Here is a 180,847-nt window from a genome sequence, read left to right as displayed (position 1 = left end):
TCAGGTGTGTAAGTGTAGTGATACATTGAGCTAACTGATACTAATGAACCGAGAGTCTTAACCTTACAACTCGGAGTTGTTTTGGATACGCGAAGTTAGAGATAGATTAATAGATAATCGAACAGTTTGTTCCGGATTGAGTGATTGTTGTGGATATGAGATAATGCACAGCAATAGAGATAAGAGAAGACAGAATATGTCTGGCGGTAATAGCGCGGTGGTCCCACCTGACCCCATGCCGAACTCAGAAGTGAAACGCCGTAGTGCCGATGGTAGTGTGGGTATTACCCATGTGAGAGTAGGGTGCCGCCAGACTTTTAAATTTTATATATACATACCAAATACGGTGGAGCGGTAGTTCAGTTGGTTAGAATACCTGCCTGTCACGCAGGGGGTCGCGGGTTCGAGCCCCGTCCGTTCCGCCACCTTTTCTAGGGGCGTAGTTCAATTGGTAGAGCACCGGTCTCCAAAACCGGGTGTTGGGAGTTCGAGACTCTCCGCCCCTGCCATAAAAAAGGTGTTTTGCTCTAAATTTAATCGCTTATTCAAATTTCTTTACATAAATAAAAAAATTTTGTTTACAGATTTACTTTGTCAATTATAATTCCCGCCCAACAATATTTATAATCTAGAGGATATAACATGGCTGAGAGTTTTGTAAGTCAACAACGTTTTTTTGATAATAAGAATTATCCAAGAGGTTTTTCTCGTCATGGTGATTTTACTATTAAAGAAGCTCAGATCTTAGAAAAATATGGTTGTGCTTTTAGAGATCTTGATACAGAAGTGAAAAAGCCAGCCACTTCAGAAGAAAAATCTTTTGTTGCGGTTTGTAAAGGGAAAAAAGAGCCATCTACTGATTATGAAAAAGCGTGGATAAAGTACCTTTCTAAAATTAATAAACCAAAACGTTTTCACACATTATCAGGAGGAAAACCTCAAGTTGATGTAAGTGATGATTTTGTCGATAGTGATGATTAATGTTTTAGCCAATATTTTTGTGCAGTTGAATTAATAATCTATCCATAGAACGATAACTTAGAGCTTCTGAAATATGTTTTCGTTCTATGTTTTTTGAACAGTCTAAGTCAGCAATAGTACGTGATACTTTTAATATCCGATGCCACGCTCTAGCAGAGAGACCTAACTTGATTAACGCCTGCTCTAAATAATTATTGTCTTCATCACTTAGTAGGCAATGTATTTGAATTTCTTTTGGTGATAATTGACTATTTAATTTGTTATTTCTTAGCATTTGAATCTTTCTGGTATCAATCACTCTTTTCTTTACTTTTTCTGTTGTCTCTGTTGCAGTAGCCTTTTGGCTTAATGTTCCCCTTGGTAATAATGGTACTTCAATAGAAATATCAAACCGATCTAAAAATGGCCCAGATAGCCTATTTAAATAACGTATTATTTGCTGTGGAGTTGTTCTGTTATGAGTGCCTTGATAATGACCTGTGGGACTTGGATTCATTGCAGCTATGAGTTGAAATCTAGCTGGGAATTTTATTTTTGCATTGGCTCTTGATATAACGATTTCACCTGACTCAATAGGTTCTCTTAAGGCATCTAAAACTTTACGGTTAAACTCTGGTAATTCATCTAAAAATAAAACTCCATTATGTGCTAATGAAATTTCGCCAGGTCTGGGAATTGAGCCTCCTCCTACTAGCGCCGCAGTTGATGCACTGTGATGTGGTGATCTAAATGGTCTTGTTCGCCAATTCAGTATTGAACCATTCGAGTTAACAAGACTTGTAATTGCTGCACTTTCAAGAGCCTCATCATCTGATAAAGGTGGTAGTAATGATGTTAATCGTGTTGCTAACATGGTTTTACCTGTTCCTGGTGGTCCTATTAATAATAGATTATGTCCACCGGCTGCAGCAATTTCTAACGCTCTTTTAGCATGTTCCTGACCAATTACATCTTGTAGGCTAGCGAGTTGATCTTTCTCTTCTTGATACTTTCTATATTCAACTGAGTGTAAGCTAATTTCATTATATAAATATTGACACAATTCCAGTAAATTATGTGTAATTAATGTATGATTTTGATGTATTAATGATATTTCAGATTGATTTTCAGCTGAAATAATTAAAATACGATTATTTTTTTTCGATGATATAGCTGCAGGAATCGCCCCTTTCACAGCCTTAATTTCACCCGAAAGGGCTAATTCACCTAAAAATTCATATTTAGCAAGTTGATCCATTGGTATCTGTTCTGTTGCTGCAAGAATAGCAATAGCTATAGGTAAATCAAAACGACTCCCTTCTTTGGGTAGATCGGCAGGGGATAAATTAACGGTTATTTTCTTTGAAGGAAATGTAAAACCACTATTGATTATAGCACTTCTAACACGGTCTTTAGATTCTTTTACTGTTGCTTCTGGTAAACCAACAAGCACGAAGCCCGGTAAACCATTACTAATATGTACCTCAACGTTAATTTGAGGTGCTTGTATACCAATAGAGGCTCTAGTAAAAATAATAGCGAGAGACATAATTTTATCATCAATAACATGGAAATTCTTGTTAGCTTATTATTAATTAAAAATTGTTATAAATAATAGATAGAAAAATACGTAGCTTCTCGCAATAAATTTTATATTTTTGCAAACATTTTAATTTTTCTTACTCAAAAATAATTTAGAAATAAATAGTGATATAAAAAATAAGCAAGTATTGCTTAATACAACAGAAGGACCTGTAGGCGTATCATAAACTAATGAAAATAGTATTCCACCAATGATTGAGCACATGCCAATTAATATCGCAATAATTGCCATTGATTCAGGATTTTTAGCATAGTATTTTGCAGTAGCTGCTGGGATGATTAACAGTGCTGTAATTATTAAAGCGCCAACAAATTTCATAGCAATACCTATCGTTAATGCTAGTAGTATGGTTAGAATAAATTTTGTTATTGGTACATTAATTCCATGACTAAATGCTAATTCTTCACTAACCGTAATAAATAAAAAATGATTCCACCGCCACACAAGCAATAGTCCAATTATTATTACACAGATGATTATTTGGTAAACATCAAACATCGTTATAGATAAAAGATCACCAAATAGATAGCCCATTAAATCAATGCGTATATTATTCATTAAACTTATTACAACTAAACCTAATGAAAGAGCGCTATGAGCTAAAATACCCAGTAAAGTATCAACAGGAAGTTGCTTTTGAGATTCTAACCATAATAATCCAATAGCTAATATCAATGTTACTAAAATAATGGCATAAAATAGATTGATATTTAAAAGAAAACCAAAAGCTACCCCTAATAATGCGGCGTGAGATAATGTATCACCAAAATAGGACATTCTTCGCCAAACAACAAATGTACCTAAAGGTCCTGTCAAACAGGTTAAACTTAATCCTGCCAGTAAAGAGGGTAACAGTAACTCGATCATTATTTTTTTCCTCGTTGGTCAGGTAATATAATTTTTTGATTATGTTGATGCTGGCAAAAATCATGGTCATGATTGTGATGATGTTTATATAAAGCAATTTGTGATGCGCCATGTTGTCCGAAAAGCGAAATAAACTCAGGATCATTTGAAACACTTGCTGGTGTTCCTGAACAACAAATATGGTGGTTTAAACAAATTACCTCATCAGTTTTTGCCATGACTAGATGTAGATCATGTGAAACCATTAATACACCACAGTTAAACTCGTGTTTTGCATCAATAATTAAATCATATAACAGTACCTGTCCATTAACATCAACGCCTTGTGTTGGTTCATCAAGAATGAGTAACTTTGGGCGTTTGGCTAATGCTTGTGCTAAAAGAACTCGCTGCAGTTCACCACCTGATAGTTGATGCATGGATCGATCTATCAAATATTCAGCCTTAACTAATGATAATGTTTTATGAATATCTATTTGACTTAATTGTTTATTTAACCGCATAAAACGTTTTACAGTAATCGGTAAAGTTGGATTTAAATTTATGGATTGAGGAACATAGCCGATAGTTAAATCACTTGTACGTTTAATGCTACCTGTAGTTGGTTTAATTAAACCTAAGATAACTTTGACAAGCGTTGATTTACCAGCACCGTTTGGCCCTAAAACTGTAATAATTTGATTTAAATTAACCGTTAATGAAATATCATATAATATTTTCTGGTTATTTATTTCAACAGAAATATTATCAAGTGACATTAATTGCGTCATGATATTATTAGTCCTTGCTGGCCAATATGTTATGTTATATTATAACAATTATTCTGGTTTATTCCATCATATTTTATAAATATTGGATGATAATGTGACAAATTTAACTAACACTACTATAAAGTCTATCCGTTTTTTTTTATTAGTTTTTTTATCTATTTGGGCGCTAATAGTTAATGCTAATGCAACAATAATTTCTTCAGTAAGGCCTATTGGATTTATTACCGAAGCAATATCATCAGGTGTAATAGATACCGATATATTATTACCTGATGGCGCTTCACCACACACTTATTCATTAAAACCTTCTGATTTAATTAAAATCAAGAATGCAGACTTAATAATTTGGGTTGGCGAGAATATGGAAACTTTTATGCCAACTGTCTTAAAAAATATCGATCAACAGAAACAAATAGAATTAATGAATATCGCTGAAATTGAAACTTTACTTCGTACAAGCCATCAAGAAGATAAACATCATGGTAATGATATGCACATTGATAGTGATCACCATCATGGTGAATATGATGAACATATTTGGCTTTCCCCTAAAATTGCTAAAATTATTGCTAAATCAATTCATGCTAAACTGATCGACTTATACCCCAATAAAGCAGTAATACTTGATGCAAATCTAGACGAGTTCATTACAAATTTATCAGAAACGGAACAAAATATTGCAAAAAAACTAATTAACGTCCAAAATAGAGGCTATTTTGTGTTTCATGATGCTTATGGTTATTTTGAATCGCATTTCGGATTAAAGAATCTAGGAAGTTTTACCATAAATCCAGCAGTACAGCCTGGCGTTCAAACAGTTTATGCAATTCAAAAAGAATTAGCTGAACATCAAGCGGTCTGTGTTTTTAGAGAGCCACAGTTTAGCCCTGCAATAATTAAAAAGATAGTGAATGGTACGGATGTTCGAATTGGTGAGTTAAATCCATTAGGGACAGGTATCCCTATAACAAAAGATTCATATTCACACTTTTTATTTGCATTGACACAAGAACTGTTGGATTGTTTAGATAAAAAATAATTTAGATAATAGATAGTTAAGGTTAATTTTGGTACAGCAGATTAAATCCCCTGATAATGAAAAAAATAAGTTGAAGATTCCTTATTTTTCAATATTAGGCGTCCTTGTTGTTGTGATTTTAGTAACTATATTGTGGCGTCCTTTAAATCTAGATCGTACAGTATATGTTCCGTTAAATTCACAAGCGCAAACCACAGTGACAGATACGTCAACATCATCAGTTGTTATTGGTGATGGTCGAATAGATATGGTTGGTGATAAATCAAAATCGGAAAATGTTACCGAATCATCCGATGTTCCAGAAGATGCTATAGCTAAAGATGAATTAGATGATATCTCTGAAGAAAAAGATAATACTGTACAATATACCATTGCACGTGGAGATACATTACACGATATTTTATTTCGTTATAATGTTAATAAAAATGACATTTTACAGTTAACAAGTAAATTTAAACAGCTGGCCAATTTAAGAATTGGCCAGCAAGTAAGCTGGACAACTGATGACAACCATAATTTATTAACTTTCAATTGGACAATATCGAGCAATAACGTTCGTATTTTTGAAAAGTCAGGTAATAAATTTATAGAAAGTTCTGAAACTATAGAAGGTACATCCGAAAATGTTGTCATTACTGGTGATCTTAAAACGAGTTTTGTAGCTGATGCACGTAAAGCCGGTTTGACAAGCAATGAAATCGGTATTATTACTCGCGCCTTGCAATGGCGATTGGATTTTCGCCGTTTAAAAGTCGGAGATAAATTTGCTGTATATTTGTCACGTGAAATGCATGGTAAAAGATTATCTAATAGCAAACTTCTTGGTGTTCGAATTAAAAATGGAACTAAAGATTATTACGCTATTTTGGCTGATGATGGTAAATACTATGATATTAATGCAAGTAGTTTATCTCAAAGTTTTTTCCGTTATCCTTTAGCTAAACAAGCTCGCGTATCATCAGGATTTAATCCACGTCGGGTAAATCCAGTCACAGGTATTGTTACAGCACATAATGGTGTTGATTTTGCTGTATCTCGAGGAACACCTGTTTTATCTGTTGGTAATGGTGAGGTTGTTATCGCAAAATATAGTGGTTCTGCTGGTAACTATGTTGCTATTCGACATGGTAGGCAATATATGACAGCTTATATGCATCTGGATAAAATTTTAGTAAAATCAGGACAACAAGTTAAACAAGGCGATAAAATTGGTTTGTCAGGAAATACAGGGCGCTCGACAGGACCTCATTTACATTTTGAATTACATATCAATAACAAACCAGTTAATCCATTAACTGCTAGTTTGCCAATTAATGAAGGTTTAACAGGTAAATCTAAGAAAGCATTTATAGAAAAAGTTAAAAATATTAAACCTAAGCTTAGTTTTTAACTGATTTTTGTCTTCAAATCCATTATTTAAACTAAAAATTCTTATGTGAAAGAAGGCCAATGCGTCAGTAAAAAGTTGTGCTATCATAAGACAGTTTTATTTAACATAAATATCAGGTGCAGTTTGAAAAAAACAACGAAAAAGACATCTACTAAAAAAACTTCGAAGAAAAATAACAAATCATGGTGGCGCCGTGTCTGGTGGTTGCTATTTAAGTTATTTCTTATATTTGTTGCAGTAACTGTTGTTTATGGAATTTATTTAGATCAACAAATTAAAGAGCGCATCGATGGTAATGTCTGGGAATTACCGGCTGCTGTGTACGGGCAAATTGTTGATCTTGAACCTGATAGTGATTATAGCCTGATTGATGTTGTTACGCTGTTAAAAGGTGCACAATATCGTCAGCAAGATAGTAAAGCAACTCGTCCTGGTGAATTTGTTGTTCAAAACGATGCTGTTGAAATTTATCGACGACCATTTACTTTCCCTGATGGTGAAGAGCAAGCCTTTCGAGTCAGAATTACTTTTTATGATAACAGAATTGATCGTATATCTAATTTAGATACTGGCCGTGACTTTGGCTTACTTAAAATAGATCCTAAATTAATAACTATGATGCATTCACCTAACGGTGAACAGCGACTTTTTGTCCCGTTAAAAGAATTTTCTGATTCGTTAATACAAACCTTAATTGCAACTGAAGATAAACGTTTTTATGACCATCATGGTGTAAGTTTATATTCAATTGGACGAGCTATTTTTGTCAATTTGACCACTGGCCGAACCGAAGGTGGTAGCACATTAACACAACAAACAGTTAAAAACCTATTTTTGACTAATGAAAGAAGCTTAAGCCGTAAAATACGTGAAGCATATATGGCTATAATTTTAGATGCTCGTTATAGTAAAGAACGTATTTTAGAACTTTACCTAAATGAGGTCTATTTAGGGCAAGCTGGTAGTGAAGAGATCCATGGCTTTCCATTAGCGAGTCTTTATTACTTTGGACGCCCAGTTAATGAATTGACATTAGATCAACAAGCTGTATTAGTGGGGATGGTAAAAGGTGCTTCATACTATAATCCTTGGACTCAACCAGAACAAGTGATTGAACGCCGTAATGTTGTTTTAAAGCTTGCTGAACAACAAGGGATTATTGATGAGGAGTTATTCAACTTACTCAGTCAACGTCCTCTTTCCGTTTTACCAAAAGGGGGGGTAATATCTCCACAACCTGCATTTATGCAAGTTGTGCGTAGCGAGCTGAGAAAACAGTTAGGTGATAAAGCGGATCACCTTTCCGGTATGAAAATTTTCACCACCTTTGATCCGGTTGCTCAAGCTGCAGCTGAACAATCTGTAACCAATGAAATTGAAAATTTACGCAAATCGACGAATAAAGATTTACAAACGGCAATGGTCATTGTCAGCCGTGAAACTGGTGAAATTCGTGCTATTATTGGCAGTGCTGAACCTCGTTATCCTGGTTATAACCGTGCGTGGTTAACAAGACGAGCAATTGGTTCACTTGCAAAACCATCAACTTATTTAACCGCATTAGGACAACCGGGGCGTTATCAGCTTAATAGTTGGCTTGATGACAGTCCATTATCAATAAAGTTGGATAATGGTAGTTATTGGCAACCAAAGAATTTTGATCGAAAGTTTCGCGATAAAGTGATGTTAATTGATGCGTTAGCCCTTTCTCTTAATGTTCCTACCGTTAATTTAGGGATGGGATTAGGTTTAGATGCAACCAAGAATACTTTACAAGCATTGGGTGTACCTCAAGATCGTATTCCGAATTTACCATCAAGATTATTGGGTGCTCTAGAGTTAACGCCTTTAGAAACCGCACAGATGTTCCAAACTATTACTAATAATGGTCAACGGGCACCATTAACAATTTTAAGATATGTTTTATCCGACAAGGGTGAACTTGTTTATCAAAATTATCCACAACAAATTCAAGCGGTTTCTCAACAATCAGCTTATTTGACGACTTATGCGATGCAACAAGTAGTTGAATCGGGAACATCGCGTTCACTAAAAGCTAAATATGGATCATTTAATTTAGCTGCTAAAACAGGGACCAGTAATGATTCCCGCGATAGCTGGTTTACTGGAATTGATGGTAAAAATGTTGCGGTAGTTTGGATAGGTCTTGATGATCATTCTCCAATGAAATTAACCGGTGCAACGGGTGCCTTAAAAATATATAGTGAATACTTACAAAATAATCCACCAAAAAGGTTACAACTTCCCGTACCGCAAAATATATTTATGGTACCTATTGATAGTAATGGTCAATGGCAGTGTAATGGCGGTGGTGTACGTAGTTTGCCTGTATGGACAATCAATCCTCAAAGTTTATGTTCGGGTAGTCCTCAAGCTGCATCTAATCAACAAGCACCAAGTTGGGTGACAGATTTGTTAAATAATTAAATGAGGTTATTATATGCCTGAATTACCTGAAGTTGAGACGAGTCGACGAGGTATTTTACCTTATTTAAAAGGCCAAACTATTGAGCAGATTATTGTCCGAAATCCAAAGCTTCGTTGGCCCATAGATGAAACAATTAACAATACTCAAGGGCAAGTGATAGTAGATGTTAAAAGGCGTGCCAAATATCTGTTATTACAATTGACTGATGATTGGATTGTCATTCATTTGGGAATGTCTGGTAGTTTACGGATATTAGAGACAAATCAACCACCGGCTAAACATGATCATGTCGATTTAGTATTAGTGAATGGAGTGAGATTAAGATATACAGATCCAAGACGTTTTGGATCATGGCTATGGACTCACTCTATTGAAGAATTACCTCAATTGAAGCAATTGGGACCAGAACCACTAACAGATGATTTTTCAGCTAATTATTTATTTGAAAAAGCTAATAATCGAAAAATACCAATTAAAAGTTGGATTATGGATAATCATATTGTTGTCGGTGTTGGTAATATTTATGCTTCAGAATCATTGTTTTTGGCAAAAATTAATCCAAATCGAAAAGTTAGTAGCTTAACATTAGTCGAATGTGAACGATTAGTCACAGCAATCAAGCTGGTACTTACGAAATCTATAGAACAAGGCGGGACGACCCTTAAAGATTTTGTTCAATCTGATGGTAAGCCGGGGTATTTTGTTCAGAACCTCCAAGTATATGGCCGAGAAGGTGAGCAATGCTTAATTTGCCAATCTAATATTAAGTCTAATAGAATAGGACAACGTAACACTTTTTATTGTGAAAACTGCCAAAAATAATAGATAAAAATTACTTATATTTTTCTTTCCTAATAATTTTTTACTTATTGGATAGTAATGTAAATTCAACTCTTTTTAATTACAAATTATATAAAATACTTATCAACCACTTTTAACTTAGTTTATTTCTAAATAGTATAGATAATAAACAATTTATTTATGGATTTAAAAAGAATATAATAGTATAAATTAAAAAAATCTTTTTTACTCAAAAGGCTATGGACTTGTTACACAATATCGGCTATCTTTCTCGCTGTAAAATTAACTATTTTTTAAAGCATAGTATCTGTTATAAATTAACTGTAACAGTTTAATTTTAAAATACTTTTACTTTTCTTTATATGGGGTTAAGTCTATTTTAACCTAGTGTATTTCGCTTTGATTAAGGAATTTAAGATGATCAAATTTGCTTCTCGCTTTTTGATAGCTTGTTTTGTTTTATTATCAACAATGATGGCTACAGCTGAAGTTAGAATTGTAATTACTGATGGTGTCAGTTCAGCAAAGCCAATTGCTATCGTACCATTTAAATGGACTGGTAGCGGAGAACCTCCCCAATTTGTAGATAATATTGTTGCATCCGATTTACGTAATAGTGGTAAATTTAATCCTATTGATGTGGCAGCAATGCCACAAAAGCCAACTAATGCATCGGAAGTTAATCCTAGTGTTTGGAGTAATATGGGTATTTCTGCTGTTGTAGTGGGATCAATTCAACCAGATGTATCAGGAAAATATCTTATAACTTATCAACTAGTTGATACTGTTGATCGCCCTGGTTCAGTATTAGCAGAAAATCAATTTTCTATAGAAAAACGCTGGTTACGTTATGCTTCTCATACAGCAAGTGATGAAATCTTTGAAGCATTAACTGGTATTAAAGGTGCATTTAGAACACGTATTGCTTATGTGGTAAAAAACAATAAAGGACCTTATACCCATGAATTGCGTGTATCAGATTACGATGGTTATGATCAAATTACTGTGCATCGTTCTAAAGAGCCACTAATGTCACCAACCTGGTCTCCTGATGGTAAAAAGTTAGCTTACGTAACTTTTGAAAGTGGTCGTTCTGCTTTAGTCTTAAAGACGTTAGACAGTGGCGCAGTTGAAACTATTGCTTCATTCCCACAACATAACGGTGCACCAGCATTTTCGCCTGATGGTAGTAAATTAGCTTTTGCTTTATCAAAAGGTGGGAGTTTAAATTTATATATGATGAATTTGAGTTCTAAAAAGATTACCCAAATTACATCTGGACGTAGTAACGATACAGAACCTTCTTGGATGCCAGATAATCAAACCATAGTTTATACCTCTGACCAGGCAGGACGTCCGCAACTTTATTCAATTAATATTAGTAGTGGAGCATCGCAACGGGTAACTTGGGATAATACCCAAAATCAAAATGCTCGCGTATCTCCAGATGGCAAGTTTATTGCTGTTATTTCTACTAATAATGGTGAGCAACATATTACTCGATATGATGTAGAAACTAATACATATCAACGATTGACCGATACTTTTCTAGATGAAACACCGAGTATTGCTCCAAATGGCACTATGATTATCTACAGTTCTTCACAAGGTTTAGGTACAATTTTGAATCTTGTTTCTACTGATGGTAATTTTAAAGCAAGGTTACCAGCGACAGATGGGCAAGTGAAATTCCCTTCGTGGTCACCTTATTTATAAGAACGACTAATTTTTGGGCAATAATAACATTATTAAAATTGTGTAAATGTGAAGGTCGTTATAATATATACATCTAATCTTTCTAGTTAGTAACAAGTGTTACTGTTAAGTCGGTTAGATGTATAAAAATAAGTAAATTTATTTAAAAAAAGGAGTTAATACAATGCAATTTTCTAAATTTCTTAAAGTAGCTGCGGTTGCTTTACCATTAATCGCTGTGACAGCATGTTCATCAAACAGCAGCAGCACTGCAGGTGGTAACGGCACTTTATCAAAAGAAGCTTTAGAGCAACTTCAAAAACTACAACAAATTAACACTGTTTATTTTGATTATGATAAATACAATGTTAAAGCAGAATATGAAACATTATTAAATGCACATGCTGTATTTATTCGTTCAACTAACTTAAATGTTATTATTGAAGGTCATGCCGATGAGCGTGGTACACCAGAATATAATATCGCTTTAGGTGAACGTCGTGCGTCAGCAGTTAAATCTTACCTACAAGGTAATGGTGTTTCTGGTGAACAACTATCAATCGTTTCTTATGGTAAAGAAAAACCAGCAGTATTAGGTCACAACGAAGCAGCTTATGCTAAAAACCGTCGTGCAGTAGTTACTTACGCTGGATACTAATCCCATCTAATGACGGCTGAATCATCAGCCGTTTTTTATTTCCAATGTTCACGTTGAGTTTATATAATATGTATAAAAAAATAATCACATTGTCCTTATTTCTTTTGTTTGCTGGTTATGGTTGTGCTGCTGGTAGTTCTGATGTTGATAGAACAATACAAGCTCAAGGGCAGTTAATCATTCAGAATCAACAAAAAATTAGTGATCTACAATCTGATTTAGATACACTTCGTGGCCAATTAGAAGAAACAAGATACCAACTTAATCAAACTATTGAACGTCAAAAAATGATTTTGCAAGAAATAGCTAATGGTACAGGTTTCTCAGCAAATAATTCCAATACAGGCTCACAAGAAAGTAGTTCTGATTCGGCTGTAAGTTCTGAGCAATCGTCTTCAAACCTATCTGGATGGACGACATCAGGAGATGATAAAGCTGATTATAATTTTGTTATGCAATTTATAAATGATGACAAGCAAACCGATAATGCTATTGTTGCCTTTCAAAGTTTCTTAAAAGCTTATCCAAAGACCAACTATCGTGCGAATGTTAACTATTGGCTTGGTCAACTTTGTTATAAGAAAGGCCAAAAAGATGATGCTTCATTCTATTATGCAACAGTAGTGAAAGATTTCCCTGCGTCACCAAAAGCTGCAGATAGTCTTTATAAAGTAGGTGTTATCTTACTTGATAAAGGTGATAAAAAGAATGCTAAAGCTGTTTTTCAACAAGTAATAAATAAATACGCTAAAGACAAAAATGCGGTTGAGCAAGCAAATAAAAAGCTAGCATCGTTGTAACAAAGTGTATAAATAACCAGCTATCGAATAAAAATAGCAATAAAAGGGTTGCGTGCTTTTACAATTATAAGTATTATAGCAACCCGAAATTGCTTGAAACATAAAGTAATTTCACAGAAGTTATCTTATCAAAATGGGTTGTTAGCTCAGTCGGTAGAGCAGCGGACTTTTAATCCGTTTGTCGAGCGTTCGAATCGCTCACGACCCACCACTTCTTCTCCATCACTAGAAAAGCAACTCAAGTAAAATCAATAGATGAAGCGATGAGAACGCTGGCGTTCGGCAAATTTGTGTGAATTATTTCCATTATCGTTTATTCAATTTTTATCATTTCTAAAACTTGCTTTAACTAGTAAATTGAACCCTAACTAAAATTAATTAAATTTTCTAATAATATAAAACAATTTCAATAATATATGAGTTGATAACCATTTTTAATTGGTTAAAAAATATAAAATAATTTGTAAAGGTAAATAATAATCATTATCATTATTTGTTGTTATTTTGAAATTAATTAGATAACACAGCAAATAATAGGAAAAATAATGAAATTAGTTAATCAATTAGTCTTACCTTGTATATTGGGCTCATCAGCTTTTATAGTTAACGCCCAAGAAAAAGTTAATGATGATAATGAAATTGAAACTATGAAAGTTGTCGCAACTATTAAGGATAATAATGATCAGCGCATAAAAAAATCATCAACAGCAACTAAAACATCCTTTGATATTAAGGATATACCACAAACGATCAATTCGGTTAATCTTGAACAAGAGAAAATTTATGGACAAAACGACCTAAGTGTTATTGTCAATAAATTGCCTGGTGTAGATGCAACCTATGATATGCGGGATGAAGGCATAAAAATTAGAGGCTTTTCCGCAAGTTCTGGTGATATTTACCGAGATGGTGTTCGTGCAAGCGGACAGGTTAGGCAAAGTACCGCTAATATTGAGCGAATTGAAGTATTAAAAGGTCCTGCATCGGTACTCTACGGTCGAGGTTCTGGTGGCGGAATAATAAATATGATCAGTAAACAAGCCAACTTTGATTCACCAACGACATTAAGTATTCGTGGTGGATCTTGGGATAAATATGGTGGAATGGTAGATATTAACCATGTTTTACATGATAAGCTTGCGGTACGAATGACCATTGATCATCAATCGGATAAAAGTTTTCGTAAAGGTATTAAACAACGAGATACAATGATTTCTCCAAGTTTATTGTATGATAATTTGGAAGGCTTTAATTGGTTAGTACAATATACTAATGATAAATTATGGCGTAAACCAGATCGGGCTCCAGCTTATTATGATTTACCTAAAGGTGTTTCGATTAAAACCGCTTATGCGCATCCAGATGACTATGTCAAAGATAATTTTAATTCATTACGTTCGGTAATGGGATATCAATTCAATCATAATTGGTCTATCAAATTAACGAATATGTATCGTAAAGCTGATCAAAATTTTGACCATCTTTATGCGGGTACTTATTGTGATCTGAATGGAAAAACTAGTAGAAATACCTCTTGTAACTACCAAGGTAAATTGAAATTCCGTCGAGCATGGCAAGAAACCTCAAACAAAACCTATAGTAATACGCTTGATTTAGCGGGTAAATTTGATACAGCAAGTATTGGTCATGATATGCTAATCGGAATTGAATATAATATTGAAAAACGACAACCTAGATTAGCTTTAACTAGTGAATATCCAGAAGTGATTGATCCGTTTCATCCTCACTGGAACTCTAAAAAGCCTCGTTACAATAAATTAAGTACTAAGACAAATCATAAAGCTACATCTAAAGGATTATATTGGCAAGATCTCATTAGTTTTACTGAACAATGGAAATTACTGGCAGGATTACGTTATGATAAGTATGAATTTGCTTCGGATAATAAATTAAATCAACAAAGTCGTTCTTATGATGGTCACTCTTTAAGTCCACGGGTAGGATTAATTTGGCAACCAATAGCGTCACAAAGTATTTATGCTTCTTATAGTAAAAATTTTGCACCTTATGGGGGACGAGGCCTGATTACCATTGCTACTGACTCTAAGACGGTTTATGATGACAAACCTCAATATTCGCGCCAGTATGAAGTCGGAATTAAGAGCGATTGGTTTAATGATAAGCTATCTTCTCAAATCGCCCTCTATGACCTTGAACTGTATAATGTTCGTTATCAACCAGATGCCGTCAATGACCCTTATAATTGGCAGGTTAGAGGTAGTGATCGAAGCCAAGGTATAGAATTAAGTGCAATAGGACAATTGAGTAAAAATTGGTATCTCAATAGTGGCATTGGTTATCAACAGGCTAAAGTTCATAAAGATAAAAAAACACCTGATAATAAAGGTAAATATTTATCTAACACTGCTAAACATAGTGGTCATATTGGTGTTCGTTATTTACCTTACGAAAATTGGTTTACCGAAGTAGAATTTAATTATAAAGGCTCGATGTATAACGATGATAAAAATCTGGTTAAACGTCCTGGTTATGGAACATGGAATGCGGCAGTTGGTTATCAAACACGAGCTGTTGATGTAACCTTAGCAGTAACTAATTTATTGGGTAAAGAGTATTGGCGATCAAGTAGTATGCCAGGCACGCCTAGAGCTTTCTTATTAACTGCTAGTTATAAATTATAATTGTTGATAAATATTTGTCAGAGCTAAATTAGGTTAATAAATTAAAAAGGGAATAGTATTCCCTTTTTTAATTATTCTTATCTTTTAACGACTGATTAAATAATTCTGAGCAACTAATTTGAATAATGAGATTAATGTTAAAAAACTTAAAATAAAATTTAGATGTAACAAAAAATTATTTATTAATATCAAAAAAACATCCTCCGTTTGCCATTTTATAGCTTAAAAAACCCCTCTCCTCAAAATTTTCACATTATTTTTACTTATACAATTTGCTAATTTTGAATTTTCTTTAATGTGCATAATATTTAATATTCCGCTAGTATAGAATTTGTACTAGTTAACAAGTCTAAACTAATTACTGCTAATAATATTTATAGTAGCAATTACGTTAGGATTGCATAAAATAAAAACAATGCTATATTATATGAATAATTAATCAAAAAAATAGAATAAATATTCAATTATTGTGCTTGTGAATAGAGCTTTAAAGGATATTATAATATCAGCAATGGGAGCTTAATTATGGTTTTCGATATTGATTTAATAAAAGGTATTTATCAAAGTTATCCACAAAAAATTGATGTTATCCGCCAGAAAATTGGAAAACCATTAACATTGACGGAAAAAATTCTCTATACTCATCTTGCCGAAGATGAAGAGCTGAAAGCTTATAAAAGGGGAGAGGATTACGTAAATTTTTCACCTGATCGAGTTGCAATGCAAGATGCAACTGCACAAATGGCGCTATTACAACTGATGAATTCTGGACGTAAACGAGTTGCAGTTCCATCAACAGTCCACTGTGATCATCTGATACAAGCCTATAAAAATGCACATGATGATCTGATTATTGCTGAAAGTAATAACCATGAAGTTTATCAATTTTTACGTGATGTATCGAACAAATATGGTATTGGATTCTGGAAACCTGATGCCGGAATTATTCATCAAGTGGTACTTGAAAATTATGCCTTTCCGGGCGGAATGATGATTGGTACTGATTCACACACACCAAATGCTGGTGGTTTATCGATGATTGCTATTGGTGTTGGTGGGGCCGATGCGGTTGATGTTATGGCCGGCATGCCATGGGAATTGAAAATGCCGAAAATTATCGGTGTAAAATTAATTGGAAAATTATCCGGTTGGGCCTCACCCAAAGATGTCATATTAAAACTGGCAGGAATATTAACCGTCAAAGGTGGCACCAATTCAATCATTGAATATTTTGGAGAGGGTACTGAGTCGTTATCTGCTACTGGTAAAGCTACGATTTGTAATATGGGGGCTGAAGTAGGCGCGACCACCTCAATATTTCCTTATAGCCAAAAATCAGCTGATTATCTAACCATGACCGGTCGTCAAGAGGTGGTTGATTTAGCTAATACATTAATCTCTTGTTTTAATCCTGATGCAGCCGTTTTAGATGACCCAGAAAGCTATTATGATCAAGTTATCGAAATTGATTTGTCGACGTTAGAGCCTTATATAAATGGTCCATTTACACCTGACTTAGCTTATCCAATTTCACAGCTAGCAAACGCAGTTCAACAACATGATTATCCTGATAATATGGAGGTAGGTCTTATTGGTTCATGTACTAACTCTTCATATGAAGACATGATGCGAGCCGCTTCTGTAATCGATAGTGCCAATAAATTAGGCTTAAAAGTAAATGCAAAACTAATTATTAATCCTGGTTCAGAACAAGTTAAATATACTTCTAAACGTGATGGTATTTTGCAGTGTTTTGAACAAGCTGGTGCAGCTATTATGGCTAATGCGTGTGGTCCTTGTATAGGCCAATGGCGTCGTGATGATGTTGCCGATGAGCACAAAAATTCGATAGTTACTTCGTTTAATCGTAATTTTGCTAAACGAAATGATGGTAGTCCAAACACTTATGCATTTGTGTGTTCGCCCGAAATTGTTGTTGCATTATCGATTGCGGGTAAATTAAGTTTTAATCCAATAACAGATGAATTAGTTAATGATAAAGGTGAAAAAGTTAAGCTGCCAGAACCTATCGGTGATGAGTTACCAAAACGAGGATTTGCTGTCGATGATGCCGGATATATTAAGCCAATTGCTGATGGTAGTTTGGTTGAAGTAAATATTGATCCGCATTCTGAACGTTTACAACAGCTTGTACCTTTTTCCCCATGGGATGGTAAAGATATTCTTTCCCAACCACTGCTGATTAAAGCAACAGGTAAATGTACCACGGACCATATTTCAATGGCTGGTAAGTGGTTAAAATTCCGCGGCCATCTAGATAATATTTCGAATAATATGTTAATTGGTGCCGTTAATGCCTTTAATCAAAAAACTAATAGCGTATTAGACACTCAATCTGGTAATTATATTGAAGTACCTGCTTTAGCTCGTAAATTAAAAGCGCAAGGAATGGGATCGATAGTTGTAGCCGAAGAGAATTATGGTGAAGGGTCATCTCGTGAGCATGCTGCAATGGAGCCTCGTTTTTTGAACGTCAAAGCAATTGTCGTTAAATCTTTCGCTCGTATCCATGAAACGAATCTGAAAAAACAAGGTATGTTAGCGCTAACTTTTGTTAATAAGGATGATTACGACAAAATTCAAGAAGATGACCAAATCAGCATTACTGGACTTAGTGATTTTGCTCCAGGTAAAAATCTAACATTAACCCTTCATCATCATGATGGTAGCATAGAATCGTTTGCTGTTGCACATACTTACAATCACGCACAAATTGAATGGTTTAAAGCGGGTAGTGCATTAAATAAGTTAAAAGAAGAATTTAAGTAACAGATAAGAGGAAGAGACAATATGAATCAGCACGTTTCAATTGAAAATGGACAATTAGTCGTCCCAAATCATCCCACTATTCCTTTTATTGAAGGTGATGGTGTTGGCAAAGAGATTTGGCAGGCTGCTCAAACAATTTTTGATAAAGCTATTGAAACAGCTTATCAAGGTAAGCGTAGTATTCAATGGAAAGAAGTACTTGCTGGCGAAAAGTCATACAACCTAAATGGTACATGGCTCCCAGAAGATACCATGAATGCTTTTAAACATTATCTTGTTGGTATTAAAGGGCCATTAATGACACCTGTTGGTGGTGGGATCCGTTCACTTAATGTTGCGTTACGCCAAGAATTAGATCTTTATGTCTGTTTACGGCCAGTGCGTTGGTTTAAAGGGGTAGAATCACCATTAAAGCATCCTGAAAAGGTCAGTATGACGATTTTCCGTGAAAATACCGAGGATATTTATGCCGGGATTGAATGGCAACAAGGTACAGCTGAAGCTGAAAAGTTTTATCATTTTTTATCTGAACAAATGCACGTGAGCAAAGTACGCTTTCCTAATACCTCGGCTTTTGGTGTTAAACCTGTTTCAATTGAAGGATCGGAACGTTTAATTCGATCTGCTATTAACTATGCACTGCAACATAAATTACCGTCGGTTACTCTAGTTCATAAAGGTAATATTATGAAATTTACTGAAGGTGGATTTAAGCAATGGGGCTATGAACTTGCGGAAAGAGAATTTTCTGACGCTGTGTTCACGATGAATCAATATGGCAAAATTCAAAAAACCGAGGGTAATGCTGCAGCAGATCAAGCATTACAAACCGCTAAATCAGCCGGTAGATTAATTATAAAAGATGTTATTTGTGATGCATTTTTACAAAATACCTTATTAAAACCAGAAGATTATTCGGTTGTTGCAACATTAAACCTTAATGGTGATTATGTTTCCGATCAGCTGGCTGCAATGGTTGGAGGAATAGGTATTGCGCCGGGCGCTAATATTAACTATTTAACTGGACATGCTATCTTTGAGGCAACTCACGGAACTGCCCCTGATATAGCTGGTCAAAATCAAGCTAATCCGTCATCACTCTTATTATCTGGCGTGATGATGTTTGAATATTTAGGGTGGCATGAAGTTGGGCAACGAATTACTAATGCCATGGAAAGCTTATTTCAATCAGGCAAAGCAACTGCAGATTTAGCACGTTTTATGCACAATGGGCAATCACTATCAACAACCCAATTTACTCAAGCAGTAATTGATAAATTATAGTTCAAAAGGGAGGTGATTAATGAAAGAAAAGTTTTTGGTTTATAAATTATCGGAAACGATTAAAAACACGAGCAAAATTGAATCACAACTATTTGAACAATTTAATGTAAAACGCGGATTACGTAATGCCGATCATACTGGGGTTTTAGTAGGATTAACTAAAATTGGCGATGTACTAGGTTATGAACGCTTAGATGATGGTTCATTAAAACCCATTACGGGTAAATTATTGTATCGTGGTATCGATATTGAAGAATTAGTACATAATGCACAGAAAGAACAACGTACAGGTTTCGAAGAGACTATTTATTTACTCTTATCTGGTTCTTTGCCCGATAAAGAAGAATTACGTGATTTCTCACGTTTACTTTGTGAATCAATGGCATTAGAAAAGCAAACCAAGATTGCAATTATGGAGCTTGAAGGGCACGATGTAATGAACATTTTGGCTAGAACTGTTCTAGAAATGTATACTTATGATTCACTGCCAGATGATACTTCTCGTGATAATTTAATGCGTCAATCCATAGATCTGATTGCTAAATTTCCAGCTATTATTGCGTATGCTTATAATATGTTAAGCCATAGCGCTAAAGGTAAATCCTTACATATTCGCCATCCTCATGAGGATTTTTCAATTGCGGAAAATTTTCTTTATATGATGAAAGGGTCAGGCGGATATACCGAGTTAGATGTAAGAGTACTTGATTTAGCGATGATTATTCATGCTGAGCATGGTGGTGGTAATAACTCGACGTTTACCGTTCGGGTAACAAGTTCAACAGGTACTGATACTTACTCATCAATTGCCGCTGGGATTGGTTCATTGAAAGGGCCATTACATGGTGGAGCAAATTTACAAGTCGGAAAAATGCTTAAACATCTTGCTGATGAGATTAAAAATTGGACTGATGTAAATGAAATTGATGCTTATTTACAACGTATTTTAAATAAAGAGGTCTTTGATCAAAAAGGGCTAATTTATGGTATTGGTCATGCTGTTTATACGGTGTCAGATCCACGGGCAATGTTACTAAAAGAGATGGCATATAAATTAGCTCAAGAAAAAGGCCGTGAAAAAGAGTATAACTTCTTAAATTTATTAGAAGAACGAGCTATTCATGCGGTGGTGAATCGTAAAAATGCCAGAACCAAAAAACAAGTTTGTGCCAATGTCGATTTTTACTCAGGGTTTGTTTACGACATGATTGGTTTACCTAAAGAAGTTTATACCCCTCTATTTGCTATGTCGCGAATTGTTGGTTGGTGTGCTCATCGCATTGAAGAACTCAATTTTGATGATCGTCGAATTATACGTCCAGCCTATAAAAACATTGGACAACTTATGTCATTTACTCCTCTAAAAGATCGTTAGTTTATTTACCGTCAGTATTCTCTGACGGTAGCACCCCAAAATATTGCTTATTAAAAAATCGTGGTGATTTAGAGCAATAGTTTGTAGACTATGCCTAATTAATCGTTTTTGGCTATGTACTTTGTACATAAATTATATATGAATCTTTTAAAATCTTTAGCTACAGTCAGCTCAATGACAATGGTTTCACGAGTTTTAGGCTTTGTTCGTGATGCGATTATTGCCCGCTTTTTTGGTGCGGGGATGGCAACTGATGCCTTTTTTGTTGCTTTCAAATTACCAAATTTGCTTCGCCGTATATTTGCCGAAGGTGCATTTTCACAGGCGTTTGTACCGATTTTAGCTGAATATAAAAATCAACAAGGTATTGAGGCATCACGTACTTTTGTGGCCTATGTTGCAGGGATACTAACGCTAGTATTAGCTATTGTTACCTTAATTGGTGTTATAACAGCACCTTTTATAATAATGTTAACTGCACCTGGATTTATGCAAGATTCAACTGAAAAGTTTGAGCTTGCTACTGTGATGTTGAGAATAACATTTCCCTATATCTTTTTTATTTCACTCGCATCATTAGTTGGTGCCATACTTAATACCTGGAATCGTTTTTCTGTTCCTGCTTTTGTGCCAACTTTACTTAATTTAAGTATGATAGTTTGTACATTATTTTTAACACCTTATTTTAATCCGCCAGTACTTGCACTCGCTGTTTCGGTCATTATTGGTGGTGTTTTACAACTGCTTTATCAGCTACCATATTTAAAAAAGATTGGTATGTTAGTTTTACCTCGGATTAGCTTTAGAGATAGTGGTGTTTGGCGAGTGTTAAAACAGATGGGTCCTGCTATTTTAGGTGTTTCGGTTGGTCAAATATCGTTGATCATTAATACGATATTTGCATCATTCTTAATTTCGGGTTCTGTTTCTTGGATGTATTATGCTGACCGACTTATGGAGTTTCCTGCCGGTGTGCTCGGTGTGGCACTAGGTACTATTTTATTGCCATCTTTAGCTAAAAGTTTTGCTAAAGGTGACCAACAGCAATATTCTGAATTATTAGATTGGGGCCTTCGTCTCTGTTTTTTACTAGCATTACCAAGTACTGTCGCATTAGGTGTAATTTCTAAACCATTAGTTTCAACACTCTTCGAGTATGGGCAATTTACTTTGAATGATACATTAATGACTCAACGTGCTTTAATTGCGTATTCAATTGGTTTACTCGGGCTGATTTTAATTAAAGTATTAGCTCCTGCGTTTTATTCCAGACAAGATATTAAAACACCAGTTAAAATAGCCATTGTCACTTTGATATTAACTCAGTTAATGAATTTGGCATTTATTGGGCCATTACAACATGCAGGGCTTTCATTATCAATTGGCCTTGCTGCTTGTTTTAATGCCGGTTTATTATTTTGGCAATTACGTAAAAAGAATCTTTATCAACCTCAACCTGGCTGGTATCGATTTTTAATCAAGGTAATTATTGCTGTTGTATTGATGTCTTTGACTTTATGGTTTGGTGCTCAGTTATTACCTGATTGGTCTACTGGCTCAATGTTAACCAGAATTGGTCGTCTATTGTTGTTGGTTATAGTTGGTATTGGCATCTATTTCGGATCACTGGCTTTAATGGGGTTTAAAATAAAGCATTTTATTAAACGAATTGAATAAATTATTTTTACCTGCTAATTAAAACCAGTTATTCAAAAAGAGTTGAATGACGAGTTATTATCAATAAATAAAAACATTGATAATTAGGAAATTAAATAGAAATGGAAAACGGGTCCTTCTTCCAATTGTCGCTAATAGGCAGTTTAGTCTATTTTTTAATAAGCATATTATTGACTATATTGGTTTTATTTTTACAAACAGATATTTTATTGCCACAAGGTCTATTCTGGCATCTTTTTTTGAATTCATCATTCTTTTTGCGAATTCTTTTAGATGTTTGTTTGGTTGAAATTCTATGGACGTTTGGTATTTTAACGTTATTTCTGTATTCAGCTCATATTAATATAGTTAATAGAATTAATGTCATTTCATTAATCATTTTAATGTCGATTTATTCAGTTATAGCTTATTTTATTTCGATAAATACTAACATTCACTTGCAAACTCTATCGCCGTTCGGGCAAATATTTCTTAGCATAACTTTTGCTATTATCCGATATTTACTTGAAGCTTTGCTGTTATATTATTTAATTGAATTCTCAAAAGGTTATTTTGTTAAAAGTCAAAACAAGTTTCGTTTAACTGAAAAGAATCTCTCACAAATTCATTATATTGTTTTTTCTACTTTTAGCTGTTTTATATTATTGAAAGGTTATATTTTGGAAAGTAACGCTTTTACAGCTTTATTTTCTGGTACATTACATAATTATTTAGCTACTATTTATTTGTTTGCTGTATTGCTAGGTCTTATCGTAAGTAAGCGGAATTTTAAGATTTTCTCTGATAAAATTCGATATGGAAAACTTGTTAAAAGCATATCAATATCAAGTATTTTTATTTTATCGGTGATTTTTATTGTCTTTAGCCTTATTGATAATAATCCATCAAAATATTATGTTGATTCATTTAGTGCTATTTTTAATAGTATTCATAAATTGTTTTTGTTGTTATTACTTAGTTCATTAATTTGTATAATTCTTAATATCACTACTCAATATCATTTTAATAAGACACGAATTAGAGACAATAAAATCGATTAGATTACCTCTAATTAGCTAAGTGGTTGTTCAGGAATTCGCAGATATCATTTTGTGATTTTAGTTGCCTGATTTCAGGTAATAATATTGATGCTTGTGGGTAATATTGCCTTAAATAAGCTAACCACTGCTTTATCCTAGCCGAATGATAAAGTGGTTTAACATCTTCGATTGATGTCATTGCATAACGAAGTAGTAATTGCATTACTTGATGCCAATTTAATGGTGAATGATTAAAACGAATTGTATTGGCTAAATTAGGAATATTAAGTATTCCTCGACCTAGCATAATGTCATTTGTATGACTTTGTGTTATGCAATTTTTAGCATCTTCAGCAGAAAATATTTCACCATTAGCAATAACAGGAATGGTTAATTTTTGCTTAATTTTACCAATGGTTGGCCAATCAATTTTCTCGGCTTTATATCCATCAATTTTTGTTCGTCCATGAATAACAATTTCATTAGCTCCAGCTTGTTCAATTGCTTCAGCTATTTCGTAACAGTGAGATTTATCATCCCAACCTAATCGAATTTTAACCGATAAAGTTGGGATAGAGCCAATTGCTGTCCTAACCTGCGTTACAATCTTCAATATTTGTTCGGGATATTGTAATAAATAAGCACCACCGTGGCTGCCAACAACGGTTTTAGCGGGACAACCAAAATTGATATCTATGCCATAAGAACCTAGTTCAAGCGCTCTAATGGCATTTTCTGCCATCCATTCAGGAGATTGTCCTAATAGTTGAACTCGGACTGGAGTTCCTGATAAGGTTTTTCCTTCATTATAAAGTTCTGGACATAGTCGATAAAAAGTTCGGTTTGATAATTTATGCTGGGTTACTCTTACAAATTCAGTTACACAATAATCAAATTGATTGATTTCGGTTAATATTTGCCGCACATGATAATCAAGAACCCCTTCCATTGGTGCTAAAATGATGCGATTTATTTGCATTTTAAATCCTGTTTAGCATGTTGGTTTCCACACACAATACAATTAGTTTGTTTAGTAAATATGACTTGGTTAAATTCCATTGTCATACTATCAATCATTAGAACTCGACCAATTAAAGGTTTTCCATAATTTGTAAGTACTTTGATTGCCTCTAGAGCTTGCATTGAACCGAACATACCAACTAATGGAGCCATTACGCCCGCTTCAATACACGTCAGCTGGTTTTGCCCAAATAATTGACTTAAGCATTGATAGCATGGTTGATTCTCTTGATAATTGAATACAGTGAGTAAACCTTCCATGCGGATTGCTGCACCAGAAATTAATGGTTTCTTTTCGATAAAACAACAGCGATTAATTTGTTCACGGCTAGTTAAATTATCGGTGCAATCAATAACGATATCATGTTGTTTGATTAGGGAAGTTAGCTCATTATCACTCAGTTTCTGATTAATTGTTTCAATAGTCATATCGGCATTAATATTACATAATGCTTGTTTTGCGACTTCAACCTTATACTGATTTATTGATTGTTGAGTATATAAAATTTGCCTATTTAAATTCGACGCTGATATTGTGTCAAAATCAATCAATGTTAGTTTACCGATGCCTGATGCTGCTAAATAGACGGCAGCAGCACAACCTAACCCGCCTAATCCTATAATTAATGCTGTACTATTTTTTAAAATTTGCTGCTTGTCGATATCGAATCCATGCAAAGTGATTTGTCGGTCGTAGCGTAGCAATTCTTGATCAGAAAGCGTTAACATATGAAATGATAGTTATTGTTGATAATGATTTGTATAGTATAACAAAAACTTGGCACATGATTGTGCCAAGTTTTTAACTTTATTTATCAAAACCAGATAGGAATGTTAAATATTCTTCTTTTGTCATAAGTGGCTTGTAGTTTGCCATTAGTGTTTGAGCTGATTCAGCATCATCATAAAGTAAATCAATAATGGTACAGGCCATCATTTGTGCAGGGCGGATATAAGCCATATCTTCATCAAATACGGTGTAATCTTTACCATGTAACACGCCTCTAACCGAACCAATCCAAGGGTGACTTACTGGCATAATATGCGATAGATCACCTGTGTCGGTACTTCCTGTCATATGAGGTGCAATTGAAACATTTTCTTCACCAATTAAATTTTCAGCATTTTGTTTTAGAAAATCATTGAGTGTTGGATTATTATTTAACGGCAGATAACCTGGAAGATCTTTAATTTCACAAGTAGCACCAACAGCCATTGCGCCTGCCTTTAGTGCTTGATTAATTCTTTCATTAGCATCAATCATGGCTGGTACATTACCTGCTCGCACATAACTTTCCATTCTTACATCGCTTGGTACAACATTTACTAAATCACCACCTTGGGTAATAATTGGATGAAAACGAATATAATCTTTTTCTTGAAATGTTTCACGGATAGCATGTACACCCATCATTCCCATCATAGCTGCATTTAATGCATTTACACCAGCATGAGGAGCTGCGGCAGCATGGGATGCTTCACCTTTATATTTTATTAGTTTACCAATAAAGCCATTGCTTGTAGTTGAGATCTCAATAAAACCATCTTGGCGTTCAGCAGGTACACTGGTTAAATGTATTTGTAATGCCATATCAACATCATCAAAATCACCACGTGAAATTAATTCTGGTTTACCACCAATATATTTAATCTTACCTTCTTCTATTAATCGATTTCGATAAGTAATTTCAACATATTCTTCTGCAGGAACGGCAAATGGTACTACATCACCAGCTAAAAATTCCATTGCACCTGAGTCAATTAATCCCATGGTAACCGCCATCATGTTGGCTATTTGGGCATTATGTCCACAGCAGTGAGCTGCACCTGATGTTTCATCAGCAGCTGGGTGGTCGGCACAGATGATAGCATCTAGCTCACCAATAACCGCTATACTATATTTGCTACCTTTACCGCCTTTAAGACGACCTTTTACCCCGGTTAAGGCTAATTTATTTTTAAAAGGAACACCTAATTTTTCAAAAGCATCTTCTACTTTTTTAGCGGTTTTATGTTCTTTGTAACCAAGCTCTGGTTCTGACCAAATTGCTTCGGCAATTGACTTGATATCTGCTTTTCGATTTGCAATTGCATCGCAAACTTTTTTCTTTAGTTCTTCTTTTGTCATAAATAAAATCCTTATCTAAATTTAGATAACGCCTTCCCAGTGTAGTGTGACTTGAGCAATTATAGCAGCAAAAATAAATGTACCAGAAAAAACAGCTAAAGATACGGGAATAATGCGCCAAGATATATTTTTAAATAGTGCAAGATCTTTACCGATAGCCAATCCTGCATAAGCAAGTATAGGAGTACAAACAGCAAGTAATGACACTTGATCAGTAATTGCAACAATTTCTTGATGGTATGGGAATATTGGTGCTGACATGATAGCTGCAACCACAGATACCCATAAAATTACCGGTAATTTATTAAATCCAGGTAACTTACTGATTAACAGTCCTACAATAGAGATAATAACTAGCATCGCTACTGCTTCAAGCGATGAAATCAAATCAATTTTATATCCCACGGTGTTACCAGCTGCCATAATAATGGCGACTAAAATAAATACAAAAATCGTCTCAAAAATCTTCATTATGACATCCTTATTTCTTGCGTCGGAAACGGTCTAAAGTGTTATACATAAAAGAAGCGAAAGGCAAAGAAAATAGTGTGTAAATATACATGCCCACCATTCCCGACATTAAATTCGCTGTGGTAGCATAAGCATTAATGTTTTCTGATAAGTCAGGGTATAAATCACTTATTGGTGCAAGTGAGGCTGCCATCATACTTCCACTACCTACGCCAGCTCCCATTGCTAACGCATATGGGTGTAAAATGTTCAATTGTGCTATTAAGCTGGCAAGAATACTCATCCAAATCGCACCATAAAGCGTACCGCAGACATACATAGCCATGACACCTCGACCTTCGGGTGAATCTAAACCATATTTATCTGCAACTATGGCGATATTAGGTTCGCGAGCTACCGAATAAGTAGCCCCAACGGCTTCTCGTTTCATACCTAATATCATTGCTAATGGTAGGCCCAGTAAAATGGTTCCGGCAAAATGACCTAATTCTTGAAAAATTAGGGCTAGCTTGGCATCTTCTAAAATCATATCAATTTTCGGGCCTACAGCTACGCCAAGTTTTGCCACAAGTAGAATTAATGTAACCATCATCACAAGACTTGCATTTTGCATATTTTTGTTGGTTAATATTTTTAGTTTTGGGAAGCTAATGATGCCACCAAAAATCATTGCATATAGCATTGGATAAACTGCAATAATCCATATAGTTTGTCTGCCGATAAGCTCACAAATAATTACTACTAAAAAGGCAATTAAATGCAATTTATAGTCTCGTAAAACTTCCATTCTTGCTCCTTCTTCATTTTTTTATCTATTTTTACACTGCACTTCTTATACTACGGTTGCTCCTAAGGTATTTTGAAAATGCTTTAAAGCCCATTGATGGCCAATGGGATCAAAGCTTGCAACAGCATTTTGATGAATAACTAATTTATAACCTAAGTTATAGGCATCTACAGCCGTATGTAAAATACAAATATCAGTACAAACGCCAATCAGATGGATTTCAGTGATATGTCTTTCGCGTAAACGGAGGTCAAGATCCGTACCACAAAATGCTGAGTAGTGACGTTTATTGATCCAGTAGATATTGTCTGAATATTGATGTTGTTGGTAAAGTTGCTGTAATTTACCAAATAATTGTTGGCCAACAGTCCCAACAAGATTGTGAGGGGGAAATAGCGAATTTTCCGGATGGTATTTATCTAAGGGATTATGAGCATCAATAGCAAAAACGATAAACTCATTATTTTTAATAAATGATTGAGTTATATTTATCATTTCTGATTCAATTTGTTGACCCACAGCGCCAGTTGTTAATGCTCCATCATCAGCAATGAAATCATTGGTATAATCAATTGAAATTAAAGCTTTCATATCCAATAAATAATATTTAAATAATCCTAAAGCTTATTAATAAATATCAGATATGACAAGTTATTAAATTAATCATTTTTCAAATTTATTTATAAAAGATGTATTTTGATTAATTATCTTATTGAATTTAAATAAATTTACAAATGATTATATAAATTAAAATTATTATCATAAACTGAGTATAAATAAATTAAATAAGGATTATTTTTATAGATGGTCTTTATCCCCCGATAAATTGCTCTATAATAATTATCATTTTTGACAATTGTACACAGGATATATTTAATGAGAACAATTTATTGCGGACAATTAAACGCAAGTTATATTAATCAAGAAGTCACACTATGTGGATGGGTCAATAAACGCCGAGATTTAGGTGGAATGATTTTTATTGATATGCGTGATCGTGAAGGAATTGTGCAAGTTTTTTTTGATCCTGATTACCCACAAGCACACGAATTAGCTGGCGAATTACGTAATGAATTTTGTATTCAAATTAAAGGGAAAGTAAGAGCAAGACCTGACGGTCAAGTTAATAAAGATATGGCAACGGGTGAAGTTGAAATTTTGGCCACAGAGCTGATTATTTTTAATCGTAGTGATATCTTACCTCTTGATTTTAATCAAAATAACAGTGAAGAGCAGCGTTTAAAATATCGTTATATTGATTTGCGTCGCCCGGAAATGTCTACCATTTTCAAAACTCGAGCCCAAATTACCGCATTTGTTCGTTCTTTCATGAATGAACATGGCTTTTTAGATATCGAAACACCAATGTTAACCAAAGCAACACCTGAAGGGGCTCGAGATTATCTTGTACCAAGTCGTGTTCATAATGGTGAGTTTTATGCATTGCCACAATCGCCACAGTTATTTAAACAGCTGCTAATGATGTCAGGCTTTGATCGCTATTATCAAATAGTTAAATGTTTTCGTGATGAAGATCTTCGCGCTGATCGTCAACCAGAATTTACCCAAATTGATGTCGAAACCTCTTTTATGAGTGCTGAACAAGTACGTGAAATAATGGAGAAAATGATTCGTGAACTTTGGTTACATGTGAAAAATGTCGATTTAGGTAATTTTCCAATATTAACTTTTGCTGAAGCAATGCGACGATTTGGTAGTGATAAACCAGATTTACGTAACCCACTGGAAATTATTGATGTGGCTGATTTAGTAAAAGATATCGATTTTAAAGTATTTTCAACGCCAGCGAATGATCCAAAAGGCCGCGTTGCACTGCTTTGCGTACCAAATGGTGCACAATTAACGCGCAAACAGTTAGATGATTATACGCAATTTATTTCGGTATATGGCGCTAAAGGTATGGCGTGGATAAAAATTAATGAACGTAACAAAGGTTTAGCTGGTGTCCAAAGCCCAGTAGCTAAATTCTTTAATGAATCTCAAATGGAAGCTTTATTGAATCGTGCTGATGCTAAAGATGGTGATATTTTACTATTTGGTGCAGATAGCTATAAAATTGTTAGTGATGCATTAGGGGCTTTACGTTTGAAAGTCGGTAAAGATTTAAGTATAACTGATGAAAATAAATGGGCAGTACTTTGGGTTGTTGATTTCCCTATGTTTGAAGAAACAGACGAAGGCTTAAGTGCTATGCATCATCCATTCACATCACCGAAGGATTTCACTCCAGAGCAATTAATCAGTAACCCTGAAAATGCGGTAGCTAATGCATACGATATGGTTATTAATGGTTATGAAGTCGGTGGTGGTTCTGTGCGTATTCATCGAAGTGAAATGCAACAAGCCGTATTCTCAATTTTAGGTATTAATGAAGATGATCAACGTGAAAAATTTGGCTTCTTACTTGATGCGCTAAAATATGGTACGCCACCGCATGCAGGTTTAGCCTTTGGCTTAGATAGATTAACTATGCTATTAACTGGAACAGATAATATCCGTGATGTTATTGCTTTTCCAAAAACAACTGCAGCAACATGTTTGTTAACTGATGCACCTAGTCCAGCTAATCCAGCAGCGTTAAAGGAACTTGGTATCGAAGTGAGCCAAAAGTAACGGTATTTATATGCAAAAGTATAAGAACCCTGAGTCAGTTTTAGTTGTTATTTATTGTAAAAGCACTCAGCGTGTTCTTATGTTGCAACGTAAAGATGATCCTAATTTTTGGCAATCAGTTACAGGTAGTTTGGAAGAAAATGAATTGCCAAGGGAGGCGGCAATTCGTGAAGTTTTTGAAGAGACCGGTATAGATATTAATGGAAAAAATCTTAAATTAATTGATGCAAAACATGTGGTTGAATTTGAAATTTTCCCTCAGTTCAGATATCGGTATGCACCAGAAATAAAGATAAATAAAGAGCATTGGTTTTATTTACCTCTTTGTGATGAGATAACGCCAGTGCTTACAGAACATTTATCTTATCAATGGTTAACTATAAATAGTGCAGCCAATCTTACTGTATCACCAAATAATTGTGAGGCTATTGGTAAAATTGGTTCAATTGAGAAAATTAATTTAAGAGACCAAAAATGAAATTTAACCAATATATCTTTTTGTTGTTTAGTTTATTCTTTCTAATGTCAAACAGTTATGCTGAGATAAATATAAAAAAATGTAAAGCAAATCAAGGTGACTACATTATTTTTGATGAGTATGATTCTCAAATTGCCGAAAAAATTATCGATTATAAATTACATAATCAACCTGAGAAACGAGAAAATAGCATTATTAAAATTTTTGCCAATGAAAATAGAGATGATCGTAATTACTGGTTAGCTTCGATTCAAACAGATAATAAAGCTGAGGATTATCTATTTTATCAAGTAGATCAAAATAAATTTACTGAAGTTGATCAGCAACAGTTTCAAATTTTATTACCTAAAATTGTTGAGTGTAATCAGATCAAAGAAGTTCCTATATATAGTGAAAACTTCGATGCAGATTAGTTAATATTTATCAGCTTGTATTTGATTAATGTAATTTAGAGTTGAAAGGAGTAATAATGGCATTATCTAATTTTCGAAATTTTTTAGATTACCTTGAACAGCAAGGCGAACTGAAACGAATTAGTTATCCCGTTAATCCTTATCTTGAAATGACAGAAATCGCTGATCGTGTATTACGTTCACAAGGCCCGGCATTATTATTCGAAAATCCAATTGGTTATAAAATTCCAGTATTGTGTAATCTTTTCGGTACGGCTAAACGAGTCGCTATGGCGATGGGACGTGAAGATACCACGCAATTGCGAGAAATTGGCGAATTACTCGCTTTTTTACGAGAGCCTGAACCACCGAAAGGTATTCGACAGTTTTTTAATGTTTTGCCTAAATATAAACAAGTTCTCAATATGCCTGTAAAGCATCGGTCTTCAGCACCTTGTCAGGAATTAATTTTTAAAGATGATGAGGTCGATTTAACTCAATTACCTATTATGCATTGCTGGCCAGGAGATGTTGCTCCACTTGTAACTTGGGGGTTAACAGTAACCAAAGGGCCTTATAGAGAGCGTCAAAATATTGGCGTTTATCGCTTACAATTATTAGGAAAAAATAAATTAATCATGCGTTGGTTATCACATCGAGGTGGCGCGCTTGATTTTGCTGAATGGCAAAAATCTCATCCAAATGAAAATTTTCCAGTTAGTATCGCAATAGGCGCAGATCCGGCAACTATATTAAGTGCCGTTACGCCGGTACCAGATACATTATCAGAATACGCTTTTGCAGGATTGTTACGAAATAGTCGAACTGAAGTTGTTAAGTCATTATCAAATGAATTAGAAGTGCCAGCGACAGCTGAAATTATTCTCGAAGGTTATATCAATCCCAACGAACTAGCTGCTGAAGGCCCTTACGGTGATCATACTGGTTATTATAATGAAGTTGAAAAATTTGCCGTGTTTACGGTGACTCATTTAACTAGACGCAAAGATGCAATTTATCATTCCACTTATACCGGTAGGCCTCCAGATGAACCAGCTGTAATGGGATTAGCATTAAATGAAGTGTTTATTCCGATATTGCAAAAGCAATTTCCTGAAATTGTTGATTTTTATCTTCCACCAGAGGGATGTTCTTACCGTATTGCTATTGTCACAATTAAAAAACAATACCCAGGACATGCCAAAAGAGTCATGATGGGCGTTTGGTCTTATTTAAGACAATTTATGTATACAAAATTTATTATTATTTGTGATGATGATATTAACGCAAGGGATTGGAAAGATGTTATGTGGGCGATCTCAACAAGAATGGATCCACACCGAGATACTACTTTTGTTGATAATACTCCAATTGATTATCTAGACTTCGCTTCACCAGTGTCTGGTTTGGGATCTAAAATGGGATTGGATGCTACAAATAAGTGGCAGGGCGAAACAAATCGAGAATGGGGTAGCATTATTACGAAAGATGAAAAGGTGGTAGCCCATGTTGATGAAATTTGGCACGAACTTGGTTTGTAATATATTTAACTAATTAATGGGGAAAGTAATGGATAACGTTTATTGCAAAACAAAACTATTCCCTTTTAGGGCAATTATGTATAATTATTGCCAATATTATGGCATTTAGACAATTATGAAAAAACTTCAAATTATATTGGCTTTGATGTTATTTATCTCTTGTGGAGTAATGGCAATTGAAGCTAAAACACAGCCTGATACGGAATTAAAAGTGAGCGATCCTAGTTCACTAATACCTTCTTTATTACTTGCTGCTGAAAAGGGTGATATGCAATCACAATATACTCTCGGTACCATTTATAAACAAGGATTAGGTGTTGAAGTTAATGATTTAAGAGCCTTTTTTTGGTTTAATAAAGCTGCTGAACAGGGATCAGCTAGGGCACAAAACAATTTAGCCTATATGTATCAAAATGGATTAGGTACCAAAGTAAATTTATCTGAAGCATTTAAATTTTTTAAATTGGCTGCAGATCAGAATTACGCTTTAGCTAAATATAATTTAGCGTTAATGTATAAAAATGGAGAGGGAGTTGCTAAAGATATTTCTGCTGCGATTAATTATTTTACTCAAGCCGGTGATCAAGGTATTTATGATGCCTATTTAAATTTGGGTATTATGTACTTTTTTGGTGATGATGTAGAAAAAGATCGAATGATTGCTGCTGATTGGTTTAGTCAAGCTGCAAAAGATAATAATGCTGAAGCACAATATTATTTAGGATTAATGTCTCAAAATGGTGATGGTTTAACTCAGGATTATGTTGCAGCACTTTATTTTTATACGCAAGCCGCAGAACGAGGCCATGTATTGGCAATGTATAATTTAGGTATTATGTATGCAACAGGCTCGGGGACAAGACCAGATAATACTCAAGCAGCTTATTGGTTTACTAAAGCAGCCGAGGGTGGTAATGCTGATGCCCAATATAATATTGCTGTTATGTATGATGTTGGTGGTGGGGTCCCTAAAGACGAGAAAAAAGCTATAGATTGGTATAATAAAGCCGCCAATCAAGGAAGTGTTGATGCTCAATATAATTTAGCTATTAAATACCTTGAAGGTCAGGATGTTAAACAAAATATCAAGTTAGCTATCTATTGGTTCACCAAAGCTAGCGAGCAAGGTGATGAAGATGCTAAAGCATATTTGGAACAACTTTCTCAAAATAAAAAGGGCGAATAAGCCCTTTTTTATTATCCTGAATTTCGCATTCCAGCTGCAATACCTGAAATAGTTATCATTAATCCTTGTTCAACGATACTATTTTCATCATTATTTTTACGAGAACGACTCAATAATTCGGCTTGCAATAAGTTAAGAGGTTCAATATAAGTATTACGCAATGCAACTGATTCGGCAATCCATGGCAAGTCTGCCATTAAGCTAATATCATCTGTGATCGTTAGTACAGTATTGATATCTTCAGTTAATAAATTTCTTAATTCATCACCTAATGGCCATAATGTAGAAGAAACTAGACGTTGTTCATAATATTCATGAATATTTGGTGCTGCTTTGGCATAAACCATTTCTAGCATTCCTAAACGAGCATTAAAAAATGGCCAATTATGATACATATCTTGCAATTGTTCTTTTTTGCCTTCACTGATAACAACTCTAAGTGCACTACCTGCACCAAGCCATGATGGCACCATTAAACGGTTTTGTGTCCAAGCAAAAATCCATGGTATTGCTCGTAGGCTCTCAATTCCCCCACCTGTTCGACGTTTTTGTGGACGAGAACCTAATGGTAATCTACCTAGTTCTGCTTCTGGTGTAACTGCTCTAAAATAATCGACAAATTCAGCTTTTTCTCTAACATAGCTTCGATAGCATTGGCAAGAGTAATCTGACATTTCATCCATAATATCTCGCCAGACTTGCTTAGGCTCAGGAGGTGGAAGTAAATTTGCTTGTAAAATCGCTGAGGCATAAAGCATTAAACTACTAAGTGCAACCTCAGGTAAACCAAGCTTAAATCTAATCATCTCACCTTGTTCTGTAACACGTAAACCACCTTTAAGTGATCCTGGTGGTTGTGAAAGTAAAGCCGCATGAGCTGGTGCACCACCACGTCCAATTGAACCACCACGACCATGGAATAATACTAAGTTGATATTATATTTTTCAAATAAATTGACTAGTTCTTCTTGTGAACGATATTGTGCCCATGATGCAGCAAGTGTTCCTGCATCTTTCGCTGAATCTGAATAGCCAATCATTACCATCTGTTTGCCATTGATCTTTTCACGATACCATGGAATATCTAAAAGTTTTTGCATAACAGATTTAGCATTATTTAAATCTTCTAAGGTTTCAAATAATGGCGCAACAGGTATATTTTTTTGGCAATCAACACTTTTTAGAAGTAAATAAACGGCCAAAATATCAGAAGGTGCTTTGGCCATTGAAATTACATAAGAAGCAATTGATTCCTCACCAGCTTTTTTGATAACTCGGCAGGTATCTAACACTTCTTGAACCATTTCATCAGGTTGCCAATTATAAGGAAGTAATGGTCGATTAGATTGTAATTCAGCTAATAAAAATTCCTGTTTTTCTTCTTCTGTCCATGAGGCGTAACTACCCAAATTAAGTTCTTTAGTTAAGGCGTCTAATGCTTCTGTGTGTACAGAACTATCCTGGCGAATATCTAATCGAACTAATTGCAATCCAAAGCTTTTAATACGTCTTAATGTATCTAATAATGGCCCATGAGCAATAGTTGACATGCCATTCTCTATTAAAGATTCATAACAGATATAAAGTGGTGTCCATAATTGTTCATTTTTAGTCAACAGATCGACTGGCGCTAAAACTTGCTCATTGTTTAATAGTGAAACGATATAACTATGGGTTTTAACTAAACGAGACCGTAGTTGTTTCATTACTGCTCGGTAAGGCTCTGATGCTGTTTTATTTTGTTCGTTTAATAAATCAATAACCGATTGACTACATTCTGTCATGGATAATTCACGAACTAAAATCTGAATATCAGCTAAAAATAATTCGATTGCTTTTAATCTGGCTTGTAACATGACCTTTTCAGTCACCTTTGCTGTCACATTTGGGTTGCCATCTCGATCTCCGCCCATCCATGAGGTAAATTTAACGGGTACATGTTCAACGGATAGTTCTTCATTAAAGGAATCAACTAGCTGGTCATTGAACTCACGTAAAAATAAAGGAACACCTTCCCATAAACTATCTTCAATAACCGAAAATCCCCACTTAGCTTCATCAAGAGGAGTAGGACGTTTTTTACGAATTTCATCGGTATACCATGCTTGGCAAACGAGCTGTTTTAAACGACGCATAATCCGTTCTTTTTCATAATCGGCTAAATCATTATGGTCAAGTTGTGATAAGCAACTATTAATTGCGGTATAAGTATTAATCATTGTGCGGCGGTTGATTTCCGTTGGATGAGCAGTAAGTACTAACTCAATAGATAAATTATCAATCGCTTGTGAAATAGTCTGAGGGGCAAAATTTAAGTTTTTAAGTGATTTGAATAATTCAGTCATTTTTTTAGGACTGCTTGATGCTTCGCCATGAGGCGAAATACCATAATACTCTGCAGCAGTGTTAACTAAATTTAAAAATTGGTTAAATGCACGTGCAACATGAAGTAGATCTTGATCATTAAGATTCTCTATTAACTTAAGTAATTCGTTATGCGCTTGTTTATTTCCTTGTTGCGCCGATTTGGATAACTGACGGATTTTTTCGACTAAATCGAAAGTTTCATTACCTGTTGCGCGTTTAATTGCATCGCCCAATAAGGTGCCTAACATGTTGACGTTGCTTCGCATTGATGAGTATTGATTATTCATTCTATTCTCTACTTGTTTATATTTTGCCTAAGTACCTTTAAGCTGCACGATTAAAATGACAATTTAAAGAAAACGGTATAAATATAGGTTAATCGCTCAGGATATATACTTTATAACAATGTTGTATTGAATTTAAATAATAAAATTTTATGGATTTTATTATTTCTATTGTTTTTATTATATTTGCTAAATGAATATTCTTACTATCATGAAAAGTTAAAATTCTATTTAGAAAGACTTTTTTGTATTAACACTAGGTTAGTAAACTGTATATTGTTGTCAATTAAGTATATACTAATGACATTATGAATAGGTATTGGATGAATTAATGATCGTTGTTTTTTATATCGCATCGATAATTGCTGTTGTTGCAAGTATAAAAGTGATTTTTTGTCGGCGAGTAGAAAAAGCAATTTTATATCTGGCTATATCACTTTTTGCATCAGCATTAATATTTATTCTACTTGAAACATATATTTCGGCTGTTTTATATATTCTCTTGTTTATTAGCGGAGCTGTCATCCTGTTTAGGGCTGTTTCTTTAATGCTGGAAATTCGTCGTGACAATGTTGAAAATGGTAAACATGGTATTAGCCCCAAAATTTGGCTAGGGCCATTAGTTTTAGCATTTATTTTATTAGTTGTTCTTATTTATGGCGTAGTAAGTACTGACTATACGCAGTTCACTGAATCGCATGAATTGATGCACCAAATGTCAATCTATGCTTATGTATTAATGGCTGAGTTAGCTGCGTTTTTACTGTTAGGCGCTGCAGTTATATCTTATCATTTTATGCATCGAATGCTGTCGGAGAAATAATGTGATACCACTTATGTATGGTTTGATTTTTGCCTCAATCTTATTTGTAATAGGACTTTTAGGGGTAATGATTAGACGTAATCTCTATTTCTTATTGTTAAGTCTTGTCATCATGAATAATGGGGCCATCGCTGCACTTTTTGTCGCAAGTAGTTATTGGCAGCAATCCGATGGAGAGGTGCTTGCTATATTAGCGGTAACCGCTGTATTAGCTCAAATATCGGTCGGGCTTGCTTTATTGGTAAAATTAATTTATCGACGTAAAAACTTTAATATTGACTCATTGAGTGAAATGAAAGGATGAATTTACTTTATTTAACTATCATTGTTCCATTGCTATCTTTCTTGATATTAGTCTGTTTTGGGCGACAAATACAATCCATTAATGTTATGTTAATCGGGATTTGTACGATGTTTCTTGTTGGATTAATAACAATATTTTCTTGTATTGATTTTACTACCAATACAGTTCCAGATATGACATTGGTTTATACAAGAAATTTATGGACTTGGTTTTCAGTTGGTGATTTTGATGTTCCTATATCTTTAACGCTAGATGGCTTATCACTGACATTCTTGGTATTAATATCATTCTTTGGTTTGTTGATCTATTTTTTTGCTGCCTGTTATTTAAAATCGAGGAAAGATATTTACACTTTTTATGCATATAGCAATTTACTGATAGCAAGTGTGTTAACGGTTGTTCTTGTTGATAATTTGTTTGTGATGTTACTTGGTTGGGAAGGGGTGAGTATAAGTACTTACTTACTTATTGGTATTTACTACAAACAAGCTCGCAATAGTTATGCAGCAGTTAAAGCATTTGTTATGATGCATTTAACTGATATTTTTCTAATCATAGGTATATTTTTACTTTATCAGACTTTAGAAACATTAAAAATCAGTGATATTTTAATAAAAGCACATAATGACTTAGCAGTTGATTCAGACATTATTTTTTGGATTACGTTGATGTTATTCTTTGGCGCTATGAGTAAATCAGCGCTTTTTCCAATGCATTCATGGTTCAAAGAAACAACACTAGCACCGATGCCTGCTGTCGCGTTATTGCAATCTTCTACTGTTATATTCGCTGGCGTTTATCTAGTCTTAAGGCTAAGTAATCTGTTTATGATGTCAAGTGATACGCTTTATATAATGCTTTTATTCGCTTCTTTAACTGTTATTTTTGCTAGTAGTATTGCTTTGGTTCAAAATGATATAAAACAGATTATAACTTATATTAATTTAGCGCAAATAAGTTATCTATTTTATGCATTTTCGACACAGAGCTGGAATTTATCCTTAAGTTGTTTGATTAATTATACTGTTACTAGCACTTTACTCATTCTTGCTTCTGCAATTTTAATCAAACAGTGCCAAGGTGAACGGGACATCAATAAACTTGGTGGCTTGTTAAAGTCTAATAGAGTCTTATATGCAATTTTCTTAGTCATCATGTTATCACTTAGTGCCTTACCGTGGGTCTCCGCATCTTTTTATATTAAAGGCGATATTATCTGGGGTTTAATGGCTCAAGATAGCTTAATGGCCGGTACTATTGGCTTATTAGGAATTTTATTGTCGAGTTTATGCATTTGGCGTTTGATATTTTTAGTTTTTCATCATTCAATTAAAATTGAAAAAATAATAAGAATCAGAAAAATAAATTATTATCCGATTTTTATTTTATTGATATTTACTACGGCACTGTTTATCTACTTACCATTACCGATACAAGGGATAATCCCACTAGCCAATTTAGATACACAAGGTCAAATCCCATTTAGAATATTATTGTGTGCAGTAACCCTATTAAGTTTTGTCATTGCATATATTCTTTATGCTCATCCGAATGCTGAAGTTCATGAAATTCTTAATACTCCGATGATCAAATCGTTAGGAAAATTATGTAAAAGTGATTGGCGATTCGACTATTTGTTAAATAATTTTTTTGTAAAACCGTATATTTATTTAGCAAACTTATTGAAAAAGGATCCACTAGCCTTATGGGATGATTGGATTATGTGGGGTATAAAGAAAATAAATGCCTATATTGTCAGTTTAGAAAATGGACAAATAAGATGGTATATGGTTTCAATGGTAATAGGTAGCATTATTATATTAATGTTATTGATTTTTATTTGATAAAGGTGTGAACTTAATGTTGTTATGGCTTGTTTTCTTACCTGTAATTGGTGGATTTATTGGTTGGTTTTGTCATGTATTTTTACAAAGAATCGTGACTTCAACCGATATACAGTTGCGTTGGCAACGTTTACCAATGATGATTGCTCTTACAACCATATTAATCACATTTATTTTGGTAATTGTTTTATGGGCAGATGCAAATAGTACTTTAGAACAAAGTCCAAACTGGATTGAAGAAGTTAATATTGATTGGATACCTTTACTTGGCATTCATTTTCATCTGGTATTAGATGGTTTATCTTTGATTGTTATTAGTTCGACACTCTTTATTGTATTGTTAGTTATTGTTTATTCAAGTAAAGAAAATCTTAATAATGTCGGATTATTTTATTTATGTGTATTATTTATGACATCAGCTATTATGATGTTATTCGTAATTACTGATCTGTTTTTAATGTTTTTCTTCTGGGAAGCGGTAGCTATTCCAATTTATTTTTTAATTTCATTGTGGGGCAGACGTGATTTAAATTCTCAATTACGTTTTAATGGAGCTAGCAAATTTTTAATTTACACTCAGATAAGTAGCCTACTAATGCTAATATCGATTGTGTCGTTGGCTTTGATCAACTGGAATCTAACGGCAAAATGGACTTTTGATTATCAGATTCTAACAAATACGCCGATTTCAAGTAATACCGAATTTTTATTAATGCTAGGCTTTTTAGCCGCTTTTATTATACGTATTCCTTTAATTCCTTTTCATAATTGGTTTATTGAGGCACATATCGAATCTTCAACAAGTGGTTCGATGATGATTAGTGGTTTATTAGTTAATACGGCGGCATTTGGTTTATTACGTTTTGTGATACCTCTTTTCCCTAATGCTTCGTTAGCGATTATGCCGTTTATTTTAGTATTAGCTATATGCACGCTATTTTACACCGCGTTACTTGCTTTTAATCAAACCGATATTAAGAAACTGATTGCTTATATCCATATTGCTTTAATGGGGTTTGTGACGGCGATTATCTTTAGCGGCTCAGTTATTGCTTTCCAAGGTGTTGTTATTCAAATGGTAGCGATTAATTTAGCTATTGTTGGCATGTTTATAATAAGTGGTTTATTAGCAGAATGCTATTTAACTCGAAACATTAACCAATTTATTGGCTTAAAAGAACAAGTAAAGTATTTGTCTTCTTTTACTCTGTTTTTTATGTTAGCTGTGTTAGGTATTCCCGGAACGGCTAACTTCATAGGTAATTATATGATGTTATTAGGTAGTTATAATTCATATCCTTATTACACTATTTTATTAGCAATTGGATTATTGTTATTGTCAATATCGTTAATTATTCGAATGCAACCTATTTTTTATGGTGAAGTTGATAAAATTACGGTTACAAAACACTTGCTGAGTAAAAAAGATATTTTTCTATTGTCTAGTGTTCTTATTGTATTAATTTTTATTGGATTATATCCAAAAATGGTTTTAGATATGTCTTATTCTATTGTTAACCAAACACTGCAATATATAATTACTGAACGAGTGGGAGAGTAATAACTTATGATAGCTTTATTGCCAATATTTATATTGAGCTTTGCCATAATAATTTTGCTCATCGCACTATTTATTTTTAAAATAGATACTAAAAAATGTGCTACTTTAACCATATCGGGATTAATTTTTGCACTAATTTGTTCTGCATTTTTGGGGTATAAAATTTCGTTTAATACCCAAGCAATATCAGATATTAGTAGTGATAATATGCAAATATCGGTTTCTTCTCCAGCAGAGAATACCGATATAACATCTGCAACAGAACAAACAGTCGCTATTGATAGCGTACCTACGGAGCAAGAAACCACCACCTCAACAAGTGAAGAAATTACCGAATCTGTGGCGGAAAATAATGATATGGTTGGACCATTCCCTCAGGTTGATGATACTCAGCAGAATGATACTAACAATGAATGGCAAGCACATCATGTTACTGCATTATTTACTTGTGATGGTTATGGATTACTTTATACCTGCTTAATTTTAATTATTTCAATCGTAGTTTCATCATTAGCTTATCGATGGTTTGTACAAGAAGAAATCAACCATGGGTTATTCTATTTAATTCTGCTGTTTATGACGTTAGGTGGAGTCACTTTAGTTTATGCTAGCCATTTAATGTCATTCTTTCTTGGCATTGAATTGCTCTCGATTCCATTTATTGGTTTAATCGGCTATCAATATATCCAAACCCATGCACTTGAAGCAGCGATTAAGTATATGATTTTGTCCGCCATTGCTAGTTCATTTTTGTTAATGGGAATTGCTTTCTATTATGCAACTACTGGCGAGCTCACATTTAGTGGTTTAAGTTATCAATTATCAACTATGACTTATCCAAGTACATTATTATTAATTGGTATTTGTTTAATGTTAGTTGGTATTGGTTTTAAACTTTCGCTGGTACCTTTTCAACTTTGGTTACCCGACGTTTATCAAGGGGCTCCGACAGTTGTTTCATTACTACTATCAACTGTAGGTAAAGTTGCTGTATTTTGTGCTATTGCCAGACTATTTTTATTAGCACCAATAGTAAATAATGAAACAATCCGAATTATTTTGGTTATTATGGCCTTTTGTTCAATTTTATGGGGAAATTTATTGGCTTTGATGCAAAGTAGCTTAAAAAGATTATTGGCTTATTCCTCAGTTGCCCATTTTGGCTATCTTTTACTGGCTTTAATTGCCGTGCAGTATCAAGTGCTCGCTTTAGAAACAATAGGTGTTTATTTAATTGGCTACATTTTTGCCAACATCTGTGTTTTAGGCGTGATCAGCTTAGAATCCCATTCCAATGAATTACAGGATCATGAAAAGGAAATTGATCTTTCAGGATTATTTTGGCGTCGGCCTATTTTAGCCTTAGCAATGGGAGTTGGTTTATTATCTCTAGCTGGAGCACCACTTACTGCGGGTTTTGTGGGGCGTTTTCTTTTAGTTTTATTAGGGGTTACTGCTGAATTATGGTGGTTAATTGCTGCAGTAGTGATTGGTAGTACCATAGGTTTATATTTCTACTCAAGACTTATTCTCAATCTTTATATCAGGCCTATCAATCGTGATGATTTTTCAGGTAATAATTCTATTATTAAATTGAAGTGGCGAGATATAAAAGTAAGTGAATTGTTTATTGTTATCGCAGCATTTTTAACCATGGTATGTGGTGTTTATCCTAAATGGTTATTTAACTTGGTTAGTATGGCACAATATTTGACGACTTAATTTTTTTGCTGGTTGATTGTTAGTGGGTACTGTATTTATTTAGTTAATTGAATAAAATAGTTAATAATAACGATATTTGTTGTTGACTTAAAAGATATTGGCAAGAAATAGTTAATAATCGATTTATTTATTGTGTTATAATTCTGCACTTTAATATTTTTATATACATTAAGAGGACCAATATGGACTTTTTTATTTCTAATGCATACGCAGCTGATGGTGCTAGTGCTGAAGCAAATCCTTATTTTTTACCTATCATGTTAGTCGTGTTTGGACTATTTTTCTATTTTATGATTATGCGTCCACAACAAAAACGTGCTAAAGCACATCGAGAGTTAATGGCTTCTATCTCAAAAGGTGATGAAGTATTAACTAATGGTGGACTTATTGGTCGAGTATCAAAAGTTAATGAAAATGGTTATATTGTGTTAGAGTTAAATGATACAACTGAAGTTGTTATCAAACGTGACTTCATCACATCAGTATTACCAAAAGGAACAATGAAATCATTATAATAGATTTTCCTATTATAATTCATTGTATTAATTATCTAATCCCACAAGAGAATATGTCGTGCTAAATCGCTATCCTTTGTGGAAGTACATTATGTTGGTCGTCGTGATATGCGTCGGCCTACTTTATGCTCTTCCAAATATTTATGGTGAAGATCCCGCTATACAAATTTCAGGTTCAAATAGTGCCGAAATTAATGTTGCTACGCAAGATAAAGTCAAACAACTTTTGGTGAAAAATCAAATTGAACCTAAATCACTGGTTTATGAAAATAAATCTATTTTAATTCGTTTAAGTGATAATGATACTCAGCTGAAAGCTAAGGAATTAATATCACAAGAATTAGGTGATGATTATACTGTTGCACTAAATCTAGCGCCTGCAACACCATCATGGTTAACGATGATTGGTGCCGAACCCATGAAATTAGGGCTCGATTTGCGTGGCGGTGTGCATTTCTTAATGGAAGTAGATATGACTACTGCGTTAAGTAAATTGACAGAACAATCGATTGAAAATTTAAAAGCAGAGTTCAATAAAAATAATTTAAATTACAAAGCATTAAATAAAAGTAGTAATCAACAAATCTTAATGCAATTCGATAATACAGAAGATCGAAACAAAGCTATTACTAAAATTAATGGATTGCTAGATTATGAATTAACTTCGCAAAGTGAAAATAGCATCGTTATTAGTGTTAGCCAACAGCGCCTGCAACAAGCTAAAAGTGATGCTGTACAACAAAATACTACCATTTTACGTAATCGTGTTAATCAATTAGGTGTTGCTGAACCAATTGTTCAACGTCAAGGCTCTGATCGTATTGTTGTTGAGTTACCTGGTATTCAAGATACTGCATTAGCGAAACGAATTTTAGGTGCAACTGCAACCCTTGAGTTTAGGCAAGTAAATGAAGATGGTTCAACTAACTTAGAAGCTATTTTAAAAGGTGAAATGCGTGTTCCATATGGTTCTGAAATAAAATATATGGAAAATGGTCGTCCGGTCTTACTTTATAAACGTGTGGTATTAACCGGTGATCATATTACCGATTCTTCATTTAGAGTAAATGAATATAGCCAACCAGAAGTTTCTATTAACTTAGATAGTGCTGGTGGCAAAACCATGCTTGATTTCACGCAGAAACATCTGAAAAAAGCAATGGCAACATTATTTGTTGAATATAAAGATACTGGAAAACGTGATGAAAATGATAAACCTATTCTTGAAAAACAAGAGAGAGTTATCAATGTAGCAACGATCCAAGGTATTTTTAGTGACCGATTCCAAGTAACTGGGATTAGTAGTGTTGATGAAGCTAGAAATTTATCACTATTATTAAGAGCAGGAGCCTTGATTGCGCCGATCCAAATAATCGAAGAACGCACCGTTGGGCCATCAATGGGGCAAGAAAATATCACTCAAGGTTTAGAATCTTGTGTATGGGGATTATTAATTTCGGTAATCTTTATGTTAGTGGTATATCGTCTATTTGGTGTATTTGCTAGTCTTGCATTAGTTGCAAACTTAATTTTAATTGTTGGTGCAATGTCTTTATTACCTGGAGCAACATTAAGTATGCCAGGGATTGCAGGTATCGTACTAACTGTAGGTATGGCGGTCGATGCGAATGTTTTAATTAATGAGCGTATAAAAGAAGAGCTCAGTAATGGTCGAGGTGTCCAACATGCAATTAACGAAGGTTATGCTGGTGCTTGGAGTAGTATTTTTGACGCCAATATTACTACATTGATAACTGCGATTATTCTTTATGCAGTAGGTACAGGTTCTATCAAAGGCTTTGCCATTACATTAGGTATCGGTATTGTAACATCGATGTTTACCTCGATCGTAGGGACTCGAGCTCTGGCCAATCTTATTTATGGTGGTCGTCGCGTCAATAAGTTATCAATTTAGAGGTTTATTGTGACTATTAATAAAAAAGAAAATCATGATGTTAGAGAACTAAATCATGGACGAAGAGTACTCGACTTTTTAAAATTTGGCTTTATTGCTTTTGTTATCTCAATGTTATTGGTTGTTGTTTCATTTGTGGTTATTCTTGTTAAAGGCTTTAATCTTGGACAGGATTTTACCGGTGGTACCACCGTTGAACTGACAGTAACTAAAGCTGTAAATCTTGATGATTTACGTAATAGTTTACGTGATGCAGGTTATCATGAGCCAGTCGTTCAGTATTATGGTAGCAGTAAAGATATTATTATCCGATTAGCCACCGCCAATCAAAATGAGAGTAGTGCATCATCTGCAATTGATAATGCATTAGGTACTAAAATCTCTAATTTAGTACATAAAGATATTGATAGTAATGCTGAAATTAAGCGAGTTGAATTCGTTGGTCCTACGGTTGGTTCTGAATTAGCTCAAGATGGTATTTTGGCGATCTGCGCCGCATTAATTTGTATCTTAATCTATATTGCATTTCGATTTGAATGGCGATTTGGTACTGGTGCTGTTGTAGCATTAGCGCATGACGTGGTTATTACCGCTGGTTATTTATCACTCTTTGATCGTGAGTTGGATTTAACCATTATTGCAGCAATGTTATCTATCATTGGTTATTCTCTTAATGATACTATCGTTGTATTCGACCGAATTCGTGAGAATTTTAGAAAAATACGACGTGCGTCGCCATATGATGTTATCAACATTTCGTTAACCCAAACATTACATCGAACCTTAATGACATCTGGCACAACGTTAGCCGTTGTTATTATCTTATATATCTTCGGTGGTTCAATGTTAAAAGGTTTCTCTGAAACATTAGGGGTTGGTATTGTGTTAGGTACAATTTCATCAATTTATGTAGCAGCATATATGTCGCTTAAATTAGGTGTGAAACGTGAACACTTTATGCCACCAAAAGTTGAAGCAGAAGGCGCGGATCAAAACGCAATTTTACGTTAATCATTTAAGCTCTGTCATAGACTGACAGAGCTTTGTTAGCTTGTTTTTTGAGCAAATAATATTAAATTATTTGACACCCTTTAACTAGTTGCATATTATTAGCCACAGTTTTTTATCCCTTTAGGGGCCATAGCTCAGCTGGGAGAGCGCAACGCTGGCAGCGTTGAGGTCAGGGGTTCGATCCCCCTTGGCTCCACCAATTCCAAATTCTGCAATTTAAATCCTTTTAGCAATATTTATACAGTGCTAAGATAGTAAAACTATCAATTATCGGCCACACTATATGTTTCAATACCATCCAAATGTCTTAGCAAATGAATGTCGTGATATGAATGATATTCGCGCGGAAATTGATAATATCGATCATCTGGTAATTCAATTACTAGCAATTCGTTTTGACTATGTTAAAGCAGCCAGTCAGTTCAAAAAAAATGCTATCGATGTTCAAGCTAAAGAACGTTTTAATAGTATGCTTGAGCAACGTAAGCTTTGGGCTGATGAGTTAGGTCTCGATGGTGATATCATTAAAGAATTGTATGCTAATTTAGTTAGATATTTTATTGATGAAGAATTAAAGCATCTTCAACATAAAGAAAAATAATTACGTTAACTTGTTATTAAAAATTTAATTTAAGCTTATTAATTGCTAGGTTAAATGTTTCTGCTTGGTTCTTAACTTCCCCAACATTATTTATCTGGATAATGTTGGGAATGCGATAAACTTATTTAAATAAACCATTGGTTTCAATAAATTCAATGACTTTATCTAATCCTTGTTTCGTCCGTAAATTAGTAAATGCCCATGGTTTATCAATGCGCATTTTATTGGTATCAGATTCCATCACAGCTAAAGAAGCACCGACATACGGTGCGAGATCAATTTTATTAATGACTAAAAAGTCTGATTTAGTTATACCAGGACCTCCTTTTCGTGGAATTTTTTCTCCTTCAGCAACATCAATGACATAGATAGTCAGATCGGCCAATTCAGGACTAAAAGTTGCACTAAGATTGTCTCCTCCACTTTCGATAAAAATAATATCTAGATGTGGAAACATTTCCATTAATCCCTCAACTGCAGCTAAATTCATTGATGCATCTTCGCGAATTGCTGTATGTGGGCAACCACCAGTTTCAACACCAACAATACGTTCGGGATCTAATGCTTTTGCATCGGTTAATATTCGCTGATCTTCTTTTGTATAAATGTCGTTAGTGACAACGGCTAATTGATATTTGTTGCGCATTGTTTTACATAGCATTTCAAGTAGGGCCGTTTTTCCTGATCCTACCGGTCCGCCAACGCCAATTCTTAGCGGTGTATGTGTAATGGTATTCATATTCTCTTCTCTTTTTTCTATAATTTTATGAGCTTAATTTATGATCGAAACAGTCTTGAGTACTGTGTTTCGTGACAACTACTGGCAATAGCTACTAAAGGCGATCCTGCGCCAATATCATCATCTTTAACATCATTTGCTTGCTTAATAATTGAAGGTAATAATGTTGATAATTGATAAATCAGCTGTTGTCCTGCTTGCTGTCCTAAAGGTACTAATTTGATTGCCGCCATAATGTTGCTTTCGAGCCAACTGTAACTCCAGCTTATTTGTATATCTTCTAACGACATTTTATTTGTCGCACCATACCAAGCAAATCCGGCAACTTGTGACTGTATTAATAAATTTTGCCATGGATGAATAAACCCTAATCCTTCCAGGAATCGAAAAAAGGCTTTTCCTCGTTGCTGTTCTTCAAGTCTTAATTCACTTGTTTCTCGTTGACGTAGTAAATTTCTAGTCCAATAACTAAAACCTTGTTCATCTTGGTTAATAGTACATTGATGTAGTCGAGCCAAAATAGGTAAGTCACAAAAGCGCAATGTGCTATACATTTGCTGTATTAGCCAATCTTTGGTTTCGATTTGATTAGTTACCCATTTGGCTTCAACTGCCCATTCTAATCCTTGAGAATAGGTGAATCCCCCAACAGGTAAATTTGCACTGGCTAATTGTAAGTTACGTAAATATTGCAGCATGTTTTTTATCTTAATGATGATGGTGGCCAATAGCACTACTTTGATAGGCTCCAGCTTCCGGTTCAAATGGAGCTTGTTCAACCAGTACTTTAATTCCTAATTGTGTTAGCATTTCATCCAACACATGATCATGTTGATAACGAACAAAGTCTGTAGCAATTTGTAATGGAACATGACGATTACCTAAATGATAACATGCTCTGGCTAACAACAATTTATCATTGCAGTAGGCTGTGGATACATTTTCGTTTGCAGCCAATACTTCAATAATTATTGATTCATCCTCTGTTGCAAGATAATCACCACCACGAATTAATAAACCTCTAGGTAATATAACACCGGCTTCCTGACCACTATTAAGCACTATTTTGCTGCGGCTTTTTATTCGGCTATCAATATCTAATTTAGTACGGTCTTTGACAGACTGTAATTGTGTTTTTGTTAATGGTTTAGTAAGTATCTTTGTTAAAATTATCATGATGTTATGTTCTCAATTTATTAAAATAAAAAGTATCTCTGTGCCATTGGTAAGATAAATGCAGCTTCACAACTCAATAGATTGTTATCGGCCTTTACTTCATAGGTTTGGGCATCCACTTCAATATTGGGTTGCCATGAGTTATGGATCATGTCTTGTTTTTTAATCTGACGGCAATTTTTTGCCACACCAATCAAACTTTTTAATCCCAAGTTTTTTGCTACATTTAAATCGGCAGCTGTTTGTGAAATAAATGTCATTCTAGATAAAAAACCTGCTTTTCCTAAGCTAGCAAACATAGGGCGATAGTGTACGGGTTGTGGTGTGGGAATTGATGCATTAACATCACCCATTTCGGCGTAAGCAATCATTCCCGCTTTAATAATTAAACTTGGTTTTATGCCAAAAAAAGCAGGTTGCCAAATGACTAAATCGGCTAATTTTCCTACTTCAATAGAACCTACTTCATGGCTTATACCATGGGTAATCGCTGGATTTATAGTGTATTTAGCTAGATAACGTTTAACTCTAAAATTATCATTCTGTTGATTATCTGGATATAATGGGCCACGTTGCGTTTTCATTTTATGAGCAGTTTGCCATGTTCTTATGATAACCTCTCCCACTCGTCCCATGGCCTGAGAGTCTGATGAAATCATAGAAAATGCACCTAAATCATGTAATATGTCTTCGGCAGCAATAGTTTCTCTGCGTATCCTTGATTCGGCAAAAGCAACATCTTCTGCAATTCCAGCATCTAAGTGATGACAAACCATCAACATATCTAAATGTTCATCAATAGTATTGATAGTATAAGGACGTGTAGGATTTGTGGAGGAAGGTAAAATATTAGCATAACCACAGGCTTTTATAATATCGGGTGCATGGCCACCTCCAGCCCCTTCCGTATGATAAGTGTGAATGGTTCGCTCACCAATGGCAGCAAGGGTGTCTTCTACAAAGCCAGATTCATTTAAAGTATCGGTATGAATAGCTACTTGTACATCCATCTTATCGGCTACATCAAGGCAATTACTTATTGCTTGTGGTGTTGAGCCCCAATCTTCATGTAATTTTAAGCCAATAGCGCCGGCATTGACTTGTTCGATTAATGGCTCAATAACACTGCAATTCCCTTTAGCTAATAACCCAACATTTACAGGTAAATTATCACAAGCTTGTAACATTTTTTCGATATGCCACTTACCTGGTGTACACGTGGTTGCGTTTGTTCCCGTTGCTGGGCCGGTACCACCACCTATAAATGTAGTTATTCCTGAACATATAGCCTCTTCAGCTTGTTGTGGGCAAATGAAATGGATATGAGAGTCAATTCCGCCTGCTGTAACAATGCTATTTTCGCCAGCAATAATTTCAGTGCTAGCACCAATAGCGATGGTTATATCTGGTTGTATATCGGGATTTCCCGCTTTACCAATAGCTAAAATACGTCCATTTTTAATACCAATATCAGCTTTAACAATTCCCCAATAATCAATGATTAAAGCATTGGTTATTACAACATCGGCAACCAAATCTGCACATAATTGGCTTTGTCCCATACCATCACGGATTACTTTCCCACCACCAAATTTAACTTCTTCGCCGTAAGTAGTGAAATCTTTTTCAACTTGTATCCATAAATCGGTATCGGCTAAGCGAACTTTATCTCCTGTGGTTGGGCCAAACATTTCTGCATACGCTTGTCTAGAAATATTACTCATTTTCAATTCCTTTATCATCTAATACACCCATTACAGCACCTTGGAATCCATACACTTGCCTTTTACCAGCTAGTTCAACTAACACTACAGTACGGCTTTGCCCAGGCTCAAACCGTACAGCAGTACCGGCTGCAATATCTAAGCGATATCCATAACTAATGGCACGCTCAAATTTTAAGGCTGGATTAACCTCGAAAAAATGATAATGAGAGCCTATTTGAATAGGTCTATCACTATGATTAGCAACTGTTATTTGAATGGTTTTGCGATTTTTGTTTAATTCAATATTACCCGCTTGTACAATCACTTGGCCTGGAATCATATAATTTACCTTTTAAATAATAGGATTATGAACAGTAACTAATTTAGTCCCATCAGGAAATGTTGCTTCAACCTGAACATCTTGGATCATATCGGCAATTCCCTCCATTACGTCGTTACGCGTTAAGACTTTTCGTCCTAGATTCATTAATTCAGTAACGGTTAAACCATCTCTAGCGCCTTCTAAAATTGCGGCACTAATCAGTGCTATTGATTCAGGATAATTTAATTTTACCCCTCGTGCTTTTCGCCTTTCGGCAACCAATGCCGCTGTAAATAGTAATAATTTGTCTTTTTCTCTCGGAGTTAGTTTCATCGTTATTTTCTCATTGCATTTATAATAATTAAGCTAGGTTGCCCAAATTCGAGGTGGACATGCGGGTAAATTGATAATTAACGGACGCAATAATGCCCATAATTGGTGTAAATATTGTTGGCAAATTTGGTTATCATTTGCTAGCAAGCGAACGGTTAATAATTGTCCCAAAGCAGTTGCTCCGATGGGAACCGTACTATTTTCAAATCTTTTTTGCACTTGTTGTAAAATGGCTAGATTAATCGGATAGGCAAATAAAGTTGCACTGTATGTGTAATTACCTATAGGAGCACAATTACCATCAATAATTTTTAAGTGCTCATCAAGACCTAATTCATCCGGTAAATTAATTGTTAAACAGCTTTTGATATTGCCTTGTCCAAACTTTTCATGCATAACCGGTCGACCAAAGCATAATGTTTCCCATCCAAGCAATCGACTATTTAACGTTAAATTAAATTCAGTCGTTAAATTAGCATTAGTACCATTAAAAAAAATATTTTCTTGGGGTAACCATTCAATAATACTATTCGGCGCTAAAGTAAATTTTTGTTTTAGCTGTGCAATATTGCCGTGACTGCGATAAAATTTACTTGCTCCGGGCATAGTCATTAATAGATGGCTATCGTGATCTAAAAAAATATCCAGCTCAAGTTTATCGCCACCTACAATCCCCCCTGGAGGATGGAGTAAATAAATATGGCAAGGTTTTCCTTCTGGATAGAATGGCCGTTGTATAGTTAAAGGCCCTTGTTGTTGACGATCAACTAACTCAGTTCGCTGTAGTTCACCATTTACAAAACGGTTAGCAAAAGATAGTGATAGTTTACCTAGCCAGCCATTAGCATTTTTTTGAGCTGTATTATTTTGAATCATACCGTTAAATAATTTTTTATTAAATCTGGTGTTAGTTGTTGTAAGGCGCCATTAGCGATATTTCGTCCTCGGTCAAGTAAATAAAAATCATCAGCAACCATCTGAATAAAAGGCAATTTTTGTTCAACTAACAATACAGTTAAACCTAATTCATGATTGAGTCGATTAATGATATCGCCTATATCATGTACAATATTGGGTTGAATACCTTCTGTTGGCTCATCTAAAATTAATAATGATGGTTCAATAACTAAAGCTCTTCCAATCGCTAATTGTTGTTGTTGTCCTCCAGATAGATCGCCGCCACGACGGTTTTTCATCTCTTTTAATACAGGGAATAACGAATAAACTAAATCAGGTATTTTGGCTGAGCGGGATCTTTTAGCAGCTAAACCAATACGTAGATTTTCTTCAACAGTTAGTTGAGAAAAGATTTGTCTACCCTGTGGAACGTAACCTATTCCCATATAGGCGCGGGTTTCGATAGATTTATGGGTAATATCGGTATCATTAAATTGTATATTGCCTTTTTTGATTTTTAAATTTCCCATAATAGACTGTACTAGAGTAGTTTTGCCAACGCCATTACGTCCCATTAGACATGTACATTTACCTTTGGCTAAACACAGATCGATATCCCATAAAATGTGCGTTTGTCCATAAAATTGATTGACATTAGATAATTTAAGCAACATTAACGTTCCTCCCAGTAGTAGATTGTCCTAAATAGACTTCAATTACTTTAGGATTATTTTGTACTTGTTCCATATTTCCTTCAGCTAGTATTGAACCTTGATGCAATACTGAAACAGTTTTGGCAATTTGTCTGACGAAATCCATATCATGTTCAACAACAATTAACGTATGTTTGCCCGCTAACGAGTTTAATAATTCTGCGGTTTTATCCATTTCTTGAGTTGTCATCCCGGCAACAGGTTCATCAACTAATAGTAGTTGAGGTTTTTGCATTAATAACATCCCTAATTCCAACCACTGTTTTTGTCCATGAGATAAAATAGCTGCATATTCATGACGCATGTCCATTAAACCGATTAGTAGAAGTATTTCATCTATTTGTTCTTGTTCTATCTTGTTAACTCGATGGCGAAGAGTATGCCAAACTGTTTTTTCCCCAGCATTTGCTATCATTAAATTATCATTAACAGTTAAGGCTTCGAATACAGTCGGTTTTTGAAATTTGCGACCGATGCCGGCTTGGGAAATTTGTGGTTCATCCATAGTTAATAAATTAAGTTTTTGACCAAACCATGCTGTGCCTGCTTGTGGTTTTGTTTTACCAGTGATTACATCCATCATTGTCGTTTTACCTGCGCCATTAGGACCAATAATGCAGCGTAATTCACCCTGTTTAATATAAAGATTCAAATCATTAATCGCTTTAAAGTTATCAAAACTAACATTAATGCCTTCCAAGTAAAGAATAATACCTTTAGTGGTATCCAAATCTGGTTGTGGTAGTGCTTCAAAGTCTTTAAGCAAAGGAGAGGCAGATTTTAATTTTTTATTTAAACTTTTTTTATTCATATATTTGCCTCCAATTGTTTTAGTTTGTATTTTTTAGATATAGTTAGATTGATTAAACCAACAATACCTTTTGGAAGAAATAAAGTAACTAATACAAACAGAAGGCCTAAAGCAAATAGCCATTGGTCAGGGAACCATACGGTGAAAAGTGATTTGCAATAATTAACTAAAAATGCACCAACAATAGCGCCATATAAAGTCGCTCGTCCGCCGACTGCAACCCAAACGACAATTTCGATTGAATTTAAAGGTAAAAATTCAATAGGTGTGATAATTCCTACTTGTGGCACATATAACGCTCCTGCAATACCAGCTAATACGGCTGAAAACGTAAAAACAGCTAATTTGATATTTTTAACTCGATATCCAACAAACCTAATGCGTGGTTCGGCATCTCGAATAGCAATAATTACTTTACCCAATTTACTTTTGATTAATTGATAACATATCAGATAACTAATAATGACAGCCATTAACGTGATAAGTAATAATGTTATCCGCATTCCGTTAGTGGTGATTGAAAAACCTAATAAATATTTAAAGTTAGTCAGACCATTATCACCCCCAAATCCCATCTCATTGCGTTGAAAAGCTAGCATTAATGCAAAGGTGAGTGCTTGTGTAATTATTGAAAGGTAAACCCCAGAAACACGGGAACGAAATGTCATATAACCGAATATAAAAGCTAATAATCCAGGTACTAGAATAATTAATAGCAAAGTAATTAAAAAATTATCTGATCCTTGCCAATACCAAGGTAAACTTTGCCAATTAATAAATGAGGCAAAATCAGGCAGAATGGTCGAACCATTTTCTCCCTGTACAGACAAATACATTCCCATCATATAGCCACCCAGTGCAAAAAAAGCACCGTGACCTAAACTTAAAATGCCTAAATATCCCCAAACTAAATCAACAGATAGTGCAAGCAAGGCATAACATAGATATTTACTGACTAAAATAATAGTCTGATTACCAACATAAAATAGGCTATTAGTTGGGAAAAAAAGATTAGCTATTACTAAATAACTGACTAATAAAGTTAGACAAAATAGAACATAACCGCCATTATCTTGTTTAAAATATTTTGTTAACATATTTACCCCTCTACAGCTCGACCGCGTAGTGGGAAAAGACCGCGAGGTCGTTTTTGAATAAACAGTACTAAACTAATCAGCACCACAATTTTAGCTAACATGGCTCCAGTAATTGGCTCTAAAAATTTATTGGCCAACCCTAAAATTAAGCCAGCAATTAATGTTCCCCATAAATTACCAACACCACCAAATACCACTACCATGAATGAATCAATGATATAATTTTGACCAAGATTTGGGCCGACATTGGTGATTTGTGAAAGAGCAACGCCTGCCAATCCAGCTATACCGGAACCAAGGCCAAAGGTTAGCGCATTTACCCAGCTGGCTTTAACGCCTAAACATCTTGCCATTAATGGATTCATCGAAATAGCTCTGACATTAAGTCCTAAAGCTGTTTTTTTCATAATCAATAACAAAATAATGAAAATGGTTAAGCTAAAACCAATAACATATAGCCGATTAATCGTGAGCGATAAAAAGTCATTGACCTGAATTGAACCTTGCATCCAACTCGGCGTGATTATTGCTTTATTTAACGGTGAAAATATTGTTCTGAATAACTGTTGTAATAATAGACTGATACCAAAAGTGGCTAATAAGGTTTCGAGAGGTCTACCATATAGATATCTAATAACGCTTATTTCTATTAACATTCCTACCGCACCGCATACCAAAAATGCAGCAGGGATAGAGAGAATTAACGCTATGCCGGGATAGTTAGGCAATAGTTGTTGCATCACGTATGTGGTATATGCGCCAATCATAATTAATTCACCATGCGCCATATTAATCACGCCCATAACCCCAAAGGTAATAGCGAGTCCAATGGCAGCAAGTACGAGTACTGCACCTAAACTAATACCAAAATAGACTTGTTCAGTTTTTTCATACATTGCTTTTTTTTGGGTTAATTTATCAAGTAGGTTTTGTGCCGTATCTTTGACTATTTGTGAATCATTGGTGGTAGTCAATTGTTGTAGTTTCTGAACAAAAATAGGGTTAGTCACCTGACTAAGTTGTGTCAGTAGAACCAAACATTCATTTTCATCGCAATTTGTCAGTTTTGCGAATGATAATGCTTCAAGTAATCGCTGTTTAACTTCACTATCTTGTTCTTGAGCTAACCTTTCAACAATGAAATTCATTTGTGATGGTGATTGAATATGTCCGAAAAGCTCTTTCGCTGCAATACGTCTTGTTGGAATAGTATTACTACTTAGCTTCATTTGAAGTTGATATTCGGCAATTAATTGACGAATATTATTGTTAATCGCAATACGTTTAAACTTATTTTTAGGTACATCCAGTACTTGCTTGTTATTCCAATTAACAAATTGATTATCCTTTTTTATAACTAGTGTACTATTGGTCTCCAGCCAGTATAAGTTCCCCTCAACTAATGCATTGAAAAGAGGCTGTATTGTTGCATTATTTTCCTTAATCATGTCACTGATTAATTGTTGTTTTTCAGTTAGTGAACCTTTTGCTAGTCTTTGCTCAAAATGTTCTGGTAGTACTGCTGTTGCTAGATTGGCGATCATCCATAACAGACAAATCAATATCATTCTTTTCATTATTTATTCCTATGCTTCTGCTCGTCATATTGATTAACCAGTAATCGTTTTGCATTTGCATCTTTATTGCAGAGAAATGATGAGATATAACTCACCATGCATAATTTTTGGGCTTTAGATGATTAATCTTTTAGACAAACTTTTTTACTTACATCATATTTACCGCATGCTAATGGTGCTCGCCAATCAGCAATCATTGATTTAGAACTAGGTAAATAATCTGACCATTCATCACCAACAATAGTACCTGCTGACTTATATACCACTTCAAATTGACCATCGTTTTGAATTTCTCCAATCATAATAGGTTTAGTAATATGATGGTTTGGCATCATTACTGCATAACTACCAGATAAATTAGGTACTGTTACACCTATTAATGCATTTTGAACTGCGGTTGGATCATCGGTACCTGCTTTTTCTACCGCTTTTACCCACATATTAAATCCAATATATGTGGCTTCCATCGGGTCATTTGTTACCCGTTTATCACTTTTAGCAAAGCTATGCCAGTTATCTATAAATTCACTGTTTAAGTCAGTATCAAGTGATTGGAAATAATTCCATGCTGCTAAATGACCGACTAATGGAGCCGTATCAATACCTGATAATTCTTCCTCACCTACAGAAAAAGCAATGACCGGAAGTTGGTTTGCTGTAATACCTTGGTTAGATAATTCTTTATAAAAAGGAACATTGGCATCACCATTGATGGTTGATATCACGGCTGTCTTTTTACCTGTTGTGCCAAATTTTTTGATATCAGCAATAATAGATTGCCAATCAGAATGACTAAATGGGGTGTAATTAATCATTATGTCACTATCTTTCACACCATAATGGTCTTTAAGATAGGTTTCTAAAATTTTGTTAGTCGTTCTAGGATAAACATAATCAGTACCCACTAAAACCCAACGTTCAATATTAAATTCTTTCTTCAAATAATCTACAGCAGGAATGGCTTGTTGATTTGGTGCTGCGCCGGTATAGAAGATATTTTTTGAGGATTCTTCTCCTTCATATTGTACTGGGTAAAATAGAATACCGTTAAGTTCTTCAAAGATAGGTAATACCGATTTTCTTGATACCGATGTCCAACAGCCGAATACCGCTGATACTTTATCTTTTGCTAGTAGTTCTCGTGCTTTTTCTGAAAAAAGACTCCAATTTGATGCTGGATCGACGACCACTGCTTCTATTTGTTTACCTAACACACCACCTTTTTTATTTTGTTCATCTACCAGCATTAAAAGTGTATCTTTCAAAGTGCTTTCTGAAATTGCCATCGAGCCAGAAAGTGAATGCAATACACCAATTTTAATGGTATTTTCAGCCGCATAAATTAGATTAGTCGTGAATAAGCCAACAGCTAGACAAGTTAACTTAATGGATGTATTTAATTTGCTCATTATTGACATAGTAATACCTCTTTAAACATACAATTGGTGGTGATTTATTGTTATTTAAGGTAATGCAAAAGTTATGCCAAATAGATGATGAACTGTGTTTTTTATTTAATAAACTTATAGATACAATATTTTATAGTAGCAATAGACGTTTATTGTGTAGGATGAATAGTGGTATTTTTAGCTTATAAACAATATGAATAAAAATAGATAACGCACTTTATTTGATCGAATGGTCTAAATTGGTGCAGATTAAATATGTCTTTTGACCGGAAGCTATAGTATTGATATGATTGATTAAAATGATATAAAGATGAAAGGTAATCAGATATGAATTACGCCAATAAACAACAACTATTAGATGAAATTAATAAAACAGCTAAGCTATTTATTGATGAATTCAGTGGATTAACCGAAGCGGAAAAAGATAAATTAATTGAAGGTGTTGATCGAACGCCAGCCCAGATGATTGCTTATCAATTAGGATGGTTAGATCTTGTTAAATCTTGGGATGATGCTGAACTTGCTGGGCAAACGCCTATATTGCCAGCGGAAGGATACAAATGGAATCAGTTAGGTGAATTATACCAACATTTTTATAAAATTTATCAAGATGATTCATTACAAGAACTGATCCAATTATTTAAACAGAAACTAGCTACTTGGAATAGCTGGATTGAGTCATTAGATGATAATACGCTTTTTACTAAAGATGCTCGCAATTGGACTAAGCCTTATCCTTCAGCGTGGCCTGTGGCACGATTTATCCACATTAATTCAGTTGCACCATTTAAATCCTTTAGAACTAAAATCAGGAAATGGAAAAAACTAAATTCGCATTAGTAACATCATAACAATTTTTTAAAATGGACAGAAAAAATGGCCTTTTCAGAAACCGAACGCCAACAATTATTAGAATTAAAATTTGTTGGCACTAAAATTATTGAAAGACTTGAAGAGATGCAACTTGATTCTTTTGATAAATTACGCAATGCCTCGTTAGATGAAATTCTTAACAAAGGTGCTTTACTAACAGGATCATCATGTTGGAAAAATAGCCATCAAGCTAAAACAGCCATCCAAAATATTTTGGCTTTGGTTAATAACGGATAACTCATTGCTAGTATTACATTAATATTAATAATAGAGCCAATTCAAAAGAAATTTTTTAGCAATTTTAAATTAACTTATTTTGGAACTCATTTTCAATTGAGACCAATAATTTTTTAACGGTTAACAAAGGTTAGTTTTATAAAAAAGCGTAACATTGATTTATATTACGATTAAAATTGCTAAAAATAGCGTTAAAAAACCCCGTTCCTCAAAATTTTTTTATTATGAATCATGACGATTTATTCTTATCTAGTTAAAAATTTGCTTTCTTTAAAATAATATATCTAAAACAAATATTGATAACAATTAATGTTATAATTGCCATTTATTATTAAGTTTATTAATAAGGTTTTGCTCATTCGATTGAAGTTTGGCAAAATAGTTAGCTTACTGTGTGTGATTTAGCGTATTCTAAATCGTTTAAAAATTTTTAATACTCAATAGGGTAAAATCTTATTTTGATAAATTGTTGATAAAACAGGAACTAAATTAGGATGATTAGTCAAAGAAAAAAAAATATCAAAAAGTTATTCATCTCAAGCTGTTTGAGTGGATTATTCTTTTGTTCAATGACTGTCTATGCCGAAGAAGAACCAAATATCACTTTGCTGTCAGATACACCGGTAGAAGCTAACCCATCAACTGAGACCATTGAATCCCAGCCGATTGACAGCATTGAACCGAATCAACCAACCGAGCATATTTACCATAAAACCATTTTTTCGTTATTGGGTGATCCGAAATATCCTGAAAATTTTGACCACCTAGAATATGTGAATCCCAATGCCCCTAAAGGTGGGATTATCAAACTACATGAAATAGGTACCTTTGATAATTTTAACCGTTTTGCTAGTCGTGGCGCACCTGAACATCATTCTGGTTCGTTATATGATTCTCTTTTTACCTCAACAGCCGATGATATTTCCAGCTTTTATCCACTAATAGCAACTTCAATAACTTATTCTGATAGTTATCGTTGGGCAGAAGTCTCGATTAATCCCAATGCACGTTTTCAGGATGGTAAGCCAATAACCGCATATGACGTGGAATTTACTTTTCATAAATTTATGACCGAAGGTGTTTCACAATATCGAGTTTATAACAAAGGTATAAATGTTAAAGCGATAGATGATTATCGGGTTAGGGTGGAATTACCTGAAACCGATCGTGAAAAATTACTTTCTTTTGTCGGTAGTATGCGTGTTATTCCTAAACATTTTTGGCAAGATCATAATTTTTCTGAGCCGTTAAGTACTCCTCCTATTGGCAGTGGTCCTTATTATATTAGTGATTATAAAATGGGGCAGTATGTAGTTTATAAGCGTAATCCTGACTATTGGGCAAAAGATTTACCTGTTAATAAAGGTTTAGATAATTTTGATGAAAAACGTATCGATTATTATATGGATACGAGTATAGCTTTAGAGGCGTTTAAAGCTGGAGAATACGATTTCCGCGGTGAAGGGCAACCGAAAAACTGGTTTACTCAATATCAAGGAAAATACTTTGATTCAAAAGATATCATAAAGAAAGAAAAAAACGTCGAAACCGCTGTAGATACTAAATGGTTAGCGTTTAATTTGCAGAAAGATCTTTTTAGAGATGTTAGAGTTCGTCAAGCAATAACCTTAGCTTTTGATTTTGAATGGCTTAATCACGCCTTTTATTATGATAGTTATAAGAGACCGTTTAGCTTTTTTGAAAATACTATTTATGCTGCAAAAGGTAAACCTAGTGAACAAGAACTTAAATGGTTAACACCATATAAAGATATTATTCCCGAGCAAGCCTTTGATGAAGCCTACACTATTGCGAAAAGTGATGGACAAGGTTTTAACCGCAATAACTTATTAACCGCCGCTAAATTGTTAGAAGACGCGGGTTGGATTATTAAAGATGGTAACTTAATTAATGCTAAAACTGAGCAACCTTTTGCGTTTGAATTGTTGACTTATCTAGGTGATGACATTAAATATGCGATCCCATTTCAGCAAAATTTAGCCCGTTTGGGGATTACAATGAAAATAACTTCATTAGATTATGCCCAATTGACGCGCAGAATGCGTGAGCGTGATTATGACATGATGCCACGTAATTATAATGCAATAGATTATCCATCCTCAGATTTAATAATTTTTTGGGGAAGTGAATATTTAAACTCTACATATAATGGTTCCGGCTTACATAATCAGGCAATTGATTCGATTATTGCTGAAATAATCAAAAATGTAGGTAATCAAAGTGAGTTAATTTCACTGGGACGAGCGCTCGATCGTATTTTAACTCAAGAATATCCTATGATTCCAATGTGGTATAACAGCAAAACTTATTATGCATATTGGAACAAATTTGGGCAACCAGCCATACAGCCAACTTATGCAATAGGTATTGATAGCTGGTGGTATGATGCAAACAAAGCAGCTAGTTTGACAAAGAATAGAGTACGTTAATATGTTGAATTATTTTATCCGTCGATTATTGCTAATTATACCAACCTTATTAATCATTTTGACTATCAACTTTTTTATTGTGCAAATTGCACCAGGTGGCCCCGTCGATCAAGCTTTAGCTATGATAGAGAATGGCCCTCAAGCAGGGCAAGTATTGCTGCCTGGCAGTGAAAATAGCCCTGCTAAGTTGACCGAACCAAAAAATGAATCAAATTATCGTGGTGCACGCGGTTTAGATCCAGAAATTGTGGCAATGATTGAAAAACAGTATGGATTTGATAAACCGCTTTGGGAACGCTACATCAATACGTTAAAGCAATATATCCAGTTTGATTTTGGTAACAGTTTTTTTAAAAGTGAATCAGTATTAAGTTTAATTGCAAAAAGTTTACCTGTTTCTATTTCATTGGGATTATGGAGTACATTAATCATTTATTTAATCTCAATCCCATTAGGGATTCGTAAAGCGGTTAAAGATGGTTCAAGATTTGATTTTTGGTCAAGTACGTTAATTATCATTGGTTATGCAATACCTGCTTTTTTACTAGCCGTATTATTAATTGTTTTGTTTGCAGGTGGCAGTTATTGGGATATTTTCCCGCTGCGCGGATTGATTTCTAATAATTTTGAACAATTAGATTTTTGGGGCAAAGTAAAAGATTATGCGTGGCATATTTGCTTACCGACTATCGCTATGGTAGTAAGTGGTTTTGCCACACTAACCATGTTAACCAAAAACTCATTCTTAGATGAGATTCGTAAACAATATGTTGTCACTGCCAGAGCGAAAGGGTTAAGTGAAAGGCAAATTCTGTATAAGCATGTTTTTCGTAATGCGACCTTGCTTATTGTATCGGGTTTTCCTGCTGCATTTGTTGGCATTTTATTTACCGGTTCCGTTTTGATTGAAGCTATTTTTTCGCTTAATGGATTGGGTCTTCTCGGTTATGAAGCAATTATTCAGCGTGATTACCCGGTTATTTTTGGTTCATTGTATATATTTACATTGATTGGGCTTATTACCAAACTCTTATCAGATTTATCTTATATGATAATCGATCCACGTATTGACTTTGAGGCTCGCAACTGATGACTACGCACTATTCAATTAATCAGCTACGTTGGCAACGATTTAAACGCAATCGACGTGGGTATTATTCATTATGGTTATTTTCAATATTATTTATAATCAGCCTATTTTCTGATTTTATATTTAATGATCGACCAATATTTATCAAGTATCAAAATAACTATTATTCGCCAATATTCCATTTTTATCCGGAAACTGAATTTGGTGGGCAATTTCAAACACAAACTAATTATTTAGATCCAGCGGTACAAAATAAGATTGAGTCTGATGGTTGGATACTTTGGCCTCCATTTCGTTATACTCATAATACTGTGATTCATGATACAACCAGCACGTTCCCTACACCACCATCAAAAAACCATCTGCTTGGCACCACCGATGCTGGATTTGATGTTTTAGCAAACATTGCCTATGGTTTTAGAGTTTCAATGTTTTTTGCCTTGTTTCTTACCTTTTTCACCTCCATTATCGGCGTGCTAATTGGCGCAATTCAAGGTTATTATGGCGGAAAAGTTGATCTATTAGGACAACGATTTATTGAGATTTGGAGTGGTTTACCTGAGCTATTTGTGATAATTTTACTTGCCAGTATCTTACCGCTTAATTTTTGGTGGTTATTAGGTATTACGGTGTTATTTGGTTGGATGGCATTGGTCGGTGTTGTTCGAGCAGAATTCTTCCGAACCCGTAACTTCGATTATATTCGAGCCGCTAAAGCTATGGGAGTAAGCGATAGTAAAATTATGTTACGGCATATGCTACCAAATGCGATGGTGGCAACATTAACATTTTTACCATTTATTCTTTGTGGTTCAATTTCAACACTAACGGCACTTGATTTTCTCGGTTTTGGTTTACCAATTGATTCACCATCTTTAGGACGATTATTACTACAAGGCAAAAATAATTTGCAAGCGCCTTGGTTAGGAATTAGTTCTTTTTTAGTTATTTCCATCTTATTGTCACTGTTAATATTTATTGGTGAAGCAATTAGAGATGCATTCGATCCAAACAAAGGAGTATATCAATGAGTTCTCCTTTATTATCTATCATTGATTTAAGTATTGCCTTTAAAACAGGCCAGCATTCACAAAATCAAGTTGTTGACGCTATTAGTTTTGATATTAATGAACAAGAAACAGTGGCATTAGTCGGTGAGTCAGGCTCTGGTAAAAGTGTAACAGCACTGTCAATATTAAGACTGTTATCAAAAGAGCGAGTGATTTATCCTTCAGGAGATATTATTTTCGAAGATAAATCATTATTACATGCCTCTGAAAAAGAATTGCGTAAAATTCGCGGTAATGAAATTAGTATGATATTTCAAGAGCCAATGGTATCACTTAATCCATTGCATACCGTTGAAAAACAACTTTATGAAGTCTTATCTTTACATCGGGGTATGCGACGTAATGTGGCTCGAGGTGAAATCTTACAATATCTCGATCGGGTTGGCATTAAAGATCCTAAAAGCAAACTGGCTTCTTATCCTCATCAGTTATCTGGCGGTGAGAGGCAACGTGTAATGATTGCCATGGCCATTTTAACTCATCCAAAATTATTAATTGCTGATGAACCAACTACTGCTTTAGATGTTTCTGTTCAGGGACAGATTATTGAATTACTCAAAGAGCTCAAAAAAGAGCTTAATATGAGCATGTTATTTATTTCACATAATTTGGGCATAGTAAAAAAATTGGCAGATAAAGTAGCGGTAATGCAGGATGGCCAAATTGTTGAATTCAATAATAAACAACGTATCTTTTTGCGTCCACAGCATGAATATACTCAAACATTATTAAATTCTCAGCCTAGTGGTGAACCGGTTCCTTTACCTGATACTCCTGGTATATTGCTGAATGTGAATCATCTTGATGTTGAGGTCGTTACTCAAAAACGATTATTTAGCAGCAAAAAGAAAAAAATTGTTGATAATATTGGTTTTGCGGTACATCAAGGTGAGACAGTTGGTATTGTTGGGGAGTCAGGCTCAGGTAAAAGTACCACTGCACTAGCTATTTTACGTTTAATAAAATCAAAAGGTGATATCCTATTCGATAGCCATCCTATCCAGAATTTATCTGGTAAGAAGTTATTACCATTCCGTAGCCGAATTCAGGTTGTATTTCAAGATCCATTTTCATCACTTAATCCTCGCTTTAATGTTGAGCAGATCATCAGTGAAGGTCTAATGACGCACAAAAAATTGACTAAAACAGAGCGAGAACAAGCGGTAATTGATATTATGCTAGAGGTTGGTTTGGATCCTGAAATGCGTTTTCGTTATCCAAATGAGTTTTCTGGTGGACAACGGCAAAGAATAGCGATTGCTAGAGCTTTAATATTGCAGCCGGAACTATTAATTTTAGATGAGCCAACGTCATCTTTAGATCATACAATTCAAAAACAGATAATTAATTTACTTAAATCATTGCAAGAGAAACATCACTTTAGCTATCTGTTTATTAGCCATGATCTTGCGTTAATCTATTCAATATGTCATCAGATTGTGGTTATGAAAGACGGTAAAATTGTTGAACAAGGTTCACGAGAAAAAGTGTTTTATACGCCGGAATCAGAGTACACTAAAGTTTTACTATCATTTTTAGATAAACCACCGAGAAAAGCGACTAAGACGTTAATTCATGCGGATATTATCGAAAAAACTCAAAAAACAGGATCATCTGAAAATGTAGAAAAAGATGGACAGTCTGATGAAAAACAACAAGCTCAGCAAGAGCATAAACAAGAACAAAAGGTTAATTGGGAAGACGCATTATTAATGCGAAAAAAATAAATGTACAACTTTGTGGCTTAGCTATAAGCCACTATTAAATATTTAGTTTAGTAAACGAGTTAACAGGTTCATTATGCAAAAAAATATATTCCGTTTTTTAACCGCTTCATGTTTATCATTTATCTCAATAAATGCAATGGCATTGACATGTTCAGATAATCCCGAACAAAATAAAGTTGAGGCAAATAACTATATTTTTAAAATATTAGACTTTATTGATTCAACAGCTAAAGGGATTAAGCAAGAAGTGAGAACTTCAACCATTACATCAGATACTGGTACGATACGTTCAATTGTCAAACATAGTTTAAATTATGATCCAAATGGTTTGATTACAGAAAGTCATTACGATCTTTATTCCGGTGATAATGAAAAACTCTATTCTGAACATCTACAAAAAAACGAATCTGGCTGGCAAAATGTGATTGAAGATATTGAGGATGAAACAAGGAGCACCACTCAGTTCAAAATCGATACACAAGGTAGAGTTATTGCTTCTGAACAGATAAAACAAGCGCCCGATTTTACCTTTATTGAGAATGATAGTTATCAATTTGATAATAACAATTGTTTAATTAATAAAAATGTGCAATGGCAGCTAAAAGAGTTGGATGCTAATGGTCAAGTAGTAGGAACAGAGCAAAAAGGTGCTTCGATTTATGCATTTGGTTATCAAAATCGCCATCTAGCAAAGGTCTCGGCGCAATATAGTAATAAAACTAAAAATGAAAGCGATTTTTCTTACCAATATGATGATAAAAATCGATTAAATGCAATCCAATCGACTTATTCAATAGTTGGAAAAAATACCACTCATTACATGACTGAATTTTTAACTTTTAATGAGAAAAATGATTGGCTGAGTGCAACACAATCAAAACAAAATAGAAAAACCAAACAAACTAATATAGTTCGGCAGATTACGTATTATTAATCAATTAAACATGGCGTTATCACTAGTGAACTCGATAACGCCAATGAATAAACATCACTCTAGTTTTATCTTACAAATAAAATATAAATCGCATGAGCTGTCCATGCTAACGCTAAACCATACGTAAGTAGCTTTTCTCGCTTTGGATAGATATTAAATTGATGTAACAAAGTTAGAATCTGTTGCAATCCACACCAAATTGGTAGCGAAATCATTAAGCACAAAAATAATTTACCTAATTCAGTATTGGCTAACTTTAAAATATATGAACGCGTTATTGCGTCACCAAAAGGAATGATAAACGCAACAATGATTAATACCACTGGTGCGAAAATAGCTGCCCAAAGCCCACCTAAAGAAAATAATCCTTTTGCCACTTTTGAGTCAGACTGTATTGGTTGAGTTTCTTGATTTTTCATTGATCAAATACCACTTATTTAATTATCAATAATAGTAAGCAATATGAAAGTAAAATTGTTACACCCCATAAGCCAATAATAAGTAAATATCCTTGTTTCTTTTTATGAATATTTTGCTTAAAAATAATCTTTGGCATTAACCTAAACCAGTTTATTGAATGAAATAAAGCGAGTAGTAATGCAATACAGTTTAGCACTACAACAACTGGGCTTTGTAAGAAAAAAATAAAACGATAAAACTCATCTTGTCCCATTTTATTTGTATACATACAGATAACACCATACATCAACACCAAACTAACCCAAATCATGGAAAAAGGCGTTAATTTATCAATGATTGACAGAAACAACGGCTGTTTTGTCTGTAACGATGTGATCTCGGACTGTGTACCAGTATTGTTATTATTTAAATCTTTATTTGCTGGATAATTATCATTATTCTTTTTAATCATAACTTTCTCAATGTGAGTAACATTATTATGTAATTAACGTTTCTAGGGCTGAATGTTTAATGTTGTATTATAAACATTAAGTGATTCAAATCGTCAAATTAAAGTCCTGCATAATATCGGTTTTTAAGGTAATAACACTAGGCAGAAAGTGCGTTGAAATGGTTTACATGATATTGCAAATGTGATTAATTAGTAAATTATTTGCTAGTAACAAATAACTTATAATCAATTAAGTATGAGCCTATTGGTGTTTCTTTAACTCTTACTTGAGCTTTAGTACCATATTTGATTTTGTCATTTAAATTTATACATAGAAAAAAGAAATAATTGTTATCTTTATCAAGAATCTTTAAACCATTTTTACAATGCCCATGTTTACCTCTACTTGGCCCTGGTGCGGTAATTTTATATTCAGTGGTATAAATTTTAGATTCAGTAGGATAGAAATAAATAATATCTATTGGTATACCTAAAAAAATTAGGAGATTAAAAGAAAAAATCATAAAAGCACGTGCAAGGTACTGTTTAATTCGTTCTAAAAATGGTTTTTTCAACATTTTTTTTCTAGAAAAAGCGAGAAGAAAACTAAGCATGATGGCTACAGAAAAAAATGAAAATTCAATTTTAGGGAAGATAATAGTTCTTTGGTGTACTCGCAAAGTAAAAAGAATATTAAGAATAAACAAGAGTGCCACTGAAAGCTGTACTATTGCTGTTATATTTTTCTTTAATACAACTTTTTTTAATAGATCTTGATTATAATTTTTAAAGTTTTGTGGCATATAAGATCTCTATCATCTCTTCTTAATAAAGTTTATTTTTACTATATCATTAATAGCTAATTTTTAGCTAAACTAAAATAATTATTAAAAATAGCGTACAATACTCAACATTAATCATCAATTCATTATTAATCATTTAGGAATTTTGTATGACAGGTAAATTTATTGTCATCGAAGGTTTAGAAGGTGCAGGCAAAACAACCGCCATCAATACTGTTGCACGTATTTTAAAACAACATCATATTGCTGATTTACAATTTACTCGCGAACCTGGCGGTACTCCAATTGCAGAAGCATTACGAAATATTATTAAAAATGGTTTAGATAATGAACCGCTAACCGATAAAGCGGAATTGCTAATGCTTTATGCTGCTCGTATACAATTGGTTGATAATGTAATTAAACCGGCATTAAAAATGGGGAAATGGGTTATTGGTGATCGACATGATTTATCAACTCAAGCTTATCAAGGTGGTGGGCGACAGATCGATAAGGTTTTTATTGAAACATTACAAGCTCAGGTTTTGGGTAAATTTAAACCTGATTTAACATTGTACTTAGATGTTGCGCCAGAACTCGGTTTAATGCGGGCCAGATCCCGCGGGCAGCTTGATCGCATTGAACAACAATCATTACCATTCTTTGAGCGTATTCGTCAGCGTTATTTACAACTAGCTGAGCGTGATAATACTATTGTGACCATCGATGCCAATCAATCTATAGAAGAAGTGACAGCTCAAATTGAAACTATTTTGAATTCATGGCTAATAAATTAGGTTTTGGTTTTATGATTTTTAATAAATATCCTTGGCTTGCATTACCTTTTCAGCAACTTGCTGATACGATTGTTAATAATCGGGCACATCATGCCATGTTAATTAATTATATTCAGGGAAGTGGTGAAGAAGAATTGATAAATCTACTGGTTAATCGATTAATTTGTCAATCTTCACAACAATTAGAGCCTTGTGGTAATTGTCATAATTGCCAGTTGTTTTTATCTCAGCATCATCCTGATTATTACGTAATTACACATGAGCAAGGTAAACAATCAATTGGTATTGATCAAATACGTAGTATTTCGACTAAAGTTTATGAAAAATCACAGCAAGGTGGCAATAAAATAATTTGGATCAAACATGCGGCTTCAATGACGGAAGCTGCAGCTAATGCATTGCTAAAAACATTAGAAGAGCCGCCAGAAAATACCTATTTTATTTTGAGTGATGAGCATAATAGCCAATTTTTACCCACAATTCACAGTCGTTGTTTTAGTTATTTTTTACCTATTCCAAAATTAGAACAATCCATTGATTGGTTAAAAAAACAACACAATCACCTATACAGCGATAATGAGCTTGCCACTGCATTATTATTGAGCGAAAATGCGCCACTAAATGCAGCAATATTACTTCAACCTGAAAAATGGCAGCAGAGAAAATCATTTTGTGAAAATTTATTAGAAATCTTACCGCAAAATAATTTTTGGCAATTAGCAAAAACTTTTAATCATGAAGGTTTTTTTGAGCACATTACTTGGTTTTGTGCATTGTTAAGCGATGCCTTAAAAGCCAAACAAAAAGTAGGTCGATACATAGTTAATCGCGATCAAGTGCCTTTAGTCAGGCTACTTGCGACAAAGAATAATGATGAAATAGCTTCGTTGTATCAAATTTGGTTACAAGCGAGGAATTTATTGTTATCGGTCACTGGATTAAATAAAGAATTGATTATCTATAATGCTTTAGCTCAATCACAACTAATTGGCTATCAGCAGCAGAATTAAGAGAGTAATAATATAGAAATAAAGTTTTGGTCAACGGTATATTTACAGATGAAAGGATTGCAGTGAGTTATTTATCGATTGAATTTGGTCTAATTTTTGTGGGTTTCTTTGCGATATATTGGGCTTTTAGATTATTACCAAAATTTCAGAATATATTACTTTTGATTTCAAGTTATCTTATTGTTAGTAGTTATAGTTTGCAGTTTGCTGTTATCCTTTTTATTTATACCTGTGCGATATATTTTGTTTCTGTGATGATTGCTGGTTCCAAACATCATGCTAAGCGATGGTTGATATTAGGATTGGTTGCGGCAATCATCAATTTAGCATTATTTAAATATTTTGATTTTTTTCGGTATGAGTTACAGTCATTATGTAATTATTTAAACTTATCAATTTTAATACCTGTTGTTACGGTTCTTATTCCAATAGGCATTTCATTTTATACTTTCCATTCTGTAAGTTATTTAGTATCAATTAAAAAAAGAGAATTACCGGTAGCGAGATTTTGGGATTTTGCTTTGTTTTTAGCTTTTTTCCCCAGTTTAATTGCCGGTCCAATCAATCGAGCAAAAACGTTTCTACCTCAAATAGCAGTAAGTCAACCTAGAGATATTTTAGAACCCTTTCGCGCTTTTACATTAATTATTTTAGCCGTCATAAAAGTTTATTGTCTGGGCGGATTAATTAGTGAAAATTGGGTAACGCCAATTTTTTCAAACCCTTTAGAATATAGCGTTATTGATTTATTAGTTGGCTTATATGCTTATGCTATGCAAATTTATCTTAACTTTTCTGGTTATACTGATTTAGTGACAGGGATTGCACTTTTATTAGGTTTCCGGCTGCCGATTAACTTCAATTTTCCTTATTTAGCCTCTAATTTACGTGAGTTTTGGGATCGCTGGCATATTAGCTTATCTCATTGGATTAGAGATTATATTTATATTCCTCTCGGTGGCAGCCGTTGTGGTTTTGTTCGCACTCAAGTTAATGTGATGTTAGCGATGTTGCTGTCTGGATTATGGCATGGAGCTGGGATTAATTTTATTATTTGGGGGGCCTGTCACGGTATAGGCATTGTCTTTCTTAATATTTTAGATCGTTTTATAGGTAGAGGATGGATAACGCAACGTTCGCCAACTGTTGCTCGATTATTAACTTGGCATTATATCTGTTTTACCTGGCTATTTTTCTGTTGTGAGAGCTTCACTGATGCATTAGATTACCTATATGCTTTATGCCACAATTTTACCGTAGATTCACATTATATCGGGGCATTTATAAGTACAGGTATCGTATTTTTTATATATCCAATATGTAAAAATATTCCTACTTGGAGTGCGTTACAATTTAGTAAAATAAATAGTATTTACCTGCCAGTCTTTTTTATCCTTATATTATGGCTAACAATCTATTTAGCACCTTCTGGTGTACCAAATTTTATTTATGCTAATTTTTGATTATGATGAAAAATTAAAATGACATACAAAAAAACATTTTCGAAAAATAGAAGAAATACGTCTAAAAAAATTAGGCCACAAAATCAAGTGTTGAAAAATAATACTTTTAATAATAAGAGAACTAAAAACAATTTTAAAAAATCAGATTGTTTACTAGATAAGCAAGATACGCTTTCTGCAAAAAAAATTTTTTTCCTATTATTTATTACCGGTATTGCATTAATTGCAATTTATCACCGATCAATTTTAATCTATTGGCAACAAACTTACCATTCCGATCTTTTTAATTCAGAAAGTGTTACTCAAGACTTCATAAAAGAAGATTCTGACGAACCTATAGATGAAATTTTATTAGGATCTCAAACAACAACCGTTGAACAGAATGATAACTTAAAAGATTTTAATATTCATTTGGTTAAAGATGTTCTAATTATTTCACAACCAGATGTTGTTAAAATAAACAATACGACTAAACAACAAATACATAATCAATCCATTCCTAATAATAAAGATGTTACTCAATCAAAAAATCAGCCGAATGAGCCAGAAAACAATCAAGCATCTTTATTAACTGATATTGAAACACCTAAAGTGCCAAAACATGATATCCCATTAATTCATGAACCATTACCAATAGTATTAACTGAAAATGATAAGGTCTTTTTTGCCGGTGATTCATTAATGCAAGGCGTTGCACCATATGTTAAAAAAATGTTATTCAAACAATATAAAATAGAAAGCATTGATCTTAGTAAACAAAGCACGGGACTTGCTTACCCAAAAGCCTTTAATTGGCCAAAAACAATTAGTGATAACTTAATTACCGATCCTTCTATTAAATTACTTGTGGTATTTCTGGGGCCTAATGACCCGTGGGATTTTCCCTTAAAAGGATACCCTAAATACGTTAAATTCAAATCACCTATATGGGAAGAAGAATACCGTTTGCGTATAGCTGCTATTTTAAATAGTGCTTATGAACATGATGTACAAGTTCTTTGGCTAGCAGCCCCTTGTATGCGTAAACCGAAACTCAATGAAGGCATGGTGTATTTAAATATGTTGTATCAATCTGAAATAGAAAAAGTACAACAACATTTTTTAACTACTAATCAGTTATTAGGTTGTACTTATGAGAATTTTACAAGTTTTGTTGAATCCGATAAAGGAAAAATAAAAGTAAGGGTTGATGATGGCGTCCATTTTACCACCACCGGCCAGAAAATTTTAGCCACGGCTATTATGGAAAAAATCATTTTTAAACAATTAGAGGACAATGATAGTGATTAAACTTTTAAAGTATATTCTTACTGTAATGATTGTCACTGTTTCTGTTGGTTGCAGTGTCGCTGAAAGTAGAACAAGTGCACTATCCGGTATTGTTGACTTTGGCGATCCCAATAGCAAACAATTTATCCAACGATTAAACTCATTGTCCAAAAATACAAATAGTAATCAAGTAGTGAATATCACTCAACTTGGCGATTCTCACTCTGCAGCAGATTTTTTTACTGGTGAATTTCGAACTTTGATGCAACAAAAATATGGTAATGCAGGGATTGGCTGGGTCACTCCGGTTGCGATAAAAGGTCAAAGCCATGCAGGGGTAAGTTGGAAAGCAAAAAACTGGAATGTATTAAGTAGCCGAACATTAAGTAATTTAGATTTCCCGATGGGAGGATTTATTGCTAAGCCAACCAAAGATGTAGCGACTATACAGCTGATGCCTAAAAATGCTGGCAATAAAAATTGGCGAGTACAATTAACCGTTAAAGTTTTAAAAAATAGTCCTAATTTGTTGAATATTTATGATGCTAATGATAAAAAAATAGATATTAGCTATTCATCCAAAAGTAATGTCTGGCAGACAATATCTTTTATCACTAAAGCACCTTTTTCTATCAAAGCAACTAACGATATTGAAATAGGTGGTATATGGTTAACTCGTTACCAACAATCTGGCGTTGTTGTCTCTTCGATTGCAACTAATGGTGCCAAACAGACAATATGGCAGAAGTGGGGCCCTAACTGGTTAAATGAATTATCGGCATCAAAAAGTGATTTGATTATTCTTGAATATGGTACAAATGAAAGTTTTGATGAAACTTTAGATGCGAATGCTTATCGTAAAAACTTGGTGAAAAATATTCGTCAAATTCGCAAATCCTCACCAAATTCGGTAATATTATTAATGACGCCACCAGATACAATGTTAAATGAAAAGAATTTTCCAAAGTCTTTTGCTAAAGTAATGAGTATCCAAAAACAAGTTGCTAAGTCAGAGAAAACGCTATTTTGGGATTGGCAACTGGCAATGGGCGGCCCTCATTCTATTAAAGATTGGCGTAGGCGAGGCCTTGCTCGTCCAGATTTAGTACATCAAACATTACAAGGTTATAAAGAAAGTGCTCGTATATTCTATGCTGATTTAAGTGAATTTATTAAAAAGAATAGTTAAAAATTTATAATTAAAAGGAATAACTAAGTTATGTCATCTCCAATTATTGTTGCTGTTGATTTTTCTGATACAAAGTCCGCATGGAATTTTATTGATAAAGTTGAACCTAAAGATTGTCGCCTTAAAATCGGTAAAGAATTATTTACTCATGCTGGTCCTGATTTTATTAAACAGATACAACAAAAAGGTTTCGATATTTTTTTAGATCTCAAATTTCATGATATTCCTAATACGGTAGCCAAAGCAGTAGCTGCGGCTGCTGAGCTAGGTGTCTGGATGACAAATGTTCATGCCAGTGGTGGAGTGCGCATGATGGAGGCGGCGAAAGATGCCCTTTACCAATATGGAAAAGATGCACCTTTATTAATTGCGGTTACTGTACTAACGAGTATGGAATCTTCAGATCTTAAAGAAATTGGTATTGAGGTATCGCCATTAGAACAAGCAACTCGTTTAGCATTATTGGCCAAAAACTGTGGGCTTGATGGTGTAGTTTGTTCAGCTAAAGAAGTACAGAGCTTTAGAACACGACTTGGTAGTGATTTTAAATTGGTTACACCTGGTATTCGTCCGGCCGGTTCTACACCTGATGATCAGCGACGAATTATGACTCCACAACGAGCGCAGGCAGCTGGTGCAGATTATTTAGTCATAGGTCGTCCTATAACGCAAGCGGATGATCCAAGCAAAGCATTACAAACTATTTTATCAACCCTTGATTCATCTAAGAGCAATTAGTATGTCAGATAATCCAATTGTTTATTCAACTGAGCATGGTCGAATAACACCTGAAAAAGCCACTAAGCCTCGTCCTAAAGGTGATGGTATTATTCGTATTTCACGTCAGACATCGGGCCGAAAAGGAAAGGGAGTTTGTGTGATTGATGGTTTTGACTTAGATGATGGCCAATTACAGCAATTAGCCGCCGATCTTAAAAAACGTTGTGGTTGTGGCGGTTCGGTTAAGGATGGAAAAATTGAGATTCAAGGTGATAAACGCGATCTATTAAAATCACTAATAGAAGATAAAGGATTTAAAGTTAAACTTGCTGGAGGTTAGTAACCAGAAAATAATACCCTTTTAAAAAAGGGTATTATTTGAAAAGAAATTAATTAGAACGGTAACCACGCATTTTTTTACTGATGTCACGACGTTCCTTAGAAATTTCAGCATTTTTGATGATGTAATCATCAACACGATCATCGTAATCGCTCTTCATGTTGGCAATAATAGCTTGAAGCTCTTCGTAAGTCATATCAGGTTTAATATAATCACTTAAATTTTCAAGTAATAATACGCGCTTTTGGTTGTCACGAATTTTCTTCTCGTTATCTGAGATTTCGCGTTTTAATTTGTTTAAACGACGTGACAAACGAATGTATTCAAGAACATCTTGAAATGATGGTGCGGCTGATTTTTCCTTGTCCATCTATAACCCCTTATTTCTGAAAAAATGAAAAACAATTATTCTTTAATTATATACCAATAATTTTTTGTGGTCATATTAAATATAGTTTTATTGTTAAATGTTATAGTTAAAAATTAATTTTGATGATTATTTTTGTTTTGTCTGAACTTTTTTAAAGTTTGGTTGTATATTATTTTTAAGTAATATCAAAAATTTTATTGAATTGCGGATAAATTGATATAAAAGCAAAAACAAGTATTAAGAATTATTGCAAAGTATTATACAATACGTCGTTAATTATAGAGTACCGAATGAGAGAATCATAATGAGCTGGATTGAAAAAATTCTGAGTAAAAATAATATATCGTCAGATCATAAAAAGGCGAATATTCCAGGTGGTGTTTGGACTAAATGTAGCAATTGTGAGCAGGTCATTTATCAAGCTGAACTTGACCGAAACTTAGAGGTCTGTCCGAAATGTGATCACCACATGCATATTCCTGCCCGAGTTCGCTTATATCGTTTCTTAGATGAAGGATCTGATGTCGAAATTGGTGCAGAACTTGCTCCGAAAGATATTTTAAGATTCAAAGATACTAAAAAATATAAAGATCGTTTAACTGCGGCACAAAAAGAAACTCACGAAAAAGAAGCTATGGTCGTTATGAAAGGAACACTACTAGGCATTCCGGTTGTCGTAGCTTGTTTTGAATTTGCTTTTATTGGTGGATCAATGTCATCGGTGGTTGGCGCTTTATTTACTCGTGCTGCTGAACAAGCAATTGCAGATAAATGCCCACTAATTTGTTTTTCAACCAGTGGTGGTGCTCGTATGCAAGAAGCACTATTCTCATTAATGCAAATGGCAAAAACGAGTGCTATTTTAGCTAAAATGCAAGATGAAGGATTACCATACATTTCAGTAATGACCGATCCAACAATGGGCGGTGTATCTGCAAGTTTAGCTATGCTAGGCGATATTAATATTGCAGAGCCTAAAGCATTAATTGGTTTTGCTGGCCCTAGAGTAATACAACAAACTGTACGTGAAACATTGCCAGAAGGATTCCAACGTAGTGAGTTTTTACTTGAAAAAGGCGCAATTGATATGATTATTCATCGTCGAGATATGCGACCAAAAATTGCTGGTTTATTGGCTAAGTTAATGAAACTTCCTAACCCTTTTGATAATGTCGTTAATGATGAAACAATTTAATTGATCATGCAAAATAAAATCCCTGATGCCATGTCAGATCTTGAGACATGGCTTTGTTACTTGGAACAGTTACACCCTTCAAGCATTGAATTAGGGCTGGAAAGGGTAAAATCAGTCGCTGAGCGATTAGATTTATTACAACCAGCACCTTATATTTTCACTGTAGCAGGCACTAATGGCAAAGGGACAACTTGTCGTACGCTAGAAATGATTTTACTTGCTGCTAATAAGCGTGTTGGTGTTTACAGTTCTCCACATTTATTACGTTTTACTGAGCGAGTTAGAATCAATAATCAAGAGTCAACCCCATCAGATACTGTTAATGCATTTGCTGCGATTGAAAAGGCCAGAGGCGATGTTTCATTAACCTATTTCGAATATGCAACACTCGCGGCTTTATATCAATTTAAGCAAGCTCAACTAGATATCGTTATTTTAGAAGTGGGGCTAGGTGGTAGGTTAGATGCCACCAATATTGTTGATGCTGATATTGCAATTATAACGACAATCGGTATCGATCATGTTGAATATCTTGGCAATACCCGAGAAAGCATTGGGCAAGAAAAAGCGGGTATTTTTAAACCTAAAAGCATCGCTGTAGTTGGCGAACCTGAAATACCATCTTCCATTTTAGACGTTGCCCATGCTATAAATTGTCCTATCTTTGCTGTAAACAAAGATTGGTCTTATCAACAAATTGATAAATTATTCTGGCAATTTCATTCTTCGATAAAGCAGTATAAAAATCTTCCGATTCCACATGTACCTCTCGCTAATGCTGCAACAGCAATTGCAGCCCTTAGTTATTCACCATTTTCTATTACTCAAAAACAAATAGACAGTGCTCTTGAAAAAACTAGCTTGATAGGACGTTTTCAAATCATCCAATCATCACCAACAGTAATCGTTGATGTTGCTCATAACCCTCATGCGGCCAGTTATTTAGTCAAGCAAATTGAGTTATTAAAACAACAACAATTAAAAGTTGGAAAAGTGAGATTTGTGATAGGAATGCTTAAGGATAAAGATATTAAAAGTACTTTATCTATATTTAATGCTGATCAGTGGTATTGTGCTTCACTTTATGGTGAACGGGGATGTAATGCTGATATATTAAAGCAGTTTTTACAAGAAGAAAATGTAGCGAACATTGCAACGTTTGATTCGGTATATGAAGCATATCAAAAGGCTATGCAAGAAGCTAAAGAAGATGATATTATTGTCATTTGTGGTTCATTTCATACCGTTTCTGCCGTTTTGGATACTGTAAGCAACTAGGCAAATGTGAACATGGATAATAATCAAGAGAAAATTAAATGTGGCTCAAATAAAGTTAGAAATCAACTTATTGGTTTTGCTACATTTTTATTAATAATTGCTATTATTGCTCCAAATATAATCACTGATAAATCTAATTCGCAAACATCAACAGTTCCTATATTACAATCAGGTGTAATAGATGAACAAAATCAAGATGTTGCTCTGAAAAATGAATCTTCTTATACACCTGATTCAGATCAATATCCTAGCCCTTTAGCTTCACCTGATATTATTGATGAGAGTTTTGATTCTCAAATAACGACATCTTATGAACAAACTGATAAACCCTATATGATTCAGCTTGGTGCATTAAAAAATAAGAAAAAAATTGAGGAACTAGTTGCCTTATTAAGGCTGAATAACTATAACGTTAGAGTGATACCAAATAATCCTGGGCCAAATCAACTGATAAAATTACAAGTGGGTCCTTATGCGAAAAGAGAACAAGCTGAACAGTTGATTAGTAATTTAAATAATTTAACTAAGTTAAAAGGTGTAATTATTACTAATTAACAACCATTTTATGATGTATAAAGATTAAAAAATATTAATATAAAATTGTGAGTTATTATGATGAATTGGGTTGATTTTACGATTATCGGTGTGATTCTTTTATCTGCACTGATTAGTATTATTAGAGGTTTTGTCAAAGAAGCGCTATCTTTAATTAGTTGGGTGCTAGCGTTCTTTATTGCCAGTCGTTTTTATATGTACATTACTAGTTATTTGACTTATTTTGATAGTGATGTCATTCGGATTGCAGTTGCTATTGCGATACTTTTTATTTCGACATTAATTGTTTGTGCAATCGTCTCTTATATTATAGGTCAATTAGTCCAAAAAACAGGACTATCAAGTACCGATCGAGTATTGGGAATTTGTTTTGGGGTATTAAGAGGTATTTTAGTTGTTGCAGCAGTGCTCTTTTTTGTTGATACCTTTACACCTTTATCTCAATCTCCATATTGGGTGCAATCACAACTTATTCCGCATTTCCATTTTATTATTCGCTGGTTTTTTGATTTTATACAGCAGTCGTCTTCATTTTTAGTTCAATAAGTTTGAGGTAATCATTGTATGTGTGGTGTTGTTGGTATTGTAGGATGTAGTACTGTTAATCAATCTATTTATGATGCTTTAACTGTTTTACAACATCGTGGACAAGATGCAGCTGGGATTGTAACCATTGATGAACAAAATCGCTTTCGTTTACGTAAAGCAAATGGTTTGGTAAAAGATGTATTTCAAGAACATCATATGCAACGTTTACAAGGTAATCTAGGTATAGGTCATATTCGTTATCCAACCGCGGGTAGTTCAAGCCCTTCAGAAGCTCAACCTTTCTATGTAAATTCGCCATATGGCATAGCATTGGCTCATAATGGTAATTTAACTAATACTGAACAGTTACGAGATAAGGTGTTTGAATTAGCAAGACGTCACATAAATACTAGCTCAGATTCAGAAGTATTACTTAATATTTTTGCTAGTGAGTTGGATAAATTTCCGACTTATCCGTTAACTGCAGATAATATCTTTAGTGCTGTCCATCAAGTTCATCAAATTATTAAAGGAGCTTATGCTTGTGTCGCAATGATTATTGGTCATGGGCTGGTTGCTTTTCGCGATCCATTTGGTATCCGACCATTGGTTATTGGTAAAAAAGTTATTGATGATCAAAAAACAGAATATATGGTTGCCTCTGAAAGTGTCGCTTTAGATATTCTCGATTTTGAATTTATGCGAGATGTAGAGCCAGGCGAAGCTATTTATATTACTCAAGATGGTCAGCTTTATTCTAAACAGTGTTCTGATAATCCGCAATATTACCCATGTATTTTTGAGTATGTTTATTTTGCTCGACCTGATTCATTCATGAATGGTGTATCTGTTTATCAATCACGGATATTAATGGGGCAAAAACTAGGACAAAAAATAGCTAGAGAGTGGAAAGATATTGATATTGATGTCGTCATCCCTATTCCAGAAACATCCTGTGATGCAGCTCTTGAAATTGCTCGTATTTTAGATAAACCTTATAGACAAGGATTTGTTAAAAATCGTTATGTAGGGCGCACCTTCATTATGCCTGGACAAAATGCTAGAAAACTTTCAGTAAGAAGAAAACTTAATGCTAACCGTATTGAGTTTGAAGGTAAAAATGTACTTCTTGTTGATGATTCTATTGTCCGAGGGACGACGTCTGAAAAAATTCTTGAAATGGTTCGTTCTGTTGGCGCTAAAAAAGTTTATTTAGCTTCGGCTGCACCAGAAATTAGATATCCTAATGTTTATGGTATCGATATGCCTGTTGCTAGTGAGCTAATTGCTTATAATCGATCAGTAGATGAGATTGCAAAAGAAATCGGAGCTGATAAATTAATATTTCAAGATCTCTCTGATTTAATTGATTCTATTAGAGAACAAAATCCCAAAATTCACCATTTAGAATGTTCTGTATTTACTGGCAACTATATTACAGAAGATGTTGATGATAATTATTTTAATCAATTAGAGAATAATAGAGCAGAAACTAAAATATCTTTGCCAATTAAAGAATCTGAAAATCTTGAAATTTATAATGAAGAACAATAGCAGTTATTTAATATTGCTAAAAATTATGACAAGATTATAATAAATAAATCTGAAGTAGTAATTTCAGATTTATTTATTGAAACCAATCAGTTTAATTAGTTTGAAATTTGAACGTATCGATTAATTGTTCATTAGTAAAAAACTATATTTTTCAACAAAGTAATAAAAAAGCTAATTTATCCTAAAAAACTCTCTAATATAACCTTATGAAAAATAAGGATAAAATCTATCTTTACAAAAAAAATCAAAAAAAAGAATAAAATATTTTGATAAATGACTTTTTTGTAATAAAATTCTTATAAATTTGATCTTTTTGTAAAGAAATATTAATTTTGTAAAAGTGATTTAATAATATATAAACTTAATTAAAAGCTAATAAATAATCACAACTATTAATGACAATGGTGTAATGCTAAAAAACATAAAAAAAACATTCTAATATTGTCAGAGGAATATAAGGAATAATTAAGATGACAAAGAGTCTTAATTTAAAAATTATCTCAGCTTTCGTAATTGCAACGTTGTCTCTACAACCTGTTTATGCTACAGACTCGGAGACAGCATCAAACGCAGTTGATAGTAATAAGATAATTGAATTAAAGAATGGAACTAAAGCTCGAGAAATGATAAATAATCAACAACGTAGTCTATATCAGATTGCGTTGTTAAGTAGTATTTCTATTTCAGAGTTAAGAACGATGAACGCCGGTCGATTTGACAAGAAAGATGTTGTTGATGTTGGTGACCGTTTAATTTTGCCTGAAAATTCCCCTTTATTACCAGCTATAAAAGTTAGTAATGATAAACAAGATAAATATTCGAATTTACCTAAATTGGGCTCTGACGATAATTATAATGTAAAACAAGATAAAGATGCTTTAGCTACACAAGTGGCGTCTACATTACAAACTCTCGCTACTCAAGACTGGAAGCAAATTACTTCATCAGATAATGGCGGTATATCTGGTCATTTAAAAGACAAAGGTAAAAATTACGCTGAAAGTTATGTTCGTAATGGCGTTAAGACACAGGTTGTCGATCCTGTTCGTAATGCAGCACAAGATTTCTTAGGGCGTTTTGGTACTGCTCAGTTACAGTTTGATTTGAGTGATAAGGGCCAATTTAATAACGTCAATTTAAAATTATTTAGTCCTTGGATTGATACCGAGGATATGTTGATTTTTAGCCAAATTACATTCCAAGAATATGAACATAATCGCCGTATAGGTAATATTGGTATTGGTCAACGTTGGGATGTAGCCGATAAAAAATGGTTACTTGGTTATAATGTGTTTTTGGATCACGACTTTCAACGTGCACATAACCGTTTAGGTATTGGTGCCGAGGCATGGAGTGATTATATGAAATTCGCGGCTAACTATTACCATCCACTCTCAGACTGGAAAAATTCTAAAGATTTTGATGATTATTTAGAAAGAGCTGCAAAAGGTTTTGATATCCGTTTTCAAGGTTATCTGCCACAATATCCTCATTTAGGTGGATCGCTAATGTATGAACAATACTTTGGTGATAAAGTCGCATTATTTGGCAAAGATAACTTACAAAAAGATCCTCGTGCTATAACTGTTGGCTTGGATTATACCCCTGTTCCGCTTTTCACGATCAAGGCACAACATAAACGCGGACAAGATAATAAAAAAGCTACCACAGCAGAATTAACCATGAATTATCGGATTGGTACGCCATTAAAAGACCAATTAGATCCAGATATGGTGCAATCTGCACGATCTTTAAAAGGCAGTCGATATGATTTAGTTGATCGTAACAACTATATCGTTCTTGAATATAAAGAGAAAAAAATGACTGTCGATTTAGGATTAGAATCTGTTCAAATAATTGAAGGTTCAACATCTAATATTTTTATAGGTTTGCATAATGCTAAAGGTGTATCCCAGTTAGTGTGGTCTGGTAATATGCAAGATATCGATAATGGCGGTGGTTTTTTATGTTCTGCAACGGGAACGTGTACTGGTTCTTCATGGCTTAATCCACCTGCAACTGTTGATAATTGGAAAATAGTAGCACCGAAGTATCTGAATAAAGACGGTCAACGTCAACCTGTAAGTACTAATGGAGTTTATTCTTTATCGGTAACGGTTACTGATAGTAGAGGAAAATCAGCAACCTCCAATGCTGTATCATTTGAAGTTCTACCTAATACCGAACTTCGTAGAGTTGGTGTTTGGGCTATTGATAAACTTGGTAGACCAAGTGCAGATCCTATTCAGAATCCAGCTAATGGTTCAGAAGCAGTTACGGTAATGGCAACTTTGGTTATGCCAAAAGATGAAGTAGCAAGTCGAAGCATGACTGATTATGATGGATTTAGTGATGATGTTTTGATGGATAGCATTGCTAATACGTTTGAAGCTTCGGTTACCAATTTGTGGATAGCAACTAGCAATGGTAAGCCAATTAATTTGATTGATGGAACTTCTGGAGATGTAAGTGCCTGTCCATCAGTAGAGCCTTGTGTCATTGTTAAATCATTTGAAAAAGTTAAGATGGGACAGAAGGTATCTAGTAATGCTGCAACAGCGAAGGATATCGAAGTAATTGGTGATACTTATGCTATTGATGTAGCTTCAAATATTACTGGTACGGTGGATTTTGTGGCTAAACTAAATCAATATGGTCAATCCATGAACCATGCTGTTGTTTACTTCAATGGTGGGCAAGCTGGTAAGCTTGAAGTTTATCGAAGTCCAGACAATGCATTAGTTGCAACTAGTGATAATAGTCCTTATTTGGTATTCAATCCGAATGGTCCCAAAGAGTGGAAAGTTCATAGTGAATATTATGTAGTCGCTTACGATATGGCTGGTGAAGTAATTCAAGACCCATTTGTTGTCTGGTCACTTGTTGGTTCAAATGAGAGTGCATGTCCAGGTACTAAGACGACTCATATAAAAAATGATTACGCTAATCCAGATTATCGAAATGGACCGTGGTTTAACGTAAGTATGGGTAAAAATGCACATTATAAAATTCGAGGAATCAAATCGAAAGGAAATGGCAGTAACAGCGATGGTGAAGATAGCTATGCGTTTATAGGTACAAGTATTGAAAAAGTTGATGGTGCACCTGAGTATGTGAATTGGCAACAAGTATCTATTCCTGAAGGGGCATGTGCTGGTGACCAAGGCTTTTTATTACAAATTACAGCTTATTAAAATTAGAAGAGTTTTTAATTGTCACGATTTATCGTTGATAATTTAAAAGGGAACACCAAAAAATGGTGTATTTATATAAATACAACATGTTAATTTATCAAAGAAAATAGGAAGTTAAACATGAAAAATCTAGCAATCAAAAAAGTCGCATTAGGCTTGTTCTTAGCTGGTTATGCAGCTAGTAGTGCCTATGCAGTAGATCTATCAAGAATAGCAACTAATCTAATAGAAGGTAATGCACCTGTTATTTATTCTGACCTAAATAAAAAAGAACGACAAGTGACTGTTCGTATTTCTGCAGACGAAGCAGGTTCAACAGCTACAGGTCATGATAAAAAAGCACAAGTTGGTGATTATATTCACGTCTTTTATGAATTAAGAGATTTGGATGGCGATCTAGATGAAACTGGTGCCGTAAAAGATACATTAAAAGTATGGATTAATGATGGTACGAATTGGAAAAAGATAACCAACCTTCTTGATATTAGATATGCCAATGATGGTGAAAAAGGTCACTTATATTTTGAAATCACTGAAGATATGGCTGGTGCTGTGAAAGTTGGTTTACAACTTCAAGAGAAAACTACATTTGGTAACCCAAATACAAACCAATGGTTAGACATTGCTGATATTTGGGGTGCTAATGAACCGGGAATAAAACCAGATCTTGGTGACGATGAAAAACCAGGTGACGATACTGGTCCAGGTGATTCAGATCCTGATAACCCAGTAGGACCAATCATTTCTGAAAAAACTACAAAAATTGGTATTTTCAAATATAATACAGATGGTTCACTTGATATGACTATAAATTTAGCTAGTTTGTCAAGACCAGCAAGCATTACAAATGATGATGAGTGGGCTCAAAAATCAACACCACGCTACGGAGATCGCTTAGCTGCTGTTGTTTGGCAAAAAGTGAGCGGTGACACTAGTGATACTGCTGCACCAGGTGCTAACGATAGAATAACAACAGATTTATATACATTCACATGGAATCTATCAGGCCCTTCTAACGACACTACTGGTAATGTAGCATCTTCAGCAGAAGTTACTGCAGGTGTTTATACTGTAGTTGGTAATAATACTAATGATTCAATTGCTTTAGGTGCGGTTAACGCAGCAGGAGGCAACGTTGCTTTAACAGGAGCAAAACATAACTCAGTATATAGTATCGCAGGTACTAAAGCTGGTATTCAAGGCTTCAGACTTAAAGTTACAGCAAACTAATTATTCATTAGTTATGAAATTGATAAAAACCACTCTTTTGGGTGGTTTTTTTTTGATTAAATAAACTTAATTTAAGCTCAATGGCTAAAAGTTTTAGTCAATATAATATTTTATTGTGCACTTCTTAGCATGAAATTGATACAATAAACTGAAATAGCCCAATAGATAACTACAATCATGATTATTCCTTGGCAAACACTTGACCCTCAAACATTAAATAATCTTATTGAATCTTTTGTATTAAGAGAAGGTACTGATTATGGTGCACAAGAAAAAACGCTTTCTGATAAAGTCAATGATGTGAAACTTCATTTACTTAATGGAACTGCCGCAATTTTTTGGTCTGAATTACATGAAACAATTGATATCAAAATTATAAAATAATGATTAAAATCGTTTTATTGAGTATATGATTTATTGTGTAACTTTGTTATAGTGTTATCGTAGTAATTGAATGGAGAGGACGGAATAATGATTGGTAAACAGCAATCAGATACAACATTAGAATGGTTTTTATCTCATTGCCATATTCATAAATATCCAGCTAAAAGTACCCTTATTCATCAAGGAGAAAAAGCCGAAACTCTCTATTATATTTTGAAAGGATCTGTTGCTGTATTAATTAAGGATGATGAAGGTAATGAAATGATTTTGTCTTATCTAAATCAAAATCAATTTCTAGGTGAATTAGGTCTTTTCGAAGAGGGCACGGAGCGTAGTGCTTGGGTTAAAGCGAAAACAAGTTGTGAAGTGGCTGAAATTTCCTATAAAAAATTTAAACAGCTTGTACAAGTTAATCCCGATATTTTAATGCGACTCGCTAGCCAAATGGCAAGTCGATTACAAGTGACATCAGAAAAAGTGAGCAACTTAGCTTTTTTAGATGTTGCTGGACGAATTGCACAAACCTTATTGAACTTAACTAAACAACCAGATGCAATGACTCATCCGGATGGTATGCAAATTAAAATTACCCGTCAGGAAATTGGACAAATAGTTGGTTGTTCACGTGAAACGGTAGGCAGAATTTTAAAAATGCTTGAAGACCAACATTTGATTTCGGCACATGGCAAAACAATTGTGGTTTATGGTACCCGTTGATTATCGAAATTGTGATTAAAATGATTGAGATATTACGAGATATTAAATGACACAACAAAGATATATTCCAAATCATGTCGCTATTATAATGGATGGTAATGGTCGTTGGGCTCAGCAACGTAATCAATTAAGGGCGATTGGTCATCGAGCGGGTTTAAAAGCGGTTCGTAAAATTGTCACTCATGCCGCAAAAATAAATATTAAAGTATTAACTTTATATGCTTTTAGTAGTGAAAATTGGAAACGACCCTCTAATGAGGTTTCAGCGTTAATATCACTTTTTATTTATGCTTTAAATCGTGAAATCAAAAATTTAAATAAACATAACGTTCGTTTAAATATTATTGGCGATATATCAAAGTTTCATGAACATCTCCAAAAACTGATTATTGATGCCCAATACTTAACACAAAATAATACTGGCCTTGTTCTCAATATTGCGGCTAATTATGGTGGTCGCTGGGATATTGTACAATCAGCGCAGAAAATGGCAACTGAGGTTTTGCAAGGGAAAATAAAAATTGAAGATATTAATGAGGATAGCTTTGCTTCAACTATTTGCATGAGTGATTTGCCTGAAGTTGAATTAGTTATTCGTACTGGTGGAGAGTATCGAATGAGTAACTTTTTATTATGGCAAAGTGCCTATGCAGAACTCTATTTTACTGACACACTTTGGCCTGACTTTAACTCAATATCCTTCGATGAAGCGATAAGCGTATTTAATACTAGAGAACGACGTTTCGGCGGTGTTCAAAATGAGGAACTTTAATGTTAATTCACCGTATTCTAACTGCACTAATACTTATTCCGCTGGTAATTATTGCTTTATTTTTTGCGCCATTATCAATATTTTTTTATCTAATCATTGCTGTTTGTGGAATGGCTGCATGGGAATGGACTAATTTTCTCGCTATCACTAAACCATTAAATAAAATTATTTTTGCATTTGCTGTTGTAATGTTATTAAGTTTAGTTTACCTAATTCCAAATACAGAATTAATAAAATACAGATTATTCAATTATATAATTTGTTTATCGATTATTTGGTGGTTAGCTGCATTATTGCTGGTTATTAGTTATCCAAAATCAGCAAAATACTGGTCTAATTCTATAGTTATTAAGTTGTTATTTGCTTTATTTACTCTGTTTCCTTTCTTTATTGGTATGATTGAGCTACGATCAATTAATTATACATTAAATACTTATACTGGTGCTGTTTGGTTGCTATATGTATTTGTGTTAGTATGGGCTACAGATACTGGTGCATATTTTGTTGGAAGAGCGTTAGGTAAACGAAAATTAGCAGCAAAAGTATCGCCCGGTAAAACGATAGAAGGCTTTTTAGGTGGGGTTGGTTCTGCTATTTTAATTAGTACATTTGTTTATTTAACTGGTTATTTTCAATTGAGTTTCACTACCTTTATATTGAGTTCTTTATTGGCTATTTTGGTTTCAGTATTGGGCGATTTAACTGAAAGTATGTTTAAAAGAGAAGCTGGTATTAAAGATAGTGGTAATTTAATACCTGGGCATGGTGGCATTTTAGATCGGATTGATAGTTTAACTGCGGCAATTCCAATGTTTGCGGCACTATCTTTACATTTACTTTAAAAGGTTATTGATTTTGCTCTGGTCACTGTTGTTATTTATTATTACTATCAGTATATTAGTCACTGTACATGAGTTCGGACATTTTTATGTGGCTAGATTATGCAGGGTTCATGTTGAATGTTTTTCGATAGGTTTTGGTAAAAAAATATGGTCACATAAGTTTTCAAGTGGAACTGAATTAGTTATTGCTATTATTCCTCTAGGTGGCTATGTTAGAATGCTCGATAGTCGAGCAGGGCAATTAGCTCCCGATTTTGAAAAACTTGCTTATGATAAAAAGAAACTATGGCAAAGAGCCGCAATTATTTTTGCGGGTCCATTTGCTAATTTTGTTTTAGCTGTGCTTATCTATTGGATTATTTTTTTGATGGGAGTCGTAGAGTACCCCGTTAAAGTAAAAAATGTCATACCATTAACTCCGGCTGCAACTTTGAGTATCCCAGCTGATTCTGAGTTAAAAATGATAGATAATGCAAAAATTGATAGTTGGAATGATGTAAATATTGCATTATTAACTGCTTTAGGTAATCAAAATATTAAAGTAACCTATATAGATAGTTTAAATGGCGATAAAAAAAACAAAGAAGTGACTAAAAATGTTAATATTAGTCATTGGTATTTTGATATAGAGAAAGATTCTGCTATAACAGCATTTGGTTTTATACCTAAACAGTTGGAAATTTATCCAATTGTGAGTAAAATTGTGAAAGATTCAGCTGCTGAACAAGCTGGTTTGCAAGTTGGTGATAAAATTATTAGTTATAATGATCAGTTATATACAAATTGGAATGATTTTACTAATACAATAAAAAAAGCCGAAATTATGGTGTTGAAAGTGGATCGTAATGGTAAAAATATCAATATGATTCTAACACCCAAAATAAATCAAAATGGTGAGGGTGTTGCAGGGTTTTATCCTACATCTGATTCAGTAATTAAGCAGTATAGTTTTTTAAATGGATTTGACAAGGCGATGGAACAAACTATATTAACAACAAAGTTAACTGTTCGATCTCTTTATCAATTAGTAACAGGTGTTATTGGTCTTAAGCATTTATCAGGACCAATAACTATAGCAAAAAGCGCAGGGCAAACAGCAAGTTATGGTTTTACTCCTTACTTATATTTTCTTGCCTTTATTAGTATAAGCTTAGGTGTAATCAATCTTGTTCCATTACCAATGTTAGATGGCGGGCAGTTGCTTTTTTTATTCTTTGAAAGAATAAAAGGAAATGCCTTATCAAATAAAGCACAAGAGCGTTTTTTTCGTGTCGGATTTGTTTTATTAATGGTAATAATGGGAATTGCACTATTTAATGATATTTTACGATTGTAATGGGATGAGGTTATAAATATATACGATGAAAATAAATAACTTACTTATAGCATCTTTGCTGTTTAGTACTACAGCAGTATATAGTTCCAATGCATTTTGTGTTGATGATTTTGTAGTTAAAGATATCAAGTTTGAAGGTCTGCAGCGAGTAACTGTTGGCGCTGCCATGCTTGAAATGCCAATCCAAATTGGTGATTATGTAAATGAATCTGACTTAGGGCGTATTATTAAATCTCTCTACTCAAGTGGTAATTTCGATGACATCACCGTATCAAGAGATGGGGATAGGCTGATTGTACATGTGCAAGAGCGTCCTACTATTGCCAGCATTACTTTTTCCGGTAATAAATCTGTTAAAGATGATATGTTGAAAAAGAATTTAGATAGTACAGGTATTCGAGAAGGTGATGCATTAGATCGCACAATGCTCTCAGGTGTTGAAAAAGGTTTAGAAGACTTCTATTACAGTGTAGGTAAATATAATGCTCAAATTAAAGCTGTAGTTACGCCATTGTCTCGTAATCGTGTTGATCTAAAATTAGTTATTGCTGAAGGCAAATCTGCGTTAATTGATCAAATCAATATTGTTGGTGCAAAAGCTTTTTCATCAGAAGAACTGATTTCTCGTTTTACATTACGTGACGAGGTTCCATGGTGGAATATGCTAGGTGACCGTAAATATCAAAAACAAAAATTAGCATCTGACTTAGATGAATTGCAAAGTTTTTATCTAAATCGAGGTTATGCGCGTTTTAACATTGAATCTACACAAGTTAGTTTAACTCCAGATAAAAAAGGTATCTATGTAACTATTAATATCCATGAAGGTGAACAATATAAATTATCTGGCTTGGATTTTAAAGGTAACTTTGCTGGTCATAAAGAGGCAATAACCAAAATAGCCAAAGAAAAACTAACTGTTGGTGACCTTTATAGTGGTAGCAAAATTACTGATATTGAGGATAATGTAAAACGCTTATTAGCTAATTTTGGTTATGCTTACCCACAAGTATCTATTCAACCAGAAATGGATGATGCATCACATACTGTTAAATTGATAGTATTAGTCGATGTTGGTCAACGTTTCTATGTCCGTAATATTAAGATTGTCGGAAATACAATTACTAGTGAAAGCGTTGTTCGTCGTGAACTTCGTCAAATGGAAGGTTCATGGTTAAGTAATGGCTTGGTCGAACTTGGAAAAGATCGTTTAAATCGACTTGGATTTTTTGATTCGGTAGAAGCGAATACTGAACGTGTTCCTGGCGTAGATGATCAGGTTGATATCATCTATAAAGTTTCCGAACGAAATACAGGTAGTATTAAATTTGGTATTGGGGTTGGCTCTGATAGTGGTGTTAGTTTTAATGCTGGTATTTCTCAAGATAACTGGTTAGGTACTGGTAATAGTGTTTCTTTTGATATTAATACTACTAGCAATGATAAAACAGCATCAATATCGATTGTTGACCCATATTTTACGGTTGATGGTGTCAGTTTAGGCGGTAGTGTTTATTACAATACTTATAAAACTGATAGTGATGATGATGAGTCAGAATATTCAAGTAAAACGTGGGGCGCTACAGCTAATTTAGGTTTTCCAATAAGTGAAAATAACTTTCTTCGTTTTGGTGCAGAATTTGCTAACCATAAATTAACTGATATGCAGGCACAGTATAATATGTGGCGCTATTTTGAATCAATGGGTGAAAATATGAAAAATAAAGATAAATCTTTTTCATATGATACCAACGATTTATTGTTAAACGCTTATTGGACATATAATTCATTAGACCGCGGATACTTTCCAACTGATGGTTTAAAAGTGACTGCAAATTTAAAAGCAACAGCGCCAGTATTTGACAACCGATACTATAAAATGGTTACTGATGCATCTTATTACTATCCAATTGATGGAGATCATAATTGGGTGTTCTTAGCTCGTGGTCGATTAGGCTATGGTGGTGGATTTGGTGGTAAAGAATTACCATTTTATGAAAACTTCTATGCAGGTGGTTCAACCGTTTTACGTGGTTTTAAGTCAAATACTGTTGGACCTAAAGCGGTATATTTTAATAAAGATGGTTGTCGAACTCTAAATGATACATCGGGATGTGAAAAATCTAAAGATGCTATTGGGGGGAATGCTCTAGCATTTGCCAGCACAGAATTGGTTGTCCCTACTCCATTTGCCAGTGAAAAATATGCCGATAGTATTAGAACATCAGTATTTTTTGATGCCGGTACTGTTTGGGATACCGAATGGGATCTAAAAGGAAAAAATATTCCTGATTATAGTTCCCCATCGGATATTAGAATGTCAACGGGTCTTGCTGTTCAATGGATGTCTCCATTAGGTCCATTGGTATTTTCTTACGCACAACCACTTAAGAAATATAATGGTGATTCAGCACAACAATTTCAATTTAATATAGGTTCAACATGGTAATACCAAGTTGTGAATAACTAAAATATATAGGTGAATAAAGTGAAAAAAATTATATCTGTTCTTGGTCTTAGTGTTGCATTACTTTTTACTGGTGTAGCAAATGCTGAAATTAAAATTGGTGTTATTGATGTTATGTCCGTGTTACAACAAATGCCACAACGAGAAACGGTTGGAAAAGCTTTAGATAAAGAATTCGAAGCGAGAGCGAAAACACTACAACAAGAAGAAAAGAAAGCTAATGATGCGGCAGCTCGTTTAAAGAAAGATGGTTTAACTTTATCGTCTTCTGAAAAAACAAAATTGAATAAAACTATTTCTGATTTTGAAAATAAAGCAAAAGCTTTTTCAAATGATTATCGTAAACGAGAAACAGAAGAAGCCAGTAAATTATTAACTAAAATTCAAGAAGCTGTTAAAAAAATAGTTGAAGAAGAAAAATATGATTTAATATTAAAAGCAGAAGCAACTTTATCGGCTTCAGATGCAGTTGATATTACAAATAAAGTTTTGGAAAAGGTTAAAAATTAATGTTTGCTTTTCGTTTAGAGCAATTAGCTGAACAGTTGGGTGCTACTTTATACGGTGATGGTGAATTAATCATCACTGGTGTGGCATCAATGACAAGTGCAAAGCAAGGTCAAATAACTTTTTTGTCCGATAAGAAATTCCAAAATAATTTATCTAGTTGTGATGCATCTGCTGTTGTCATGACTGAAGATAGTCTTAAATATTGGAGTGGGGCAGCTTTAATCGTAAAAGATCCTTATTTATGTTATGCAAAATTAGCCCAAATTTTGGATACCACTCCTTTGCCAGCTAAAGATATTGCTGATTCAGCAGTTATCGATCCCACTGTGAAACTAGGTAATAATATTGCTATCGGTGCAAATGCCGTTATCGAAAGTGGTGTTGTTCTTGGTGATAATTGTATTATTGGTGCCGGTTGCTTTATTGGCAAGGATACAATTATCGGAGCGGGTACTAAACTATGGTCTAATATATCTATATATCATAACTGTGTTATTGGTGAAAATTGCTTAATTCAATCAGGAACTGTAATCGGCGCTGATGGGTTTGGTTATGCTAATGATAAAGGTAAATGGATAAAAATTCCTCAACTAGGGCGAGTTGTAATAGGTAATAATGTTGAAATTGGCGCATCAACAACCATTGATCGTGGTGCTCTAGATGATACTGTTATAGGCAATGGTGTCATTATTGATAATCAATGTCAAATAGCTCATAACGATATTATCGGTGATTATACCGCTGTTGCTGGGGGTGTAATCATGGCTGGAAGTTTAACTATTGGTCGTCATTGTTTAATTGGTGGTGCAAGCGTCATTAATGGACATATGGAAATTTGCGATCAAGTTACAGTAACAGGAATGGGAATGGTAATGCGTCCAATTACCGAACCTGGTGTATATTCATCGGGAATCCCATTACAACAAAATAAAGTATGGCGTAAAACAGCTTCATTAGTATTACATATTGATGAAATGAATAAACGTTTGAAAGCACTTGAGAAGAAGCAGTTAAATATCTCGACGTAGTCGATTACGGTCGGTATAATGCTTTCCTATTTTGTAAAATTAATTAGCTCAATTATTGTTTATAATATGATTATGAGCGAGTATATTTAATAATTTCGAGGTATAAAGATGCAAGTTTCGGTAGAAACAACACAAGGTTTAGGTCGTCGTTTATCAATTACTATTAAATCAGAAGATATCACTAAAGCGGTTAATAAAGAACTTTTAAATACTGCTAAGAAAGTTCGTATCGATGGTTTTCGTAAAGGCAAGGTTCCTTTAAAAATTGTTGAGCAACGCTATGGTGCTTCTATTTTACAAGATGCTTTAAGCGATTTAATGCAACGTAATTTTATCGATGCTATCATTCAAGAAAAATTAAACCCAGCTGGTGCACCAGTATATACTCCAACAGAATATAAAGATGGTGAAGATTATACTTTTACCGTTGAGTTTGAAGTTTATCCAGAAATCAAAATTAAAGATTTAGATAAAATCGAAGTTGAAAAACCAGTTGCCGAAGTTGTGGATGCAGATGTGGAAACAATGATTGAAACTTTGCGTAAACAACAAGGTTCTTGGAAAGTTGTTGAACAAGAAGCTAAAGAACAAAACCGTGTTACTCTCGACTTTTTAGGTAAAGTTGACGGTAATGAATTTGAAGGTGGTAAAGCTGATGATTTTGCTCTTGTTTTAGGACAAGGTCGTATGATTCCTGGTTTTGAAGATGCAATTATTGGTCATAAAGCTGGTGATCAATTTGATATCAATGTAACTTTCCCAGAAGATTATCATGCTGAAAACTTAAAAGGTAAGCCTGCGGTATTTGCTGCTACACTTAAGAAAGTTGAAGAGCTTGAACTTCCAGAACTTACTGAAGATGTGGTTAAAAGATTTGGTATTGCTGATGGAACAGTTGAAAGTTTACGTGCAGAAGTACGCAAAAATATGTTACGTGAACTTAATGCTACAATTCGTAATAAAATTAAATCACAAGCTATTGATGGTTTAGTTAAAAATAACAATACTGAAGTTCCTGCCGCTTTAGTTGATCGTGAAGTTGATGTGTTACGTCAACAAGCGGTTACTCGTTTTGGTGGTAATGCTAAACAAGCAATGGATCTTCCTAAAGAGTTATTTGAAGCAGAAGCTAAACGTAGAGTATTAGTTGGATTGCTATTTAGTGAAATTATTGAAAGCAATAAATTACAAGCTGATGATACTAAAGTTCAATCGTTGATTGATGAAATTGCAACAGCTTATGAAGATCCAAAAGAAGTAGTAGATTATTACCGTAAAGATAAGAAAGCAATGGATAATATTCGTTCTGTTGCGTTAGAAGATCAAGTAGTTGATTTATTATTATCTAGTGCTAAAGTAACAGAGAAAACCTATTCGTTTTCTGAATTAATGAATCAGCAAGTTGCATAAGCAATTTGTTATTTTATTTAATTAAAAAATTTTTTATAAAGCCCAAATAAGGATTAACTGTTTGGGCTATTTTGTTTAATTAGGAGATGAAAATGCCTTTAGAACCATGCATGAGTGTGATTCCAATGGTTGTTGAGCAAAGCTCTCGAGGAGAAAGGGCTTATGACATTTACTCACGACTATTAAAAGAAAGAATTATATTTTTGACTGGACAAGTCGAAGATAATATGGCGAATCTAATAATAGCTCAAATGCTTTTTCTTGAAGCAGAAAATCCTGAAAAAGATATTCATTTATATATTAACTCTCCTGGTGGAGTTGTAACTGCTGGTATGGCTATATATGACACGATGCAGTTTATTAAACCAGATGTTAGTACTATCTGTTTAGGACAAGCATGCTCAATGGGCTCTCTACTTTTGACAGCTGGAACTAAAGGTAAACGTTACTGTCTACCGAATGCTCGTGTTATGATTCATCAACCTTTGGGTGGTTTTCAAGGTCAAGCATCCGATATTCAAATTCATGCTCAAGAAATTTTGCAAGTTAAAAGTCGATTAAATAATATCTTGTCAATGCATACAGGGCAGGATATAAGTGTGATTGAAAAAGATACAGATCGAGATAATTTCATGTCAGCTGAAAGAGCGGTTGAATATGGATTAGTTGATGCCATATACAATAAGCGTTCTTAAATATTAAATAGGTGGTAAAAGTGGATAAAGAAAACTCAGAAAAATTACTCTATTGTACTTTTTGTGGAAAAAGTGAGCATGAAGTCCGTAAACTAATTGCTGGGCCATCATCTATTTATATTTGTAATGAATGTATTGGTTTGTGTAATGATATTTTAAAAGAAGAGAGTAAAAATTTTCTATCTCATGAAGAATTCATAAGTAAACCATTGCCAACTCCTCATGAAATACGTGATCATCTTAATGAATATGTCATTGGTCAAGAACGAGCAAAGAAAGTATTATCTGTGGCTGTTTATAATCATTATAAACGCTTGCGTAGTTATTCTATTCGTAGTGATGTAGAGTTAGGTAAAAGTAATATTTTATTAATCGGTCCAACTGGTAGTGGTAAAACACTATTAGCTGAAACATTAGCGCGCTTTTTAGATGTTCCTTTTGCAATGGCGGACGCAACAACTTTAACCGAAGCAGGTTATGTTGGCGAAGATGTTGAAAATATTATTCAAAAATTATTGCAAAGTTGTGATTATGATGTAGAAAAGGCCCAACGAGGAATTATCTATGTTGATGAAATAGATAAAATCTCAAGAAAATCAGATAATCCATCTATCACACGAGATGTATCAGGTGAAGGGGTACAACAAGCATTATTAAAAATAATTGAAGGTACAGTGGCATCGGTTCCTCCTAAAGGTGGACGTAAGCATCCGCAACAAGAATTTTTACAAGTTGATACCTCGAAGATTCTTTTTATTTGTGGTGGTGCGTTTAGTGGCTTAGATAAAGTTATTGAAAATCGAGTTTCTACTAATACTGGTATTGGTTTTGGTGCAGATGTAAAAAGTAGCAAAAATAAAGCAACAGAGTCTGAATTACTAGCTCAGATTGAGGCAGAAGATTTGGTCAAATTCGGTTTAATTCCAGAATTTATTGGTAGACTACCTGTCATTGGCACTTTATCGGAACTAGATAAAGATGCTTTAATTAATATATTGACAGAGCCTAAAAATGCCTTAACTAAACAGTTTAATGCATTATTTGAATTAGATGGTGTAGAACTAGAATTCACGAAAGAGGCTTTAGAGGCAATTGCCATTAAAGCTATGAAACGTAAAACAGGTGCTAGAGGATTACGTTCAATTGTGGAAAATATATTGTTAGATACAATGTATGATTTACCATCAATGGATAATGTAAAAAAAGTACTTGTTGATAAAGAAACGGTTGATCAGTTGCAATCACCTAAATTAATTTATAGTGAAAATGCAGAATTGTCTGCTTAATAGGTAAACTAATAAATTTTTTAAGCAGATAAGTTACAGTTAATGTTCAGCAGCCTAAAATACGTAGGTGCTTTGATAGTGCTTACGTATTTAAAACGTCAAAGGAAAAGCTTGAATATCTTTAAATGGCCCCAATATAAGACAGATAAGTTTGTACTACCGAGAGAATAAAATGAAGACAAAACAAACTAAACAAATGATTATGCCTATTTTACCATTACGTGATGTTGTTGTATTTCCTCATATGGTGATTCCTCTCTTTGTTGGTCGAAATAAATCAATTCGTTGCTTAGAAAGTGCAATGGAAATGGATAAGCAAGTTTTCCTTGTTACGCAAAAGCATCCTTCCCAAGATGAACCAAATGTTGAAGATTTATATGAAGTAGGTACCGTAGCTAATGTATTACAGTTACTTCAATTACCAGATGGTACAGTGAAAGTACTGGTTGAAGGGGTTACTCGAGCTAAAATTGTTGATATTGTTGAACGAAAAGAAGATGATTTTTTAATAGCCAATATCAAACCCTTAAAAGAGTCGAAGAAAACAGATAAGATCAATCAAGCAATGACAAGGGTACTACTGTCAAACTTTGATGATTATGCCAAACTTAATAAAAAAGTAACACAAGAAGTTGTTGATTCTATTCATCTTATAAAAGAACCATCACAACTTGCTGATTCCATTGCCGCAACCTTGTTTATAAAAGTTGAACAAAAACAAGATATTTTGGTTACGGCGGATTTAGAAAAACGTTTTGAATTACTTATTTCATTAATGGAAGCTGAAATCGATTTGTTACAAGTAGAAAAAAATATTCGTCAACGAGTCAAGCAACAAATGGAAAAGGCTCAAAAAGAGTATTATCTGAATGAGCAAATTAAAGCAATCCATAAAGAGTTAGGTGATATAGATAATAAACCTGATGAATTTGAAGAGTTAAACTTAAAAATTTCTAAGGCAAAAATGCCTCAAGAGGCCAAGGAAAAAACGCTATCCGAACTAAATAAACTTAAAATGATGCCAGCTATGTCGGCTGAAGCAACTGTGGTTCGAGGTTATATCGATTGGATGTTACAGTTACCTTGGCATAAACGTAGTAAAGTAAAAAAAGATATCCAAGCAGCACAAAAGGTATTAGATAAAGATCATTATGGGCTTGAGCGTGTAAAAGATCGAATATTGGAATATTTAGCCGTACAAGGGCGTGTTAATAAAGTAAAAGGTCCAATTTTATGCTTAGTAGGTCCTCCGGGTGTCGGTAAAACGTCATTAGGCCAATCTATTGCGAAAGCAACTGGACGACAATATGTGCGTATGGCATTAGGCGGTGTTCGTGATGAAGCAGAAATTCGTGGTCATAGAAGAACTTATATCGGATCCATGCCGGGTAAATTAATCCAACGGATGGTTAAAGTTGGGGTTAAAAATCCCCTATTTTTGTTAGATGAAATTGACAAAATGGCTTCTGATATGCGAGGTGATCCAGCTTCTGCATTGCTTGAAGTACTTGATCCAGAACAAAATAATGCATTTAATGATCATTATTTAGAAGTAGACTATGATTTATCTGACGTAATGTTTGTGGCAACGGCTAATTCCATGAATATCCCAGCCCCATTACTTGATAGAATGGAAGTCATCCGACTGTCTGGTTATACGGAAGATGAAAAATTAAATATAGCTAAGCAACATTTAATCTCTAAACAGATTGCTAACAGCGGTTTAAAAGCCAAAGAAATTGATATTGATGACTCCGCTATTATCGGTATCATTCGCTATTATACTCGTGAAGCTGGAGTGAGAAGTTTAGAAAGAGAAATAGCTAAAATTTGCCGTAAAGTGGTTAAACAACTGGCTTTAAATAGTAAATTACATAAAGTGAATATTAATCAAGATAATCTAAAAGACTTTTTGGGTGTACAACGTTTTGATTATGGCAAATCAGAAAGTGAAAATCGAATCGGTCAAGTTACTGGTTTAGCATGGACGGAAGTCGGTGGCGATTTATTGACAATTGAATCGGTAAGTGTTGTCGGGAAGGGGAAATTAACTTATACCGGCTCTCTTGGTGATGTAATGCAAGAATCGATTCAAACTGCACTGACTGTTGTTCGTTCGCGAGCAGAAAAACTTGGTATCAATAACGATTTTTATGAAAAACGTGATATACATGTGCATGTTCCTGATGGAGCTACGCCTAAAGATGGTCCAAGTGCAGGTATTGCGATGTGTACCTCGTTGGTATCAACTTTAACCGGTAATCCAGTTCGTTCTGATGTCGCGATGACCGGTGAAATAACTTTACGAGGTGAAGTATTACCAATTGGTGGATTAAAAGAAAAGTTATTAGCCGCTCATAGAGGTGGTATTAAAACAGCATTGATTCCTATTGATAACGTTAAAGATCTTGAAGATATCCCAGATAATGTGAAATCTGAAATTGAGATTAAACCAGTAAAATGGATTGATGAAGTATTAACTATCGCCTTACAAAATAATCCATTTGGTATTGAACCTGTAACAGGAAAAGCGAAAAGCAAAAAAGCTAGCGCGAAATCTAGTAGAACTACTAAAAAAGTATAAATGTGTTTGCTAAATTTCTGAAGTGAGATGAATAAAAAGTCAACCGTGTGTTGACTTTTTTTATCGACTTTTAATTGAATAATAGCCTATTTTAGCAAATATGCTATACTTGCGAAATTCAAATTCAGGTGTATGGAGAATAGCCAGTTATGATGGAAACAATTAGAACAGCAGCAAACAGTGTTGTTGTTAAAATAATCTTTGCAATCATTATTTTATGTTTTATTTTTACCGGCGTTGGATTTTTTGGTTTTGGTGGTAGTGGTAATAGCGCCAATGATGAGCAGTTATACATTGCTAAAGTTGATGGTGAAGGTATCAGCCGAGCAGGATTTGAAGAGCAAGCTAAACAGGCGATTGAAAACACTTCCGGTGATGCTTCTCTTATCAAAATGTTGCGTCGAAATATTTTAGCTCAGCAAATAGATAATTATTTAGCTTATCAGTTCGCGGACAAAATTAATACCGCTATTAGTAACGAAAGTATAAAAAACTATATTAAACAACAAAGAGTTTTCTTTATAGACGGTAAATTTGATAATCAGAACTATTTAGATTTACTGGCTAAAAATGGTTTCACTCCTGATAGTTATGCTGAAATCTTAAAAACGTCATTACAACAACAACAAGTTATGGATGCTTTAGTTCAATCAAGTTTTGTTCTGCCATCTGATTCCGAAATTGGATTATTAAAAAATCAAACGAGAAATGTTTATGCGACGGTAATTGATTCATCAATTGATGATAATAAAGATATAAATATTTCTGAAGCGGATGAACAAAAATATTATAATGAACATCAAAATGATTTTCATAAGAAAGAACGTGTAAAAATTAAATATATTTACAATTCAAAAGACCTTATTGCGAATTCAGTTAAAGTCAATGAAGATGAAGTTAAAGCTGAATACAATAAAAACATTCATGAATATAGTTATCCTGCTCAAAAAGCGTTCAGTGTCATTTTTGTAACAGATAAAGCACAAGCTTATAAAATAACTAAAGAATTGGCTGCAGGTGCTAATTTTGAACAAATAGCACAATCTATCAATTTAAATAACGATATTTCACCGTATGGTAAGAATGGCGCATTAGGCTGGTTTGCTGAAGATAGTTCTTTACCTGAACTATTTAAAAAAGCAAAACTAAAGAAAGTTAACCAAATTTCAATGCCAATACCAACTGATGATGGATATGCAATAATTAAGTTAGATGGTGAGCAGCCAGCCAAAAGTATGGATTTTAATTTGGTAAGAGACAGAATTGAAGCAAGCATAGCTAATCAAAAAATACAAAATGAATTTAATGCAATTGAAGATAAAATTAAAATTGCATTAAGCGAATCACCTAAAACTATTGAGGAGTTAGCTGAAAAAACAGGACTGACTGTAAATACGACTGATTGGACAACTTATCAAGATCCTTTTTCAATCATGAATCATCCTGAAATAAGCGATTTAGTCTTTAGTGAAGAAATGATAACTGATGGTCAGTTAACTCATAAAATATCTGATTTAATTCCAATTGAAAGAAAACAAGGTAGTTATGATTTTGTTATTCAAGTTATTGATAATCGTGCTGAAGGAATAGCGCCATTTGATGAAGTTAAAGATGCCATTAAACAACAATTAACTAAAGATATATCTGATAATCGTTTTAAATCTAATGTTGAAAACCTATTAGCTGAATTAAATACTACTGGCAAATCAGATAAAATTAGATTAAGTCAAAGGTATGAGTTAAATAGAGACTCAACCGATTTAGATAAACAAGTTGTCGATATGGTATTTAATTTAGAGCAACCGATTAAAGGTGTTAAATCTATGGTTTATGGAGCAAAACTATTAGAAAACAATACCGCTTATATTGTTGCATTAACTAAAGTAAATACTCCAACTGAGTATCAAGATATTTCATCAGAATTATTACCATTATTTGCTGCTGATACTTATTATTATCTTCGCGATGATATTCGTTCTAAATCAAAAATTGAAATAATGCCTGATGCTAATATGTGATTGAGATCGAAATAAATTTCTATTAGCTGTAATTAAAGCAAAGCCACTTAGGTGGCTTTTCGCATTTCTATTATAAGTAAAATTCATTTTATTAACTTAGTGAGATAGTTAACTTGCAAGTTTAGTTGCATAATTATTTTGGAGTTAATCAAATGAAAATTTTTACAATATTATGTTTTTTATTCTCAAGCATCTTTTTTCCAACTATCTGTTTTGCAGAATCAAAATCAGAAACTACTACAGCGGTAGAAAAACAAGTTGCTCAAGTTAATATCAACACGGCAACAGCTGAAGAATTAACTAAAGAGTTAGTTGGTATTGGTATGAGTAAAGCTCAGAAGATTATTGAATATCGAGAAAAATTTGGTCCTTTTATTTCTATAGAGCAGTTAAAAGAGGTTTCAGGTATTGGTCAAGCAACACTTGATAAAAATATAGGAAAAATTACATTATAAATTTAGTCTCTTCCAACAAATTGCCTGTTGGAAGAGTTATTTAATTATCAATTGGATCAACATCAATATTCCATCTTACTTTTGATGCTTCGTTCCACTGAGTGATATTCATAAGAAGATTATCTAATATTTGCTGTAATAATTGTCGGTTGCTATGTTGCAAGAGTAATTGCCAACGATTATATCCCGCTTTTTTCGGTTGGCTTGCAGGCATAGGGCCAAGTTGCCATAAATTTTGATCATAATTCGCTTTTAGCCAATCATGAATACGCTGTAAAAATTTTGGTGCTTGCTGGTTATTACGATCAGCGGCACGAATTAACACTTGATAGCTAAATGGAGGTAATAATGTTTGCTTGCGTTCTTGTAAGGTTTGTTTGGCAAATGCTTGATAACCTTGAGTTAGTAATATATTCAATAATGGATGTTCTGGATGATAGGTTTGTAGAATAACCTCACCAGCTTTTGCTTCCCGACCAGCTCGTCCTGACACCTGGGTATATATTTGTGCAAATCTTTCTGTGGCTCTAAAATCACTTGAAAATAGAGCTCCATCAACATCCACTATTCCAACTAATGTAACATCGGGAAAATGATGTCCTTTAGCCAGAATTTGCGTACCAACTAAAATATGAGCACCGCCTTCTTGGATGTCATGTAAATAAGTGTTTAATGCCTCTTTTTTGGTTATTGTATCGCGATCAATACGAGTGATTTTTACATTCGGAAATAATATATTGAGTTGTTTTTCTAGTTGTTCTGTTCCAAATCCAATAGGTAATAATTGCGTTGAACCACATTTAGGACATTGTTGGGGAATGTCTCTAGGTGTATCACAATAATGACAAATTAGTCTATTTTGTTTTTTATGAAAGGTATAAGGTCGATCACAGCGTGGGCACTCGGCAATCCAACCGCAATCATGACAAATGATTAATGGCGCAAATCCCCTACGATTAAGAAACAACATAACTTGATTATTATTATCTAAATGTTCTTTTATCTGGGCAATTAATGGCTGGGAAAGTCCAGAAGCCAGAGCCATGCCACGAATATCTAAAATAGATTGTTTGGCTAATCTTGCATTGCCAGCCCGTTGTGTAAGCTTAATTTGCTGATACTTATGGCTTTGGGCATTATTAATGGTTTCAAGAGAAGGGGTCGCCGAACCTAAAACTATAGGTATATTTTCAATTTTAGCTCGGATAATTGCTAAATCTCTGGCATTGTAACGCCAGCCTTCTTGCTGTTTGTAGGAACTATCATGTTCTTCATCAATAATAATGATACCTAAATCTTGAAATGGAGTAAAAAGTGCTGATCGTGTACCGACGACGATAGCATTGTCACCAGCTTTACTTCTTAACCAAACTTCAAAACGTTCCTTATCAGTAAGGCCTGAATGTAAAATATCAATTGGGGCATTAAAACGTTGTTTAAAACGTTTGATAGTTTGTGGAGTTAAACCAATTTCAGGTACTAATACTAAAGCTTGTTTCCCTTGCGCTAAAACATCAGAAATGATATTTAGATAAACTTCCGTCTTACCAGAACCTGTTATACCATCAAGCAAAAATACACCAAATTGTTTGTTTTGTTTATTAATCGTTGTGATTGCATTTAATTGTTCATGATTTAATTGGATAGGTGCTTTGTTGGTTGAATAATTTGTCTGCCAACAAATTTTATCAGGTTGACGATAAACAAGCTCAATAAGCTGTTTTTTCTGTAATTCTTGATAGATATTAGAATTAAATTCACTTTCATTCAAACAGTTGTTTCTGAGTGAAGATACTAATAATTTCTGTTTTGGTGTTCGTGATAGTAGGTTTAAATCAATTTGTTGCCCTTTTGGTGTTAATTGCCAATGTTTTATGCCATCTTTGATGGCTGGTCGACCTTGCCTTAATAGGATTGGCATAGCATGAAATATTACTTCACCAATTGGGAAGTGATAATAACTGGTTGCCCAATTTAATAATTGCCAGACTGGTTGAGGAAAGAGGTTTTTTGTATCAATAATTTCTATAATAGGTTTTAAATTTTCGATATCAAAAGTTGTTTGCAGATCAATCTTAACGATGATTCCAATCATCTCTCGTTTACCAAATGGCACTTTAACCCGCATACCAATTCCAGCTTGCGTAGTAAGTGTGTAATCAAACAGTTGATAGAGAGGCACTGGTAAGGCTACATGGGCAATCAGCATTAACAATCACTATTACAGTTATAAAAATTGCTATTGTACGCAGATTTTATTTAACTCGCAAAAATTACGCAGATTAATTAATTATTTCAAAATTAAATATTCAAAACTTTATGTATACGCTAGTAGTATCGATAAACAAAATTTGTTATCTTGAGTGACAAATTAAAATATAATGTTTAAGGGTGTTTAAAAATGTCAGCGTCATTTTCACATATTAATCAACGTGGTGATGCTCATATGGTTGATGTTTCAGAAAAACAGATAACCCATCGAGAGGCTAGGGCAGAATCAATAGTATTAATGAATGCAGAAACATTTAATATGATTATTGAAGGAAAACATCATAAAGGTGATGTGTTTGCGACAGCTCGAATTGCAGGAATTCAAGCTGGGAAACGGACTTGGGAGTTAATACCACTTTGTCATCCATTACTACTTAGTAAAATAGAGGTTAATATTGAACCTCTATTTGAAAATCATAGTGTAAGAATTGAATCAATCTGTAAGGTAACAGGTCAAACTGGTGTGGAAATGGAAGCATTAGTTGCTGCTTCTGTCGCTGCATTAACGATATATGATATGTGCAAAGCTAGTCAGAAAGATATAATTATCAATCAAGTTAGATTATTAAATAAAGTTGGTGGTAAATCAGGCGAATATAACTTAAACAAAATAGAACAATGAAAGTATGAATAAAATTTATTTTTTTGCACAAATTAGAGAGTTGTTAGGCGTTGAATCTTTGGAATTAATGGTAGATCAAATGTCTATAGCTCAACTTTTAGAGCAGCTTAGTTTACGTGGTGACAAATGGTCATTAGCTTTAAAAGAAAAAACCGTATTATGTGCGGTAAATCAAGCATTAGTTGATTATCATCATATTATTCGATGTGGTGATGAAATTGCATTTTTTCCACCAGTAACAGGTGGGTAATAATATGAATATTATTGAAATTAACCAATCAGATATTGACATAAATTCATTAATAATATGGCTCTATGAATTACCTCAAGATGGAGCTGTAGTCACTTTTATGGGGAAAGTGCGTAGTTTAGAAAATCAAGTGATTAGTTTAACATTGGAACATTATCCTCAAATGACGGAAAAAGTATTGAGCAACATTATTCATCAAGCCAGAGATAGATGGTCAATTAATCGAGTTGCATTAGTTCATCGTGTGGGCAAAATTAATGCTAATGAGAGTATTGTTTTTGTTGGTGTTAGTTCGGCACATCGCAGAGATGCTTTTGCCGCAACTGAATTTATTATGGATGTATTAAAAAATGAAGCGCCATTTTGGAAGAAAGAACAAACTACTAGTGGTGAAAATTGGGTAGAAGCAAAGCAATCTGATGTAAATGCCTTGAAGAAATGGTATTAATCTTTATTTAATATATAATAAGGTATTATGTTACTTTTATAGTAATTAAGATATGTCAATTTATACTCCTAACGGTTCAGTTAAAGAATAAACTGTTAGCCGTATACAAACATATATGAGTCAAATGTATGGATGGCTGTTGCCTTACTTTTAACTGTTTTTGTTGCTTGGTTCGCATCAACTAATTATGAGTATCTTACACTGTTATCACGAGTAATGTGGAAGCTCTTGATTGCCGAATTTCGATTAGACTTTGTTATTTCAGAAATGATTAATCGTTTATCTGGTGCTGCAGCAACTATTTTATTTAGTGATAAATGGTTTAACTTTTCTATATATTTTAAATATTATACGTCGTTTTCAATTGACAGTGTCTTCTTTTTATCACTGTTTGAATATTGAGTGTGTTAGCATTTTATGGCTATACGACTAAACGAGATTTATCTGGTTTTGTAGCTTATTATTCATGGGATTAATTGGTATTGTTATCGCCTCTCTAGTTAATCTATTTTTGCAAAGCGAACCTTTAATGTGGGCGGTCACCTATATTGGCGTATTCGTTTTTGCCGGATTAACAGCTTATAATACGCAAAAACTTAAATAATTGAGTGTTAATTTATGTAAGAAGATCAAAATATGCTTAGGCGTTAGGTGATATTAGATGCATTAGCACTATATTGTGAGTTTATTAATTTATTTATCATGTTAGTTAACGCGAGTATTTACTGAACGAAGCTAACCATTCATAATATTATAAGAAGATTCTATAACGAGCCCTTTTGTCAATTTTATATTAATTTCTATACTTTTATTGTTTTTTTGTTAAAAATTTTTCGGAAAGCAATAAATCAAAATAAAAAAAGCATTATTATTAAAAAAATTTCAGTCTTTTACCTAATGGATTTCTATGAAAAAACTTTATTTGTTCTTGTTAGTAAATATTTCAATTTCGTCAATAATAGCAATCCGATATTTTTGGGTACCTGGTTCTTCGTTTACTTGGGATGGAAGCCTTTTTGCATTTATTGCAGTTTTAGGTCATTTTTTTTCAGCTTATTTATTAATTTTTGTTTTATCTATTCCTATCCTTTGGATAAATAAAAAAATAACTAATATCTGCTTGGCACTTATATTCAGTTTATTGCAAATTGTTTTATATATAGATACTATTGTCTTTCAACAATATCGATTTCATATCAGTGAATCGGTATTATCAATGGTGTTTTCTGGTCAGGTTGTAGATTTTTCAGCTATGACTTATTTATTAATATCTTTATTAATATTCGTTTGTTTTGCAACGGAATATTTAGTCCTTTATCTACTTGATAAGAAATTTAATCATAAAACTATTCGACCTAACATATTAATTATACCGACAGTTTTTCTTGTTAGTTGCTTGGTTATCAGTCATTTGATACATATGATTGCTTTTTATTACGCCTATTCTCCGATTATGGTTGTCAAAGAATATATTCCTTTATATCGTCCATTTACCTCAAAAAAGATAATGGGATATTTTGATAAATCAGGGCAACGTAAAGTGCTTATTGAAATGGATAATCAGCATGCAAGTATCTATTACCCTAAAAAAGATCTTATGATTAATCCAGATAATCAAGCAACACCTAACATTATGTTTATTGTGTTAGATTCTTGGCGTTATGATTCTTTTAGTCCAGATATTTCCCCCAACACTTATCGTTTTGTTAAACAGAATGATAGCATAATTTTTAATAATCATTACTCAACTGGTAATGCTACTCGAACCGGTATTTTTGGTCTTTTTTATGGTATTCCCGGCACGTATTGGGATGCTTTTTTAAGAAACCGAATCCCATCGTTATTTATAACCACTTTGCAAAAAGAAAATTATAATATTGGTATATTTACTTCAGCCAAAGTTACCGCCCCTGAATTTGATCGTACGGCGTTTTTGACTATCAAAAATTTAAGAATTAGTAGTAGAGATGGTAAGGCATCTAGTCGAGATAAACAGTTAACGGAGGATTGGCTAAATTGGTATAAAACTAGAGATCAATCTAAACCGAGTTTTTCATTCTTATTTTTTGATGCTCCACATGCTTATGATTTTCCTAATAACTTTGACATAAAATTCCAACCTGTCGGTGAACTTAATTACATGACATTAAGTAACGATACTGATCCTGTCCCAATTTTTAATCGATATAAACAGAGTGTCTATTATGATGATTATTTGTTGCAAAAAGTCTATGATGAACTCAAACAGTCTGGTTCATTAGATAATACCTTGATTATTATAACCGGTGACCATTCACAAGAAATGAATGACAATAAACTAGGTTTTTGGGGGCATAATGGTAACTATACTGATGCACAAACTAAAGTTCCTTTTATTATTGTTGGGGCAAAAGATCTTCAACACATGAGCGATAACATAAATAAATTTACTAGTCATGAAGATGTAGTACCAACAATAATGCGGAATTATTTACATGTAAAAAATGATATTAGTGATTATTCGACAGGTTATGATTTGTTTAGCCCAATAAAAGATCGAGACTGGTTACTAATGTCAAATTATAGTTCTTATGCTGTACGGACTAAAGACAACATTTATTTTGTTAATCGTCTTGGTATTAGTCATTATTTCGATGCTTATAATAATGAAGTAAATGAAACTCCTAATTATAATCTCATCCATGCTGCAATGAATAATATGCGTTATTTTTTCCAAACAGAACAATAAGAATAAATAATAATCCACCTTAATGGTGGATTATTTGAATTATTTTATATCAGCACAGTTTATGCAGTAAATATAACGATTTTGTCCATCTTGGAACTTGTCCCAGAACGAAACTTGTTGCTTGATCTGTTTTATTTCTGGTAGTTGTTCGAACAATATTTCTGCTGTTGATTTTGGCATCATTGCAATCATATCTGAATATAAAGCATTGATCCAATTACCTTCTTGTTTTTGCCAATCTATTTGGTAATCTGAAATATTAGCTAATGTGGCTGCCATTTCAATTGCATCATCAAAATCACCTAATTTATCAACTAAACCGTTTTTACTTCCTTCTGAACCCAGCCACACTTGACCTTGGGCTATATTATCTACTTGTTCGGTAGTCATATTTCGTGCTTTTGCTACTAAAGAGATAAAAGTGTGATAACCATGATCAATATTCATTTGAATAAATTGGCTCATTTCACTTGATAGATTCTGAGTTATGCCTCTATTTGCTAATGGTGATGTTGATACTCCATCATTATAGACCCCGATATGAGAAAGTGAGTTTTCAAAGGTTGGTACCATACCGAAGATACCAATGGAGCCGGTAATAGTATTTGGGCTAGCAACAATATAGTCAGATGCAGTTGATATCCAATAACCACCTGAAGCAGCCATACCGCCCATGGAGACAACCACCGGAATTTGGTAACTGCGTAAAGCTTCTAATTCATTGCGAATCGCTTCTGAAGCATCAACACTTCCTCCTGGGCTATTTACTCTAAGTATAACTGCTTGTATATTATTTTTATTTAAATTTTTACGAATGTTTCTTAATTGCTCAACAATATCTTGGCTTCCGGCGACATTGCTGCTATTTTCTCCGTTGGTAATTGTTCCATTGACAAAAACAACAGCTATTTTGGGTTCTTCAGTTGCTGGTTTAGTATTTTCTTTCAGCTGGTAATCATAAATATTTACTCTATTTTTTATATTGATTTCTAGTTCGAATTCTTGATTAGTTGCTATTGCATCAATCAAACCATTTGCTAACGCGTATTGTGCCATGTTGCCATTAGCTGCTTTTAATTCTGATAGCATGTTTTCGGGTAATGGTACTAATTGTGAGGGGGCCTTTTTCCGTTCTTCTGAGATGTCACTAAGGTAGTTATTCCACATTAGATTTAACCATCGAGATGTATTGCTTCTAGCTTCTTCCGACATATTGTCTCGAATGAACGGCTCAATAGCTGATTTATAAGTACCGACACGGAAAACATGAGTATTTACCTTTAAATTATTTAATAATGTTTTGTAATATAAATTATTGGCTGATAACCCAAATACATTTACAGCCCCTAATGGCGTTAAGTAGATTTTATTAGCATAACTGGCTAAATAATATTGGCTTTGGTTAAAGTTTGAGCCGATGGCATAAATAGGTTTATTGGCTGCTTTAAATTTCGTTAAATATTTTCCAATATATTGTAAAGAACTCATATCTGCGCCGACAAAATTGTCTAATTTTAATACCATACTTTTTATATTAGGATCTGATGTGGCTTGAGATATCTTTTGCACTAAATCAAATAAGCTATTTTCACGAGATAGGTTTACTCTTTTGCCATAAATCTTATCTTGTATTTCATAAATTTCATCACTATAAAGTGAGTTGTCAACGACGACACCCTCTAGATTCATAATTAATGTACCAGATTGAGGAATGACATCTTGTTTGTTTGCTTCTTTTATTAATGCGATACCACTAAAAATCAATAGAATAATAATTAAGAAAACGAGATTGAGAAAGATTTCTCTGATTATGTTGATAATTTTCCAGATTGATTTTATAACAGATAGTGCAGACATAATAAAATAGCCTTTTTCTAATTTAATTAGTTTCTATATTTCTCTTTTTGAAGTATTTTTTGTCTTCAAATCGTAAACAAGTTAATTTGCCACCCCAACAACATCCTGTATCAAGCGCGTAAATATTTTCAGGCGTGCCTTTTCCATTCAGTGCTGCCCAATGACCAAAAGCTATACTATAATCTGAGGGGATTTTTCTTGGCAGAGCAAACCAAGGTTTAAGCTTTGAGGGAACTTGATCGGGTTGATTTTTGTAATAAAAATCGAGTCGGCCATCTTCGTAGCAATAACGCATTCGCGTTAATGCATTGGCAATAAATCGTAGTCGATCTAATCCTTGTAGATCCATTGACCACTCATCGGGAAAATTACCATACATTTTGTCAAGAAAAAGTGGATAGGAATCACTGCTTAAAATAACATTTAGATCATGGGCACATTTTTTTAATGTTTCCATATCCCATTGTGGCGAGACGCCTGCATGAGTCATAATAAGTTTTAATTTTTCATCTATTTGGACTAGTGGTTGTTTACGTAACCAGTTCATTAATTCATCAAAATCATGTGCATGAATTAATTCATCAAGGTTATCCTTCTTCTTAGGAGGGGTAACATTGGCATAGATTGATAATAGATGTAAATCATGATTACCTAACACTAATCTAATTTTTTCACTATATTGTTTAACAAATCTAATAACTTCCAATGATTTAGGACCTCTAGCAACTAAATCACCAGTTAACCATAACGTATCCGATGATGAAAAACCTGCTTTTTCAAGTAAGCGCATAAATTCATCATAACAACCATGGATATCACCAATTATTAGATTTGCCATAAGTTTACTTCCAAGCGTTTGCCAATAGACAATATTGTTTTACCGTCAGATTTTCCGCACGTAAATTAGGATCAATATCTAATTCAAGCATTTGTTCTGCCGTAAATAAATTACCTAAGCTATTGCGGATAGTTTTACGTCTTTGATTAAATGCTTCTGTAGTAATACGTGAAAGTACTTTGACATCATTAACTAAATAAGGTTTTTGCTTATAAGGTGTTAGTTTCACTACAGCAGAATCAACTTTAGGCGCTGGTTTAAAAGAAGTTGGTGGCACTTCTAAAACAGGGATAATTTGGCAGTAATATTGTGCCATCACACTTAAGCGGCCATAATCTTTACTATTTGGAGCTGCAACTAAACGAGTAACTACCTCTTTTTGTAACATAAAATGCATATCAGCAATAATAGGCGCGTATTCAAATAAATGAAACATTAAGGGCGTCGAAATATTATAAGGTAAATTACCAAATACCCTTAGTTGCTGACCTAATTGCTCGAATAATAGATTAAAATCAAATGTTAATGCATCTTGTTCAATTACACTAATTTTACTTTGTAAAAAAGGATTTTCGACCAATCGACTAGCTAAATCCCTATCAATTTCAATCACAGTTAGATGATCAACATGTTTACTTACAGGTATAGTCAATGCAGCAAGTCCTGGGCCTATTTCAACTAAAGCTTGCCCTTGTTTAGGTTGTATCGCTGCAACAATACTTTCAATTATATAATCATCATGTAAAAAGTTTTGACCAAATCGTTTGCGAGCAAAATGCCCTTGGTGAACACGACTATTCATTCTTTCCTTCACCTGTAATTTTAATATAAGCATCACCTTTAAGTTCTTGAATCCAAACTTGTGCTTCCTCGGCAAATTTTCGGTTAAAAATAAGTCGGTAAGCTTGGTCTTTCTTGACCATATTGGTGCCGTCAGTCTGTCTGGTATCAATTAGTTGAATTAAATGCCAACCGTAAGATGATCTTATTGGTTGACTGATTTCACCTTTTTTTAATTGTAATAATGCACTTTTAAAACCATTATCATAAACTTCAGGTCTATTCCAGCCTAAATTACCGCCATTGTCTTTAGAACCGGTGTCTTCAGAATTCGCTTTTGCCGCCGCTGCGAATGTGGTTGCTCCACTAGTAATGGCTTTACGGATATCAGTTAATTTTTGTTTAGCAACTTGATCGGTAACTAATACGTTAGTTTTAATTAATATATGTCGAGCATTCACTTCTTGAAGAGTAATTTTTTTCGGCGCTTCAGAACGAGTATCATCAACTTTTATTATATGAATTCCAACGCCTGAACGGATAGGTCCAATTACACTACCTTTTGCTGCACGAATCAGACGTTCTTCAAAGATAGTCGGTAGTTCATTGAGTTTTCGCCAACCCATAGAACCACCTTTTAGTGCTAGGTCATCATTAGAATATGATGTGGCTAATTTAGCAAAATTTTCCCCTTTTTTTGCTCGATTAATAATATCCATGGCTTTATTTGTGGCACTGTCAACTTGTTGTTTAGATGCTTTTTCTGGAATAGAAATTAAAATATGACTAATTTTGACATCAATATTGTTGGTTGGTTGATTTGTCATTGTCTTGGTTAATTGTTCTACTTCTCGAGGTGAAACTTTGATTCTTGGTCTAACCTCATGCATACGAGCTTGCTCAATCAACATATCATTATGAATGCGTTCTCGATAAGTACTATAGCTAATTCCCATTGCTGATAATCTACTTCGTAGTTGATCGATTGTCATGCCATTTTCAGCAGCGATACCATCAATTGCACCAGTTATTTCATCATCACTAATAGTAATTTTGGCTTTAGCAGCCCTTTGTAAAATTAAATTTTCAACTATTAACCGATCGATGATTTGTTTTCGGAGCACTTTGTCACTAGGTAAAGTTCTTGGGTCGGCACTAGCTTTAATGGTTTTTAACATATCATTAACGTCACTTTCTAAAATGACATTATTATTAACCACTGCGGCAACTTGCTCTATAACTTTTGGAGCAGCATGAGCAGAAATTGGTGTAAACAGTGCTACGTTAATACTTAAGTTTAATGCAATAAAAAGTTTTAATAATTTCATATTTATTTAACTCATTATATTGTTGTGATATCAATTTATCACTATAAATGTATTGGTTAGTTTATTCAAATGTTGATGTATAAGGTAACTTACCAAAATCTAACATTTTGGCTTTGCTATCTCGATTATTTCCTAAACCTTGTAATTCAAAGTTAATCGAAAATTTATTTTTGTATTTGCTCACACGGGTTGTTTCATCCCAATCGGTTAGCTTTCGGCCATATTGCATCGTCACTCCCCAGCAACAATCACTATAATGTAAACCAATAAAGCTATCTGCAATTTGATTCTGTTTCATATCATAATAATATGAACCGACAGCACTCACTGTTTCAGATAATGGCCAACTAGCCATAATACCGGCTTGAGATAGATCTTGTTTATAGCGTTTTTCTGATGAATCTTTATATCTGTCATCTACAGTAGTAATATAATTATGGTTTGCATATCGATAAGATAATTGCATTAATTTATCACCGCTTGGTCGATACTCAAAGGTGGTGTTGGCTAAGGCAATGGTGTCAATTCGGGTATCATATTGGATGCCACTACGAAAAATAATATCATTACTTATACGCCAAAAATTATCTGTTGCCCATGTAATACTACCCGTATCTGAATTTTTATCTAATTCATTATTGTGCTCACTAGTTTTAGATTTAGTGAAATAAGTAATTTGACCAAGAGATAAATTGAACTTTTCAATTTTATTACTATCATAAAAACGTGTGGTTACCCCTGTAGCAAGTTTGTTAGTCGAGGCTATCCGATCTAAACCGCTGTATGCCAAATCTCTAAATAATCCAACGTAATCCGTCTGTAAATAACTTGAGTCATAGTTATCGATATTGGATTGATTGCGATAGGGAATATAAGTATATTTAATACGTGGTTCAAGTGTTTGGGTATAATCATTCATAAACTCAATGTCACGTTCGAAAATAACTTTACCATCCAGACTAAATTTAGGCATAAAACGATTTACACTACTATCTAACTTTTTATCTAAATTTTTGGTTAACCGATTATATCTTTTAAGATTTTGTTGTTTGTAATGAGTCGCCATAACGCCAGTTTCTGTTGCTAATGATGCCCAAGAATTAGTTACTGTATAATTAAGTGTTGGTTCAATATGGGTTCGCCATGCATTAGGTTTATCTTTTGTGGCATTTATAAAGTGAGATACTTGTGCAAATGTTTTGAATTTTAGTGGGCCCAGGTCGTAATTATAATAGTTAATATCGAATTGTGGCTGGGTTTGGTAAAGGTTATTATTGTGAAATGGTTGAAAATGTTTGTAACCTAAAGCTACATCCCAATTTTCATCATTATAGGCTAACTTATAAAATTGCGTTAAATATCCATCTGTCTGAGAGGCATAGTTAGAGCTAAGATCAGTTAAATATTGATTATCACTGACACGTGTAACATCAGTATATAAGCGCCAATTATAATTTATTAATTCGTCATTTTTCCAATGGAATAACCATCGATTACGATTATCATCATACTTATTGCCATTCAATGATTTTTTTCTATCTTCACTATATTTACTATCATGCTGTAACCAGTCAAAAACGATAGTTCCTAAGCCTAATTGATTTAAATAGCGAAATTCAGTCTGTAATTGTACACCACGATGTTGTAAAACTCTTGGTGTTAATGTGGCATCATAATTTGGTGCGATATTCCAATAAAAAGGTAAAGCAAAATCAATACCATCGATACTGTCATAACCAAAAGTTGGCATTAATAAACCTGAACGTCTTTTATTGCCGGTTGGTAATTGTAAATAAGGTGAATATAAAACGGGAACTTTGCCGATGCTAAATACCGCATTCCATGCTTCTAGTAATTGTTCTTCGTTATCATGAATTACTGTAGTACCTTTAATATTCCAAGTACTATCATCTACAGGGCAAGAAGTAAAACTACCATTTTTTAGAATAATATAGCGATTTTTCTCCAGTTTCATTTCATCGGCTTTACCACGTCCAAGCCGATCAACTAAATGATATTCACTGGGATTCATATTTGAATCATTATTATTAAGATTTATCGCTGCATGACGACCTTTCATTTTTATCAAGTTATCTTGATAAGTGATATTTCCATCTAATATTGCCACTCGGTTATTTGCATCTTTAGAATCAATAGTTACTTTATCAGCTTGAACGGTGCGATTACCTTGTTCAACATACACGTCGCCACTATAAATAGCTAAATTAGGATAAATCGCTTTAAACTCATCAGCTTCTGCATTAACCGGTAATGTATTTATATCACCATTTACTATTGGTCGCTCAAATTTTGGTACATTAATAAGACACTGAGGATTGCTCGTAACGTTTTTAGGTATGCCAATTGCATAGCTAGTACTATCATAATTATACAGAGAAAATGTAACAGCTATAGCAATAAGAGAGAGTGATAATTTTTTCATCAATGATTAGAGTGTAATTATGATTATTTTAATTAAAACATTATAGCGGTTATTTACAAAAGTGCGAATGAAAATTAACGTTTAATACGCCGTTTATTGCTTTTACCAATCTGTTTAACCATAGATATTTTTCTTTCGGTGGATACATGTTGAAATTCATCCCACCATTTGGCTAAATCTAACAATTCACCTTTTTCGATAGATGATCGCATTTCTAGTAAATCATAAGCGGCACGAAATTTTGGATGTTCCAAAATCGCAAAGGCACGTTTCCCTTCACGTTTTTTCATTCTTAATTGTAAGCGCCAAATGTCACTCATTACATTTGTTAATCGTTTTGGTATTGCGATAATTCGACACTGTTCGCTTAGCACATCATTAATAGCCATAGAAAAAGAATCATAATACTGTAAACCACTTTCAATACAGTTAATCTGAGTCTGTTCTATAATTGGATACCAAAAAAAGGCAGCGTATAAAAAAGCTGGATTGACACGTTGCTTATTTTCTATTCGATAATCAGTATTTTTTAATACGTGAGCAATAATTTTTTCCAAATTACTATTATTATTTTGTACAAATAAGCGTTCAACCACTGGAAAAAGTTGTTCAAATAGTTGGTACTGTTTTAATAAAATATAAGTGTTGTAACCATGACCAGATTGCAATAATTTTAGAGATTCATCAAAAAGTCGTGCTGATGGAATATTTTTTAATAATGGCGCAAGTTTTTTTATGGGATCTGCCGATGCTTGATCAATTTTCATGTTAAGTTTTGCCGCGAAACGAATTGTTCTTAACATTCTAACCGGATCTTCACGATACCTTGTTTGCGGATCGCCAATTAATCGAATAACACCATTTTTTAGATCTTTTAATCCGCCACAGTAATCACGAATAGTAAAGTCTTTAACATTGTAATAAAGGGCGTTCATTGTGAAGTCACGGCGAATAGCATCTTGTTCAATCGTACCATATACATTGTCACGTAATAGCATGCCAGATTGCGATCGTTTAGAGATATTGGCCTGTTCACTTTGATCATCATGGTCACCACGAAAAGTAGCAACTTCAATTATCTCTTTACCGAACATAATATGGGCGAGGCGAAAACGTCTTCCAATTAATCGACAATTACGAAACACCTTTTGAATTTGTTCAGGAGTAGCATTTGTGGCAATATCAAAGTCCTTAGGTTTTTTACCTAAGAGAAGATCTCTAATACATCCACCAACTAGATAAGCTTCATATCCTTGTTTATTTAAGCGATAAAGAACTTTTAAGGCATTTTCGCTTATATTTTTGCGAGAAATATTATGTTCATTACGAGAAATGCAGACATAGTGTGATTTTTGCTGTTCTTCATGCTGAAACATTTTACGATAAAAGCGAGAAACTTGTTTAAAAATAGCACACCTCAAATTAATAATAGTCTATATAGCAATCTAGCGCGCGATTATATCGTAATTACGGTTAACTTTCCATTTTTCTTAATATGGTTATGGTAAGTAGAATAAAGAGATATAGTTTATAATCATTAAAGATTCTATTTGATTTTTTAAACATAATTATCAACAATAGCAGTTTATATAGTACAATTAATGAAATTAGCCTATTAAGCATCAAGAAATTATGCATAACAACAGATTTTATCTGTATTTAAATAACTAATTAATTTTACTGAATTTGATACTCTTATTTTATAAATGATTTTTATCCGAAAAACAGTAGTTTTTTATATCTATTTATTAGATTTCTGAGTATATAACCATTAACTGATAATTTTTTGGGGACACTATGAATATTCGTGATTTGGAATATTTTGTATCGTTAGCTGAATTTCGGCACTTTCGTAAAGCAGCAGATGCTTGTAATGTTAGTCAACCAACATTAAGTGGTCAAATCAGAAAACTTGAAGACGAATTAGGTGTAATGTTACTTGAGCGAACTAGTCGCAAAGTGTTATTTACCCAAACCGGTATGATGCTTGTTGAGCAAGCTAAAGAAATTTTACGTAATATACAAATTTTAAAAGAGATGGCTAGTCGTCAAGGCGAAGAGATGTCTGGTCCGATGCATATAGGTTTGATTCCTACTATTGCCCCTTATTTATTACCACATGTAATTACGGTATTACATGAATCTTTTCCTCAATTAGAACTTTATTTGCATGAAGCTCAAACAGCAAATATTGTTGCTCAACTTGAGAGTGGAAAACTGGATTGTGCGATTATTGCTCAAGTGAAAGAAACGGCACAATTTATTGAATTACCGTTATTTAATGAACCAATGTTTTTAGCGGTTCCTGCAAATGACGAATTAGCCACTAAACAAACAGTTAAACTTTCTAATTTAAAAGGGCAAAAATTTTTAATGTTAGAAGATGGTCACTGTTTGCGTGAACACGCAATGGGATATTGTTTTCAAGTCGGAATCGATGAAGACAAACAATTTAAAGCAACAAGTTTAGAAACATTGCGTAGTATGATATCTGCTGGACGAGGTATTACCTTATTTCCAGAGTTGGCAGCACCGAATGAGCGTACTCGCGATAATATTTGTTATATTCCTTGTAGTGATCCTATACCGACGCGAAGTATTGCTTTGATTTATCGACCAGGTTCTCCACTAAGAGCTCGTTATGAAACTATAGCTAAAACTATTCGCGATCATATGCCAAAAGTATTTGCAGAAAAAGAGCGATTATTAGGGCAAACAAACTGATAACTTATATTTTTATCATGCTGAATTTTGAAAATGAAAAACATTAAAACCGGTGGTATCAGAGCGCAGCAAAAGGAAAGAACTCGTCGAAGTTTAATTGATGCTGCGTTTAATCAACTTAATGCTGAACAGGGTTTTGCAAGTTTAAGTTTACGTGAGGTTGCTCGTGAAGCTGGTATTGCCGCCACCTCATTTTATCGACATTTTCGTGATATGGATGAATTAGGTTTAGCGATGGTTGATGAAAGCGGTTTAACGCTTCGCCAATTGTTAAGACAAGCTCGAAAACGTATCGAAAAAGGTGGCAGTGTGCTTCGGACTTCTGTAACCACTTTTATTGAATTTATAGATAAAAACCCTAAAGTATTTCTATTATTGCTGCGTGAAAAAGCCGGAACATCTTCTGATTTTCGATCGGCGATTGCACGTGAAATTCAGCATTTTATCGTCGAGCTTGTTGACTATTTAGATCATGCTAATCAAATGCCACATCATTACAATGAAGCTCAAGCAGAAGCGATGGTTACCATTGCTTTTAATGCTGGTGCTGAAGCGCTTGACTTTGATAGTATTCAACGTCAAAAATTAATAGAAGATCTTATTTTTCAACTTCGAATGGTTTCTCGAGGAGCCTATTACCTTTATCATAAAGAACAAGTAAAACTTGAAAATTATTGATCATTTCTTTCATTGTATATTTATACCCAAATTATAATTTAGATTTCAATTATAATAAAAAGAACCTTGTTAAGGATAATGTATGGTTAGGTTACTTTTCTGTGTAATTAATTTATTTATTTTACTTTTTCCTCTTATTTCCAATGCATCAGAACATATTGGTTTCAAGCGAATTCATTATGATATACAAGATGGAAGACCATTAGATATTGCTGTTTGGTATGTAACTAATAATAAGCAAAATTTAATAACTATAGCTGATAATGCTATTTTTTTGGGTTCTGAAGTTATTGCTGATGCAAGACCGGAAGTAAAGAGCTCTCAATCTCCATTAATTTTACTTTCACATGGTTATGGTGGCAGTTGGCAAAATTTAAGCTGGCTTGCACATGAATTAGCTGCAAAAGGATATATTGTTGCAGCTCCTAATCATCCAGGAACAACTATATTTGATAAAAATACTGAGCAGTCAGCTAAACTATGGTTACGTCCGCAGGATTTAAGCAAAACTATTGATGCTCTGGCTGAAGATCAAATATTCACAAATATTATTAATTTTAATCAGATTGTCGCTATAGGCCATTCGTTAGGTGGTTGGTCAGTAATTGCACTGTCTGGCGCTAGATTTAATACTGACACTTTCAATGAGGATTGTAAAAAGTATTCATATTTAAAAGGTTGTCATTTGATGTCTGAACTTGGTTTGGCCAATCCAGAACTAAATAAAAGTATGTTAGACCCTAGGATAAAGGCATTCATATCTTTAGATGCTGGTTTGACAAGAGGATTCACCGTAGATAGCTTAGAAAAAATTAAAATTCCTGCTCTTATTATTGGAGCTGGAATAGATATAGATGATACGGATGCCAAACTTGAGTCAGGTTATGTACAAGAATTTCTACCAAAATCGTCCTCAACTTATATTATTATTCCAGATGCAATGCATTTCAGTTTTATTCAAATTTGTAAATCCAATGCATTAGATATCTTAAATCAAGAAAAACAAGATGAAAGTATTATTTGTAAAGATGGTGGTTATCGTGCGAGAGGTGAGATACATCGTGAAGTTACCGATCTCATTATTGGCTTTTTATCTAAAACATTCAAAAAATAAAAATTGTCATTAAACAAACTGCGACATGAAGTCGCAGTTTGTTGTTATTTATGATGGTTATATCATTATAAATTTTGTAATACTTTTTCAACACTATCTTTAGCATCACCAAATAACATGTAGCTATTTTCTTTAAAGAATAGTGGGTTTTGCACGCCAGCATAGCCGGTATTCATAGAACGTTTTGAAATAATGACAGTTTTTGCTTTCCAAACTTCTAGAACTGGCATTCCTGCAATAGGGCTATTAGGATCTTCTTCTGCCGCTGGGTTAACTGTATCGTTAGCTCCAATTACCCAAACAACATCAGTATCAGGGAAGTCATCATTGATTTCATCCATTTCCAATACAATATCATAAGGGACTTTTGCTTCAGCTAATAATACGTTCATATGGCCAGGTAAACGTCCTGCAACTGGGTGAATACCAAAGCGAACTTCTATACCCATACCACGAAGTTTTTCAGTAATGTTACTAACTGCGCCTTGAGCTTGAGCAACAGCCATACCATAACCAGGTACAATAATCACTGAACGAGCTTCTTTTAAGGTTTGCGCAACTTCTGCTGGTTGCATTTCGCGATATTCACCTTGTTCTTCTTCTGAAGAGCTTGATGAACTGCCATCACTACCAAAACCACCGGCAATTACGCTGATAAATGAACGATTCATTGCTTTACACATGATGTAAGAAAGAATTGCCCCAGAAGAACCCACTAACGCACCAGTTACAATTAGAAGATCGTTTTGTAACATAAAACCTGCCGCTGCTGCCGCCCAACCAGAATAGGAATTAAGCATTGAGATAACAACAGGCATATCCGCACCACCAATTGATGCTACAAGGTGGAAACCAAACACTAATGCAATAATTGTCATGATAAGTAAACAAACTAAGGCACCTGCGCCAGTTTGTACATTAATAAATATAAACATCAAGATAACTGATACAACTATTGCAGCTAGATTTAGGTAGTGTTTATATGGGAGAGATAATGGTTTTGAACTAATTTTACCATTTAACTTTCCAAATGCTACAATTGATCCAGAGAAGGTAACTGCACCGATAAATACACCTACAAAAATTTCAACTAAATGAATTGTTACTTCATTCGGTGCAACCATGTGCGGATCTAAGAAGCTATTTATACCAACAAGAACGGCCGCCATACCAACAAAACTATGGAGAAGCGCAACCAGTTCTGGCATTTGGGTCATTTCTACTTTTTTAGCTAGATAAAGACCGATAGCGGCACCAATAACCATAGCAATAATGATCCAGTGCAGTCCACCTTTGATACTAGCAACAGCAGCAATAAGTGCTATTGCCATACCAATCATGCCATAAATGTTTCCAGATTTAGCTGATTCTTGATTTGATAGGCCTCGTAAACTAAAGATAAATAGTAATGCAGCAATAACATAAGCTGCTTGAATGATTCCATGACTTAACATTATCAATAATCTCCTTTACTTGCCACGTTGGAACATTTTCAGCATTCTTTGAGTAACAAAGAATCCACCAAAAATATTGATACTAGCAATTAAAATAGCAACGAAGGCAATCGCCGTTGTTAAGCCATTATCATCACCGACTTGTAATATTGCACCGACTAATATAATACCCGATATAGCATTAGTAACTGACATTAGTGGTGTATGTAATGAATGGGTTACATTCCATACTACGTAATAACCAACAACACATGATAAAGCAAATACGGTAAAGTGACCTAAAAAGCTCTCAGGCACAGAGTTTGCTAACCAGAAATAGGCAATAATTAATAAAGCAAGAATGCTATATTTTTTGGCTGGTGACATTGGTTTTGGTTCAGGTTTAGCCACAGGCTCAACCGCTTTTTTCTGTGGTTGTGCTGAAACTTGAATTGGTGGAGCGGGCCAAGTTATTTCTTTGTCTTTAACTACAGTTACACCACGAATCACTACATCATCAAAGTTGATGTCAATATTGCCATCTTTTTCTTTAGCAAGTAGTTTTAATAAATTAACAATGTTAGTACCGTATAATTGTGATGCTTGTGCAGGCATACGGTTAGCTAAATCAGTATAACCAACAATTTTAACATTATTATCAGTTTCGAATACTTCACCAGGTTTAGTTAATTCGCAGTTACCGCCAGTTAAAGCTGCTAAATCAACAATAACACTGCCTGGTTTCATTGATTCAACCATCTCTTTTGAAATAAGTTTTGGTGCAGGTTTACCTGGAATTAATGCTGTAGTGATAATGATGTCAACATCTTTAGCTTGTTCAGCAAATAATGCCATTTCTGCTTCAATAAATGCAGCAGACATTTGTTTAGCATAGCCATCACCAGAACCGGCTTCTTCTTCGAAATCTAATTCTAAGAAGTCAGCTCCCATACTATTAATTTGTTCTGCAACTTCAGGTCGTGTATCAAATGCACGAACAATAGCACCTAAGCTAACTGCCGCACCAATTGCAGCAAGGCCCGCTACACCCGCACCAATTACCAACACTTTTGCTGGTGGTACTTTACCTGCTGCTGTTACTTGTCCAGTAAAGAAACGACCGAACTGGTTTGCTGCTTCAATAACTGAACGGTAACCAGCAATGTTCGACATTGAACTTAATGCATCAAGTGATTGAGCTCGTGAAATACGAGGTACACAATCCATCGCCATTACAGTGATATTTTTAGTTGCAAGTTTTTCTAAAAGATCTTTATGTTGAGCAGGATAAATATAGCTGATAAGCGTTAATCCCTCTTTCATTAGAGCGATTTCTTCATCAGTTGGCGCATGAAATTTTAAAATAAGATCATTTTGCCAAATATCCTTTGTACTTTGAATAGTGGCTCCAGCATCAATAAAAGCTTGGTCTTCGAAATGAGCAGCATGCCCTGCACCTTGTTCTACTGAAACTGTAAATCCTAATTTTAACAGTTGTCCAACGGTTTGAGGTGTTGCTGCAACTCTAGCTTCATTGGCCAACCGTTCTTTTGGTATACCGATATGCATTGCGTTACATCCTTATGTTAAGAAAGATTATTCATGTTTTGCGATTTTAGCATAAATTAGCGACAGTGCGAGTAAGGAATTAATTTTTTATTATCAAAATTAGATTATTATTTTTTATGATAACTTGATATAGCGTTATGAGTTATAGCAAAAGTATAGTTGTTTTGCTGATAGTTATTACTAATAGATGTGACAATAATAAAATGAATAATTTTCATTAAATTTTACTATTTTTAAAGCAGTCGAGTCCAACCTATCTTACTTCCGTTTGCTTCTGTTTTATCTCATAAGTTATGATTATTATCACTCTTTTAATGATTTAATCCAGCTATACTTTGATTTAATCATCAAGAGGTTTACTTTATGTTCTTAGAAGAAAGACAAAAAGCTATCTTAGCTTATTTAGATAAACATGAAAGAGGTAGTGTTCAATATTTTTCGGAAATATTTGAAGTATCTAAAGAGACTATTAGAAAAGATCTTTCTACGCTGGCGAAACAATTATTAGTTATTCGTTGTCACGGTGGTGCCATGATAAAAAGGCACAGACTAGTAAGCAATGTTACTGATAAAGAGTGTATTACCTCATTAATGACGAGATATAAAAAACAGAAATTTAAAAAAATAGGAGACAGAATGAACGGTAATGTTTGTATTTTAGGTTCATTTAATGTTGATATTGTTGCGCAAGTAGCAAGATTTCCAAAAGGTGGTGAGTCAATTCTGGCGCAAAAAAGTATGATTGGTCCAGGTGGAAAAGGTGCTAATCAAGCGCTTGCTGCAAGTCATGCCGATGCAAAAGTTCATTTTGTCGCAAAAGTGGGAACCGACCAATTTAGTCAATTTGCTCATGATCATCTTTCTTCATCGAAAATTAACTCATTTACTTTGTATCAATCAGATAAAGAACCTACTGGCAATGCTGTCATTTATGTTTCTGAGGAGAATGGCGAGAATATGATTGCCATCTATCCTGGTGCAAATTTAACAATTACTAATAAAGAAATTGTAATGTTAGAAAGTTATCTTAAACAATCTGATATTCTATTAGTTCAACTTGAAAATAATATTGATGCTGTTTTAAATGCAATGAAATTAGCTAAAGCAATGGGGGTTAAAGTGGTGCTAAACCCGGCGCCTTATTCTAAAGATATTCAGCAGTTATTGTCTTATATCGATATTGTTACTCCGAATGAAACTGAAGCAAGTTTAATGTCAGGAGTTGAAGTTAATGATTTCGATAGTGCTAAGCTTGCAGCAGAAAAAATCTATTCATTAGGGATTCAAACAGTCATTATTACTTTAGGTAGTAAAGGTTCTCTTATCTATGATGGAAAACATCATCAACATATTAAGCCTTTTTTAGCTGTTCCTGTTGATACAACTGGTGCTGGTGATGCTTTTAATGGCGCTTTTTGTGCTTCATTGGCTAAAGGAGAAAACCTTTATCAAGCAGCAGTTTATGCTTCAGCTTTTGCATCTTTAGCCGTTGAGCGTGAAGGTGCATCAAATATGCCATCGCATCAAAATGTGCTTAAACGAATGGCAAATATATAAATTTACTTGAGGAACCGATTTATGATGAATCAGCCAAAAAAAATTATCCTTGATTGCGATCCCGGTCATGATGATGCTATCGCACTTTTATTAGCTCATGGTAATCCAAATATTGAATTGCTAGCGGTAACTACGGTTGTTGGTAACCAAACATTAGAAAAAGTAACTCGAAATGCATTATCTGTTGCACGTATCGCTAATATTACAAATGTACCTTTTGCTGCAGGAGCGGTAAGACCTTTAATTAGAAATGTAGAAGTGGCACCTGATATTCATGGTGACTCTGGACTTGATGGCCCCGTTTTACCGGAACCGGCAATTCAATTAGATAAAAGGCATGCTATTGATTTAATCATTGATACCATTATGTCACATCCCCCTAAAACAGTTACATTGGTTCCAACAGGCGGTTTAACTAATATTGCAATGGCGGTACGTAAAGAGCCGAAAATTGTTGAACGAGTAAAAGAAGTTGTTTTGATGGGTGGTGGGTATCATGTTGGTAACTGGAGCGCAGTCGCAGAGTTTAATATCAAGATAGATCCAGAAGCAGCTCACATAGTATTTAATGAAAAATGGCCCGTTACTATGGTTGGGTTAGATCTTACCCATCAAGCATTAGCTACACCAGAAGTAATTGAAAAAATATCTGCAATAAAAACAAAACCAGCTAAATTTGTTTTGGAAATGCTGGAATTCTTCGGAAAAATGTATAAACAAGCTCAAGGTTTTACTTATCCGCCAGTGCATGACCCTTGCGCGGTTGCTTATGTTATTAATCCTGAGTTAATAAAAACTAAACGAGTACCTGTTGATATTGAATTGACAGGTACATTAACTTTAGGAATGACCGTGGCTGATTTTCGTTTTCCTCCTGATGATAGTTGCCATACTCAGGTTGCAACTGAACTTGATCATACTGGTTTTTGGGATTTAATTGTTGACGCCCTAGAACGAATAGGTGAGGTTAATCTATGATTGAAAAAAGTAAAGATAAATCGAGTGTATTTACACTGATGATGGCTTTGCTTGCTGCATGTGTTGCTTTCCAACTTAATGCCAGTATGTTAAGCCCTGTATTAGTAACCATAGCAAAAGAGTTAGGAACTAATGATGCAGCTGTTGGACTATCGCAAACCTCGTTTTTCACAGCAGCAGCTTTATTTTCATTATTTTTACCACGATTAAGTGATATAAAAGGGCGAAAAAAAGTCTTAACTGCTATGTTATTAATCATGACATTAGGTACAGTTTTAGCTGCTGTTGCACCAAATATTGAAGTGTTATATGCCGCGCGGATTATTCAAGGTGTCTCAGGACCAGTCGTACCTCTATGCTTGTTAATGTTAAGTTTTGAAGTAAAAGATGTTAAACAATATGGTATGTTAATGGGAATAATAACAGCAGTAAATGGAGGTATAGCTGGTGTTGATGCGATAGCAGGTGGTCTACTTGCAACTCATTTCGGTTTTCGTTCTGTATTTTGGGTTATAGCTATAGTGGCTGCAATTTCCACTTTCTTTGTTCATCGTTTTGCCTCCGAATCCAAACCATCGGCAGGCACCAAAATGGATTGGTTAGGTGTTTTGCTAATTGTCTTAACCATAGCTGCGCTATTACTCGCGCTTAATGAAGCGGGTAAACTGGGTAATGCAAATTGGTTGATTGTGGTAGGATTAACACTATTTGCTATCTTATGTTTTATTCTGTTTTGGCATGTAGAAAAAAGAAATAAACAACCCCTTGTTACCACCAATCATTTGAAAAAACGTGCTACATGGGCTTTGTTATTAACAACTACTTTAACCATGACGGGTATTTTCGCCATTGTTAATGGTTTAGTCATGTCAATTGCTCAAAATCATGAGATTGGCTTTGGATTAGAAGCGGATTGGGCTTCCCTCATTTTTCTAACTCCTTATGCTTTAATTGGTTGGTTTGTGGGGCCTTTTTCCGGAAGATTGGCACCAACAATGGGTTATAACAATGTGCTAAAATTAGGTCTTGTGGGCTGTGTTATTGGCATCTTAATTATTATGTTTTATGGCATTCATTCTCTACCTATTTTATCAGTAGGAGTTATTGTGCTAGGTATTTTCTATGCAGGCATGGCCAATATTATTTTAAATGGCTTAGGTGTTGTTTTATCACCTAGCGAAAATCCAGGTTTTCTACCTGGTATGAATGCTGGTGCATTTAATTTAGGTGCTGGCTTAAGTTTTGCATTATTACCAGCAATTCAGATGATGAATGGTAGCTCAATTAATGGTTATTTCAATGGTATGTTACTTGGATTAGCGATTACGGTATTAGCTCTAATTTGTAGTTTTCTTATACCTCGTCCAATTAATGCTGAAGTTTAATCGTCTTATTAATAGGAAACGGGATAATAATCCCGTTTTTTTAATATAAATTAATCTTGTGTCGCTAGTTGGTTATTTTTTACTAGCAAGTCAATTTCAACCCAATAACATTTGGCCTTTGATTGGGTTTAATAGTTGCTTGACCTTTATCATTGGTTATTTCTGTTTTATCTAAATTATTAACTACATCAACAATGACAGGAGTGTTGGTCAGCGGTTTACCATTTTTATTCTCAATAATTGATAAATTGCCACTGCACTTCAATTTTGTTGGATTTATAAAAGGCACAAGTTGTAGGTTAATAGTCCCTTATTTTTGTATCTATAGAAGTCAATTTGATTAAGGTAGAAAAAGTAATTTAAGAAAATGAAATATAGTATATTACATCTAATAATAAATCCTAAACTTAGCTATTTTTAACTACTACAATTTGTTATATAATCGATAAAATTTTGTCCATAACACAATATATTGTGTTTCTCATATTATTTTAAGATGTCAGGCTTGCTGAACATCCTTAATTAAGGAATCACTATGATGGATTTTTCCCAATCAGTGCCAGAACTGGTCTCTTGGGCAAAAAAAAATGATTTTTCGATTGCTTTGCCTGTTGAGCGATTAGCCTTTTTGTTGGCAATAGCTGTATTAAACAGTGAACGCTTTGATGGTGAAATGACTGAATCTGAATTAATTGATGGTTTTCGACATGTTTCACACATTTTTGAGCAAAGTGAAGATACTATTACTGTCCGTGCTAATAATGCGATTAATGATTTAGTACGCCAGCGTTTAATCACACGTTTTGCTAGCGAAATGACCGATGGTTATTCTATTTATCGATTGACACCTTTGGGAATTGGTATATCTGATTACTATATTCGTCAACGCGAATTCTCGACTTTACGTTTATCAATTCAGCTTTCAATTGTTGCACAAGAATTAAAACGTGCCGCAGATGCTGCTCTTGAAGGTGGTGATGATTTACATTGGCATCGTAATGTTTTCGCACCTTTAAAATATTCAGTAGCTGAGATCTTTGATAGCATCGATATCACTCAGCGAGTGATGGATGAACAACAAGCTGATGTAAAACAAAATATTTCTGCATTATTAAGTCAAGATTGGCAGGCGGCAATTAGTAGCTGTGAGGGCTTACTGACAGAAACATCGCAAACCTTACGTGAATTACAAGATACATTAGCAGCGGCTGGCGATAAGTTACAAGCTAGTTTGCTTTTAATACAAGATGCGACTTTGGATAATCCTGAGTTAGATAAAATTAATAATGTAGTTATTGATTTACAAGGTAAATTAGACCGAATCATCGGTTGGGGACAAAAAGCAATAGACCTATGGATAGGTTATGATAGGCACGTTCATAAATTTATTCGTACTGCAATTGATTTAGATAAGAATCGAGTTTTTTCTCAACGATTACGCAAATCGATCCAAAGCTATTTTGATTCACCATGGTCACTTACTTTTGCGAATGCTGAACGTTTACTGGATATGCGTGATGAAGAATTGGCATTACATGAAGCTGAAGTGACAGGCGAGTTACCTTCTGAACTCGAATTTGAAATGATTGAAGAAATTCAAGAGCACATAGTTGCACATATTGAACAAAATTTATTGATCTTTAAACAAGAAAATAAGCCACTTGATATGAGTATTGCTATTCATAGTTATTTAGCACAGTTCCCTCGAGAACAGCATTTTGATATTGCAAGATTGTTTATTGATCAGGCTATTCGATTAGGTATTGCCGAAAGTGATTTACTTGGTATTCCTGCCGAATGGAAACCTATTAACGATTATGGAGCTAAGGTACAAGCACATGTCATCAACAGATACTAAAGATATAGAAATGGAACAAACTGCTCATCATCTCGATGAAGTCATGGGACGTATTGCTGCAAGTTCTCAAGCGTCTATAGATAAATATATGCCAGTGAAATTGGCTCAAGCTATTGCCAATCCAATTTTTCCTGAACTAGATAGTTTATTACGCTCAGGTCGCCATATTGGTATTGATGAGCTGGACAATCATGCATTTTTGATGGATTTTCAATTTGAACTTGAACAGTTTTATCAACGCTATAATGTTGAGCTGATTCGTGCACCAGAAGGCTTTTTTTATCTTCGTCCTCGTTCAACCACTTTAATTCCCCGTTCAGTTCTTTCTGAATTAGACATGTTAGTGGGTAAAGTATTGTGTTATCTCTATTTAAGCCCAGAACGATTAGCGCATGAAGGTATCTTCACTTTGCAAGAACTTTTTGATGAACTGGTTTCCTTAGCGGATGAAAGTAAATTGTTGAAATTAGTTAATCAACGTTCAACGGGATCTGACTTAGATCGTCAAAAACTGTTTGATAAAGTAAAAACCGCATTAAATCGCTTACGTCGACTAGGCATGATCTTTTTTATTGTAGGTAATGACAGTAGTCGTTTTCGTATAAATGAATCTATTTTCCGCTTTGGCGCTGATGTTCGCAGTAGTGATGATGCACAAGAGGCGCAATTACGCTTAATTCGTGATGGTGAAGCGATTAAAATAGAATCATCACTTATTTTGGATGATGATAATAGTGAAGAACAAGATGAAGATGTTAATGAGGAGATTGAATAATGATGATGCGACACGGTAAATTTCACTCATTAACCTTAATTAACTGGAACGGTTTTTTTGCTCGAACTTTTGAGCTTGATCAGCTGGTTACCACGCTTTCAGGTGGTAATGGAGCGGGTAAATCAACGACTATGGCTGCATTTGTCACAGCGCTAATTCCTGATTTGACTTTATTACATTTTAGAAATACCACTGAAGCGGGTGCAACTTCAGGTTCTCGAGATAAAGGTTTACATGGTAAGTTAAAGCCTGGTGTTTGTTACTCAATGCTAGATGTTATCAACTCTCGTAATCAGCGAATTATCTGTGGTGTACGTTTACAGCAAGTAGCAGGGCGTGACAAAAAAGTAGATATTAAACCTTTTTTAATACAAGGTTTACCTGTCAATATTAGTCCAACTGAATTGGTAACGGAACGTTTAAATGATAAACAGGCTCGAATTTTATCACTACCAGAATTAAAAGATAAAATTGAGTCAATGGAAGGAGTTATTTTTAAACAATTTAACTCTATTACCGATTATCATTCAGTCATGTTTGATTTTGGTATATTACCGAAACGGTTACGTTCTTCATCTGACCGAAGTAAATATTATCGCTTGATTGAAGCTTCTCTATATGGGGGGATTTCAAGTGCTATTACACGATCATTACGTGATTATTTGTTGCCGGAAAATAGTGGTGTCAGAAAAGCCTTCCAAGATATGGAAGCAGCATTACGTGAAAATAGAATGACACTTGAAGCTATTCGAGTAACACAATCAGATCGTGATTTATTCAAACATCTTATTACTGAGTCTACAAACTACGTTGCAGCTGACTATATGCGTCATGCTAATGAACGTAGAGTCCATATCGAATCGGTTTTAGGATTGCGTCGTGACATGTTTAAGACGCAAGATCTGCTGATTAGTAATCAATTCCGCCAAGTTGAAATGGCAAAAGAATTAAAAGAATATCAAGATGCTCAAAGTGACTTAGAAACGGATCTTCAGGCAGCCAATGATCATCTTAACCTTGCGCAAACGGCTTTACGTCAACAAGAAAAAATAGACCGTTATCAAGCGGACTTAGATGATCTGAATTTGAAACTTGAAGAGCAAAATGAAGTTGTCCTCGAAGCCAATGAACAGTATCAAACTTACCGTGATCAGGTTGAACAGACTGAGCAAGAAGTTGATGAAATAAAAACCCAATTAGCTGATTATCAACAAGCTTTAGATGTGCAGCAGACTCGAGCAATCCAATACCAACAAGCTATTCAAGCTTTAAAAAATGCTCAACAACTATGCCAATTACCAAAATTAGGTATAAGTAATGTTGAAAATCATTTTGAAATCTTTGAAGAAAAACAAAAAGAAGTTACTGAACAACTGTTAGAATTAGAGCAAAGACTAAGTGTTTCTGATGCCGCAATTAATCAATTTGATAGAGCTTATCAACTAGTTGTTAAATTAGTGGGGGACGTAGTGCGCAGTGATGCTTGGCGTGCCGCTAGAGAAGCATTAAAGCAGTGGCCTTCACAATGTTACCAAGCCGATCAAGCAGAACATTTACAACTACAATTAGATGAATTAGAGCAACGCTTTTTTGAGCAAAAAGAAGCTGAATCATTATTAACTCAATTTTGTAAGCGTTTTGCCCGTCAACTTAATTATGATGAGCTTGATGAATTCAAACAAGAGCTAGAAGTTCAACTAGATCAAAATGCTGAGCTTGCCAATGAATCAAGTGAAAAACGTATTGAATTTAGACAAGAGCTTGAGCAAATTCAAACGCAAATTGGTGCTTATCGACAAAAAGCACCTTTATGGTTAAAAGCCCAAGATGCACTTATCGCATTGCAAGAACAAACAGAGCAAACGTTTACTAACAGTCATGCAGTCACGCAACATATGCAACAATTGCTTGAACAGGAACGTACTTTAGTTACACAACGTGATCAAATAAACTTCAAACGAAATCAACTTGATGCACAAATTGAACAACTCAATCAACCAAGTGGTGTTGATGATGGCCGTTTATCGACGTTAGCGGAAAGGTTTAATGGTGTATTACTTTCTGAAATTTATGAGGATGTAACTATTGATGATGCACCTTACTTTTCAGCATTATATGGCCCATCAAGACAAGCTATTGTGGTACCTGATTTATCACTGGTAAAAGCTCAACTAGAAAGCTTGACAAATAGTGAAGAAGATTATCCAGAAGATATCTATTTTATCGAAGGTGATCCATCTTCATTTGACGATAGTGTTTTTGATTGTGAAGAGATGACTAAATCAGTGTTGGTTAAAACCGGTGATCGTCAATGGCGCTTCTCCAGTTTTCCTAAGGTCCCTTTATTTGGCCGAGCAGCACGTGAAATTCATCTTGAAAAATTATCGGTAGAACGCGATGAACTACATGAACGTTATGCAACAATTTCATTTGATCTGCAAAAATTACAACGTATTGAGCAAAATGTTGGGCAGTTTATTGGTGAATATCTATCTGTAGCATTTGATATCGATCCAGAAGCCGAAGCGCAAAAGTTATCGACAAGACGTAATGAAATCGAACGTCAGCTCATGGCACAAGAAAGTATTGATAAACAAAATCAACAACAAGTTGCAAATTGTAAAGAGCAGTTAATCACTGTAAATCGATTGGTAGCTCAAATGCATTTATTGGCTGATGATGATTTAGCGGATCGGGTTGATGATCTACGTGAGCAAGTTGCTGAAGCGCAAGAGGCCGCGCAATATGTTAGTCGTCATCGCCATACTATTGCAGAACTTGAACCAATTGTTGCAGTATTGCAAAGTGATCCTGAGCAGAATGAATCGTTACGTGAGCAGTACAATTCGGTTAAAGCTCAGCAGCAAACCATTCGCCAACAAGTTTTTGCTTTAACGGAAGTGATGCAACGTCGTGCACATTTTAGCTATGAAGATTCAGCGGGTATGTTGAATGAAAATAGTGATCTCAATGAAAAATTACGTGCTCGATTAGAAGTTGTTGAAGGACAACGAGGTGAAGCTCGTCGTCAAATGCAACAGTATCAAGATAAATATAATCAATACAATCAAACATTAGCATCCCTTAAAAGTGCATTTGAAACTAAGCGAGACATGCTTAATGAATTGCATAAAGAGATCGAACAAATTGGTGTTAAAGCGGATGCAATCACTGAAGAGCGAGCACGTATCCGTCGTGATGAAATTCATCAAAAACTCAATAGTAATCGCCAACAATGCACGTCTTTGGAAAAACAACTTATTATGTGTGAAAGCGAAATGACGCAAATGCAAAAACGCTTAACACAAACACTGCGTGATTATAAACAGTTACGTGAACAAGTTGTTGAAGCAAAAGCTGGTTGGTGTTTAGTGTTACGACTTGTTAAAGAAAATAGTGTAGAACGACGATTACATCGACGAGAATTGGCTTATCTCAGTGCTGATGAACTACGTTCTATGTCGGATAAGGCACTTGGTTCATTGCGTTTAGCGGTAAATGATAATGAACACTTACGTGATATATTAAGATTATCCGAAGATCCGAAACGACCAGAACGTAAAATCCAGTTTTATATTGCGGTTTATAAACATCTACGTGAACGAATTCGCCAAGATATCGTCAAAACTGATGACCCAATTGAAGCCATTGAACAAATGGAAATTGAGTTGTCACGCTTAACTGAAGAGCTTACTTCACGAGAACAACAATTGGCCATTAGTTCAAAAAGTGTGGCTAATATTATTCGTAAAACTATACAACGTGAACAAAACCGTATTCGTATGCTTAATCAAGGATTACAATCAGTGGCATTTGGTCAGGTTAATGGTGTTCGTTTGAATGTTAGTATTCGTGAGGCACACTCTTCATTATTAGCTGCATTAGCTGATGATCAAAATGAACATCAGGATCTATTTAGTAATAATCGTATTACCTTCTCTGAAGCGTTAGCCAAACTTTATCAACGTTTAAATCCACATATTGATATGGGACAACGAACTGCACAAAATATTGGTGAGGAGTTGCTAGATTATCGAAACTATTTAGAGATGGATGTGGAAGTTAATCGTGGTGCTGATGGTTGGTTACGTGCTGAAAGTGGTGCTTTATCAACCGGTGAAGCGATTGGTACAGGTATGTCTATTCTACTAATGGTAATTCAAAGTTGGGAAGAAGAGTCTAAACGTCTACGTAATAAAGATATTTCACCATGTCGATTATTATTTTTGGATGAGGCCGCTCGTCTTGATGCCAAATCGATTGCTACACTCTTTGAGTTATGCGAACGATTAGAAATGCAGCTTATTATTGCTGCACCAGAAAACATTAGCCCAGAAAAAGGTACAACCTATAAACTAGTTCGTAAGGTTATCAATAACCAAGAACATGTTCATGTTGTTGGCTTGAAAGGTTTTGCTTAATAAAGTTAGCTATGGTATTTTATAAAAATATTGCTGGTATTTACCAGCAATATCTTATTTTGATATAAAAATTCATAAAGATATATGGATTTATCTGCAATATGAATATTGGATGTAGTTGTATTTTATAGATTAGTAGATAGCTTTAAGTGTTAATTATATAAATTCACTGAGTTTGTACTTTCTAAAAAGTGAGCCAATGCTTAACTTGTCCATTACATTCAAATCAATCAAATAGTCGTTTTCAATAGATCATAATTAAACATGATTTCTTATCTAGTAATATTGGATAATTTGCGTCATAAAAGAAATGCTTATTTTAATCTATTGAAAATGAAAACAGTCGAAATTTCTCGTTTAGATAGTCTTTAAATCGATTATTTAGCTTGCAAATTGACACTTTTAACGACAATTTAATATTTTTATCTGATGATATTTTATTAACTATATTGTGACTATAGTTTTTATTATGGGATAAAAATTTAATAAAAAGGTCAGGCTAATTTTTGTCTAAGTTTAAATTAGCTTAGCTAGTTGCATGTGATGTATAAAAATGATCACCAAAACAGATAAAAATAAAGAAAATATCCGTCACAATTTCGGTTAAAAGCGTTGTTAAGAATTTCTATTTTGGTTTCTGAATGAGAATTAACCAAATTACCTATTTTGTTACTGATTTCGTTAAAACGAGTGATTTTTAATCAGCATAATTTGTTAACGGTTACACTAATTTGTTTGATTATTTGTCTTATTTTATTGAAATAATTAAATTATTTATAAATAAGGTTTTTTTTGTTAAAAATTGACTTGATCGGCATTTTATTTTCTGCTTAAATAAAAAGGAATTTAAGCGATACCATGTATTAATTGGTATCGGTTAGATTTAAATTTAAAATTAATTTTTTGGAATAAGGAAAAAAAAATGAAAGAATTAAACAAAGTAGAAGTTGAACAAGTATCTGGTGCTGGTTTCATCGCTGATGCAGGTGGTGCTTTAGGTAAAGGTATCGGTTGGATCATTGATGCTAAAAATCCAAACAATGGTGGTTTAGGTCAACAAGCTGGTGGCGCTTTAGGCCAAGGTATCGGTCAAATCGTTGAAGCTGGTATCGGTGCTATTAGCCAAATTATCGGTGCAGGTTTAGGCCTAATCGGTCTTGGTAAAAGATAGTAGTAGCTGATTGTCCTTAATTTATATTGTTTAAAGTGGTAAAACGGGAAGCGAGATTCGTTTCTCGTTTTATTTTGAAATGTCATCTGGTGAATTGAAACAAAGCCATCTTAAACTAAGATTTAGCAATTTTTCAATAAGTCATTATCTTTAAATTATAAAATGCCAAATTAATTTAGATGCTAGTTTTAATTATTTTAAAAATTAATTAACACACTCTAATTGGTTTGTTTATACATTAAGAAATAGAAATATCACAGTAAAGTCGAAAATAATTAGCATATTTTCAATATGATAGTCTTATAAAAAATAAAGTTTACATACTTAACTATATAAATAGAAATAATAAATATATCGTAGCTACTTAATGGTAAGGAAAAATAGGTAACATATTGTATGGAAGATAATCGATTGTTTCGTCAAGAAGCTGTTAATTACCAAAAAGCTAAATGGATGGGAAAGGCTTTACTACTTAAAGGATGTTCAGCATGGTTAGTTTTCTTATTATCAATTACTTTCATTATCATTTTAGTGCTCACGGTAATATTCGGCACCTATACTCGACGAATTAATGTAGCTGGTGAAATTACCACTCAACCAAGAGCTATTAATCTATTTTCACCACAGCAAGGTTTCATTACTAATAGTCATGTTAAAGTTGGCGATATAGTTAAAAAAGGTGATCCTATTTATGAATTAGATGTAAGTCGAACCACACAGTCAGGTAATGTAACCCAAATAACAGTTGAAGCAATTAATAATCAAATTAATAATATATCGAAAATTATTGCCACACTAACTGAAAACAAACAGATCACATTAAATGCGCTACAGCAACAAATAGACGAGTATAATAAATCCCATCAAGAATCTTTATCTTTGGTCAAAAATGCCGAAAAAGGTATGACAGATATGTATGAAAGCATGCAGAATTTTGCTGTTTACCAGAAGAAGGGACTTATTAATAATGAACAATTTAATAATCAAAGATATTTATACTATCAACAACAAAACGCCTATCAATCACTACAGAATCAAATCATCCAAGAAAAATTAGGTATTATTCAGCTCAAAAGTGAACTAGTGACCAAGATAGCTGATTTTGATAACAAAATATCTGAATACCAATATCAATTAAATGATTTACAACGTCAATTAACTGAAGTTAATGCCAGAGGAATGTTAATTATAAGTGCGCCTAGTGATGGTCGTATTGAATCACTAAGTGTTACAGAAGGGCAGATGGTAAAAAATGATGATAGTCTTGCACAGATTATTCCTGCGAACACTAATGGTTATTATTTAGTGCTTTGGGTTCCTAATGATAGCGTTCCTTATATCTCGGTTAATGATAAACTTAATATTCGTTATGAAGCTTATCCTTATCAAAAATTCGGTCAATTTTCCGGTAAAATTATGTCAATATCTAAGGTGCCGGCTTCTAATCAAGAAATGTCGACTTATAGCAGTTCTCCACTATCACAAAGCACCATTAATTACCAAGCATATTACAAAGTAATGGTATCGCTTGATAAACAGCAAATGGCTAAGTTCAATAATAAAATTAAATTAACTAATGGCATGAAAGCTGATGTTACTCTATTTTTAGAGAAAAGACCTATTTATCAATGGATGCTATCACCTTTTTATGATATTCAGAAAAGTATTACAGGACCAATCAATGGCTAGAAATCAATTTCAGTATATACTTCAAAGTTTACATTTTGGATGGCGAAGAAAAATACCACAAATTTTGCAAACCGAAGCTGCTGAGTGTGGTCTAGCCTGTTTAACCATGATTTGTCGCTATTATGGCATGAATGTCGATTTATTTAGTTTACGAAATCAGATAGGTGTTTCATCACATGGTGTCACTCTTGCGACATTAATCGATATGTCAGCTTCAGTTCAATTACAAAGCCGCCCACTTTCTTTAGATTTAAATGAGATAAACCAGTTAAAAACTCCCTGTATCTTACACTGGGATCTTAACCATTTTGTGGTATTAGTCGCCGTTAAAAGAAACAAATTTATTTTACATGATCCGGCATTTGGTCGTCGAGAAGTGGGTATAAATGAAATGTCAAAGCATTTCAGTGGGATAGCACTTGAGTTATGGCCAGATAAAGAATTTCAGCCACGTACACAACGTAGTCAGCTTAGTTTGCTAAAAATGTTGTTTCAAATTGATGGTTTAAAAGGGTTTTTAGTTAAAATTCTGTCACTATCTCTGATTATTGAATCCATTAATTTATTACTTCCGATTGGAACGCAATTGGTTATGGACCATGTAATTATCGCCAAAGATCATAGTTTATTAGGTTTAATTTGCATTGGATTACTGTTCTTTATTTTATTTAGAACTTTTATTGCGATGTTACGATCTTGGTCATCATTGATTATGGAATCTTTAGTTGATATTCAATGGAAAGCAGGACTTTTTGGGCATCTAATGAAGTTACCTTTAGCCTATTTTGAAAAAAGAAAACTAGGTGATATACAGTCTCGTTTTGTTTCATTAGAGGTTATACGTTCAACGCTAACAAAAAGTATCGTGAGTAGTATTATTAACATTTTGATGACAATCGGTGTCTTTATCATGATGCTACTGTATGGTGGCTGGTTGGTTTGGATTGTCTGCGGTTTTACTCTAATTTATATAATATTAAGAGTGGTAACTTATCAGCGTTATCGACAAGCATCTGAAGAAAAGATTGTGAAAGAGGCCAAAGCTAATTCCCATTTTATGGAGAGTTTATATGGTATTGATACACTAAAATCATTAAAACTCACTGAGTCTAGAGCTCAATATTGGCTTAATATGAATATTGATACAACTAACGCCAATATTCGGCTAACCAAATTAGATATGATATTTAATGGTGTGAATACATTAATTATGCTGGTTGAGCAAACTTTAATATTATGGGTTGGTGCATCGCTGGTAATGAATGACAAAATGACACTTGGTATGTTTATCGCATTTACTGCATACAGATCTCAATTTTCTGAACAAGCAGCAAATCTGATAAATATGGTATTAGATTTGAAAATGCTAAATTTACATACCGAACGATTAACCGATATTGTATTGACTAACACTGAAAACGATATTGAATCAAAAAATCAATTACCGAAAGATATCCCTGTTGAATTTGAACTGAATAATATAGCTTATCAGTATGATAACCTTTCGCAGCCTATTTTTTCTAATATAAATATGAAAATTAAGGCTGGTGAGAGTGTCGCAATTATTGGTCCATCAGGTGCAGGAAAGACAACCTTGATGAAAGTCATGAATGGCCTACTAGAACCAACTCAAGGCGAAGTTCTGATAAATGGTATTGATATTTATAAGTTTGGTGTCAATAATTATAGAGATATTGTTGGAAGTGTATTACAAAATGATAAACTTTTTGCAGGATCTATTTCTGATAATATCGCCAGTTTCGATAATGAAAAAAATCATGAATGGCTGGTTGAATGTGCTAAGCACTGTAACATTCATAATGAAATTATGAAAATGCCCATGGGATATGAAACCTTAGTCAGCGAATTAGGTAATAGTTTATCAGGTGGGCAAAAACAGCGTTTATTGATTGCTAGGGCTTTATATCGTAAACCTTGCTTGTTATTTCTTGATGAAGCGACAAGTCATTTAGATGAAGATAATGAAACTAAAATTAATAAAGCAATATCTTCATTAAAAATAACGCGTATCATTATTGCTCATCGAACATCAACAATAGCAAGTGCCGATCGAGTGATTGATATCACATCCGTGAATCATTAAAGATCAGTATATTAGATAAAAATGAATTTAGTATGGTAAATTTTATTGCTAGTTTATCGCTACTAAAATCTAGCTATTAGTTTAATAATTTTTCTTTATTTTAAAGATTAATTAATCCAAACAAAAACGCATTAAAAGATTTCACCGACGATTGCCGGTGAAATTATCTTTTCAATTGCTGTTTATAATAAGCTAAAAAGTCAATTCTAATTAGGATATCAGTATCCAATTACGCTAATGGATATCTAATACTGCATGGAATGCTTCTTGTGGAATATCAACACCGCCAAATTTACGTTGCCTTATCTTATTCTCTTTAATATTTTTAGCGATTTTTTTCTTTTTCGATGCCGAACCCGAATAGCCACGACCGGTGACACTTTTACGTAATGGTGGAATGTCTTCCCGAGCAATGACTTTATTTTCGACTACCGATTGAACCGGCATAGGATAGAGTTTACGAGGAATAACATGTTTCATCTTTTGAACAATTTGTTTACCTCGTTCAAAACTTTTATCTCGAGGTAAAATAAATGAAAATGCATCCACAATTTCATCATTCAACCAAATATCCATTTTTACCAAATCCGATGCAATATAACTTCTATCACGATAATCTATAGATGCATAGCCATGAGTAATCGATTTAAGAGAATCATAAAAATTGTATGCAATCTCTGAAATTGGCAGTTTAAAGGTCAACTCTGCCATTTTATTATTCAGATAAATCATATCGACATAGATACCTCGTTTTTCCTGACAAAGTTCCATAATTTCGCCAATATTTTCCATAGGAATAATAATTGCTGCATCTATAAATGGTTCTTCAATATAGTCAATTTTTTCAAAACTCGGTAACAACATAGGATTATTAACATTGATGATTTCACTATTTTTTAATGTTACACGGTATTCAACACTAGGAAAGGTAGAGAGTATTTCGATACCATATTCTCTTTCAAGTCTTTCTTGAATAATCTCCATATGTAAAATGCCTAAAAAACCACAACGGAATCCTGCGCCAAGGGCCATTGAGTTTTCTTGTTTATAAATAAATGCAGAATCATTTAGGGATAATTTTTCAACCGCATCTTTAAGTTTTTCTTGGTCTTCATTTTTTATTGGAAATAATCCAGCATAAACCATAGGTTTGACTTCTTTATAACCAGGTACTGCTTTGGTATTTGGGTGATTAGGATCAATTAGGGTATCACCGACTTTGACATTTGCGACGATTTTAATATTAGTCGAAATATATCCAACTTCACCTGCATCAAGTACATCAACAGTTTTCATTGCTGGTAAAAATACGCCAGTTTGTAATGCTTCAAATTCAATATCACTTTTGAGCATTTTAATTTTCATTCCAGTATGAATGGCACCGTTAAAAACGCGTACATGTAGCACGACACCGCGATACACATCAAAATGAGAATCAAAGATTAACGCTTGCAGTTGCTTATCTTTATTAGCTTCTGGCGCAGGAATGTTTTCAACGATTGATTCTAAAATATTATCAACTCCTACGCCGGTTTTAGCTGAAGCTAAAATAACTTTATCTAAGTTAATGCCATCTAACTCTTCGATTTCTTTAATCACGCTGTCAACATCCGCATTTGGCATATCGACTTTATTGATAACTGGAATAATAGTTAAATTCTGCTCTTGAGCCAGTTTTAAATTAGCGATTGTTTGTGCTTGTACGCCTTGGGTTGCATCAACTAGCAACAAAGCTCCTTCACAAGCAGCTAAACTGCGCGAAACTTCATAATTAAAATCAGTATGTCCAGGGGTATCGATGAGATTAAGCTCATATTCAATATTATTTGAAGCTTTATAGTACATGCGTACTGTTTGTAACTTAATTGTAATACCACGTTCTCTTTCAAGATCCATGTTATCTAATAATTGCTCTTTCATATCACGTTCAGAGACAGTATTGGTCATTTCAATTAATCTATCTGCTAGCGTTGATTTACCGTGATCGATATGGGCAATAATACAAAAATTTCTTATATTATTTGGGTTCATGTTAATTTCTCCCATACTTTTCTTAAATGTTGGCGTGAACTATAATGGTTAGAGTAACTCTAAGTCAAGTTTGGCCAAATTATCATACTTGCTAATCTATTTAATTGATTTTTATGAAAACATGGGTATAAATATGGTAAATATAAATGATTGTATTGCATCAATTGCACAAAATGGTGAATTAAACCAAACACCTAAATACTCTGTGACTAAAGCAGCTAAAATGTTAGGCTTATCTGTGCATACTTTAAGGTATTATGATTCATTAAATTTATTTCCATTTTTGCAACGTGACCAGAATGAAAAACGGCTTTTTTCTGATGCCGACTTACAGTGGGCAAAGCTAATTGAATGTTTACGTAACGCGAATATGTCAATTAAAGATGTTCAACACTATGTCAAGCTGTGTCTTAAAGGTGATGAAACATTGGATGAGCGCCTAACTATCATTAATCAACAAGAAAAGATATTAATCGATACTATAACTCAACTAAATGAGCAATTGGCTTTATTGAGATTTAAAAAACAATACTATAAAGCCGCTCATCAAACAACAAATAACTAAGCTTTTCCAATGAAAACTTTTCCTATGAAAAAATTTTGAGGAAAGGGGTTTTTGCTTCTTTCCCCATTCCGGTTTATTTTATAACCGTTTCCTGACTAATTAAATGTCCGTAAGATGGTATAGACTTCTCAATTATTTTTACAACAAACCAATAAATTAAAATAACCGTTATCTAAAAGCAATTAGGGAATTAACTGCTAAAAATTGTGAAGAATTTGGAACGAATACTATTTAGTATTAATATGGTAAAAGAATAAAGCTACTTTTATTAAAGTATCTCAGGAAGCTTAATTCCTAATTTGTAGATATTAACATAGCCTGATTCTTTTTTTAGTTTTTGTATATTAGACTTAGGTATTTCATTTTGATCATCTAAAATAAAGTGGTTAATCGTAAAATCTTCATCGCTCTTCTGATGAGAATATATAATTAAACAATCGATATTTTGTCGATAATCTGTTACTTTTAATTCTTTATAGACTTTTTCAATTCTTGCATAACCACTTATTTGTCTAATGTCCTCAATAATTACTGATTGATTGTGGTATTTAGGTTTATATTTAGTATCAATTACAAATTTGAAATCTGCTTGGTTAGTAAATTTTAAGATAAAATCTAATTCCTGATATTTTGCTTTATAGTGATATTTTACTTCCTTTGATGTAAATATATTTCTCAGTTTTTTATAAACATATAATTCAAACAATTTACTCATATCAATCCAGAAAGGTGGGGTCATGATTCGTTGTTGTTCGGTATTACTAATATTGTAGGCGTAACGTTTCAAAATCAGTAATGCTAATTTGATCGCTTGATCATACTCTTTATATAACGGATTACTTCTGAAGGTTTTTATTTTTGTTATATCAATATCATCAGATACCTGCTCAAAAGCAGGGTGAATGTAATTAATCCACTGCAATAATGGTGTTTTATCAAATCCGTTTTCAAATTTTTGAATGACGCGTTGGGAAAAACGATAGGCTTTTTTTAGAATTTTATTTTCATCACAATTAACGCCAAATTCTTGATATTGGCAGATTGTGTTAATTTTTTTACCACTAACTAAATTCTGTTTGATATTTTTACTGACAAGAATTTTTCCTTTTACGCGGGCATTAAGATTTTCGATTTTAGAATAATAAGATTTTTTTAAGCCTTTTTTTACAATTTGTTTCATAACTTTAAGAAACAGGGCTATTAAGAACGGAGAAAGTAAATCTTGCTTTTGTGTTATTGGGATATGAGGTTTATCAAAATAAATATATAACAAATCATCTAGATGCTTTAGATTTTCGGGCTCTTCAATCGCATCTAACAACATTCGCATATAATCAATCTGCGTTGATTCATTATTTAATTTTGGTTGTATATATATTGGGAGTTTATTTTCAACAATCCAATTGATTCCAACAAAATAAGACGTTTTGAAATAGAATAACTCTTTCTCGCAATTTATTGAGTAGCAGGACTGTTTTTCACCTTTTCGCAAAACTTGGTATTCGTATGAGTCTTTTTCCTTTAAAATAGCAATATAATTGTCACACGCATTAATACAGTGATCTTGTTTTAAAAGTCCATCATACTGTTCAAAAAGTTCAATCATGGTTGATTCGAGTATTTATTTTCGATTTCTTTAATTTTAGTTTTTACACCATCGACATCTTTAAAAATGCCATCCTTTATATATTCCTTCAAAATAGGAATTATTTCATATTGAAGGCGTGTTTGAGTTATATTCTTTTCATCTTTACCATTTATTATAAAGTAGCTTTGCCCTAACCAAACATCTTCAACTCGAAATTCATCAGACAAATATATTGATGGATTCAATATTTTATTTTTTTCATATTCTTCATAACTTTTAATAAATAATTCAGAAATATCTATGAATAAATCCTTTTTAAAATTGGCTTGTAAAGATGTTGGTAATATGTCAATAAATGCAAAACGACGACGAATAGCATAATCAATCTGTCCGACACTGCGATCAGCAGTATTCATTGTGCCAATAATATAAAGATTAGGCGGAATGGTTAGCCTATTATCATCATTAACCGCATACATACTTTCGACTTGTTCGCCTCGATACTCTAGTGCATAAATTAATTCGCCCAATACAGCAGGAAGATTTGCTCGGTTTATTTCATCAATGATCAAAATATATTTTTTTTTAGGATCAGCCGATGCTTTTTTAGCCATTTCTATAAATAGTTTATCTCTCGTAATATATTGAGGTTGGCCATTTTCTGTTTTTACTTCAATTCCTCGCACAAAGTCTTCATAGGTATAGGCAGAATGAAATTGGATGAGTTTAAATTGTTCATGAGATCGTAAATTAGATGCTTGCTCATTTTTATCTGAAGAGACCTTGCCAAAAATGAGTTGTTCAGCAATATTTTTTGCTGTATAGGTCTTTCCAGTTCCAGGAGCACCTTGAAGGATAATTTGTTGTTTATTTTTGAGTAACTCAATATATTTTTTTAAATCATTCATATCATTAACGTTTTCTATATTTTCTTTAAATAGATAATTTAATATACATCCGGGAATAGTTTGTGACTTAAATAGTGTCCCCAAAGGCGGCCATATAGTTTCTGGTTCAGTAATCTTTAAGTCCGAAGATTTAATATACTCATTTTTAGTAGCATCATAGCTAAGCCAAGCAACATCTACATAGTGTGAATAGAAACAACGGTTATTTTGTTCATCTTCTCCTGCAAAATGAATATTTTTTTTATATCGGTAGGAAGATAGCGCAACACCAATACCCCATAATCCATGATTATTGTTTGTAGTGCAAATTATATCGCCATATTTGATATCTTTTATATTTTTAAATGCTTGAATTGCTGGTGATTTTTCCGGATAAGAATTTTTTATTTCTTCAGCTGTAGAATTAGAATAATCTTCATCTTTCCAACCAATAGCCATAATCTCATTGTTCAAAAAACTATTCCATGCTTTTTTTTTGAATTTAGGACAATGAGTCGGAGAAATAAAATAACAAGCGCTATTAGCATTTAAATCAGAAAGGTCAATATTATTTGGTACAAAGAATTTTGTTTTCTCTATTTCTTTTTGCATAAATGGGCTAATAAATTTTTGAAATTGATTAATTAAAAATTCATTATCCTCTATTTTTGAATAAAGTAATCGTTTTGATAAAATTTTATTTGTCTGCCTGCCATCTTTATTCTTATTATTTTTATGGATTTCAATGGAATTGTTTTTATAACCTACGAAACGGCTTGGTCCAAAAAATAGTCTGTTGCCAATTTTTTCAACAGCAAACCATTCCCCCCTACTATAAAGTTTTAAAACATCAGTTTTGTTATTGCCACTAATCAAACTATGATAAAGGGTTAAAATATTTTTGATAACATCACTTCTTTTTTCAACTAATTCTTCTTGCATAGCATCTGGTCTTCAACAGTTAGGAAACAATATCGAAATTTATATAATTTTATATATGATTAAATAAGGATAAGATTGTTTATTAGCAAAGGCAATATTTTTGTGTTGTTAATATAATTTTGTATCTTGAGAGGATTTAGACTCCATTTATGAGATGTAAATCATTAGTAAATTTAGATAGGATATACTAATTCATACCAGTTTTATAACGTTATTCTTATGATAAATTAAAAATAAAAAATTGATTTGTCTTGAACAATAATTTATTTGCATTGTTAACCACAACATTAAAAATGAGGCTGTATTTATTTTTTTATTCTAAATAAAGAAAAATATAAATAAAAAAACATGATAGAGAGTATACCAAAAGTAATACCTCATATTGAAAAAGTCTTAACAAACTTTCAATGGTGGATTGTTTATCTTTTTTTGAGCCATTGCTATCTAAATTAATGAACTTTGAAATAGTCCTCCACCTAAACTATAGCTCATAGTAGCTATAACATAATTAAAGACTGAAATATTAAAACTTATAAATAAAAGTAAGGCGAAAGCAAATAGCATAAACGGTAAAGCATAAATTAGTATTATTTTATTACCACTTGAATTTATGATTTTTGGGGCAAAGACATTTAACTGTTTCTTATTTATTATTTAAGGGTTGTTCTTCCTAATCATATAACTAAAAATTACTGATAGTAAATATATCATACTGATGCTTAATGAATAACAAAATAGGCTTTAAGCCTTGTATTTGTTAGTTTTGATGTGTTTTAAAGGATTTAAAAGAATGTTACTGTTTATTGAATTGGTGCCGTGGGCGGGACTTGAACCCGCATGCTCTTAGAGCACTACCCCCTCAAGATAGCGTGTCTACCAATTTCACCACCACGGCGCCGCTTTTTATTCTGGAATATCTGATGTAGGATTAATATTCTGTGGTTGAATAACTGGGTCAGCAGTTGGAATTACTTCTCCATTATTACCGCTAGTACTTTCAGTATTTTGTTGCGTAGTCGCTGGAGCACTATCTCCAATATTTTTGAACTCATCACTTGAAGTTGTGTTTTTTGAGCTGCCAAGATTTGATAAAATAATGCTTAACACAAAAAATAACACACCAAGTATTGTTGTTGTGCGAGTTAGAAAATTGCCACTTCCTGATGAACCAAATAAAGTTGCAGAAGCGCCTGCACCAAAAGATGAGCCCATGTCGGCACCTTTACCGCGCTGAATTAGCACTAAAACGATTATCGCAAGTGCGATAAATAAATAACCTATAATTAAAAGTTCGTACATTTCAACCTGTCAATTTTTATGTTATAGAACAGAATTTATTGATGCGAAATATTAGCGAAAGAGTGAGCAACAAGCAAGTATATTTTATTATTTTCTGTATTTATCATAATCAATTGTACGTTTTTAAGGGAAAAATCAGTATAATGTCGCCATTTTTATTCTTGGCAAATGCAGTTGTATGAAATTTATAGTTAAACTTTTCCCCGAAATTACCATCAAAAGTGAGTCCGTTCGTTTACGTTTTATTAAAATTCTTACTAGTAATATTCGTAATATTTTAAAGAATGCTATTAATGATGTGGCAGTTATTCGTCATTGGGATTTTATTGAGGTTCGCCCTAAAGTTGAAAATAGTGAAAATCAAATATTAGAACTATTAACAAGAATTCCAGGTATCCATCATATTTTAGTAGTTGAACAACTTACTTTTACTGATTTACATGATATTTATGAAAAAGCGTTTAATCATTATGCGCCTTTAATTGAGAATAAAACATTTTGTGTAAGAGTTAAACGACGAGGTAAACACGAATTTACCTCAATTGAGGTAGAACGTTATGTCGGTGGTGGTTTTAATCAACATGTTGCTACTGCTAAAGTCAAATTAACGCGTCCAGATATTACGGTTAATCTTGAAATTGATAAAGATAAACTTCTACTAGTTAAAGAACGGCATGCCGGAATAGGTGGTTTTCCAACCGGAACACAAGAAGATGTCATTTCTCTTATTTCTGGTGGATTTGATTCTGGTGTTTCTAGCTATATGCTGATCAGACGAGGCTGTCGAGTCCATTATTGCTTTTTTAATTTAGGTGGCAAAACCCATGAAATTGGCGTGAAACAGATGGCTCATTATTTGTGGGATAGATTTGGAAGCTCTCATAAGGTTCGTTTTATTGCCATTGACTTTTCAGATGTTGTTGGCGAGATTTTAGAAAAAATTGATGATGGCCAGATGGGGGTTATCTTAAAACGAATGATGATTCGTGCAGCCTCTAAAGTTGCACAGCGTTATAATGTTGAAGCTCTGGTTACAGGCGAAGCGTTAGGTCAAGTATCAAGTCAAACCTTAACTAATTTGCGTTTAATCGATAATGTCAGTGATACATTAATTTTACGCCCACTTATCACCCATGACAAAGAAACGATAATTAATCTAGCTCGTCAGATAGGTACTGAAGATATTGCTAAGACTATGCCTGAATTTTGTGGTGTCATATCGAAAAGTCCAACAGTAAAAGCAGTTAAAGAAAAAATAGAGATTGAAGAGCAAAATTTTGATTTTTCTATTTTAGATAAGGCTGTTGCAGAAGCTGAAAATATTGATATTCGTGAAATAGCTAAACAAACTAATAATACTATTACTCAGGTTGATACCGTTACAACATTAGAAGATAATCACGTTATCATTGATATTCGGGCGCCAGAAGAGCAAGAGGAGCATCCACTGGAAATCGAAAATGTTGAAGTTAAGCTTATACCATTTTATAAATTGGCAACTCAATTTGGTGATTTAGATCAATCAAAGCAATATTTACTTTATTGTGCTAAAGGAGTAATAAGTAAACTACAAGCGCTTTATTTAATCGAGCAAGGTTTTAACAATGTTAAAGTATTTAAACTGTGAATCTTAACAATTATTTACGATATTTTTCTCATATATCTATATAATATTTCCTAAAATATAAAATCTAGTTATCGTCTATTTAATAGATATAAAAACTAAGGATTTTATTACTTATTGAGGATTATAATGAGCAAATTACTTGTAGTTGATGATGATCTAGAAATTGCTTCGTTGTTATGTGAATTATTAGAATTGGAAGGATTTACCGTTGAAGTTGCAAATAATGGTATTGAAGCGTTAGAAAAGTTTGATGATTCCATCGATCTGGTTTTACTTGATATTATGATGCCAGAAATGAATGGATTAAGTGTTTTGTCTTCATTAAGAAGTAAATTCACCGTTCCTGTTATCTTCTTAACAGCTAAGGATAGCGAACTCGATAAAATCAATGGACTTGAACTTGGCGCTGATGACTATATTCTTAAACCTTTCAATGATAGAGAATTGATTGCTCGAATTAACGCTTTATTGCGTAGAGCTAGATGGGATACAGTTGGTAATGAAAGTAATGAAAAACCATTACAATACACTATTGATAAACTTGTGGTGAATACTAAGCAGCAATCTGTTTATTTTGATGACAAATACATCGAATTAACTGGCACAGAATTTCAAGTATTACTTAAATTACTTGAAAATAAAGGGGTGACAATTTCAAGAGATACTCTTAGTGAAACGGTGTTGGGAAAAGAATTTATCCCATTAGCACGTTCAATTGACGTTCATGTCTCTAATTTACGTAAAAAACTTCCACCTCGAAGTGATGGTTTACCATGGATTAAAACCTTGCGTTCAAAAGGATATCTATTTGTTGTAGATCAAAATGATAATTTGTTGCAAAATTAGCTTTTTTCAATATGGTAAGAATCTATGTGGATTTTTGATCGTCTGACAATTAGAATTTTCACAATATTCTTACTTACTATCGCTTTTTTCCTTGCGCTTGTAATGGTATTACCCGAACTCGACTCACGTAATTTAACTTATTTGGCGAATAAAGATAAAGAGAGTGGTAAAGTTCTTGCAAGCCAGATTGAAAAGGATCTCGCTAAGATACCGAAAGATAGTTTTCGCTGGTGGATGAGATTTATCGTAGTAATGGATAATTATCAAAAAACTGGTCAAGTCCTATTTATTGTTACACCTAATCAGCAAATTATTACTGCGGATACTAAAAATATTGATTTAGTAAAAAGCTTTAGTGAAAAATCGCATGATGTTGATGATCCAGCTAAGAAAATTTATGATAACCAAGAAATTATCGGTCCTTTCCTTATTCATTATGCTAATGATGAATATCAACTGTTTTTGTTACAGCCTGCATCAGATATTCAATCTCAATTTGTTAATTTGATTTTTGATCATCCTTTCTTACTTTTGACATTAACCATGTTAGCCAGTTCACCATTTTTGTTGTGGTTATCTTGGAGTATTGCTAAACCAGCAAGAGGGTTAAGATTGGCCGCAGAACAGGTTGCAAATGGTAATTTACAACAGTGGCCTGAGCTTGAAAAAGTTGGTTCTTATGAATATAAAGCCACAGGAGCAAGTTTTAACCATATGCTCAGAGAATTGAAACGGCTGCAAGATCTACAGCAACGGCTGTTTTCTGATATTTCCCATGAATTACGTACTCCATTGACCCGATTGCAATTGGCAACTTCGTTATTGCGCCGTAAGCAAGGTGAAAGCAATGAGGTTTTGCGGATAAATAATGAAGCTTTAAAGCTTGATTCGATGATAGGTGACTTATTGTCCTTAGCAAGGAATCAACATGATAATAATGAAGTTCGTGAATTTAAACCATTAGATATATTATTTAAAAATGTATTGGATAATGCGGTTTTTGAAGCCAATCAAATAGCAAAACAATTTTCTATACAAAATTTTCCTTCTAACCATACAATTTTGTGCTATCCAGAGGCGCTATGTAGTGCGCTTGAAAATGTGATAAGAAATGCATTTCGTTATTCAAATCAAAAGATTGTGGTGAATTTCACTATTCAACAACAAAAAGTGACTATTACTATTGATGATGATGGTCCAGGCGTTGCCGATAATGAGCTTGAGCAAATTTTTAGACCATTTTATCGTACTAATGAAGCTCGAGACCGAGAGTCGGGTGGTACTGGGTTAGGATTAGCTATTGTGGCGAATGCTATTACTCGAGATAATGGCACAGTTAAAGCTGAGAAAAGTCAGTTAGGTGGGCTGAAAATTGTGATAGTATTACCACTTCAAAAATATTAATTGTTAAGAGAAATTATTGTGTTGAATGCGCCTTTAAATATTGTGTTGTTTGAACCTGAAATTCCGGCTAATACGGGTAATATTATTCGTTTATGTGCTAATACTGGTTTTAATTTACATATTATCGAACCAATGGGATTTTTTTGGGACGATAAAAAACTAAGGCGAGCAGGACTTGATTATCAAGAATTTGTTGATGTAAAACGTTATAAAAATATTGATCATTTTTTAGAGGCAAATCAGCTTGATTTGGCTTCACAAGTTTATGCTTTAACCACAAAAGGCCAAAAACCACATAGTGAAGTTAATTATAAACAAGCAGATTTTTTAATGTTTGGCCCTGAAACTCGAGGTTTACCAAATCGCATTCTTGATGAGCTACCACAAGATAGAAAAATTAGAATTCCAATGGTCGCCAATAGTCGCAGTATGAATTTATCTAATTCTGTTGCTGTAGTTGTTTATGAATCATGGCGACAACTAAATTATATTGGTGCTAAATAAACTAAAATTCTTAATTTATATATTGTTAGTTTATTGGCATTCGCTGGTTTGATTGAGTGCTGGATAGGTAATTGTCGAAAAGCTGTGCCTCATTATTGAAATAAAAACCCCTTTCCTCAAAATAAATATTAACTTTCTTACTTAGTAAATAAAAAAGAGGTCATATTGACCTCTTTTTTAAAAATAGCATTTATATCTCGTTGATGTTATTTAACACGTGAAACATATTCACCAGAACGAGTATCAACTTTAAGTACTTCACCAATTTGTACAAATAATGGAACACGTACTACAGCACCAGTTGATAGTGTCGCTGGTTTACCACCAGTCCCTGCTGTATCACCTTTTAGACCTGGGTCGGTTTCAATAACCTCTAGTTCCACAAAGTTTGGTGGCGTTACCGCAATTGGTTGACCATTCCATAAAGTTAAAATACATTCAGCTTGATCAACTAACCATTTAGCATTGTCACCTACAGCTTTAGCATCAGCAGAAAGTTGCTCAAATGTATCGTTATTCATGAAATGCCAAAATTCACCATCAGTATATAAATAGGTTAAATTCATATCAACAACATCAGCGGCTTCAACAGATTCACCTGATTTGAATGTTTTATCAACAGTCTTACCGGAAAGTAATTTTTTTATTTTTACGCGGTTAATTGCTTGTCCTTTTCCTGGTTTATAAAATTCATTTTCAACAATTACACACGGTTCGCCATCTTGCATTATTTTAAGACCGGCTTTAAACTCATTAGTACTAAAAGATGCCATAAAAGCTCCAACTATCATTCTGAATTACAAAAATGAGCCACATTATACAGCAAAATATTGAACAACCAAATAAAGAAGAGTGGATTTTTGAACTTGCTAATGTCGTTACCGATATCAAAAAGCTTTATCGTTGTTTGAATTTAGATCCTGAGACGATTTCTTTGCCTATGGTGCAAGCGAGAAAGCAATTCCCGCTTAGGGTTCCTATGGCTTTCATAAATCGGATGAAAAAAGGTGATAGTCTAGATCCATTGTTGTTACAAGTTCTTTGTGATGAAAAAGAATTAATTAATGTAGCGGGTTTTAGTGAAGATCCTTTAGAAGAGCAGAATAATACCATTCCGGGATTACTACATAAATATCATAATCGTGCATTATTAATGACTAAAACTGCATGTGCGATTAATTGTCGATATTGTTTTAGACGACATTTTCCTTATCACGATAATCAAGGCACTAAAAAAAATCTTGGTGCAGCATTGGAGTATATTGCAAGTCATCCAGAACTGGATGAAATTATCCTTTCAGGTGGTGATCCGTTAATGGCTAAGGATCACGAAATGGCTTTTTTAATAACCGAATTAGAGAAAATACCTCATATCAAGCGTTTACGTATTCATAGCCGTTTAGCTGTGGTGATACCTAATCGTATTACTAGCGAACTGTGTCGGTTATTTGCTAAAACCAGGTTACAAATTGTATTAGTTTCTCATATTAATCATCCAAATGAAATTGATGATAATGTTACTAATGCTATCAAGCGTTTAAAGGAACATCGGGTAACGGTTTTGAATCAAAGTGTGTTATTGAAAAAAGTTAATGATGATGCTGATGTATTAGCCTGTTTAAGTAATAAATTATTTTCAATAGGCATTTTACCTTATTACATCCATTTATTGGATAAAGTGCAAGGAGCTGCTCATTTTTTAGTGGATGATGACAATGCTAAGCAAATTATGAGACAACTTGCGAAAAATGTATCGGGTTATCTTGTGCCAAAATTAGCTCGTGAAATCGGTGGTGAAAAAAGTAAGCGAGTCATAGCGATTAATGATTAATAAGGGCGATATATTCATTTAATACAGTCCTTACAATTTATGTATCAAAATCTCATTGACGAAAAATAAAATAGCCTCTATAATTCGGGCCTCTTTAATTAATGCTGTGGAGTTTATACTCTACAACTTGTTGATAAATTAGATTTGGATATAAATCGTCATGAAACGCACATTTCAACCATCAGTATTAAAACGTAATAGAACTCACGGTTTCCGTGCTCGTATGGCTACTAAAAACGGTCGTCAAGTTCTTGCTCGTCGTCGCGCTAAAGGCCGTGTTCGTTTAAGCGTTGCTAGCTAATTTAAAGTTGAGTGACTAAACTCACTTTTCCTCGGGAGTTACGTTTGTTAACTCCCTTCGATTTTAATCGCGTCTTTCAAGAATCTATTCGTGCAGGTTCGCCTTTTCTTACTTTAGTTACACGGAAAAATGATCTGGCTCATGCTAGATTAGGTTTTGCTATAGCTAAAAAACAGGTTAAACGAGCACACGAGCGTAATCGAATTAAACGATTAGCTAAAGAATATTTTCGTCACCATCAACATCAGTTTCCTAATATCGATTTTATTTTGATGGCTAAACAGCCTGTTATACAATTGAATAATCAACAATTAGTTGAGACATTAGACAAACTATGTCAACAAATCATCAAAAAACAAAGAAACTGAATAAATTAATATTGATATTTAAACAGCATATTTATGCATTTAAATATTTGATTATTAATATTTTTGTTTTTGTCATTAAAATATACCAGCGTATTATTAGTCCTTTATTAGGGCCTAAATGTCGCTTTACTCCATCTTGTTCTCAATATGCTGTAATTGCATTAAGACGCTTTGGATTAATAAAAGGTAGTTGGCTAACTGTCAAACGTGTATTAAAATGTCACCCTTTACATGAAGGAGGTGAAGATTTTGTACCTCCTAAAACTAAAACCGATAGAGAAAAACACTAATGGGATCTCAACGTAATATTTTAGTCATTGCTTTACTTTTCGTCTCTTTCCTGCTTTGGAAAGCATGGGAAGAAGATCATGCACCAAAACCGCCAGTTGCTAATCAATTGACGCAACAAATAGGTGAAGATTCACCAGCGGATTTCGCACAAGGTAAAACAATCACGATAAAATCTGATGTATTGTCATTAACGGTTAATACCTATGGTGGCGATGTACAAGCTGCACAATTGTTAAAATATGAGCAGTCTCTTCATTCTGGTACGCCTTTCCAATTATTAACATCTAAACCTGACTTTATTTATATTGCTGAAAGTGGCTTAACAGGTAAAGATGGTCCAGATAATGCAATTCAAGGAAGTAAACGTCCAGTATATCAAACTGCTCAATCTGAATATGTTTTAGCTGATGGTGTAGATGAGTTGAAAGTTCCATTAACGTATCAAGTTAATGGAGTAACTTATACTAAATATTATATTTTACATCGTGGCAAATATGCTATTGATGTTCAGTATGATATTGATAACCAAAGCCAAAATCCTTTAGAAGTATCGATGTATGGTCAGTTAAAACAAACTATTGATTTACCAGATGATGCTGTTACCGAAGGTGGTGGCGGATTAGGATTAAGTGCGTTCCGTGGTACTGCTTATTCCAGTGCTGATACTAATTATAGTAAATATAGCTTTGGTGATATCAAAGATAAGGCTTTATCTGTTGAAACTAATGTTGGTTGGGTTGCTATGTTGCAACACTATTTCGCTTCTGCTTGGATCCCGGTGCAGGATCAAAACAACCTATTTTATTCACGTGCTACGGCTAAAAATTCCCAAGCTACGATTGGTTTTAAAGGTGAAACAGCCGTTATTCAACCAGGTAAAACTCAATCAGTTAGTGCGAAACTATGGTTAGGTCCTGAAATCCAAAGTCAGTTAAAAGAAACCGCTAATCATCTTGATTTAATAGTTGATTATGGTTGGTTATGGTTCTTATCGCAGCCACTGTTCTATTTATTGAAATTTATTCAAAGCTTTATAGGTAATTGGGGCTTTTCAATTATTGTTATCACCTTTATTGTGCGTGGTATTTTATTCCCACTAACACGAGCACAATATCGTTCAATGGCTAAAATGAAGTTATTACAACCTCGTTTACAAGCATTAAAAGAACGTTATGGTGATGATAGACAAAAAATGAGTATGGAAACAATGGCTCTTTATCGACAAGAAAAAGTTAATCCTCTTGGCGGTTGTTTACCATTGTTGATTCAAATGCCGATCTTCTTATCACTGTTTTATATGTTAGGTAATACAGTAGAGTTACGTCATGCTCCATTTGCTCTTTGGATTTATGACTTATCAGCGCAAGACCCATATTATATTTTACCGTTATTAATGGGTGGTACCATGTTCTTAATTCAGAAGATGTCACCAACACCGGTTACCGATCCATTACAGCAAAAATTAATGACATATATGCCATTAATCTTTACGGTGTTCTTCTTATGGTTCCCATCAGGTTTAGTTTTATACTATATTGTAAGTAACTTATTTACGATTGCTCAGCAACGTATAATTTACTGGGAACTTGAGAAAAAAGGTCTTCATGAGAAGAAAAAGAAATAGCTTGATGGAAAGGAGGAGTAATATCCTCCTTTTTAATATTTAATTTTTGGTGTTGATGTTATGGATATACAAAAACAATATAATTTAATCGGTAACGAAAAAGGCTACTGGTTTGTGAGTAAAAATGGTCGTCTATGGTTACCTAATGGCGAAGTTCCCAACGGTAGCGCCAGTGAATTAGGATTTACCAATAAACTCGCTCAACCTATTGGTGAATGGAATGGACAAACTGCGTGGTTAATTTGTCAAGAAATGAGTAGTTCCATGGGCTCGATTAGACCTTTACTTAGTGGAGGTGATCAGTCTTTGTTTAATATGGCTGGTAGAGCGGTACAATTGTCTGAGTTTTATCGGTCTCATAAATATTGTGGCTACTGCGGTCATGAGATGTATATTAGTCAAACAGAATGGTGTTGTCTATGTGATCATTGTCATCAACGTTATTATCCACAAATTTCACCATCCATTATTGTCGCTATTCGGAATAAAAATAAAATTTTATTGGCAAAACATGTAAGGCATAATCAAGATAATTTATATACTGTATTAGCGGGTTTTACTGAAATTGGTGAAACAATGGAAACGACAGTGGCCAGAGAGGTCTATGAAGAGTCAAAAATAAAAATTAAAAATATTCGTTATGTCGGTTCGCAATCTTGGCCATTTCCTAATTCTATGATGATGGCTTATTTAGCAGATTATGATAGTGGTGAGATTACTATCGATAAAAATGAGTTAGTGGAAGCTGATTGGTACCATTATTCTCAATTACCAAAAATACCTGAATATGGCACGATAGCAAGGCGTTTAATTGAGGATACAATTATACTTTGTCGTGAATATGATGAGTTTGGTGAAAACTGATCATATTCACTTTATTTAATAAGTTATAGATACTCAATGGTTCTGGTTAAATTAATTTTACTTGAACCATTCCCCGTTGTTTCACAAACAGCTTTGGTCCAGTCATTATTTTGGTTATATTCAGAATAACTACAAGTTTCAGTAGATTCTAATTCTTGTTCATTTTTATCATTAATGATGACTTCACCTTTAGCAGACAATTTAAAGGTACGAGTAATCGTTTTTTCTAATTGTTTGTCTGCATTATAAATAACATCTTTTTCTCTTACTAAAACGGGTAATTGTTTTTTATCATCCATTTTTACATAAGCGTTATATAAGACTTGTTCGACCAGATCATTTTCATAAATAATCTTACTGGTAAAATTAATATTATTATCAGCGAAGTTAGATAAAGTGGTTTCAACTAAACGGCCTTGCTCGTCAAATTCATTAATAGCAACAATTTCATCATTACTATTTTTCATACCAATGATATTTTTCGATTCATCGAAAGTAATGTCATAACTGTTTCTGGTATCTTTCATACCATAAATGTATTTAGCTGTATCATAATTTATTTCGCCATATAATCCTTCCAAGTCATAATCTTTAACATAACCTTGATCGTTATAATTAATAGACTTTTTGTCCGAACTTTGAATTGTTTGCTGTTTAATGAGTTTCTTATTAGGTAATAACTCAGGTTCGGTATGAAATAGATAGCTATTGGTTACTTGTGTTGGTAAATGTGATTTATTTTCACTACTAGAATTTATTGTATTGTCTTCATTTTTGTTTGTTGTACTGGTCGTTTTATCAGTTTGCGTATCAGTATTAACTTCGTTATTTTGATTAGTCGATGGAGTTGCATCAGATGATGATTGGCTGTCTTTTTTATCATCACACCCAGTTAATAAGAGGATACTTAATAAGAAAAGATAGATATAATTTTTCATAATATTGGCTTCTTAATGTTATTGGTTAAAATTTTATTTATATCTAATAGCGATATTAATATTTCGATTCATCAGTTTATTCTAGCTATGGCAATAATATTTATATTATTGAATAGTTACTTGATCATCATATCAGACAAATCTTCACTCTCATCACCTAATTTGTAATTTTTAGTGCCAGAATAAGTAACTTAATATATTTTATCCATAAATTAAGATTTTGTAATTGATTTAGTTTAATATTTATTAAAAAATTAAAATATTAATGATGTTATTAATTATGGAAAAGCTTGATTGAGCTAATTTGGGATATTTTTTTATCTAAAGAGATTCGATTTTGCTTTAAAAAGTTGTGCTTATTCTTCCGTGGTTAATCATATCAATTCACTATAATTAGTAAATTGATATGATATATATAATGCAGCTATTACTGGTTATTAAGCCATTGAGCTACTTGCTTAGCAAAATAAGTTAACACGCCATCGGCACCTGCTCGTTTGAAACAGAGTAGAGATTCCATGATAGTAGACTTTTCATCTAACCAACCGTTTTCGATTGCAGCCATCAACATTGCATATTCTCCTGATACTTGATAGGCAAATGTAGGTACTGCAAAGGTTTCTTTTACTCGGCGAACGATATCTAGATAGGGCATACCAGGTTTTACCATGACCATATCTGCGCCTTCACTTAAATCTTGATAAATTTCTTGTAAGGCTTCATTGCTATTTGCTGGATCAAGTTGATAAGTTTTTTTATTGCCACCTTTGATATTATTGGCTGAACCAACTGCATCACGGAAAGGTCCATAAAAGCTAGATGCATATTTTGCCGAGTAAGCCATAATTTGGCTATTAACAAAATTATGTGATTCTAGCTCTTTACGTATTGCGCCAATTCGGCCATCCATCATATCACTTGGTGCAATAATATCTGCTCCAGCATCTGCTTGTATTAGTGCTTGTTTTTTTAAAGCTTCGACAGATATATCATTGAGAACATAACCGTTGTCATCAATAATGCCATCTTGGCCGTGTGTCGTATAAGGATCGAGAGCCACATCGGTTAAAATTCCGAGTTCTGGTATTTCTTTTTTTAATGCTCGAATTGCTTTAGGTACTAAACCTCTTTCATTATAAGCTTCTTCGGCTAATAGTGATTTTAGGGAGGGCTCAATAGCAGGAAACAATGAAAGTACCGGTATACCTAATTTAGCAACTTGTTCAGCTTCTTTCACCAATATATCAATACTCATCCGTTTTACATTCGGCATTGATGACACGGGTTGGCTGATATTGTTACCCTCAACGATAAATACTGGATAAATAAGATCATTAACCGTCAAATGGTTTTCAGCTACCAGACGACGACTAAAATCTTGTGCACGGTTTCGACGTAAACGTTTTTGTGGATATTGACCAGTAAAGAAAGACGACATAAAACACCTATATATCTTTAATTAAACTATTTTATTATCTGACTCAAAAAGTAGATTAGCAAATTAATTTATCATATAGTAATTATACGATATTTTACTTTACAACCCATATCAATTAGGAGTAAAATTGCGCACTAATTTTAGTCCTTTGTGATATTAAACAAATTTGAGGTGAGAGGCACATGCCAGTAATTAAAGTACGTGAAAATGAACCTTTCGATGTAGCATTACGTCGTTTTAAACGTTCTTGCGAAAAAGCAGGAGTATTAGCTGAAGTTCGTAATCGTGAATTTTACGAAAAACCAACAACTATTCGTAAACGCGCAAAAGCAGCTGCTGTTAAACGCCATGCTAAGAAATTAGAAAGAGAAAACGCTCGTCGCACTCGTCTATATTAATTTTTATACTGAAAATTTAAATTGTTTTAAAAAAACAATTCATTTATATCTAGAATATAAACAATTTTAACAAGCCGTATTATTATTACGGCTTGTTGTCTTTTCATAATGCCATAATTGGTTGAATTTTATCATGAAAGGTCTTATTCCTCGCGATTTTATTTTAGATTTGCTTGCCCGCACAAGTATTCTTGATGTGATAGGTAAGCGCGTTAAAATGAAAAAAAAGGGAAATAATTATTTCGGTTGTTGTCCTTTTCATGATGAAAAAACTGCTTCTTTTTCATTAAATGAAAAAAAACAAATTTACTACTGCTTTGGATGTGGTGCATCAGGCTCTGCTGTAAATTTTTTAATGCAGTATGAACGATTAACCTTTCCTGAAGCCATTGAAGAAATTGCTAGTATGCAAGGCATTCGTGTTCCTTACACGGAAGATGATAGTAATCAAGCTGACCAATCAAAGCAAATTGAATCACGTAATTTGCGTCGTGATCTCTACTCCTTGATGGCAAAAATCACCGATTTCTACCAACAACAACTAGCATTATCAACTTCAAAAGATGCTCATATGTATCTTGAGCAACGTGGTTTAAATCAAGAAATTATAACTAGGTATAAAATAGGTTATGCTCCTAATGAGTGGCGTTTAACTTCACAAAATGTAGTAAAAACTAAAGCTGAAACGAAATTATATAATCAAGCTGGCATGTTAGTTACCAATGATAGTGGTAATCAATATGATCGTTTCCGTGGTCGTATAATGTTTCCAATTCGCGATAGACAAGGTAATGTCATTGCTTTTGGTGGTAGAACGATTATCAATGATTCAGCTAAATATATTAATTCACCCGAAACACCTATTTTTCATAAAGGTTTCCAATTGTATGGTCTTTATGAAGCGCAAGAGGTTAATCGAAATCCTGAACAGCTGATTGTGGTTGAAGGGTATATGGATGTCGTTTCACTGGCCCAATACGGTATTGATTATGCAGTTGCTGCATTGGGTACATCAACCTCTGAAGAACATATTAAATTATTATTTAGAGCAACTGATTCTGTCATATTTTGTTATGATGGTGATAATGCAGGGCGAAGTGCTGCTTGGCGAGCACTGAACGTATTACTACCTTGTTTGATTGATGGTAAACAAATTACTTTCGCTTTTTTACCACAAGATGAAGATCCTGACAGTTACGTACGTAAAGTCGGTAAAGATGGTTTTGAAGATTATGTAAAAAATGCACCTAATCTCTCCGAATTTTTGTTTGATGAATTATTAAAACAAGTTGATCTAAAAACCGCTGAAGGTAAAGCTAAATTGAGTTCACTGGCCATACCTTTGCTTGAGCAGGTCAAAGCAAAAGCATTTAGACTTAATTTGCTTCAGGAATTAGGTCGTTATTTAGGCCTACTTGATATATCACAAATAGAACAACTGATTGCCACAGATCAAAACAAAGGTGAAAATAAACCTATTGAACCAGTATCTGCACCGCAGATGAAATTAACTACCATGCGAATTTTGATTGGTTTATTACTGCAATATCCTGATATGGCTAAAATGGTTTCAGATATTAATGTTATGCGACAAGTTAATTTAGCTGGCATAGATATATTTATTGAGCTACTTGAATTATGCCAACAATACCCAAATATAACTACAGCGCAGATATTAACAGAGTGTATCAGTCGACCATTTTATAAACAGCTAAGTCGTTTAGCTACATGGGAGTACCATTACCAAGATGATGAAATAGAGTCAATTTTTTCTCATACTTTAAAAGAGTTATATGATAATATACTCGCCCAAAGGCAAGATGAACTGATCGCAAAAGAGAGAGTCTCCGGATTAAGTACCGCAGAGAAAAAAGAATTAGCGACATTAATACTTGTTTTATCAAAAAAAGACTAAATATACAGGGTATATGTAGAAAATTATTTTCTATTCTACATATATAATATACATGACCGAATAACTAAATGTGGATACCTTTATGGAGCAAAATTCTCAATCACAGTTAAAACTCCTGATCATCCGAGGAAAGGAGCTAGGATACCTGACCTATGCTGATGTCAATGATCACTTGCCGGAAGAAATCATTGATTCAGATCAGATTGAAGATATTATCCAAATGATCAATGATATGGGCATTCAAGTACTTGAAGAAGCCCCAGATTCAGATGAATTATTACTTTCCGATAATGTTCCGGATGAAGAGGCCGTTGAAGCAGCTACAGCATTAGTTTTATCTAATGTAGAATCAGAAATAGGTAGAACGACAGATCCTGTCCGTATGTATATGCGGGAAATGGGTGCCGTTGAATTACTAACCCGTGAAGGCGAAATTGATATTGCCAAACGTATTGAAGATGGTATTAATCAAGTTCAAACCTCTGTATCTGAATATCCAGAAGCGATTACATATCTTTTAGAACAATACAATTTAGTGGAAAGTGGTGAAGTTCGCTTATCTGATCTTATCACCGGTTTTGTTGATCCTAATGCTGAAGAATCAACCGAAGAGCTTCCAGAAGAGTTGGAAGAGAGTGAAGCTGAAATTGATATTGATGATAGCGATGATGAAAGTGAGGAAGATGGCGATTCTTCTGCTGATGATGATGTTTCAATTGATCCAGAAGTGGCAAGAGCGAAATTTTCTGAACTTAAAGAACAACATGATAAAACCTCAGCTGCAATAAAAAAATATGGCCGAGCCCATAAAAAAGCACAACAAGAAATTGAAAATTTATCTGAAGTTTTCAAACAATTCAGATTAGTAGGTAAACAATTTGATATTCTTGTTAATAACATGAGAAGCATGATGGATCGCGTAAGAGCACATGAACGTGTCATTATGAAGATCTGTGTTGAGCAGTGCAAAATGCCGAAAAAACAATTTATGACGCATTTTAGTGGTAACGAAAATAACATGAGTTGGTATAAAAAAGCCGTTACTGGTAAAGGCGCTTTTGCTGCTAATTTAATGGAATTTGAAGCGCCAATTGAGGCTGAAATTAATTGTTTACAACAAATAGAAACGGAAACTAATCTTTCTATTGAGCAAATTAAAGATATTAATAGACGAATGTCTATTGGTGAGGCAAAAGCTCGACGAGCAAAGAAAGAGATGGTAGAGGCCAACTTACGTTTGGTAATTTCAATAGCGAAAAAATATACCAACCGTGGCTTGCAGTTCTTAGATCTTATTCAAGAAGGTAATATTGGCCTGATGAAGGCTGTTGACAAGTTCGAATATCGCCGAGGATATAAATTCTCTACATATGCGACTTGGTGGATTCGACAAGCAATTACACGTTCAATTGCTGACCAAGCAAGAACAATACGTATACCAGTGCATATGATTGAAACAATCAATAAGCTAAATCGAATTTCACGTCAGATGTTACAAGAAATTGGTCGTGAACCAACGCCAGAAGAACTATCTGAACGCATGCAAATGCCTGAAGAAAAAATTCGTAAGGTATTGAAAATTGCTAAAGAGCCTATTTCAATGGAAACACCAGTAGGTGATGATGAAGATTCACATTTAGGTGATTTTATTGAGGATACAGCTCTTGAGCAACCATTAGATGCCGCTACATCTGAAAGTCTGCGTAGTGCAACACGTGATATTTTATCTGGCTTAACACCGCGCGAAGCGAAAGTATTACGCATGCGATTCGGTATTGATATGAATACTGACCACACTCTTGAAGAAGTTGGTAAACAATTTGATGTAACGCGTGAACGTATTCGTCAGATTGAGGCTAAAGCATTACGTAAATTACGTCATCCAAGCCGATCTGATGTACTACGAAGCTTCCTAGAATAACAGCATAACTTTAGATATATCGCCACTTTTGTGGCGATTTTTTTAACTAATCAAACTAATATCATGAATATACTTCAACGTTTTAAAATTGATTCATTCTTGCTGATTTTGATTTGTGTTGTGATGACGGCAAGTATTTTTCCATGTGAAGGACAAGCTAAGGTTGTTTTTGAGGATCTCACCACTTTTGCTATTGGCCTATTATTTTTTATGCATGGAGCAAAATTGTCATTTGATGCAATAGTTATTGGTATAAAAAATTGGCGATTGCATTTATTGATATTTATTATTACTTTCGTGGTTTTCCCTATTCTAGGGATGATGATGCAACTACTTGTACCAACATTTTTATCTGAAGATCTTTATCTAGGTTTTGTTTACCTTTGTGTTTTACCCGCTACGGTCCAGTCTGCAATTGCTTTTACATCAATAGCAAAAGGTAATGTAGCTGCAGCAATTTGTAGCGCATCGGCATCGACATTATTAGGTGTATTTATTACTCCTGTATTAGTCGGCCTATTAATGCATACTCAAGCGGCTGACTCGATGAATATTTTAGATGCTATAGAATCTATTATGCTTAAACTAATGTTACCTTTTGTGGTTGGTCATTTATCTAGACGTTTTATTGGCAAATGGGTGGATAAATATAAAAGTGTTATTTCAAAAACTGATCGTATATCAATATTATTAGTTGTTTATGTTGCTTTTAGTGATGCGGTAGTCAATGGTATTTGGGCTAAAGTTAGTTTGTTATCTCTTTTAGAAATTATTTTTTATTCGATAATTTTGTTAACCATCGTATTATTAATTACTACTTATAGCTCGCGATTATTCGGTTTTAGCAAAGAAGATGAAATCACAATTGTATTTTGTGGCTCTAAAAAAAGCCTCGCAAGTGGTATTCCTATGGCTAGTGTAATTTTCCCTATGTCTATAACTGGAATAATTATTTTGCCGTTAATGATTTTTCATCAAGTTCAATTAATGATCTGTGCTGTATTAGCTTCCCATTATGCGAAACGAAAAATGTAAAAATTGTTTTGCTCATTATGGTATTCTCAAGGATAATAGAGCCGCTATTAACAACAGAAAGATATATTATGTTTCATCTATTTGCTGATTTAGACTTTTCAACCATTATATTACTAGTTTTAGCACTATTTTTTGTTCTTTTTTACGAGGCAATTAATGGCTTTCATGATACCGCAAATGCAGTTGCGACAGTAATATATACTAGAGCATTAAAAGAACAGCTTGCTGTTTTTATGGCTGGCATGTTTAACTTTTTTGGGGTATTGCTTGGTGGACTTAGTGTTGCTTATGCAATTGTGCATCTTTTACCAACTGATTTATTATTGAATGTAAGTTCTGCACATGGTCTGGCAATGGTATTTTCGATTTTATTTGCCGCTATTATATGGAACTTAGGTACATGGTATGTAGGTATACCAGCATCAAGCTCACATACTTTAATTGGTGCAATTATTGGTGTAGCATTGGCTAATGCATTTATTATGGATACTTCTATTATTGATGCACTTAATATTCCTAAAATGATCCAAATCTTTTTATCATTAATCATTTCGCCTGTTGTTGGTCTTGTGATAGCTGGATTAATGATTTTTTTACTGCGAAAATATTGGACTCGTAAAGGTCAAAGTAAAAAACGTAGTAAAAAAAGAGAGCGTATTTTTATGACGCCAGAACAACGCGAAAAACTCTATGGTAAGAAAAAACCACCATTTTGGATTCGTATAATGTTGATCATTTCTGCTGCTGGGGTAAGTTTTTCTCATGGCGCTAATGATGGACAAAAAGGTATTGGTTTATTAATGTTAGTATTGATGGGAATTGCGCCTGCTGGCTTTATTGTAAATATGGGAGCATCAACCTATGAAATTACTAATACTAGAAATGCCATTCATAATATTGAAGAATATTTTATTACTCATAATGATGAACTTAATACTGTAATAGGAAAACAGTCTGCTGCAGATACTTCTATTCCTGTAAATGATTTAAATCAATATCATTGTGATTACTCTCGTTCGTTTACTACATTAGGGATTGCTAATAATTTGTTTAATAAAATGAATGATTATGGTTCTCTTAACGTAGATCAACGCTCTCAGGCTAGACGTATTTTATTATGTTTATCCGATACGGTATCTCATGTTGCTAAACAACCAAATGTACCTGCAGAAGATAAGCAATACTTAAAATCGTTAAATAATGATTTATTAAAAACTGTAGAGTACGCGCCAGTTTGGATTATTATCGGCGTAGCTTCAGCGCTTGCTGTAGGTACTATGATAGGTTGGCGACGGGTTGCAGTAACCATTGGTGAAAAAATCGGTAAAAAAGGGATGACTTATGCTCAAGGTGTCTCTGCACAAATTACGACTGCGTTATCAATCGGTATAGCCAGTTATACTGGTATGCCTGTATCAACAACCCAAGTTCTTTCCTCATCTGTCGCTGGCACGATGATTGTTGATGGTGGTGGGGTACAAAGTAAAACAATTAAAAATATTGCTTTAACTTGGATTCTTACTTTGCCAATTTCAATTTTGTTATCTGGGTCACTATTTTGGCTTGCTCAAAAATTAATTTAGTAGTAAAAAGGAAGTATAAATTCTAATTTAATTAGAGCGTCAAAAATAGGAAGGAGTGAATATTATGGCTTATAAACATATTTTAGTCGCAGTGGATTTATCACCAGAAAGTGAAGTTCTTGTTGAAAAAGCAGTCTCTATGGCTAGACCATATAATGCTCAAATATCACTAATTCATGTTGGTATCAACTATTCAGACCTTTATACTGGTTTAGTTGATATTAATATGAATGATATGAAAGATCGTATCACTGAAGATGCCCATATTGCATTGAATAAACTTGCTGATGATGCCGGTTATCCAATTGCACATACTCTTTCTGGCAATGGTGAATTCGGCCAAGTATTAATTGAAGCTATCCATGAATATGGCGCAGATCTGGTTGTTTGTGGTCATCATCAAGATTTCTGGAGTAAATTAATGTCTTCTGCTCGACAATTGATTAATAATACCCATATTGATACGTTGATTGTTCCTTTGAAAGATGAAGAGCCTTCCGAAGAACCAGCTAAATGAAATATTCGATGTCAACCCGCTACGTAGCGGGTTTTTTTATATTTAATGCAGAATAATTTATCATTTATTTCAATATTATAAAGGTAAATTCAGACAATTATCATGAGTAAAGGGGATTGAATATGAATATCGCTTTAGTTACTGGGGCTTCTTCTGGTTTTGGTCAAGCTATTTGTCGAAAGCTTATTGCTGACGGTTATAAAGTAATAGGTGCAGCTAGACGGAGTGATAAATTACAGAAACTTGCTGATCAGTTGGGGGATAATTTTTTACCTTTAACGTTTGATGTCACCAAAAAAGATGCAGTCGAAACTATTTTGTTGCAACTACCAAAAGAATTTCAACCAATTGATATATTAATCAATAATGCTGGATTGGCATTGGGATTAGAACCTGCTTATGAGGCGAATTGTAATGATTGGGAAACCATGATTCAAACAAATATTATTGGCTTAATTCACCTAACACATCAAATTTTACCGAGTATGGTTGAACGTAATTATGGTTACATAATAAATCTTGGATCGGTGGCGGGTACTTATGCTTATAAAGGTGGTAATGTTTATGGTGCCTCTAAGGCATTTGTTAAGCAATTTAGTGCTAATTTACGGACAGATTTACTGGGTAAAAGAATCAGAGTAACAAATATTGAACCAGGATTATGTGGTGGAACAGAATTTTCAAATATACGATTCCATGGTAATGATGAACAAGCTGCGACAGTTTATAAAGATGTTGATTATGTTACTCCTGAGGATATTGCTAATACGGTGTCATGGTTAGTAAATACACCTAATCATTTTAATGTGAATTCAATTGAAATTATGCCAGTAGCCCAAGCTTCGGCAGGATTATCTGTTTGTAAGCAAGTTTAACATTTAACAAAACTTACATTGATATATATCAATGCGTTAAACAAAAAATAATAAAAAAATAGAATTGAAAATCAAAATAGACTTGCACTTATGTTAATGGATTGCTATTCTTTTCGCTTGTGATTTTGATTGAGGTTTTAGCAATGACATTTTCAGACGTAACAAAAACATTTGCGACAAGCTTACCTGGTACCGATTCGTATGTAAAATTACGTAAGGCTATGAGGACTTTAATTCAAGATGATCCAAAAAATGCATCAGTTTATTTTTTGATCTTTGGATTTGCGCGTACTTATGTCATGTTATATGAAGATCAGGAAGTTTCGCCACAATTTGCTGAAGATAATCAAAAACTAATGTTATCGTATCTCAATATACTTGATGAAGCATTAAAAAAACAGGATGCAGAAAGTATCTACCAAGCTTTAAATAAGGTAGTGAATGAATACGAAAACAGCAAAAAAGTTTTTTAATTTTTACAGCCTGACATGAAAATGTCGGGCTGTTTTGTTTAGGGATTTTTTAGGAAAAATAATGAAAACTGTGATGATGATGATTTCAGGTATTATTGGCACCACCGGCACTATTATTAATTATAGGGCGGGTTGATTTTTCCTTAAAAAATATCGAAAAACCCGCCCTAAAAGGCGGGTTTTTTGTTTTATAAAATAAAAAATATTCAAAAACATTAATAAAAGAAAAAAAGAATTCAAAATATTGATTTTATAAGTGATTTAAAAAAATTGCATTTTGAATTGTCATTGGCATAAATTAGAAAAATAAGTAAGGTGTGATATGAAAGTTTTAAAATTTGGAGGAACATCTGTTGCTAACGCAGAACGCTTTTTGCGTGTAGCAGAGATTATTGAGAATAATGCTAAACAAGAACAAACAGCAACAGTTTTATCTGCACCAGCTAAAATTACCAATCATTTAGTCGCAATGGTTGAAAAAACTGTAGCACGGCAAGATATACAAACAAATATTTATGATGCAGAAAAAATATTTGCGGATCTCTTAGCAGGAATATCACAAGCATTGCCTAATTTTGCCTATGAAGAGATGAAAAAATTTGCACTCAATGAGTTAAATAATGTCAAACAATTGTTAGAAGGTATTTGGTTATTAGGTCAATGTCCTGACAGTATTAATGCCACTATCATTTGCCGAGGTGAAAAACTTTCAATTGCAATCATGCAAGAGGTGCTAAAAGCAAAAGGTCATGCAGTGACCGTAATTAATCCGGTAGCAATGTTAATTGCCGAAGGTGATTATTTAGAATCAACGGTTGATATTGTTGAATCATCTCATCGCATCAGCGAGATGCGTATTCCACCAGAAAATATTATTTTGATGCCAGGTTTTACTGCTGGAAATGAAAAAGGTGAATTAGTTGTTCTTGGTCGTAATGGTTCTGATTATTCGGCATCAGTTTTAGCAGCATGTTTACGTGCAAATAGCTGTGAAATTTGGACCGATGTTGATGGAGTTTATACTTGTGATCCTAGAATTGTACCTGATGCCAAATTACTAAAAACCATGTCTTATCAAGAAGCAATGGAGTTATCTTACTTTGGTGCTAAAGTGCTTCATCCAAGAACAATTTTGCCAATTGCCCAATTCCAAATTCCATGCTTAATTAAAAATACCAATAATCCAGATGCTCCGGGGACTTTAATTGGTGCAAATGTTGTGGATAGTTCAACTCCAGTAAAAGGTATAACCAATTTAAATAATATGGCGATGATTAATGTATCAGGGCCAGGATTAAAAGGTATGGTTGGTATGTCTGCTCGAGTATTTTCTGCTATGACTTATGCAGGGATTTCGGTAGTACTGATTACCCAATCATCATCTGAATATAGTATTAGTTTTTGTGTTCCTCAAACTGAACTATATCGTGCTGAAGAAGCATTAAGTGATGAATTTTATTTAGAATTAAAAGATGGCTTACTTGAACCTATCGAAGTGATTGACAAATTGGCAATTATTTCTGTTGTTGGTGATGGTATGCGTACGTTACGTGGTTTATCTGCTAACTTCTTTACTGCATTAGCTCGAGCCAATATTAACATCGTGGCAATTGCACAAGGTTCATCAGAGCGTTCAATTTCGGTTGTGGTTGATAATGATGTTGCTGTAATGGGGGTACGTGTAACGCACCAAATGCTTTTTGGTACAGATAAAATGCTAGATGTGTTTATTATTGGTGTTGGTGGTGTTGGTGGTGCATTGGTTGATCAAATTGGTCGCCAACAAAAATGGCTCAAAAATAAACAGATAGATTTACGGGTTTGTGGTTTATTCAATTCCAAACATTCTATACTTAATCGTGATGGTATTGATTTAGCTAATTGGCGTGATCAAATAAAACAAAGTGATACAGATTATACTTTAAATAGTATTATTGAATTTGCTAAAAACAATCGATTACTTAATCCAATCTTAGTTGACTGCACTTCAAGTAGTGACGTATCAGATAAATATGTTGATTTCCTTGCTAATGGCTTCCATGTGGTTACACCAAATAAGAAAGCTAATACAAGTTCAATGGCTTATTACCTTCGCTTACGGCAAGAAGCGGCCAATAGTAAGCGTAAGTTTCAATATGATACCAATGTTGGTGCTGGTTTACCTGTAATAGAAAATTTACAAAATCTGCTTAATGCAGGTGATGAACTGATCAAGTTTTCCGGCATATTATCTGGATCGTTATCTTTTATTTTTGGTAAATTAGATGAAGGTATGTCATTATCAGAAGCGACTAAATTGGCGAAAGAAAAAGGCTTTACCGAACCAGATCCTCGTGATGACTTATCTGGGACCGATGTAGCTAGAAAATTATTGATTTTAGCTAGAGAAGCAGGATTACAACTGGAATTAGATCAAATTAAAGTTGAATCTGTTCTTCCTGCGGAATATTCTCAAGGTAATATTGATGAGTTTATGTCAAAACTGCCACAACTAGATGCTGAATTTAAAGAAAAATCGGAAAAAGCATCCAAAGATGGGAAAGTATTACGGTATGTAGGTAGTATTGATGATGGTCAATGTAGCGTCAAAATAGAAGCTGTTGATGCAGATGATCCACTTTATAAAGTTAAAAATGGTGAAAATGCGTTAGCATTTTATACTAGGTATTATCAACCAATTCCATTAGTATTACGTGGATATGGCGCTGGTAATGATGTAACTGCAGCAGGTGTTTTTGCTGATATTTTACGAACCACATCGGGAAAAATTGGAGGCTAAATGAGTCATAAATCATTAACTGTTTATGCTCCTGCATCAATGGCAAACATTAGTGTTGGTTTTGATATTTTGGGGGCGGCAATCAATCCAATTAGTGGTGCAATGTTAGGTGACTGTATTACTATTGAGTCTGCAACTGAGTTTAACCTTACTTGCAAAGGGCAGTTTGTCAAAAAACTGCCAAAAGATCCCAAGTTCAATATTGTTTATCAATGTTGGCAGCGTTTCTGTAAGGCTATGAATAAAACATTACCTGTGAGTATAACTCTTGAAAAAAATATGCCAATTGGTTCTGGTTTAGGCTCAAGCGCTTGTTCAGTAGTTGGTGCTTTTGTTGCATTAAATAAGTTTTTTAATGAACCATTTAATGAGTTTGAAATGCTTTTGATGATGGGAGAGCTAGAAGGGCGTATATCTGGTAGTGTACATTATGATAATGTAGCACCTTGTTATTTAGGTGGTATGCAACTTATTTTAGATGAAATGGGTGTTATCAGTGAGTCGATTCCTCACTTTGAAAATTGGTATTGGGTAATGGTCTATCCTGGTATTAAAGTTTCTACAGCAGAAGCCAGAGCTATTTTGCCTGCTCAATACCAAAAAGCTGATTGTGTTGCTCATGGTCGCTATGTCGGTGGTTTTTTACATGCTTGCTATACTAAACAACCTAAACTTGCTGCGGCAATGTTAATTGATAATATTGCTGAACCTTATCGTAAACAATTGCTACCTAATTTTGACGAAACACAAAAGAAAGTAAAACAACTTGGCGCATTAGCTTCAGGGATATCAGGATCTGGACCGACGATGTTTGTTGTGGCGGATAATCTTGAAACGGCACAGCAGATAGAGTCATTATTAAAAAGCTCTTATCTACAAAATGAAGATGGTTTTACCCATATTTGTAAAATAGATCCACAAGGTGCAAGAGTGATTTAAGTTAATTGTTATTAAATTGGACAATAAGATTAAATCAAAAAGAAAACAATTAAAGTATAAAATAGTTGGAACAAATTATGAAACTGTATAACTTAAAAGATCATTCTGAACAAGTTAGTTTTGCTCAGGCCGTACAACAAGGATTAGGTAAAGGGCAAGGATTATTTTTCCCAGAGCAATTACCAAAATTTTCAGAGGCAGAAATAGATTCATTGCTAAATATGGATTTTGTTACTAGAAGTGCCAAAATATTATCGGCTTTTATTGGTAATGAAATTAGTGATAACGATATGCATCGATTAGTACAAAATGCCTTCCAATTTCCAGCTCCAGTCAAATCAGTAGAAGATGATATTGGTTCACTTGAACTCTATCATGGTCCAACATTAGCATTTAAAGATTTTGGTGGCCGCTTTATGGCACAAGCATTAGTTCAAGTCGCTGCGGATAAAAAAATCACAATCTTAACGGCAACCTCTGGAGACACAGGTGCAGCTGTTGCGCATGCTTTTTTTCACTTACCTAATATTCGCGTAGTGATTCTATATCCAGAAGGTAAAATTAGCCCTTTACAAGAAAAACTATTTTGTACTTTAGGTGATAATATCCACACCATTGCTATTCAAAGTGATTTTGATGCTTGCCAAGCATTAGTTAAAAAGGCGTTTGATGATGAAGAGTTAAAAAATATTATTGGTTTAAACTCAGCAAACTCCATTAATATAAGTCGGCTTTTAGCTCAAATTTGCTATTATTTTGAAGCTTATGCTCAATTGACAGCAAAACAACGAAAACAATTAGTTATTTCTGTGCCAAGTGGTAACTTTGGTGATTTAACTGCCGGATTGCTGGCTAAAACTATGGGGTTGCCAATTAAACGTTTTATTGCAGCAACTAATGCCAACGATACTGTTCCTCGTTATTTAGAAACCGGTAAATGGGAGCCACATAAAACTGTAGCTACACTATCTAACGCTATGGATGTAAGTCAACCTAATAACTGGCCAAGAATTGAGGAAATTTATCAACGAGAAGGTTGGGTATTAAAATCATTAGGTCATGCAGCTGTTTCTGATGAGGTTTCTGTACAAACTGTTCAAGAATTGGATAAAAAAGGTTATTTATCTGAGCCTCATGGTGCTATTGCTTATCGAGCTTTACGCGATCAATTGCAAGAAGGGGAGTATGGTTTATTTTTAGGAACTGCACATCCAGCCAAGTTTAAAGAAGTGGTAGAAGATATTCTTGGTAGGTCTATTCCATTACCACCAGCATTAGCTGAAAGGGCTGAGATGCCATTGCTTTCTCATTATATGCCTGATGATTTTGCAAAATTACGCGATTTTTTAATCTCATTAACATGGTAAATCAATTTTCCGTCACCGAATAGGTGGCGGAAATTTAACATTCATTTGAGTTTACTGCCATTAGAAATAGTATGCAGAATTTATATTACTTAGCTTAAATCTTGTTTAAAATAATAATTTCGGCTATTGTAATGTAAGTTAAACGTTTTCAGGATATATTTATGCACTGTCCGTTTTGTAATGCTGATGATACAAAGGTTATTGATTCTCGATTAGTTGGTGAAGGTTTTCAAGTTCGTCGTCGTCGACAATGTGTGGAATGCAATGAGCGTTTCACAACCTTTGAAGTGGCTGAATTAATTATGCCAAATGTTATTAAAAGTAATAAGGTTCGAGAACCTTTTAATGAAGAAAAACTTCGTAATGGTATAAAACGAGCTCTTGAAAAACGTCCGGTTAGTTTTGATGCAATTGAAGATGCTATTACACGTATTAAATCAAAACTTAGAGCTACAGGCGAACGTGAAGTGCAAGCAAAATTAATTGGTGATTTTGTAATTGAAGAGCTCAAAAATCTTGATAAAGTTGCTTATATTCGCTTCGCTTCTGTTTATTTCAGTTTTGATGATATTGAACAATTCAGTAATGAAATAGCGAAGTTGCAACAAAAATAATCTTAATTTAAAAGATAGCTATGGATAAAGATCTATATTATATGCAGCAAGCTATTGAGCTTGCTGAACTCGGTCGCTTTACCACTACCCCTAATCCTAATGTTGGTTGTGTTATTGTTAAAAATGATCAGATCATTGGCAAAGGTTATCATCAAAAAGCTGGCCAACCCCATGCCGAAGTTTATGCATTAAGAATGGCTGGTGACCAATCAAAAGGGGCAACGGCTTATGTAACATTAGAACCTTGCAGTCATTTTGGTCGAACTCCACCTTGTGCTGATGCTCTTATTCAAGCTGGCATAACGCGGGTAATTATTGCTATGCAAGATCCTAATCCTAACGTTGCTGGTAATGGCATTAAACGATTAAAAGATGCTGGAATTGAAGTTCAAGTTGGCATTTTAACTGAGCAAGCTGAGGCAATTAATAAAGGTTTTTTTAAACGCATGCGGACCGGCCTGCCATACGTCCAACTTAAAATGGCCGCTTCATTGGATGGTAAAATTGCTATGGCCTCCGGTGAAAGCAAATGGATCACATCAGCATTAGCAAGACAAGATGTACAACAATATAGAGCTCAAGCTAGTTGTATATTGAGCACCAGGAAAACAGTTCAAGCTGATAATGCCAGTTTAACAGTTAGATTTAATGAATTGCCTGATTCAATTAAAGAAATTTATCCTTTCGATGAAGTTCGTCAACCCGTACGAGTGATAATCGATAGTCAAAATCAAATGATTGGTAATGAAAATATTTTCAACAATTCTGGTGAAAATTGGATTGTTCGTAAGCAAAATCTGCCAATATTATCTTCAAATAGCAAACTTATCATTGAATCATCAACTAATCATCAAGTTGATTTATCAGAGTTGTTATCCATATTAGCTAAGCAACAAATGAATTCTGTATGGGTTGAAGCTGGATCTCATTTAGCCGGTGCGCTAATCGAACAAGATCTGGTTGATGAATTAATCATATATTATGCTCCTAAATTGCTAGGTCATAATGCCCAAGATATGTGCGTATTGCCTAACCTACAAAAACTTTCATTCGCGCCTCAATTCCAATTTGAGTCTGTTGACGTTGTCGGTGATGATTTACGAGTGGTTTTAAAAAGAAAATAATAACCTATTTTCGCTGAAAATAAGGATTAAAAAATGAATCGTGATATTGGCAATATGTATGAAAAGCAACGGTTTACAACTCTTGATATTGAGCAATTTCTTAACACAAATGAATACCAGGTAATTGATGATTTTTCTTATGCCGAAATAGAAGGTATTGCCAAGATCTGTGGTTATCAAATTGTATTTTTTTATCTTTCAGACAATATCGCGGTATTATCGATTGATGATGTTGTTGGGAATCCTTTTTTAGTCGATAAAGCCAATCAAATTTTAAGTTACCTTGGCTTTGAGTTTAAAATTGGTCACCCATTTGAATTAACAGAACAATTTAATCATAATTACATATTTAAATATTCTATTTATGAAGATGAAATGAATTATTACTATGACTTTCAAGGAATGTTGTTAGTTTTAGGCATCAATTGGCAAGGTGATTTAGTTTCATTTGAATTAGTTAAGGATGAAAGTATTATCAATAATCGTCTAGAGATTTTTGCTACTTAAAAGGATTTTAATTTCTTTAAATCTAAGCTCCATTTTGTTAACAGGTATCATTGATATCGAGTTTAATAGTATGTGGCAAAAAGATTTACATATTCTTTTTATTAATAATTAATTTTCTTCTAATATTATTCACCTTCTTATGTATATTGCTATACTGATTAAATTATCTAATAAAGAGATAGCACTAATTACTGAACTATAAAAATGGATTAACTAATTACCATGGTTTTAATTTTGCAACCTATTATTTTATCTGCATTACTTCAAGTTGATTGATATAGAGACTAATTTTAGCTAGTAGCCCTAAACCATCTGATTCGGCAACATTGGCACCAGTTGGTGATGCTTTTTTTCATAGCTAGTTCATAGTTGCTTTGAGCAGGAAGCCATTTGCTAAGAAATGCGGCCAGTGATGCATCTCCTGTACAAGCTGAACTTAATTGTTTTATGGATACTGAATTACAGAACCAAATATTCTTGCCATTCGAAAAATAAAGTCCTTTTGAGCCCATCGTTAATAATATATTTTGTGCGCCTTTCGAATTTATATATTCTAAGGCTATAATAATTTGTTTAGTTGTTTCAATGGTTAAACAAAAAATCTCTGTCAATTCATCATTATTAGGTTTGATAAGTAGATGTTTATATGTTAATAAATCTTGTAATATAGGATGACTAATATCTAGAATTATTTCGATATTTTTACTTTGGAAAATTTTTAAATTGGATTGAAAATATTCTGGTTCGATATTTTGCGGTAAACTTCCACTAATAACTAAATAGCTATCATTATTGAGAGACTTAATAATAGTTAGCATTTCGGTTTTTTTGTGGTCGGGAACGAAAGGTCCTTTTTCTACCAATTTGTATTCATCTTTCCCATTGCTAATGAAAACATTAATTTGAGTAATATCATCAATTAAGCAAGGGATAGTTTGTATTTGCATCTTGGCTAATTCATCGAGAATATACTTCCCCGAAAATCCCCCAAAAAAACCTAATGCACAACTCGTTTTATTAAATTTATGCAATACAATTGAAACATTGATTGCTTTACCATTTAGGACTATATTCAGTATATGATGTTCGGTTTACTGAATTAGGTTTTAGGTCGTTGCAATAAATATTCATATCAATTGCAGTATTCAGCGTTAAAGTATATATCATTTAACCCTCTATAATTTACCTGCACATCCACAAGTTGTAATGATCTTTTTAACAATTTCTTTCATTGCCGCTTTAGCAGGTTTCATATAGTGCCGAGGATCATTAGCATCTGGATTTTCAATAAAGTATTGTTTTAGGGCATCAGAAAAAGCAATTTTTAATTCTGTTGCAACATTAACTTTACAAATACCACGTTTTATACATTCACGAACATCTTTATCAGGAACGCCTGAAGCACCATGTAAAACTAATGGAATATCTACTACTGAACGAATTTCTGATAAACGTTCAAAATCAAGTTTTGGTTCTGATTTATACATTCCATGTGCTGTACCTATCGCAATAGCTAACGAGTCTATGTTTGTTTTCTTAACAAATTCTATAGCTTGTTGTGGATTTGTATATAATGCATCTTTAGCATCGACAACAAGATCATCTTCGACACCACCAAGGCGACCGAGTTCAGCTTCAACACTTACATCATATCTGTGAGCATAATCAACAACCCGTTTTACAAGGGCAATATTTTCATCGAAAGGAAAGTGTGAACCATCAATCATTACCGATCTAACACCGGCATTTATTTTGTTAGTTATATCATTGAATTCTTCATGGTGATCTAAGTGTACAGCTAATGGAACATTATGTTTTCTTGATAATTCATTAGCAATAGCAATGATATTTTCAGTTCCTGCATAACTATATGTTCCTGGCGTACCAGCTAAAATGACCGGAGATTGACATTCAGCCACTGTTTCAACAATTACTTGCATTGTTTCTAAATTATGGATATTGAAGGCGGGAATAGCATACTGCTCTTTTTGGGCTTTTTTTAACATATTATGACTTGAGATAATACTCATTTTACTGCTCCTTAACTATAGTGAACCTCATAATCTTTAGTTTCTTTCAAATTGGAATTATTTTTTGTTAATTATGATTGCAAAATGAAAGTTATACTAGTGTAAATATTGTGAGATGGATCACAAATACTGACTTTTATCTCTGAATAAGAAATGTAATTGAGTATTTTTTTTGTCAAATATTTTCGATTAACCTAGAATAGAGAATAACTCTTCATATATATGAAAATTATATAGTTACAGTTTTAAACGGTTATGGTTTGTTGTAGATCATTTATATGATGAGGTTTATGAGTCTTGTGCGAAGTATTTACCATTAACATAGGAAGTGAAAATTGGCTAAAGCATCTTCAGCTCTATTGAAACGTCGATTGGATATCGCAAAAATTGTACGCCAAAATGGTGAAGTAAAAGTTGATGAGTTGTCTGATCAGTTAAAGGTTTCTCATGTTACTATCCGACAAGATTTAACTTACCTTGAACAACAAGGATATTTAAAACGTTCATTTGGTGGCGCTATTTATATTTCTCCTGAGGGGCAAGTTCACAATTCTGTTGCATTAAATTCAAGTCAAACTAAGGGCAATTCTGATATTGATTTAGCAAAAGCGTGTTTAAGTTATATTAATGATGGTGATACTATTTTTTTAGGACATGGTTTTTTAACTCGGAAACTAATTCCTTTTTTACATAAAAAAAAATCATTACGTATCATTATGAATGATATAAGAAATGCACAATTAGTACGTGAATTTTCCGATGCAGAAGTCATTTTAATTGGTGGCGTTTTATGTGAAGGAAATATTATAAAAAGCTGTAATGAATTGATTAGCATTGGCAATAAGTATGCCATTTCTCATTTCATTATCGAATTAGCAGCCATAGATGGAGATAATTCTCTGATTATTGAAAATTGTGAACAAAAAGAAATATATCAACAAATCTTAAAATATTCTAAACATACTATTGGCCTTTTATTAGAAAGATCTTTACTTGCTGATAATCATAGTATTGGTAAATTAAAACATATAGATGTCACAATATTATCTAAAGCAGCGGTGACTGAGTATCATCACCAATTGTTAAATTCCAATTTTAAACAAATTGCGATTAATAAATATTGTATGACTTATCATAATCTATTGGGGACATAACTAATATGGAATTTAAAATTTGTACTGTAGGTGAATTGCTGGTTGAATTTTTGGCAAAGGAAAATAATCAACGATTTGATCAAACAGGTGAATTTATTGGTCCTTATCCAAGTGGTGCTCCAGCAATATTTGCTGATCAAGTCGCTAAATTAGGTTTTCCTGTCATTTTATTTAGCTGTGTGGGAAAAGATAGTTTTGGAAAAATGTGCATTAATCGGCTTAAAAAAGATGGGGTGATTATTGACGGTATTACTTCACATAGTATGGCTAATACTGGTAGTGCATTTGTTAGTTATCAAGACCATAGTGACAGAGATTTTATTTTTAATATTCCTAATAGTGCATGTGGCTTACTATCATTTAATCATATTGATGAAAAATTGTTAAAAGATTGTAATCATTTGCATGTTATGGGGTCTTCGTTGTACTCTTTTCGAGCTATTGATGCGATGAGAAAAGCCTTGGATCTCATTAAAAATAAAGGTGGAACAATTTCGTTTGATCCTAATTTACGCAAAGAGATGTTTAACATTCAAGAAATGGAACAATCTTTTGGTTATATAATGGAGTATACCGATATTTTCTTACCTAGCGAAAATGAGGTTTGTTATTTTGCTCAGAATGATGAAAGTGAACAACAAACTATGTCAAATTTGCTAAACAATGGTATTAAGCATATTGTTGTAAAAGGTGGTGCTAAAGGAGCCAATTATTATGGTTTAGATGAACAAAAATGCTTAAAAATGATTCATGTAGATGGTTTTAATGTCGATTCTGTCGATCCAACCGGCGCTGGTGATTGTTTTGGTGCGACATTTGTGAGTTTATTATTAGCAGGGTACACTGTTGAAACCGCACTACAATTTGCTAATGTGAGCGGTGCATTGGCTGTATCAAAACAAGGGCCGATGGAAGGAACGTCTTCACTTACCGAAATCCAACAGTTTTTATCACAACATACAACTATTTAATTTGGTAACGAAAACTTAATTTTCCTTATTACAAAAAAATCCCAATAACATTGTTATTGGGAAAACATAAGGAATAGGAAAAACAATGAAATAAATGCATTGTAGAAGTTAGTATGCTCTTTTTTTGAAAAAATGTAAGTAAAGAAATTTATATGTTTGTTTAAATAGTTAGTATTTTTTTTGTTAATATATAGTAAAGAAAATTGTTGTCTTATTTTAATTAATTTTGTTATAAGAAAATTTCTAGCAATGAATTTAAGAATAACTTGCCGTGATCTGTTATTTGCCAAGTTTTGTCATCTTCAACTAAATAATTTTTTTCTATAGCAAGAGAAATCGGTTGATCAATAGATTGCATAGGTAAAAATGTTCTTTGCTCAAACTCGATTTTAGGTGTTGGTTCAAATAGTCTGAATCTATTCATAAAAAATTCAAAGGCTAATTCATCTTTAGCTACAGTATAAGAGCGCTCTAAATAACGTCCTTGCATATATCCTTGTGGATGTTTTGTTTTCACCGTACGAATAATGGTACCGTCATTTTGTGTTAGTTTGCCATGAGCACCACAACCAATACCGATATAATCGCCGAATCGCCAATAATTTAAATTATGTTGACATTGATAATTTGGTTTTGCATAAGCCGATGTTTCATATTGCTGATATCCATGGTTAGTTAGCAATTGGTGTCCTTGTTGATAAATATCCCAGAGCATATCATCATCAGGTAAAACAGGAGGTTTAGAACCAAACAAGGTATTCGGTTCAATTGTTAGTTGATACCAAGATAGATGTGGTGGAGCGATTGCAATTGCCTGTTTAAGATCATGCAATGCATCCTGAATTGTTTGATTTGGCAAGCCATGCATTAAGTCTAAATTAAAGCTTTTTAAATTTAAATCATGGGCTAACTTTCCTGCATCTATCGCTTCTTGTGGATTATGAACTCGTCCTAATTTCTGAAGTTTATCTGATTGAAAGCTTTGTACTCCAATCGATATACGGTTGATACCTGCTTGCTGATATCCTTTGAATCTTTCAACATCAACGGAATTAGGATTTGCTTCAATAGTAATTTCTGCATTATGATTAATTGGTATTATTTTGTTTATATTTGCCAATAAGTTATTAATTAATTCTGCAGAAAACAGGCTTGGGGTTCCACCACCTATGAAAATTGAATGAATGGAACGATCATGAGTAAGCAATACATCTTGTTTTAAATCATTAATTAAATGATCAATATATGCAGAGTAATCCGGCGCACTCTTCATTTTGTGTGAATTAAAATCGCAATATGGACATTTTTGCACACACCATGGCATATGTATATATAAACTCAGTGGAATTTTATACTGAAACATATGCCTTTCCTCAAATTTTTTACAAAGCGTGAGTAACTGATAAGAAATAGCTGGCTATATTACTCCAATTTAGTAAAAAAAGCTTTTATTGTCTGTATTCCGTTTTTATAATTCGAGTAATATGCGTACAATTAGATATAGATTATAGGCAGTATTCGCCAAGCAAATTAAATAGTTAGGAGTAAATATGAGTATTATTAAGCAGATTTTAGATAGTTATGCTACCGGTTCGTCATTGAGTTTATCAGTCCATCAAAATATATTTGGTGAATTACCTGTCTTAGTGATTAAACATCCTACATGTTCAGCAGCAGTATCGTTACAAGGTGCTCATTTACTATTTTGGCAACCTTCAACAGAAACTACTCCGGTTATTTGGTTGAGTCAAAAAGCGAATTTTAAAAAAGAAATGGCAATTAGAGGTGGAGTGCCAATTTGTTGGCCATGGTTTGGTAAATTGGGTGATCCTATGCATGGTTTTGCTCGTTTAGTTGAATGGCAATTAGATTCTTGTAAAGAAGACAATAATGGTGTGGATTTAACTCTATCATTAACCAATAACCAACAGACAGAACGTTTTTTCACAAAACCTTTTCAGGCATGGTTAACCATTCATGTGGGACAAACTTGTGAAGTGACATTATCTTGCCAAGGAGATTTTGAAGCAACAAGTGCATTACATACTTATTTTGGTATTAATAATATTGATAATGTTACTGTTAAAGGTTTAGGGGATTTCTATCAAGATCGCTTACCAGTTGAAAATAAACCGACTATTTTAGGACAACTAACCTTTAATCAAGAAGTTGATCGTGTTTATACTAATGCTGATGAAGCAATCACTATCTTTGATGGGAAACGAACCATAAAATTAACTAATATTAATGCAAGTGATGTCGTTACTTGGAATCCTTGGATAGATAAAGCCAGAGCAATGGCTGATTTCGCTGATCAAGAATATCAATCTATGGTATGCGTTGAGACCTGTCGTATTAATAAACCGTTAAAATTATCGACAAAACAAAAATCAGTATATGGGTTTAAGATTGAAGTGATTTAAGTATTATATTTTGCTTATTATAAATGCAATCAATATGTGACTTTATCTTTGTAGAGTTGATTATTTGATTGCGTTTACTAACATAACACTTTATAATCCTTAGCGCTTTTTGGAGCACTAATTTTATAACCAACTACTGGGTCGCCTGTAATTGGTTTTTATTTTGAATAAATAAGAGAAATCAATATGTTTACATTTAAAGCTGAAGTAAGAAAAGAGCATGGTAAGGGTGCGAGCCGCCGCCTGCGTCACGCTGGTCAGTTCCCAGCTATTGTTTATGGTGGAACAGAACCTGCAGTTTCTATCGTGTTAGATCACAACCAAGTATTCAATATGCAAGAAAAACCAGAATTTTATTCTGAAGTATTAACTATTGAAATTGATGGTAAAGCAGTTAAAGTTAAAGTACAAGCAGTACAACGTCATCCATTTAAGCCAAA

Annotated in this window: 152 protein-coding genes, 5 tRNA genes, 1 rRNA gene and 1 pseudogene (1 of these 159 only partly in view); 113 read left to right on the top strand and 46 right to left on the bottom strand. The window is 33.8% G+C overall.

The features are described 5' to 3' along the window. The first annotated feature begins 199 nt into the window (after positions 1-199). From rrf to H3T54_RS04265, 4 genes are all read left to right on the top strand, one after another. Positions 200-315, top strand: a 5S ribosomal RNA gene (gene rrf, locus H3T54_RS04280). Between the two features lie 33 nt (positions 316-348). Further along, positions 349-425, top strand: a tRNA-Asp gene (locus H3T54_RS04275). A gap of 8 nt (positions 426-433) precedes the next feature. Further along, a tRNA-Trp gene (locus H3T54_RS04270) sits at positions 434-509 on the top strand. A 133-nt stretch (positions 510-642) separates the two neighbouring features. Then, on the top strand, positions 643-981 hold the full coding sequence (locus H3T54_RS04265; RefSeq protein WP_198201062.1) for a DUF413 domain-containing protein: 339 nt from the start codon (positions 643-645) through the stop codon (positions 979-981). Between the two features lie 4 nt (positions 982-985). On the opposite strand, the gene H3T54_RS04260 is transcribed toward H3T54_RS04265, so the two are convergent. The 3 genes from H3T54_RS04260 to znuC all read right to left on the bottom strand — a co-directional run bounded on the left by H3T54_RS04260 (position 986) and on the right by znuC (position 4,200). After that, a complete protein-coding gene (locus H3T54_RS04260; RefSeq protein ID WP_198221105.1) occupies positions 986-2,509 on the bottom strand; it encodes a YifB family Mg chelatase-like AAA ATPase in 1,524 nt (507 codons plus the stop codon). Positions 2,510-2,629: 120 nt separating this feature from the next. Continuing rightward, positions 2,630-3,430, bottom strand: a complete 801-nt coding sequence (gene znuB, locus H3T54_RS04255) for a zinc ABC transporter permease subunit ZnuB (protein ID WP_198221103.1) — start codon at positions 3,428-3,430, stop codon at positions 2,630-2,632. Next, positions 3,430-4,200, bottom strand: coding sequence for a zinc ABC transporter ATP-binding protein ZnuC (gene znuC / locus H3T54_RS04250; protein WP_110447054.1), 771 nt, complete (start codon positions 4,198-4,200; stop codon positions 3,430-3,432). Before znuC ends, znuB begins: the two co-directional genes overlap by 1 nt. Before the next feature lie 94 nt (positions 4,201-4,294). On the opposite strand from znuC, the gene znuA reads away from it, so the two are divergent. The 13 genes from znuA to murJ all read left to right on the top strand — a co-directional run bounded on the left by znuA (position 4,295) and on the right by murJ (position 22,821). Then, positions 4,295-5,239: a zinc ABC transporter substrate-binding protein ZnuA gene (gene znuA, locus H3T54_RS04245; RefSeq protein WP_198221101.1), complete on the top strand. Its 945-nt coding sequence runs from the start codon at positions 4,295-4,297 to the stop codon at positions 5,237-5,239. A gap of 28 nt (positions 5,240-5,267) precedes the next feature. After that, positions 5,268-6,629 carry a murein DD-endopeptidase MepM gene (mepM, locus tag H3T54_RS04240; RefSeq protein ID WP_198221099.1) on the top strand — a complete coding sequence of 454 codons (1,362 nt, stop codon included), beginning with the start codon at positions 5,268-5,270 and terminating at the stop codon, positions 6,627-6,629. A 123-nt stretch (positions 6,630-6,752) separates the two neighbouring features. Next, positions 6,753-9,077, top strand: a complete 2,325-nt coding sequence (mrcB, locus tag H3T54_RS04235; RefSeq protein WP_198221097.1) for a bifunctional glycosyl transferase/transpeptidase — start codon at positions 6,753-6,755, stop codon at positions 9,075-9,077. 13 nt (positions 9,078-9,090) lie between these two features. Beyond that, positions 9,091-9,900 (top strand): bifunctional DNA-formamidopyrimidine glycosylase/DNA-(apurinic or apyrimidinic site) lyase, encoded by an 810-nt coding sequence (gene mutM / locus H3T54_RS04230; RefSeq protein WP_198221095.1) that lies wholly within the window; start codon positions 9,091-9,093, stop codon positions 9,898-9,900. A gap of 399 nt (positions 9,901-10,299) precedes the next feature. Further along, a complete protein-coding gene (tolB, locus tag H3T54_RS04225; RefSeq protein ID WP_370527346.1) occupies positions 10,300-11,595 on the top strand; it encodes a Tol-Pal system beta propeller repeat protein TolB in 1,296 nt (431 codons plus the stop codon). A gap of 163 nt (positions 11,596-11,758) precedes the next feature. Then, on the top strand, positions 11,759-12,232 hold the full coding sequence (gene pal, locus H3T54_RS04220; protein WP_110447059.1) for a peptidoglycan-associated lipoprotein Pal: 474 nt from the start codon (positions 11,759-11,761) through the stop codon (positions 12,230-12,232). Between the two features lie 68 nt (positions 12,233-12,300). Next, positions 12,301-13,032, top strand: a complete 732-nt coding sequence (gene ybgF / locus H3T54_RS04215; protein WP_181414612.1) for a tol-pal system protein YbgF — start codon at positions 12,301-12,303, stop codon at positions 13,030-13,032. Positions 13,033-13,167: 135 nt separating this feature from the next. Then, positions 13,168-13,243 (top strand) — tRNA-Lys (locus H3T54_RS04210). A gap of 334 nt (positions 13,244-13,577) precedes the next feature. Continuing rightward, positions 13,578-15,695: a TonB-dependent siderophore receptor gene (locus H3T54_RS04205; protein ID WP_198221091.1), complete on the top strand. Its 2,118-nt coding sequence runs from the start codon at positions 13,578-13,580 to the stop codon at positions 15,693-15,695. Positions 15,696-16,220: 525 nt separating this feature from the next. Further along, entirely contained in the window at positions 16,221-18,485 is a 2,265-nt protein-coding gene (locus H3T54_RS04200; RefSeq protein WP_198221089.1) for an aconitate hydratase, read from the top strand. Positions 18,486-18,506: 21 nt separating this feature from the next. Continuing rightward, the gene (icd, locus tag H3T54_RS04195) at positions 18,507-19,769 is read left to right on the top strand and encodes an NADP-dependent isocitrate dehydrogenase (RefSeq protein WP_198221087.1); all 1,263 of its coding nucleotides are present in this window, start codon (positions 18,507-18,509) and stop codon (positions 19,767-19,769) included. 19 nt (positions 19,770-19,788) lie between these two features. Next, positions 19,789-21,144, top strand: a complete 1,356-nt coding sequence (locus tag H3T54_RS04190; RefSeq protein ID WP_198221085.1) for a citrate synthase — start codon at positions 19,789-19,791, stop codon at positions 21,142-21,144. Positions 21,145-21,282: 138 nt separating this feature from the next. Continuing rightward, positions 21,283-22,821, top strand: a complete 1,539-nt coding sequence (gene murJ / locus H3T54_RS04185) for a murein biosynthesis integral membrane protein MurJ (RefSeq protein ID WP_198221083.1) — start codon at positions 21,283-21,285, stop codon at positions 22,819-22,821. A 1,047-nt stretch (positions 22,822-23,868) separates the two neighbouring features. Here the strand turns inward: murJ and dusC are convergent. The 6 genes from dusC to H3T54_RS04155 all read right to left on the bottom strand — a co-directional run bounded on the left by dusC (position 23,869) and on the right by H3T54_RS04155 (position 28,837). Next, positions 23,869-24,819: a tRNA dihydrouridine(16) synthase DusC gene (gene dusC / locus H3T54_RS04180; protein ID WP_198221081.1), complete on the bottom strand. Its 951-nt coding sequence runs from the start codon at positions 24,817-24,819 to the stop codon at positions 23,869-23,871. Beyond that, positions 24,810-25,589 (bottom strand): molybdopterin-synthase adenylyltransferase MoeB, encoded by a 780-nt coding sequence (locus H3T54_RS04175; protein ID WP_198221079.1) that lies wholly within the window; start codon positions 25,587-25,589, stop codon positions 24,810-24,812. The genes dusC and H3T54_RS04175 overlap by 10 nt, the downstream gene beginning before the upstream one ends. A 79-nt stretch (positions 25,590-25,668) precedes the next feature. Next, entirely contained in the window at positions 25,669-26,988 is a 1,320-nt protein-coding gene (locus H3T54_RS04170; protein WP_110447068.1) for an amidohydrolase, read from the bottom strand. Between the two features lie 21 nt (positions 26,989-27,009). After that, entirely contained in the window at positions 27,010-27,459 is a 450-nt protein-coding gene (locus H3T54_RS04165) for a hypothetical protein (protein ID WP_065577773.1), read from the bottom strand. A gap of 10 nt (positions 27,460-27,469) precedes the next feature. After that, positions 27,470-28,246 (bottom strand): DUF3100 domain-containing protein, encoded by a 777-nt coding sequence (locus tag H3T54_RS04160; protein WP_086354316.1) that lies wholly within the window; start codon positions 28,244-28,246, stop codon positions 27,470-27,472. A gap of 45 nt (positions 28,247-28,291) precedes the next feature. After that, positions 28,292-28,837: a cysteine hydrolase family protein gene (locus H3T54_RS04155; RefSeq protein ID WP_086359842.1), complete on the bottom strand. Its 546-nt coding sequence runs from the start codon at positions 28,835-28,837 to the stop codon at positions 28,292-28,294. 285 nt (positions 28,838-29,122) lie between these two features. Between H3T54_RS04155 and aspS the strand changes: the two genes are divergently transcribed. From aspS to H3T54_RS04130, 5 genes are all read left to right on the top strand, one after another. Beyond that, complete coding sequence (gene aspS, locus H3T54_RS04150; protein WP_198221078.1) at positions 29,123-30,880, top strand: aspartate--tRNA ligase; 1,758 nt, start codon at positions 29,123-29,125, stop codon at positions 30,878-30,880. A 10-nt stretch (positions 30,881-30,890) separates the two neighbouring features. Beyond that, on the top strand, positions 30,891-31,358 hold the full coding sequence (gene nudB, locus H3T54_RS04145) for a dihydroneopterin triphosphate diphosphatase (protein WP_110447071.1): 468 nt from the start codon (positions 30,891-30,893) through the stop codon (positions 31,356-31,358). Continuing rightward, complete coding sequence (locus tag H3T54_RS04140; protein WP_198221076.1) at positions 31,355-31,771, top strand: hypothetical protein; 417 nt, start codon at positions 31,355-31,357, stop codon at positions 31,769-31,771. Before nudB ends, H3T54_RS04140 begins: the two co-directional genes overlap by 4 nt. 56 nt (positions 31,772-31,827) lie before the next feature. Beyond that, positions 31,828-33,291: a 4-hydroxy-3-polyprenylbenzoate decarboxylase gene (gene ubiD / locus H3T54_RS04135; protein WP_198221074.1), complete on the top strand. Its 1,464-nt coding sequence runs from the start codon at positions 31,828-31,830 to the stop codon at positions 33,289-33,291. A gap of 115 nt (positions 33,292-33,406) precedes the next feature. Next, on the top strand, positions 33,407-34,477 hold the full coding sequence (locus H3T54_RS04130) for a tetratricopeptide repeat protein (RefSeq protein WP_110447073.1): 1,071 nt from the start codon (positions 33,407-33,409) through the stop codon (positions 34,475-34,477). A gap of 11 nt (positions 34,478-34,488) precedes the next feature. On the opposite strand, the gene ppc is transcribed toward H3T54_RS04130, so the two are convergent. Then, positions 34,489-37,131, bottom strand: a complete 2,643-nt coding sequence (ppc, locus tag H3T54_RS04125) for a phosphoenolpyruvate carboxylase (RefSeq protein WP_198221072.1) — start codon at positions 37,129-37,131, stop codon at positions 34,489-34,491. 328 nt (positions 37,132-37,459) lie between these two features. Here ppc and H3T54_RS04120 point away from each other — a divergent pair, with 328 nt between their 5' ends. From H3T54_RS04120 to H3T54_RS04075, 10 genes are all read left to right on the top strand, one after another. Continuing rightward, positions 37,460-37,951: an NADH-quinone oxidoreductase subunit J gene (locus H3T54_RS04120; RefSeq protein WP_198221070.1), complete on the top strand. Its 492-nt coding sequence runs from the start codon at positions 37,460-37,462 to the stop codon at positions 37,949-37,951. Between the two features lies 1 nt (position 37,952). Beyond that, on the top strand, positions 37,953-38,255 hold the full coding sequence (gene nuoK, locus H3T54_RS04115; protein WP_065577763.1) for an NADH-quinone oxidoreductase subunit NuoK: 303 nt from the start codon (positions 37,953-37,955) through the stop codon (positions 38,253-38,255). Further along, positions 38,252-40,099, top strand: coding sequence for an NADH-quinone oxidoreductase subunit L (locus H3T54_RS04110; RefSeq protein ID WP_198221068.1), 1,848 nt, complete (start codon positions 38,252-38,254; stop codon positions 40,097-40,099). Before nuoK ends, H3T54_RS04110 begins: the two co-directional genes overlap by 4 nt. Before the next feature lie 16 nt (positions 40,100-40,115). Further along, on the top strand, positions 40,116-41,660 hold the full coding sequence (locus H3T54_RS04105) for a NuoM family protein (protein WP_198221066.1): 1,545 nt from the start codon (positions 40,116-40,118) through the stop codon (positions 41,658-41,660). Between the two features lie 6 nt (positions 41,661-41,666). Continuing rightward, complete coding sequence (locus tag H3T54_RS04100; RefSeq protein ID WP_198221064.1) at positions 41,667-43,382, top strand: NADH-quinone oxidoreductase subunit N; 1,716 nt, start codon at positions 41,667-41,669, stop codon at positions 43,380-43,382. Positions 43,383-43,564: 182 nt separating this feature from the next. Next, a complete protein-coding gene (yajC, locus tag H3T54_RS04095; RefSeq protein WP_086359534.1) occupies positions 43,565-43,897 on the top strand; it encodes a preprotein translocase subunit YajC in 333 nt (110 codons plus the stop codon). A gap of 58 nt (positions 43,898-43,955) precedes the next feature. Continuing rightward, entirely contained in the window at positions 43,956-45,812 is a 1,857-nt protein-coding gene (gene secD / locus H3T54_RS04090; protein WP_198201022.1) for a protein translocase subunit SecD, read from the top strand. A gap of 15 nt (positions 45,813-45,827) precedes the next feature. After that, entirely contained in the window at positions 45,828-46,823 is a 996-nt protein-coding gene (gene secF, locus H3T54_RS04085) for a protein translocase subunit SecF (RefSeq protein WP_110448012.1), read from the top strand. Positions 46,824-46,946: 123 nt separating this feature from the next. Next, a tRNA-Ala gene (locus tag H3T54_RS04080) sits at positions 46,947-47,022 on the top strand. An 84-nt stretch (positions 47,023-47,106) separates the two neighbouring features. Further along, positions 47,107-47,424 (top strand): chorismate mutase, encoded by a 318-nt coding sequence (locus H3T54_RS04075; RefSeq protein ID WP_198221061.1) that lies wholly within the window; start codon positions 47,107-47,109, stop codon positions 47,422-47,424. Between the two features lie 121 nt (positions 47,425-47,545). Here H3T54_RS04075 and ureG read toward each other — a convergent pair whose 3' ends face one another. From ureG to urtA, 12 genes are all read right to left on the bottom strand, one after another. Continuing rightward, positions 47,546-48,163 carry an urease accessory protein UreG gene (gene ureG, locus H3T54_RS04070; protein WP_086359531.1) on the bottom strand — a complete coding sequence of 206 codons (618 nt, stop codon included), beginning with the start codon at positions 48,161-48,163 and terminating at the stop codon, positions 47,546-47,548. Positions 48,164-48,201: 38 nt separating this feature from the next. Continuing rightward, positions 48,202-48,870: an urease accessory protein UreF gene (locus H3T54_RS04065; RefSeq protein ID WP_370527345.1), complete on the bottom strand. Its 669-nt coding sequence runs from the start codon at positions 48,868-48,870 to the stop codon at positions 48,202-48,204. A gap of 1 nt (position 48,871) precedes the next feature. Then, positions 48,872-49,339 carry an urease accessory protein UreE gene (gene ureE, locus H3T54_RS04060; RefSeq protein WP_198221059.1) on the bottom strand — a complete coding sequence of 156 codons (468 nt, stop codon included), beginning with the start codon at positions 49,337-49,339 and terminating at the stop codon, positions 48,872-48,874. Between the two features lie 20 nt (positions 49,340-49,359). Continuing rightward, positions 49,360-51,063: an urease subunit alpha gene (gene ureC, locus H3T54_RS04055; protein WP_198221056.1), complete on the bottom strand. Its 1,704-nt coding sequence runs from the start codon at positions 51,061-51,063 to the stop codon at positions 49,360-49,362. After that, positions 51,056-51,385, bottom strand: coding sequence for an urease subunit beta (locus tag H3T54_RS04050; RefSeq protein WP_198221054.1), 330 nt, complete (start codon positions 51,383-51,385; stop codon positions 51,056-51,058). Before H3T54_RS04050 ends, ureC begins: the two co-directional genes overlap by 8 nt. 12 nt (positions 51,386-51,397) lie before the next feature. Continuing rightward, positions 51,398-51,700, bottom strand: coding sequence for an urease subunit gamma (ureA, locus tag H3T54_RS04045; RefSeq protein WP_086363101.1), 303 nt, complete (start codon positions 51,698-51,700; stop codon positions 51,398-51,400). Between the two features lie 33 nt (positions 51,701-51,733). Next, a complete protein-coding gene (locus tag H3T54_RS04040; protein ID WP_198221052.1) occupies positions 51,734-52,576 on the bottom strand; it encodes an urease accessory protein UreD in 843 nt (280 codons plus the stop codon). Next, positions 52,573-53,268, bottom strand: a complete 696-nt coding sequence (urtE, locus tag H3T54_RS04035) for an urea ABC transporter ATP-binding subunit UrtE (RefSeq protein WP_086359547.1) — start codon at positions 53,266-53,268, stop codon at positions 52,573-52,575. Before urtE ends, H3T54_RS04040 begins: the two co-directional genes overlap by 4 nt. Then, entirely contained in the window at positions 53,261-54,121 is an 861-nt protein-coding gene (gene urtD / locus H3T54_RS04030) for an urea ABC transporter ATP-binding protein UrtD (protein ID WP_198221050.1), read from the bottom strand. Before urtD ends, urtE begins: the two co-directional genes overlap by 8 nt. After that, positions 54,118-55,218 carry an urea ABC transporter permease subunit UrtC gene (urtC, locus tag H3T54_RS04025; protein ID WP_198221048.1) on the bottom strand — a complete coding sequence of 367 codons (1,101 nt, stop codon included), beginning with the start codon at positions 55,216-55,218 and terminating at the stop codon, positions 54,118-54,120. Before urtC ends, urtD begins: the two co-directional genes overlap by 4 nt. Before the next feature lie 2 nt (positions 55,219-55,220). Continuing rightward, positions 55,221-56,795, bottom strand: a complete 1,575-nt coding sequence (gene urtB / locus H3T54_RS04020) for an urea ABC transporter permease subunit UrtB (RefSeq protein WP_198221046.1) — start codon at positions 56,793-56,795, stop codon at positions 55,221-55,223. A 122-nt stretch (positions 56,796-56,917) separates the two neighbouring features. Next, a complete protein-coding gene (urtA, locus tag H3T54_RS04015; RefSeq protein ID WP_370527338.1) occupies positions 56,918-58,213 on the bottom strand; it encodes an urea ABC transporter substrate-binding protein in 1,296 nt (431 codons plus the stop codon). Between the two features lie 318 nt (positions 58,214-58,531). On the opposite strand from urtA, the gene H3T54_RS04010 reads away from it, so the two are divergent. The 7 genes from H3T54_RS04010 to H3T54_RS03980 all read left to right on the top strand — a co-directional run bounded on the left by H3T54_RS04010 (position 58,532) and on the right by H3T54_RS03980 (position 66,585). Next, the gene (locus tag H3T54_RS04010; protein WP_110447098.1) at positions 58,532-59,044 is read left to right on the top strand and encodes a ClbS/DfsB family four-helix bundle protein; all 513 of its coding nucleotides are present in this window, start codon (positions 58,532-58,534) and stop codon (positions 59,042-59,044) included. 36 nt (positions 59,045-59,080) lie between these two features. Continuing rightward, positions 59,081-59,314: a hypothetical protein gene (locus H3T54_RS04005; protein ID WP_198221042.1), complete on the top strand. Its 234-nt coding sequence runs from the start codon at positions 59,081-59,083 to the stop codon at positions 59,312-59,314. Between the two features lie 494 nt (positions 59,315-59,808). After that, on the top strand, positions 59,809-61,764 hold the full coding sequence (locus H3T54_RS04000) for an extracellular solute-binding protein (RefSeq protein WP_198221040.1): 1,956 nt from the start codon (positions 59,809-59,811) through the stop codon (positions 61,762-61,764). 1 nt (position 61,765) lies between these two features. After that, positions 61,766-62,854 carry a microcin C ABC transporter permease YejB gene (locus tag H3T54_RS03995; RefSeq protein ID WP_110447102.1) on the top strand — a complete coding sequence of 363 codons (1,089 nt, stop codon included), beginning with the start codon at positions 61,766-61,768 and terminating at the stop codon, positions 62,852-62,854. After that, complete coding sequence (locus H3T54_RS03990; protein ID WP_198221038.1) at positions 62,854-63,885, top strand: ABC transporter permease; 1,032 nt, start codon at positions 62,854-62,856, stop codon at positions 63,883-63,885. Before H3T54_RS03995 ends, H3T54_RS03990 begins: the two co-directional genes overlap by 1 nt. Next, complete coding sequence (gene yejF, locus H3T54_RS03985; RefSeq protein WP_198221036.1) at positions 63,882-65,651, top strand: microcin C ABC transporter ATP-binding protein YejF; 1,770 nt, start codon at positions 63,882-63,884, stop codon at positions 65,649-65,651. Before H3T54_RS03990 ends, yejF begins: the two co-directional genes overlap by 4 nt. 73 nt (positions 65,652-65,724) lie before the next feature. Continuing rightward, positions 65,725-66,585, top strand: a complete 861-nt coding sequence (locus H3T54_RS03980; protein ID WP_110447105.1) for a hypothetical protein — start codon at positions 65,725-65,727, stop codon at positions 66,583-66,585. A 65-nt stretch (positions 66,586-66,650) separates the two neighbouring features. Here H3T54_RS03980 and frdD read toward each other — a convergent pair whose 3' ends face one another. From frdD to H3T54_RS03965, 3 genes are all read right to left on the bottom strand, one after another. Then, a complete protein-coding gene (frdD, locus tag H3T54_RS03975; protein ID WP_110447106.1) occupies positions 66,651-67,004 on the bottom strand; it encodes a fumarate reductase subunit FrdD in 354 nt (117 codons plus the stop codon). Positions 67,005-67,018: 14 nt separating this feature from the next. Continuing rightward, complete coding sequence (locus H3T54_RS03970) at positions 67,019-67,456, bottom strand: hypothetical protein (protein ID WP_198221034.1); 438 nt, start codon at positions 67,454-67,456, stop codon at positions 67,019-67,021. Positions 67,457-67,653: 197 nt separating this feature from the next. Further along, positions 67,654-68,238, bottom strand: a complete 585-nt coding sequence (locus H3T54_RS03965) for a hypothetical protein (protein WP_198221032.1) — start codon at positions 68,236-68,238, stop codon at positions 67,654-67,656. Between the two features lie 149 nt (positions 68,239-68,387). Between H3T54_RS03965 and tmk the strand changes: the two genes are divergently transcribed. The 7 genes from tmk (at position 68,388) to yciH (ending at position 75,005) form a co-directional block, all read left to right on the top strand. Beyond that, the gene (gene tmk, locus H3T54_RS03960; protein WP_110447109.1) at positions 68,388-69,014 is read left to right on the top strand and encodes a dTMP kinase; all 627 of its coding nucleotides are present in this window, start codon (positions 68,388-68,390) and stop codon (positions 69,012-69,014) included. 11 nt (positions 69,015-69,025) lie between these two features. Continuing rightward, positions 69,026-70,024, top strand: a complete 999-nt coding sequence (gene holB / locus H3T54_RS03955) for a DNA polymerase III subunit delta' (RefSeq protein ID WP_181414615.1) — start codon at positions 69,026-69,028, stop codon at positions 70,022-70,024. Positions 70,025-70,086: 62 nt separating this feature from the next. Further along, positions 70,087-71,487, top strand: coding sequence for an MBOAT family protein (locus H3T54_RS03950; RefSeq protein WP_198221030.1), 1,401 nt, complete (start codon positions 70,087-70,089; stop codon positions 71,485-71,487). 18 nt (positions 71,488-71,505) lie between these two features. After that, on the top strand, positions 71,506-72,777 hold the full coding sequence (locus H3T54_RS03945) for a DUF459 domain-containing protein (protein WP_198221028.1): 1,272 nt from the start codon (positions 71,506-71,508) through the stop codon (positions 72,775-72,777). Beyond that, positions 72,770-73,945 (top strand): GDSL-type esterase/lipase family protein, encoded by a 1,176-nt coding sequence (locus H3T54_RS12050; protein ID WP_198221026.1) that lies wholly within the window; start codon positions 72,770-72,772, stop codon positions 73,943-73,945. Before H3T54_RS03945 ends, H3T54_RS12050 begins: the two co-directional genes overlap by 8 nt. A 30-nt stretch (positions 73,946-73,975) precedes the next feature. Then, a complete protein-coding gene (gene pyrF / locus H3T54_RS03935) occupies positions 73,976-74,683 on the top strand; it encodes an orotidine-5'-phosphate decarboxylase (protein ID WP_110447114.1) in 708 nt (235 codons plus the stop codon). 1 nt (position 74,684) lies between these two features. Next, a complete protein-coding gene (yciH, locus tag H3T54_RS03930; protein WP_305040874.1) occupies positions 74,685-75,005 on the top strand; it encodes a stress response translation initiation inhibitor YciH in 321 nt (106 codons plus the stop codon). 49 nt (positions 75,006-75,054) lie between these two features. Here yciH and tmaR read toward each other — a convergent pair whose 3' ends face one another. After that, positions 75,055-75,375 (bottom strand): PTS system regulator TmaR, encoded by a 321-nt coding sequence (gene tmaR / locus H3T54_RS03925; RefSeq protein WP_065577725.1) that lies wholly within the window; start codon positions 75,373-75,375, stop codon positions 75,055-75,057. 304 nt (positions 75,376-75,679) lie between these two features. On the opposite strand from tmaR, the gene accD reads away from it, so the two are divergent. The 21 genes from accD (at position 75,680) to H3T54_RS03820 (ending at position 101,413) form a co-directional block, all read left to right on the top strand. Further along, positions 75,680-76,570, top strand: a complete 891-nt coding sequence (gene accD / locus H3T54_RS03920; protein ID WP_110447116.1) for an acetyl-CoA carboxylase, carboxyltransferase subunit beta — start codon at positions 75,680-75,682, stop codon at positions 76,568-76,570. Positions 76,571-76,576: 6 nt separating this feature from the next. Next, positions 76,577-77,848, top strand: a complete 1,272-nt coding sequence (gene folC, locus H3T54_RS03915; protein WP_232351503.1) for a bifunctional tetrahydrofolate synthase/dihydrofolate synthase — start codon at positions 76,577-76,579, stop codon at positions 77,846-77,848. 12 nt (positions 77,849-77,860) lie between these two features. Then, complete coding sequence (locus H3T54_RS03910; protein WP_198221024.1) at positions 77,861-78,403, top strand: SPOR domain-containing protein; 543 nt, start codon at positions 77,861-77,863, stop codon at positions 78,401-78,403. A gap of 60 nt (positions 78,404-78,463) precedes the next feature. Continuing rightward, on the top strand, positions 78,464-78,949 hold the full coding sequence (locus H3T54_RS03905; protein WP_110448014.1) for a CvpA family protein: 486 nt from the start codon (positions 78,464-78,466) through the stop codon (positions 78,947-78,949). 18 nt (positions 78,950-78,967) lie between these two features. Further along, complete coding sequence (purF, locus tag H3T54_RS03900; RefSeq protein WP_110447119.1) at positions 78,968-80,485, top strand: amidophosphoribosyltransferase; 1,518 nt, start codon at positions 78,968-78,970, stop codon at positions 80,483-80,485. Positions 80,486-80,955: 470 nt separating this feature from the next. After that, complete coding sequence (locus H3T54_RS03895) at positions 80,956-83,679, top strand: inverse autotransporter beta domain-containing protein (RefSeq protein WP_198221022.1); 2,724 nt, start codon at positions 80,956-80,958, stop codon at positions 83,677-83,679. A gap of 120 nt (positions 83,680-83,799) precedes the next feature. Beyond that, positions 83,800-84,909: a hypothetical protein gene (locus tag H3T54_RS03890; RefSeq protein WP_198221021.1), complete on the top strand. Its 1,110-nt coding sequence runs from the start codon at positions 83,800-83,802 to the stop codon at positions 84,907-84,909. A gap of 177 nt (positions 84,910-85,086) precedes the next feature. Next, on the top strand, positions 85,087-85,293 hold the full coding sequence (locus H3T54_RS03885; RefSeq protein ID WP_198200960.1) for a YheU family protein: 207 nt from the start codon (positions 85,087-85,089) through the stop codon (positions 85,291-85,293). Between the two features lie 84 nt (positions 85,294-85,377). Continuing rightward, a complete protein-coding gene (gene crp / locus H3T54_RS03880) occupies positions 85,378-86,010 on the top strand; it encodes a cAMP-activated global transcriptional regulator CRP (RefSeq protein ID WP_034903327.1) in 633 nt (210 codons plus the stop codon). Positions 86,011-86,056: 46 nt separating this feature from the next. After that, complete coding sequence (locus tag H3T54_RS03875) at positions 86,057-86,782, top strand: isoprenyl transferase (RefSeq protein ID WP_198200958.1); 726 nt, start codon at positions 86,057-86,059, stop codon at positions 86,780-86,782. Then, positions 86,782-87,624: a phosphatidate cytidylyltransferase gene (locus H3T54_RS03870; RefSeq protein WP_198221019.1), complete on the top strand. Its 843-nt coding sequence runs from the start codon at positions 86,782-86,784 to the stop codon at positions 87,622-87,624. The genes H3T54_RS03875 and H3T54_RS03870 overlap by 1 nt, the downstream gene beginning before the upstream one ends. Positions 87,625-87,637: 13 nt before the next feature. Beyond that, positions 87,638-88,960 carry an RIP metalloprotease RseP gene (rseP, locus tag H3T54_RS03865; RefSeq protein ID WP_198221017.1) on the top strand — a complete coding sequence of 441 codons (1,323 nt, stop codon included), beginning with the start codon at positions 87,638-87,640 and terminating at the stop codon, positions 88,958-88,960. Positions 88,961-88,985: 25 nt separating this feature from the next. After that, positions 88,986-91,409, top strand: coding sequence for an outer membrane protein assembly factor BamA (gene bamA / locus H3T54_RS03860; protein ID WP_198221015.1), 2,424 nt, complete (start codon positions 88,986-88,988; stop codon positions 91,407-91,409). 39 nt (positions 91,410-91,448) lie between these two features. Beyond that, positions 91,449-91,937 carry an OmpH family outer membrane protein gene (locus tag H3T54_RS03855; protein ID WP_198221012.1) on the top strand — a complete coding sequence of 163 codons (489 nt, stop codon included), beginning with the start codon at positions 91,449-91,451 and terminating at the stop codon, positions 91,935-91,937. Continuing rightward, positions 91,937-92,965 carry a UDP-3-O-(3-hydroxymyristoyl)glucosamine N-acyltransferase gene (lpxD, locus tag H3T54_RS03850; protein WP_198221010.1) on the top strand — a complete coding sequence of 343 codons (1,029 nt, stop codon included), beginning with the start codon at positions 91,937-91,939 and terminating at the stop codon, positions 92,963-92,965. Before H3T54_RS03855 ends, lpxD begins: the two co-directional genes overlap by 1 nt. A gap of 108 nt (positions 92,966-93,073) precedes the next feature. After that, positions 93,074-94,375, top strand: a complete 1,302-nt coding sequence (gene tig / locus H3T54_RS03845; protein ID WP_198221009.1) for a trigger factor — start codon at positions 93,074-93,076, stop codon at positions 94,373-94,375. 92 nt (positions 94,376-94,467) lie between these two features. Beyond that, positions 94,468-95,070: an ATP-dependent Clp endopeptidase proteolytic subunit ClpP gene (clpP, locus tag H3T54_RS03840; RefSeq protein ID WP_294882269.1), complete on the top strand. Its 603-nt coding sequence runs from the start codon at positions 94,468-94,470 to the stop codon at positions 95,068-95,070. A gap of 20 nt (positions 95,071-95,090) precedes the next feature. After that, complete coding sequence (gene clpX, locus H3T54_RS03835; RefSeq protein ID WP_198221007.1) at positions 95,091-96,356, top strand: ATP-dependent protease ATP-binding subunit ClpX; 1,266 nt, start codon at positions 95,091-95,093, stop codon at positions 96,354-96,356. A 172-nt stretch (positions 96,357-96,528) separates the two neighbouring features. Further along, positions 96,529-98,940 carry an endopeptidase La gene (gene lon, locus H3T54_RS03830; RefSeq protein ID WP_198221005.1) on the top strand — a complete coding sequence of 804 codons (2,412 nt, stop codon included), beginning with the start codon at positions 96,529-96,531 and terminating at the stop codon, positions 98,938-98,940. 149 nt (positions 98,941-99,089) lie between these two features. Further along, complete coding sequence (locus H3T54_RS03825; RefSeq protein ID WP_198221003.1) at positions 99,090-100,958, top strand: SurA N-terminal domain-containing protein; 1,869 nt, start codon at positions 99,090-99,092, stop codon at positions 100,956-100,958. Positions 100,959-101,110: 152 nt separating this feature from the next. After that, on the top strand, positions 101,111-101,413 hold the full coding sequence (locus H3T54_RS03820; protein WP_110447133.1) for a ComEA family DNA-binding protein: 303 nt from the start codon (positions 101,111-101,113) through the stop codon (positions 101,411-101,413). 40 nt (positions 101,414-101,453) lie between these two features. Here the strand turns inward: H3T54_RS03820 and priA are convergent, their stop codons facing one another. Beyond that, positions 101,454-103,622 (bottom strand): primosomal protein N', encoded by a 2,169-nt coding sequence (gene priA / locus H3T54_RS03815; protein WP_198221000.1) that lies wholly within the window; start codon positions 103,620-103,622, stop codon positions 101,454-101,456. 192 nt (positions 103,623-103,814) lie between these two features. Here priA and moaC point away from each other — a divergent pair, with 192 nt between their 5' ends. The 5 genes and pseudogenes from moaC to H3T54_RS03790 all read left to right on the top strand — a co-directional run bounded on the left by moaC (position 103,815) and on the right by H3T54_RS03790 (position 107,732). After that, positions 103,815-104,306, top strand: coding sequence for a cyclic pyranopterin monophosphate synthase MoaC (gene moaC / locus H3T54_RS03810; RefSeq protein ID WP_198220998.1), 492 nt, complete (start codon positions 103,815-103,817; stop codon positions 104,304-104,306). A 4-nt stretch (positions 104,307-104,310) separates the two neighbouring features. Continuing rightward, positions 104,311-104,556 carry a molybdopterin synthase sulfur carrier subunit gene (gene moaD, locus H3T54_RS03805; protein ID WP_198220996.1) on the top strand — a complete coding sequence of 82 codons (246 nt, stop codon included), beginning with the start codon at positions 104,311-104,313 and terminating at the stop codon, positions 104,554-104,556. 4 nt (positions 104,557-104,560) lie between these two features. Next, a complete protein-coding gene (gene moaE / locus H3T54_RS03800) occupies positions 104,561-105,004 on the top strand; it encodes a molybdopterin synthase catalytic subunit MoaE (RefSeq protein WP_198220994.1) in 444 nt (147 codons plus the stop codon). A gap of 115 nt (positions 105,005-105,119) precedes the next feature. Further along, positions 105,120-105,733 (top strand): annotated as a pseudogene (locus H3T54_RS12045) (Bax inhibitor-1/YccA family protein). Positions 105,734-105,911: 178 nt separating this feature from the next. Beyond that, positions 105,912-107,732: a sulfatase-like hydrolase/transferase gene (locus tag H3T54_RS03790; protein ID WP_198220992.1), complete on the top strand. Its 1,821-nt coding sequence runs from the start codon at positions 105,912-105,914 to the stop codon at positions 107,730-107,732. Positions 107,733-107,771: 39 nt separating this feature from the next. Here H3T54_RS03790 and sppA read toward each other — a convergent pair whose 3' ends face one another. The 6 genes from sppA to pcnB all read right to left on the bottom strand — a co-directional run bounded on the left by sppA (position 107,772) and on the right by pcnB (position 116,354). After that, positions 107,772-109,589 (bottom strand): signal peptide peptidase SppA, encoded by a 1,818-nt coding sequence (gene sppA / locus H3T54_RS03785; RefSeq protein WP_198220990.1) that lies wholly within the window; start codon positions 109,587-109,589, stop codon positions 107,772-107,774. Between the two features lie 22 nt (positions 109,590-109,611). Further along, positions 109,612-110,427, bottom strand: a complete 816-nt coding sequence (gene apaH, locus H3T54_RS03780) for a bis(5'-nucleosyl)-tetraphosphatase (symmetrical) ApaH (RefSeq protein WP_198220988.1) — start codon at positions 110,425-110,427, stop codon at positions 109,612-109,614. Positions 110,428-110,431: 4 nt separating this feature from the next. Beyond that, positions 110,432-111,229, bottom strand: a complete 798-nt coding sequence (gene rsmA, locus H3T54_RS03775; RefSeq protein WP_198220986.1) for a 16S rRNA (adenine(1518)-N(6)/adenine(1519)-N(6))-dimethyltransferase RsmA — start codon at positions 111,227-111,229, stop codon at positions 110,432-110,434. Continuing rightward, positions 111,222-112,535 (bottom strand): peptidylprolyl isomerase SurA, encoded by a 1,314-nt coding sequence (gene surA, locus H3T54_RS03770; protein WP_198200925.1) that lies wholly within the window; start codon positions 112,533-112,535, stop codon positions 111,222-111,224. The genes rsmA and surA overlap by 8 nt, the downstream gene beginning before the upstream one ends. Before the next feature lie 61 nt (positions 112,536-112,596). After that, positions 112,597-114,978, bottom strand: coding sequence for an LPS assembly protein LptD (gene lptD, locus H3T54_RS03765; RefSeq protein WP_198220984.1), 2,382 nt, complete (start codon positions 114,976-114,978; stop codon positions 112,597-112,599). 74 nt (positions 114,979-115,052) lie between these two features. Beyond that, a complete protein-coding gene (gene pcnB / locus H3T54_RS03760; protein ID WP_232351583.1) occupies positions 115,053-116,354 on the bottom strand; it encodes a polynucleotide adenylyltransferase PcnB in 1,302 nt (433 codons plus the stop codon). Between the two features lie 421 nt (positions 116,355-116,775). Between pcnB and oxyR the strand changes: the two genes are divergently transcribed. The 3 genes from oxyR to H3T54_RS03745 all read left to right on the top strand — a co-directional run bounded on the left by oxyR (position 116,776) and on the right by H3T54_RS03745 (position 119,494). Beyond that, entirely contained in the window at positions 116,776-117,702 is a 927-nt protein-coding gene (oxyR, locus tag H3T54_RS03755) for a DNA-binding transcriptional regulator OxyR (protein WP_198220981.1), read from the top strand. A gap of 33 nt (positions 117,703-117,735) precedes the next feature. Continuing rightward, positions 117,736-118,380 (top strand): HTH-type transcriptional repressor FabR, encoded by a 645-nt coding sequence (gene fabR, locus H3T54_RS03750; RefSeq protein WP_198200922.1) that lies wholly within the window; start codon positions 117,736-117,738, stop codon positions 118,378-118,380. A gap of 82 nt (positions 118,381-118,462) precedes the next feature. Beyond that, entirely contained in the window at positions 118,463-119,494 is a 1,032-nt protein-coding gene (locus H3T54_RS03745; RefSeq protein ID WP_198220979.1) for an alpha/beta fold hydrolase, read from the top strand. 65 nt (positions 119,495-119,559) lie between these two features. Here the strand turns inward: H3T54_RS03745 and pntB are convergent, their stop codons facing one another. Both pntB and pntA read right to left on the bottom strand, forming a co-directional pair. Beyond that, complete coding sequence (pntB, locus tag H3T54_RS03740) at positions 119,560-120,948, bottom strand: Re/Si-specific NAD(P)(+) transhydrogenase subunit beta (protein WP_065650792.1); 1,389 nt, start codon at positions 120,946-120,948, stop codon at positions 119,560-119,562. Between the two features lie 15 nt (positions 120,949-120,963). Then, positions 120,964-122,496: a Re/Si-specific NAD(P)(+) transhydrogenase subunit alpha gene (pntA, locus tag H3T54_RS03735; protein WP_086359070.1), complete on the bottom strand. Its 1,533-nt coding sequence runs from the start codon at positions 122,494-122,496 to the stop codon at positions 120,964-120,966. Positions 122,497-122,859: 363 nt separating this feature from the next. Here pntA and rbsK point away from each other — a divergent pair, with 363 nt between their 5' ends. The 9 genes from rbsK (at position 122,860) to H3T54_RS03690 (ending at position 138,434) form a co-directional block, all read left to right on the top strand. Further along, positions 122,860-124,053, top strand: coding sequence for a ribokinase (gene rbsK / locus H3T54_RS03730; protein WP_198220977.1), 1,194 nt, complete (start codon positions 122,860-122,862; stop codon positions 124,051-124,053). Positions 124,054-124,077: 24 nt separating this feature from the next. Beyond that, complete coding sequence (locus tag H3T54_RS03725; RefSeq protein ID WP_370527344.1) at positions 124,078-125,031, top strand: nucleoside hydrolase; 954 nt, start codon at positions 124,078-124,080, stop codon at positions 125,029-125,031. Next, positions 125,028-126,416: an MFS transporter gene (locus H3T54_RS03720; RefSeq protein WP_086363402.1), complete on the top strand. Its 1,389-nt coding sequence runs from the start codon at positions 125,028-125,030 to the stop codon at positions 126,414-126,416. The genes H3T54_RS03725 and H3T54_RS03720 overlap by 4 nt, the downstream gene beginning before the upstream one ends. A 535-nt stretch (positions 126,417-126,951) precedes the next feature. Further along, entirely contained in the window at positions 126,952-128,274 is a 1,323-nt protein-coding gene (gene mukF, locus H3T54_RS03715; RefSeq protein ID WP_086353907.1) for a chromosome partition protein MukF, read from the top strand. Positions 128,275-128,317: 43 nt separating this feature from the next. After that, on the top strand, positions 128,318-129,049 hold the full coding sequence (gene mukE, locus H3T54_RS03710; RefSeq protein ID WP_081298793.1) for a chromosome partition protein MukE: 732 nt from the start codon (positions 128,318-128,320) through the stop codon (positions 129,047-129,049). Positions 129,050-129,051: 2 nt separating this feature from the next. After that, positions 129,052-133,470, top strand: a complete 4,419-nt coding sequence (gene mukB / locus H3T54_RS03705) for a chromosome partition protein MukB (RefSeq protein ID WP_198221145.1) — start codon at positions 129,052-129,054, stop codon at positions 133,468-133,470. Between the two features lie 922 nt (positions 133,471-134,392). Next, on the top strand, positions 134,393-134,641 hold the full coding sequence (locus H3T54_RS03700; RefSeq protein WP_110447153.1) for a hypothetical protein: 249 nt from the start codon (positions 134,393-134,395) through the stop codon (positions 134,639-134,641). Between the two features lie 396 nt (positions 134,642-135,037). After that, positions 135,038-136,330: an HlyD family secretion protein gene (locus H3T54_RS03695; protein ID WP_198220973.1), complete on the top strand. Its 1,293-nt coding sequence runs from the start codon at positions 135,038-135,040 to the stop codon at positions 136,328-136,330. After that, positions 136,323-138,434 carry a peptidase domain-containing ABC transporter gene (locus H3T54_RS03690; protein ID WP_232351496.1) on the top strand — a complete coding sequence of 704 codons (2,112 nt, stop codon included), beginning with the start codon at positions 136,323-136,325 and terminating at the stop codon, positions 138,432-138,434. Before H3T54_RS03695 ends, H3T54_RS03690 begins: the two co-directional genes overlap by 8 nt. A gap of 234 nt (positions 138,435-138,668) precedes the next feature. On the opposite strand, the gene lepA is transcribed toward H3T54_RS03690, so the two are convergent. After that, positions 138,669-140,465 carry a translation elongation factor 4 gene (gene lepA / locus H3T54_RS03685; RefSeq protein WP_232351494.1) on the bottom strand — a complete coding sequence of 599 codons (1,797 nt, stop codon included), beginning with the start codon at positions 140,463-140,465 and terminating at the stop codon, positions 138,669-138,671. 133 nt (positions 140,466-140,598) lie between these two features. Between lepA and H3T54_RS03680 the strand changes: the two genes are divergently transcribed. Beyond that, positions 140,599-141,030: a MerR family transcriptional regulator gene (locus H3T54_RS03680; RefSeq protein ID WP_158092448.1), complete on the top strand. Its 432-nt coding sequence runs from the start codon at positions 140,599-140,601 to the stop codon at positions 141,028-141,030. 268 nt (positions 141,031-141,298) lie between these two features. On the opposite strand, the gene H3T54_RS03675 is transcribed toward H3T54_RS03680, so the two are convergent. The 4 genes from H3T54_RS03675 to secG form a co-directional block, all read right to left on the bottom strand. Then, the gene (locus H3T54_RS03675) at positions 141,299-142,636 is read right to left on the bottom strand and encodes a hypothetical protein (RefSeq protein WP_110447155.1); all 1,338 of its coding nucleotides are present in this window, start codon (positions 142,634-142,636) and stop codon (positions 141,299-141,301) included. Further along, positions 142,633-144,447 (bottom strand): AAA family ATPase, encoded by a 1,815-nt coding sequence (locus tag H3T54_RS03670; RefSeq protein ID WP_198220968.1) that lies wholly within the window; start codon positions 144,445-144,447, stop codon positions 142,633-142,635. The genes H3T54_RS03675 and H3T54_RS03670 overlap by 4 nt, the downstream gene beginning before the upstream one ends. Before the next feature lie 809 nt (positions 144,448-145,256). Continuing rightward, positions 145,257-145,342 (bottom strand) — tRNA-Leu (locus H3T54_RS03665). Positions 145,343-145,350: 8 nt separating this feature from the next. Next, positions 145,351-145,746, bottom strand: a complete 396-nt coding sequence (gene secG / locus H3T54_RS03660) for a preprotein translocase subunit SecG (RefSeq protein ID WP_065651629.1) — start codon at positions 145,744-145,746, stop codon at positions 145,351-145,353. A gap of 178 nt (positions 145,747-145,924) precedes the next feature. Between secG and thiI the strand changes: the two genes are divergently transcribed. The 4 genes from thiI to trmL all read left to right on the top strand — a co-directional run bounded on the left by thiI (position 145,925) and on the right by trmL (position 150,127). Further along, the gene (gene thiI / locus H3T54_RS03655; protein ID WP_198223311.1) at positions 145,925-147,373 is read left to right on the top strand and encodes a tRNA uracil 4-sulfurtransferase ThiI; all 1,449 of its coding nucleotides are present in this window, start codon (positions 145,925-145,927) and stop codon (positions 147,371-147,373) included. Positions 147,374-147,499: 126 nt separating this feature from the next. Then, entirely contained in the window at positions 147,500-148,219 is a 720-nt protein-coding gene (locus tag H3T54_RS03650; RefSeq protein WP_110447158.1) for a response regulator, read from the top strand. A 30-nt stretch (positions 148,220-148,249) separates the two neighbouring features. Continuing rightward, positions 148,250-149,623 carry an envelope stress sensor histidine kinase CpxA gene (gene cpxA, locus H3T54_RS03645; RefSeq protein WP_198221143.1) on the top strand — a complete coding sequence of 458 codons (1,374 nt, stop codon included), beginning with the start codon at positions 148,250-148,252 and terminating at the stop codon, positions 149,621-149,623. Between the two features lie 21 nt (positions 149,624-149,644). After that, complete coding sequence (trmL, locus tag H3T54_RS03640) at positions 149,645-150,127, top strand: tRNA (uridine(34)/cytosine(34)/5-carboxymethylaminomethyluridine(34)-2'-O)-methyltransferase TrmL (RefSeq protein WP_110448020.1); 483 nt, start codon at positions 149,645-149,647, stop codon at positions 150,125-150,127. Between the two features lie 206 nt (positions 150,128-150,333). Here the strand turns inward: trmL and efp are convergent, their stop codons facing one another. Further along, positions 150,334-150,900: an elongation factor P gene (gene efp / locus H3T54_RS03635; protein ID WP_034901106.1), complete on the bottom strand. Its 567-nt coding sequence runs from the start codon at positions 150,898-150,900 to the stop codon at positions 150,334-150,336. Between the two features lie 32 nt (positions 150,901-150,932). Between efp and epmB the strand changes: the two genes are divergently transcribed. The 6 genes from epmB (at position 150,933) to nudC (ending at position 155,406) form a co-directional block, all read left to right on the top strand. Then, the gene (gene epmB / locus H3T54_RS03630; protein ID WP_198220964.1) at positions 150,933-151,958 is read left to right on the top strand and encodes an EF-P beta-lysylation protein EpmB; all 1,026 of its coding nucleotides are present in this window, start codon (positions 150,933-150,935) and stop codon (positions 151,956-151,958) included. Between the two features lie 160 nt (positions 151,959-152,118). Then, positions 152,119-152,259 (top strand): 50S ribosomal protein L34, encoded by a 141-nt coding sequence (gene rpmH, locus H3T54_RS03625; RefSeq protein WP_198220962.1) that lies wholly within the window; start codon positions 152,119-152,121, stop codon positions 152,257-152,259. 11 nt (positions 152,260-152,270) lie between these two features. Beyond that, complete coding sequence (rnpA, locus tag H3T54_RS03620) at positions 152,271-152,627, top strand: ribonuclease P protein component (protein WP_110447160.1); 357 nt, start codon at positions 152,271-152,273, stop codon at positions 152,625-152,627. A 47-nt stretch (positions 152,628-152,674) separates the two neighbouring features. Further along, positions 152,675-152,917 carry a membrane protein insertion efficiency factor YidD gene (gene yidD / locus H3T54_RS03615; protein ID WP_232350107.1) on the top strand — a complete coding sequence of 81 codons (243 nt, stop codon included), beginning with the start codon at positions 152,675-152,677 and terminating at the stop codon, positions 152,915-152,917. Beyond that, the gene (gene yidC / locus H3T54_RS03610) at positions 152,917-154,542 is read left to right on the top strand and encodes a membrane protein insertase YidC (RefSeq protein ID WP_198220960.1); all 1,626 of its coding nucleotides are present in this window, start codon (positions 152,917-152,919) and stop codon (positions 154,540-154,542) included. The genes yidD and yidC overlap by 1 nt, the downstream gene beginning before the upstream one ends. Positions 154,543-154,602: 60 nt before the next feature. After that, positions 154,603-155,406 (top strand): NAD(+) diphosphatase, encoded by an 804-nt coding sequence (gene nudC / locus H3T54_RS03605; protein ID WP_198220958.1) that lies wholly within the window; start codon positions 154,603-154,605, stop codon positions 155,404-155,406. A gap of 23 nt (positions 155,407-155,429) precedes the next feature. On the opposite strand, the gene H3T54_RS03600 is transcribed toward nudC, so the two are convergent. Together H3T54_RS03600 and hemB are read right to left on the bottom strand one after the other, a co-directional pair. Continuing rightward, a complete protein-coding gene (locus H3T54_RS03600; protein ID WP_198220956.1) occupies positions 155,430-156,344 on the bottom strand; it encodes a hypothetical protein in 915 nt (304 codons plus the stop codon). A gap of 427 nt (positions 156,345-156,771) precedes the next feature. Then, positions 156,772-157,782, bottom strand: a complete 1,011-nt coding sequence (gene hemB / locus H3T54_RS03595; RefSeq protein WP_110447165.1) for a porphobilinogen synthase — start codon at positions 157,780-157,782, stop codon at positions 156,772-156,774. A 182-nt stretch (positions 157,783-157,964) separates the two neighbouring features. Between hemB and rpsU the strand changes: the two genes are divergently transcribed. The 14 genes from rpsU (at position 157,965) to H3T54_RS03525 (ending at position 173,829) form a co-directional block, all read left to right on the top strand. Then, on the top strand, positions 157,965-158,180 hold the full coding sequence (rpsU, locus tag H3T54_RS03590; protein ID WP_034882800.1) for a 30S ribosomal protein S21: 216 nt from the start codon (positions 157,965-157,967) through the stop codon (positions 158,178-158,180). A 133-nt stretch (positions 158,181-158,313) separates the two neighbouring features. Then, a complete protein-coding gene (dnaG, locus tag H3T54_RS03585) occupies positions 158,314-160,095 on the top strand; it encodes a DNA primase (RefSeq protein WP_198220954.1) in 1,782 nt (593 codons plus the stop codon). Between the two features lie 82 nt (positions 160,096-160,177). Continuing rightward, the gene (gene rpoD / locus H3T54_RS03580; protein ID WP_110447167.1) at positions 160,178-162,016 is read left to right on the top strand and encodes an RNA polymerase sigma factor RpoD; all 1,839 of its coding nucleotides are present in this window, start codon (positions 160,178-160,180) and stop codon (positions 162,014-162,016) included. Between the two features lie 63 nt (positions 162,017-162,079). Further along, a complete protein-coding gene (locus tag H3T54_RS03575; RefSeq protein ID WP_110447168.1) occupies positions 162,080-163,051 on the top strand; it encodes a bile acid:sodium symporter family protein in 972 nt (323 codons plus the stop codon). Between the two features lie 68 nt (positions 163,052-163,119). After that, positions 163,120-164,634: an inorganic phosphate transporter PitA gene (gene pitA, locus H3T54_RS03570; protein WP_086363841.1), complete on the top strand. Its 1,515-nt coding sequence runs from the start codon at positions 163,120-163,122 to the stop codon at positions 164,632-164,634. A gap of 64 nt (positions 164,635-164,698) precedes the next feature. Next, on the top strand, positions 164,699-165,151 hold the full coding sequence (uspA, locus tag H3T54_RS03565) for a universal stress protein UspA (RefSeq protein ID WP_034901127.1): 453 nt from the start codon (positions 164,699-164,701) through the stop codon (positions 165,149-165,151). A 122-nt stretch (positions 165,152-165,273) separates the two neighbouring features. After that, positions 165,274-166,026, top strand: a complete 753-nt coding sequence (locus H3T54_RS03560) for an SDR family oxidoreductase (RefSeq protein WP_198220953.1) — start codon at positions 165,274-165,276, stop codon at positions 166,024-166,026. Between the two features lie 143 nt (positions 166,027-166,169). Further along, positions 166,170-166,499 (top strand): hypothetical protein, encoded by a 330-nt coding sequence (locus tag H3T54_RS03555; protein ID WP_034901131.1) that lies wholly within the window; start codon positions 166,170-166,172, stop codon positions 166,497-166,499. A gap of 322 nt (positions 166,500-166,821) precedes the next feature. Beyond that, positions 166,822-169,278 carry a bifunctional aspartate kinase/homoserine dehydrogenase I gene (thrA, locus tag H3T54_RS03550; RefSeq protein ID WP_198220951.1) on the top strand — a complete coding sequence of 819 codons (2,457 nt, stop codon included), beginning with the start codon at positions 166,822-166,824 and terminating at the stop codon, positions 169,276-169,278. Further along, a complete protein-coding gene (thrB, locus tag H3T54_RS03545; protein ID WP_198220949.1) occupies positions 169,279-170,217 on the top strand; it encodes a homoserine kinase in 939 nt (312 codons plus the stop codon). It abuts the gene before it with no gap. A 77-nt stretch (positions 170,218-170,294) separates the two neighbouring features. Continuing rightward, a complete protein-coding gene (gene thrC, locus H3T54_RS03540) occupies positions 170,295-171,584 on the top strand; it encodes a threonine synthase (protein WP_198220947.1) in 1,290 nt (429 codons plus the stop codon). Between the two features lie 161 nt (positions 171,585-171,745). Then, positions 171,746-172,198 carry a transcriptional regulator NrdR gene (nrdR, locus tag H3T54_RS03535; RefSeq protein WP_086363835.1) on the top strand — a complete coding sequence of 151 codons (453 nt, stop codon included), beginning with the start codon at positions 171,746-171,748 and terminating at the stop codon, positions 172,196-172,198. Positions 172,199-172,218: 20 nt separating this feature from the next. After that, positions 172,219-173,322, top strand: coding sequence for a bifunctional diaminohydroxyphosphoribosylaminopyrimidine deaminase/5-amino-6-(5-phosphoribosylamino)uracil reductase RibD (gene ribD / locus H3T54_RS03530; protein WP_198220945.1), 1,104 nt, complete (start codon positions 172,219-172,221; stop codon positions 173,320-173,322). A gap of 33 nt (positions 173,323-173,355) precedes the next feature. Next, entirely contained in the window at positions 173,356-173,829 is a 474-nt protein-coding gene (locus H3T54_RS03525) for a hypothetical protein (protein WP_198220943.1), read from the top strand. A gap of 290 nt (positions 173,830-174,119) precedes the next feature. Here H3T54_RS03525 and H3T54_RS03520 read toward each other — a convergent pair whose 3' ends face one another. Next, positions 174,120-174,860, bottom strand: coding sequence for a PfkB family carbohydrate kinase (locus H3T54_RS03520; RefSeq protein WP_198220941.1), 741 nt, complete (start codon positions 174,858-174,860; stop codon positions 174,120-174,122). 144 nt (positions 174,861-175,004) lie between these two features. Further along, positions 175,005-175,859: a tagatose bisphosphate family class II aldolase gene (locus H3T54_RS03515; RefSeq protein ID WP_110447176.1), complete on the bottom strand. Its 855-nt coding sequence runs from the start codon at positions 175,857-175,859 to the stop codon at positions 175,005-175,007. Between the two features lie 335 nt (positions 175,860-176,194). Here H3T54_RS03515 and H3T54_RS03510 point away from each other — a divergent pair, with 335 nt between their 5' ends. Beyond that, positions 176,195-177,013 carry a DeoR/GlpR family DNA-binding transcription regulator gene (locus H3T54_RS03510; protein WP_110447177.1) on the top strand — a complete coding sequence of 273 codons (819 nt, stop codon included), beginning with the start codon at positions 176,195-176,197 and terminating at the stop codon, positions 177,011-177,013. Between the two features lie 5 nt (positions 177,014-177,018). Next, positions 177,019-177,984, top strand: a complete 966-nt coding sequence (locus tag H3T54_RS03505) for a sugar kinase (RefSeq protein ID WP_110447178.1) — start codon at positions 177,019-177,021, stop codon at positions 177,982-177,984. A 229-nt stretch (positions 177,985-178,213) separates the two neighbouring features. Here the strand turns inward: H3T54_RS03505 and hemW are convergent, their stop codons facing one another. Then, on the bottom strand, positions 178,214-179,347 hold the full coding sequence (gene hemW, locus H3T54_RS03500; protein ID WP_198220939.1) for a radical SAM family heme chaperone HemW: 1,134 nt from the start codon (positions 179,345-179,347) through the stop codon (positions 178,214-178,216). 187 nt (positions 179,348-179,534) lie between these two features. Here hemW and H3T54_RS03495 point away from each other — a divergent pair, with 187 nt between their 5' ends. Beyond that, a complete protein-coding gene (locus H3T54_RS03495) occupies positions 179,535-180,407 on the top strand; it encodes a D-hexose-6-phosphate mutarotase (protein ID WP_198220937.1) in 873 nt (290 codons plus the stop codon). Positions 180,408-180,593: 186 nt separating this feature from the next. Then, on the top strand, positions 180,594-180,847 hold the 5' portion of the coding sequence (gene rplY / locus H3T54_RS03490; RefSeq protein WP_034901157.1) for a 50S ribosomal protein L25. 31 nt of this gene lie beyond the right edge of the window; 254 of the gene's 285 nt are visible here — the first part of the coding sequence; its start codon is at positions 180,594-180,596; its stop codon lies beyond the right edge, outside the window.

Source organism: Gilliamella sp. B14384G10, assembly GCF_016101685.1.
GTDB lineage: Bacteria > Pseudomonadota > Gammaproteobacteria > Enterobacterales > Orbaceae > Gilliamella > Gilliamella apis_A.
This window is presented reverse-complemented; position numbering and strand designations above follow the sequence as displayed.

What these genes read in the sequence shown, in the direction of transcription:
- murJ (WP_198221083.1), top strand. Translation starts at nt 21,283, where the DNA reads ATGAATCTTTTAAAATCTTTAGCTACAGTCAGCTCAATGACAATGGTT.
- pntB (WP_065650792.1), bottom strand. Translation starts at nt 120,948, where the DNA reads ATGTTAAGTCATGGAATCATTCAAGCAGCTTATGTTATTGCTGCATTA.
- H3T54_RS04155 (WP_086359842.1), bottom strand. Translation starts at nt 28,837, where the DNA reads ATGAAAGCTTTAATTTCAATTGATTATACCAATGATTTCATTGCTGAT.
- H3T54_RS03515 (WP_110447176.1), bottom strand. Translation starts at nt 175,859, where the DNA reads ATGAGTATTATCTCAAGTCATAATATGTTAAAAAAAGCCCAAAAAGAG.
- moaC (WP_198220998.1), top strand. Translation starts at nt 103,815, where the DNA reads ATGTCAGCGTCATTTTCACATATTAATCAACGTGGTGATGCTCATATG.
- priA (WP_198221000.1), bottom strand. Translation starts at nt 103,622, where the DNA reads ATGCTGATTGCCCATGTAGCCTTACCAGTGCCTCTCTATCAACTGTTT.
- H3T54_RS03820 (WP_110447133.1), top strand. Translation starts at nt 101,111, where the DNA reads ATGAAAATTTTTACAATATTATGTTTTTTATTCTCAAGCATCTTTTTT.
- yciH (WP_305040874.1), top strand. Translation starts at nt 74,685, where the DNA reads ATGTCAGATAATCCAATTGTTTATTCAACTGAGCATGGTCGAATAACA.
- H3T54_RS04010 (WP_110447098.1), top strand. Translation starts at nt 58,532, where the DNA reads ATGAATTACGCCAATAAACAACAACTATTAGATGAAATTAATAAAACA.
- pntA (WP_086359070.1), bottom strand. Translation starts at nt 122,496, where the DNA reads ATGCATATCGGTATACCAAAAGAACGGTTGGCCAATGAAGCTAGAGTT.
- ureG (WP_086359531.1), bottom strand. Translation starts at nt 48,163, where the DNA reads ATGAATACCATTACACATACACCGCTAAGAATTGGCGTTGGCGGACCG.
- H3T54_RS04265 (WP_198201062.1), top strand. Translation starts at nt 643, where the DNA reads ATGGCTGAGAGTTTTGTAAGTCAACAACGTTTTTTTGATAATAAGAAT.
- ybgF (WP_181414612.1), top strand. Translation starts at nt 12,301, where the DNA reads ATGTATAAAAAAATAATCACATTGTCCTTATTTCTTTTGTTTGCTGGT.
- tmk (WP_110447109.1), top strand. Translation starts at nt 68,388, where the DNA reads ATGACAGGTAAATTTATTGTCATCGAAGGTTTAGAAGGTGCAGGCAAA.
- H3T54_RS03875 (WP_198200958.1), top strand. Translation starts at nt 86,057, where the DNA reads ATGACACAACAAAGATATATTCCAAATCATGTCGCTATTATAATGGAT.
- efp (WP_034901106.1), bottom strand. Translation starts at nt 150,900, where the DNA reads ATGGCATCTTTTAGTACTAATGAGTTTAAAGCCGGTCTTAAAATAATG.
- pyrF (WP_110447114.1), top strand. Translation starts at nt 73,976, where the DNA reads ATGTCATCTCCAATTATTGTTGCTGTTGATTTTTCTGATACAAAGTCC.
- thrB (WP_198220949.1), top strand. Translation starts at nt 169,279, where the DNA reads ATGAGTCATAAATCATTAACTGTTTATGCTCCTGCATCAATGGCAAAC.
- H3T54_RS03695 (WP_198220973.1), top strand. Translation starts at nt 135,038, where the DNA reads ATGGAAGATAATCGATTGTTTCGTCAAGAAGCTGTTAATTACCAAAAA.
- H3T54_RS03910 (WP_198221024.1), top strand. Translation starts at nt 77,861, where the DNA reads ATGGATAATAATCAAGAGAAAATTAAATGTGGCTCAAATAAAGTTAGA.
- bamA (WP_198221015.1), top strand. Translation starts at nt 88,986, where the DNA reads ATGAAAATAAATAACTTACTTATAGCATCTTTGCTGTTTAGTACTACA.
- ureA (WP_086363101.1), bottom strand. Translation starts at nt 51,700, where the DNA reads ATGAAACTAACTCCGAGAGAAAAAGACAAATTATTACTATTTACAGCG.
- H3T54_RS03560 (WP_198220953.1), top strand. Translation starts at nt 165,274, where the DNA reads ATGAATATCGCTTTAGTTACTGGGGCTTCTTCTGGTTTTGGTCAAGCT.
- rpmH (WP_198220962.1), top strand. Translation starts at nt 152,119, where the DNA reads ATGAAACGCACATTTCAACCATCAGTATTAAAACGTAATAGAACTCAC.
- nudB (WP_110447071.1), top strand. Translation starts at nt 30,891, where the DNA reads ATGCAAAAGTATAAGAACCCTGAGTCAGTTTTAGTTGTTATTTATTGT.
- sppA (WP_198220990.1), bottom strand. Translation starts at nt 109,589, where the DNA reads ATGTCTGCACTATCTGTTATAAAATCAATCTGGAAAATTATCAACATA.
- H3T54_RS03575 (WP_110447168.1), top strand. Translation starts at nt 162,080, where the DNA reads ATGAATATACTTCAACGTTTTAAAATTGATTCATTCTTGCTGATTTTG.
- H3T54_RS03905 (WP_110448014.1), top strand. Translation starts at nt 78,464, where the DNA reads ATGAATTGGGTTGATTTTACGATTATCGGTGTGATTCTTTTATCTGCA.
- pitA (WP_086363841.1), top strand. Translation starts at nt 163,120, where the DNA reads ATGTTTCATCTATTTGCTGATTTAGACTTTTCAACCATTATATTACTA.
- icd (WP_198221087.1), top strand. Translation starts at nt 18,507, where the DNA reads ATGAATCAGCACGTTTCAATTGAAAATGGACAATTAGTCGTCCCAAAT.
- H3T54_RS04075 (WP_198221061.1), top strand. Translation starts at nt 47,107, where the DNA reads ATGTTTCAATACCATCCAAATGTCTTAGCAAATGAATGTCGTGATATG.
- urtD (WP_198221050.1), bottom strand. Translation starts at nt 54,121, where the DNA reads ATGAATAAAAAAAGTTTAAATAAAAAATTAAAATCTGCCTCTCCTTTG.
- accD (WP_110447116.1), top strand. Translation starts at nt 75,680, where the DNA reads ATGAGCTGGATTGAAAAAATTCTGAGTAAAAATAATATATCGTCAGAT.
- mutM (WP_198221095.1), top strand. Translation starts at nt 9,091, where the DNA reads ATGCCTGAATTACCTGAAGTTGAGACGAGTCGACGAGGTATTTTACCT.
- H3T54_RS04190 (WP_198221085.1), top strand. Translation starts at nt 19,789, where the DNA reads ATGAAAGAAAAGTTTTTGGTTTATAAATTATCGGAAACGATTAAAAAC.
- yajC (WP_086359534.1), top strand. Translation starts at nt 43,565, where the DNA reads ATGGACTTTTTTATTTCTAATGCATACGCAGCTGATGGTGCTAGTGCT.
- rpoD (WP_110447167.1), top strand. Translation starts at nt 160,178, where the DNA reads ATGGAGCAAAATTCTCAATCACAGTTAAAACTCCTGATCATCCGAGGA.
- H3T54_RS04050 (WP_198221054.1), bottom strand. Translation starts at nt 51,385, where the DNA reads ATGATTCCAGGCCAAGTGATTGTACAAGCGGGTAATATTGAATTAAAC.
- H3T54_RS03720 (WP_086363402.1), top strand. Translation starts at nt 125,028, where the DNA reads ATGATTGAAAAAAGTAAAGATAAATCGAGTGTATTTACACTGATGATG.
- moaE (WP_198220994.1), top strand. Translation starts at nt 104,561, where the DNA reads ATGAATATTATTGAAATTAACCAATCAGATATTGACATAAATTCATTA.
- hemW (WP_198220939.1), bottom strand. Translation starts at nt 179,347, where the DNA reads ATGTTTCAGTATAAAATTCCACTGAGTTTATATATACATATGCCATGG.
- H3T54_RS04160 (WP_086354316.1), bottom strand. Translation starts at nt 28,246, where the DNA reads ATGGAAGTTTTACGAGACTATAAATTGCATTTAATTGCCTTTTTAGTA.
- nudC (WP_198220958.1), top strand. Translation starts at nt 154,603, where the DNA reads ATGGATATACAAAAACAATATAATTTAATCGGTAACGAAAAAGGCTAC.
- H3T54_RS04100 (WP_198221064.1), top strand. Translation starts at nt 41,667, where the DNA reads ATGATAGCTTTATTGCCAATATTTATATTGAGCTTTGCCATAATAATT.
- dusC (WP_198221081.1), bottom strand. Translation starts at nt 24,819, where the DNA reads ATGCAAATAAATCGCATCATTTTAGCACCAATGGAAGGGGTTCTTGAT.
- clpP (WP_294882269.1), top strand. Translation starts at nt 94,468, where the DNA reads ATGCCTTTAGAACCATGCATGAGTGTGATTCCAATGGTTGTTGAGCAA.
- mukF (WP_086353907.1), top strand. Translation starts at nt 126,952, where the DNA reads ATGATGGATTTTTCCCAATCAGTGCCAGAACTGGTCTCTTGGGCAAAA.
- rsmA (WP_198220986.1), bottom strand. Translation starts at nt 111,229, where the DNA reads ATGAATAGTCGTGTTCACCAAGGGCATTTTGCTCGCAAACGATTTGGT.
- apaH (WP_198220988.1), bottom strand. Translation starts at nt 110,427, where the DNA reads ATGGCAAATCTAATAATTGGTGATATCCATGGTTGTTATGATGAATTT.
- H3T54_RS03895 (WP_198221022.1), top strand. Translation starts at nt 80,956, where the DNA reads ATGACAAAGAGTCTTAATTTAAAAATTATCTCAGCTTTCGTAATTGCA.
- lon (WP_198221005.1), top strand. Translation starts at nt 96,529, where the DNA reads ATGAAGACAAAACAAACTAAACAAATGATTATGCCTATTTTACCATTA.
- thrA (WP_198220951.1), top strand. Translation starts at nt 166,822, where the DNA reads ATGAAAGTTTTAAAATTTGGAGGAACATCTGTTGCTAACGCAGAACGC.
- frdD (WP_110447106.1), bottom strand. Translation starts at nt 67,004, where the DNA reads ATGAAAAATCAAGAAACTCAACCAATACAGTCTGACTCAAAAGTGGCA.
- pal (WP_110447059.1), top strand. Translation starts at nt 11,759, where the DNA reads ATGCAATTTTCTAAATTTCTTAAAGTAGCTGCGGTTGCTTTACCATTA.
- ureE (WP_198221059.1), bottom strand. Translation starts at nt 49,339, where the DNA reads ATGATAATTTTAACAAAGATACTTACTAAACCATTAACAAAAACACAA.
- surA (WP_198200925.1), bottom strand. Translation starts at nt 112,535, where the DNA reads ATGAAATTATTAAAACTTTTTATTGCATTAAACTTAAGTATTAACGTA.
- lepA (WP_232351494.1), bottom strand. Translation starts at nt 140,465, where the DNA reads ATGAACCCAAATAATATAAGAAATTTTTGTATTATTGCCCATATCGAT.
- H3T54_RS03745 (WP_198220979.1), top strand. Translation starts at nt 118,463, where the DNA reads ATGGTTAGGTTACTTTTCTGTGTAATTAATTTATTTATTTTACTTTTT.
- H3T54_RS04205 (WP_198221091.1), top strand. Translation starts at nt 13,578, where the DNA reads ATGAAATTAGTTAATCAATTAGTCTTACCTTGTATATTGGGCTCATCA.
- mukE (WP_081298793.1), top strand. Translation starts at nt 128,318, where the DNA reads ATGGGACGTATTGCTGCAAGTTCTCAAGCGTCTATAGATAAATATATG.
- nrdR (WP_086363835.1), top strand. Translation starts at nt 171,746, where the DNA reads ATGCACTGTCCGTTTTGTAATGCTGATGATACAAAGGTTATTGATTCT.
- rbsK (WP_198220977.1), top strand. Translation starts at nt 122,860, where the DNA reads ATGTTCTTAGAAGAAAGACAAAAAGCTATCTTAGCTTATTTAGATAAA.
- urtC (WP_198221048.1), bottom strand. Translation starts at nt 55,218, where the DNA reads ATGTTAACAAAATATTTTAAACAAGATAATGGCGGTTATGTTCTATTT.
- H3T54_RS03600 (WP_198220956.1), bottom strand. Translation starts at nt 156,344, where the DNA reads ATGAAAAATTATATCTATCTTTTCTTATTAAGTATCCTCTTATTAACT.
- znuC (WP_110447054.1), bottom strand. Translation starts at nt 4,200, where the DNA reads ATGACGCAATTAATGTCACTTGATAATATTTCTGTTGAAATAAATAAC.
- holB (WP_181414615.1), top strand. Translation starts at nt 69,026, where the DNA reads ATGATTTTTAATAAATATCCTTGGCTTGCATTACCTTTTCAGCAACTT.
- H3T54_RS04140 (WP_198221076.1), top strand. Translation starts at nt 31,355, where the DNA reads ATGAAATTTAACCAATATATCTTTTTGTTGTTTAGTTTATTCTTTCTA.
- thiI (WP_198223311.1), top strand. Translation starts at nt 145,925, where the DNA reads ATGAAATTTATAGTTAAACTTTTCCCCGAAATTACCATCAAAAGTGAG.
- tmaR (WP_065577725.1), bottom strand. Translation starts at nt 75,375, where the DNA reads ATGGACAAGGAAAAATCAGCCGCACCATCATTTCAAGATGTTCTTGAA.
- H3T54_RS04120 (WP_198221070.1), top strand. Translation starts at nt 37,460, where the DNA reads ATGATCGTTGTTTTTTATATCGCATCGATAATTGCTGTTGTTGCAAGT.
- H3T54_RS04170 (WP_110447068.1), bottom strand. Translation starts at nt 26,988, where the DNA reads ATGACAAAAGAAGAACTAAAGAAAAAAGTTTGCGATGCAATTGCAAAT.
- H3T54_RS03495 (WP_198220937.1), top strand. Translation starts at nt 179,535, where the DNA reads ATGAGTATTATTAAGCAGATTTTAGATAGTTATGCTACCGGTTCGTCA.
- H3T54_RS03690 (WP_232351496.1), top strand. Translation starts at nt 136,323, where the DNA reads ATGGCTAGAAATCAATTTCAGTATATACTTCAAAGTTTACATTTTGGA.
- H3T54_RS03505 (WP_110447178.1), top strand. Translation starts at nt 177,019, where the DNA reads ATGGAATTTAAAATTTGTACTGTAGGTGAATTGCTGGTTGAATTTTTG.
- moaD (WP_198220996.1), top strand. Translation starts at nt 104,311, where the DNA reads ATGAATAAAATTTATTTTTTTGCACAAATTAGAGAGTTGTTAGGCGTT.
- H3T54_RS03965 (WP_198221032.1), bottom strand. Translation starts at nt 68,238, where the DNA reads ATGCCACAAAACTTTAAAAATTATAATCAAGATCTATTAAAAAAAGTT.
- H3T54_RS04165 (WP_065577773.1), bottom strand. Translation starts at nt 27,459, where the DNA reads ATGAAGATTTTTGAGACGATTTTTGTATTTATTTTAGTCGCCATTATT.
- H3T54_RS03525 (WP_198220943.1), top strand. Translation starts at nt 173,356, where the DNA reads ATGAATCGTGATATTGGCAATATGTATGAAAAGCAACGGTTTACAACT.
- H3T54_RS03670 (WP_198220968.1), bottom strand. Translation starts at nt 144,447, where the DNA reads ATGCAAGAAGAATTAGTTGAAAAAAGAAGTGATGTTATCAAAAATATT.
- rpsU (WP_034882800.1), top strand. Translation starts at nt 157,965, where the DNA reads ATGCCAGTAATTAAAGTACGTGAAAATGAACCTTTCGATGTAGCATTA.
- H3T54_RS03675 (WP_110447155.1), bottom strand. Translation starts at nt 142,636, where the DNA reads ATGATTGAACTTTTTGAACAGTATGATGGACTTTTAAAACAAGATCAC.
- H3T54_RS04105 (WP_198221066.1), top strand. Translation starts at nt 40,116, where the DNA reads ATGTTGTTATGGCTTGTTTTCTTACCTGTAATTGGTGGATTTATTGGT.
- secG (WP_065651629.1), bottom strand. Translation starts at nt 145,746, where the DNA reads ATGTACGAACTTTTAATTATAGGTTATTTATTTATCGCACTTGCGATA.
- H3T54_RS04175 (WP_198221079.1), bottom strand. Translation starts at nt 25,589, where the DNA reads ATGTTAACGCTTTCTGATCAAGAATTGCTACGCTACGACCGACAAATC.
- H3T54_RS03885 (WP_198200960.1), top strand. Translation starts at nt 85,087, where the DNA reads ATGATTATTCCTTGGCAAACACTTGACCCTCAAACATTAAATAATCTT.
- purF (WP_110447119.1), top strand. Translation starts at nt 78,968, where the DNA reads ATGTGTGGTGTTGTTGGTATTGTAGGATGTAGTACTGTTAATCAATCT.
- uspA (WP_034901127.1), top strand. Translation starts at nt 164,699, where the DNA reads ATGGCTTATAAACATATTTTAGTCGCAGTGGATTTATCACCAGAAAGT.
- H3T54_RS04110 (WP_198221068.1), top strand. Translation starts at nt 38,252, where the DNA reads ATGAATTTACTTTATTTAACTATCATTGTTCCATTGCTATCTTTCTTG.
- H3T54_RS03555 (WP_034901131.1), top strand. Translation starts at nt 166,170, where the DNA reads ATGACATTTTCAGACGTAACAAAAACATTTGCGACAAGCTTACCTGGT.
- ubiD (WP_198221074.1), top strand. Translation starts at nt 31,828, where the DNA reads ATGGCATTATCTAATTTTCGAAATTTTTTAGATTACCTTGAACAGCAA.
- H3T54_RS03890 (WP_198221021.1), top strand. Translation starts at nt 83,800, where the DNA reads ATGAAAAATCTAGCAATCAAAAAAGTCGCATTAGGCTTGTTCTTAGCT.
- ribD (WP_198220945.1), top strand. Translation starts at nt 172,219, where the DNA reads ATGGATAAAGATCTATATTATATGCAGCAAGCTATTGAGCTTGCTGAA.
- dnaG (WP_198220954.1), top strand. Translation starts at nt 158,314, where the DNA reads ATGAAAGGTCTTATTCCTCGCGATTTTATTTTAGATTTGCTTGCCCGC.
- H3T54_RS03995 (WP_110447102.1), top strand. Translation starts at nt 61,766, where the DNA reads ATGTTGAATTATTTTATCCGTCGATTATTGCTAATTATACCAACCTTA.
- tig (WP_198221009.1), top strand. Translation starts at nt 93,074, where the DNA reads ATGCAAGTTTCGGTAGAAACAACACAAGGTTTAGGTCGTCGTTTATCA.
- H3T54_RS03725 (WP_370527344.1), top strand. Translation starts at nt 124,078, where the DNA reads ATGAATCAGCCAAAAAAAATTATCCTTGATTGCGATCCCGGTCATGAT.
- H3T54_RS04200 (WP_198221089.1), top strand. Translation starts at nt 16,221, where the DNA reads ATGGTTTTCGATATTGATTTAATAAAAGGTATTTATCAAAGTTATCCA.
- H3T54_RS04005 (WP_198221042.1), top strand. Translation starts at nt 59,081, where the DNA reads ATGGCCTTTTCAGAAACCGAACGCCAACAATTATTAGAATTAAAATTT.
- ureC (WP_198221056.1), bottom strand. Translation starts at nt 51,063, where the DNA reads ATGAGTAATATTTCTAGACAAGCGTATGCAGAAATGTTTGGCCCAACC.
- znuB (WP_198221103.1), bottom strand. Translation starts at nt 3,430, where the DNA reads ATGATCGAGTTACTGTTACCCTCTTTACTGGCAGGATTAAGTTTAACC.
- H3T54_RS03870 (WP_198221019.1), top strand. Translation starts at nt 86,782, where the DNA reads ATGTTAATTCACCGTATTCTAACTGCACTAATACTTATTCCGCTGGTA.
- thrC (WP_198220947.1), top strand. Translation starts at nt 170,295, where the DNA reads ATGAAACTGTATAACTTAAAAGATCATTCTGAACAAGTTAGTTTTGCT.
- ppc (WP_198221072.1), bottom strand. Translation starts at nt 37,131, where the DNA reads ATGAATAATCAATACTCATCAATGCGAAGCAACGTCAACATGTTAGGC.
- folC (WP_232351503.1), top strand. Translation starts at nt 76,577, where the DNA reads ATGCAAAATAAAATCCCTGATGCCATGTCAGATCTTGAGACATGGCTT.
- H3T54_RS03990 (WP_198221038.1), top strand. Translation starts at nt 62,854, where the DNA reads ATGACTACGCACTATTCAATTAATCAGCTACGTTGGCAACGATTTAAA.
- H3T54_RS03825 (WP_198221003.1), top strand. Translation starts at nt 99,090, where the DNA reads ATGATGGAAACAATTAGAACAGCAGCAAACAGTGTTGTTGTTAAAATA.
- H3T54_RS04130 (WP_110447073.1), top strand. Translation starts at nt 33,407, where the DNA reads ATGAAAAAACTTCAAATTATATTGGCTTTGATGTTATTTATCTCTTGT.
- hemB (WP_110447165.1), bottom strand. Translation starts at nt 157,782, where the DNA reads ATGTCGTCTTTCTTTACTGGTCAATATCCACAAAAACGTTTACGTCGA.
- urtA (WP_370527338.1), bottom strand. Translation starts at nt 58,213, where the DNA reads ATGTCAATAATGAGCAAATTAAATACATCCATTAAGTTAACTTGTCTA.
- H3T54_RS03700 (WP_110447153.1), top strand. Translation starts at nt 134,393, where the DNA reads ATGAAAGAATTAAACAAAGTAGAAGTTGAACAAGTATCTGGTGCTGGT.
- fabR (WP_198200922.1), top strand. Translation starts at nt 117,736, where the DNA reads ATGAAAAACATTAAAACCGGTGGTATCAGAGCGCAGCAAAAGGAAAGA.
- H3T54_RS03945 (WP_198221028.1), top strand. Translation starts at nt 71,506, where the DNA reads ATGACATACAAAAAAACATTTTCGAAAAATAGAAGAAATACGTCTAAA.
- yidC (WP_198220960.1), top strand. Translation starts at nt 152,917, where the DNA reads ATGGGATCTCAACGTAATATTTTAGTCATTGCTTTACTTTTCGTCTCT.
- lptD (WP_198220984.1), bottom strand. Translation starts at nt 114,978, where the DNA reads ATGAAAAAATTATCACTCTCTCTTATTGCTATAGCTGTTACATTTTCT.
- H3T54_RS03970 (WP_198221034.1), bottom strand. Translation starts at nt 67,456, where the DNA reads ATGATTAAAAAGAATAATGATAATTATCCAGCAAATAAAGATTTAAAT.
- mukB (WP_198221145.1), top strand. Translation starts at nt 129,052, where the DNA reads ATGATGCGACACGGTAAATTTCACTCATTAACCTTAATTAACTGGAAC.
- H3T54_RS04040 (WP_198221052.1), bottom strand. Translation starts at nt 52,576, where the DNA reads ATGATTCAAAATAATACAGCTCAAAAAAATGCTAATGGCTGGCTAGGT.
- epmB (WP_198220964.1), top strand. Translation starts at nt 150,933, where the DNA reads ATGAGCCACATTATACAGCAAAATATTGAACAACCAAATAAAGAAGAG.
- oxyR (WP_198220981.1), top strand. Translation starts at nt 116,776, where the DNA reads ATGAATATTCGTGATTTGGAATATTTTGTATCGTTAGCTGAATTTCGG.
- H3T54_RS04000 (WP_198221040.1), top strand. Translation starts at nt 59,809, where the DNA reads ATGATTAGTCAAAGAAAAAAAAATATCAAAAAGTTATTCATCTCAAGC.
- H3T54_RS03650 (WP_110447158.1), top strand. Translation starts at nt 147,500, where the DNA reads ATGAGCAAATTACTTGTAGTTGATGATGATCTAGAAATTGCTTCGTTG.
- H3T54_RS04260 (WP_198221105.1), bottom strand. Translation starts at nt 2,509, where the DNA reads ATGTCTCTCGCTATTATTTTTACTAGAGCCTCTATTGGTATACAAGCA.
- H3T54_RS03980 (WP_110447105.1), top strand. Translation starts at nt 65,725, where the DNA reads ATGCAAAAAAATATATTCCGTTTTTTAACCGCTTCATGTTTATCATTT.
- yejF (WP_198221036.1), top strand. Translation starts at nt 63,882, where the DNA reads ATGAGTTCTCCTTTATTATCTATCATTGATTTAAGTATTGCCTTTAAA.
- H3T54_RS03790 (WP_198220992.1), top strand. Translation starts at nt 105,912, where the DNA reads ATGAAAAAACTTTATTTGTTCTTGTTAGTAAATATTTCAATTTCGTCA.
- H3T54_RS03680 (WP_158092448.1), top strand. Translation starts at nt 140,599, where the DNA reads ATGGTAAATATAAATGATTGTATTGCATCAATTGCACAAAATGGTGAA.
- urtB (WP_198221046.1), bottom strand. Translation starts at nt 56,795, where the DNA reads ATGAAAAGAATGATATTGATTTGTCTGTTATGGATGATCGCCAATCTA.
- lpxD (WP_198221010.1), top strand. Translation starts at nt 91,937, where the DNA reads ATGTTTGCTTTTCGTTTAGAGCAATTAGCTGAACAGTTGGGTGCTACT.
- aspS (WP_198221078.1), top strand. Translation starts at nt 29,123, where the DNA reads ATGAGAACAATTTATTGCGGACAATTAAACGCAAGTTATATTAATCAA.
- pcnB (WP_232351583.1), bottom strand. Translation starts at nt 116,354, where the DNA reads ATGTTTCAGCATGAAGAACAGCAAAAATCACACTATGTCTGCATTTCT.